Source organism: Nocardioides sp. P4_G10 (assembly GCF_056401175.1).
Genome location: NZ_JBFUJV010000001.1, coordinates 170,165 through 394,247 on the forward strand (window position 1 = coordinate 170,165; position 224,083 = coordinate 394,247).

The window sequence follows — 224,083 nt, forward strand, 5'->3', positions numbered from 1 at the left end:
GAGTACGGCAACCCGGAGTTCAAGGACCTGCTCGCCACCCTGGAGAAGTCCTCGGGCCGTGAGCTGCAGGGCTGGGCCCAGGAGTGGCTGCAGACCGCGGGCGTCAACACGCTCGCCCCGTCGTTCGAGCTCGACGCCGACGGCGCCTACACGGCGTTCGCGGTGAGCCAGACGGCCCACGAGGACTGGCCGACGCTGCGCCGGCACCGGCTCGGCATCGGCCTCTACGACACTGTGTCCGAGGGTGATGGCGACGGCCGCCTGGTGCGTCGCGACTACGTCGAGATCGACGTCGAGGGCGCGAGCACCGAGGTTCCGGAGCTCGTCGGGGTGAAGCAGCCGGCGCTGCTGCTGCTCAACGACGAGGACCACGCCTACGCCAAGATCCGCCTCGACGAGGGGTCGCTGGCGACCGCGATCGCGTCGCTGTCCACCTTCGAGGACTCGCTCCCGCGTGCCCTCGTGTGGGGTGCCGCGTGGGACATGACCCGCGACGGCGAGATGCGCACCCGCGACTGGGCCGACCTGGTCCTGGCCAACATCGGGCAGGAGACCGACGCGTGGGCGGTGACCCGGATCCCCGCGTCCACCGCGCTGGCGATCAACTTCTACTCCGACCCCGCGCACCGTCCCGAGCTCAAGGCGACGTGGGAGACCGGTCTGCGCGAGCTGCTGCTCGCCGCCGAGCCCGGTAGCGACCACCAGCTCACCTTCGCCCGGTCGTACGCCGGCGCCGCCCACAGCGACGCCGCGGTCGGCGACCTCATCGGCCTGCTCGACGGGTCGTTCGAGGTCGACGGACTGGCCATCGACCAGGACATGCGTTGGGCGCTGATCACGGCGCTCGCCAAGCAGGGTCGCTTCGGTGACGCGGAGATCGACGCCGAGCTCGAGGTCGACAAGACCATCTCGGGCAAGGAGCAGGCCGCCGCGGCCCGCGCCGCGCAGCCGACGGCGGAGGCCAAGGCCGCCGCGTGGGACGCGCTCCTCGACCCGTCGACGCCCAACGAGACGTCGCGCGAGATCGCATTCTCGATCTTCCGCTTCGGCCAGGAGGACGTGCTCGCGCCCTACCTCGAGAAGTTCCTCGCCGCGTCGGAGACGCTCGTCGACACGCTGGGCTTCCACAAGGCCTCCACGATCCTCGAGTACGGCTTCCCCAAGCCGCTCGGGTCGGAGGCCACCCTCGGCCGGCTCGACGAGTGGCTCGCGGACAGCTCGGCGCCCAAGCAGGCGCAGCGCTACGTCGGCGAGGCGCGTGCCGAGATCGCCCGGGCGCTGGCCGCCCAGCAGCACGACGCGCGCTGATCCTCGCGCTCAGCAAGGTGGAGGCCTGAGGTCACGGTGTGACCTCAGGCCTCCCCGCATCTCACCGGGAGGCTGCCCACGTGCCGGACGAAGCGTCGCCAGCCGCCGCGTTGACCCTCCACGCCGTACGACTGCTGGGGTTCGCGGACACGGACCGCGTTGCGGCGCGCTACGGGCTCGACCGCGACGGCACCGCGAGCCTCCTCGAGGACTTCCGGGCCGACGGCTGGGTGCGGAGGAGCGAGTTCGCGGGCACCGCCGGTTGGTCGCTCACCGACCTGGGTCGGGCGGAGGACGAACGCCTCCTCGCCGACGAGCTGGCCGCCTCCGGGGCTCGCGAGACCGTGGCCCAGGTGCACGAGCGCTTCGTGCCGCTCAACGCCCGCTTCCAGGCCGCGGTCACACGCTGGCAGCTGCGACCGGTCGGCGGCAGCTCCTTCGCCGCCAACGACCACACCGACTTCCGCTGGGACGACCGGGTGATCGCGTCACTCTGGTCGGTGGGGCGTCGACTGGGTGCGCTGGAGGACGACCTCGCGCGCGCCCTTCCGCGCTTCGCGGGCTACGCGGCGAGGTACGACGCGGCGATGACGCGCGTCGTCGCCGGCCAGCACCAGTGGGTGGACGGCGTGGCCACGGACTCGTGCCACCTCGTCTGGATCCAGCTCCACGAGGACCTGCTCGCCACCCTCGGCCTGGAGCGCGGCGACGGGCTCTGAGCCGTCAGGCGTGGAGGGTCGTCTGCGGCCGCGCGTGCTCGGCGAGCATGGCGATGCCACGCTGGAGGCCGACCAGCATGTTGCCGGCGGCGAACTCCGACGCCATCTCCAGGACGGCCAGCTCGACCTCGGCGTCGGTCAGGTGGCGGCGCACCTCGCCGCCGGTGACGACCTCGATGACGCGGCGGCGCGGGTCGGCGAGCACCAGCACGCTCCTGGCCGGCACCACGAGGCGGTTGTGGAGGCGGGTGGCCCAGGCACGGGTGTCGTCGCCCTCGACGGGGCCGACGTAGACGGAGAACTCGAAGCGGCAGGTCTGCTCGGCGAGACGGATCGTCTTGTCGAGGGCCAGCCGGTCGGACTCGGTCAGCGCGTCACCAGCGGCCACTTGCGCCACCCGCCCGGGAGTCCTGGCCGTCGGGCGCCGGGAGCTCGGCGACGCCCTGGCGGGGTCCGCCGATCCACTGCGGCTCGCCGGCCGAGTAGTCCGGCAGCAGCTTCTCGCCGCGGACCATCGAGGGCAGGTAGACCGCGACCGCGATCACCGCGAACAGCAGCAGAGGGAGCCCCAGGTACAGCCCGAGGGCGTGCAGCGGGTCGAGCTCGAAGGGCTGGGTCTGGCCGCCCCAGCCCTCCGGCACGTCGGCGTGGGCCGGCGCGGAGAGCAGGACGAGGACGGCGCCGGCGGCCAGGGCCGAGACACGGCCCGTCCGGCGGACGTGCGTGCTGCGGGGCGAGCTGGAAGGCCTGACGTGCGTGGTCACGGGCAACAGGGTATCGCCCATACTGGCGGGCATGCCTCACCCCCTCACCACCCCGTTCATTGCCATGACCGAGGCCTCCGGGAGCGAGACCAACCCCTGCGACGCCGGCGAGGACCTCTGCAACCTGACGTACGAGCAGACGGGCGACTCCACGCTCGCGACGGCCGCCGACTGGATCGTCGGGAAGCCGTCCGCCCTCCTGGGCCTGATCCTGATCGGACTCGTGGTCCGGTGGCTCCTCCACCGGCTCATCGACCGCATCGTCCGGAGGGCCGAGCACGGGATGCTGCCCAACCGCGTCAGCCGTGCCATCTCGGGCGGCCGGATGGGAGCAGCCCTCAACCTGAGCGAGGACCCCGGCTACACGCGACGGGTCCAGCGCGCGGCCACGATGGGGTCGCTGCTGAAGAGCATCGTCACCGGCGTGGTGCTCACCGTCGTCACGCTCATGTTCATCGCCGAGCTCGGCTACGACATCGCGCCCCTCATCGCCAGCGCCGGGATCATCGGCGTGGCCATCGGCTTCGGCTCGCAGGCGCTGGTCAAGGACTTCCTCTCCGGCATCTTCATGATCTTCGAGGACCAGTACGGCGTCGGCGACGAGGTCGACCTCGGTGAGGCCGCCGGCACGGTCGAGGCCGTCAGCCTGCGCGTCACGCGGCTGCGCGACGTCAACGGCACCGTCTGGTACGTCCGCAACGGCGAGATCCTCCGCGTCGGCAACATGAGCCAGAACTGGGCCCGCACGGTCCTCGACGTGGGCGTCACCTATGCCGAGGACCTCGCCCACGTGCAGCGGGTGCTCGCCGACGTCGCGCACGACCTCTGGGACGACGAGGACTTCAAGGGCCGCGTCATCGAGGAGCCCTCCGTGTGGGGCGTGCAGGAGCTCGGCCCCGACGGCGTGCTCGTGCGCGTCGCCCTCAAGACCGCTCCCCTCGAGCAGTGGGCGGTCGCCCGCGAGATGCGGCAGCGGATCAAGGCGCGCTTCGACCTCGAGGGCATCGAGGTCCCGTTCGCCCAGCGCGTGCTGTGGATCCGGGAGCAGGAGCGCCCCCACCCCTCGCTCACCGACGAGGAGGAGCAGCCGCCCGCCCGGGGTCCGGCGCAGACCGAGGCCGAGGTCGCCCCCACCGGAGAGACCCCGGCCTGAGCCCGCTGGGGCGGCACGGGAGGATGGTGGCGTGACGACCAGCTTCTACGAGGAGATCGGCGGCGAGCAGACGATCCGCACGATCGTGCACCGCTTCTACGCCGGCGTGGCCGACGACGAGCTGCTGCGCCCGATGTACCCCGAGGAGGACCTCGGACCTGCCGAGGAGCGGTTCACGCTGTTCCTGATGCAGTACTGGGGCGGCCCGACGACGTACGGCGACACGCGGGGCCACCCGCGGCTGCGGATGCGCCACGCCCCGTTCAGCGTGACGCCCGACGCCGCGCAGCGTTGGCTGGTGCACTTCCGGGCCGGGCTCGACGAGGCCGGGCTCACCGAGGAGCAGGACGCGAGGTTCTGGGACTACGTGACGCACGCGGCCCAGTTCATGGTCAACTCGATGGAGTGACGGCACCGACCATGTCGCGGAACTCCTCGGGCACCGGCGCCGGGCGTCCGGTCGCGCTGTCGATGCACACGCCGACCACCTTCGCGCGGGCCAGCACGTCGTCGCCGTCGCGGACGACGGACTCGAACACGACCGACGTGCTGCCGATGTGCGAGACCCAGGTCGAGCAGTCGTAGGGCTCGGCCCGGAAGAGGATCGGGCGCCGGTAGTCGACGTCGGTCTGCGCGACGACGAGGTGGTAGCCCTGGCCGAGCTCGCGGCCGCTGGCGACCATGAGCTGGATGCGCGCCTCCTGGAAGTACTCGAAGTACTTCACGTTGTTGACGTGGCCGTAGACGTCCACGTCGCTGAAGCGGACGTGAACCGGGTAGTGCCCGCCCGGCACGTCGACGACCTGGGGCGCGGCAGGCGGTCGCACCGGCTCGTCCGGCTCGAGCAGGCGGCCGAGCGACTCACGCTCCTCGGGGTGGAGCCGGCGCGGCCGCTCGGTGGCGAAGACGTACGGGGTGAGCACCGTGCGCGCCCGGAGGAACACGGTGCGCTCCCCCGCCTCGTCCTCCTCGAAGACCTCGTAGGCCATCGTGAAGCTCGCGGCGCGGATCTCGGTGACCCAGCACTCGATCGAGACCGGTTCGAAGCCGAAGGTCAGCGAGGACACGTAGGTCACCTCGTGCCGGACCACCACGACGCCCTCGGCCAGGTCCTCGGCACGGCTGTCGGGGGCGTGGGTGCGGAACATGTCCACCCGCGCCTCCTGGAGGTAGTCGACGTAGGTGACGTTGTTGACGTGGCCGAGCAGGTCGAGGTCGGCCCACCGGAGGGGGCAGCGGTAGAGATGGCGCACGCCCCGATCGTCGCAGATGTCGGGACGAGGCCGCGGCGGCCGACGATCAGTGGGCGAAGTGCAGGCGGCCGTAGTACGCGGGGATGGACTCACGGCGGGCCTTGCGGTCGCTGCGGGACTCGCGGAGGGCGACGGGCGCCACGGCGAGCACCAGGACGAGGCCCAGGACGATGACCGTCCCGGCGAAGGCGAGGTAGAGGCCCGCGGCGGTGGAGTCGAGGAGCTGCATGTTCGGTTCCTTTCTACAGGTGTAGAACTTCTACGTATGTAGAAGAATACGCCGCACCGCGAGGATCGCAAGTCGGGCCGGTAGTGTCCTGCGTCACCGCCGATCCCGACTCCGGTCGGCGCCCGAGGAGGACACCGTGAGCCCAGCGCGCGAGGAGCTGTCGCCGCGTCGCCGACAGATCCTGGCGGCAGCGACGACGGTGCTGGCGCAGCAGGGCAACCGCGGGCTCACCCACCGCGCGGTCGACCGCGAGGCGGGGCTGTCCGAGGGGAGCTCGTCGGCCTACTTCCGCACCCGCGACGCCCTGCTCCTCGCCCTGGGGGACGTCGTCGCGGACCGGCTGGCCGCCGACGTGGCCGCGCTGGGCACGCGGCTCGCGTCGTGCCCCGGAGACCACGAGCGCGCCGTCGCGGAGGTCTCCCGGCTCTTCTCGCGATGGCTCGGCGAGCCCGACCTGCTGGCCGCCCGGCTCGAGCTGACGGTCGCGGCCACCCGCGACGCGGCCCTCGCCGAGCGCTTCACGCAGTGGCGCGACGACCTGGTCCGCACCGTGCGCGGCGTGATGGAGGCGGCGGACGAGGACGGGGGCACCTCGGCCGAGACGCTCGTCGCGGCGCTGGACGGCGTCCTGCTCGCGTCGCTCCTGCTCCCCCAGCGGCGGCGTCGTGCCTTCGTCAGCGCGAGCGTCGAGCAGCTGCTGTCGGGGCTCGGACCCAACCCTGCGCAGACCTGAGCCCGGTGCCGCACTAGGGTGCGGAGAGACCGTGCAACCGCCCAGTAACCGGAGTTCTCCATGCCCGAGGCAGTGATCGTTTCCGCAGCGCGCACCCCCATCGGCCGCGCCAACAAGGGCTCGCTCAAGGACTTCCGTCCCGACGACCTCACCGTCCTCGCCGTGCAGGCCGCGCTGGACAAGGTCCCCGGCCTCGACCCCACCACGATCGAGGACCTGCTGCTCGGTTGCGGGCTGCCGGGCGGGGAGTCGGGCAACAACATGGCGCGCGTGGTGACCACCCTCCTCGGCCTCGAGGTCCCCGGCGCGACGGTCACCCGCTACTGCTCGTCGTCGGTGCAGACGACGCGGATGGCGTTCCACGCGATCAAGGCCGGCGAGGGCGACATCTTCGTCTCCGCCGGCGTCGAGACGGTCTCCCGCTTTGCGAAGGGCACCTCCGACCACATCCCCGACACCCGCAACCCGCTCTTCGCCGACGCCGGCGCGCGCACCGCGGAGCTCGCGAAGGGCGGCCAGGACTGGCACGACCCGCGCGAGGACGGCCAGCTGCCCGACATCTACGTCGCGATGGGCCAGACCGCCGAGAACGTCGCGCGACTCCGCGGGCTCGACCGCAAGGAGCTCGACGAGTTCGCCGTCCGCTCGCAGAACCTTGCCGAGAAGGCGATCGCCGACGGCTTCTGGGAGCGCGAGATCACGCCGGTCACGACGCCCGACGGCACGGTCGTCAGCAAGGACGACGGCCCGCGCGCCGGGGTGACGTACGACGCCATCGCCGGCCTCGACCCGGTGTTCCGCCCCGACGGCGTCGTCACGGCCGGCAACTGCTGCGCGCTGAACGACGGCGCGGCCGCCGTCGTCGTCATGTCCGACACCAAGGCGGCCGAGCTCGGCCTCACGCCGCTGGCGCGGATCGTGTCCACCGGCGTCTCGGGCCTCTCCCCCGAGATCATGGGCCTCGGCCCGGTCGAGGCCACCAGGAACGCGCTGAAGTACGCCGGGATGAGCATCGGCGACATCGACCTCGTCGAGATCAACGAGGCCTTCGCCGCCCAGGTCGTCCCGTCCTACCAGGACCTCGGCATCGACCTCGACCGGCTCAACGTCAACGGCGGCGCCATTGCCGTGGGCCACCCCTTCGGCATGACCGGGGCCCGCCTGCAGAACACGATGCTCAACAGCCTCGACTGGCACGACAAGTCCACCGGCCTGATCACCATGTGCGTCGGTGGCGGCCAGGGCATGGCGATGATCCTCGAGCGGATCTCCTGAGCCGTTCTGGCCCCGACTCGCACTACGCTGGCCCCATGACAGGGACGGGGCCGCGATGGCTCGACGACGACCAGCAACACTCCTGGCGTGCCCTGATGATGGGGATGACGCTCCTGGAGGAACGTCTCGACGACGACCTGCGGCGTGAGTTCAGCATGTCGCTGACCGAGTACGAGGTGCTCGTCCGGCTGTCCGAGCGACCCGGCCGGGCGATGCGGATGGCCCAGCTCGCCGACGCGATGGCGCACTCGCGCAGCCGGGTGACCCACACCGTCGCGCGCATGGAGGCGGTCGGCTACGTCACTCGCGGCACCACGCCCGAGGACGGGCGCGGCGTGGTGGCGACCATGACCGAGCAGGGCTACGACCTGCTCGTGCGCGCGGCGCCGTGCCACGTCGAGAGCGTCCGACGCAACATCCTCGACCTCGTGCCGGCCGAGGACTTCGCCGCCGTGGGCCGGGTCTTCGACCGGGTGTCCGACCACCTGGTCAACCGGCACCCGGAGTCGGAGCTCCGCACCTCCTGAGCCCGGAGCCCCAGCCGGCCGCTCGTTCCGCGCGGCCGGCTGCTCGGCTCAGTCGCGGGTGAGGCGGCGGTGCGTGACCCGGTGCGGGCGCGCGGCCTCGATGCCGAGACGCTCGATCTTGTTCTCCTCGTAGGCCGCGTAGTTGCCCTCGAACCAGAACCAGTTGGCCGGGTCCTCGGCGTCGCCCTCCCACGCGAGGATGTGGGTCGCCACGCGGTCGAGGAACCACCGGTCGTGCGACGTGACCACGGCGCAGCCGGGGAAGTCGAGCAGCGCGTCCTCGAGCGAGGACAGGGTCTCGACGTCGAGGTCGTTGGTGGGCTCGTCGAGGAGCAGCATGTTGCCGCCCATCTTGAGCGTCAGCGCGAGGTTGAGGCGGTTGCGCTCACCACCGGACAGCACGCCGGCCTTCTTCTGCTGGTCGGGGCCCTTGAAGCCGAACGACGCGACGTAGGCGCGGCTGTTCATCTCGAAGTTGGCGACCTTGATGAAGTCCAGCCCGTCGGACACGACCTCCCAGACGTTCTTGTTGGGGTCGATGCCGCCGCGGCTCTGGTCGACGTAGGAGATCTTGACGGTCTGGCCGACCTTCAGGGTGCCCTCGTCGGGCTCCTCCTGGCCGGTGATCATCCGGAAGAGCGTGGTCTTGCCGACGCCGTTGGGGCCGATGACGCCGACGATGCCGGCGCGGGGCAGCTTGAAGGAGACGTCGTGCATGAGCGTGCGGCCCTCGAAGCCCTTGCCGAGCTTCTCGGCCTCCAGCACGATGTCGCCGAGGCGCGGACCGGCCGGGATGTTGATCTCGGAGGTGTCGATCTTGCGCATCCGGTCGGCCTCGGCCGCCATCTCCTCGTAGCGCGCGAGACGGGACTTGCTCTTGGTCTGGCGGGCCTTGGCGTTGGAGCGCACCCACTCGAGCTCGCGCTCGAGGACCTTGGCGCGCTTGGCGTCCTTCTGGCCCTCGATCTTGAGGCGGTCCTTCTTGGTCTCGAGGTAGGTCGTGTAGTTGCCCTCGTAGGGGTGCGCCTTGCCGCGGTCGAGCTCGAGGATCCACTGCGCGACGTTGTCGAGGAAGTAGCGGTCGTGGGTCACGGCCAGGACGGCGCCCGGGTAGGACGCGAGGTGACCCTCGAGCCATTGGACGGACTCGGCGTCGAGGTGGTTGGTGGGCTCGTCGAGGAGCAGCAGGTCGGGCTGCTGGAGCAGCAGCTTGCAGAGCGCGACGCGGCGGCGCTCACCACCGGAGAGGTTGTCGACGAGGACGTCCGGCGGCGGGCAGCGCAGCGCGTCCATGGCCTGGTCGAGGCGGCTGTCGATGTCCCACGCGTTGGCGTTGTCGAGCTCGGTCTGCAGGTCGCCGGTCTCGGCCATGAGCGCGTCCTGGTCGGCGTCGGGCTCGCCCATCTCCATGTAGGCCTCTTCGAGGCGCTTCATCTTGCCCTTGATCTCGCCGACGGCCTCCTCGACGTTCTCCAGGACGGTCTTGCCCTCGCTCAGCGGCGGCTCCTGCTGCAGCATCCCGACGGTCGCGTCGGGGTCGAGGATCGCGTCGCCGTTGTTGGCGTGGTCGAGCTGCGCCATGATCTTGAGCAGCGAGGACTTGCCCGTGCCGTTTGGTCCGACGACGCCGATCTTGGCGCCGTGGAGGAACGAGAGGGTGACGTTGTCGAGGACGACCTTGTCACCGTGGGCCTTGCGCACGTTGCGCAGTGTGAAGACGTACTCAGCCATGCGGGCGAGCCTACGGGGAAGCGCCCCTGCGCCGACAATCGCACCCGTCGACCCCGACGGGACGGCTCACGCCGCCCGGGCCGGCTGCTCCGCCACGCCCGCGTCGTCGACCTCCGGTGCGGCGACGGGGGTGCTCACCGACGGGCTCGTGGGCTCCGCCGGGGCGCTGGGCCGGGTGAGCACGGTGGTGCCGTGCGAGAGGTCGTGGCCCACCGCCGTGGCGACGACCTCGAAGGACGTCTGCGGCTTGCCGTCGCGCTCCCAGACATCGGCCACGAGCCGACCGTGCACGACGACGGGGTCACCGCTGGCGAGTGAGGACGCGACGTGGCGACCGAGGCGGTTCCACGCCTTGACGGTGTGCCACGAGGTCGTGCCCTTCACCCACTCGCCGTCGAGGTATCGCGTCGGGGTGCAGGCCATCCGGAAGGTGACGACGGCTCGTCCGTCGGTCAGCTCGCGCAGCGTGACCTCGCCGCCGATCCAGCCGGCCAGGGTGATCTGGGTGTCGTTCATCGAGGTGCCTCCTGGTGTCCGCGGCAGCGGGCCTGCCGCGCTGTCTCCAAGGCTCAGGGCGAGGACCGACACGACCGGTCCGGCGACGTGAGGTCCTGTGGACGACGCGCGGACCGTGGCGCCTGTGGACGGCTGGTGGCCAGCGACCGGCTCATCGACCGGCACTTCGACCGGCTCAGCGCAGGGCGGTGGCGAGTCCCTCGCGGACCGTGGCGTAGGAGGCGAGCTCGGCCTCGATCGGCTTCACGACCATTTCCTCGGAGACCTCGGAGATCGCGTCGCGCAGGCGCTTGTCGGCCGCACGCGCCCGCGACCGGGCGGTCAGCGCGACCAGCCAGCGGCAGACCAGGGCCAGGAGCAGGCCGAGGGCGATCCCGCCGAGCAGCAGCAGGGTCGGCACCGGGAAGGCGCCGACCTCGGGCGTCGGCGGCTCGGGCAGCCGGGCGTAGGAGCCGAGGGCGAGGAGCGCGAGCCAGCCGGCACCGACGAGCGCGGCGATGATGAGGACGTACTGCAGGACGCGCACGAGGCCGGCCCACACGGGGATCTTCGTCGCACCGAGGTCGGTCGCGGAGACGGCGCGGTCGAGCCGGTCGTTGAGGTCGGGCAGCCGGGACACCGAGGCCGCGCGGACCGAGCTCGCCCACGACGGCGCCATGCCCTCCCCCACCTGGTCGGCCAGTGCGCGCACCTCGGTGTCGACGCGGGCGCGCTGCACGCCGGTCGCCTGCGGCACGGACGTGCGCGCGGCACCGGTCAGCTCCTTGCCGGCAGCGCCGAGGTCGAGGTGGAGACGCTTGAGCGGGTCGGGCTTGAGCCGGGAGAACCACGCCGTGACGGGCCAGCCGGTCGCGCGGTTGGCGCGCAGCCGGGTCGAGTCGGCGACGGCCTTGACCACCGTCGGGACACCGGCCGCGTCGGCGAAGGCGTCGTCGAGCGCGGCGACGCGCTCCTTGGACAGGGTGGGCACCTTGCCGGTGCCGGTCGCCGCCTCCAGGCGCTGGGCCGCCGAGCGAACGTCGGCCTCGAGCCGGGCCCGGGTGACCTTCTTCTCCGCCACGCGCTTGGCGATCAACGCGCGCAGCTCCTGGACGCCCCAGCCCTGGCGGGCACTGACCGGCAGCACCGGGACCCCGCCCAGGCCGTCGGCCTCGAGCAGGCGGCGTACGTCGTCGACCATGCCGGCGCGACGGTCCTCGGGCACGGTGTCGATGTGGTTGAGCACGACCAGCATCACGTCCTGGTGCCCGGCGAGGGGCTTGAGGAACCGGTCGTGGATGGCAGCGTCGGCGTACTTCTGCGGGTCGAGGACCCACACCATCATGTCGGCGAGCTGGACGAGCCGCTCGACCTCGAGGTGGTGGGACACCTCGGTGGAGTCGTGGTCGGGGAGGTCGAGCAGCACGACGCCGCGCATCTCGACGTCCTCGTCGGCCTTCGACAGCATCGAGTCGCGGGTGACCTGGTGGCGGGCGGGGATGCCGAGCCACTCCAGCAGCTCCTCGGCGCCCTGCTTGCCCCACACGACGGCGGTGGCCCACGAGGTCGTGGGACGGCGTACGCCGACCGCGGCCAGCTCGAGGCCGCTCAGCGCGTTGAAGGTGGAGGACTTGCCGGAGCCGGTGGCACCACCCAGCGCGACCACGGTGTGCTCGGCGGACAGCTTGAGCCGGCTCGAGGCGCGGGCGGCCACGGCGGTGGCGTCGTCGACCACGGCATCGTCGACCCGACCGCGCGCCGCCTCGGCGGCGCGCTCGAGTCCCTCGACGCGCGCGCCGGTGTCAGAGCTCCTGGTGACCAGCTTCTTGGCCCCTTCGAGCAACGACGTCATGAAATCCTCACCGTCCGAGTGGTGCTGCTGTGCGCCCCCAACCCTAGGGGGCGTGGTCCTCGGGCTCCGACACCCGGGCGGGCTCCGGCGCCGGGGTCGTGGCCGCCTCGGGGGCGCGGCGTGCCGAGGCGAAGCGCAGGTCGTCGACCTTGCGGGCGGCGGCGCGCATCCGCTCGGGCGTCTCGGGCGAGACCTCCATCGTGTCGAGCAGGTCGGTGTAGCGGCGGCGCTCGGCGTCGAGGAGGTCGCGCATGGACGCCTCGAGCTGGCGCCGGGCGCGCTCGGCCAGCGAGCGCACGGCCTGGTCGCCGAAGACCGCCTCGAGCAGCTTCTGCCCGAGGATCGCGGAGCCGCCGGCGATGCCGGCCTCGGCACCGGTGACACCCGCGGTGTGGGCGAACACCACGACCATCAGGGCCACGGACAGGCCGTTGACGCCGAAGGCGAGGAAGCGCGCCGTCGAGCGCTTCTCGGCGCCCTCGGTGCGGACCATGTCGAGCACGTCGGACTGCCAGTCGCGGACCGCGCGCTCGGCGCGGCGGCGGAAGTCGCGGGACGCCCGGCCGAGGTCCTCGCCGGCGTCGCGCAGCAGGATCTGTCCGGCGGCCGTGCTGCGCCAGGAGGCCTCGGCGCGCTCGGCGGCGGCCTCGGCGTGCTCGAGGATCAGCGTCTCCAGACCCGACTCGACCGCCACGGTGACCCGCTCGGCCTGCTGCGGCTTGCCCTTGACGGCGTTGACGACGCGGTCCCGGATCCAGCCGACGCGGGTCTCCAGCGATCGGAGCAGCTCGCCGGTGCCGACGAACTCCTGCCAGCGCGCCAGGACCTCGCCGCGCAGCAGGGTGCCGTCGGCCGACGCCTCGCCGACCGCCGTCACGGCCCGGTCGTAGGCCTCGTTGGCGTCCTCGCGTAGGCGGCGTACGGCGTCGACCTGCTCGGTGGCGGCGTCGGCCACCGAGTGCGTACGACGAGCGAGCGTGCGGATCGCGCCGTCGAGGGTCTGCTGCACCACCGACTGGCGTGCCTCCTCGTCGTCGGCGAGCGCGCGGAGCCACTGCCGGATCTCCCTCACCGACGACGAGGGCAGCAGCCCCAGCTCGGAGACCTCGCCCTCCTCGACGACGAAGAGCGGCGAGTCCTTGAGGCCGCGGCTGGCCAGCATCCGGGCGAGGTGCGTGGTGATGGTGTCGACCGCCTCGGGCGGGGTGCGGTCGAGGACGATGGCGACCGCGGCCGAGCGGTCCGCGGCCTTGCGGAGGAAGTCCCACGGCACCTGGTCGGCGTAGCGCGCGGCCGAGGTGACGAAGAGCCACAGGTCGGCGGCGGCGAGCAGCTGGGCCGCCAGCACGCGGTTCTGCTCCTCGACCGAGTCGATGTCGGGGGCGTCGAGGACGGCGAGGCCGGGCGCCATGGCAGGCGACGGCACGAGCTGCAGCGCGGCGGGGTCGTTGGTCTGGCGGTCGACCCGCTCGAGCTCGGGCAGCAGGCGGTCCTGGCCGAACCACTTCGCGTCGTCGGGGTGGTGGACGAGCACCGGCGACCGGGTCGTGGGGCGCAGCACCCCGGGGGTGGTGACGCGGGTGCCGACCAGGGAGTTGACCAGCGTCGACTTGCCCGCGCCTGTCGAGCCGCCGACGACCGCGAGCAGCGGTGCGTCGAGGGTCATCAGGCGCGGGATCACGTAGTCCTCGAGCTGGTCGACCATCTCGGCGCGGGCGCCGCGCTGCTCGTCGGCCCCGGGGAGCTCGAGCGGCAGCCGTGCCTCCTGCAGGGCACCGCGCAGGCGCACGAGCGCGGTCACCATCGCCGTCGAGGCGTCGGGGGTACGCCGCTGCTCGGGGACTTGCTCGGCGGCCCGGTCAGGAGCCTGGTCAGGAGCCTGCTCGGGGGCCTGGTCGTCGGTCCCGTCGTCGTCGTGGGTCATCGCGTGGGGACCACCTGTCCGGGGAAGGAGATGTAGGGGCGGATCCGACCGAGCTCCTCGACGTGCTCCTGCCCGCGCAGGGAGAAGTCGGAGGGTGCCGTGCCGCGCAGGTAGCGGTGGTGGAGGTAGCCGAGCTCGATGGCGGCGGCCTGGTACTCCCGCATGGCTCGCTCGGCGAGCGGGCCGCCCTGGTGGCGCGCCCAGCGGCGGGCGTGCCTGCGGGCGCGCAGGTCGACGAGCCACGGGATGTCGGTGGCGGGCAGCAGCCCACGGTCCGCGGCGTCCTGCAGGGCCTGGGCGAGCAGCGGGCGCTCGGACCGGCGCCGGTAGACCGCGAAGGCGACGACCCCGAGGAACACCGGGAACATCAGCGTGCCGTAGACGACGAGGAAGTCGCTGGTGCCGGAGACGGTGGAGGAGTTCCACACGCCGTGGAGGAGGGCGGCCAGCGCCAGGCCGACCACGGGCGCGAGAAGTCGTACTGAGGTCCGGCGCGAGGCGATCGCGAGGCCCACCCCGATGCCGACGAACGCGGTGAAGAACGGGTGGGCGAACGGACTGATCAGGCACCGCACGATGAAGGTCGAAGTCAGTGCCGTGGTCCCACCGGGGCCGAGTCCGTCGGTGCCGTCGTAGGCGGCCGCGAGGTAGAGGATGTTCTCCGTGTAGGCGAACCCGACGCCCACCATGCCGGCGTAGACGATGCCGTCGAGCACACCGTCGAGCTCGTGCCGGCGCCACCACAGGAGCAGGAAGAGGAAGGCCCCCTTGGTGACCTCCTCGGTGACGGGAGCGACGACTCTCAGCACGTCGCGCTCGGTCGCACCGCCGGCGAGGCCGAGGCCCTGGAACACGATGGCCGCGCCGGTGGCGGCGAACGCTCCCCAGAGCAGGCCGGCGACGAGCAGGTTGCGGGGCTCGGGCTCGTAGCGGTCGAGCCACATGAAGCAGCCGACGAGTGGACCGACCGGGACCGCCGCGAGCAGCGCCGCCAGCGCCAGCGACCCGGGGGCACCGGACAGCGCGACGACCACCGCCATGACGATGGCCCCGAGGAGCACCAGTGCGGCCACCACGACGGTGAACACGACACTGTCGCGGCGGCCTCGTTTCATGGGTCCGACCCTAACGGAGCAGCCCCCTCCGACCCGCCTTGCCGCACCCCTACGGGGGACGTCAGCGGGACCGCACGGCCCGGGTCGGCGGGCTGGTCCGGCGGGCAGTCGCGTGTCCGGGCTTGCGGGCGACGACCCTCACCGAGATCCGGTCACCGCGGTGCGAGGCGCGCGGCGTGAACCGCTTGCCAGTAGCCACCTTCCGCCCGTCCGCCAGCCACACGAACCGCAGCCGCGATCCGGCCGTCCGGTCGTCCAGCTGCACCCGGAGCTGCCGGCCGACGACCGGACGCCCCGTGATCCGCGGGCGGTCGACGACGACCCGACCGCGGCGCACGTCGGCGTCGTCCTCGACAGCAGCAGTGGTCGGCGTGAGACCCGCGGCCGTCCCGGTGACGACGACGCTGATGCGCCTTCCCCGGTGCACCGCGCGCAACCCGAGGCGTTGCCCCGTCTCCCCCGCCAGCTGCTCGCCGTCGGCGAACCAGGCGTACGTCAGCGTGGCTCCGGGCGTCCACGTGCCGGGGTCGACCCGCAGCTCGTGGCCCACCCGGGGCTTGCCCCGCAGCGTCGGCGTGCCGGGCACGACCGCGCCCGGGGCGGGCGTCGGCGTTGCGGTCGGCTCCGGTGTCGGCGTCGTCGGGTCAGGGGTCGGCACCGGGTCGGTGGGCGGGTCCGTCGGACCTCCGGTCGCGGTGAAGGTGTGCACGACCGAGTGGTCGACGGCGCCGTACGCGTCCGCCGTCCGGACGTACCAGCCGTGCTGGCCGGGCTCGACCCGCCACGTCGCGGTGAGCGGTGAATCGCTGGCGACGTCGTCGAAGCCGGCGATCCGCTCCGTGGTGAGGATGTCGACGCTCAGCTCGTCCGTCGACAGCGACTTGGTCCTGGCCTGCAGGCCCGAGGCGGCGTAGGGGATCTCGAACTCCTGGTGGAGCGGTTCCAGGGACGGGTCGTCGGAGTCGAAGTCGTCGAGCGAGGGCGAGTAGGTCCGCACGACGATCCGGCCGCCCTCGTTGTCGAAGTGCAGCAGCCGCAGGTAGCCCAGGCCGCCTTCGGACAGGCCCTGGTAGTCGAACAGCATCGAGTAGACCGTGCGGTCGGCGACGCCGTCGCCGTCGTCGTCCATCTCGTCGGTGCGGGTGTAGGCGTCGTGGTAGTGCCCCGACCCGACCGCGATGACGTTGGCGTTGGGCGCGACGACCTCGTCCATGATCCGCTGCGGGATCGGTCCGAGCCCGCCAGTGGTGAGCATGAACTCGTGGAGGTTGATGATCACCTTGCGCTCGGGGTGCTCGCCGATCACGCGGTTCATCCACCGGATCTGCTGGTCGCCGGCACCCCAGCCCATCGACACGACCATCAGGTCGATGCCGTCGGCGCTGACGAGGCTGTAGCTGCCACGGTTGTCCTGCAGCGAGCCGCCGAACCACGGGTTGCCGGCGAAGCGCTGCTCGCCGAACCACCGGCCGTACGCGCCGTAGTCGTTGCGGTGGTGACCGACGTCGTGGTTGCCCGCGAGCACGCTGTAGGGGATCCGCGCCTCGTCGAGGTCGCGATAGGCGGCGTCTGCCCGCTGCCACTGCGCCGGCTGGTCCCAGTCGTTGACGATGTCACCGGTGTGCATGAGGAACTGCAGGTCCAGGTTGGACCGCTGCGCCACGAGGAAGTCGTGGATCGCGCGCTGGTGCGGGTAGAAGTCCGGGTTCTGGTTGTAGTACTGGGTGTCGGACTCCCACGCGACCGTGAAGTCGTACCGGTCGCGCGGCGTCACGCCCTTGCCGGAGTACGGCGGTACCTGGTCGCCGCGCGTGCTCTGTCCCGGCGTCGTGAAGCCCTCGGAGTGCTGGACCAGGAGGGTGATCCGCCCGTCCTCCACGTGGTCCTTCGCCGGGACCAGTGCGTCGAGCTCGAACTCTGTCGGCGCACCGTCGGTCGTGAGGTGCTCGTCGACCTCCTCCCACTCAGCGGCGGTCACGTCGAGGACGTGCAGCCCGATCCGCGCCTCGGCGTTGGCGGAGCCGGACCAGTGCACCCGCGCGGTGAAGTCGTCGCCCGCGCCCTCGGGCACCTCGACGGTGTAGAGCTGGTAGGGGAAGAGGTCGTCGGACTCGGTGGTGGCGACCAGGCCGTCCCTGGTGGTGATCGCGGCGAGGTCGTCCTCGTTCAGCAGGACGGCGCCGTCGCGCGTCACCCGCGCGGCGTCGTACGCCGTCCCGGAGGTGGCGGTGACCGCCTCGTCGTCGGCCTCGACGTGGAAGCCGCGGCGCAGCTCGACGTCGAGCACGTCGCCCTCGGGGTCCGTCGGCGTCACTTCGAGGGTGACGTCGCCCGACTCCACCTCGGCACCGTCCGCAGGCGTCCGGAGCGACGCGGAGGGCTGCTCCTCGGGCGTCGTGAAGGCGACCGTGCGGGTGCGCGTGTTGCCGAGCAGGTCGACGGCGGTGAGCACGACCTCGTGGGGTCCCGCCTCGAGCTCCACCGACGAGGTCGGGTGGGGCAGCGTGATCTCCTCGCCGTCGAGCGTGGCCACCAGTGAGTCCAGCCCGGAGCCGCCGTCGGTGGCCCGGGCGTCGATGTCGAAGGTCCCCCGCATCTTGGCGCCGTCCTCGACCGTCGAGGTGATCTGCGGGGCGGAGTTGTCGACCACCAGCGTCCGGGTGGCCGACTGGCCACCCGCGCTCGCGGCGACGGTGTGGGCGCCGTCGGCCACCTCGGGGGTGTCCCACTGGTGGAGGACCGAGTCGAAGGCGTCGTCGGGGACGTCGAAGGTCGCGAGGAAGTAGACGAGGTTGGCGTCGGAGAAGGCGATCCGGGTGTCGGGGGCCGGGCACGCTCGCTCGGTGGGCTCCTGGCCCTCGCCCGCGCCGGCGCACGTCACCGGTCGCAGGACCCGACCGTCGGGCAGCGCGAGCCGGGGGTCGATGGCGACCCAGTCGTCGTTGTTCTCGTCGGGGTCGGGCTCGGGCCATGCCTTGGTCCCGGCATAGATCCCGATCGTGACCTCCTGGCCCCTGACCACCTTCTCGAGGGGCACGTCCGCCGCGACGGTCTCGGTGCGCTCGTAGAAGCCCTCGTCGAAGACCGTCAGCACCTCGTCGCCGATCTTCACACCGTTGCGGAAGAACGCGTCCGTGTTCGTCGCCTCGAAGGCGAAGCGGGGCGCGGCCTCCAGCGACGAGACGACGTCACCGACCTGCTGGCCGTCGACGGACAGGGCCAGGCTCGACGGGTCCCCGTCGGCGGTCGCGGTGATCGGGGTGGTCCCCGACACGAAGTCCCCGTCGGCGTGGTTGAGCCGCACCGGTGGCCGCGGTCCGTCGGCGAGGTCGACCCGGACCGGCCCGAGCGTCGTGGTGTGGGTGCCGTCGGACACCTCGAGGGTGTAGTCGACCCACTGCTTCCCGTACAGGTCGACGGACGGGATCGTGTAGACGAAGCGGTCGGGGGACTCGAAGCGGAGCGACCGGGTGACCGGGTCGCCGACGTCGGTGGCGAGGGTCAGCTCCGCGGTGCGGACCTGGTGGTCGTCACGGACGTCGAAGCCGAGCGTGAGGTCCTCGGTCTCCGGGAGCAGCGGGCCGCCGGTGAGGTCGTCGATGGTGGGAGCCGTGTCGTTCGTCGGAGTCGCGACGAGGCCCGCCGGCACCTGGTCGCGGTGCGTGTAGCCCGGCGTCGGGACGTCCAGCCGCGTCATCGTCTGCACCGTGCCGTTGCGGGGCTGCGGCACCCAGAGGTGGTCGGGCGACGCGGGCGGGTTCCACGCGTACTGGATCGCCGTCGTGGCCGTCGTCTGGGCGTCGTTGAAGTAGTAGGTGGTGCTGACGTCGACGCCGGTGTTGGTCGCCACCCGGATGCCGCGCAGGCCGCCGTTGGACATCCCCGCGGTGCGCACATCGACGAGGTCCTCGCCGGCCACGAGGTGGGCGCCGAAGGCGGCGTTGAAGTCGGTCGCGGTGAGCGACTCGTTCGCCGCGTTCTTGACCCACAGCACCAGCGTCCTGCCCGGGCCGATCACGGGGTCCCGCGGCGCGGCCGGCCACAGGGCCTGGTTGGTGGTGACGGCGTTGGCGTCGATGTAGAGGTAGGTGAGGCTGAAGTCCCGGAAGCTCACCGGCCGGTCGGAGGCGTTGTAGACCTCGACGAACTCGTAGGCGTCGCCACCCCCGGCGTTGGCGGTGTCCGGCGCGACCTCGGTGACCTGGAGGAGCGGCGCGTCGAGGTCCGGGTCGGTGGCCGGCGCCGGCGGCTGCGTCGGGACGCCGTCCTCCTCCTCGGGCGGCGTGACGCCCTGCCCCTCGGCGAGCGACCCGGGCGTCGGGGCGGACTTCGCGGAGAAGACGGGCGCGTCGGTGACGCCGACGCCGGGGACCGCGTAGTGGACGGCGAGCTCCGGGCCCACGTGGTCCGCCGGGACGTACGTCGAGCGGCTGACGGTGCCGTCGGCGTCCCGGATCTCAAGGGTCCGGGCACCGCCGCTGTTCGCCATGCCGGCCTGGCCGGTCACGTGCCCGACGGGCACGTCCGTGTCGATGCCGTAGTGGTCACGGAAGTCGGCGTCGGTGAAGAGCGTGGAGTTCGGGCTTGCGCCGCTCCAGCCGTCGGCCGAGCCGGTCTGGTAGTCGAGCCACAGCACGAGCGTGCCGCGCGCCGGGACGGTGTGCGGCTTGCCGGCGGTCAGCGCGAGCGTCGCGGTGCCGTTGTAGACCAGGGTGTGGTCCGCCAGGTCGATCGCGGCGTCGGTGGTGTTGGCGACCTCGAGCATCTCGAAGTTGTCCTGCGTGCTGGTGCGCTGGACGCCACCTGCGTCCGTGAACGTGTGGGTGCCGTTGTCCGGTAGGACCTCCGAGACGAAGAGCTCGGGCGCCGCGGGTGGCGCGGGCGGAGGTGTCGGGTCGAGCTGCTCGTCGCGCACGGCGCCCGGGTTGGGCTCCTGCTGGGTGGCGAGCACGCGCTGGACCGCGCTGCCGTCGGACGGGACGCCGTACTCGACCGTCCTGTCGACACCCTTGTCGCCGGAGGACCAGCTGACCTGGGCGACGTCGGTGGTCGCGCCGGCCTCCGTGCGGCGGATCCACATCGTGCTGCCGCTGTTGTTGAGACCGTTCTGCCCGGACAGCACGGCGAGGTCGAAGGACCCTCCCCACCCGAGACCGGTGTAGAAGTCACGGAAGTCCTGCTCGGTGACCGCGGCATCGCCGGTGAGCCCGCTGTTGCGGGGCCACAGCACGAGCGACCCGTTGGCTGCCACCGTGACGCCGTCGTCGTGGGTGAGTGTCTTCTGGTTGCTGCCGCTCAGGTAGACCACGGAGTAGCCGGCGTCAGCGAGGTCGACCGGGGCGTCGGTGGTGTTGCGCACCTCGATGAACTCGAAGGCGTCGACGGACGACCCGTCGGCTGCCTGCCGGTTGCTCGAGTCGACGTTGATCTCCGTGATCACCAGCGCGGGCAGCTCGCCAGCGGCCTGCGCCGGGAGGGACGTCGCGGCGAGGGTCCCGACCGCGAGGGCCACCGAGGTGGAGAGGCTGAGGACGGGGTGCAGGAGGGATCTCGCAGACGGCATGGTCGCACCCCACAGGTGGTGCGTGAATCGCTCCGGTACGGCCGGTGAACGCCGCGGCTCGCCCAGGCGTCGGGTCGGGCTCGGGGCATCACCGCGGGCGGGCGCGGCGTCGTACAGTGACCGCGTGAGCGAGCCGACTGCCGAGAACCCCGCCGAGACCGTCCAGACCCCCGCCGCCGACGGTGAGCAGCCCAAGACCGAGTCGCACGACCCGGCCGTCCCGGCTGCCTACGCCGCCTTCATGCGCGAGGGCTGGGGCGACCGCACGCTCGACATGCCGCGGCACCCGGTGGCCGACTGGGCAGCCGCGCGCCGCGCCAAGCTCGCCGAGGCCTTCCCCGACGACCGGCTGGTGCTGCCGGCAGGCACCTACAAGGTGCGCGCGAACGACACCGACTACCGCTTCCGGCCCGACACCGCCCACACCTACTTCTCCGGCAACCAGACCTCCGACGCGGTCCTGGTCGTCGAGGACGGCGAGTCGGTGCTCTACGCCCGACCCCGCTCCGAGCGCGACACCGACGAGTTCTTCCGCGACCGGCAGTACGGCGAGCTGTGGGCCGGGCGCCGCCCGTCGGCGCAGGAGATCTCCGACTCCCTCGGCATCGAGGTCCGCCACGTCAAGGACCTGCCGTCGTTCGACGACGACCGCAAGACCCGCGACCTCTCCACCGACGAGGACCTCGCCCGCGTCGCCGACGAGCTGCGCCTCATCAAGGACGAGTGGGAGGTCCGTGAGCTCCAGGAGGCCTGCGACATCACCACCCTCGGCTTCGAGGACTCGGTCCGCGACTGGGAGCGCGTGCGCGAGTTCGGCGAGCGGTGGATCGAGGGCACCTTCTTCCGGCGTGCGCGCGCGATGGGCAACGACATCGGCTACGACTCCATCTGCGCCGGCGGCTCGCACGCCACGACGCTGCACTGGATCGACAACACCGGCGCCATCGAGCCGGGCAAGCTCGTCCTGCTCGACATGGGTGTGGAGGGCCACAACCTCTACACCGCCGACGTCACCCGCACGCTCCCGGTCGACGGCCGCTTCACGCCGCTCCAGCGCGAGCTCTACGACCTCGTGCAGCAGGCGCAGCAGGCCGGCATCGACGCCGTACGCCCCGGTGCCCCGTTCCTCGCCGCGCACAACGCCGCGATGAAGGTCCTCGCCCACGGCCTCGAGGACATGCAGCTGCTGCCGGTCTCCGCGGAGGAGGCCCTCGACCCGGAGTCCAAGGTCTACGCCCGCTGGACCCTCCACGGCACCTCGCACATGCTCGGGATGGACGTCCACGACTGCGGTCGCTCGTCGGTCGACATCTACCCCAAGGGCAACCTCGCCGAGGGCATGGTGCTCACCGTCGAGCCGGGGCTCTACTTCCAGGAGGACGACCTGCTCGTCCCCGAGGAGCTGCGCGGCATCGGCATCCGCATCGAGGACGACATCCTGGTCACCGCCGACGGCAACCGGAACCTCTCGGCCTCGCTCCCCCGCACCTCGGCCGACGTCGAGGAGTGGATGGGCTCCCGCATCGGTGGCTGACCCGGCGCCTGCGCCCAGCCTCACCGTCGTCGACGGCGTGCCGCGCTGCCACCACTACGACGCCTTCCGCTGCCGCTCCTGCACCCTGCTCGGGACACCGCGCGGGCGCCAGCTCTCCGACAAGGAGGCGCACGCGCACACGCTGGTCGACTCGCCGGTGTGGCTGTCGACGGTCGCCGGCGCGGACACCCGGTTCCGCAACAAGGCCAAGATGGCGGTCGGCGGCAGCGTCGACGCGCCGACGCTGGGGATCCTCGACCGCGACCTCGCGGGGGTCGACCTGCACGACTGCGGCCTGCACTCCGACGGCCTGCGGGCGGCCCTCGACCGCACGTCCGGCTGGATCCGCGACGCCGGCCTGGTGCCGTACGACGTCGCGACCAGGCACGGCGAGCTCAAGCACGTGCTGCTCACCGAGTCGCCCGACGGCGAGCTGATGCTCCGTCTCGTGCTGAGGTCGACGGCCCTCGAGGCGCGCGTCCGCTCCCGCCTGCCTGCGCTGCTCGAGGCGGTGCCGGCGCTGCGGGTGGTGACGATCAACGTGCAGCCCGAGCACAAGGCGGTGCTCGAGGGCGAGCGCGAGATCGTGCTGACCGACACCGCGACGCTGCCGATGCGGCTGGCCACCGGGGTGACGCTCCGGCTGGGCCCGCGGTCGTTCTTCCAGACCAACACGGCGGTCGCGGAGGCCCTCTACGACCAGGCCCGCGCCTGGGTGAGCGACCTGCCCGACGTCCGCACCGTGTGGGATCTCTACTGCGGCGTGGGCGGTTTCGCGCTCCACCTCGCTGGGCCGGGCCGCGAGGTGCTGGGCGTCGAGGTCTCCGCCGACGCGATCGCGGCCGCCCGCGCCACGTCGACCGAGATCGGAGTGGCGGCGGAGTTCGTCGCGGCCGACGCGACGGCGTACGCCCTCGCCTCCGACGCCGTCCCGGACCTCGTCGTGGTCAACCCGCCCCGTCGCGGCATCGGCCCCGACCTCGCCCGCTGGCTCGAGACGTCAGGCGTGCGTCACGTCGTGTACTCCTCGTGCAACGCCGAGTCGTTGGCGCGTGACCTCGCGCTGATGCCGTCGCTCCGGCCCGTCGAGGCGCGGGTCCTCGACATGTTCCCGCACACGTCCCACTACGAGGTGATGGTGCTGCTCGCCCGCTGAGGGTCAGCCGCGGTGGATCCTCGGCCCCTTGCCGGTGTTGGTCTCGCTGAACGTGTCTCGATGACCGTCGTCGACGTAGGTCGTCTCTGGCACGCCCCCGGGTCCGAGCGGCATGTCGAAACCGCTGACCTGCACCCCGAGCCGGACCCATCGAGGCGTGCCGAGGCAGGCGGTGGGCAGGGACACCTCAAGCGTGTCCGACGCGCGATCCATGCTTCCCCGCAGGGCCGCGCGACAGTGGACCAGGTCTCTCCGGCGGCCCCAGAAGTCCGTCGACAGCCGATGGCCCGGCACCTTCAACAGCTCGAGGCTGTAGGAACGGTCCGGCGTGACGACCACCACGTCGAGGAAGGTCGCCCGAGGGTGCCCGGCTCGGAGGTCGCGAAGCTGCACCGCGACCCGCAGACGCTTCGCGCCATGGGCCGCGACCGTGCGGACGACGTCGACGGAGGTCTCGTCCGGTGCGGGGACGAACGCCGATGGCGCCCCGCCCTCCCAGTCGATCGTCAGCGAATGCGCGTCGCCAACCAGATCCTCGGTCACCACCTTCTCGGCGTGGGCAGCGCCCGGCAGGAGGGCGGCGACGGGAAGGAGGGCGGCGAGGAGACGCAAGCCGACGCGGTGGTTCATCGTGTCCGTTCTGGTCGAGCCCCGGATCGGGGCGGGCGCTGGGCGCAGGGGCATGCAGGGGGCATGGAGGTCAGCCGCGGCGGATCCGCGGACCCATGCTCACCCTGAGCACGTGGAACGCGTCGCTGTGCCCGTCGTCCACGGTGGACGCGAGCACGGCGGGGTCGGTCGCGGGGAGCGGCGCAAACGCCTTGATGCCCAGGCGGACCCAGCGGGGCGAGGCGAGGCACGCGGTCGGCACGGACACCACGACAGCGTCGGCACCGGTGTCGTACCGGGCGACCAGAGCCCGGCAGTCGACCTGACGCCCCCGTCGAGTGAGCGTCGTGCGCGCCCGGCGACCCTCCTTCTTCTCGACCTCAACGCGGTAGGCGCCTGCGGGCGTCCGGACGAGCACCTGCATGGAGTGGTCCCGCACGCCCGCGAGGTCGGTGAAGTGGACCGTGGCGCTGAGCCGCCTGTCCCCGTGCGCAGCGACGGTGCGCACGATGTCCGCCGGCGACGGGTCAGGAGTCGGCGGGAGCTCGGCCTCCTCGTCCGCAAGCCAGCCGAGGACGCCCGCGTCGCCCACCGGGTCGTGCGTCACCACCCTCTCCGCATGAGCCGCGGCCGGCGCGAGGAGGACGGCGGGGACGAGCAGTGCGACGAGGCACGAACCGAGACGTGACGACATGTGACGAAGCGTAGGGCCGGGCGACTCGTCGTCCGCCGCGTCAGCCGCGCCGGACCTTCGGGCCGAGGGCGATCATGTCGCGGATCTCGCCCACGCGGTGGGCGTCGTCGGCGAACACCGCCATCTCCTCAGTTCCGTCGGCCGATGTCACGGTCTCCACCGACGCGACGCCCGCACCGACCTGCACCCACCGCGGGGCGCCGAGGCACGACGTCGGGATCGTGACGGTGACCCGCGACGATGCCTGGTCCCCGGCGGCGCGCAGCCGCTGGCACTCGATCGCGTGGCCGCGGCGCGTCATGTCGACCTTCGCCCGGCGACCGAGGTTCTCGGTCTCCACCTCGAAGGTGCCGTCAGGAGTGCGCACCTCGAGCACCGCGAAGTAGGTCCGCGAACGGCCGAGGTCACGCAGGTCGAGGCGCACCCGGAGCCGCGACTCGCGGTGATCGACGGTCGTGCGTACGACGTCCGCGGTGAGGTTCTCCGGCGCAGGCAGGAGGTTGTCCAGGTCGTCACCCCCCTGCTCCGTCGGGCCGAGGGTCACCACGTCGGCAGCCGGGTCCTCGGTCACGACCTCCTCGGCGTGCGCGGCCGACTGCACGAGAAGGGCGGCGGGAAGGACGAGGGCGAGCACGCGGAGCCCGGGCCGGAGGGCGGTCACCCGCGGCGCACCTTCGGGCTCCGGCCCATGCTGTTCTCGCTCAGGCTCGAACGGAAGGCGTCGTCGGCCCAACCGGCAAGGTTGACCGATCCGTCGCCGAGCGGCGTGACCTGGAGCCGGGCGGCACCGACCTCGATCTGGATCCAGCGCGGCTTGCCGACGCAGACGGCGGGGAACGACACGGTCACCGTCTCGGCCACCACGTCGTACCGCCCACGCACCGAGCGGCAGGGCCGCGGGCGGCCGGGGACGCTCTCGTCGATGACGAGGGACGGGAACAGCTCCGTGTCCCGGACCCCGTCCGCGGACCGGGCGGCGAACACGTCGAACCGCTGGTCGGGAGTGCGGATGCCGATGTTGACGGAGTACTCCGCCGTCTCGGCGAGGTCCCGGAAGTGCACGGTGATGCTTACGCGCTTCGCGTGCCGGATGGTCGTGCGCGTGATGTCGGTGGCAGTCTCGGCCGGCGCGTCGAGGAAGGGCGGCCCGTCGTCGCCACCCGTCCCGAAGAGGAGCCCGCCCATGTCGGAGCCGAAGTTCAGGGCCTTGGCGTCGCTGACGGCGTCGTCCACGGTCACCTGCTCGGCGTGGGCGGCAGCGGGCAGGAGCAGAGCGACAGGGACGAGGACGGCGACGAGCCGTGTGGCGAGACGAGACATGGGCGGACCTTAGGTCCGCCTGCGCCTGCCGTGTGACGCGAACCACGGAATCGAAAGTATGAACCTGCCGTTGGGCTGGACGTGCGAACCGCCACGACCACTTCCACGAGCGTCGGAGACCTCCTGACGCAGCGTCGTGCTGTCGACCTCGCTCGCACCGAGAGCGCGCTCTGTCGCCTCGGACGCATCCTCGACTGACCTCGACCCTCCTGCGTCCCCCGCCCGGTTGCGACCGTGCGGATTCGAAAGGTTACTTTTTCAGTATGAATACTTCTATTACGGCGGAGAAGAAGCCCACCCGCTTCCGAACCCCCTCGTTCGGCGTCCAGGTCCTGATCGGCCTGGTCCTCGGCGTCGTCCTCGGTCTCGTCGCCCGCGCCATGGGCGCGGACGGCGTGGACGCCACGACCGGCGAGGTCGACCCCAACTGGCTCACCGAGACGCTGAGCACCATCGGCGGCACCTTCGTCACGCTGCTGCGTGCCGTCGTGCCCCCGCTCGTCTTCCTCGCCATCGTCGCCTCGATCGCCAACCTGCGCGACGTGACGGGCGCTGCCCGCCTCGCCTGGCGGACGCTGGCCTGGTTCGCCATCACCGCACTCATCGCGGTCGTCATCGGCATCGTCCTCGGTCTGGTCCTCCAGCCGGGTGACCACACCAGCGTCACCTCCGACGCCGCCTCGGCGCCGTCGACGACGGGCTCGTGGCTCGACTTCCTCACCGGCCTGGTCCCGGCCAACGTCCTCGGCCTCGAGGGCTACGACAACGGCGACGGCTCGATCGGCTTCTCGTTCAACGTGCTCCAGATCCTCGTGGTCTCGATCGCCGTCGGCATCGCGACCCTCAAGGTCGGCGAGGCGGCCGACCCCTTCCTCGGCTTCGTCCGCTCCGCGCTCGCCGTGGTGCAGAAGGTCCTGTGGTGGATCATCCTGCTGGCCCCGGTCGCGACCGTCGGCCTGCTCGGCAACGCCGTCGCCAGCTACGGCTGGGACGCGCTGGGCTCGCTCGGCATGTTCACCGTCGCGGTCTACGCCGGCCTCGCACTGGTCGTCGCAGGCGTCTACCCGGCGCTGCTCCGGATCCACTGCCTCTCGGTGCGCCAGTTCTTCTCCGGCGCCTGGCCGGCGATCTCGCTGGCCTTCGTGTCGCGCTCGTCGATCGGCACCATGCCGGTCACCGAGTCGGTCACGGAGCGCAACCTCGGCGTCCCGCGCTCCTACGCGTCGTTCGCCGTGCCGCTGGGTGCCACCACGAAGATGGACGGCTGCGCCTCGATCTACCCGGCGATCTCGGCGATCTTCGTCGCGCAGTTCTTCGGCCTCGACCTCTCGGTCACCGACTACCTGCTCATCGCGTTCGTCTCGGTGATCGGCTCGGCCGCCACCGCCGGTGTCACCGGCGCCACCGTCATGCTCACGCTGACGCTCTCCACCCTCGGCCTGCCGCTCGAGGGCGTGGGCCTGCTGCTCGCCATCGACCCGATCCTCGACATGGGCCGCACCGCGGTCAACGTCGCGGGCCAGGCGCTGGTCCCGACCATCGTCGCCAAGCGCGAGGGCATCCTCGACCAGGCGACGTACGACGCCCCGCGCGGGCGCGACGCATGGCGCGAGGACGAGGACGAGGACACCCGGGAGCCGGCTCCCGCCCTCGCCTGACCGCTCGTCCACACACCATCGACCCGCGTGCCGTGACGCCCTCACGGCACGCGGGTCGACCGCTGCTGGGATACTGACCGCGCTCAGCCCCCGTGGCGCAATGGATAGCGCAACGGCCTTCTAATCCGTGGGTTGCAGGTTCGAGTCCTGCCGGGGGCGCAAATCGGTGATCGTCACGACACCGACACGCCCGGCAGCCTCCCCGACGAGGTGGCCCCGCCCCATCAGGATGTGGTCAGGCCCCGCCACGTATGAGGTAGCGGGGCCGAATGCTTGCCCGGCGCGACACGCGCCGCGGGACGTACGACGGCCCGGAGCAGGAGGTCTCGACCTCCGGCCCCGGGCCGTCGCGTGTGTCAGTTGTCCAGGTGGATCGTCAGACGCCCAGGTTGAGGGCGGCCAGGATCTGGTTCAGCAGGGTCTGGAGCTGGCCCAGGAGCCCGGCGAGCGGACCGCCGTCGAGCAGCCCGGCCACCGCGCAGAGCAGGTTGCCGAGCAGGTTGCCGGCACCGGCGACCGCGACGATGTCGAGCACGACCCGCTGCAGGTGGATCTCCAGGCCGAGGACGTTCAGGTCCAGCGGACCGAGCACCAGGTTGAGGATGTCGCAGGCGCCCGCGTTGGCGGCGACGCGCCCGTCGGTGACGGCGCTGCCGTTGATCTTCTTGATGGGGATGGTCTGCAGGCCCGAGAACTTCGTGTCGGGACCGGCGTCCTTGATGACGCCCTTCAGGAAGCCCTTCATGTAGAGCACGCCGTCACGATCGATCGTCTTGATCGGCGTGAACGAGCCGGTGACCTTGTCGCCGGCCGACGTCTTGCCCACGACCGTGCTCGTGATCTTGCCGAGGTCGGACTTGCCGACGACGCCCCGGCTGGACGTCTCGGCCGCCGACGATCCGGCGACGGTGAGCGAGGTCAGTCCTACGGTCATGGCCAAGGCGACGACAGCCCCTGCTAGGAGCCGCCGTGCTACGTGTGTGAACTGGTTCATGTTCCCCTCCGGATGTGGACCCTCCCGCAGGGCAGCGGAGTGCCGCCCCTCCGCACGACGTTCGCACGGCTCTCCCCGGACGGTCATACCCCTTGGGGTAGATCGCGGGTGCGAACTCGCAGTTACCCCTGCCCGCCCCGCCCTGAGGGTGAAGGTCCACTCATGCGACGTCCTGGCACGGGTACGGGGCCACCGTCCCACTCCCCCACCAGATCGGAGTCCCTGATGTCGTACGACCTGGGCCTGAGCCTCCTGACCGTGCTCGGCGTGCTCGCCGGCATCGGCGCGCTGCTGTACGTCATGGCCGTGCTCGACCCGACCAACGTCCCGGCGGCCAAGCAGCTGCCGACCCACCGCGGGGCCCGCGGCCGCGCAGACACCTGACCCGCCGGGCAGGGCTCAGCGGGCGGCGTACGCCTCGATCTCGGCGGCGATCCGCGACTTCACGTCCGCGGGCGCGAACGACGCGTCGACGGCCGCCCGCGCCAGGTCGGCCACTCCCGCCTCGTCGAGGTCGAGGAGGTCGGCCGCGACCGCATAGTCGTGGTTGAGCGAGGTGGCGAACATCGGCGGGTCGTCGGAGTTGATCGTCACCGCCACACCCGCCTCGACGAAGGTCCGCAGCGGGTGGTCCTCGATGCGGTCCACTGCCCGCGTCGCGATGTTGGACGTCGGGCAGACCTCCAGCACGATGCCGGTGTCGGCCAGGTGCGCCAGCAGCTCGGGGTCCTGGGCGGCCGAGACGCCGTGGCCGATCCGCTCGGCGCCGAGCAGGCGCAGGGACTCCCAGATCGTCTCCGGACCGGTCGTCTCCCCCGCGTGCGGCACGGACCGCAGCCCGGCGGCCCGGGCGGCGTCGAAGTGCGGGCTGAACTGTGCCCGCGGCACCCCGATCTCCGGACCGCCCAGGCCGAAGCCCACCAGGGCGTCGGTGCGGTGCTCGAGCGCGTACGCCAACGTCGCGTCGGCAGCCGGGATCCCGGACTCGCCGGGGATGTCGTAGATCCACCGCAGCACCAGCCCGAAGTCACGCTCGGCCGCGACCCGCGCGTCCTCGATGGCCTCGGTGTAGGCCTGGATGGGGATGCCGCGCGCCACGGAGGTGTACGGCGTGCAGGTCAGCTCGGCGTAGCGGAGGTTCTGCCCCTCCGCCATCTCGCGGGCGACCTCGTAGGTCAGCAGCCGGACGTCCTCGGGCGTGCGGACCAGGTCGACGACGGCGAGGTAGACCTCGATGAAGTGGGCGAAGTCGCGGAAGGTGAAGAACTCCCGCAGCGCCTCGAGGTCGGACGGCACACCCGCCGCCGGGTGGCGCGCCGCGAGCTCGGAGACGATCCGCGGCGACGCCGACCCGACGTGGTGGACGTGCAATTCGGCCTTGGGGAGGCCGGCGATGAAGGACTGGAGGCTCACGCCCGGCAGTGTCCCAGAGGAGACGTCAGCTGCCGGTGCCGACCATCGCCTCCGCGATCTCGGCCATGGTCTGGCCCTCGACCTTCTCGCCGTCGACGAAGACCGTCGGGGTGGAGTTGACGCCGGCCTTGGAGGCGGCGTCGCCCGCGGCGTTGACCCACCCCTCGAACGTCATGTCCTCGATGCCGGGACGGACGTCGGCCTCGGTCGCGCCGGCCTCGACGGCCCACTCGACCAGCTGGTCGCTGTCGGGGAACGGGCCCTTCTCGGAAGGCTGGTTGTCGAAGAGCAGGTCGTGGAAGGCCTTGGCGACCTCGGGACCCGACTCGTCGAGCACCACGGCGAACGCGTTGGCGGCCTCCGGCGAGTAGTCGCTGATCCGCTCGAGGAACGGCAGCGGGCGGTACTCGACGTTGACCTCGCCCGCCTCGACGGCGGCGTCGAGCTGGTCGCCGACGGTCTGCTCGAGCTGGCCGCAGAACGGGCAGAGGAAGTCCTCGTAGACGACGATCGACTTCGGGGCGTCGGCATCGCCGACGACCATGCCGTAGTCGCTGGTCGCACCGGCCGGCGCGGTGTCCGGCTTGTCGGAGCCGAGGTTGCTGATCAGGAAGTAGCCGCCGACGACCAGGAGCAGCACGGCACCGATCAGGCCGAAGCGGGTGAGCTGCTCCTTGCGCTTGGCCTTCTTGCGGCGCTCTTCGGCCTCGGCCCGGGAGCGCTCGGTCCGTGCCCGCCGCGCCTCCCGCTTGGCCGCGGCCGCCGCCTTCTCGTCAGCGGTCCTGTGCGAGCTCTTCTTCTGCGCCATCGAGGCATCTTCCTTCGTGATCGGTGATGTGATCGGTGGTGGGGTCGGTGGATGGGTCGTGGGCGGTGCGGAACAGCACGTTGTCGAGCGCGAGCCGGGACGCCGGGCGTACGACGAGCCACAGGCTGAGCGCCAGCAGGCCGACGTCGCGCGCGATCTCACCGGGGTAGGCGGCGGCCGCGTCGGGGATCTCCCCGCCTCCGCCGAAGCACCCGCACTCGATGGACAGCCCGCGCGCCCAGGCGCTCGAGATGCCGATGATGAAGGCCAGGAAGAGCAGCGCCGACACCACGGAGGCGCCGCGCACCAGCACGCCCAGCACCAGGCACAGGCCGACGACGATCTCGACGACGGGCAGCAGGTGCCCGACCGTCGGGACGATCGCCTCCGGCAGCAGGTCGTAGGCCCGCACGGCTCGGACGCTGTCGGCAGGATGGGGCAGCTTGAGCGCCCCAGCCGCGATCCACACGCCCCCCGTCGCCAGGCGCGCGACGAGGCCGAACCAGTCCTTCACGCCCCCGACCATATGAGGCGAGGCTGAGTCGAGCCTGAGAGCGTCCACGCCGGGCCAAGTAGGGTGGCCCGTCGTGAGCGACAGACTGGTGTGGATCGACTGCGAGATGACCGGACTCGACCTGGGAGCCGACGCGCTCGTCGAGGTGGCGGCGCTCGTCACCGACTTCGAGCTCAACGTGCTCGGCGAGGGCATCGACGTGATCATCAAGCCGTCGCAGGAGTCCCTCGACCAGATGGTGGAGTTCGTCCGGTCGATGCACGAGAAGTCCGGGCTGCTCGACGAGCTCGACGGCGGTACGACGCTCGCGGACGCCGAGGAGCAGGTGCTGGCCTACATCAAGGAGCACTGCGCGGACGGCAGCCGGCCCCCGCTCGCCGGCAACACCGTGGCCACCGACCGCGCCTTCCTGGCCCGCGACATGCAGGCGCTCGAGTCGTTCCTGCACTACCGGATCGTCGACGTCTCCTCGATCAAGGAGCTCTCGCGCCGGTGGTACCCCCGCGCCTACTTCGCCGCCCCCACCAAGCGTGGCAACCACCGCGCGCTCGCCGACATCCAGGAGAGCATCGAGGAGCTGCGCTACTACCGCGAGGCCGTCTTCGTCCCGCAGCCCGGCCCGGACAGCGCCAGCGCCAAGGAGATCGCCGCGCGCCACGGCGGGCAGCTGACGGGCCTCGGCCCGGACACGGACGCCGATTCCGGCCCCACGGACTGAGTGTCCTACACTTCTCGTCGTCCACAGCGCCAGCTGCGGGACATGGTGGGTATAGCTCAGCTGGTAGAGCGCCGCCTTGTGGTGGCGGATGTCGCGGGTTCAAGTCCCGTTACTCACCCTGATGGATCGAGCCCTTGACCGCAGCGATGCGGTCAGGGGCTCGATCCGTTCCACCCCTTGCCCCCAGTTGGGGGGCAACGCGGTCAGCAGTACCGTCACGTCGTGATGGCGACCTTGCCTCTGCAGGCGCCGGACTCCAGGTAGCGCAGGGCGTCTGGGACGCGAGACAGCGGATACGTGCGGTCGATGCTGGGCGTGACGTCACCTGCTTCGATGAAGGCGGTGAGTCGTGTTTGGTCGCTGGCTCGTTCCTTGCTTGCGAGCATCGTCAACCGCTGCGTGACGAACAGCGAGAGCAGCGGGGCTCGAAGGGAACGGCCGAAGCCGCCCGTCCATCTGCCGCCTGCCTCGCCGCTGACGATGACCAGCGTTCCTCGCGGTGTCAGTGCCCGTCGCAGTCGGGAGAGCGACGTGTTGCCGCCGAGGTCGAGGACGAGGTCGTACCGAATCGGGCCCGCCGCGAAGTCTTGAGACGTGTAGTCGATGACGTGGTCGGCGCCCAGAGACGCCACGAAGTCGAGCTTCGCGGTGCTGCACACAGCGGTCACATCGGCGGCCAAGGCCTTGGCCAGCTGTACTGCATAGCTTCCGACTCCCCCGGAGGCACCGATGACGAGAACTCGCTGCCCGGCCTCGACCCTGCCGGCGTCGGTCAGGGCCTGCAGGGCCGTGCCTGCCGACACCGGAACGACGGCGGCCTGCTCGAAGGACAGGTTGGCGGGCTTGGGTGCCAGCTTGTCTTCTCGGGCGGCGGCGTACTGGGCGAACGACCCGCGGGAGATACCGAAGACCTCATCGCCCATGGCGAATCTGGTGACCGCTGACCCGACTTCGACGACGGTGCCGGCGACGTCGAGGCCGGGCACGCGGTTCTTCGGCCGACTGAATCCGAAACCGATGATCCTGAGCAGGTAGGGCCGACCGGCCATCATGTGCCAGGTACCTCGGTCGAGACCGGCGGCGCGGACGTGAACGAGCACCTCGTTGTCAGCAATCTGGGGCAGGGCGATGTGCTCCAGCCGCAAGAGGTCGGCCGAGCCGTACTGGTTTTGGACCATCGCCCGCATGGCGTGGGTCTTGTCTGAGACGGCGTGCTTCATGGCGTTTCCTTTCAAGGATGGAGGGGAGTCACGGAACGCAGGGTCACTTGACCTCAGCACGCATGACGAGGAGCAGTCCGTTCGCCAGCGGCGCGACCAGCCAGGTGGCACCGGTGACGGCGATCTGGGTCCACTGCTCCGCGGTGAGTGCCTGGTCGAAGACGAAGAGGCGTGGGCGTCACGTCCCACACCAGCACCCGTGAAGCTGACGTCGTCGACAGCGGTGGTGCCTCGGTATCTCGTGGTGACGCCTTCGGCGGTGATCATCGCGCGGCCCCGCTTCCTACGGGCTCCGGCACGGCGGGAGGTGCCGGCTGGGGCAGGGACGTCTCGTCGCTGTTCGCGGCGCGGCCGTCGACGTCGAGGTGCGGCAGCAGCCGGTCGAGCCAGCCCGGGAGCCACCAGTTGCGGTCGCCGAGGAGCTCCATCGTGGCGGGCACGAGCACGAGCCGGACGAGGGTCGCGTCGATGAGGATGGCAGCTCCGAGGCCCAGGCCGAACATCTTCGTCAGCACTGCCTCGCCGAGCACGAAGGAGAAGAACACGGTCACCATCACGGCTGCGCTGGCCGTGATGACCCGAGCCGACTTGGCCAGCCCGTCGGCCACGGCGAGGGCGTTGTCGCCGGTGCGGTCGTACTCCTCCTTGATGCGCGAGAGCAGGAACACCTCGTAGTCCATGGAGAGCCCGAACAGGATGGCGAAGATGCCGATCGGGAGCTGGATGGGCACGGGGGTCGCTTCGGGAATGCCGACCAGGTCTCCGAGTGGTCCGCCGCTGGTGGCCAGCGCGAGCACGCCGAACGCGGCGGCCGTCGCGAGCAGGTTCATGACCACGGCCTTCAGCGGCACCAGGACTGAGCGGAACACCATCGCCAGCAGCAGGTAGGACATCAGCAGCACTCCGCCGAAGAAGATCGGCAGCCGGTCACCGGTCCAGCGGGTGGAGTCCACGTTGGCGGCCACCATCCCACCGACATGGACGGACAGTCCGGTCGCTGTCGCGGCGGCCGGGATGGCGTCGTGGCGAAGCGCGTCGACGAGGCGTTCGGTGGCTGGGCTCTGGGGCGAGGTGGTGGGCGTCAGGGTGAGCACCGCCGTGTCTCCGGCGTCGTTGAGGCCGGCCGGGGCGACGTACGCAACGCCATCGACCTGACTCAGGGTGTCGCCCAGTGCGTCGGCCGAGGCCCGCAGGTCGCCGGTGCCGCCCTGCACGGTCAGCACCATGGGTGCCGCGAAGCCGGGCCCGAAGCCATCAGCGAGGAGGTCGTAGGCCCGCCGGCTGGTCGAGGTTGGCGCGTCGTTCTGGGCGTCGGGGAAGCCGAACCGGATCCCGAGGAACGGCGCGGCCAGGGCCAGCAGCACGGCCAGCCCACCGGTCGCCGCGATCCACGGGCGGCGCTGGATGAAGCGGCTCCACCGGAACCACCGTGAGGCGTCGTACGAGCGGGCGTTCCTGTTCACGAACGGCACGTGCAGGCGTTCGATGCTGCGCCCGGTGAATCCCAGCGCAGCCGGAAGCAGGGTCAGCGATGCGGCGACGGTGACCAGCACCGCGAGCACCACGGTGAACGCGAACCCGTTCATGGCCGGCTGGCCCATCAGCAGGATGCCGAGCATCGAGACCACGACCGTGATCCCGGCGAACAGGACGGCGCGCCCGGCTGTCCCCATCGCGGTGGCGGTGGCGCCTCGGGGGTCCTGCCCGGCGGCGAGGCCGCTGCGGTAGCGGGTGACGATGAGGAGGGCGTAGTCGATGCCCACCCCCAGGGCAACCATGGCCGCGGTCGCCGGCGCCCAGGCGGGGACGTCGACCACCCGCCGGAGGACCTCGCCGAGGGCCATCGCGATCCCGAGCCCGAACAGGGCGGTCAGCAGCGGTAGCCCCATCGCCACGACGGAGCCGAAGGTGACCAGCAGGATGATCGCGGCCGCAATCAGCCCGATGACCTCAGAGCCGACGGGGGCTGTCTGGGAGAGTGCTGCGACCGGGCCGCCGACCTCGACCTGGAGGCTGTCGTCACCTGCGGCGAGAATGGGGTCGACCAACGCCGCCGCTCGAGCCGGCGTGTACTCGTCGACGGTCATGTCGAGGGCGACGTCGGCGTAGGCCGTGGTGCCGTCCTCCGAGACCTGCGCCGCAATGTCAGCGGCGAACGGGCTGGCGATGCCGACGACGTGGGCGTCTTCTGCGACGTCGGCGAACACCTCGTCCGCACGGGCTCGTACGTTGGGCGACGACACGCCGTCGTCGCTGTGCAGCACGATCTGGACGGTGTCGCCGGAGCGCTGGGGGAAGCTGTCATGCAAGGTGTCCGCCGCGGCTCTGGACTCGGACCCGGGCTGCAGGTAGTCCTGGCGGAAGTCTCCACCGAAGGCCCCGGCGAGGAGGAAGGACGCCGCGAGCGCACCCAGCCAGGCGAGCACGACCAGGCGGCGACGACGGAAGCACCAGTCAGCGAGATTGACCAACATGTCGGGCTCCTCAGGTCGGAAGTTTCGGGATTCCTCGACGCTACGAAGACGACGCGAGGAGCACGATGGGGCAGACGGCAGCGCTGCTGGGGCCAGCACGACGGCCCTTGACGGCCAGCACCACCACTACAGTCGGCGCATGGCGCTGCGTGTGGTCTTCGCCGACGACAACTACCTGGTCCGCGAGGGTGTCTCTGCGCTCCTGGCGGAGGCCGAGGACATCGAGGTCGTCGACGTCGTGGCCGACGCCGTGCAGCTCCTCGCCGCAGTGTCCACCCACTCACCCGACGCGGTGCTCACCGACATCCGGATGCCTCCGACGCACACGGACGAGGGCATCGAGGCGGCACGACGGATCCACGCCGAGCATCCCGAGGTCGGTGTCGTCGTCCTCTCGCAGTACGTCGAGGAGGACTACGCCTTCGACCTGCTGAGCGATGGCGTGGCCGGGCGGGGCTACCTGCTCAAGGAGCGAGTCAGCGATCTGGACGAGCTGGTCCGCGCACTGCGAGAGGTGGCTCGAGGCGGTTCCGTCCTCGACCCGCTGGTGGTCGAGGCGTTGCTCGCCCGTCGAGCCGATGACGGTCCGTTGCTGGGGCTCACCGACCGCGAGCGGGAAGTTCTCGCGATCATGGCCACGGGCCGCAACAACGCGACCATCGCGAAGACCTTGTTCATGAGCGACCGTGCCGTCGAGAAGCACATCGGTGGCGTGTTCCAGAAGCTCGGACTGGCCGAGGAGCACGAGACCAATCGACGTGTGATGGCCGTCCTCGCCTACCTCGAGGCGTCGGGTCCCCGCCGCTGACCGCTCCTGGGGACGGGGGTGCGGCCACCCCCACTCCCGGGGTTCGGCCTGGACCCTCCCCCTCCCCGGAGATCAGGCGCACACTGCACCATGAGGACCGTTCGCAGCGCTGCGTGGCTGCCCAGAGGTGGCGGGCGCCGACTGGTGGTCCTGCTCGGCCTCACCGGGTTCGTCGTGGGCGTCTACGTCCTCGTCGTGCGAGGCGGCGGCACCCTCATCGGTCACACCGACTCCCCCAGCCTGGCCCTCTCGGTGGCGGCGACGGTGGTGGTGGCGCTGTTGCTCGCTCCTGTCCAGGCCGCGCTGGACAGGTGGGTGCGGGGTCCCGGCGACGGGGCTCCGGCGGCGTACGACATCCTCACCCGGTTCTCGGACGGCGCGTCAGACGGCGATTCCAGCGAGGAGCCGCCGGTGCGGATGGCCCGTCTGCTGGCCGAAGGCACCGGAGCCCGGTGGGCACAGGTCTGGTTGGTGGTCTCGGGCCGGCCGACGCTGGCGGCGTCGTGGCCGAGCGACGCCGACGAGGCGACGACCGTTCCCGAGCCTCGACCAGGTGCCCGGGACGCGACCGGATCGGATCGGCGGGCGCTGGCTGTGGCGCATGATGGGGAGCTGCTCGGCGTGCTTCGCCTGCAGGAGCGCCCCGGCCTGCCGCTGTCGTCGGTGGAGGAGCGGCTGTTCGGTGCGCTGGCGAGCCGGGCCGGGCTGATGTTGCGGTTGGCAGGCGTGAGGGCCGAGCTGGAGCGGCAGCACCGCGACCTCGAGAAGCGCGAGGACGACCTCACCGCGTCGCGCGAGCGGCTCATCGGGGCCCAGGACGCCGAGCGGCGACGGTTGGAGCGGGACCTGCACGACGGCGCGCAGCAGCACCTCGTGGCCCTGGCGGTCAACCTGCGACTGGTGCAGACGCTCACGCAGCATGCCCCGGAACGGGCGACAGACCTGCTCGCCCGGCAAGGGGACGCCGCGACGGTAGCGATCGAGACGCTGTCGTCGTTGTCCCGCGGGATCTACCCCCGGCTGCTTTCCGACAAGGGTCTGGTGCCGGCGCTGCTGAGTGGCGTCACGGCGAGTGCGATCCCCGTGACCGTCACGGCAGACGGGACCCGGCGACTCCCGGCCGCGGTCGAGGCCGCCTTGTACTTCTGCTGCATGGAGGCGGTCCAGAACGCCGCGAAGCACTCGGGGGCGGCCGCAGTGGCCGTCCGCCTCATCGACGACCGGGACACGATCCACCTGGCGGTCACCGACGACGGCACCGGCTTCGACCCTGACAGCGTGCACGGCGCCGGCGCCGGCCTGTCGAACATGCGCGACCGGCTGGACGCGGTCGGTGGCACCGTGACGGTTGCGTCGCTCGCAGGCACCGGTACGACCGTCACGGCGCTCGTGTCCCCCGAGGCGGTCTGACGTGCTCGTACGAACAGCCTGGGCCGTGTTCGCCCTCACCGTGCTCGCCACCGTCCTGGACACCGTCTTCACCGCGGCGCACCGGTCCTTGTTGAGCGAGTCCACGTGGGCGGAGCACGGGTGGCCGTTGGCTCCGATCGCCAACCTGGGCTGCGCCCTCATGGGCGCTCTCATCGTGTCGCGCCATCCCCGGCACCCTCTCGGCTGGCTCCTGTGCGTGGCCAGCCTGCTCGCGGTGACGTTGGCGGCCGAGGCGTACGGCGTCTGGGTGCTCGACGGGGGCGGTCCGGGTCCAGATTCCTGGGGACACGTGGCGCTGTGGGCGGGGCCGCTGCTCGGCTGGCCGGCCTTCTCCGCGCTGGTGCTGGTCTTCCTTCTCGCACCGGACGGGCACCTCTTGTCGCCCCGCTGGAGATGGGCGGTCGGGATCACGCTGGCCGGGTTGATGCTGCACACCCTCGGAACGCTCTCGACGCCTCCGGGCGACTTCGTCTACGGCCAGCGAGACAGCACCCGCGCGCTCACTGCACCCCTGCTGACCGTGGGCTGGATGCTGGTCGCGGTCGGGCTGGTCGCCTCGGCCGTATCCCTGCTGCTCCGGCTGCGTCGCTCCCGCGACGACGTCCGCCGTCAGCTGCTGTGGATCGCCTCGGCGGCCGCGATGCTGGCCGTCGGCGTCGTGGTGATCCTGGCTGTCCCGCGCATCACCGGAGTCGAAGGGACGTGGTTGGCCGGCTTGCCGCTGCGAGTGGCCCAGGTGATGGTTCCCGTCTGCGTGGCGGTCGCGGTTCTGCGTCACCGGCTTCTCGAGATCGACCTCATCATCAGCCGAGCCTTGACCGTGATGCTGGCGACTGCCCTGGTGGCCGTGGGCTACGTGCTCGTCGTGGTCACCGTCGGGCTCGTCGTGGACGGCACCATCGGCTTCTGGCCCTCGCTGCTCGCAACAGCCGTCGTGGCGATTGCCTTTCAGCCGCTGCGCAGCCGCGTCGTCCGGATCGCCGACCGGCTGGCCTTCGGTACCGCGGCAGCACCCTACGAAGCTCTCGAGGACTTCAGCCGCCGCCTCGGCGAGAGTCCAGACCCCATCGACTTGCTTCCGTCTGTGGCCGAAGCCGCAGGCCGGGCAGTTCGTGCCCGCCGGGCCTCAGTGGTCCTCCACGTCGACGCCGGTCTCGACCTCACAGCCTCCTGGCCCGTCCACACAGGCGCCGACCTCACAGCCGAGCAGCTGGAGGTACCGGTGGTTCACCTGGCCGAGCGTCTCGGCACCATCTCCGTCGCCATGCCGACCGGTCAGCCACTACGTTCTCGGGAGCATGGCCTCCTCGCAGACCTGGCCGACCAAGCCGGACTGGCCTTCCGCAACGCCAGGCTGACTGCCGAGCTCGCCGGCCAGGTGAGACAGCTCAGCCAGCGAAACCAGGAGCTGGAGGGCTCCCGGGTGCGCCTCATCAGTGCCGGCGACGCCGAACGCCGTCGGCTCGAACGAGACATCGCGCGACAGGTCATGCCGCACCTGCAGCCCCTTGCGGACCGCCTGCACGAGCTCGCCGTCGCGCCGGACGCGGCAACCACGCCGGCCACCACGGACCTCGACCCGCTCGTCGCTTCGCTCAACAGCGCGCTCGAGGCGCTCCGCGAGATCACCCGCGGCGTGTTCCCGGCCCAGCTCGCCCGATCCGGCCTTCCGACAGCCGTCGGCTCCCTGCTCACGCGCACTGCGGGTACCCATCGCCTGGCGGTCGAGGACTCGGCCAGCGGCCGGCGCTTCGACCCGCGCGTCGAGGCCGCGGCGTACTTCTGCGCCGCCGAGGCCGTCCGGGACATGGGTGGACCGGTCGTCGTGTCCTTGTCCGTGGAAGACGATCGGCTACGGGTGGTCGTCACTGGTCACGAGGACGGGGCGCTTCCGCTCAGTCACATCCGCGACCGCGTCGAAGCCACTGGCGGGACCGTGTCGATGCACGTCGAGAGCGGCCGGGTCGCGCTCGACGCCTGGCTGCCGCTCATTCGCCGCGGCGCTCCGCAGCTGCCCAGACCGCGCGAAGCCGAGCCGGTCCGAACGCCGACTTGGTGACGTACGCCGCCGCGCCGGAGTTGTTGACGAACTCCTCACCAGCGTCGTCGTCGTAGGTCGAGAGCAGCACCACCACGGTCGTCGGGGTGGTCCTGCGAAGACGTCGCGTCGCCTCGACCCCGTCCATCCCGGGCAGGTTGACGTCCATCAGCACGAGGTGCGGACGCAGAGCGTCCGTCACCAGGAGCGACTCCTCCCCCGAGGAGGCCATCCCCACGACGCAGAAGCCGGGAGTCTCCTCGACCACCGTGGCCATGGCGTGCAGGAAGGTGATCTGGTCGTCGACGACCACCACAGTCACCGCCGCCATCGCAACCACCTCCACCCCGAGTGTCGTGGCCCCGACACCCGAACGGGATGGGACCAGCCACACAGCCACAGGTGGGCTGCCCCACGCCCGGGAAGGCTACGACGTCCTTCGGATGGGTAGCACCGCAACCGCTGCGGCCAGGGCGCATGCGGCGGCTACCGCGTACAGCACGGAGTAGCTGTCGTGACCGAGGGCGAGCAGTCCCGGCGCCAAGGCGGGCGCGAGGGCGAAGGGCAATGCCCCTGCGATGTTGAGGACGCCGAGATCCTTTGCGGCGTTGAGCGGGTCGGTCAGCACGTCGACCACCAGGGCCAGGTCGACGGCCATGTACATGCCGAAGCCGGACCCTCCAACGGCCATGGCCACGAGGTAGCCCTCGACGCTGCTCGAAGCGGCGACGATCACGAGCGCCGCGGCGTAGACGACGGCCGCCGCCATCACGAACGGCTTCCGGCGTCCCACACGGTCCGACAGGCGGCCCGCGAGAGGTGCGACGACGACAAGGCAGAGGGACTGGACGACCGTCCCGAGGTAGACCTGCCGCGGAACATCGGACTCCGCACTGCCGACCTCAGCCAGCAGGTAGTAGGCCTGGTAGGTCACCAGGAACGCGTAGGCCATCACGAAGAGGAAGCGGCTGAGGAAGGCCCATGCGAAGTCAGGGTTGCGTCGAGGGTTGACGTAGAAGGTTCCGGCCAGCTGCCGCAAGGACCAGGGAGGCTTGTCCTGCGGATCGAGTCGACGGTCTGGCAGCCGCCACGCGAACAGCAGGACGGCGGCCCCTCCGACGGCGCACGGCGCGAGGAACATGAGCAGCATCGAGCCACTGAATGCCTGGACGAGGTAGGTGCCGACGACCGACGCCACGGGCACGCTCAACCCGAGAAGCCCGGAGACCATCCCCCGCTGCTCGGACGGAACCTGGTCCGGCAGAACGGCGGCCTGAGCGGCAAGGGTGGCGTTGAAGAACACCTGACACACGCACCAACCGACGAGCACGACCGTCATGCTCGTAGCGGTGGCGACGGTCAGGGTCCCGGCCGCTCCGAGAGCCACCCCGGTCACCATCCACGGGCGTCGCATCCCGACGCGTGAGGTGGTGCGATCGCTGAGCCGCCCGAACAGCGGGTTGGCCACGATGGAGAACAACGACCCGATGCCGGTGACCATGGCCAGGTTGCGGGGAGCGGCCTCGATGCCGACGAGGTCGTTGACCTTCAGGGCCAAGGACACCAACAACGGCGCCAGGAACAGCAGCGAACCGCCCGTGTACGAGAGCGCGTACAGGGTGACGAACCGCCATCCGACCCGCTCTGGCGCCGACCAGACCTGTGCCGGAGGAGGGCGGCCCCCGGGTGGGCTGGTGCTCGCAGCGCGATCAGCGCTGCCATGGTCGGGGCCGGGCATGCGTGCTCCGTACGGTCGCCCGAGGCAGATGGTGTGACCCAGCATGTCCCACCACGGCCGGCCGCGGCAGTCGAGTCGGCGGTGGTATTGACCACAGACCAACGGGTGGACGGTGCTCCCCTTACGCTTCAACCGGCACGACTCGTCGCCAGGAGGGAGCGCCAGTGGTGGATGCTCTGGTGCAGACCAAGCTCCTGCTTCCGCGACCTCGGCGCGCGCTCGTCCCCCGTCCCCGCCTCAGCCACTCGCTCCACCGCGGCCGCGACGCAGCGTTGGTCCTCGTGTCAGCACCTGCGGGGTTCGGGAAGACGACGCTCCTGGCGGCAGCGGTGCAGGAACGGATCGCCGAAGGCCCGAATGGCACGTCGGTGGCCTGGGTGTCGCTCGATACACGTGATGGCGACGCGGCCCGGTTCTGGACCTACGCGTTGCAGGCCCTCGACGTCGCGAGCCCGGGGTGCGCCGCAGCCGCCCTGGGTCAGCTGGAAGGCGGTCACGGTGTCCTCGCGGACGTCATCACCTCGCTCATCAACGAGCTCAGTGTCCGCCCGGACGACGTGACCTTGGTCCTCGACGACTACCACCTCGCCGACACCCCCGACGTCGGCGAGACCCTGTCGTTCCTCCTCGACCATCGACCACCGCAGCTGCACCTGATCATCAGCACCCGCGCCGACCCCGCCCTGCCGCTCCCCCGGCTGCGGGCGCGCGGCGAGCTCGTCGAGATACGCGCCAGCGACCTTCGCTTCACCACCGACGAGGCCGAGACCTACCTCAACACCGTCCACGACCTCAGGCTCTCGGCCTCCGACGTAGAGGCACTCGAGTCGCGGACCGAGGGCTGGGTCGCCGCACTGCAGCTCGCTGCCCTGTCGCTGCACGGGCACGATGACTCAGGGGCGTTCATCGCAACCTTCGCGGGGGATGACAGGTTCGTCGTGGACTACCTGGTCGACGAGGTGCTCGACCAGCAACCGGCAGGCCTGCGCCGCTTTCTGCTGGACACCTCCGTCCTGGATCACCTGAGCGGTGCCTTGTGCGACGCGGTCACCGCAGGAACCGGCGGACGCGGCTTCCTCGAGACGCTCGAACGACGCAACCTGCTGCTCATCCCGCTGGACGACCAACGCCGCTGGTACCGCTACCACCACCTGTTCGCCGACGTGCTGCTCTCCCGGCTCCTCGCCGAGCGCCCCGAGGACGTGCCGGGGCTGCATCGCCGGGCCAGCGGCTGGTACGAGCAGGCCGGACACCTGGAACCCGCGGTCCGTCACGCGTTCGCGGCCGACGACGTCGACCGTGCAGCCGACCTCATCGAAGTCGCGGCACCAGATCTGCGTCGCCACCGGGCTGAGGGGACCCTGCGCAGCTGGTTGGCCCAGCTTCCCCCCGATGTGCTCGCCCAGCGTCCGGTCCTGGCGAACGACTTCATCGGCGCCCTCATGGCCACCGGCTCCTTCAACGGGGTCGGGCCCCGGCTCGACGCGTTGGAAGCGTCTCTCGATGCGGCGCCGGACACGTTCGTCATCCGGAACCAGGCCGAGTGGCGCAGGTTGCCGGCGGTGCTGGCGACCCACCGGGCAGGGCTCGCCCTGGTGACAGGAGACCACGACGCGACCATCACCCACGCCGAGACCGCGCTCGCTCGAGCGCCCGCCGATGACCAGCTGACCGCTGGTGCGGCTTCTGCCCTGAAGGGTCTGGCCGCGTGGTCCGGTGGAGACCTGGCGTCGGCGCTCGAGGCGTACAGGACCTCAGCCGACTGCCTGGCTGCCGCCGGGCACACCTCGGACGTGCTCGCCTGCATCGTGACGCTGGTGGATCTGCAGTTGCAGCTGGGTCGCTTGGACGAGGCTCACCGCGCCGCCCGTCGTGGCTTGGAGCTCGGCGGCACTACTCGCAGCGAGGCGGTCCTGCGCGGCACCGCGGACATGTGGGTGGCGCTGAGCCGCGTGGAATGGGAACGAGGCAACACCACGGCCGCTGAGGAAGACCTGAACCGCGCCGCAGACCTCGGCGAGTCCGCCGGCCTCCCGCAGCAGCCGTACCGATGGCGGGTGGCGATGGCCCACCTCCGCGAAGCGCAGGGCGACCTGGCCTCGGCGGACATCCTGCTCCACGAGGCTGAACGCCTGTTCGACAGCGATTTCTCACCCGTCGTGCGGCCGATCCCAGCCGTCCGCGCCCGGCTCCACATCCACGCTGGGCACCTCACCGCCGCACGCAGCTGGGCCACCTCAGCGGGCGTGGCTACCAGCGACGAGGTCACGTACCTGCGCGAGTTCGAGCACGTCACGCTGGCCCGCCTCCTGCTGGCCGAGCATGCCGACACCCACGACGACAGCCAGCTGTCGGAGTCCCTCCACCTGCTGGAACGGCTGCACCAGGCGGCCGACACTGGTGGACGGACCGCGGTGGTGGTCGAGAGCCTTGTCCTCCAGGCGGTCGCCCACGACCGGGCGGACCGAACCGAGGAAGCCGTACGCCGATTGCGGCTGGCCGTCGAGCTGGCTCAGCCGCGCGACTGGGTTCGTCCGTTCATGGGCGATGGACCTCGCGTGCATCAGCTGCTCACGCTCCTGCCTGGATCGGCGTCCGCCTTCGCCCGCACCGTCGACGCGTCGGCCGGCCAGCCCGCGGCACAGGTGCACGCGCAGCATCCACCAGCCGCGACTGCCGCCGACGTGTCAGTGGTTGCACCGTCCGGTGAGCCGTTGGCCCTCGTCGCGACACTGAGCAGCCGCGAGCACGACGTGCTGCGACTGCTGGCCTCAGACCTGGACGGCCCCTCGATCGCGCGACACCTGAACGTGTCCTTGGCGACGGTACGCACCCACACCCAGCACATCTACGCCAAGCTCGGCGTCAACAACCGGCGCGCAGCCGTTCGACGTGGCCATCAGCTGAACCTCTGACCCCAGGACCCGGAGAGTTCATCAGCCCACTCATCACCTGTGATGACGCGCGCTCATCACCTCGGCTCCTACGTTCCCGGACATCGACAGCGCAGAACACCCCGGACTGCGCTCCTTGAAAGGGACGACGGTGGACACGAGCAGCGAACGTGAGGGCGACTGGTACGAGATCCGTGTCCAAGGACGCCTGGACGCCCGCTGGTCCGCCTGGCTCGACGGCCTCACCTTGTCCCAACCCGACGACGGCACGACCGTCCTGCGCGGCCTGGTGACCGACCAGGCCGCCCTGCACGGGCTGCTGCACAAGTTGCGCGACATCGGGCTGCCGCTCGTCTCGGTCGCCCGCACCGAACCGGACTGAGCCGTCCATCCACAGCACGGCCAACCCCACACCTCACCGCTGACCTCAGGAGATTCCGATGACCACCACACTGCGCACCACGAAGTCCCCCACCACCCGCCAGACGGCCCCCGACCCGACGCGCCGTGCCGCGACCATCGTCGGCTGGCTGTTCGTCGTCACCTACGTCACCTCGATCTCCGCCAAGGTCGGCTTTTACCCGCCGCTGTTCGACGGGAACTACGTCACCGGCCCCGGAGAGGACTCCCGCGTCCTGTGGGGCGCGTTCGCCGAGTGCATCCTCATCATCGCCAACATCGGCACCGCCACCGCGCTGTACACGGTCGTCAAGCACCGGTACCCGAACCTCGGCCTCAGCTTCATCGCTGCCCGCATCATGGAGTCCGTCTTCATCGGTGTCGGCATCTTGGCCGTCCTCACCGTCGTCACGCTGCGGCAGGACTACGCAGCGGCCGACGACCAGTCCGCCGCCGGCCTGGCCGCGGTCGGAAACGGGTTCCTCGCCATGCAGGAGTGGACCTTCAACCTGGGCCCCGCGTTCGTCGTCGGCGTCGGCAACGGCTGCATCCTCGGCTGGATGATGTGGCGCACCGGTCTGGTGCCGCGTCGGCTGTCCATGTTCGGGCTGGTCGGGGGTCCGCTCATCATCGCCACCGGCTCTGCTGCCGTCCTCGGCCTCAAGCAGGCGGGACCGTCCAGCTGCTCTCCGCCGCGCCCGAGTTCATCTGGGAGCTCGGCCTCGGCATCTACCTCATCGTCAAGGGCTTCAAGACCCCCAACGCCTGCACCCCCGAGCAGGCCGCCGGATCGGTGCAGCCATGACCGCCGTCGACCGCGTCACCAAGACCTACGGCGACTTCACCGCCGTCGACGACCGCTTGGATCCGCAGGTGGATTGCGTGACTCCTGGCCACGCGGCCAGGACCGGCTCGATGGCGGGTTCACGTCGCGTTACTCACCCTGATGGACCGAGCCCCTGACTGCAGCGACGCGGTCAGGGGCTCGATGCATGTCCGGCCCGCCGCGCCGGCACCCGGATGGGCACCCGGGCGTGACCGATCGGGTTGGCCTCGGCGACCCGGTCCATGGCGTCGATGATGTTGCGCAGGTTGATGATCAGCGCCCCGTAGACCGGCCACTCGGGCGAGCGCTCGGTGGACCGGAGATCCTCGGTGAGCACCTCGAGCCGACGGCGTACGGCGAGCAGCGCGTCGGGATCCGCCGCGCTGGTCGCCCGCCCCGTGTCGCCCAGCATCGAGATCCACTGGTCGGCGAAGGACTCCCCCCACGTCTCACGGTGAGCCTGCTGGCTCCCGAGCGTGCGCGCCAGGCTCCGGGTCTCGGCGATGGCCTGCTCCATGCGGCGGAGCAGTCCGTGCCACTCGCGGGGGTTCTTCATCACCCGCGCCGAGCGGCGGGGGTTCATCCGGGCGCTCTCCTCGGCCTGCCGCACGAGCGCCCAGGCCTGGTCGACGTCGCCGTCGAGGTCTCGGGTGCGGTTGATCCACGCGTCGACGTCGTCGTCCTGGCAGCCGTCCCCGAGACCGCCGGCCATGTCCGTGAGGAGCTCGCCGATGCCGTCGTCGACGCGGTCCAGGGCCTTGGCCGCGGTGTGCCGGCGCAGCGGCGGCCACACGAGGACGTTGACGAGCAGGCCGACCGCCACGCCGATCGCGGTGTCGAGGAGCCGCGCGACGAGCACGACGTCGTCCTCGAAGCCGGTGGTGAGCACCACCAGCCCAGTGGTCGCGATCGTCGTGGCCTCCGCACCCAGCCACGGCACGGCGCCCAGCACCAGTGCCACCACCAGCAGCAGCGTGATCGCCCCGGTGGTCAGGCCGAAGGCCTCCCCCACCACGGTGGCGAGCAGGACCGCGACGACGGTCGCAGCGACCTGCTGCATGCCCTTGGAGAACGTCCGGTAGACGGTGGCGTGCACCACGAGCAGGGCCGCCCACGGTGCGAGGAACGGCTGCTGCAGGTCCAGCACGCTCGCCGCGATGACCCACGCCGCGACAGCCGCCAGCACCGTCTTGGCCAGCTGCAGGACGTCGTTCCACCAGATCGGGTCACCGAGCTTGTCGTCGACTCGATCCCTCCATCTCTCCCACACCTTCGCCCTCATGCGGTGCTCCTCTCCCTCACCGATCGACACTACGGAGGTCGGGAGGAGGTGCAAGTCCGGACAACCCCTATGGGCGGGACTCTCGACGGCCTCACGCCAGGGACAGGAAGAGCTTCTCCATCTTCTTCACGTCGAGACTGTCGATGTCGCCGTCACCGGCGGCGAGGCACTGCTGCAGTCCCGAGGCGACGATCGCGAAGCCGGCGCGGTCCAGCGCCTTGGACACCGCAGCCAGCTGGGTGACCACGTCCTCGCAGTCGCGGCCCTCCTCGAGAAGCCGCAGCACGCCGGCGAGCTGCCCCTGTGCGCGCTTGATGCGGTTGATGACGGGCGTCATCTGGTCGGGATCGAGCTGCATCGGTCCTCCTCGTCGGGCTGGGCGGGCGGCGGGTGCCGCGGTCCCAGCATACCCCCGGGGGTGTTTTGCGTTTCGTGGTGGATACCCCCTAGGGTATCGGTATGGCACGCCCGACCGACCTCACCGTCCTCGTGATCGACACGCCCACGCTCGGTGACCGCAGCTACCTCGTGCACGACGGCGAGGTGGCGTTCGTGGTCGACCCCCAGCGCGACATCGACCGCGTGCTGACCCTCCTCGAGCAGCAGGGCGTACGCCTGACGCACGTCCTCGAGACCCACATCCACAACGACTACGTCACCGGCGGCCTCGCGCTCGCGGAGCGGACCGGTGCCCACTACCTCGTCAACGGCGAGGACGAGGTCACCTTCGCCCGCACCCCKGTGGCGGACGGGGACGTCGTCGATGTGGGTGGACGCATGCGCGTCACCGCGCTGGCGACCCCCGGCCACACGTTCACCCACCTCTCCTACCTCCTCGTCGACGCAGCTGCCGAGGGTGATGACCAGCACGTCGGCGTGTTCTCCGGCGGGTCGCTGCTCTACGGCGCGACCGGACGCCCCGACCTCCTCGGTCCCGAGCACACCCACGCGCTGGTGCACCACCAGCACGCCTCGGCCCACCGGCTCGCCGAGCTGCTGCCCGACGAGGCGGAGGTCTACCCCACCCACGGCTTCGGCTCCTTCTGCTCCGCCACCCAGTCCGACGCCACGAGGTCGACCATCGGCCGGGAGAAGCAGGCGAACCCCGTCCTCACCCAGGGCGAGCAGACCTATGTCGAGGAGCTGCTGGCCGGGCTCGGCCCGTGGCCGACCTACTACGCGCACATGGCGCCGGCCAACGCCGCCGGCCCCGCCGAGCCCGACCTGACTCCCCCGGCGGTCGCCGACGCGACCGAGCTGCGCCGGCGCATCGAGGCCGGGGAGTGGGTCGTCGACCTGCGCCACCGCACGGCCTTCGCCGCGGGCCACGCCCCCGGAACGCTCAACTTCGGCCTGGACGGCGGCTTCGCGACCTACCTCGGCTGGCTCGTCACCTGGGGCACGCCGATCACGCTCCTCGGCGCGACCGCCCAGGACGTGGCCGAGGCGCAGCGCGAGCTGGTCCGCATCGGGATCGACCGCCCCGCAGCCCACGCCACCGGCGGCCCGGAGGACTGGAGCGACCGCGAGCCCAGCTCGTTCGCGACGGCGACGTTCACCGACCTCGCCCAGGTGCGCCACCACCGCGAGGTCGTCGTCCTCGACGTGCGCCGCACAGACGAGCACCACGCCGCGCGCATCGACGGTGCCGTCAACGTCCCGCTGCACGAGCTGTGGGACCGCCTCGGCGAGGTGCCGGACGGGGAGGTGTGGGTGCACTGCGCCGGTGGCTACCGCGCGTCGGTCGCCGCCTCGATGCTCGACGCCGCCGGGCGCACCCCGGTCGCGATCGACGACTCCTTCGACCATGCCGATCAGGTGGGCCTGCACCTCGTGGGGCCTGACACGTGATCGAGCTCCTCCTCGCCGTCGTCGCCGGCGCGCTCATCGGCCTCAGCCTGGGTGCGCTCGGCGGCGGTGGCTCCGTCCTGGCCGTCCCCGTGCTGCTCACGCTCGGCCAGTCCCCCGCGCAGGCGACCACCGGGTCGCTCGTCGTCGTCGGCGTGACCTCCCTCGCGGGGGCCGTCACCGCCCGACGTGCCGGCAGCGTGCTGCTGGCGCGAGGGATCACGTTCGGGACGGTCGCGATCGGCGGCGCCGTGGCGGGGGCACACCTGTCGTCCGCGGTCCCCGAGCCGGTGCTCCTGGCCGCCTTCTCGGCACTGATGCTGGTGGTCGCGGGGCTGATGACGGTCCGTCTGCTGCGCAATCGCCAGCGATCCCGGGGGGACCACGCATCACCGGTCGAGCGTCCGCGCCTCGACGACCCGATCATCACGTTCAGCCCCACCTTCATGTGCCAGTGCCCCCGCGCCCTCAAGGTGCTCGTGACGGCGACCGTCGTGGGGATGCTCACCGGGTTCCTCGGCGTGGGCGGCGGCTTCCTCGTCGTGCCCGCCCTCGTCCTCGCCCTCGCGCTGCCCATGCGCTATGCCGCGGGCACGTCGCTGGTCGTCATCACCATCACCAGCACGGCAGCCCTCGCCGCCCGTGCCGGGGTCGGCGTCGTGCCCGACTGGCGCCTCGTGGCCGCGCTCACGACCACCGCGGTGGCCGGCTCCGTCCTCGGGGCCCGACTCGCCGCACGCACCGACACCACCCGGCTGTCCGCAGCCTTCACCGGGCTCGTCCTCGCCGTGGCGGCGTACGTCGCCGCGCAGGCGCTGCCCGCCCTGGTCTGACCCCTCACCCATCACTCACCCAAGGAGATCCACCATGTGCCGAGCGGCGCGATGCAAGACCTGCGGCAAGACCACCTGGGCCGGCTGCGGCCAGCACGTCGGGCAGGTCAAGGCCGGTGTCCCCGCGAAGGACTGGTGCAACGGCCAGCACACCGCAGCCGAGAAGGCCGCCAGCGGCTCGGGTGGCGGCCTCCTGTCCCGGCTCTTCGGCCGCTGACCGTCACGGGTGGTACGCCGCCCGGTGGGGTCGCGGCGTCGCGAGCAGCACCGGGCAGCTGGCCTCCCTGAGCACGGCGCGGGCGACCGGACCGATGTGCGAGCCGATCGGCACGAGCGGGTCGTGGCGACCGATCACGAGCAGCTCGGCGTCGGCGGAGCACTCCACCAGCACCTCCGAGGCCCGGCCCTGATCCACCCGGACGTCGGCGTCCGTCGCGGCCGACAGGTCGCCGACGCGGTCGAGCGCGGCGCACACCTCCGCCCGGGCGCTGTCCGACCACCCTCGGACCTCCTCGGCCGTGAACGAACTCTCGTAGGGCGCCGGAATCGACCACGAGTGGACGAGCCGGAGCCGGGCCCCGCGCCCGTGCGCCTCGGCGAGCGCCGCGCGCAGCACCTCGTCCGCACGCTCGGGCACGTCGACGCCGGCGACGACCACCCGCGGCTCCCCGTCGGGCCGCCACCCGCTCGGTACGGCGACCACGGGGACCCTCAGGTGCGCGGCCACACCGCCCGCGACGGTGCGGTTCACGATCCTCGACAGCCGGGACAGGTGCCGGTGCTCCAGCACGACCATCCGAGCGGTCCGGCCGACCTCGACGAGCGCGCCCACCGGCGTGCCCCGGACGAGCTCGTGGGTGACGGGCACGGCGTCGCCGACGAGGTCGTCGGCCACCTTCACCGCCTCGGCCAGGCGCGCGGCGCCCCAGGCCTCGACGTCGGCAGCGGGGATCAGCACGTGGTCGGCCGGGATCGGGGTCAGGTCGACGGCGTGCACCAGGTGCAGCCCGCACCCGGCGCGCACGGCCTCCGCGGCGGCGAACGCCAGGGCCGACTCGAACTCCTCGGGCCCGACCCCGACAACGATCCGGGGTCCGTGTGCGGTGGTGCGCTGCTCGGTCATGGCGTCCTCCTCGGCTGTTCCTGTGCCTCCACTCTTCGCCGGTATCGGCGTCGCACGAAGGGCCGTTGGACCCCGCGAGGGGCGGCAAAGGGCCCTGCTGCGAGGGCGTCGCCGGGAGCAGGCTGGAGGTGAGCCTGAGGAGGTCGACATGCGCGCACTGCGTCTGAACCAGTGGAAGAGCGAGCCGGTTCTCGAGGAGGTCCCCGTCCCCGCGCCGGGCCCGGGTGAGGTCCTGGTGCAGGTCGGCGCCGCCGGCGCGTGCCACTCCGACCTGCACCTCATGCACGAGTTCGAGCCGGGCATGCTGCCCTACGACCCGCCGTTCACCCTCGGGCACGAGAACGCCGGCTGGGTGCACACCGTGGGCCAGGGGGTCACCGGGCTGGAGGTCGGACAACCGGTGGCGATCGTCGGCGCCTGGGGCTGCGGCACGTGCGCGCACTGCGCGGCCGGTCTGGAGACCTACTGCGAGCGCCCCGACCTCGCACCGGTGCCCGGCGGCGGTGGCGGGCTCGGCCTCGACGGCGGGATGGCCGACTACCTGCTGGTCCCGGCAGCGCGCCACGTCGTCCCGCTCCCCGACGGGTTGGAGGTCGTCGACGCCGCCCCGCTCACCGACGCGGCGCTGACGCCGTACCACGCCGTCCGACGCTCGCTGGGCAAGCTCGGCCCCGGCAGCACCGCCGTCGTGATCGGCGTCGGCGGACTCGGCCACCTCGGGCTGCAGGTCCTCACGGCGCTGACCGCCGCGCGCATCGTCGCCGTCGACGGCCGCGACAGCGCGCGGGTCCGGGCGAGCGACCTGGGTGCCGACCTCGTCCTGGAGCCGGGGCCCGAGACCGCCGCCCGGATCCGAGAGGCCACCGGCGGGCGCGGCGCCGACGTGGTCCTCGACTTCGTCGGGTCCGACGAGACCCTCGCCACGGCGGCCGCCTGCGTGCGCCAGCTCGGGGACATCACCATCGTGGGGATCGCCGGCGGCACCCTGCCGGTCTCGTTCTTCGGCGTCCCCTACGAGGTGAGCGTGCAGACCACCTACTGGGGCAACCGCGCCGAGCTGGTGGAGGTGCTCGACCTGGCCGGCCGCGGGCTGCTCCACGCCGCGACGAGCATCTACCCGCTCGAGGATGCCCTCGCCGCGTACGACGACCTGGCGCACGGCCGGGTGGAGGGACGGGCGGTCGTCGTGCCGAACGACACGTTCCGGCGGTGACGTCGGTGTCGCGCCCGGGAGGACCTTGTCGAGGGTTTACGTTGGGCCGGTGAACGCGGCCAGGAACAGCTATGACGTGGTGGTCGTCGGCGGCGGCCACAACGCCCTCGTGAGTGCCGCCTACCTCGCCCGCGCCGGGCTCTCGGTGGTCGTCCTCGAGCGGCTGCACCACACCGGTGGGGCCGCGGTGTCGGTCGAGCCGTTCGCCGGGCAGCCTGCCCGGCTCTCGCGCTACTCCTACCTCGTCAGCCTGATGCCGGAGCAGCTGATGGCCGACCTGGACCTCGACGTCCGGCTCGCGTCGCGCACCACCGCGTCGTACACGCCCTGGACGCGCGGCGAGCGCTCCGGCGGCCTGCTGGTCGAGCGGCCCGAGGGCGAGGCGACGCGTGCGTCGTTCCTCGACCTCACCGGGGGCGAGGACGAGTACGCCGCCTGGGAGGCGTTCTACGGCGAGGTCGGCCGGCTGGCCGAGGCCGTGGCCCCGACACTGATGCGGCCGCTCCCCCTCGAGCGGGATGTCCGCGCCCTGGTCGACGAGCGCATCTGGGCCGACGTGGTCGATGAGCCGCTCGGCCGTGCGATCACCCGGCGTTTCTCCGACGACACTGTGCGCGGCGTCGTCGCCACCGACGCGCTCATCGGCACGTTCGCCTCGATGGACGACCCCTCGCTCGTGCAGAACCGGTGCTTCCTCTACCACCTCATCGGCAACGGCACCGGCGAGTGGCGGGTGCCGATCGGCGGGATGGGCGCGGTCACCGACGCGCTCGCGCGGGCCGCCGTCGACGCCGGGGCCGAGATCGTCACGGGCGCGGGCGTCGGATCCATCACGCCCGGCCCGGACGGCGCCGAGGTGGTGTGGCACGACGGCGAGCGCGAGCACTCGGTGACGGGCCGCCGCGTGCTGTCCGGCGTCGCCCCCTGGGTGCTGCGGATCCTGCTCGGCGAGGGCGAGGACCCCGACACCAAGCCCGCCGGCTCGCAGCTCAAGATCAACTTCCTGCTCGACCGGCTGCCCGCTTTGCGATCGGGCGTCGACCCCGCCGTCGCCTTCGCCGGGACCCTCCACCTCGCCGAGGACTACTCGACCATCGAGCGGGCCTACACCGCCGCGGCCGGCGGCTCGGTGCCGGACCCGATGCCGGGCGAGGTCTACTGCCACAGCCTCAGCGACCCCTCGATCCTCGGCGACCGGGCGGGCTCGGCCCACACGCTGACCTACTTCGGCCTCCACACGCCGGCTGGGCTCTTCGACGCCGACCCGGGCGCCAAGGACGTCGCGGTGCAGCGCGCGCTCGCCTCGCTCGACGCGGTCCTGGCCGAGCCGCTCGCCGACTGCCTCGCCACCGACGCCGACGGCCGGCCGTGCATCGAGGCCAAGATCCCGCAGGACGTCGAGGCGGACCTGGCGATGCCGGGCGGCCACATCTTCCACGGCGACCTCGACTGGCCGTGGGCCCCCAACCGGTCGCGCCTCGAGACCCCCGCCCAGCAGTGGGGCGTCCAGACCGGCCACGACTCCGTGCTCCTCTGCGGCTCGGGCGCGCGGCGCGGCGGGGCGGTCTCCGGCCTCGGCGGCCACAACGCGGCGCAGGCCGTCCTCGCCGACCTCTGACCGGCCACGGGGCGAGGCCACCTCGATTTCGCCTGCCGATCACGACGCTGTAGTGTTCTACTCGCTTCACCGCCTGCGCCATTAGCTCAATTGGCAGAGCAGCTGACTCTTAATCAGCGGGTTCGGGGTTCGAGTCCCTGATGGCGTACAGAAGCGAAGGCCCTGACCCGCACCGCCGGTCGGGGCCTTCGTCGTTCATCCGGTCCCATCGCCAGGTGAGTCTCAGGTAGGCCCTGAGCCGCACGGCGTGTGGCCTCATGGGCGGCGTCTGCTCCGTGCCGCATGCGCCCAGACGCAAGTACACACGAGGATCAGCGCGAATCCGAGTCCGGTCAGCGCGGGCACCAAGGAGGTGCCAGCGGTCAGGATCATGCTTGCCAGCGCGACGGCAAGGATTCCGCCCGGGTCGAGCGCGCCGCGCACTCCCGCGAGTCGACGCCGGCGCCGGCGTGGACCCTCGATGGCTCGCATGAAGCCCGAGTCCGTTGCCAGGTCGTGCTCGATCTCCTCCAGCCGCTGCTTCTCCCAATCGTTCAGCATGATTGTTCCTCGCCTTCGATGGGTCTCGTACCTGATCGCCGGAGACGAGGCTCCGGGGGCTGGGAGAGCCGCGTACGTGGTTGAGCCGCCGTAGGGCTATGCCGCACGTGCAGGCGCTGGCGCGGGTCGGTGGAGGCCGTTCCGCGCCTGCCGGCTGAGCAGCTGCTCCAAGTCGCGCAGGTCGCCCGTACGAGATCCACGCAAGAATGCCGCCACCAGTTCACGATGGAGTTCGCGGTCCAGGGATCGGTGGGAATCGCCGTGCAACTTCGGCTGTGCTCGACGTACGAGCTGGCGGGAGTTCGCCGTACTCGTGCCCAGAAGACCTGCGATGTCGCAGTACGGGTAGTCGAAGCCCTTGCGCAACAGATAGGCGGCGAGCTCACCCCGCGTGAGCCGGGCCATCAGGTGCGCGAGCGTTCGTTCGACCGCCCCGATCTGCAGCGCACGGGCCGAGGGGTCGTGTGCATGATCGGCCCTGTCCAGGATGGGTGAGTCGGTCGGGGTCTCGCGGCGGTGACGGGCGGACTGGATGACGTTGATGGCGAGGTTCGTGGTCGTCGTCGTCAGGAAGGCGGCGGGGTTCTTGATCTGGCTACGGTCGGTTCGCTGCCAGCGCATCCAGGCCTCTTGCACGACGTCCTCGGCGCTCGCCGCGTCCCCGATGACGCGAACTGCGAGCCGGAAGAGCCGCATCCTCTCCCTTTGGAACAGCTCCAGGGCGAGCTCGAGCTCAGTCGCTGCCGCGCAGGCCGTTCCGTGATCCGGTGGGGCGGTCTCGAGACCGATCAAAGACATGTGGCACTCCTAGGGGCTGACCCGCCACCGTTCGGCGGCGGTGTCAACACCCTGTTGTTCTGCCGGTCCTGATCGCGCCACGGACGTCCGTGGTCGAGTCCGTGGTGGGCGCGTGGTGGCGAGCAGCCATGCGGTGGAGACGCCGAGGATCGCTGCGCCTTCGAGGCGCATCGGTGCTGTCACACCCGACGGCGGGGCGCGGTCGTCTCGACGAGCTCCGCCACGGATCAAGGAGGCAGTCATGACCAACGTCGCCACCACCCCCACGAGCAGCTGTCGCGACGCACTCGGACAGGGAGCCCGGGCTTCGACGGCGCTCTTGGGCCACCCTCCCCTGCGCCGTACCCGGATCCCTCTTGCGCGGCAGATGCCTTGCCCGGTCTGCGCTCCGCACGAGCACCATCTCTTGCCCTGCGACACCGCCGGCTGCGCCTGTCAGGATCCACCGATTCCTGGAACCACCCGGTAGGCGTGAGCGCGTCACGGTCCTCGAACGCCGTGCCTACGGGTGACATTTCCGCACGTCGCGCCGACCACTGTCGGCCAGTAGGCTGCCTCGCAGAGCTGACCAGCAGCCTGCGACGAGGGTGTGGCTGATGACCGATGACGCCGGTCGACCCGATCCGGCCCATGTGAGCACCACTCCGCCCCGGCCGCGAGTGGGACTCCTGATCGGCCGCGAGCACGAAATGGCTCAGCTCGAAGCACTTGTCGAGCACGCCCGATCTGGTCGAAGTGGAGCACTGGTCCTGCAAGGCGAGGCCGGGGTCGGCAAGACGGCGCTGCTGGACCGTCTGACGGCAGCCGCGCCCCCCGATGTGCAGGTCGAGCGAATGGTCGCGACCGAGGCCGAGATGGAGCTGCCGTACGCCGGCCTCCACCTGTTGTGCGGACGGATGATGCAGTCCGCGGACGAGCTCCCCGACACGCAGCGCGAAGCGCTGGAGACCGCATTCGGGATCCGGGACGCGGGTGCGCCGAACCCCTTGGTGCTCGGGTTGGCGGTTCAGGGCCTCCTCGCCCGCGCCGCCGCCGCCGGCGCCCTGTGCTGCGTGCTCGACGACGCGCAGTGGCTCGACGACGTCTCAGCTCGGGCGGTCGCGTCGGTGGCCAGGCGTCTGTCCGCCGAGCGGGTGGCGGTGGTGATCGCCGTACGCCATCACGACGACAGGCTCGCGGACCTCCCTCAGCTGCAGCTCACCGGTCTCGACGACCAGGACTCCCGCGCTCTGCTGCGCTCGTCGCTGCCAGGGGCCATCGACCGGCGGGTGCGCGACCAGCTGATCCTCGAGGCAGGGGGCAACCCGCTCGCTCTGCGTGAGCTGCCACGCACGCTGAGCCCGGCAGAGCTCGCGGGCGGCTTCGCCCTTGCCCGCTCGATGCCCCTTCAAAGTCGCATCGAGCAGAGCCTGCTGGCCCGCCTCGAACCGCTTCCCGCCGCCACCCGGATGATGCTCCTGCTGGCTGCCGCGGACCCGACCGGGGACGCCGGTCTGCTGTGGCGGGCCAGCGCGAGGCTCGACCTGGGACCGGAGAACCTCGACCTCGCCGAGCAGGCGGAAGCCCTGGTGGTCGCGGAGCGGGTCAGCTTCCGCCATCCCCTCATCCGCTCCGCCGTGTACCGGGCCGCATCCCCCGCAGACCGACGCACGGCGCATGCGGCCCTTGCCGATGTGACCTATGCAGACCGGGACCCCGACCGGCGGGCATGGCACCGCGCCCACGCAACCGTGCGACCGTCTGCGAGCGTGTCGGACGACCTCGTGGTGTCGGCCGAGCGAGCTCGGACACGCGGCGGCGTCGCGGCTGCCGCCGCGTTCCTCGAACGCGCGGCCGAGCTCTCACCCGATCCACGGCGACGCGCCGAGCTCATCGTCGGAGCCGCAGAGGCCAAGCTCGACGCCGGTGCGCCCGAGGGCGCACTTCGGCTCCTTGACAGTGCACGCGACGAGCGGCTGACGCCCCTGCAAGAGGCGCTCATCAGCCGGTTGAGAGCCCGGGCGGCGTACGCGCTCAGGCGTGACCGGAGTGCGCCTCGGCAGCTGCTCCGCGCCGCTCAGGAGCTCGAACCGCACGATCCAGCCCTCGCACGCGACACCTACATGCTGGCCTTGTCCGCGGCGATATACGCCGGTCGACTGGGAGAGCCAGGAGCCCTCGACGAAGTTGCTGGGGCGATCCTGGACGCGACCGCCGGGGACACGTCTCCCCTGGCACGCGACCTGATCCTGCGCGGTCAGGCGCTGATCTGTGCGAAGGGCCAGGCCGCTGCACTGACCACGGTGCGCCGCGCGGTGGACGCGTTCCGCAAGCAGTCCGCAGACCCTCGCGAGCTGCAATGGATGTGGCTCGGGGCACGCGCAGCACAGGACATCTGGGATGCGGAGGGCCTTCGCACGCTCGCTGAGCGGCAGGTGGAGGTGGCACGCGAGGGGGGCGTACTCACCGTCCTGCCGATGGCCTTGAGCCTCCTGTTCGTGGCACGCATGTTCGACGGGCACCTCGACGAGGCTGAGGCATTGTGCGACGACATCGACGCAATCCTCTCGATCACGGGGCACCCGCTCCCGCTCTACGGCCGGATCTCCGTCGCTGCCTATCGTGGTCAGGTCGAAGAGGTCGAAGCACGGGTCGCCGAGCTTCGGGCCGATGCTCACACCCGAGGCGAGGGGTACGCCCTCACGGTCGCCAACATGTCCGAGGCACTCGCCTACAACGGCGCCGGTCGCTACCACGAGGCGCTCGCATCCGCCCGGGGCGAGCTCCCCCACGTGGACGAGCTGGGCCACGCCATGCGAACGCTGCTCGAGCTGGTCGAGGCTGCCTGCCGCGTCGGCGAGCGCGCACTCGCCCAGGAGGCGTTCGACCGACTCACGGAGGTCACCCGTCCGGCCGGGGACAGTCCATGGGCCGGGGCATTCACCGCCCTCGCCGAGGCGCAGCTGCGGGACGGAGCGGACGCCGAGGTCCTCTACCGCCGTGCCATCGCCGGGTTCGACTCCATCCGGGTGCCGATGCTGAGGGGACGCAGCCAGCTCCTGTACGGCGAGATGCTGCGACGCGGGGGCCGGAGGCTGGAAGCCCGCGAACAGCTTCGCGCCGCCTACGAGGTGCTGTCGGCGTGCGGGATGGCCGGCTTCGCCGAGCGGGCCCATCGCGAGCTGATGGCGACCGGTGAGACGGTCCGCACGCGCAACCCGGCAGGGGCAGACGAGCTCACCGAGCAGGAGCGCAACGTGGCCACGCTGGCGCGCGACGGGCTGACCAACCGCGAGATCGGTTCGCGCCTTTTCATCAGTGCCCACACCGCGGAGTGGCACCTGCGGAAGGTCTTCACGAAGCTGGGCATCAAGTCCCGGACCGAGCTCGTCCGGATCCTTCCGGACCACGGTTGACCCGTTGTGGGCGCGGTGGATCCGCCGTCCTCGAGAGCTCCACCTCAGCGCAGTCCGCACGGGCGAGGGCGATCACCGTGGCAGCGGTGCGCTCGAGGTGACTGGAGCCGTCCGGCAACTTCGCCGTTGGGCTGATGTAGCTGCGTTGACCCACGTGCGTGGCGGGGTCGAGTCGCTCAACGGTGACCTTCCCGTCGCGGCGAGCCCGGTTCCAAGCGCTCCAGTGAAAGACGCGCCAGCGTAGAGGGAAGATCCAGACGCCGAGCCTCTCGATGTGGTCCTGCGCGCTGGTGAGCTGATGCACGTGCCGGCCATGGGTGAGGTCGTTCGCGCCGTTGTGGAAACCTCCCAGGAGGATCACGGAGACCGGAGCCCGCAGCTGTGGGTGCAGTTCGTTGACCGACCCGGTCGCCACCTGGGCGCCACCGCTGTAGCCGAGCAGGACAACCGGGACACCGCTGCCCGCCCGATATCCGGCACGTTGCAGCTGGGTGGCGATCTGCGTTCCGACGGCCCGGTTGTAGAGGGGTCGGTACCTCCGATCAGCAGCGACGAAGGTCTGCATGACGTTGTGGAAGAACAGGAGAAGCCCGGCTCGACGGCGTAGCCAGGACCACACCGGGCGGTCTGCGAGGGGGGCGGCAAGCGGCGAGTAGGGCTGCACCTGGCCCAGCACGCGAAATTCCGGCGCGCCGGCAATGACGGCTCTCACCAGTTGTCCCCCGTCTCGGCTGTCCTGGTAGTGCCGCTTGCCGATGCCGTCGAGGTAGACGAGATATCCGGCGGGAGGACGGTCTGGTGCGGCCCCCCGGGCGTGCGGGAGGCCCTCGGGCGATTCGGTGTGTGGGATCCGCCAACCCACGCTGTAGGCGAGCAGCTCGTAGCGGGCGAGAAGGGCTTCGACGATGAGAGCGAGGCCGAGCGCTCCACCCAGGAGCAGCGCGACGTTCATCTGAATGCCTCAGGCGTGTTCGCGGCGATGAAGCGGCCGACGAGGTGCCGCACGATCTCCACCACCGCGGCCAGCGCGACGCCGGTGACTGCCAGGCACGCGGCCGCAGCGCTCCACCCGAGCCCGCCGGCCGCGGCCAGTGGTCCGGCCAGGCTGGCTCCGACACCCAGGAGCAGCAGCAGGTGCAGCGGCGGACCGAGCATCGGAAACGCGAGGATGGCAGTCAGGATCAACGGCGCCACCAGCTCGGCTGTCCACGTGATCCCACCGAAGTCCGGCTCTGCCGCGGGCCGAAGGTGCTCTGCCAACACGGACGCCGTCACTGGCCAGAGGGCGATGACGGCGGACTCGGCGAGTGCGCCGGTCAGGAGGAGTCCAGCAGCGAGCGGTCGCGACATACCAGGTCTGCGAGACACCAACCGTAGAAGTCGGCCGGCGGCCTCCGACAGTCCGGCCAGGAGGATGAGTGCGAGGACCGGCGACGTCATCAGCTACGCGCCGGGGGTTGGTCGAGTGCTGGCTCTTCGGCGGCCCGTGGCGTGCATGTAGTCCTCGAGCTCGTCGACCACTCGTCGTGAGCCACCTGCCTTGCGCTGCGCGATGCTCATCGTGGCGGCGGCCGATCGATACTGCTCGTCGTGGAGCAGCTCGCGTGCGCGGGCGCGGACCGTGCCCTCAGTGACGTCCTGCGTCCGGATGGTCAAGCCGTTTCCCAGCTCCGCGATGCGGCGGGCGACCATGGGCTGGTCGGCGCCCTGCGGCACGACCAGCATGGGCACTCCCGCATACATGGCTTCGTTGACGCTGTTCATTCCTCCATGCGTGACGAACAGCGCGGCCCGTCGCAGCAGGTCCACCTGGGGAACGGTCTGGCGGACGAGCGCGTTGGGGGGCAGCGGAGCCACTGCGTCGGGTCTCGTCTGTCCGGTTGACACGACCACGGTGCCGCCCAACGGGGCGAGCGCGGTGGCGAAGGTTCGAAGCAACTGAGGATCGGCCTTGAAGACAGTGCCGAGCGACACGTACAGAACCGGGTCTTGGAGGCGCTCCATGGGAAACGCCGAGTCGGTCGGACGCGCACCGGTGCTGGGGCCGACGAACCGGTAGGACTGGTCGAGAGCCTCGGCCGCTGGCTGGAACTCTCGTGACGTGTAGACGAGGTTGAGCGGTTGGTGGATGTCTCCGAGATCCAGGAGCGGTAGCTGACGAGCGTTGAAGCGGCGGCCCAGCGCAAGACGCGCTTGCGCATAGCGGCCAGAGTGAATCGGATGGGCCAGCGCTGCGAGAAGCAGGTCGCGCGATGCAGAGGTTGGGCTGCGTACGTGCTGGTTGAAGGCGAACGTCGTGAAGGACGACGCCGCAGGGACGCTCAGCTCGTGGGCGGCGATCGCTCCCCAAGGACAGGCAGCGTCGTGGACGATCACGTCGGGTTGGTCGTGGCGGTGGTCGGCAAGGACAGCCGGAAGGACGCGGAGCGCGATGCGGGCGAGGTTCTCCAGGTATCCCAACGGAGTGGGCGGGTCCGGTGGTGCCTGGTCGCCGCCCGCGTAGAGGCGAACGGTCGCGCCCGCGCCTTCTACCTCGGACTGGAATGCGGGTGTGGTGTGGTAGACGACCGAGTGACCCCGTCGCACGAGCTCGGCCACCACGGGCAGCGTCGGGTTGATGTGTCCGTGCAAGGCGACGTTGTGGAACGCGACTGTGCTCATCGCCCGACCTCCAACAGCTCCGTAGCGGTCCCCAACGTGCGTGCACGAGCGGTCGCTGGCGCCTGGCCGGCCCGGTACAGGCCCGGACCACGCACCTGTAGACCGTCGAGGAACGCCCCCGCGGTGTTGACCGCTGTGGTGATCAGCCGCTGCGATTGCCGGAAGTCCCACGGCGCCGGCCATTCGTCGACTCCCGTCGGGACCACGATCGTCGGAATGTGCTGTGACACCTCGTGCAGGTCACGCTCGATCTGGTGTCGCCCCCAGACGCGCCCAGCTCTGGCGACCACCGAACCCGCTCGTCGGCGCGGTGAGGGCCGCAGCGGGGTGCTCTCCGGTCCTGTGGACATCACCACGGCACTCGCAGCACCGACCTCCAGGGCCGCCAACACAGGCACGTGGGCCACGAGACCGCCGTCGACGAGCGTGCGACCGTCCCGATCCACCGGAGGGAGGATCCCGGGGATGGCCGCGCTGGCCAGCAGTGCGGACTCGAGGTCACCATGGTCGATCAGCGCTGGGGCGCCGGTGTCGAGATCCATCGCCACGGCGGCGAAGGGAACTGCCAGGTCCTCGATCCGCTGAGGCAGGCCGGACCGAGAAATGAGCCGCCGGAGTCCGCGGTCGGCGAAGAGACTGGCACGGGACGGCCGAAGGTCCAGCGGGAAGACCTTGCTGCGGCGTAGGTGTGCCCAGACATCGTCCAGCCGTTGCGAGGCGTCATCGGGATATGCGGCTGCGATCGCGCCGGTCAGGGCGCCGACCGATGTTCCGATAATGAGGTCTGGCGCGAATCCGCGCTGTTCGAGCGCGTGCACGATGCCCACGTGGGACGCTCCGAACACTCCGCCGCCGCCCATCACGGCAGCAACAGGACGCGGAAGGGACGCCAGCGCCGCACAGCGCGTCAGCTGGTGCCGGTCCCAAGATGACCTGCAGGGTGTCTGAATAGCGAGAGCGGACACGGCGCACCACCGGGTTGTGTTCGGACAGGACACGAAGATGGACCGCGGGATCGGCGGAGTTGTGACACTCCCCCGTGGAGATCTCCACGATGCTGCGCACCGTCAGCGCGTGCCGGGAGCGCACCTCGGCTACTCGGACCCACCGATCGAGCTACGGGTCGGCGGTCGGCTCCCTCGCGGACGCTCCAACAGCGACGATGCAGCGCCCATGAACCAGTGCTTGTCGACGCACCTGAGCTTCACGTGCTCCACCGGACCGTCCGTGCCTTCCTCGTAGAACCGCCAGGTCACCTCAGCAGGCGCGCCGCACGCAGGACACGACGTCAGTTCCATCAACGCCTCCAGGGTCGCGTGGGCGGATCAACCGTCGGCTGCAGGACCGGACAGCCTCCGATTCTGTGACGCTGCAGCCCCGACCCGGCACCGCGCCCGCCTCCGACGCTGCGCCTGCTGACGGCCTGTCACAGAGATGTCGAGTCGCCGGTCGTACACAGGACCAGCAGCTCGCCCCCATCGGAGGTCATCGTGTCGCCCTACATCGAGACGGAACGGCTCGTGCTCAGGCCGTGGATACAAGGCGACGCCGAAGAGGCGCTCTCGATCTATGGCTCACAGCAGGTGTCTCGCTGGCTGACGCCGGACCTTCGCGCAGTGCGCACACCGGAAGAGATGCAGACGGTGCTGCGCCGGTGGGGCGACGTGGACGACCACAGCGTTGTCGGCCATTGGGCGGCACGCTCCCGCCGCGATGGGGCGGTGGTCGGTGGATTGTCCTTGCAGTACGCCCCTCCCGGCGGGGACAGCGTTTCGATCACCTGGCAGCTGGCGCCCACGGCTTGGGGGAACGGCTACGCCACCGAAGCGGGTGCGGCTCTCATCCGTTGGGCCATGCACGAGCGCGGTGTCATCGAGGTGTTCGCTGTGGTGCAGCCGGACAACGAGCGAGCAGCTGCGACCGCCGAGAGGATCGGCATGGAGTGGATCACCGAGCTCGGCCACCTGACGCAGGGCAGGTACCAGGTCTATCGGATCAGGCACGGCGATCTCGACTATCACGAGTAGGCCGCCCGTCCTCGGCCGGCGACCTTCCGAACCACCAGTGCGACGTGCCAGATGGGGCGCACCCGCGCGACGGTCAGCAGAGGGATGGATCAGCGCGGCTGTCGCGGCGAACGAGGGGAGGCAAACCAGTGGTCGTACCGCCGTTCATGCGAGCTGCCTACATCCGCGCACACGGGACGGCCGACGCCGTCACCTTCGGTGAGCTGGAGACACCATCGGCCGGGCCCGCGGACGTCCTCGTCCGCATGGAGGCGACAACGGTCAACCACGTCGACATCTACGTCCGCTCAGGGGCCTATGCCACCACCACGACATTCCCGTTCGTCATCGGTAGGGACCTGGTGGGCGTTGTCGAAGCCGTTGGTGACGGGGTGGGCGACACCTTCTGCGTCGGCGACAGGGTCTGGACCAACAGCCTCGGGCATGCAGGAAGACAGGGTTCGTTCGCTGAGTACGCGACAGTGCCGAGCGAGCGCCTGTACCACCTCCCGGAAGCGGTCGATCCCTTCGCGGCAGTCATCGTCCTCCACACAGCAGCCACCGCCCATCTCGGCCTCTTCGGCAAGGCGCGGCTTGCGCTCGGCGAGACGGTCTACGTCACCGGCGCCGGAAGCGGTGTCGGCACCGCCGTCGTCCAGCTGGCTCACGCCGCGGGGGCGCGGGTCATCGCGGCGGCAGCACCTCGCGACCACGACTGGTGCAGGGCGCGGGGCGCTGACGTAGTCCTCGACCACGCCGCACCGAACGTCCACGACACCATCCGACGGGCCGCTCCGGACGGCGTCGACGTGTGGTGGGACAACATGGCGCGGCACGACCTGGAGTCCGCCCTTCCGCTGATGCGTCGGCGAGGTCGGATGGTGATCATGGCGGGAGTGAGTGCGACGCCCAACCTGCCTGTGGGCTCGCTCTACACGCGCGACCTCAGCCTTCTGGGGTTCGTCATCAGCGAAGCCTCGATCGGCGAGCTGGCGGCGGCGGCGCAGTCGATCAACGCCTTGCTGGCGGCTGGCCACCTGGTCGAGAAGACCGGACCTGTGCTGCGCCTCGCCGAGGCACGACAGGCGCACACCGTGATGGAGTCCGGTGACCGCAGGGGGCGGATCGTGGTTGTCCCGTGAGTGCCTCAGCGGGTGCCAGGGCCGCGGTCGGCGGTGACGGGCCCAGACGACGACACGCGCGACTCTCGGCCGCCGCCCGGCGCGTCGGTCCGTACGAGATCGGCGACGAGATCGGCCGAGGCGCCGCGTCGCGGGTGTTCGCGGCGCGCCACCTCGCGTCGGCGGAGTGGGTCGCGTTCAAGGAGTTCCGGTCGAGACCCGGGACTGCCCACGAGCACGAACGCTTCCTGGCCGAGGCCCGGATCCTGGGGTCGATGGATCATCCCCATGTGGTGTCGGTCAGGGACGTCATCGAGGACCACGACACCTGGGCACTCGTCATGGAGCTCGTGAGCGGAGGTTCGCTGCGCCACCACATACGTTCCGGGCTCGGCCTGGCTCAGGCGGGACGCGTGCTGGAGGACGTGCTCTGCGGGCTCGGCCAGCTGGCGCGCCACCACGTCGCACACCTCGACATCAAGCCCGACAACCTCCTGGTGACGTCGAGCGGCCGGGTCAAGATCGCTGACTTCGGCGTCGCCCAGGAGCTACCACCGGGTCGGGAGCGTGTAGCCGTGCTCCTGGGTGGGACACCCCAGTACCTGGCACCCGAGCAGGCCGCAGGTGCGCCCCTGGGCACGTGGACCGACCTGTACGCGGTGGGGATCCTGGCCTTCGAGCTGCTGGTCGGGCGCCCGCCCTACGCCGACACCCTGGACCCCGTCGAGGTCATGGACCGCCACCTGCACGACCGGGTCCCCCGGGTCTGCGACCTCGTGCCCGGCATGAGCACGGCGATGGCGGACTGGATCGGTCGCATGGTCGCCAAGACGCCGTCGGACCGACCGGAGTCGGCCGGGGTCGCCTGGCAGGACCTGGAAACGCTCCTGACCGAGGGCCTGGGCTGCTCCTGGCGGCTCGCGGCAGGCCTCTGAGGAGACGTGGTCGTCGACGCCGGCGCCTGCAGGACGGGGAGGTCCGCGGTGTCACACGGGGGGTGCCGCAGCGGTCGCACCTTCGGGCAGCGAGCCGCGACCTTCCGGCTCCCCCGACGCCGCAGCGCCCGCCGGCGCTGACCCCACCACCCCAGAGAACAGGAACGCACCATGACTCCCACACCCAGCCCCCATCGACGTACGACGCGTCTGCGCCGCACCTGCGCCGCACTCGTCCTCGGGACCCTGGCCACCGTGCCGGTCGAGGCCGCCGCAGCGACGGACGCGGAGACAGGACGGGCACCTCAGGGAAAGCCGACGGTCGTGCTGGTCCACGGCGCCTGGGCGGACTCCTCCAGCTGGACCGGCGTCGTCCGCCGGTTGCAGACCGACGGGTACGACGTCATCGCCCCCGCGAACCCCCTGCGCTCCCTGGCGTCCGACTCCACCTACCTCACGGACCTCCTCGACACCATCGACGGCCCCGTCGTGCTCGTCGGCCACTCGTACGGCGCTGCGGTGATCTCGAACGCGGCGGCGCACGACGCGGACGTGAAGGCCCTCGTCTACATCAACGGATCCGTTCCGGACGAGGGCGACGCGGTCGGACCGCTGGCGGGCCCGGACTCGGCGCTCTCGGTGGCTGACCCGACCACGATCTTCACCTTCGTGCCCGGCACGCTCCCGCCCACTCCCGGCAGTGACGTCTACCTCAGGAAGTCGACGTTCCTCGCCTCGTTCGCCACCGGGCTGGCGCCGAGGGCGGCGACGACGCTGTGGGCCACGCAGAAGCCGATCACGCTGGGGGCACTGAACGAGCCGGCCACCGCCGCCGCGTGGCGGACGCACCCCAGCTGGTACCTCGTCGGCACGAAGGACCTCGTCATCCCGCCGAGCGCCCAGCACCAGCTGGCTCGCAGGGCCGGCTCCACCGTGGCGCACTTCAACGCCGGCCACCTCGGCCTCATCACGAAGCCCGCGCCCGTCGTCCGCATCATCGAGCGGGCCGACCGCGCCACCCGCTAGGGCCCCTCCCAGCACCCCCGGGCCCCGCTCACCGATCGGTGGGCGGGGCCCGTTGATCTCCATCTCCGGGCCAGCCGGTCGTCACATCCGACGGCGCTGTCCTGTCGTTCCAGGCAAGACTCCCGAGCACCAAGGACGCCCCATGCCACAGCACTTCCTCGAGCCCGAGGCCCAGCAGATCGCCGATGCCACTGCCGAGCCGCCGTACTTCTACGACCTGACTCCCGAGGCTGCCCGCAAGGTCCTCGACGACCTCCAGGCACTGCCGACGCCGAAGCTCGACGTCGACGAGGAGTGGGTCACCGTCAAGGCCGACGTCGGGGACGTCCGCGTGCGCATCGTGAAGCCCGTCGGCTCGACCGGGCCGCTTCCCACGATCCTCTACGTCCACGGCGGCGGCTGGGTCCTGGGCAACGCCGCGACGCACGACCGGCTGGTCCGGGAGCTCGCCGTCGGCGTCGACGCAGCCGTCGTCTTCGTGGAGTACGACCGATCACCGGAGGCGCGGTACCCCGTCGCCATCGAGCAGGTCTACGCGACCGCGCGGTGGATCGGGTCCCAGGGGACCGCCGTCGGGCTGGACGCGAGCCGGCTCGCCATCGCCGGTGACTCGGTCGGCGGCAACATGGCCGCGGCGACCGCCATCCTCGCCAAGCAGCGGGGCGACGTGTCCTTCCGCCACCAGTCGCTCTACTACCCCGTCACGGACGCCGCCCAGGACACCGAGAGCTACCGGGAGTTCGCGGAAGGCCCGCACCTCCGCGCGAAGTCGATGGCGTGGTTCTGGGACGCCTACCTCCCCGACCTCGAGAAGCGCTCCGAGATCACCGCCTCACCGCTGCGCGCGACGCTCGACGACCTCACCGGCCTGCCCGAGACCTTCCTCGTGGTCGACGAGAACGACGTGCTGCGGGACGAGGGCGAGGCCTACGGCCGCAGGCTGACCGAGGCCGGCGTGCGCACCACGAGCGTGCGCTACAACGGCACGCTCCACGACTTCATGATGCTCAACCCCGTCCGACCGTCAGCCGCGGCCACCGCCGCCGTCGAGCAGGCCGTCCTCGTCCTGCGCAAGGCGCTCGGGACCCACTGATCCGACGCGGCAACGCCCGGCGTCACGCCCGGCTGCCGTCCCCTGACACCCCGAGACACTCACCCCAATCACAAGGAGAACACCCATGTCCCACACCACGCCCACCGTCGTCCTCGTGCACGGCGCATTCGCCGAGTCGGCCAGCTGGAACGACGTCATCAAGGACCTGCACGACCGCGACATCACCTCGACGGCCGTCGCCAACCCGCTGCGAAGCCTGAGCGGGGACGCGGAGTACGTCCGCGACGTCGTGGCGAGCATCGGTGGCCCGGTCCTGCTCGTGGGGCACTCGTACGGCGGCATGGTCATCACGCAGGCGGCCGCTGACAACCCGGCCGTCACCGGGCTGGTCTACGTGGCTGCGTTCGCCCCGGACACCGGCGAGAGCGCGTTGCAGCTCTCCGGAAGCTTCCCGGGCAGCACCCTCGGGGAGGCACTCAACGCCTATCCCCTGGCCAACGGCGGCACGGAGCTCGCGATCCGCCGAGATGTCTTCGCAGCCCAGTTCGCGGCCGACGTGCCGGCCCCCGTGGCGGGCCAGATGGGGGCGACGCAGCGGCCCGTGACCGAGGCCGCGCTCGCCGAGGGCCTGCCGACGTCGTCCCCGGCGTGGAAGACGCTCCCGTCCTGGTTCGTGTTCGGGGACGAGGACCGCAACATCCCCGCCGCCGCCCTGCGGTTCCAGGCCGAGCGAGCCGGCGCGCGCACCGCGACCGAGGTCGGGGGCGCGTCGCACGCGATCAGCGTCTCGCGGCCCGAGGTGGTCGCGGAGCTCATCGCGACGGCTCACGCCGACGTCGTCGCGACGGCTGCTGCATGACGACCCCGTCGTCTCACCCGCAACGCATGGGGCCACTCCGGCACGCGCGGACCGACGTGCTCGACATCGCGTACCACGAGAGCGGGCCCGCCGACGGCGACCCGGTGGTCCTCCTCCATGGCTTCCCGTACGACGTCCACAGCTATGGCGAGGTCGCCCCGCTCCTGGCGGCGGCCGGCCACCGGGTGATCGTGCCCTACCTGCGCGGTCACGGTCCCACGCGCTTCCTCCGCCCCGCCACCATGCGGTCCGGGCAGCAGGCGGCCCTGGGAGCTGACGTCGTCGACCTGCTCGACGCACTCGGCATCGCCCGCGCGACCCTCGCCGGCTATGACTGGGGTGGACGCGCCGCGTGCGTGACAGCCGCTCTGTGGCCGGACCGGGTCACGGGGCTCGTCAGCGTCAACGGCTACCTGGTCCAGGACGTGGGTGCAGCCGTGCGCCCGCTCCCGCCGGCGATCGAGGCAGGGTTCTGGTACTTCTACTACTTCCTCACCGAGCGCGGCCGCGCCGGTCTCGCGGCTGACCCCAAGGGGGTCGCCGACGTCATCTGGCGACGCAACTCCCCCGCGTGGGCCTTCAACGAGGCCACCCTCGACCGCACGGCCGCGGCGTTCGCGAACCCTGACTACGTCGACGTCGTCGTCCACTCCTACCGGCACCGGCTGGGCCAGGCGCCGGGCGCGGTGGCGTACGACGCCATCGAGCAGCAGCTGGCCCGGACACCGTCGATCGACGTCCCCACCGTCACATTGGAGGGCCTCGCCGATGGCAACTTCCCCGCCACAGAGGGCCTTCCGGACGAGCACCGTTTCCGGGGGCCACGGTCCCACCGACGAGTCGAGTCGGCCGGGCACAACCTGCCCCAGGAGGCCCCTGCTGCCTTCGCCCGAGCCGTTCTCGACGTGAAGGACCTCGCGCGCACCGGCGAGGCGCACCAGCTGACCTAGGGAGACAGTGATGAAGCAGATCGTGGTCGTCGGCGGAGGTTATGCGGGGTTCTACACCGCGTGGCAGCTGGAGAAGCGTCTCCGTCCCGGCGAGGCCCAGGTCACGGTCGTGGACCACACGCCGTACATGACCTACCAGCCCTTCCTCCCGGAGGTGGCCGCCGGCTCGATCGAACCGCGTCACGCGGTCGTCTCCCTGCGGCGCAACCTGAGGCGGACGCGGATCGTCAGCGGCCACGTGACGGCCATCGAGCACGCCGACCGTGTCGTGCACGTGCGCCTGGCCGACCACTCCGCGCTCCGGCTGACCTATGACGAGGTCGTCGTCACGGCGGGTGCCGTCACCCGCGTCTTCCCGATCCCCGGGATCCCGGACGAGGCCATCGGCCTGAAACGGATCGAGGAAGCCGTTGCCGTCCGCGACTCCATCCTCGGCGCCTTCGACCGGGCGTCCTCGCTGCCGCCCGGCGCCGAGCGCGACCGGCTGCTGACCGTCACCTTCATCGGTGCCGGGTTCGCCGGGGTGGAGGGGTTCGGCGAGCTGCTCAGCCTCGCCCACGCCCTGTGCGAGCGACTGGGCATCCCTCCCCGCGAGCTCGGGTTCCACCTCGTCGACGCGAGCGACCGGATCCTTCCCGAGGTGTCCCGGAAGACCAGCGAGTGGGTGGTCGCCTTCCTGCGGCGACGAGGCGCGCAGGTCCATCTCCGTGCCACCGTGCTGTCGGCCGTCGACGGCGTCGTGCGCCTGTCGACCGGGCCCGAGATCGACTCCGGCCTGATCGTGTGGACCGCGGGAGTCGCGGCCAACCCCGTCATCTCCAGCCACACGGATCTTCCCCTCACCCCACGCGGACTCATCGTGGTCCGACCCGACCTCCGCGTGGGTACGACGGAGTCGCCCGTGCCGCATGCGTGGGCGGCCGGCGACGACGCGGCGGTGCCCGACCTCGCCGCCGGCCCGGGCGCGTACACCGTCCCCAACGCGCAGCACGCTGTCCGGCAGGGCAAGCGGGCCGCCAGGAACGTCGTGGCCGTGCTGCGGGGACGTCAGCCGCGGCCCTACCGGCACCGCAACCTCGGAGTGGTGGCCACGCTGGGGCTCGGGTCCGGTGTGTTCCAGTCCGGACCGGTCGTCGTGAAGGGCCTCCCCGCATGGCTGATGCACCGCGGCTACCACGTGCTGGCGATCCCCACGTGGGACCGGAAGCTGCGCGTCACGGGCGGGTGGGTGGCCGCCTCCGTCCTCGGCCGGGACATCGCGTCCCTGGAGTCCGTGCAACACCCTCGCTTCGAGTTCGGCAACGCCGGGCAACCGTGGCAGCCGGCACCCCGGCATGCCGCGACGAACGCGAGGAACGCATCGGAGGCCGAGGAGGCCGCCGAGGCCGCCCCGGAAGGGGCTGCTCGAGGGAACGCGGCGAAGGCGACGAGCGGGTCCAGTCGCTCTCTGCTTCCGGCATGGCGGCTGTCACCGCCCCGGTGAAACCCGGTCAGTCTCGTTCTTACCGGCGACTCGGCCTTCGCCGCGTTGCCAGGTCGACAAGGTGGCCGCGCCGGATGTGACAGACCCGCATCGCCCGCGCGTCGGACGTCGACACGGGTGTCACACGGCGGCTCGGCCCGCGGTCGAACCAGCACGTAGCAACGGACCCACCACCTTCGGAGGACAGCAAGCCATGACACGCGTCGACCTCGCCGCTCAGGACCCCGCTTCGCTCGATGCGCTGGGCGCGCTCAACTCGCAGATCGATGCGGCGGCCTCGGCTGCCGGCCTCGACCTCCTCACGCTCGAGCTGCTCAAGGTCCGGGTGTCGCAAGTCAACGGGTGCGCCTCCTGCCTGCGCCTCCACACGCGCGAGGCGCTCAAGCTCGGAGAGTCTCCGGTGCGCCTCGCTCTCGTCGCCACCTGGCGCGAGTGCCAGTACTTCAGCCCTGTCGAGGAGGCGGCGTTCGCCGTCGCGGAGTCGGTGACCCGGATCAGCGACGGTCCGATGTCCGACGCACTCTACGACGAGGTCGCGACCGTCCTGACCGACGAGCAGCACAGCGCTCTCGCCTGGGCTGCCATCAGCATCAACGCCTGGAACCGGGTGGCACTGACCAGCAAGTGGCCCGTCGCACCGGAGTCGCCCCCGGCCGAGGACGACTGAGTCTCTCGTCTGCTCGCACCACCGCGACCGGCAGCGAACACCGGAGGAGTCCTCATGATCGAGATCCTGATGACGTGCCGTACGTGCTGGGACGAGATCGCGGTGGACATGGCGTCAGCCGTGCTGCGGATGGACGTCGAGCCCCGCGCGGCTGCCGAGCTCCTCTTCGCCTGCCCGACGTGCGACGCGCACACGGTGCGGCCCGTCGTGGGCGAGCTGCTGACGCTGCTGCTGTTCGTGGGGATCCGACCCCTGACGATCAGCGAGCCCGGGCTGGAGCCCGACGACGTCCCTCCGTGCCATGCCCCGATCAGTCGGGACGAGCTCCTGGACTGGCACGAGCAGCTGGCGTCGATGGACCACCTGCCCGCGGAGCTGGACGACGAGACGTGAGGCTCGTGGCGCTCCGGCTTCGTGCCCGCGGCCGCCGCTGCCGACCTAGCGGATCACGCCGACGAGGATGAAGACCGGCGACAGCGAGAAGCCGCCGGCGACGACGACCGCGGTCGTCGAGGCCGCCAGGCGCGCGACGCGTCGACGTCGCTCCGTGCTCGTCCAGCCCAGGGTCTGCAGGGCGCTCCACGTCCCGTGCCACAGGTGGAGCCCGAGGGCCACCATGGCCGCCAGGTAGAGGGTGGTCGACCACCAGACGCTGAAGGTGTCGACGACGAGCACGTACGGGTCGTTGACCGGTCCGCCGGTCACGTTGACCTTGCCGATCGTGAAGTTGGCGAGGTGCCAGACCAGGAACAGCAGCAACGCTGTCCCGCCGGGACGCATGCTCCGCGACGCGAGCGAGGTGTGGGTCACCGGACGCACCACATACCGGACCGGACGGGCCCGACGAGCACGCCTCCACAGCAGCGCCGCGCAGGTCACGTGGACGCCGAGGGCGACGACGAGACCCGCCCGCATGACCCACAGCAGTCCCGACCTGGGAAGGATCGGCTGCCCCAGCGTCCGCAGGTGCTCGGCGTACTCGTTGTAGGCCTCGTGCCCGCTGAACGCCTTCAGGTTCCCGTACATGTGGCCGAGGACGAAGGCGATGAAGACGAGCCCGCTCACGGCCATCAGCAGCTTGAGGCCCACGGTTGACGTGACAGCGCGCGTCGAGCTCACCGCGGCACGGTCCTCGACCTGCCACGCGTCACGGGCCGCATCAACGCGCCCCGGCCAGCCAGGAGTCCAGTCGTGTCTCCCCCACGTGCAGGTCGGGCAGCAGAGCGGTGTCGCCGGCCTCGAAACGGGTTCCCAGGTACTCGGCGGCCACGTCGCGCACCACGCGGCGCTGGTCGCCCCGGGCCTGCATGAAGGCGGTCACGAACTCGTCGAAGAACATCCGCTCCGGACCAGCCACCTCGACCTTGCCTCCCTGGGGGTCGGACGCGACGACGTGGGCGAGGACGCGCGCGAGGTCGGCGGCGGCGACGGGCTGGATCTCCACGAAGGGAACGCGCACCGACGAGGAGAGCGGCTGGTCACCCGTCGGTCCGGTGAGTGCCTCGTAGAAGGTGGTGGACCGCACGACGCTGTAGGGCACGCCGTGGGCCCGGACCATCTGCTCCTGCCTCTCCTTGCCCCGGAAGTACTCGCTGGTCATCCGGTCTGCGCCCACGATGGACAGCAGGACGTGGTGCTCCACCCCAGCCCGGTGGCCCGCGTCGAGCAGGTTGCGGCTGGAGGTCTCGAGGAAGTCGAAGGCGCGGCTGTACGACACCGAGGCCGGCACGTTGACCGTGTCGACGACGACGTCGGCGCCCTCGAAGGCCTCGGCCAACCCCCGCCCGGTGAGCGCGTCCACACCGTGGCTCGGGGACGCGACGACGACGTCGAACCCGTGGTCTGCGAGGGAGCTGACGACCCGACTACCGATGCGGCCAGTGCCGCCTGCAACGACGATCTTCATGATCCCTCGACCGCGTGGCCGTCCGGTTCGTGACAATCCCCGGGGACGTCAGGCCCTCGCGGTGGCGTGGGCGACGAGGAGCACCAGCGACAGGGCTGCACCGATCATCGCCGCGGCCGGGCCCAGGACGATCGCCACCCATCCCAGGCCGACGAACGCCAGGAGTGTCGTCGCGAGGGCCCCGTGGCTCGTCAGCGACCCGGCCTCGGGGATGCGGAGCACGTGGAGCAGGACCAGGACCAGGGCGATGGGGAGGAGCACGCTGCCGGCGACCACCGCGGCCGGCACGTGGACCGCGTCGTCGTGGTGCGCGGTCGCCATGACGTTGACCTCGAGCCCGGCACCCACTGCGGCGATGCCCAGGAAGATGCCGAAGTGTCCGTACCCCCAGGCGAAGGACCACTGACGTCGCAGCTCCAGCGCCTCGCCCGCCGAGTCGCTGAAGTACAGCCACCAGAGGCAGGCGATGATGACCAGGCCCGCACCCGAGACGGCCAGGAGCTCACCCCTGACCGACTCCTGGACGAGCTCCTGCACAGCGTTCGTCGCAGCCAGCACGCTCTCCCCGAGCAGCACGATCGTGAAGAGGCCGTAGCGCTCGGCGATGTGGTGCGGGTGCCACGTCGTGCCGCCCGTGCGTTCGGCCCACGCCGGTACGGCCATCTCCAGCACGGCCAGGGCCACGAAGGACCCCACTCCGACGAGTCCGTAGCCGGCGCCGACGACGAGGCGGCCCGCCCACAGGGCCTGGAGCACCGTGATCCCCGCGGCGTAGCGGAGGGCGGTGGCACGACCGGGAGGATGCTGGACGGCGGCCCGCACCCAGAGGCTCACCAGGCCGAGCCGCATGATGGCGTACCCGAGCGTGACCGGCCCGTAGTCACCCGACTCGAAGGCACGACCGGCTCCGGCGGCCAGCACCAGTACTCCAGCCATCTGCATGAAGGTGGCGATCCGGTAGGGGACGTCGTCGGCGTCGTAGGCGGACGCGAACCAGGTGAAGTTCATCCAGGCCCACCAGATGGCGAAGAACACCATCAGGAACGCGCCTGCCCCGTGCAGGACGTGTCCGGCGGCGACGTCCTCCGCCAGGCGTGCGGCGGCCTGGGCGACGGCGACGACGAACGTGAGGTCGAACAGGAGCTCCAGCGGCGTGGCCGTACGGCTCCGCTCGTCGACGTCGCGAGCCTCCATCGGTCGGTGGAGGCGCACGGGCTTGTCCGGGCGCAGGGCGGACTCGTACATGCAGGCACGACCGCGCCGAGGCGCCCGTCGTGACAACGGCCGGTGCCGCGTGGGCGCCGGTGAGCACGCGTGTCACGGGTGCGGTGTCCCCCTTGTCGACCCAAGGACGAGAGGAGCGTGGACATGCGAGCAGCGCGAGCCCGGACGGAGGAGGTGCGCCATCGAGTCGCACCCGTGCACTGGACCATGCTGCTGGGAGCGGTCTCAGCAGCCTGCTTCGCGGTCCTCGCCGTCACGGGCGCCGCGTTGCTGTTCTCCTACCAGCCCTCCGCCGAGCGTCTGGTGTACGCCGGCACGTACGCGCCACTGCGCGGCGTGGAGATGTCGCGGGCCTACTACTCGGTGCTGCACCTGTCGCTGGAGGTGCGAGGCGGGCTCGTGGTCCGCCAGACCCACCACTGGGCGGCGCTGATCCTGCCGGCATCGCTGACGCTGCAGATGCTTGCTGCCTTCTTCACCGGAGGCTTCCGCCGACCCCGCAGGTCCGCCTGGGTGCTCCTGTGCCTGGTCTTCCTCCTCACCCTGGGAGGCGGTTGGAGCGGCTACGGACTTCCTGACGACAGCCTGGCCGGCACCGGTCTCCGCATCGTCGAGGGGATCACCGTCGGCATCCCGTACGTCGGTCCGTGGCTGACCGCGGCGCTGTTCGGTGACGCGTTCCCGGGCGTCGTGGTCACCCGTCTCTACTGGGTCCACGTCGTGGTCGTGCCCGTCGCCCTCGCGGTGGTGATCCTCGCTCGCATGGTCGTCACCCGTCGGAACCTGCCCGCACAGCTCCCCGGTCCGGGGAGGTCCGAGGCGAACCTGGTCGGCCTTCCCCGCGCGTCACTGCTCGCCCGTCAGGTCGGCATGTTCCTCGTCGCGACCGGGCTCCTCGTCGGCATCGGCGGGACGGTGGCGATCGCCCCGGTGTGGCTCTACGGCCCCTCGTCCGCCACCTCGGCGTCGGCGGGAAGCCAGCCTGACTGGTACACGAGCTTCCTGGACGGCGCGCTGCGGCTCGTCCCGCCGGGGTGGGAGGTCACGGTGGGCGGCACCTGGCCGCTGGCCGTGCTCCTCCCGCAGGTCCTCGTCGCGGGCTTCCTCACCGTCGTCGTCCTCTACCCCTACCTGGAGGAGTGGACGACCAAGGACCGGCGCGACCACCACGTGCTCGACCGACCTCGGGACGCGCCGAACCGGACGGCACTCGGTGTGGCGGGGCTGACCTTCTACGGATCGCTGTGGGCGGCCGGCGCCACGGACATCGTCACCACCCAGCTTCACCTCGCCTTCGAGCTCCAGGTCTACGCCCTGCGGACCAGTGTCGTCGTCGGGCCGCCGCTCGCCTTCGTGGTGACCCGATGGGTCTGCCGAGGACTGCTCGAGCGGGAACGGGACGTCCGCACCCAGGGCCTCGAGACCGGCATCATCGTCCGCTCGACGACCGGGGACTATTCCGAGCGGCACCTGCCCCCGGCGAGGACGCGGCGGCTTCCCTCGACGGTCAGCAGCGTGGTCAGGCTGCCCAGGGCCAGGCACGCTGCGCCGATCCACATCGCGGCGCGAAAGCCGTCGAGGAAGGCGGACGGGTCGCCGTAGGCGTCACCGTCGATGCCGGCGAGGAGGGGGAGGGCCGAGAACGCCAGCAACCCCGCGACACGTGCCACCGCGTTGTTGATCCCCGACGCGAGGCCGGCATGCTGCACGCCCAGCGACCCGAGGGCGACCGAGGTCAGCGGACCGACGAGCAGGGCAAGTCCCAGACCGAAGACGGTCGTGGCGGGCAGGACGCCGAGCACGTAGCTGGTGTGCTCGTCGAAACGCGCCGCCAACAGGCACCCGGCGGTGCACACGGCCAGCCCCGCTGCGATCGGCGGGCGCACGCCGGTGCGCTCCGTCATCCGCGCGACACGAGTCGACAGGAGCACCGACATGACGGTGATGGGGATGAGTGCGGCGCCGGCGGCGAGTGGACCGAGCGACACGGCGACCTGGAGCTCGACGACGACCAGGAACAGGAACCCGTTGATGGCGATGTAGGCGAAGAACGTCACGGCGTTCGAGGCTCGGAACGAGTCGCTGGCGAACGTCGACAGCGGCAGCATGGGACTCGCGGTCCGGCCCTCCCAGAGCACGAACCCCAGCAGCGCCGTCGCAGCGGCTGCGAGTGATCCACCGACGTTCCAGGTCAGGACGCTGTGGTGGGCCGCCGACGTGAGTCCGAGGTACAGCGCTCCGAGCGCACCGAGACAGAGGACTGCACCGCCGAGGTCGATGCGCCGGTCAGCACGAGCCGCGGCACGCACGGGAAGGCCCCTCCGGGCGAGAGCCGCCACGGTCGCTCCGGCGACCGGGCCGAGGACGTAGACCCAGCGCCACGTCGTCGTCTCCAGGAGCCAGCCACCGAGGAACGGCGCGGCTGCACCGACCACGCCGGAGAGCGCTGCCCACACGCCGATGGCGCGGGAGCGGTCCGACGAGCGAATGGCCGACTCGAGGATCGCGAGGCTGACAGGTGCGATCAACGCCGCGCCCACTCCCTCCAGGGCACGTGCGGCGAGGAGCCAGCCCACGCTCGGCGCTGCGGCGCACCCCAGGGATGCGAGCGAGAAGAGCGTCACGCCGCTGAGCAGCACCCGCCGCTGTCCGAGCTGGTCGCTCAGGGCACCACCGAGCAGGATGACGGAGGCCACGGCCAGGGCGTACGCACCCAGGACCCACTGCAGCGAGGCGAATCCCAGGCCGAGGTCGTCCGCCATGGCGGGCAGTGCGAGTCGACTGACGGTCCCGTCGATGGCGAGCATGCACGAGCTGAGGACGCAGATCGCCACGACGAGGCGGCCGGGCCAGGAGGCCAGCACGAGTCCGTCGGAGTCCGCCGATTCCCCGATCACCCCTCGTCTCCTCCACGTCAGGTCCCGTGCTGCTGACCTGACCGACCGGACAGGTCGAGCGACGTGTGACGTCCACGACCCCACCGGTCGTCGCGGCCGTGTAACTTCAGCGCCACGGGGAACGGCGCGAGGTCCTGTCAGACGCCGGTGGCGCGGCGCTTCCCCGTGCTCGTCACCAGCTGCCCTCGACCGGGGCCGGGAGGTGGACGTGGGGATCACCGTGGACGGCCGCGCCGTGGTGGGGCGGGAGCCCGAGCGTCGTGCCCTGCAGGCCATGGTCGACGGAGCCCGCGCCGGGCGCAGCTCGGTGCTCGTCCTCCGGGGCGAGGCCGGCGTCGGCAAGAGCGTGCTCCTGGACCACGTGGCGGAGCAGGCCACCGGCTTCGAGGTGCTGCGGGTGGCAGGTGTCCAGTCCGAGGTCGAGATGGCCTTCGGGGGGCTGCACCAGCTCTGCGCGAGCATGCTCGGCCGCCTCGACGCGCTGCCACCACCCCAGGCCGATGCCCTGCGGACCGCGTTCGGGCTGCAGGCGGGGAGACCACCCGACCGGTTCCTGGTGGGGCTCGCCGTCCTCAACCTCGTCGCCGCCGCAGCGGCCCACACCCCCGTGCTGTGCTGCGTCGACGACGCGCAGTGGCTCGACCGGGTCTCCGCGCAGACCATGGCTTTCGTCGCGCGACGACTGCATGCGGAGCGGGTCGCCGTCGCCTTCGCGGTGCGTGAGTCCCCCGACGACGATCCCTTCACCGCCCTCCCCCACCTGATCGTGCGGCCCCTGCGTGACCACGAGGCGGCCACGCTGCTCGACGCGTCGATCCGCGTCCGCATCGATCCCGACGTGCGCGAACGCATCCTGGCCGAGGCACGCGGCAACCCGCTCGCACTGCTCGAGCTCCCTCGTCACGACCTCTCGTCCGGGGGCTACGGCCCCTCCACCACGGCCCCCATCGCGCTCAGGATGGAGCGCAACTTCTCGACGCGCACGCAGGCCCTCCCCCGCGACACGCAGCTGATGCTGCTCACGGCGGCGGCCGACCCCCTCGGTGACGTGGCGTTGCTCGGCCGCGCGGTCGAGCACCTCGGGATCCCCGAGGACGCAGCACGAGCCGCCGAGGAGACGGACCTGCTCGCCCTGGGCCACCGGGTGCAGTTCCGCCACCCGCTCGTGCGCTCCGCCATCTACTCGACCGCCTCGTCCACCGATCGACGCCGGGCCCATGCGGCGCTCGCCGCGGTGACCGACCCCGTCAGTGACCCCGACCGACGAGCGTGGCACCGCGCACAGGCCACGGTCGGGCCCGACGAGGACGTGGCCTCCGACCTCGAGCACTCGGCCGACCGGGCGCGCGCCCGCGGCGGGACGGCCGCCGCAGCCGCCTTCCTGAGACGTGCCACCGAGCTGACCGCCGACGCCGAGCAGCGCGGCCCCCGCGCCCTCGCCGCCGGGCAGGCGATGCTCGACGCCGGGGACCCGGAGGCTGCGACCGCGGTGCTTGCTGCGGTGGAGCCCGGTGATCTCACGGAGCTGGACCGGGCACGCAAGCTGCGACTCAACGCGCAGATCACGTTCGCCCGGCGGCGGGGAAGCGACGCGGCACCGCTGCTGCTCGCGGCCGCCGAGCGGCTCCTGCCCCTCAGCCCCGTCGAGGCACGCGACTGCACGCTGGAGGCGCTCGGCGCCGTGGTCTTCGCCGGCAGGCTGGACCGGGGGTTCGAGGTCCTCGCGGCCGCTCGTGACGCCGCCGCCGCCGCGCAGCCTCCCTCACCGAAGGACCTCCTCCTGGTGGGCCTCGCCGTGCGGGTCACCGAAGGCATGGGGGACGCGGCGCCCTCCCTGCGTGCGGCACTGGCAGCCTTCCGCGAGGACAGCGGGGACGACCCCGAGGTCAACCGTTGGCTGTGGCTGGCGTGCCGGGTCGCGGCCGACCTGTTCGAGTACGACACCTGGGCGACGTTGGCCCACCGGGCCGTCCGGCTGGCCCGCACCGACGGCGCCCTGAGCGTGCTGCCCATCGCCGCCAGCTACCTGGCCGGGGTCCACATGCACGCCGGCGAGTACGACACCGCCGCGATGCTGATGGAGGAGTCGTCCGCCATCACGGCCGCCACCGATGCAGCGCCCCTGATCGCAACGCTTCCGATGCTTGCCGCCTACCGCGGGAGCGAGGCCGACGCGCTCGCGCAGGTCGAGAGCATCAGGACGAACGCCGCAGACCGTGGTCAGGACACCGCGCTGAGCATGATCGACTGCGCCCACGCCGTGCTGCTCAACGCGCTCGGCCGGTACGACGACGCGTTCGCGTCGGCTTCACGAGCCTGTGACCACGACGACGTCTCGCTCTTCGCGATCTCACTGGTGGAGATGGTGGAGGCGGCCGTCCGCAGCCACCACCCCGAGGCGGCCGCCGCGGCACTGGAGCGCCTGACGGAACGGATGCGGGCCAGCGGCACCGACTGGGCCCTCGGCCTCGAGGCGCGGTCGCGTGCGCTGGTGGCGGACGACGACGCTGCCGCACCCCTCTACGAGGAGGCCGTCGCCCGCCTGACCGCTGCGGGCCTGGCGCCCCACCGAGCCCGCGCGCAGCTCCTCCACGGCGAGTGGCTGCGCCGCACGAACCAGCGGACGAGGGCGCGCGAGCAGCTGCGGGCTGCCCACGAGACCTTTGTGACGATCGGTGCTGCCGCCTTCGCCGACCGCGCCCGACGAGAGCTGCTGGCCACCGGTGAGGCCGTGCGGCAGCAAGGGGTCGCTCCGACCGAGTCGCTGACGGCCCAGGAGGCACGGATCGCGAAGCTCGCGCGCGACGGCCTGACCAATCCCGAGATCGGTTCGCGGCTCTTCCTGAGCCCGCACACCGTCGAGTGGCACCTCCGCAAGGTGTACGCCAAGCTCGGCGTCACCTCGCGCCGGCACCTGCGCGACGCCCTCTCGTAGAAGTAGGCATCCCTCGTCCGGGCGCACATGAGCGAAGGGCCGGTCCAGAGGACCGGCCCTTCGTCGTTCTCCCGCAAGGGTTTGCTACGTGAACAGGCTGACTCCGCCGGGGCCGACGAGCAGCCCGACGATGATGAGAACGATGCCCCAGAGCATCTGACCCCTGATCAACGAGACGATGCCGGACACCACGAGGATGACGGCGAGGATCCACAGCAAAAGTGCCATTTCATGCTCCCTTCGGTTGAACCCTCAACCTAGCCTTCACGGTTCCGCAACGGTAATGCTGCACACCCGGATGGGCGTGTCGCCGAGCCTCAGGCCCGGCCCTCCTCGCGGAGCCGCGGGGGCGTGAACCCGTCGGGGTTGAAGCCGGTCTTGTCGGCGTAGAACTCGCGCAGCACGTCCATGTCGGCGCTCACGTCGCCCGTCGGGTGGAACGTCGGACCCCAGCCGACGGTCCGCGAGGGCACGTCGAGGAAGGCCAGCGTGATCGGGAGGCCGGTCTGCCGGGCAATCCGGTAGAAGCCGGACTTCCAGTAGTCGCCGCGCGATCGCGTGCCCTCCGCCGCGATCCCGAGCAGCCAGGAGTCGCCGCCCTCGGCCTCGGCCAGCAGGTCCTTGATCGTCGCCGCGGGGTTCTTGCGGTCCAGCTCGACGGCGCCCGTGCGCCGCATCAGCCAGCCCAGCGGTCCCACGAAGAGCTCCTTCTTGACCAGCAGCCGGATCGTGATGCCGTAGCGCCACGCCAGGAGCATCGTCAGCACCCAGTCCCAGTTGGAGGTGTGGGGTGCACCGACCAGGACGCCGCGCTGCGGCACCTCGCCGACGGCCTTCCAGCGGGCCGCGCCGAGGAGGAGGCGGGCGAGCGAGCGTCGCGCTCCCCCGCCGCCGGGCACCGGGGCCGGCACCGACCCGAGCGACGGCGCACGCGTCGCCGCGCGCTCCCGACCGGCCTTGCGCTCGCGGTCCAGGTCCCACAGGTAGTGGTCGAAGTCGACCTCCATGGTGTGCCGCGGCGAGGCGTAGAACTGCTTCTTGTCCCGCCGGTGCTCACCCTCCATCTGGCGTCGTACGACGTCGTCCGCGGGTGGCACGTAGCGACCGGCGAGCGTCTCGGCGATCCACGCCGACTGCGCCTCGGAGATCGGCATCACCGCACCGATGGCCTGCACGAGGCCGATGAAGTAGAGGCCGGGGAGGTCGGGATGGACGGTGCGCTTCCACAGCGGCAGCTCGTTGTCGTGCGCCGACACCAGGTCGGGATCGAGGAACGGGAACGTCACGTGGTAGCCGGTGGCCCAGACGATGAGGTCCGCCGGGGCCGTGGTGCCGTCGACGAAGACGACCCGGTCGCCGTCGAGCCGCTCGATGCCCTGCCGCGCCGTCACCGCACCGGCGTCGAGGCGCTCGCGGATCTTGTCGGACTGCACGGGGTGCGACTGCCCGGGCCTGTGGGCGGGCGCCGGCAGGCCGTACTTCGTCATGCTGCCGGCGTACGTCGCCCCGATGCGCAGCCGCGCGGCGGTGACCCACCACGGCAGCCATCCCGGCAGGGCGACCTGGTCGCTCGGCTTGCCGAGGAGGAACTTGCGCAGCACCCACTCGGTGCGGCGCACCGACCACGTCGTCGTACGCGCCACGTAGGAGGACTCGACCGCGATGTCCATCGCCGAGTTGCCGGCACCCACCACCACGACGTCGCGTCCGGCGAGCTGGTCACCGGAGCGGTAGTCGTGGGCGTGGATCTGCTCGCCGGCGAAGGTGCCCGGGTAGGCCGGCTCGGGCCAGCGCGGGTCCCAGTGGTGGCCGTTGGCGACGAGCACGGCGTCGTAGGTGCGGGTCTCGGTGCCATCAGGCCCGGTGACGCGAACGTCCCAGCGGCCGTCGGCCGACCGGGAGACGTCCTCGACCAACGTGTCGAAGGTGATCGTGTGCCGGAAGCCGAAGTGGTCGACGTACTGCTCGAAGTAGGCGTGCACCTGGTCGTGGCGCGCGTAGGGCGGGTAGTCCGCCGGCATCGGGAAGTCGGAGAAGGCCATCCGCGGGCACGACGTGTTGATCTCGAGGGTGTCGTAGCAGGCCGACTGGCCGTTGGAGTTGTCGAGGACCCACGTCCCGCCGATGTCACTGCCCTGCTCGAAGCAGTCGAACGGGATCCCGGCCAGGTAGAGCTGCTTGGCCGCCGCGATGCCCCCGGACCCGGCGCCGATCACGCACGCGAGCGGCAGCGACTCGTCGACGGGAACCGGTGAGGTCACCGCCGGCGCGCGGTGGGACTGCTTGACGAGGTAGGCCATGGCCAGAGCCTAGGGCTGGCGTCAGAGGTAAAGACCGGTGGAGCCACCCTCGAGCCGCTCCGCGGCGACCGCGTGCACGTCGCGCTCGCGCATGACGACGTAGACCTCGCCGTGGACCTCGACCTCGGCCTTGTCCTCGGGGTCGAAGAGGACCCGGTCGCCCACCTCGACCGCACGGGCGTGCGGGCCGACCGCGATCACCCGCGACCAGGCCAGACGGCGGGCGCCCATCGCCGCGGTGGCGGGGATGACGATGCCCCCGCTGGAACGACGCTCACCGGCCTCCTGGTCGACCTCGACGAGCACGCGGTCGTGCAGCATCTTGATCGGGGCGGCCCCGGGGTCAGTGCCCCCGGTCGCCCTGCTGCTGGAGGACACGGTCAGCTCGCGACCTTGCGGACGAGGGCGAACAGGACGATGACCCCGACGACGGCACCGGCCGCCTTGAGGATGTTGTCGGTGCGGGGCGCGCCGGTGTCGAGCTCGACGAAGTGGGACTTCACCGTCGTCACCTGCCGGCCGACGATCGTCTTGGGGTGGGCGCGGTAGGCGAGCTGGTCGATCGTCGAGGCGAGCCGCTCGCGGGTCGCCTCGATCTCGCGCTCGAGCGCGCTCATGTCCTGGGTCACCGGGGAAGGCTATCAATGCGCCGCGGGTCGAAACCCCACGGCAGCTCGAGCCTGTGGGCAGACATCAGCTCGTCGTCGGTGAGGACGTCGAAGGTCGGCCGGTCTGCGACCACGACCCCCTCGCTCAGCACGACGCTGCGCGGGCACAGCTCCAGCGCGTAGGGCAGGTCGTGGGTGACCATCAGCACCGTCACGTCGAGGCTGCGCAGGATGTCGGCGAGCTCGCGGCGCGAGGCGGGGTCGAGGTTGGACGACGGCTCGTCGAGCACCAGGATCTCCGGCTCCATCGCCAGCACGGTGGCGACCGCCACCCGGCGGCGCTGGCCGTAGGACAGGTGGTGCGGCGGCCGGTCGACGAAGTCGGCCATCCCGACCCGGTCGAGCGCGTCCATCACCCGGCGGTCGAGCGCAGCGCCCTTGAGACCGAGGTTGGCGGGACCGAAGGCGACGTCCTGGCGAACCGTGCCGAGGAAGAGCTGGTCGTCGGGGTCCTGGAAGACGATCCCGACAYGACGACGGATCTCCTTCAGGTGCTCCTTGGCGACCGGGAGGCCGCTGACCGTGACGGAACCACGCCCCGCGGCGAGGATGCCGTTGAGGTGGAGGACGAGGGTCGTCTTGCCGGCACCGTTGGGCCCGAGCAGCGCGACCCGCTCGCCGCGGTGGACGTGGAGGTCGACCCCGAACAGCGCCTGGTGGCCGTCGGGGTAGGCGAACGCGAGCCCGCGCACGTCGAGCACAGGGGTGGTCATCGGGGGTCCCCGCGGCGTTGTCCGGAGGAGCGAAGCGGAGGAGGAGAAGGTCGTGGGGTTCTCATCGCACCTCCCCCGACTGCGGCAGGCGGCCGTCGTACCCCCGCGACAGCATGGCGAGGTGGACCCGCTCGCCGCGCTCGTAGGACCGGATGAAAAGGGCGCCCAGCGAGCGGGCCAGCACGGGCCAGTGCCGCGGCGAACGCGGGTCGCAGCCGCGCGAGCGGAGCGCGGTCATCATGCGGCCCAGCTCCGCGGTGACCACGTCGAGGTAGCGGATCATGAAGCCCATGATCTGCACGACCAGGTCGGGAGTCCGCAGCCGTTGCAGCCCGCGGATCAGGTCCTGCGGCTCGGTGGTGGCGGCGAGGGTGAGCGAGGCGAGGACGCCGATCGTGCCCTTGATGAGCAGCGCGACACCGGCCACGAGGCCGGGCTCGGAGACGCTCACGCCCAGCACCTCGATCTGCGGTCCGTGGGCGATGAACGGCATCAGCACCGCGAAGACGACGAACGGCACCTCCACGACCATCCGCGGCAGCAGGTAGCGCAGCGGCACGCGGGACAGCGCGACGACGCCCAGCAGGACGGCGGCCCAGAGCGCGAAGACGGGGTACGCCTGCCGCGGGGTCGCGACGACCACCAGCATGAACCCGAGCAGGGCGAGGACCTTGAGGTGCGCGGGCGCGCGGTGCACCGGGCTGTGGCCGTGGAAGTGGAGCCGGTGCCCGTGCCCGGCGCCCATCAGGCCTCCGACTGGTGGGCGCGCTCGGGGCGGGCGTCGTCCGAGTCGACGTCACCGGAGCCGGCGTCGTCGGTCCCGCGGCGTCGTACGAGCCAGAACAGGCCGGTGCTGAGCAGGAGCATCACGACCACGCCGATCACCCCGGCGAGGCCGCCGCTGATGCGGGCGTCGTCGACGCCGGACGTCTGGTAGTCGGCCAGCGGGCTGTCGACGGTGGCCGAGTCCTCGGCGGAGTCGATGAAGCCGGTCTGCTCGGCGACGTACTCGAGGCCGTCGGGGTGCGAGCTGGCGTAGTAGCTCGCGACGCCGGCGACGAGCAGGCTCACGACCAGGGCGACGGCGAAGAAGCGGCGGGTGCTCATCACGGGGTCCCCACGGCGTTGTTCGGAGGAGCGAAGCGGAGGAGAAGAAGGTCGTGGGGTGCTCATCGCGCGACCCCCGTGCGGAGCTCGAGCTCGCGCTCGACCAGGAGCGGACGGGCGCCGTGGACCAGGTCGGGGCGCGCGGCCACGACGCTCGCGACGACCAGGCCGGTCACGACCGCCTCGCCGACGCCGATCACGGTGTGCCAGCCGAGCATCGCGGTCATGACGGCGCCCAGGTCGACGGGGACGTTGCCGCCGACGGCGAAGAGCAGGGTGAAGACCAGCGCCGCGGCGGGGACGCTGACCAGGGCGCCGACCGCGGCTGCCGGCGCCACCATGCCGAGCCGCTTGGGCAGCACCCGGCGCAGGACGACGAAGACCCCGTAGCCGACGACGACGGTCACGATGCCGATCAGGGTGATGTTGGTGCCGAGCGCGGTGATGCCGCCGTCGGCCATCAGCAGGGCCTGCACGACGAGCACCACCGACAGGCACAGCACCGCGGTCCACGGTCCGACGAGGACGGCGGCGAGCGCGCCGCCCATCAGGTGCCCGCTGGTGCCCGCGCCCACGGGGAAGTTGATCATCTGGGCGGCGAAGACGAAGGTCGCGACCAGCCCCGCCGCGGGCGCCGTACGGTCGTCGAGCTCGCGTCGCGCGCCGCGCAACGAGCACGCGACCGCGACCACTGCCACCGCCCCCGTCGCCACCGAGGTCGGGGCGTCGAGGAATCCGTCGGGCACGTGCACGTGGTCGCTCCTGCTCGGGCGGGGCTGGTTGGATGTCTGGTGGCCGGCTCGGATCCCCCGATACCGGGCCGGCACGCCTCGACCTTATTGCAATCGTCTTGCAACAACCAACCGGACCGCCCTCCGGACCGACCGCGCACAGGAGTCCCCATGCCCGACCGCCTCGCCGCCGGCGACACCGCCCCCGACTTCACCCTGACCAACGACACCGAGGAGCAGGTCTCGTTGTCGGACCTGCGCGGCAAGAAGGTGATCCTCTACTTCTACCCGGCCGCGATGACCCCCGGCTGCACCAAGCAGGCCTGCGACTTCTCCGAGTCGCTCGACTCGCTGCGCGGCGCGGGCTACGAGGTGCTCGGCGTCTCCAAGGACAAGCCGGCCAAGCTCGCCAAGTTCCGCGAGCGCGACGCGCTCACCCTCACCCTGCTCTCCGACGAGGACCTGGCGGTGCACCAGGCGTACGGCGCCTACGGCACGAAGAAGCTCTACGGCAAGGAGGTCGAGGGCGTGATCCGCTCGACCTTCGTGGTCGACGAGGAGGGCAAGGTCGAGCTCGCCCAGTACAACGTCAAGGCCACCGGCCACGTCGCCAAGCTGCGGCGTGAGCTGGGCATCGACGCGTGAGGGACGAACGCGGCGGGTGGGCCCAGCCAGGTTGAGCAAGCGACGCGACCGAGGAACGAGGTCGCACGAGCGCGTCGAAACCCATCCGTCTAACCTTGATCCGCAAGCCGGAGTGGTGGAACTGGCAGACACGCACGGTTTAGGTCCGTGTGCTCTAGGGCGTGCGGGTTCGACTCCCGCCTTCGGCACCCACGTGAAAGTCCACTCGCATCACGTACGAGCGGACGTCGACCTAAGTACACGTCTGCCGCGACTTCCTCCCATGTGACGCCCGTCACCACTAGGGTCCGCGCATGGATTCCGCGCTGACCACCGTCGGGCTGCCGCTCGCCCTGGCCATCATCATGTTCGGCCTCGGTCTGGACCTCACGATCGGTGACTTCAAGCGGGTGGGCCGAGCCCCGAAGGCCGTGGCCGTCGCACTCGGCTGCCAGATCCTCCTGCTGCCGGCGATCTGCTTCGGGCTGGTCGTGCTCTTCGACCTCCCGGCCCTGCTCGGCATCGGCATGCTGCTGCTCGCCGCGTCGCCGGGCGGCACGACCGCCAACCTGTTCAGCCACCTGTTCCGCGGGGACGTGGCCCTCAACATCACGCTGACGGCCATCAACACCGTCATCGCGGTCGTCACGCTGCCGGTCATCACCGGCCTCGCAATCGCCTACTACGACCGGCAGGACGACGTCTCCATGCCGCTCGTCGAGATCGTCAAGGTGTTCGCGCTGATCCTGCTGCCCGTCGGCATCGGCATGCTGGTCAACGCCCGCGCGACGGGGTTCGCCCGGTGGATGGACAAGCCGGTGCGGATCGGCTCGGCGATCATCCTCGCCATCCTCGTGCTGGGGATCCTGCTCGACCAGCGCGAGAACGTCAGCGACTACCTTGCCGACGTCGGCCTCATCACCGCCCTCTTCTGCGCGATCAGCCTCGTCGTCGGCTACTACGTGCCCAAGGCGTTCGGCGTCACCGGCCCGCAGGCCATCGCCTCGTCGATGGAGGTCGGGGTGCACAACGCCACGCTCGCGATCTTCGTCGCGGTCGAGGTGCTCGACGAGGTCGAGATCTCCGTGCCGGCGGCGGTCTACTCGCTCGTGATGTTCCTCTTCGCCGCCCTGTGGGGCGCGTGGGTCAGCAGGCAGGTCGGCGCCCGCGAGGACGTGTCAGTCGCCTGACAGGTCCGCCGCGACCTGCGGCGCGAGGGCGCGCAGCGCCCGCCCGCGGTGCGAGATCCGGTCCTTCTCCCCCGGCTCGAGCTCGGCGGAGGTCAGGTCCTCGGCGTCGTGCTCGACCGCGACGAAGACCACGTCGTAGCCGAAGCCACCGGCCCCGCGCACCTTGCGGATGATGCGACCGTCCATCCGGCCCTCGACCACGCGCTCGCGCCCGTCCGGCATCACCCACGCCACGGCGCACGCGAAGTGCGCGCCGCGCCGCTCGTCGGGTACGTCGTCGAGCTGGGCGAGCAGGAGCTCGTTGTTGCGCTCGTCGCTCTTCGGAGGCCCGGACCACCGTGCCGACAGCACGCCCGGCATCCCGTTCAGCGCGTCGACGCACAGCCCGCTGTCGTCGGCGACCGACGGCAGCCCGGTGGCCGCCACGCCGGCGCGCGCCTTCAGCAGGGCGTTGCCCTCGAAGGTCGGCTGGTCCTCGACCGGCTCGACGTAGCCCTCCACGTCGGCGATGCCGAGYACCTCGATGCCCGGCACGTGCTCGGCGAGGATGCGCTGCATCTCCAGGATCTTCTTGGTGTTGCCCGACGCGAGGAAGATCTTCACCGGCCCAGCGCCTCCTGCTGCAGGCGCGTGAGGTCGGCACAGCCCTTCTCGGCCAGGGCCAGCAGGGCGTCGAGCTCGGCGCGGTCGAAGGCTGCGCCCTCGGCCGTGCCCTGCACCTCGACGAACTTCCCGTCGCCCGTCATCACGACGTTCATGTCGGTCTCGGCGCGGACGTCCTCGACGTAGGGCAGGTCCAGCCGCGGAACGCCGTCGATGATGCCGACGCTGACCGCCGCCACCGACCCGGTCAGCGGCTCGCCCGTGAGTGCGCCGTTGGAGCGCAGGTGCGCGACCGCGTCGGCCAGGGCGACGTACGCCCCGGTGATCGCAGCGGTGCGGGTGCCGCCGTCGGCCTGGAGGACGTCGCAGTCGAGGACGATCGTGTTCTCGCCGAGCGCCTCGTAGTCGATGACCGCGCGCAGGGAGCGGCCGATCAGCCGGGAGATCTCGTGGGTGCGGCCGCCGATGCGGCCCTTCACCGACTCGCGGTCCGAGCGGGTGTTGGTGGCCGCGGGGAGCATCGCGTACTCGGCGGTGACCCAGCCCAGGCCGGAGCCCTTGCGCCAGCGCGGCACTCCCTCGGAGGCAGAGGCGGCGCAGAGCACCCGGGTGCCGCCGAACTCGACGAGCACCGAACCGGCGGCGTGGTCGAGCCAGTTGCGGGTGATGGTGATCGGGCGGAGCTCGTCGTCGGCACGGCCGTCGGCCCGAGGGGCCGGAGTCGGGGCAGAAGTCATGGGCACGACCCTAGACGTGGCTGAGCCGGGTCCGGTCACCCCCGTGTGTCACCGGACCCGGCTCGAAGCCCCTTCCCCTGCGGGACCGTCCACTCGTGCGCGGCCCCACGCCGCGCAGCTCCCTCCACGCGGTTGGTGGAACCACCCTGCGCCGACGGGACCGGCCCACGCATCGGCCCTGAGGCCATGTCCATGCGACCAAAGTAGGAATTCGGCTCGTTAACCTGAGCGCCGTGGAACCACGACCCGACACCCAGCCCGAGCTGACGTGGGTGTCGCACGCGTGGCGCTACGGGCTGTGCGTGGTGTTCTCGGCAGCGGTCTGGCAGACCGTCGCGGCTGCCGAGTGGCGCGACCACCGCCTCCTCTTCACCGTGGACGTGGTCCTGGGCGTGGCCGCCTTCGTGCTGGTCTACTTCCGCCGCCGGGCGCCCAAGCGGGTCGCCCTCGTCATCGCTGCGATGAGCGCCTTCTCCGGGCTCGCGGCCGGCCCGGCCACCCTGGCCGCGGTCTCCGTGGCGACCCGGCGGCGCTGGCGCGAGGTGGTGCTGGTCGGCAGCGCGAACTTCGTCGCCGCGCAGACCTGGACGACGATCGCACCGATCGAGGACAGCGACTTCCTGGTCGCCACGCTGGTCAACCTCGCCGTCAACACCGGGATGATGGGCTGGGGCCTCTACATCGGCTCGCGGCGCGAGCTGCTCTGGAACCTCCGCAACCGCGCCGAGCGTGCCGAGCTCGAGCAGGAGCTGCGACTCACCCAGGCCCGCTCGACCGAGCGCGCCCGCATCGCCGGGGAGATGCACGACGTCGTCGCGCACCGCATCACCCAGGTCTCCATGCAGGCGGGGGCGCTCGCGTTCCGCGACGACCTCGACGGCGACCGCCTCCGCGAGGGGCTCGGCCAGATCCAGCAACAGGCCAACGACGCGCTCCACGAGCTCCGCGGCGTGCTCGGGGTGCTGCGCGAGGACGACCCGAGCACGCCCACGGCGCGACCGCAGCCGACGTACGACGACATCGCCGCCCTGGTCGACGAGGCGCGGTCGCTCGGCCTCGCCATCGACTGGGCCGACCACGTCGACGGTGACGTGCCGGTGCCGCCGGTGACGGGCCGCACGGTCTACCGGATCGTGCAGGAGGGCATCACCAACGTCCGCAAGCACGCCCCCGGCGCAGGGGTGGAGATCAGGTCCTCGGGGGACGAGCACGGCGGCATCACCGTCGTGATCAGCAACCCGCTCGGCGACCGGCCGAGCGCCGCGCCTGGGGCTGGCCTGGGACTGGTCGGGCTGCGCGAGCGCACCGAGCTGCGGGGCGGCCGGCTGCACCAGCGCACGGAGGGGTCGAGGTTCGTGCTGGAGGCTTGGCTACCGTGGACCGCGTGATCCGCGTGCTGCTCGTCGACGACGACCCGCTGGTCCGTTCGGCGCTGACCCTGATGCTCGGCGGACAGTCCGACATCGAGGTGGTGGGCGAGGCCCCCAACGGCGAGGCCGGCCTGGCCCAGGTCGCCGAGCACCGGCCCGACGTGGTGCTGATGGACATCCGGATGCCGGTGATGGACGGGCTGGAGGCCACGCGCGTCCTGCACTCGCGACCGTCCCCGCCCGCCGTGGTCGTGCTCACGACGTTCGACGCCGACGACCACGTGCTCAGTGCCGTCGCGGCGGGCGCCGACGGCTTCCTGCTGAAGGACACCCCGCCGGGCGACATCGTCGGAGCGATCCGCACGGTGGCGGCCGGTGACGCCATGCTGTCGCCGTCCGCGACCCGCAGCCTGGTCTCCCGGCTGCGCAACACCTCACCGACCGACCGCACCACGACCGCCGCCGACCGGTTGACGGTGCTGACCGAGCGCGAGCTCGAGGTCGCCGTGTGCGTCGGCCGCGGGCTGAGCAACTCCGAGATCGCCTCGGAGCTCTACCTGTCGATCCCCACGGTGAAGTCCCACGTCTCCCGCCTGCTGACCAAGCTCGATGCCACCAACCGCGTGCAGGTCGCGATGGTCGTGCACGACGCCGGGCTGGTCTGACGCGCAGCTAGATGTCGTACGTCGCGCCGGCGCGGGCCAGCTCGACCGGACCCGACCACTCGGCGCGGGCCTCGGCCTCCGCGTCGGCCGGGTCGTGCCACGGCGGGACGTGGGTCAGCACGAGGCGCCCGGCACCGGCGTGCGACGCCGTGCGTCCGCAGTCGGCGCCGGTCATGTGGAGCTCGGGCGGGTTGTCGTCGCCGCTGCGGAACGACGCCTCCGCGAGCAGCAGGTCGGCGCCGACCGCCACCTCGTCGAGCTCCGGGCAGGGCCCGGTGTCTCCGGAGTAGACGAGCGTCCGACCACCGGCGGTGACCCGCAGGGCGTAGGCAGCGACGGGGTGGACCACCCGGCGAGCCTCGACACGGAACGGGCCCAGCTCCACGACCCCGCCGCCGTCCCCGTAGGCGTGGAAGGCGAACTCCTCGGTCATGCCGGGGTCGACCGGCAGGTCGTAGGCCCGCGCCATCCGCTCGGCCGTGCCGGCCGGTCCCCAGACGGGGATCTGCGGCTGCGCACCGGTGGGGTGGTACTTGCGCATCACGTAGTAGCCGCAGAGGTCGAGGCAGTGGTCGGCGTGGAGGTGGCTGAGGAAGACCGCGTCGATCCCGAGCGGGTCGGTGTGGCGGTGCAGCTGGCCGAGCGCGCCGTTGCCGAGGTCGAGCAGGATCCGCCAGGTGCGCCCGGCCTCCTCTGCCTCGAGGAGGTAGCAGCTCGCCGGGGACTCGGGGCCGGGGTAGGAACCCGAGCACCCGACGATCGTCAGCCTCATCGGGGGATGACTCATCCGCGTCCCCCGGCGAACTGCGTCGCACCGAGCAGCTCCGAGCCGAGGAAGCGGCGGCCGATCGTGGCGAAGTCGTCGGGGCTGCCGGTGGTGGAGAAGGTGTAGCTCGCCTCGCCGTCGGGACGCATCAGTCCGGTGCCGGCGAGCATCTTGTAGACGTCCTTGGCGCACTCCTCCGCCGAGCTGACCAGGGTGACCTGGTCGCCCATCACGTAGGAGATGACGCCGGTCAGCAACGGGTAGTGGGTGCAGCCGAGGATCAGGGTGTCGACCCCGGCCTCGGCCAGCGGGTCGAGGTAGTCGTGGGCGGCGGCCAGCAGCTCGTCGCCGCCGGTGACGCCCTGCTCGACGAACTCCACGAAGCGCGGGCAGGCCCGGATGTGCAGGTCGAGGTGTGGCGCAGCGGCGAAGGCGTCGTCGTACGCCATGGAGCTGGCGGTGGCGCGCGTGCAGATCACTCCGACCCGCTGGTTGCGCGTGGCCGCGGCCGCGCGCCGGGCCGCGGGGAGGATCACCTCGACGACGGGGACGTCGTAGCGCTCGCGGGCATCGCGCAGCATCGCGGCGCTGGCGGAGTTGCACGCGATGACCAGCGCCTTCACCCCGCGCTCGTAGAGGTGGTCGAGGCACTCGAGGGCGTACTCGCGGACCTCGCCGATGGGCTTCTGGCCGTAGGGCTGGCGCGCGGTGTCGCCGAGGTAGACGACCGACTCGTGCGGGAGCTGGTCGATGACGGAGCGCGCGACGGTCAGCCCGCCGAAGCCGGAGTCGAAGATGCCGATCGGGGCGTCGGCGGTCTCTCTCGGCATGGGCGTCGGCACAGGCAGCAGGCTAGGCGGTCGGGGCGTCGCGGGTCACGCGGTCGCGTGCGTCGGCCCCGTCACACCGCCCGCGCCGGGTTAGGGTCGCCGCGTGACCATGCGTACCGCGATCGCCTCCCTCCTCGCCTGCTCCGCCATCGGGTTGTGCCCGACGTCCGCCCCGGCCCAGGTGCCGTCCGGCGACCCCCTGCCGAGCACCCAGCGGGGCTCCGCCGACAACGCCATCGACTCGGTCGTGGCCATCTCGGTCGACGGGCTCAACACCGACGCCCTCGGCAAGCTCGGCCCCGCACGGACACCCCACCTGCACGACCTCATGGCCTCCGGCGCGTCGACCCTCAACGCCCGCACCGAGCACGAGCTCACCATCACCCTGCCCAACCACACCGGGATGGTGACCGGCCGGCGCATCGAGGCCGCGACGGGCGGCCACGGCGTGACCTGGAACGACGACCGGCGTCGCCCGGCGACCGTCCAGGCGGCGGCCGGGCAGCGGGTCGAGTCGGTCTTCACGCAGGTCAGCGCCGCCGGCGGCTCGACGGCACTCTTCGCGAGCAAGACCAAGTTCTCCCTCTGGAAGCGCAGCTGGCCGCTCTCCATCGACACCACCCGCATCCAGCTCGACAACACCCGCCTGGCCCGGTCGGTGCGGCGCGACCTGCGCGACAACGAGCGCGCGTTCCGCTTCGTGCACCTCTCGCTCCCCGACGCTGCCGGCCACGACTATGGCTTCATGTCCCCGCGCTACCTGCGCGCCGTCCAGCAGGTCGATGCCCTCGTCGGCTCGATCGTCGACGCCGTCCGCAACGACCCCGAGCTCGTCGGTCGCACGGCGATCATCCTCACCAGCGACCACGGCGGCCTCGGTGCCGACCACTCCGACGCCCGCCGCCTGGCCAACTACCGCGTCGCCTTCATGGTGGCCGGACCGGGCATCCCGGCAGGCGCCGACCTCTACGCGCTCAACGCCGACGACTACCGCGACCCCGGCACGCGGCGCACGACCTACCGCCAGACCCCGCAGCCGGTCCGCAACGGCGATCTGGCCAACCTCACGCTCGACCTCCTCGACCTCCCGGCGGTGCCGGGAAGTGAGCACAACTCCGACCTCGACCTCGACGTCTCACCTCCGCCTGCCTGACCCAGCCGCCCGTACACCGCGCCGAGGAGACCCATGTCCGTGTCGAAGAACGCCCTCCTGAGACGACTCAGCGCCACGACCGCGCTGCTCGTCGCCGCGTCCACCGTGACGCTGGCCCCGGCGACGGCCCGCGAGCCTGCGAGCACCGAGCGCGCCGCCGCAGTGATCGGCTGGCCGCCGGCCGCGCCGACCCAGCTGGTCATCGACACTGCGGGCGCGGTCATCGGCCGCGAGGACTACGTGGCCGGCACGGTCACCCTGGACGGCGTCACCCGGGTCACCGAGGTCCGCGGGCGGGGCAACTCGACCTGGGGCTGGGCCAAGAAGCCCTACAAGCTCAAGCTGGAGGACGACGCCGCCCTCGTCGGGTCGCGGGAGTACGACGAGTGGGTCCTCCTCGCCGGCTACGGCGACCGCAGCTCACTGCGTACGGCGGCAGCGTTCGCCGTCGCGGCGCAGAGCCGACTGAAGTGGACGCCCCGCTTCCGGTTCGTCGAGGTGGTCCTCAACGGCCAGTCGCAGGGCCYCTACATGCTCACCGAGCAGGTGGAGGAGGGGAAGGGACGAGTCAACCTGCCCGACGACGGCTACCTGCTGGAGTTCAACCAGCGCTACCTGCGCGACGACGAGCCCGGATTCCGTACCCGCTGGGGCTCCGCCATCGCCTTCAAGGACCCCGACGAGGTGACGAAGCAGCAGCGGCGCGAGGTGCGGCGCGCGGTCACGCGCTTCGAGAAGGTCCTCTACGGCCCCGACTTCGCCGACCCCGAGACCGGCTACGCGGCGTACGTCAACGTCCGCAAGCTCATCGACTGGTACCTCGTCGAGGAGCTCTTCGCCAACCAGGACTCGAACTTCCAGTCGAGCGTCCACGTCAGCTGGGTGCCGGGCAAGCGCTTCGTCTTCGGCCCCGTGTGGGACTTCGACCTGAGTGCCGGAACCCGCTGGCGCGGCTCCACGCAGCCCGACACCTGGCACACCCGGGTCGGGCGCCACTGGGTCGCCCGGATGCTGCAGGACCCGGCGTTCTCCGCCCGCGTCAAGAGCCGCTGGGCCCGGCTCAAGCCGGTCGTGCGCCAGGTGGTCTCCGAGATCCCGGCCGCGGCGGCGACGTTGGCCCCCACCGCCGAGGCCGACTGGGCCCAGTGGCACGCCTCGGGCGACCTGGAGTGGACCCACCGCGGCCAGGACCGCCAGGCCGAGGTGGAGTTCCTCGCGGACTGGCTCACCCGACGGGTCCAGTGGCTCAGCAGCAACGAGGTGCGGCTCGGAGGCATCCGGCAGCGCACCGAGGAGCGGGCACGCACGGCGTGGGTGCCGGTGCGGCTGCAGTCCCCCGCCACCGCGGCCGTGGACGTGTCCTGGACCGTGCAGGCCGGCAGCGCCACCGCAGGCGAGGACTTCCTCGCCGGCACCGGTCAGGTGAGCTTCGCGCCCGGGCAGGCCGAGCGCTACGTCCCTGTCCAGGTCCTCGACGACCGAGCCGCAGAGGGCCGCGAGACCGTGCTGGTCACCCTCACCGGCGCTTCCGGCGGCGTGGTGGTGGGCTCACCGTCGACGACCACGCTGGTCATCGCCGCCAACGCCCGTTGATGGTCAGCGTCGTCTGACCGCCGCGGCCTCCCGGACCAACGGCCACGGGTTGAACCGGCACCCGCCGGTGCCCTTGGACTGCTGCATCATCACCGGCGCCCGGCCGCGCCCGTGGCACGAGGCGTGCCCACGCCCCAGCCAGTGGCCGGTCTCGTGGTTGACGACCATGTGCCGGTAGTCGCGCAACGACCGTCCCGCGCGGTTCCAGGCCGGCGAGGCCCGGGTCCACCTCAGCTGGTTGATCACGACGTGCCGCCCCACGCGGCACGACCACTGCACCGAGCACCCCGACGAGAACGACGGCAGCGTGCCGGCCGCGGCGAGCACGAGGGTGAAGTCACCACCGCGGCGCACGCGGCGGAACTGCACCCCGGCCGCGCGCCAGCCGCGCGGGTGGTCGAAGGTCTGCTGGGCCTGGCGGCGGAACACCTTCATCGACGTCGTCACCCGTCCGCGGGTGGTGACGGAGTAGGTGACGCGACGGCTCACCGGGACGGCGTACGCCTCCACGGTCGGTTGCGTCGGCGTGGGGGTCGCGCGCCGGTGCTCGCCGGCGTCCTCGCCCGTCGCGTGGGCCGGAGCGGCCAGCAGCGTCAGGACGAGCGGCGCGAGCGCGACGAGGAGTCGGAGGAAGCGGGGCGCTCGGTCCACCGCACAAGCCTAGGACACGTTCTCTAGGCCCATAGCTGTCCGTCGAGCCTGTCCTCGGCCTCGTCGATCGTGCCCTCGTAGGCGCCGGTGGAGAGGTACTTCCACCCGCCGTCGCACACGACGAACGCGATGTCGGCGCTCTCCCGGGCCTTGACCGCCTTCGCGGCCTGGCCGAGCGCGGCGTGCAGGATCGCGCCGGTCGAGATGCCGGCGAAGATGCCCTCGAGCTCGAGCAGCTCGCGCACCCGGCGCACGGCGTCGCGCGGGCCGACGCTGAAGCGCGAGTCGATCAGCGAGGCGTCGTAGAGCTCCGGGACGAAGCCCTCGTCGAGGTTGCGCAGGCCGTAGACGAGCTCGCCGTAGCGCGGCTCGGCCGCCACGATCCGCACGTCGGGCTTGGCGCCCCGGAAGAAGCGGGAGACGCCCATGAGCGTCCCGGTCGTGCCGAGCCCGGCGACGAAGTGGGTGATGCCGGGGAGGTCGGCGAGGATCTCCGGGCCGGTGCCCTCCTCGTGCGCGAGCGCGTTGGCCTCGTTGCCGTACTGGTAGAGCATCACCCAGTCGGGGTGCTCCCCCGCGACCTGCTTCGCGACGCGAACGGCCTCGTTGCTCCCGCCGGCGGCGGGTGAGGAGACGATCTCCGCGCCCCACATCCGCAGCAGCTGGCGGCGCTCCTCGGAGGTGTTCTCCGGCATCACGCAGACGATGCGGTAGCCCTTGAGCTTGGCGGCCATCGCGAGCGAGATGCCGGTGTTGCCGCTGGTCGGCTCCAGGATCGTGCACCCCGGCCGGAGGACGCCGTCCTTCTCGGCCTGCTCGATCATCCGCAGCGCCGGCCGGTCCTTGATGGACCCGGTCGGGTTGCGGTCCTCCAGCTTGGCCCAGAGGCGTACGTCCGGGCTGGGCGAGAGCCGCGGCAGCCCCACGAGCGGGGTGTTGCCGACCGACTCCAGGAGGCTGTCGAAGCGCATGCGGCAAGCATGACATCCACCGATCGATGGATGGCCGACAGCGCCGGTTGCCCGATGCGCGAGACGCGGTCGGCGACGAGGCTGGACCCATGATCGAGAACATGCTCGCGCCCGCCGTCGAGGTCGAGCGCCTGCGCAAGACCTACGGCGACAAGGTCGCGGTCGAGGACGTGTCCTTCCGCGTGGAACCCGGGGAGGTGTTCGGCATCCTGGGCCCCAACGGCGCCGGGAAGACCACCACCGTGGAGGCCGTGTCCGGTCTGCGTGTCGGGGACGCCGGCAGGGTCCGCGTCCACGGCGTCGACCCCTGGACCGACCGCGACGAGACCACGCGGATCGTCGGCGTCCAGCTCCAGGAGAGCCGGTTGCAGCCCAGGATCACGGTGCGCGAGGCGCTGGAGATGTGGGCGGCGTTCTACGACGACCCCCTGCCGTGGTCGGAGCCCGCCGAGCGGCTCGGCCTCGCGGACCACCTCGACCAGCGCTTCGGCACGCTCAGCGGCGGCCAGCAGCAGCGACTCTCCATCGCCCTCGCTCTGGTCGGCCGGCCCCGCGTCGCGATCCTCGACGAGCTGAGCACGGGCCTGGACCCCCGCGCCCGCCGCGAGGTCTGGTCGCTCGTGCGCGACCTCCGCGACCGCGGCACCACCGTCCTGCTGGTGACCCACGGCATGGAGGAGGCCGAGGAGCTGTGCGACCGGGTCGCCATCATCGACGCCGGAAGCGTGCGCGCCATCGGTACCCCGGCCGAGCTGATCGGCGGGGCCGCGGCGGCGACCGTGACCTCGTTCGAGCCGTCCGAGCCCGTCGACCTGGTCGCGCTGCGTGAGCTCGAGGGCGTGGCCGACGTCCGCGTCGACGCCGGCCGGGTGACCGTGACCGGCGCCGAGGACGCGGCGGTCGCCGTGCTCGCCCGCCTCGCGAGCCGGGGCGTCGTACCCCACTGCCTCCGGGTCGTCGACGGCTCGCTCGACTCGGCCTACCTGGACCTGACCCTGAACAGCACGGACACCACTCCCGCGGAGGAGACAGCATGAGCACCGCCAGCCCCACAGCCGCCGTCATCCGGACCGAGTCGCGGCTCTTCACCCGCGAGCTCGGCTCCGTGTTCTGGATCGTGCTCTTCCCCACGATCCTGGTCGTGATCCTGGGATCGGTGCCGAGCATGAACGAGCCCGACCCGAACCTGGGCGGACAGCGACTGGTCGACGTCTACTCCTCGGTCGCGGTGCTGCTGTCGATCATCATGGCCTCCCTGATGGCCATGCCCGCGGTGATCGCGGGCTACCGCGAGGCGGGCATCCTGCGGCGCCTTCGCACCACGCCGGTCCACCCGGGCTCCCTGCTGCTCGCTCAGGCCGGACTGCACGCGCTGGCGGTGCTGGTCTCGCTGGTGCTGGTGCTGGTCGTGGGTCGGGTGGCGTACGACGTGCGCCTCCCGCAGGACATCGGGTGGTACGCCGTGGTCGTGCTCCTGGCGACCGCCGCCGCGTTCTCGATCGGCGCGGTGATCACGGCCCTCGCCCCGTCGGCCCGGCTGGTGCAGACGATCGGCACGATCGTGTTCTTCCCGAGCATGTTCGCCGCCGGCGTCTACTTCCCGGTACAGGCCATGCACGGCTGGCTGCACACCGTGGTCGTCTCGACGCCGATGGGAGCGGCCACCGAAGCACTCAACGACGCGGTCGTGGGCCGCACCCCTGACCTCGTCGACCTCGCCGTGATGGCCGGCTGGACCGTCGTCCTGTCGCTGGTCGCGGTCCGCTCCTTCCGCTGGGAGTGACATGGGCGCCGGCTGCGAGGATGTGTCCGTGAGCGAGGACAAGTGGCTGACCTGGCTGCCCTTCGGGCTGCTCGGCCTCGCCACCGTCGTCTCCACGGCGGCGGCGCCCACACTCGGGGACGCAGCGGCCGACGCCAGGTGGACGCTCGCGCTCACGGCCGTCACCGCGGTGTGGATGCTCGCGACGCCGCGGCCGGGACCGATCAACTACACCGGCCGTACCGCCCTCGCGTTCGTGCTCACCTGGATGAACCCCTTCTACGCGATCTTCGGTGTCGCCGGCTTCTTCGATGTCTACGACTCCCTGAAGGGCCGGTGGGTCTACGTCGCGATGCTGGCCGTGGGCATCACCCAGGCCGGGTCGCAGTCGGGCGGCTTCCCACCCGATGACGCGGCGCAGGCGTGGGTGTTCGTCGCCCTCATCGGGCTCAACGCCGGGCTCGCCACGGCGTTCATGAGGATCTCGCTCCGCACCGAGCAGCGCACGGTGGACCTCCAGCAGCTCAACGCCGACCTCGAGGCGGCGCTGCTGGAGAACCAGAACCTGCAGGAGAGGCTCGTCTCCCAGGCCCGTGAGGCGGGGGTCCAGGAGGAACGCGCCCGCCTGGCCCGGGAGATCCACGACACCCTCGCGCAGAGCCTGGCCGGCATCGTCACCCAGCTCGAGGCGTCCGTGGGCGGCGAGCGACACGAGCGCGCACTGGTCCTCGCCCGGCACGCGCTCGCCGAGGCGCGCCGCTCGATGCTCGACCTCGCCCCCGGCGACCTGGACGGCGTCACGCTGCCCGACGCCCTGTCCTGCGTCGTCGCGGCCTGGTCGGCGGAGCACGCCGTGCGGGTGGACGCCGTCGTCGTCGGCGACCCGGTGCCGCTCCACCCGGAGGTCGAGGCCACGGTGATCCGCATCGCCCAGGAGTCGCTCACCAACATCGCCAAGCACGCCGACGCGGCCCGCGTCGGCGTCACGCTGTCGTACGACGGCGACGAGGTGGTCCTCGACGTGCGCGACGACGGGGTCGGGTTCGACGTCGACGCCCCGACCGGTCCGAGCTCGTTCGGCCTCCGCGGCATGCGCCAGCGGGTCGCGCGGCTCGCCGGCGACCTCACCCTCGAGTCCCTGGCCGGACGCGGCACCGCCGTGTCCGCCCGGCTCCCCGCCCTGGCACGCGTGGCCGCATGAACACTCAGCGCCCGACCGTCACGATCGTCGTGGTCGACGACCACCCGGTCGTCCGCGACGGCGTACGCAGCATGCTCGCCGGTGTCACCGGCTTCGAGGTGGTCGGCGAGGCCGCAAGCGGTCCTGAAGCGGTCGAGCGGGTGCTGGCGACCGACCCCGACGTCGTCGTCATGGACCTCCGCATGCCCGGCGGCGGTGGCGTCGACGCCGTCCGCGAGCTGCGCGCACGCGGCGCCCGCGCCTCCGTGCTGGTGCTGACGACCTACGACACCGACTCCGACACGGTGGCCGCGATCGAGGCGGGAGCGACGGGCTACCTGCTCAAGGACACGCCGGCCGAGACGCTCTTCGACGCGGTCCGCGCGACGGCGGCCGGGGAGACGGTGCTGTCGCCCGCGGTGGCGTCACGCCTCGCCTCGCACGTACGTCGTCCGGCCGCGTCCGGCGTGCTCAGCGCGCGTGAGCGCGACGTGCTGGCGCTGGTGGCGCGAGGCCGCTCCAACCGGGTGATCGCCGAGGAGCTGTTCGTCAGCGAGGCGACGGTGAAGACCCACCTCGTGCACGTGTACGAGAAGCTCGGGGTGAGCGACCGCGCCGCCGCGGTGGCGACGGCCTACGAGCGCGGGATCCTGGGCTGACGCCAGGGGACGAGGGTCAGCAGCCGCCGGCGACGGCCGGCAGGACGACGACCTGGTCGCCGTCGGAGAGCTCGGCCTCGAGGCCGCCGATGAAACGGACGTCCTCGTCGTTGATGTAGACGTTGACGAAGCGACGCAGGTCGATCGAGCCCGACTTGTCCTCGACCAGGCGGTCCTTGAGCCCGGGGTGGTTGCCCTCGAGGTCGTCGATCAGGGCGGACAGCGTGCCGCCGGCGCCCTCGACGGCCTTGGCGCCGTCGGTGTAGGTGCGCAGGATGGTGGGGATCCGGACCTCGATGGCCATCAGGGGGTGCTCGCTTCCTCGGTCTGCTGGGGGTTCGTCAGAGGGACGATCGTGACCTTCTCCTCGGTCACGACTCCGTCGGTGATTCTGTAGGACCTGAACTCCACCGGGCCCTCACTATTCCCGTGCGCGCGTGTGCTGACGAGCACGTAGTGGGCGTTGGGCTCGCTGGCGAGGCCGATGTCGGTGCGGCTCGGGTAGGCCTCGGTGGCGGTGTGGGAGTGGTAGATGACCACCGGCTCCTCGTCGCGCGCGTCCATGTCCTTGTAGAGGTGCAGCAGCTCCGTGGAGTCGAACTCGTAGAACGTCGGGCTGCCGGCGGCGTTGACCATGGGGACGAAGCGCTCGGGACGGTCACTGCCCTCGGGGCCCGCGACGACGCCGCAGGCCTCGTCGGGGTGGTCGCGCTTGGCGTGCGCCACGATGGCGTCGAAGATCTCCTGGGCGATGGTCAGCACACCGTCAAGGGTAGGCAGACCCTCGATGCGACCCGGACACGTCTCACCACATAGTCTTGACGTCGAGAGACTTCCAGGGGGAGCCACATGTCGTTGTCGCACGCGCAGGCGCCGTTGACGCGCCGCGGCATCCCGCTCGAGCGCGACCTCCGGGTCCTGGCGCTCGGCTCGTTCGCCAACCGGTTCGGCGCCGGCGCGGTCATGACGACCAGCGCCCTCTACTTCACCCGGCAGGTGGGCTTCAGCGCCGCCGAGGTGGCCCTCGCCCTGGCGGTCGCCGCCGTCGTCGGGATCCTCGTCCAGGTGCCCGCCGGCCAGCTCGGCGACACCCACGGCCCGCGCCGGGTGCTGACGGTCTGCATGGTGGGCGCCGCCCTCACGAGCGCGCTACCCGTCCTGGCGCGTACGCCGTGGCAGCTCGCGCTGCTGCTGGCCATGCTCACCCTCTTCGAGCGCTCGGCCGGCTCGGTCCAGCAGGGCGTCATCGCGCAGCTGGCCACCGGCGGGCGCGGCGTGCAGTTCAAGGCCTACCTGCGGGCGGTGACCAACACCGCGATCGGGCTCGGCTCGGTCTTCGGCGGCGCGGCGCTCGTCGTCGACGAGTCGTGGGCCTACATCTCGGTGTTCGTGCTCAACGCCGTCTTCACCGGTTTCGCGGCGTGGAACTCCACCCGACTGCCGGACCTGCCGGCGTACGTGCGCCTTGAGGGCGAGCCCCGCCTCGCCGTGCTGCGCGACTGGCCCTACGTGGTGGTGGTGGCGCTGACGGGACTGTTCTCGCTCCACTTCTTCGTGATGGAGCTCGGCCTGGCGCTCTACATCTCCGAGCGCACCGCGGCACCGCCGGTGATGGTCGCGGTCCTCCTCGTCCTCAACACCGCCTGCGTCGCGCTCTTCCAGGTGCGGCTCTCGCGCCGGGCCGACTCCGTCGAGGCCGGTGCCCGCGCGCTGGTCCGCGGAGCCGTGTGGATCGCGGCCGGCTTCGCCATCGTGGCCCTCGCCGACCGCGGCGACGCCACGTTCGCCGTCGTGGTGCTCGTCGTCGGGTCGCTGGTGCACGTCGTCGGCGAGATGATCGGCTCGGGTGGTCAGTGGGGCCTGCAGATGGGCCTCGCACCGCACGAGCGGCAGGGCCAGTACCAAGGCTTCGCCGGGCTCGGCTTCAGCGTGATCGCCGTCGTCGGACCCCCGCTGGTGACGCTGCTGTGCGTCGAGATGGGCGAGACCGGCTGGCTGGTGCTGGCGGCACTGATGCTGGGCGTCGCCCTGGTCTCGGTGCCCGCCTCGCGCTGGGCGCTCGCCTCGCGGGAGCGCTACGGCGTGCTCACGCACTCCGGCTGAGGGCGACGACCGCCGCACGTGCGCGGCCTCAGACCCAGATGGCCGCCGGGATCCCGTCGGAGAACACCTCGGGCACCTCGGGGTACGACTCGGAGACCCCCAGCGCGTGGCGTACGGCCGTCCACGCGACGGCGCAGGCGTCGAGCAGGTCGTCCTCGCCGAATCCCGCGCCCCGGAACCACGCGGGCGCCACGATGCCGTGCGCGGCGAGCGCCTCGCGGCGGGCGCGGACGCCGTCGGCGTCCTTCTTCCGCGCCAGCAGCGGCGCTCCGGCCATCCGGGCGAAGCTCACCTCGGGGTGGACCTCGATCACGCGTGCGCCGGGCCGTCCCCGCACCCACGCGTCGACCTGCAGCACCTTCTCGCGCAGGGCGTACGCCTGGGCGCTGACGCTGGTGCGCCCATCGGTCGCCGCGAGGTTGGCCGCCCGCGCCTCCTCGTAGGTGGCGGCCTCGACCGCGGCGCGCACCGGGGTGGAGAACACCGACGAGGCCTTGCCGACGAGCGCGCGACGGGCCTCGGCGTCGGCCTGCCGTCCGCCCGCGTCGGGCAGCCCGATCGGGATGTCGACCGCGACCACCGGGACGTCGTGCCGCTCGCGGACCAGGTCGATGAGGCCGGTGATGTCGGGGGCGACGAAGACCGAGGCGCGGCGCTGCGGGTCGATCACGACCCCGACCCACCCGGCCGGGCAGGCGTCCACGCCGAGCACGGGCGCCGGCGGAGCGAGGACCGGCGGCGGCGCCTCGTCGTCGGCACCCACGGGGCCCACGAACCGTGCCGCGGTCTCGCCGCTCGTGGCGGCCTCGAGGCGTGCGGTCATGATGTCGCTCATCGGCGGCAGCGCCGACAGGGGCCACCACCGCACGTCGCTCGACTCGTCGTCGGCCACGTGGGCCTCGCCCTCGAGCCAGGTGCAGGCAAACGTGAGGTCGAGGTAGGTCGCGCGGTCGCCGTTGGCGTGGACGATCTCGCCGTGGACACCCGTCGCGGCGAGCCGGTCCACCCGGATCCGGACACCGGTCTCCTCCAGCGCCTCGCGGGCCGCGGCGACAGCCGGCTCCTCCCCCGGGTCGGGGATCCCGGTGATCGGGGTCCAGTGACCGTTGTCGGCGCGGCGCACGAGCAGCACCTGGTCGCCACGTCGTACGACGGCCGTGACCCCCGGCAGCCACAGCGGGTCGTGACCGATCTTGTCCCGCAGCGCGAGGACGAAGTCCGGGACGGGGCTCACGGGACCGTCACGAGGTCGGTGGCAGGGTCGATCACGAGGTGAGGGCCTCGACGACCGTCTCCTGCAGGTAGCCCACCCACTCGTAGATGTCGTGCGCCTGGGCGCGCGGGTCGTCGTCGGGCAGTGAGTGCCAGTAGTGCTCGTCCCCGGCCTCCACGCCGAGCCGGGTGGCGAGCGCGAGCCGGATGTCGGTGAAGGCCCGCATCCAGGCCTCGGCGTCGGCATGGGTGAGCTCGACGTCGATGACGAGGCCGTCCTCCGTCAGCTCGGGCGGGAGCCCGGCGTCCTCGAGCGTGTCGATGATCGACCCCGCCGCCGCGGCCTTGCCGTCGCGCAGCCCGCTCTCGGTGAAGCGGCGGAAGTCGGCGGCCGACTCCTCGTCGTCGGTGTAGGCGGTCGGGAAGAGCCGCGCGAGCACGGGGTCCTCGGGGATGGTCGTGGCACCGGAGAACTCGGCCATCATCGCCTCGAACGCGTCGGCGGTGGGTGCCGCGGGCTCGGCGCGCTCGTTGCGCAGCAGCTCGACCATCTGCGAGGCGAGGGAGCGCAGGAGATCGGCCTCGAAGCCGGTGAAGGTGGCGATCACGCGGCCGGACCTGCGGTGTCGTTCGAACCCGCTCACCTCAGGACGCCTTCTCCATCGTCGCCCAGAGTCCGTACTCGTGCATGGCTTGCACGTCGCGCTCCATCTCCTCGCGCGTGCCGGTCGAGACCACCGACCTGCCCTCGGTGTGCACCTCGAGCATCAGCTTCTCGGACTTCGCCTTGTCGTAGCCGAAGTACTTCTGGAACACGTAGGCGACGTAGGACATCAGGTTGACCGGGTCGTCCCACACGAGGGTCACCCACGGCTTGGCCAGGAAGGTGATCTCATCGGGTGTGAGGGTCGGCTCGACCTCTACGGGACTGGCGGCTGACACGTTGCCCATCGTGGCACAGTGTCGGTCGTGACGAGCTCACCCCGTAGGTCATCGGCGCTCCTGACCGACCACTACGAGCTGACCATGGTGCAGGCGGCGAGGCAGTCCGGGACGGCCGACCGGCGGGCGGTCTTCGAGCTGTTCCCGCGGCGGCTCCCACCGGGTCGCCGCTACGGCGTCGTGGCCGGGGTCGGGCGGGCGCTGGACGCGATCGAGGACTTCCGCTTCGACGCCGCCGCGCTGGCCGCGCTCGAGGGGATCGTCGACCCCGACATGCTCGAGTGGCTCGGCTCCTACCGCTTCTCCGGCGACGTGTGGGGCTACGCCGAGGGCGAGGCCTACTTCCCCTACTCGCCGCTGCTGGTGGTCGAGGGGACCTTCGCCGAGGCCGTCCTCCTCGAGACCGTCCTGCTGTCCGTCTACAACCACGACTCGGCGATCGCGTCGGCTGCGTCCCGGATGACGCTTGCGGCAGGTGGCCGCCCGTGCATCGAGATGGGGTCGCGCCGCACCCACGAGGAGGCCGCGGTCGCGGCCGCGCGGGCGGCGTACGTCGCCGGCTTCGACGCCTCCAGCAACCTGGCCGCCCGCGCCCGCTACGGGGTGCCGTCCACCGGCACCGCCGCCCACTCCTTCACGCTGCTCCACGACGCCGAGGCCGACGCCTTCCGGGCGCAGGTGCAGACCCTCGGCGTGGGCACGACGCTGCTGGTCGACACCTACGACGTCGCCGAGGCCGTACGCCTCGCGGTCGAGGTGGCCGGCACCGGCCTCGGGGCGGTCCGCCTCGACTCCGGCGACCTCGGCGAGGTCGCCCGTGAGGTGCGCGCCCAGCTCGACGGCCTCGGGGCGAGCGCCACCCGCATCGTGGTGACCAGCGACCTCGACGAGCACGCCATCGCTGCCCTCGCTGCGGCGCCGGTCGACGCCTACGGCGTGGGGACCCAGCTGGTCACCGGCTCGGGCCACCCGACGTGCGGCTTCGTCTACAAGCTGGTGGCGCGCGAGGACGACGCCGGCGAGCTGGTGTCGGTGGCGAAGAAGTCGACGGACAAGCAGTCCATCGGCGGGCGGAAGTACGCCCTGCGCCGGCGTGGCCCGAGCGGGATCGCGGAGGCCGAGGTCGTGGGGATCGGCGCGCCGCCGGAGGACGACGGTGACGACCGCGCCCTGCTCGTCCCGCTCGTGCGTGACGGCGAGGTCGTCGGCCGCGCGACGCTCGAGGAGGCCCGGACCCGCCACCGTGCGTCGGTCGCCGAGCTGCCCCGCTCCGTGACGATGATGTCGGCCGGGGAGCCGGTGATCCCGACGGTGCACCGGGGCCCCTGAGCGGCTGGGGCGACTTTTTCCCGATGCCCCACGGCCCGTCGGCTGTCATCATGCCGACATGGGTCTCGTCGCGCGCGACGCCGAGCTCGAGCTGATCGCCGAGGTGCTCGACCGCGAGCCGACCTCGGTGCGGGCGCTGGTGCTCGAGGGCGAGCCGGGCATCGGCAAGACCAGCCTGTGGGAGCAGGGCCTGGCCGGGGGCCGGGACCGCGGGATGCGGGTGCTGGCGGCGCGGGGCAGCGCGTCCGAGACGGGACTCCCCTTCGCGGGGCTGATCGACCTGCTCGACGAGGTCGCGGTGGATGAGCTCACGTCGGTCCCCCCGCCGCAGCTGCACGCGCTGGAGGTGGCGCTCTACCGGGCCGAGCCCGGCGAGCAGCCTGCCACCGAGCAGGTGGTCTCGCTCGCGCTCCTCTCGGCCCTGCGTTCCCTGTCCCGCGAGCGGCACCTCCTCGTGGCCGTCGACGACCTGCAGTGGCTCGACCGGTCGTCGCTGGCCGCGCTCGCCTACGCGGCGCGCCGGCTGCAGGACCGGGTGACCGTCCTCCTCGCCCGTCGCCCCGGCCCCCGCAGCGGGGTCGAGGGCGCGTTCGGCGACGACCGGGTCGACCGGCTCGTGGTGCGGGCGACGACCCTCGGCGGCACCCGGCAGATCCTCGCGACCCGGCTCGGCCTGCGGCTCCCCCACCACCTGCTCCGGCGCGTCTACGACACGACGCTGGGCAACCCGCTCTTCGCCCTGGAGGTCGGCCGGCTGCTGGCGGTTCGGGACCCGGCGGCGATCGGCGACGAGCTGCCCGTCCCCGACGCGGTCGAGGACCTCCTCGACCTCCGCGTCGCCGACCTCGACCCGGCCACCCGCCGGCTGCTGCTCGCGCTGGCGCTCGACGCCGACCTGCGCACCCCGCAGGTGCGCGAGCTCGCCGGACCGGACGTGCTGGAGCACGCGTACACCGCCGGTGTCGTCGGCCTGGACGGGGAGCGGGTCCGGCCGGCCCACCCGCTGCTGGCCGAGGTCGCCCGGCGTGCCGCGTCGGCCGACGACGTACGACGTCTCCACGCCGACCTGGCAGTCGTCGTCACCGACGACCAGCGCCGGGTGCTGCACCTCGCTCTCGCCGCCACCGAGCCCGACCCGGCGCTCGCGGCCCGGCTCGACGGGGCGGTCGCGCGGGCGTCCGCGCGCGGTTCGATCCGGTTGGCCGCCGACCTCGCCGGCCACGCCCTGCGCCTCACCCCGCCCGGCGACGCCGACGCGGGGCGGGTGATGCTGCTGGCCAAGCTGCTGCAGATGGCCGGGGAGAAGCAGCGGCTGACCGAGCTGCTCACCCCTCGCGCGGCCGGCCTCCCCGCGCGGGCCGACCGGGTGCGGGCGCACGTGCTCCTCACCGGCGGCGTCGTGCACGGCAACGACGACATCCTCGCGCTCCTCCAGCGCGCCCTCGACGAGGCCGGCGACGACCACGCCCTGCGCCTGCGGGTGCTCTGCCACCTCGCGGAGAACGAGGCCGTCATCGAGGTCCGCAACGTCGCCGTCGCCGACGGGCGGGCGGCCGAGGCCGTCGACGCGTCCGCCTCCGGCTCCGGTGGCGACCAGCGGCTCGCGCTCTACACCCGGGTCTGGACGTCCGCGTTGCGCGGGCGACCCCTCGACGGCCTCCTCGAGCGCTACGAGGCGCTCGCGAGCGGGTCGACGTACCTCGCCCGGACGCCCGGGCGCGTGGCCGGGCAGCAGCACGTGTGGCGCGGGGAGCCGGGACCCGCCCGGCAGCGGTTCGAGGCGTTCCGCTCGCTCGCCGCCGACCGGGGCGAGCCCAACCCGTACGCCCTCGCCCGGCTCCACCTCTGCGAGCTCGAGCTGCGCCTGGGCCGGTGGGACGACGCCGAGGAGCTCCTCGACGAGTGGGCCACGTCGCTCGACAGCAGCCTGCTCCACTGGCCGATGTACGAGCGGTGCCGCAGCCTGCTCGCCGCCGGCCGCGGGGACGCCTCCGATGCGCGCGAGTGGGGCGAGCGCGCCGTCGCGCAGGCCGAGGAGACCGGGATCCGCTGGGACTGGCTGGAGGCGACGCGGGCGCTCGGGGTGGCGGCCCTGCTCGACCACCGTCCCGAGGAGGCGGTCCGTCACCTGCACGCGGTCTGGGCCCACACGCGCGACCAGGGGGTGCTCGACCCCGGCGCCTTCCCCGCCGCCCCCGACCTCGTCGAGGCGCTCGTCGAGACCGGCGACCTCGACGACGCGTGCACGGTCGTCGACGCGCTGCACGAGACCGCCGACCTGCAGGACCATGCGTGGGCCCGGCTCACCGCCGCCCGCGGAGCCGCGACGGTCTCCCTCGCGGGCGCGTGGTCCGACCAGGAGGCGCAGGCGCTGGCGGGGGTCGCCACGGCGTACGACGAGCGCGGGCTCGCGGCCGAGTCGGCGAGGACCTGGCTCGCGCTGGGCCGGGCGCAGCGACGCGCGCGCAAGTGGGGCGGCGCCCGCGACTCCCTCGAGCGCGCGGTGCGCCTCTTCGAGGAGCAGGGCGCTCCCGGCTGGGCCGACGCCGCGCGCGCCGACCTCGAACGGGTCGGCGCCCGCCGCCCGAGCTCCCCCGGGCGCCTCACCACCACCGAGCGCCGGGTGGCCGACCTCGCCGTGCAGGGGCTGGCCAACAAGGAGATCGCGCGGACGCTGGTGGTCACCGTCAGCACGGTCGAGTTCCACCTCCGCAACGCCTACACCAAGCTCGGCATCCGGTCCCGGATGGAGCTCGCGCCGCGCCTGGCGGAGCTCGACGACACAACCGGCTGAGCCGCCCCGCGCCTGTCAACTGGGGTTGTTCCCGGGGTCAATTCCTCGGGTCATCCGCAGTTTCGGCACCCCGTCCCGGGGGAGCACCGTGGAGCCATGGCCGAGTACCTCGTCGAGCTCTACGTCGCACAGGGCGACCACGCCGTCGCGAAGCACCACGTCGCGGTGGCGGAGCAGGCCGGCGCCGACCTGACCCGGGAGGGCCGGGCGGTGCGCTACCTGCAGTCGTTCTTCGTCCCCGAGGACGAGACGTGCTTCCTGCTGTACGACGCCGACTCGGTCGACCTGGTCACCGAGGCGGTGGGGCGGGCCGGACTCCGGCTCGAGCACGTCTCCGCGGCCACCACGTCCGTCGCCGGCGCACAGGAGTCGCCGGACGGCACCACGAAAGGAACCAGCATGACCAGCACCACCAACAGCAGCACCACGACCGGCACGCCGGACCTCACCGAGCTGCGCGACAAGCAGCAGAAGGTCTGGAGCAGTGGCGACTACAACAAGATCGCCGCCCTGACGGTCCCGGTGTCCGAGCACCTCGTGGACCACGTCGGGGTCAGTCCGAACGAACGGGTGCTCGACGTCGCGACCGGCACCGGCCACGTCGCCCTCGCCGCCGCACGCCGGTCGGCCGAGTCGGTCGGCATCGACTACGTACCCGGGCTCCTCGAGATCGCCCGCCGCCGCGCGGAGGCCGAGGACCTGGTCGTCGAGCTGGTCGAGGCCGACGCCGAGCACCTCCCCCAGGAGGACGCCTCGTTCGACGTCGTCCTCTCCGCGATCGGCGTCATGTTCGCCGCGGACCACGACGCGGCCGCGCGCGAGCTGGTCCGGGTGACCCGCCCCGGCGGGCGCATCGGGCTCGCGAGCTGGACGCCCGAGGGCTTCGTCGGGGGCATCCTCCGCACGGTGGGCGCCCACGTCTCGCCCCCGCCGGGCGCGCAGCCCGCCACGCGGTGGGGCACCGAGGAGGTCGTCGCCGGCCTGCTCGGCGACGGCGTCACCGACGTGGGCTCGGTGACCGCCACGGTCACCCAGCGCTTCACCGACGGCGCCGCGTTCGCCGACCTGTTCCTCACCTACTACGGACCCACCTTCGCGGCAGCGAGCCGGCTGGACGACGAGGGACGCGCCGCGCTCCGGGCCGACCTGGTCGCGCTCGCCGAGTCGCACGACCGTGGTGAGGGCGACGGCCTGGTCGTCGACTGGGAGTACCGGATCGTCACGGCGACCCGCCGCTGACGCCGGGACCGCACGAGTCCAGGACCGGGGCAGCCTTCCCACGGGGTGGGGAGGGCTGCCCCGACGTCCGTGCCCCGCTAGCCTCGGGACATGGCCCGTGCCCTGATCGTCGTCGACGTCCAGAACGACTTCTGCGAGGGCGGTTCACTCCCCGTCTCCGGCGGTGCCCGGGTGGCGGCGGGCATCAACGACCTGCTGCACCGCTGGCACGCGCAGGCGGACGACGCGCCGGCGTACGACGTCGTCGTCGCCACCAAGGACCACCACGTCGACCCGGGGTCGCACTGGTCGGTGAAGCCGGACTTCGTCGACTCGTGGCCGGTGCACTGCAAGGTCGGCACCGAGGGGGCCGCGTTCCACCCGAACCTCGACCCGCAGCCCTTCGACGAGGTCTTCTACAAGGGCGAGCACGAGGCGGCCTACAGCGGCTTCGAGGGGCGTACGTCGTCGGGCGACCCGCTGAGCGACTGGCTGCGGGCCCGCCAGGTGGAGGAGGTCGACGTGTGCGGCATCGCCACGGACCACTGCGTGCGCGCCACGGCGCTCCACAGCGCCGGCGAGGGGTTCACCACGCGGGTGCTGACCGCCCTGTGCGCCGGCGTGGCCGAGGAGTCCACGTCCGCCGCGATCACCGAGCTGGCCGGCGCCGGCGTCGAGATCGCCTGACCGCCCACCCGATCCCGCCGGTCAGCACCACTTCTCGGTGACGGTGCGCAGCACCTTCACGGTGCGCGCGGTGCCCTTCCCGAGCGCCGTGACCTCCTTCGACGCCAGGAGCTTCGAGGTGTGGATGTTGCCCTCGAGCAGGACGTAGGCGGCACGGCCGTCGACCACCACGGTCTCCCCCTCKTGCTGGAGCGCGTGGGCGGCCTCGACGGCCGCGGCGGTCGGGGCGGCGGAGTAGAGCGTGACGTAGTGCTGGCCCGCCGGGTCGTGCTCGGCGTGCAGCTCCTCGGCCCTGGCCGTGAGCGCGGCGAGGTCCTTCGTGGTGAAGACGATCGTCGGGACCTCGAACCCCGCCGCCGCGGCGTACGCCTCCTCCAGCGCCGCCTGCACCTTCGCCACCGAGCGTGCCGAGTGGGTCAGGCGGACGTTGCCGGTGTTGATGTAGGTCTCCACGTCGCGGCCACCTGCCGCCTCCGTCGCGGCCTTGATGGCGTCCTTGGGGAACTTGCGCTTCGCGCCGAGGTTGATGGCGCGCAGGAAGGCGACGTAGGTGGGCACACCGGGAGTATGCCTGCCGGGAACCGTGGTCGGTCAGGTCTAGGGTGAGCCCCATGAAGACTCGAGCTCTCGCCACCGTCGTCAGCGCTGCCGCCCTCGCCCTCACCATCAGCGGGTGCGCCAAGGACGACACCTCCACGACCACCGAGTCGGGCATCGAGCTGGTCAAGGACGGCACCCTGACCATCTGCACCCACCTCCCCTACGAGCCCTTCGAGTTCACCGAGGGCGGCGAGGTCGTCGGCTTCGACCCGGGCGTGCTGGAGATCGCCGCCGAGAACGAAGGGCTCGAGACCGAGGTCCTCGACGTCGCGTGGGAGACGATCACGACGGGCGAGGCCCTCAACACCGGGCAGTGCGACGTCGGGGCCGGTGCCATGACGATCAACGACGAGCGCGCCGCGGTGATGGACTTCACCGACCCCTACTTCAAGGCCACGCAGGCCCTGATGACCAAGACCGGCTCCGGCATCACCTCGCTCGAGGACCTGGCCGGCAAGAAGATCGCGGTCCAGGACGGCACGACCGGCGCCGACTACGTGCGGGAGAACGCCCCCGACGATGCGGAGATCATCTCCTTCGAGGACTCCTCCCTGATGCAGCAGGCGGTCCGGACCGGCAAGACCGACGCCGGCGTCAACGACAACGGCCTGCTCAACTACTTCGTCAGCCAGAACGACGACGTCGAGGTGGTCACCGAGTTCGAGACGGGCGAGGAGTACGGCTTCTCGGTGAAGAAGGGCGGCAACGACGAGCTGCTCGCCGCCATCAACGACGGCATCGCGAGCGACGACTACGACGCGGTCTACGAGAAGTGGTTCGGCACCGCCCCCACCCAGTGACGCCTCCCCAGCCCCTCCCGAGCAAGGTGATGTGAGCCCATGGCGAGTCCCCGTCAGCGTGCAGCCCGGTGGCGCTACGTCCAGTACGCCGTGCTGGTGGTCGTGCTGCTGGCCATCGCGTTCATCGCTGACTGGGAGCAGATCCAGCGGGCCTTCTGGAACTGGGACCTGGTCAAGGAGCAGTTCCCCGACGTCATCACCATCGCGCTCAAGAACACGATCATCTACACCGCGTGCGGCTTCACCTTCGGGCTCGTGCTCGGGCTGGTGCTGGCACTCATGCGCCTGTCGAGCGTGGGGCCCTACCGGTGGATCGCGACAGGGATCATCGAGCTGTTCCGTGGGCTGCCCGCGTTGGTCGTCTTCATCGCGCTCAGCGTGGGCTTCAACCTCGCCTTTCCCCGCTACGAGATCCCCTTCGGCAACCTCGGGGTCGTCACCCTCGCACTCGGCCTCGTCGGCGGCGCCTACATGGCAGAGACCATCCGTGCCGGCATCCAGGCGGTGCCGAAGGGGCAGATGGAGGCTGCGCGGTCGCTCGGCATGTCGCACAGCAGGGCCATGATCAGCGTGGTCGTGCCGCAGGCGTTCCGCATCATCCTCCCGCCGCTGACCAACGAGCTGATCCTGCTGACGAAGGACTCCTCGCTCGTCTACATCCTCGGTCTCGCACTGTCCGGCTACGAGCTCACCAAGTTCGGCCGCGAGGCCATGAACTCCGCCTCGAACCTCACCCCGATCATCGTGATCGGCCTGTGCTACCTGCTGATCACGGTGCCGCTGTCGATCGTCGTACGCCGCATGGAGAGCCGCGCGGAGAGGGCCCGCTGATGACCACCCACCCCACCCACCGCTCGGCCGACCGGGCTGCTGCCGCGATCGACGTGCAGGACCTGCACAAGTACTTCGGCGACAACGAGGTGCTCAAGGGCATCGACTTCCACGTCGGTCAGGGCCAGGTCGTCTGCGTCATCGGACCGTCGGGCTCGGGAAAGTCGACGCTGCTGCGCTGCGTCAACATGCTCGAGACCCCCACCAGCGGCAAGATCTTCGTCGAGGGCGACGAGATCACCGATCCCGACGCCGACGTCGACAAGCTGCGCTCGCGCATCGGGATGGTGTTCCAGCAGTTCAACCTCTTCCCGCACATGACGGTGATGCGCAACCTCACCATCGCGCAGCAGAAGGTCAAGGGCCGCAAGAAGGACGAGGCGGTCGAGATCGCTCGCGCCAACCTGGCGAAGGTCGGGCTGGCCGAGAAGGAGTCGGCCTACCCCGCCCACCTCTCGGGAGGGCAGTCGCAGCGCGTCGCGATCGCCCGGGCGCTGTCGATGAGCCCCGACATGATGCTCTTCGACGAGCCGACGTCCGCGCTCGACCCGGAGCTGGTCGGCGACGTGCTGGCGGTCATGAAGGACCTGGCCTCCGAGGGCATGACGATGATGGTCGTCACCCACGAGATGGGCTTCGCCCGCGAGGTGGGCGACAACCTCGTCTTCATGGACGACGGAGTGATCGTCGAGGAGGGCGACCCGCGCGAGGTGCTCGCCGACCCGCGCCACGAGCGGACGCAGTCGTTCCTGTCGAAGGTGCTCTAGCGCCGCACCGGTGGCCGGTGTGTCAGCCGGTCAGCCCCGCTTGCACTGGCTGGGCGGGGTGACGGCGGGGTCGAAGACGTACTTGGGCGGCGTGATGCTCGCGCCGTCCGGCGACTCCATCATCGTCATCGCCCACCAGCCCGCCTTGCGGGTGTCGATGGCGGCGAGCTCCTCCTCGGGGAGGGCGTTCCACATGTTCAGGACGTCCACGCCCACCTCGATCAGGTGGCCGTGGGGGGTGACGACCGCCCTGGCCTCGATGTCGTCGAGGGCCACCGGAACCGCGGGGAAGAGCCCGCGCGGCATGCCGGTCAGCACGGCCTTGGCCGGCACCCCGACGGCGACGCCGTCGCCGGCGAGCTTGACCGCCCGGGCAGCGGTGACGGGCCAGGTCGGGTCGAGGTCGGTCGGCAGCGCCCAGCTGCGTCCCTCCTTGTCCTCGGTGATGTCGGCCCAGCAGTCCGCGGCGTTCGGGCCCCAGACGTCGCTGTTGAAGTAGGTGCGGCCCGCGACGACGAGGTAGTCGACCTGCTGGACGTCACCGCCGATCGCGGAGTCCATCGAGAGCTCGCTGTAGCCCGTCGAGGGGCTGTAGCGGCCGTCGAGGTCGAAGATGCGCTTGCCCCCGGTGTCGGGGTTCTTGGTGAGCAGCTGGCCGTGCCACTCCACGATGCCCATCTTGGCGACCTGGCCGTTGAGTGCCTCGAGCTTCTCGCCCTCCAGCATGAAGTCGTCGCCCTTGGTGGCGGCGGCCTCGCCGGACCCACCGCAGGCGTTGAGGGTGAGCACCAGACCGACGCAGAGGGCGGACGCCCACGTTGCGCTCCGACGACGTGCCACTGGGTTTCCCCGATCAGGTCGTGACGAGCTCCGTGCTCGATCTCGCTCGGAGCCTAGGTCCGGCTCCGGTGGCTGTCAGGGGAATCACCACATCTTGTCCGAGCGGCCGCGGGCCGGGCTCAGCCGGCCATCCAGCCGCGTGCCGCACCCACGACAGCGTCGGTGAGGTCGTCGACCAGCGCCGACCCGAGCCGCCAGTGCTGCCAGAACAGCGGCACCTCGGGCCGCCGGCCCGGCACCAGCTCGACGAGCTCGCCGCGGTCGAGCTCGTCGACGACGTCGGACTCCGGCAGGAGCCCCCACCCCATGCCCACCCGGATCGCGCGGTCGAACTCGCGCACCGACGGCAGGTAGGTCACCGGCGGCGCGAGGTGACGGCGGGTGACTCGGCGGATGAAGTCGTGCTGCAGCGAGTCGCTGCGGTCGAAGGCCACGATCGGCGCCTCGCCGAGCGTGCCGGACCCCACGCCGTCGGCGAAGTGGGTGCCGTGGAAGTCGCGGGTGGCGACCGCGGCGTACCGGAGCCGGCCGAGGCGCACCACCCGGCACCCCGGCACCGGCTTGGGCTCACCGGTGATCGCCGCGACCACCTCACCGCGGCGCAGCCGCTCCGCGGTGCGGGTGTGGTCCTCGCGCACCACCTCGAACACCACGCGGTGCCGCGACTGCACCTCGGCGAGGGCGTCGACGAACCACCCGTAGAGCGCGTCCGCGTTGACCGCGATCGGGAGCGAGGCGTACGACGTCCCGCTCGCGTCGGGCTCCTCGACCAGCTCGGCGACGGCCTCCCGCTCCAGGAGCTCGGTCTGCGTGGCCAGGCGGACCAGCACCAGACCGGCCTCGGTGGGCTCCAACGGCTTGACCCGGTGCAGCAGGACGCGGCCGATCCTGGTCTCGAGCGCCTTGATCCGCTGGCTCACCGCGGAGGGCGTGACGTGCAGCTCCCGGGCGGCTGCCTCGAAGGTGCCGAGCCGCACGGCGACCGCCAGTGTGCGCAGGGCCACAGGGTCGAGCTGGGTGATGTCTTTCATACTTAGACATCCTAATGATTGCCCAGAATCCTTCGCTGGATTGAACACGCTGAGCGACCTAGCGTTGTCCTCATGTTCCAGGTTGCTCTCACCGGTCTGCTCACCGGACTCGCCCTCATCGTCGCCATCGGCGCACAGAACGCGTTCCTCCTGCGTCAGGGGATCCGCGGCGAGCACGTCCTGCCGATCGTGCTGACCTGCCTGGTCTCGGACGTCGTCGCGATCACCGCGGGCGTGGCCGGCCTGGGCGTCGTGCTCGAGCGCTGGCCCGGGATCCTTCCGGTGGCCCAGCTGCTCGGCGGGCTCTACCTGATCGCCTTCGGCGTGCACGCAGCGATGCGCGCGTGGCGACCGGCGGCGCTCGAGGAAGGCGAGTCGACGTCGCTCACCGTCGGCCGGGCGGTGCTGCTCACCCTCGCCCTGACCTGGCTCAACCCGCACTTCTACCTCGACGCCGTGCTCATGCTCGGCACGGTCGCCAACAGCTTCGGCACCGACCGCTGGTGGTTCCTGACCGGCACCCTCGTCGCGAGCCTGCTGTGGTTCTTCGGCCTGGGCTACGGCGCCCGCCTCCTGCGCGGCCTCTTCGCCCGCCCCGGCGCCTGGCGCGTCCTCGACTCGGGGATCGCCGTGGTGATGGGCACCCTCGGCGTGGGCCTGATCGCGCACTGAGGCCCGATCACCCGAGCGGGACAGTGTGATGCGGGTCCTACGTCCCGTGATGGATTTACATAGGACTCCTATGTAACTATCGAGGAGTGACCACTCCGCCCCTCGATCCCGATCCGGCGTTCCGGGAGCTCGCGAGCGACCTCGTCGTGCTGTCGGCACGTCTGACCCGCGCAGTGCGCCGCGAGGTCGAGCACCCCGCCGGGGCCCGCGTCCTGTCGATCCTCGACGAGCTCGGGCCGTCCGGCGTCACGGCGCTCGCCGTCGCCGACCGGTGCAGCCAGCCGACCATGACCGCCACGGTCAAGGGGCTGGAGGAGCAGGGCCTGGTGAGCCGGCGTCCCCACCCGACCGACGGCCGGGCACAGGTCGTCGACCTCACCGACGCCGGTCACGCCGAGCTCGCGCGCGTCCGCCGGAGCAACGCCGAGCTGGTGACCGCCCGCCTCGCCGACACCCACCACACCGCCGAGGAGGTCGCCACCGCCGTCGCGGTCATGCGCGACATCCTCCGCCCGAACCCCCAGGAGGACATCCCGTGAGCAGCCCGTCGATCCTTCGCCAGCCGCGCGCCGTGTGGGCCGTGGCCTTCGCGTGCGTCATCGCCTTCATGGGCATCGGCCTCGTCGACCCGATCCTCAAGGAGATCGCCGCGCAGCTCGAGGCCAGCCCGAGCCAGGTCTCGCTGCTCTTCACGAGCTACATGGCCGTCATGGGCGTCTCCATGCTGGTGACCGGTGTGGTCTCCAGCCGGATCGGGCCCAAGCGCACCCTGCTCGCCGGTCTCGCGCTCATCATCGTCTCCGCCGCCCTGGCCGGCTTCTCGGACAGCGTGGGCGCGGTGATCGGCTTCCGCGCGGGATGGGGCCTGGGCAACGCCCTCTTCGTCGCGACCGCCCTCGCGACGATCGTCAGTGCGTCGGCCGGCCCGGTGGGCCAGGCCATCATCCTCTTCGAGGCGGCTCTCGGCCTCGGCATCGCGTCGGGTCCGCTCATCGGCGGCCTCCTCGGCGAGGTGTCGTGGCGTGGGCCCTCTTCGGCGTCTCGGCCCTGATGACCGTCGCCCTCGTCGCGACCGCAGTCTTCCTCCCCGCAACGCCCCCGACCGGACGGCGTACGTCGCTGCTCGACCCGTTCCGCGCGCTGCGGCACCGGGCGCTGCTCCTGCTCGCCCTGGTCGCGATCTTCTACAACCTCGGCTTCTTCACGCTCATGGCCGCCGGCCCGTTCGCCCTGCCCACCTACTCGATCATGGGCATCGGCTGGACCTTCTTCGGCTGGGGCCTGTTGCTGGCCATCGCATCCGTGTGGCTCGCCCCCGTGCTGCAGTGACGCTTCGGCACCCTGCCCACGCTCACCGCGGTCCTCGCGCTCTTCTCGCTCGACCTGGCCGCGATGGCCATCGGCGCGGGCAACGAGACGGTCGTGACCGCCGGCATCGTGGTCGCCGGAGCCTTCCTGGGCGTGACCAACACCCTGGTGACCGAGGCCGTCATGGGTGCCGCTCCGGTGGAGCGGCCGGTGGCCTCGGCCGCCTACTCCTTCGTCCGCTTCACCGGCGGCGCCGTCGGTCCCTTCGTCGCCCTGAAGCTCGCGGAGCGGGTCGACCTGCACGCGCCGTTCTGGTTCGGCGCCGCCGCCGTCGCGATCGGGGTGGTCGTCGTGGCCGCCGGTTCGCGCACCATCGCGGCGGCCCTCGACTCCGACCCGGCGCACCACGGCGTGGTCGAGGCAGAGAGTGAGCTCGTCGGCGACCTGGCCTAGTCGCCCGCGAACCCGCTCCCCCGCTCGGCCAGCGCCTCGCCGAGCCGCGCGATGGCGATCGGCCCGACGCCGTGCATTGCGTCGAGCTGCGCTGCGGAGTACGACGCCACCTGCTCCAGCGTCGTCACCCCGACCTCGCGCAGCGCGCGCGTGGCGGGGGCACCGATGTTCCTCGGCAGCGGCGTCCCGGTCTCGCGGGGTGCGCGCTGGCGCGGCGCCGGGAGGCCGGCGTCGACGACCGCCTCGCCGCGCGGGGACAGCAGGTAGCCGATGGCGAGCGACTCGGTGAGTCCGAGCTCCTTGAGCTTGCGCACGTCCTTCTTGAAGTCCGCCGTCTCGCGCCCCACCCGGGCGGCCAGGTCGGGAGCGCGCACGGTCGGGTTGAGGTCGATCAGGTCGAGCGTCTCGCGCGTCCACGCGCCGTACGACGACGCGGCGTCGAGGCGGTCGAGCCGGGCGGTGATCGTCGCGAGCTCGTCGGCGTCCGGCACAGCGGCCCGCAGCGCCTCGCGCGGGTCGGGACCGGCGTACGCCAGCCCGATCCGCCAGGCGGGGTCCTCCGAGCGCGCCGACAGCGCCTTCTTGAGCGCCCCCAGCGAGGGCGCACCGGCACGGCGGGCGTCGTCCGCGCGCAGGCTCGACATGCTGACCTGCTCCAGGCTCGTCACCTCGATGACCCCGACGCCCGTGCGCATCCGGGTGCCGACGACGACGCGCGGCTTGGCCCACCGGCGGAACGCCAGGTCGAGCGTGCCGGCCTTGATCGCGGCCAGCTCGGCCGGTCGGATCATCATGGACCCAGCCTGTCAGTCGACCCGCAGGATGTCTCCCGGCTGGCAGTCGAGGGCCCGGCAGATGCCGGTCAACGTGCTGAACCGCACCGCCTTGGCACGACCGTTCTTGAGCACGCTGAGGTTGACCACCGTGACCCCGACCCGCTCGGCGAGCTCGGTGAGCGTCATGCCGCGCTCGGCGAGCACCTCGTCGAGGTGGACCGTGATGGCGTGCGGCTCGTCGACGTCGTCCCGCACTCCCGCACCGGACCGGGACTCCTGCTGCCTGCGCCGGGCCATCAGATGGTGGCCTCCACGTCGCGGCGCATCCCCACTGCCTGCCCCATCACGCTGGCCAGCGCCAGGAGAGCGATGCCGAGGAGCACCGGGAGCCACGGAACGGTCGCGGTGAGGATCAGCGCACTGTCGGTCATCCGGTTCAGCAGGGCCGCGTTGACCCAGCCGGAGAGCACGAAGTCGAGCACGGCCCAGGCGATGAGGATCCTGCCGAGGGTGCGCAGCTGGCCCGGCACCCGGTCCGCGAACACGCCCTCGCGGCGCGCCCGGCGCAGGAACCGCCACAGCATCACGAAGAACGCCATCGGCCCGCCGACCCACACGACGAGGCCGGCGCCGGCGAGGGCCCGCGTGGCGCCGTCGGGGTCGGGGTCGCAGATCTGTACCTCGTCGGCCCGCCAGGTGATGCCGTCCGCCAGCCCGACCGGCCCGGTGGACTCCCCGTCGACCCGCCGGAACGCCGGCTGGTCGCCTGAGCCGGTGGCACACACCTCGGCGTTCAGGCCGGGAACCGTCCCGCTGCCCAGCACCGTCCCGGCGACGGTCAGCGTGGCGAGGACCGCCATGACGGCGACCACCACCCCGACCAGGACCTCGAGGACCTTGAGCGGGTCGTTGGTCTGCGCAGCCTCCATGGCCGGTCCCCTGACTTATCGAAAGACGATGGTGTCGACAAACGATAGGGCATCGTTTTTCGATACGTCAATGGGCGGCGCGGCGCAACGACGTACGCCGAGCGGTGCCCCAGCCACATCCCGCGTACGTCGAATGTGGCTGGGACACCGCCCGAGCGACGACACGCCGGACAGACGGCTCGAGCGGTGCCCCAGCCACCTCCCGTGCCTCAGGAATGTGGGTGGGACACCGCTCGGGTGGCCGTCAGCCTGGCGTCACGTCACAGGTTGCCGCGGGCGTCCTGCTCGCGCTCGATGGCCTCGAACAGTGCCTTGAAGTTGCCCTTGCCGAAGCCGAGGGAGCCGTGGCGCTCGATGAGCTCGAAGAACACGGTGGGCCGGTCGCCGAGGGGCTTGGTGAAGATCTGGAGGAGGTAGCCGTCCTCATCGCGGTCGACGAGGATGCCGCGCTTCTGCAACTCCTCGATCGGGACGCGCACCTCGCCGATGCGGGCGCGCAGCTCAGGGTCCGAGTAGTAGGAGTCGGGCGTGTTGAGGAACTCGACGCCGTTGGCGCGGAGCGCGTCGACGCTGGCGAGGATGTCGCCGGTCGCCACGGCGAGGTGCTGGGCGCCGGGGCCGTTGTAGAACTCGAGGTACTCGTCGATCTGCGACTTCTTCTTCGCGATCGCGGGCTCGTTGAGCGGGAACTTCACGCGGTGGTTGCCGTTGGCGACGACCTTCGACATCAGCGCGGAGTAGTCGGTGGCGATGTCGTCACCGATGAACTCGGCCATGTTCACGAAGCCCATCACCTTGTTGTAGAAGGTGACCCACTCGTCCATCCGGCCGAGCTCGACGTTGCCGACGATGTGGTCGAGGGCCTGGAACAGGCGCTTGGGCTGGCCGTCCTTCTTCTCCCAGCGCGGCTCGACGTTCACGTAACCGGGAAGGTAGGGACCGGCGTACGTCTCGCCGTCGACGGTGCGCTGCACCAGCGTGTGGCGGGTCTCGCCGTAGGTCGCGATGGCGGCGACGCGGACCTTGCCGTGCTCGTCGGCCACGGTCTCGGGCTCCACGAGCACCGTCGCGCCGGCCTTGCGGGCCTGCGCGATGCACTGGTCGACGTCGGGGACCTCGAGGGCGATGTCGACGACACCGTCGCCGTGACGGGAGTGGTGGGCGATGAGGTCGCTGTCGGGCGCGACGGCACCGCTCACGACGAACTTGATGGAGCCGGACTTGAGCACGTAGGACTTGTGGTCGCGGTTGCCGTTCTCGGGGCCGGAGTAGGCGATGAGATCCATCCCCCACGCCGAGGCGTAGTAGTGGGCCGCCTGGGTGGCGTTGCCGACCACGAAGCAGATCGCGTCCCACCCGGTCACGGGGAACGGGTCGGCGTCGGCGTCGTACTCCACGAGGCCGACGAGCTGGCGCAGCTGCTCGAGCGAGAGGTCGGCCTTCATCTCGTCCACGGTCAGGGCGCCGCCGGTCGAGGCGATGTCAGTCGTCATGGGGCGAACCCTGCCCAGTTGCGGCAACGTGTGCAACAGTACGTCGAAACGTCGGACAAGTTGCACAGTCGAGGGGCACTCATGGACGCGATCGACGGCAGGTTGATCGATCTGTTCGCCACCGAGCCGCGGCTGGGCGTGCTCGAGGCGAGCCGACGGCTCGGCATCGCCCGGGGCACCGTCCAGGCGCGGCTGGACAAGCTCGTGTCGGCCGGGGTGATCACCGGGTGGGGACCGGACCTCTCCCCCGAGGCGATCGGGTATCCCGTCACCGCCTTCCTCACCCTCGAGATCCGCCAGGGCTCGGCCGACCGCGGCGGCCACGACGCCGTCGCCGCCCACCTCGCCGGCATCCCCGAGGTGCTCGAGGCCTACACGATCACCGGCGCCGGCGACATGTGGGCCCGCGTCGTCGCGCGCTCCAACGCCGACCTCCAGCGGGTCATCGACCTGGTGCTCACCGAGCCCGGCATCGACCGCTCGACGACCGTCATCGCGCTGGCCACGCAGATCCCCTACCGGGTGGTCCCGCTCGCGCGGGCGGCGGTCACCTGAGCCGTTCGGCGACGGCAGCCGCCGCGGCGATCACCTGGGGCGCCACGACGTCCTCGTCGATGGCGCCGTCGAGCGTCACGACGCCGACGCTGGCGCGGAGGCCCTCGACGCCCCGCACGGGGGCGGCCAGGCCGCGGGCGCCGGTCTGCAGCTCGCCGCTCGTGACGGCGTACGCCGCCTCGTCCTGCTCCACCAGCCCGATGGCCTTGCCGGCCGCGCCCTGCGTCAGCGGGTGGCGGGCGCCGACCCGGTAGGACACGTGGAAGTCGGTCCACGAGGGCTCGACGACGGCCAGTGCGAGCGCCTCCTCCCCGTCCGCCACGGTGAGGTGGGCGGTCGAGCCCAGCGACTCCGCGAGCCCGCGCAGCACCGGCATGGCGAGGTCGCGCAGGAGGGGCTGCACGCCGCTGGCCAGGTGCAGCACGCCGAGCCCGACGAAGAGCCGGGAGCGCGCGTCGCGGCGGACCAGCCCGTGCTGCTCGAGGGTGCTGATCAGCCGGTAGACGACCGTGCGGTTGACCTGGAGACGGCTCGAAAGCTCGGTGACCGTCAGGCCCTCGGGACTCTCGGCCAGCACGCGGAGGACGCGCAGTCCGCGGTCGAGCGTCTGCGAGGTCTCGGTGGGCACAGGGCCACTATGGCAGCGGATCCAGGCTCAGGAGGTCTTGCGCACGGCCCACTCGCGGATCCGGTTGATCCGCTCGTGCAGCTGCTCGGCATTGGCGACGGCCGCCGGCGGCCCGCCGCACTCCTTGCGGAGCGCGTTGTGGGTGATGCCGTGGGCCTGGCCGGTCCGGTGGTGCCAGGCGGCGACGAGGCCGTTGAGCTCGCGCCGGAGCACGCCGAGCTGCTGGTGCGTGCTGAGCTCCTGCACCGAGTCGACGACGCGGTCGCCGACACCGTCTGCCTTCTGCTTGCGGGCGCGCTCGCTCTGCCGCGAGTGCAGCAGCTCGCGCACCTGGTCGGCCTCGAGCAGGCCGGGGATCCCGAGGAAGTCCATCTCCTCCTCCGAGCCGGCCATCACCTCGCCGGAGTGGCCGAACTGCGCGCCCTCGTAGAGCACGTGGTCGAACGACGCGGTGGAGCCCAGCGCCTCCCACGACATCTCGAGCTCGCCGGACGCGGCGTCCTCGGCGTTGGCCGCGGCGAGCAGGCCCTCCTCGGCGGCGAAGATGTCGTCCTCGTCGTTGACCCGGCGGCCCAGCACGTGGTCGCGCTGCGCCTCCATGTCGGAGGCGAACTCGAGCAGGTGCGGCACCGACGGCAGGAACACCGACGCGGTCTCGCCGCGCGAGCGGGCGCGCACGAAGCGGCCGACGGCCTGCGCGAAGAACAGCGGCGTCGAGACCGTCGTCGCCCAGACCCCGACGGCCAGGCGCGGCACGTCGACGCCCTCGGACACCATCCTGACCGCGACCATCCAGCGCTGCTCGGAGTGGGTGAACTTCTCGATCTTCTTCGAGGAGCCCTTCTCGTCCGACAGCACCACGGTCGGGGTCTCGCCGCTGATCTTCTTCAGCAGCGCCGCGTAGGCGCGGGCGGTCTCCTGGTCGCCGGCGATGACCAGGCCGGCGGCGTCGGGCACGTGGCGGCGTACCTCCGAGAGGCGCCGGTCGGCCGCCTCCAGCACCGCGGGGATCCACGACCCGCGCGGGTCGAGGGCCGTACGCAGCGCCTGGGCGTGCATGTCCTTGGTCAGCGGCTCGCCGAGCCGGGCGACGATCTCGTCGCCGGCGCGGGTGCGCCACTGCATCTCGCCGGAGTAGGCCATGAAGAGCACCGGGCGGACCACGTGGTCGGCGAGCGCGTGGGCGTAGCCGTAGGTGAAGTCGGCCGACGAGGTGGGGATGCCGTCGTCGCCGGGGGCGTAGGTGACGAACGGGATCGGGTTGATGTCGGAGCGGAACGGCGTTCCCGTCAGCGCGAGCCGGCGGGTGGCCGGGTCGAAGGACTCGCGGACGCCCTCGCCCCACGACAGCGCGTCGCCGGCGTGGTGGATCTCGTCGAGGATCACCAGCGTCTTGAACCGCTCGGTGCGGATCCGCATCGCGAGCGGGTTGACCGCGACACCCGCGTAGGTCACCGCGATCCCGACGTAGTCGTCGGACGTCCGGCCCTTGCCCGCGGAGTAGGTCGGGTCGATCGGGATGCCGGCCCGGGCCGCGGCCTCGGCCCACTGGGTCTTGAGGTGCTCGGTGGGCGCCACGACCGTGATCCGGTCGACGATGCGACGGCTGAGCAGGTCGGCCGCCACGGTCAGCGCGAAGGTGGTCTTGCCGGCGCCGGGGGTCGCGACCGCGAGGAAGTCGCGCGGCTGGCGGGACTGGTAGTGGTCCACCGCCGCCTGCTGCCAGGCGCGGAGGGAGGGCGCGGTGCCCCAGGCGGCCCGGTCGGGCCACGCGGGAGGCAGCGGCGCGTCAGGCCGCCCCGTCACGCCTCGGGACCCGAGCCGTCAGAGCCGTTGCCGCCGGACTTGCCCGGATTCATCGAGTCCCAGATCTCCTTGCACTCCGGGCAGACCGGGTACTTCTCAGGGGACCGCGAAGGCACCCACACCTTGCCGCAGAGCGCGATCACGGGGGTGCCCATCACCATCGCCTCGGTGAGCTTGTCCTTCGGCACGTAGTGCGAGAACCGCTCGTGGTCACCCTCGTCCGTCGGGACGGTCTGACGCTCTTCGATCGTCTGGGTGCCCGGGGAGAATCCGATGGTGCTCATGATGGGCAAGCCTAACGCGAGGACTAGTTCATGTCGGGATCGACGGGGCGGTTCACGTGCCAGGCGAGCATGCCGGGCTGCCGGCGCATCACGTCGCGCCACAGGCCGCCCGGGTCGTCGCGGAACGCGTCGGCGGCCTCGCTGGTGACGACGTACCAGCTGCCCTCCTCGACCTCGCCGTCGAGCTGGCCTTCGCCCCAGCCGGCATAGCCGGCGAAGACGCGCATCGCGCGGAGGGTGCCGTCGACGAGCTCGGTCGGGGTGTCGAGGTCGACCATCCCCAGCAGCCCGGCGACCGGTCGCCACCCGACGGGCGGGTCGCCGGGGTCGCGCAGCGCGCCGACCGCGAGGGCGCCGTCCGTCCCGACCGGTCCCCCGCGGAACAGCACCTCCGGCTCCGCGACCACGTCGCGCCACGGCTCGAGGACGTCGGCGACCAGGATCTGGGAGGGGCGGTTGAGGACGACGCCGAGGGCGCCCTCCTCCGTGACGTCGAGCAGCAGCACGACCGTGTCGGCGAAGTTGGGGTCCTGCAGCGCCGGCGTCGCCACCAGCAACATCCCCGAAGCGAGCTGCATGGATCCACTATGGCCGACCCCTCGGTGCGACACACCACCCGCGCGAGCCGGGGTCACCTAGGCTGCGATCCATGGAGACCCGGCGGCAGCGCTACTCCGAGGCGACCAAGCAGGCGCTCGTCGAGGTCGCCGAGCGCCTCTTCACCGCGCACGGCTACTCCGCCACGTCGCTGGACGCCATCGCCGCGGGCGCCGACGTCACCAAGGGCGCGCTCTACCACCACTTCAGCGGCAAGCAGGCGATCTTCGAGGCGGCCTTCGAGCGGGTGCAGTCCCGGGCGACGACGGGGATCGCCGACGCGGCAGCGGGGCACCCGGACCCGTGGGACAAGGCGCAGGCCGGGATGCGGGCCTTCCTCGAGGCGGTCCAGGAGCCGGCCTACCGCCAGGTCGTCGTCTCCGACGGTCCCTCGGTGCTCGGCCACGAGCGCTACCGCGAGCAGGAGGAGCGCTCGACGTACGCCCTCGTCGACGAGATCGTGCGTTCGGTGCTGACCGCCGAGGGACGCCACCTCGACGACGCGATGCTCGACACCTTCACCCGCATCTTCTTCGGCGCCATGTCGGCCGCGGGAGGCTCGGTCGCCGTCAGCGACGACCCCGCCGCCGCGGCCCTGCGGGTCGAGACGGCGATCGGCGTCATCCTGGCCGGGCTCCAGCGCCTCCTCGACGAAGGCGCCGGCGCGCTGGCGCCGGGGACTACTTCGCGAACGTGACGTTGCCGTTGACGGCCGGGACGAGCTCCACCCACACGTGGCCGGCGGGCACGGTGAGGTCGCCGCCCTTGGTGGAGAGCTCGATCGCGCCGGTCAGGCCGTCCTTGGTCCACGTGCCCTTCACGACACGGCCGCCGTGGAAGAGCAGCGCAGCGCCCTTGCCCTCGAACTTGGTCTCCGGGACCGGGTAGCCGGCCGGGTCGCGGTAGCCCGCGTCGCCGACGCGTACTCGCAGCACGAGCACGGAGTCGGCCGGGAACTGGTCGCCCTCAGCGGCGTAGGAGTCGGTGTTGACGTAGCCGCCCTGCTGGAACTGCCAGCTGGTGGAGTGGGCACCGAAGTCGGCAGTGAGCGTGCTGGCCTTCGCGCCCTTCGGCAGGTCGGCCTCGTCGCCCCACGGGAGGTAGGGGGGCGGCTCCTCCTCGGCCTTGAGGCGCTTGGAGATGTCGCCGAGCCGGGCGAAGAGGTTGTAGGGCGCCGAGCGCGACGTCTCGCGGTAGACACCGGCCGCGCCCTCGGTGATCCACGGGATGCCGGCGCCCTTGATGCGGTTGAGCGTGACCTGAGCGGCGCCGCTGGTGACCACTGTGGCGCCGTCGGGCACGATGCCGATGTCGCTGGCGCGCATCGAGCGGACCGGGCCGATGGCAGCGGGCACCTGGGAGTAGTAGAACGCCGCGAGGCGCGTGTAGCCGCCCTCGACGAGCTCCTCGACGACGAGGTCGGCCGAGCCCAGACCCACCTGCGGGGCGCTGGAGGACGTGTTGTCGACCTTGGTGACGACGACGGGGTGCCGGGGTGCGTCGCCCTTGCGCTCGAGACCGGTCAGGGGCCAGTACGTCGGCTCCGGCGGCGCCTCGGTCGTCTCCGAGCTGGTCGGCTCGGACGACGCGGAGGCGCTCGGGGCGGGGTCGTCGTCCCCGCCGCTGCAGCCGGCGAGGAGGAGCGTGGCCGCCGCGAGGGTGGCGACGATCGCACGGGGCGACGAGAGGTGGCGACGGTGACGCACGGGGAGCTCCGATCGAGCGGGGGTGTCGAGCCGGGGGCTCGGGTCTGGCGGTTCTCTGGAAAGTCTGGAGGCGCGCCCTCCCCGAWCGGGGAAGGCGCGCCACAGGGTAGATCAGCAGGAAGTACCTACCAATCCGGGCCTGTCACCCGGAGGCTGGCGCCGATCAGGCGCGGCGGACGGTCCCGGCGAACCAGGCGGACGTCCACGGGACGGCGACGCGTACGCGCTGTCCCGAGCCCGGGGAGTGCACCATCACGGCGTGCCCGCGCGACCAGCGCAGGAAGATCGCGGCGTGGTAGACCCCGCCGCTGCCGTAGAAGAACATCAGGTCGCCGGAGCGCATGTCCTTCTTGGCGATGCGGCGAGCCTGTCCCGCCTGGGCGCTCGACGTGCGAGGCAGCGAGAGGCCGGCGCGGCTGTAGCTGTACTTCACCAGGCCGGAGCAGTCGAAGCGGTCCGGGCCGGCGGCGCCGTACGCGTAGGCGTCGCCGCGCTGGCGCATGGCGATGTCGCGTGCGGTGAGCACGCGGTTGGCCACCCGACGCTTGGCGCTGACGGGGGCCGTCCTCTGCGTCTTCTTCGCGGTGGTCGTGGTGGAGGCGTTGTCGGAGGTGCTGCCGCCAGTGGCGGCGGTTGCGGGCATGGCACTCATCGTCGATGCGGTGATGCCGAGCCCGGCGAGGGCGAGCGCGAGGGCTCGCGCCTTACGAGGGGTCGCAGGCATGGATGTTCCTTTCCCACGCCTGTGAGGTGAGCTGTCGGGCTAGGGCTGGAAAGTGCCCTGCCACCGTGCTCCCGTGGTGCTGCTGGGAGGCTGGCGGCTTCGCCCCGAGCCGGTCGATGACCGGCGGTGGAACCTGTGGGTCCCCCACTCCTGCCCCGGTGTGTCTCGGGGGTCGTCCCGGCCGGGCAGGACTCGGCGTAGTCCGGGACGGTTGGGTCTCTCGACCGCCATCCAAGGTGACAGACGACCCCAAGGGACGCAAAACCGGCCACGTCCCCGAGCGTGGGGCGTGGCCGGGATCACGCCCGGACCGCGCTCAGCCGAGCTTGCGGCCCCCGTCGACGTACAGCGTCTGACCGGTGATGAACGACGCCTCGTCGCTGCACAGGAACGCGGCCGCGGCCGCGATGTCCTCGGGCTGCCCGACGCGCCGCACGGGCGTCGCCTCGGCGTTGAGCCGCTGCAGCTCCTCGGGCTCCATCTTGAGGCGGCGCGCGGTGGCGTCGGTCATCTCGGTGGCGATGAACCCGGGCGCGATGGCGTTGGCGGTGACGCCGAAGGGGCCGAGCTCGATGCCGAGCGTGCGGGTGAGGCCCTGGACGCCCATCTTGGCCGCCGAGTAGTTGGCCTGGCCGCGGTTGCCGAGCGCGGAGACGCTCGACAGGTTGAGGATCTTGCCGTACTTCTGCTCCACGAAGCGGGACTGAGCGGCCTTGGTCATGTTGAAGACGCCCTTGAGGTGGACGTTCATCACGAGGTCCCAGTCCTCCTCGGTCATCTTGAAGAGCAGGTTGTCGCGCGTGATGCCGGCGTTGTTGACCAGCACGTGGATACCGCCGAGCTCGTCGACCACCCGCTGCACGGAGGCCTCGGCGGCGGCCGCGTCGACGACGTCGCAGCCGATGCCCACAGCGCGGGCACCGTCGGCGAGCTCGAGCCGGCCGGCAGCCTCCTGGGCGGCGGCCTCGTCGAGGTCGAGGACCGCGATCGAGGCGCCCTCGCTCGCGAGGCGCTGCGCGATGCCGAAGCCGATGCCTCGGGCTGCTCCGGTGATGACGGCGACACGGCGGTCGTAGCGACCCATGAGGACTCCTGAAGGTCGAGGTGAGATGTCCGGCCGAGGTTACCGCTCGCTCTGGTCCGGTCCACCGCGGCCGGGGGTCGCTACGGTGGACCCATGGGTCGGGGGGAGTTCCGAGCGGCGGCCGTGGTCGCGGCCGTGATGGCCGCGCTGGCAGCGCTGGTCGCGTGGACCCATCACCTCCCGCTGCGCGATCCCGACGGGGCGTCCCTGCCGACCTGGTTCCGGCTGCCGGTCATCGTCGCCTCGGCGGTCGCGCTCGACATCGCCGCGCGGTGGGTGCTGCTCGTCCGGCGCGGCGGCACGGCCGCACGCGTCGCCCTCCGGACGGTGCTCGTCGAGCGGTGGAACCGCGACCAGATCCTCTTCACGGCGAGCGGGCTCGTCACGTGGTACGTCGCCTACGTCGCGTTCCGCAACCTCAAGAGCTACGTCCCGTTCGTCACCGACCGGCTGGCCGACTCCCAGCTCGCCCGGATCGACCGCGTGCTGTGGCTCGGCCACGACCCGGCGGTCGTCCTCCACCACACCCTGGGGACGTCGTGGGCCAACTGGGTGATGGCGGGGGTCTACCTCGTGTGGATCGGACTGGTGCCGGCCAGCCTGGCGATCGCGCTGGTGTGGACGCGCCGCTCGCCCGCCGGTGCGTGGTACGTCACGGCGATCTCACTGGACTGGTGCCTGGGCGCGGCCCTCTACTTCACCGTGCCGTCCCTCGGACCCGTCTACTCCTCGCCCGAGTGGTTCGCCTCGTTGCCGCACACCCCCAACACCTCGGTCAGCGAGATGCTGCTCGCCGACCGCATCGAGGTGTTGGCGGGGCCTTGGGACACCGGCACGGTGCAGACGATCGCGGCCTTCGCGTCCCTGCACGTCGCCGTGATGTTCACCATCTGCCTCATGGCGGAACAGATGAGGCTGCCCGTCGCGATCCGGGTCCCAGCGTGGGTGTTCCTCGCGCTCACCTGCGTGGCGACGGTCTACCTGGGGTGGCACTTCTTCGTGGACGTGCTCGCCGGCTTCCTCGTCGGCGCCGCTGCCTTCGTGCTGGCGGCCAAGGCCACTGGCAACCCGCTGCGCCGTCGCGACGAACCGTGGGCGTTCCGCACCGCGACCGACGTGTCGCACGAGGTCGAGGCCCTCCCCGGCCGACGCGGCTGAGCCACCGTCCTCACCCGTCGATGAGCGCCACCCTCAGGCGATCGGCGTACGCCGCTGCCTCGCCGTCGGCGTACTTGGTGCGGGGCCAGAAGAAGCCGCGCAGCCCGTCGCCCTTGGTGCGCGGGACCACGTGGAGGTGGAGGTGCGGGACGGACTGGCTGACCGTGTTGTTGATCGCCACGAACGACCCCTGCGCGCCGAGGGCGTCCTTGACCGCCGTCGCGAGCCGCTGGGCCGCCGCGAGAAACCCGTCGCGCTGTCCCGCGGGGAGGTCCGGGAGGGTCTCGAGGTGGGTGCGCGGCACGAGCAGGACGTGCCCCTTGAAGACCGGCCGGGTGTCGAGGAACGCCACCAGGTCGTCGGTCTCCAGCACGAGGTGACCGGGCACCTCGCCCGAGATGATCTGGCAGAACACGCATCCGTCCACGTCACGGATGGTGCCACGGGCTCCCCCCACACGTGCGCCGCCACGATCGCGGCGCGGGTCGTAGCCTGCGCGTGGGGAACCAGATGCAGCCGCGAGCCCCCCACCGGCCTGCGCCTCGTTCCCCAGAGGCGGTTCTCGGGGCGGCGATCTGTACTTCACCTGACGGGAGGAGACTTCGCCCGATCCACCGACGCGCCGGCCCCTTCGGTGTGAACCTTCAGTGTCAGCACCACCGATATCCCGTGGGGGAACACATGCACCACCAGCTCGTCCGCGCGCTCGCTCTCGCCCTCGTCGCCCTGGGCCTCGGCTTCTCGGCTCCGGCGCCCGCCTCTGCCGTCATCGACCGCGACTGCGGCGACTTCGCGAGCCAGGCCGCCGCCCAGAACTTCTTCCTGAACGCCGGCGGCGGCGACCCGCACCGCCTCGACGACGACGGCGACGGTGTCGCGTGCGAGTCCAATCCCTGTCCGTGCATCGGTCGCGGCAACACCGCGCCGCAGCAGCTCGCCGACACCGGCAGCAACCAGACCCAGGCCCAGCAGGGACCCCGGACCTACCGCGAGACCGGCAACGTCGTCCGTGTCGTCGACGGCGACACCCTGCACGTCCGGCTGCGCGGCGGGTCGCAGGTCTCCGTGCGCATGCTCGGCATCGACACCCCCGAGCGAGGCCGCTGCGGCGCGAACGACGCGACCGCCAACCTCCGCAGGCTCGCCCCGGTCGGCTCGACCGTCCACCTCGTGTCCGACCGCACCCAGGCCGCGAAGGACCGCTACGGCCGGCTGCTGCGCTACGTGCAGCGCCAGGGCGGCTACGGCGACCTCTCGTTCCGTCAGGCTTGGGACGGCTTCACCCGGCCGTACGTCTTCGGCGGCAAGCCCGTCGCCCGGCACCGCGAGTACGTGCGCGCCATCGACAACGCCCGCGACCACGCGCGGGGTGCGTGGCGCGGCTGCTGGTGACGGCGCCCTGATCCGGCTCGGCGATAGCGTCGGGCCATGATCCTGCCGGCCGTGCGCGACCCGCGCCTGGTCACCGTCCGGCGCGGCGGCACGCTGACCGACGAGGACCACCACCGGCTCGCCCTGTGGGCCGCGGAGTGCGCCGAGCACGTGCTCCCGCTCTTCGAGGCCGCCCGGCCCGACGACCTCCGGCCGCGGGCGGCGATCGCCGCCGCCCGCGCCTGGACGCGCGGGGAGCTGCCGATGATGCAGACCCGCGCGCTCGGCGGGCACGCCATGGGTGCGGCTCGCGACCTGAGGGGTGCACCGCGCTTCGCTGCGTACGCCGCCGGGCAGGCCGCGGTGGTCGCCCACGTCGCGGAGCACGACCTGGGGGCAGCGGCGTACGCCATCAAGGCCGCCGGGGCGGCCGCCCCGGCGGGTCACGAGGAGGAGGCACGTCGCGACGAGTACCGGTGGCAGCGCGACCGGCTGCCCGTCGAGGTGCGCGACCTGGTGGTCGAGGACCAGCGCCGCCGCAACGCGATCTGCTGGGACGTCTTCGACGACTAGGGTCGCCCGATGCGCATCGTCTCGCTCATCCCCTCCGCCACCGAGATCCTGTTCGCGGTCGGGGCGGGTGACGACGTCGTGGGCGTCACCTTCGAGTGCGACCACCCACCGGCCGCCCGCGAGCGGCGCGTGGTCTCGACCTCGGCGATGCCGGAGGGGCTCGGGCCGAAGGAGGTCGACGACTTCGTCGGTGCGGCCCTTGCGGCGGGCGAGGACCTCTACCGCCTCGACGCCGACGCCMTCGCGGAGCTCGACGCCGACCTCGTCGTCACCCAGGATCTCTGCGCTGTCTGCGCGGTGGACGTCGGCACCGTCGACGAGGCGCTCGGCTTCCTCGGCTGCCGCGCCGAGGTGGCGACGATCGACCCGCACACCCTCGACGACGTGCTGGCGTCGATCACCGAGCTCGGGCGCATCACCGGCCGCGACGGGAAGGCGACCGAGCTGGTCATCGAGATCAAGGCACGCCTCGCCACCGTCGCCGAGGCCGTCGCCGGCCTCGACCGGCCGCGCGTGCTGGTGCTCGAGTGGACCGACCCGCCCTTCGCGCCCGGGCACTGGATCCCGGAGATGGTCGCCCGCGCCGGCGGCGAGCCCACCCTCGGCGTCGCCGGCACGAGGTCGAGCCGCATCACCTGGGACGACGCCGTCGCCTCCGAGCCGGACGTCGTGGTCTGCGCGCCGTGCGGTTTCGACCTCGAGGGTGGCGTCACGCTCGCCAAGGAGGTGCGCGACCGGTTCCCCGGCGTGCCGGTGTGGGCCGTCGACGCCGACGGACACTTCGCCCGCCCGGGGCCGCGTCTGGTCGACGGCGTCGAGGCGCTGGCCGGGATCCTGCACCCTCAGGCGGTCGCGCCGTCGGCGCACGCCCGCCAGGTCTGACGGCTGGTCAACCGCTCTCCGGACGCACCAGCACGTCGAACTGCCGCCCGTCCCGGCGCGCAGCGAACGACCCGACCCGCTCGAACCCGAGGGACTCGACGGTGCGGCGCGCACGCGTGTTGAACGACGCCACCGTCACGCGGAACGCCGGCGGCGCCCAGGTGGCGCGACCGAACGCGAGCCCGGCCCCGATCACCGCACGACCGAGACCCTGCCCCGTGAGCGAGGGCCGCAGCCCGCCGCCCGTGTCGAGCGCCGCGTCGTCGTACTCCCACCCCGGCACCTGCCCGTCCGGCCCGAACGAGCGGAAGCCGATGAGGCGCTCCCCCGCGAGCACCGCGTGGAAACCGAGGGCCGGGTGGAGCAGCTCGTCGGGGTCCGCGCCGGTGAGGTCGTAGACGTCGTACGGCGGGTCGTAGCGCCAGGTGGCGAGGTCCTCGGCGTGCTCGCGCGTGAGAGGGGCGATGCGGATCGCAGCGGGGTCGATCACGCCGCCCATCCTGTACGTTCGGAACGTCTACGACGACCGGAGGAGCGACCCGTGATCGAGCTGGCCAAGGGGCAGGAGCTCGCCCTCACCACCGAGGACGGGTCGAGCCTGACCACGGTGCAGATGGCCGTCGGCTGGGACCACTCCCCCACGGCCGGTTTCATCAGTAGCGGAGCACCGCCGATCGACCTCGACGCCTCGGCCGTGCAGTTCGCCGGCGACCAGTTCTTCGACCTGGCGTTCTTCAACAACCTCGCCACCCGTGACGGCTCCGTGGTGCACCTCGGCGACAACCTCACCGGCAAGGGCGAGGGTGACGACGAGGTGATCACCGTGGACCTCGGTCGCGTCTACCCGCGGGTGGACACGATCCTGTTCATGGTCAGCAGCTACCAGGGCCACTCGCTGGAGTTCATCCGCAACGCCTACTGCCGCCTCGTCCACCACGACGGCACCGAGCTCGCCCGCTTCACGCTCACGCTCGGGGTCCGCGAGACGGGGCTCATCATGGCCAAGCTGTTCCGCGACGGCCCGGTGTGGAAGCTCCGCCCGATCGGGACCGGCATCGCGTTGAAGACGCCGACGGACTCGATCGAGGCGCTCGTTCCCTTCGTGCGGTGACGACAGGTCCTCAGTCGGCTGCTGGACGTCCTCCCCATCGCGCCGAGGGATGCGTCATCCAGTCGTAGATCACCGAGGTGCGCAGCACGAGGTCGTGGATCGCCCGACGGTCGCGATCGACCGCGCACCACAGCAGCCCCACGGGGAACGCCGCGCACATCGCTGCTCGCGCGAACGCCCGGACCAGCCCCAGCTGACCGCCGTTCCGGGAGGTCACCCGGATCCCCCAGAGGTGGTCGCCGATGCTGCGACCTGCCATCCACCACGTGACCGTCAGGTACGGCACCAGGTAGGCGAAGAAGGCGATGACGACCCACAGGAGCGAGGGGTCGGGCATGCGGAAGTCGCGCGGCTCCAGCACGAACCGGAGCGCCGCCAAGGCGGCGTACGACCCGGCGAGTGCCACGGCGACCAGGAGGACGTCGACGATGCCTGCTGCCAGACGCGTGACGACCCCGGCGCTGGTCCCCTGGTAGGAGCGCGCCTCGCGGGGGACGCTCACCATCTCCGGCTCGGTCACGGCGGGTCCGCCGGGGTGGCGCGCTTGCGGCGGCGACGGAACAGGTGGTTCTCCAGGCTCCTGCTGAGGGCCTCGTCGGCCGAGATCCCGGTCATCCGCGCGCCGCGGATGGTCTCCGACGCCATCGAGCCGGACGAGTCCCGGATGATGGCGGGCAGGTCGATGGCGTCGATCACCTCCTGGACCATCGCGACGAGGTCGATCCGATCGATCACGGCATCGATGTCGAGCCTCCCGGCGATCGCGTCGATGTCGACGCCGGCCACCGCTGCGTCGAGGTCCACGCCTGCCACGACCGCGTCGAGATCGACGCCCGCCACGGCCGCGTCGAGGTCGACCCGCTTCACGATCGCGTCCACGTCGACGCGGTCGACGACCGCCTCGATGTCCACCGCACGTACGACGTCGTCGAGGTCGACGTGGCGGAGGACCAGTCCGGTCAGGTCCAGGTGGGAGACCACCCGCTCCACGATGACGGGCGTCCAGTGGTCGAGCAGCGTCTGCGCCGCTCGCAGCATCTCGTCGCGGCGAGCCGCGCCGTGTCGGGCCGCGTCGTCGAGCAGCGTCGCCGGTTGCCAGCGCTCGGGGACGAAGCCGGGGCGCCAGAGCACCCGCTGGTGCAGGAGGGGCAGGCCCACGACGGCACGGCCCAGCGCCGCGCCCGTGCCGACGACGGCACCGGCCACTCCCAGAGCGACGTCGAGGGCCAGCTGTGGCTCCTGCAGCACAGCACCCTCGACAGGCACTCGCGGCGTCTGCGCCAGTCGTGTCATCTCCCCAGACTGCTGCTGCGCCGCCGTTGCCGCTTCCCCCGTTCGGGATGAGTGACCCGCTCGGCCGGGAACGACGAAAGACCTCCCTGCCGGACGTGCGTGGCAGGGAGGTCTCACTGGTGTGATCAGGACGTGAGCAGTCCGACGACCTTCTGCGCGGCCTCGGTGCTGGACGCCGGGTTCTGGCCGGTCACCAGCTTGTCGTCGACGACCACGAACGGCGCCCATGAATCTCCCGAGGAGAAGGTCGCGCCGGCCTCGCGCAGGCGGGACTCCAGCAGCCAGGGCGCCTTGTCGGCGAGCCCGGCCTGTTCCTCCTCCGCGTCGGTGAAGGCGGTCAGGTTGCGGCCGGCGAACAGCCAGGACCCGTCGGCGCGCCTGGCCGGAAGGAGACCGGCCGGGCCGTGGCAGACCGAAGAGACGACCTTGCCGCCGTCGAGCATGGTCACCAGGATGCGGCCGAGGTCGTCGCTGACAGCGAGGTCCTCCATCGGGCCGTGGCCGCCGGGCACGAAGACGGCGTCGTACGAGTCGAGGTCGACATCGGCCAGGACCAGGGTCGACTCGAGCCGGCCGGCGAGGGCGTCGAGGTCCTTGCGCTGCTTCGCCGACTCCTCCTCGCCGATGGCGTCCGGGGCGAGGCTGCCCTCGTCGACCACCGGCGTGCTGCCCTCGGGGCTGGCGAGGTCGACGTCGATCCCGGCGTGGGAGAACACCTCCAAGGGGGACAGCAGCTCCTCGGCCCAGAAACCGGTCGGGTGCTTGGTCCCGTCGGTGAGCGTCCAGTGGTCGGAGCCGGTCAGCACGATCAAGATCTTCGGCACGTCAGTACTCCTCGATTCGGGGGCGTGGGCGCCGTACGGCGCCCCTTCACGACGCTACCCACGAGGTGGTCGGCTCTCTCGGCGGTGTGACCACCCACCCCGGCGGAATCAGCACCCAATCCGATGTGGTGCCGGCGCCGAACACGCACCGTGGCACTCTCTCTTCGGCACACCCTGGACGAGGTCCAGCAGGCCCCGTTCGTGGTCGACGTGCTGCGCAGCGGGGACCGCCTCGCGGCCGCCGCCGGCAGCGAGGGCGGACCGCAACCGGTGCGGCTGCTCGCCGCGGTGATCGACGAGCGCGACGAGCTGACCGCGGTGGCGGCCGTGCACGCCCTCGCGCAGGTGTGCGACGACGGGGCCGACGCCGTCCTGTCCGAGCTGCTGTCGCACCCCCGCCCGTTCCTGCGCGAGCACGCGAGCTGGGCGCTCGGGGCCCGGCTGCCACGCCTCGACGCGATCGGCAGGCTGGTGGATGTCGTCGTGGACGGCGCATTCTCCGGCATGCTCGGCCAGCGCACGCTCGCCCGCTGGGCCGTGGCCGCTCCGCAGCAGGTCGCCCTTGCCATCGAGGACGCGCTCGCCGAAGCGGCCGGTCCGACCGTCCGGAGCAGGCTGGTCGAGACACTCGGCCTGGTGCCGGATCCGAACGCCGGCCGCGCGCTGCTCCAGCTCGCCGGCGACCCCGGCGAGGACCCGACGGTCCGGATGACCGCCGTCGCCGCCCTGGGTGACCGCCCGGCCGACGCCGCCGCGGTCGCGCTGGTCCGTCACCTCAGCACTGCCGACGGGGACCTGGGAACCGTGGCGCGGCTTGCCGCGATCGACCTGGGCATCGACGTCGTCGAGCGAGACCGGACTCCGTCCGGCCTGACCGTCGCTCAGCTCTTCCTGCACGCCGACATCGATCGTGACCTCAGCCGCGCCGGCGCCGGTGACAACGGCGGCGTTGCCACGCTGCTGGTGCGGCTGGGTGACGCGCTGGCGGCCGAGCCCGGTGTCGGGCAGGTGCTCACGATCTCCCGCGGCACCGCTCGCGCCGCCCTGCACGGGTTGACCCCCGCCGAGGGGCACCTGCTGACTCCCGTCCCCCTGCTCACCGAGGCTGTCTCCGCCGCGCAGGCCTGGCCGTCGCGGGTCGCGGCGGAACGCGGGATTCGCCGCGTGCTACGGGCGCACCGCGCCGACGTGCTGCACCTGCGAATGGCGGAGGTCGGCAGCCTGGCGGCGTCTGAGGTGGCCCGCGAGCTGGGCATCCCGGTGGTGTTCACCCTCGCGCCCGACCCGCACGCGGTCATCCATGCGCTGGACATGACCGGCGGCCTGCACCGGGGCAACTTCGGCACCGAGGACGAGCGAGAGCACTACTGGTTCCGTGCCCGCCTGGTGCAGCGACTGGCCGAGGACTCGGCACACATCGCCCTCTTCCCCCGCCCCGAGCTGCAGCACGACATGCGTGAGCTGCTCGGCCTCGACGTTGCCGGGCAGCCCGGCCGGTTCACCGTGGTGCCGGAGGGCGTCGACCTGCGGGTGAGTGCCGCGGCCGCCGCTGCGTTGCAGCGGCCCGGACCGCCCGGCCCGGCACTCGCCGAGCTCGACGCGCTCGTCGCCACGCTGCCCGAGCACCGCCGCAGACTGCCGCTGGTGATCAGCGTGGGACGTCTGCACCGGGTCAAGGGGATGGCGACCCTGGTCGAGGCGTGGGCCGGCGATGCCGAGCTGGCCGGGCGGTCCAACCTGCTGATCGTCGGTGGCGACCTGGCCGATCCCTCCCCGGACGAACGCGAGCAGCTCGACCGGATCGCCGAGGTGTTGTCGCGGTTCCCCGCGGCCGCCGAGGGTCTGCTGATGCCCGGCCACCGCCCCAACGACGTGGTGGCGGTCTGGCTGGCGACCGCGCGGGCGGGCAGGGCGGGCGGCATCGGGCCGGCGGGGGTGTACGTGTGCAGCAGCCTCAAGGAGGAGTTCGGCCTCGCGCTGCTGGAGGCCCTGGCCTCCGGGCTGGTGGTGGTGGGTCCAGCAGCCGGCGGACCCGCGACGTACATCGATGACGGGGTGACCGGCGTGCTCGTCGACACCCGCCGGCCCGACGAGGTGGCCCGCGGGATGCGAGCCGCGTTCGACCTCGCCACGGCGCCGGTCCAGGAAGAGCGGATGGACCGGGCCCTGCAGCGGATCAGAGCCGACTTCACCGTGCAGGCCATGGCCGACAGGCTGAGCGCGATCTACGCCGGTGCCGCCCGTACGGCGGGTCGTTCGTGACAGCGTTGCGCGCATGACGCTGTTGGTGATCAGTCCGGACTACGCCTCGCACCTGCTGCCGTTGGCGACTGTCGCGACGGCCTGGCGGGACGCCGGCGAGCCGGTGGTGGTGGCGACCGGCCCGGCGACCGCCGGCATCGTCGCCGGGTTCGGCTTCGACCGTGTCGATCTGGTGTTGGGCCGGGGCTCGAACCCCGGGGTCATCCGGGCCGAACAGCAACCACCCGGCGAGGACGCCGCGCTCCGTGGCTTCTTCGCCGCCACCCGGCACGGCATGGTGGCGACGTTGCGCTACCAGGCAGAGGCACGTCGCGCCGATCTGCTGTGGGAGCCCGTGGACCGGGCTCGGGCCGTCATGGACGTCGTCGAGCGGGTGCAGCCCGACCAGGTGATCGTCGACCACCTGGCGTTCAGCGCCCGCCTCGCGCTCGCCGTGGCGGGCGTCCCGTACGCCGATGTCGTGCTCGGCCACCCGTCCGCGCTGCCGGTCGGCGACGAGGTGTACGGCTACCCGCCCGCCTGGCCGGCGGCCTTCACCGCGCCGGAGTCCGAGCTCGCCGACCTGCACCGGCTGTGCCGCGACGTCAGGGACGCCTTCACTGTGGAGTGGAACGCCGCCCTGCACGTGCTGGCACCCGGTGCCACGCCGTCGGTGGACGCGTTCGCCGAGCACGGTGACCTGCTGATGCTGAACTACCCGGCGGCCCTGCACGACCCGGCACGCACGGCGTTGCTGCCGCCGCACGCGTTCCTCGGCTCTGCCGTGCGGGCCGAGCCGGCGGCCGACGACGTCCAGGACTGGCTCGCCGCCGACGATCGGCCGGTGGTCTACGTCAGCTTCGGCAGCTTCCTCTCGGCGCGCGGGGATGTGCTGGCGACGGTGCTGGACGCCCTTCGCCCCCTCGGCCTTCGGGTCGCGGTGGCGACCGGTTCGGCCACCGGCCTGCCGGACGTCCCGCCGGACTGGCTGATGCGTCCCTACCTGCCGCAGGTCGCCGTGCTGCAACGGACGGCGTTGCTGGTCACCCACGGCGGCAACAACAGCGTGACGGAGGCGCTCACCGCCGGGGTGCCGATGGTGGTGTTGCCGTTCTCCACCGACCAGTTCGCGGGGGCGGCGGCGATCGAGGCCTCCGGGCTGGGAACAGCGCTCGACCCCAACGTGATCACGTCCGCGGACCTGGGTACCGCCGTGCGGGCAGTCCTCGACGGCCCTGCCCCGGAGCTTGCCCGCTCGATCGGCGAGGGGCTACGCCGGGCACCGGGCCGCGACGTGGCCCGCGCGGCCCTGCTCGATTGAACACCCATGGAGGCGTGCGTACACATCGGTTGTCGTATCCGCCCGCAGACAGAGCACGAAAGCCGCTCCGACGGATGTCGGAGCGGCTTTCGTTCAAGAGGGCTGTGTGCGAGTGAGGGCTTGCCCGAAATCGCTGTTCACGCGTGGATGGAGGCCCCGGACAACCCGAAGCGCCTCCCCGGCACACGCGATGTTCCAACTTTGCACACGGCAGATGAGGCGAGGGGCGGCCTAGTGGGGTGACCGCGCTCGAGGCACGACACGACCCCCTCAAGAGGGAGCGTGCCCGAATCCATCACGAAGGCGGGGAGCTCGTCTGCTGGCGCGCCGCTTCAACCAAGCCATTCAAACGTACGAGTTCCTCGTGCCAGCCCTGGAGTTGGTCCTCCTCTACAAGGCGACCGCGCAGGTTTTCGCCGAGGGTTTCCTTGTCGGGCCGAACGAAAGCCTGTCCTCGCGCGAACAGGTTCAGCCACACCCCGTGCGACAGCAGATCACGCCCTTCTGCGGTGGCCTCGATGCGGTCCAGGACGTCTGCCGGGAGATGAGCTGTCGAGCGAAGAAACTTCGCTCGCTTGTCGCGGTACCACGCCTTCTTTGGATCGATGCCAAGTTGAAGCGCGAGGCCGATGAGATTCAGCTCAAGTTCGGCCGACGCCACGACAACTTTGCCAATCGCCTCGTACGGTGGCTTCTTGTCGAGGTACTTGATCAGCTCGTCAACGTCAGTGGCGGCGTTGCTCACAGCCGGTCCCGAATCCTTGAAAGTTCCCACATCGACACCTTACGGGCCTTCTCGAAGTACCACCGGCTGCGTCCCGCCTCATGATTCAGCCGTGCCCTCTCCTGAGAGCCCGAGCGGCGACACCTCCACGTCAGGTACGTCGCTCCGTGTGATTCGCCGCAAGATGGCGCGGAAACCAGGATGCTGTCGGTGGCGTAGTGAACGATGTCCTCGACCGTCGACTACATCCCGCATAGGAGCTTCGCAATGGCAAGACGCGTCTTCATCAGCTACGACTACGATCACGACGCCTTCTTGAAGGAAGCCCTCGTAGGACAGTCCAGACTTCCCGACTCGCCTTTCGAGATCGCAGACTGGTCTATCAAGGTGGCCTCGCCGGGTTGGGAAGCGGAAGCCCGCCGCCGTATCAGTGCATCCTCGACCGTCGCCGTGATCTGCGGTAAGCACACCCACACTGCGACTGGCGTCGCGAAGGAAGTTGCTATCGCCCAAGCCTTGGGAAGGCCCTACTTCTTGCTTGCTGGTTACAAGGAGGGCGGCAACTCCAAGCCGACCACCGCGTTGAGTGGCGACAAGTTGTACAAGTGGACCTGGGACAACCTCAAGATCTTGGTGGAGGGCGGCCGATGAAGGAGGGCGACCCCGACCCCCGGGTACTCGAGATCTACAAAATGAGCGTGGACATGGCGGATCGAGTCTCAGCTCGTCGAGCCAGCGCGAACGCCTACTTCGTAACGATCCAAGGGGCGCTCGTCGCTGCGCTGGGCTTCCTCGCGGGACGCACACCTGCTGTTGACGACCGGTTCCTGGTTGCAATCACAATCGTTGGCCTCATCACGTCGTGCACTTGGTTCTTGCTCCTTCGCAGCTATCGGGACCTGAATCGCGCGAAGTTCAAGGTCATCAACGATCTCGAGCGAATGCTGCCGGTACAACCGTTCGCCGACGAGTGGTCTGAGCTCAGGCGCGACCCGGTTCCGGGTTGGCGTCCTCGCTACGCCGAACTAGGTACGGTCGAGCGTGTGATCCCCGTACTGTTTGGCCTCGTGAACCTGTCCCTCACCGCCTCGATCGCGTGCGGGTGAGGACACCGTGTATCTCGACGAGCTCGCATCGGCTGTTCGCGAGTCACTTCCGGCGAAAGTCGACACACCGGAAGACTCAGACCGCTTGTTCTTGCTCTACGCACTGCTGGTACGCACCTGCGGTCCGCGGACCAGCGCTCGCGACGTCCATGACGCTTGGTCGGTGTGGATGAGCGATCGAGATCCGGGGCATGAATCGCTAGTTCCTTTTGAGGACCTTTCACCCGAGGTCCAGTCGGAGGACCTACCTTTCCTACAGGCCATTCATGACGTCGCACTGCGACGGAACGGCGATCACGACTAGCCCGTCGGCGGAACTACGTCACGTTCGACTGACAGGTATGGGGAGTCAGATGTACAACCTGCTCATTGGCTTCACGGGCGACGATGTCGTATCAGAAGATCGTGTCGGCGAGCACACCGAGGACACAATCGTTTCCTACATCAAGCCAGACAACCAGTTCGACCCTACTCGCGTGGCGAACCTCCCGACACTCATCATGCCGGAAACTCGAGAGAGTGAGTCAGGTCAGGTCGCTCGAGTCGGTCACCTTGACGGGATTACACGCCGCGCTGGCCGCCAGCCAGCCGTCAGCTTTCGATTCATTCCCGACCCCGCGTTCCCAGCCATACCGGTGGAGCACGTCGTCCAAAGTGCCGAGCACTTGGGGATCAGTTCTAAGTGGGAGTTCACTCGAACGCACTGGGCAGTGAAGGACGTGGATCTTCACCGAATGGTGCGGACCGTCATCGTCGATGTCATTCCGTCGCCGCGAGTCTTCGATCTTCCGGTCGGATCTGCCCGCGAGGACGACCTAGTAGCCGTAATGATGCCGTTTGCACCGGAGTTCGATTCGGTCTACGCCGCGCTTGCGGCCGCAGCGGCCTCGGCCGGTCTGCGTTGCCAACGGGCTGACGACATCTGGGAAAACGACGCAATCATGGACGATGTCGTGGGTCTAATCTGGCGGTCTCGGGTGGTTGTGGCGGACTATTCAGGACGGAACGCAAACGTCTTCTACGAGACCGGGATCGCCCACACGATAGGGCGTGATGTTATCCAGATCGGTCAGCAGATCAGCGACATCCCATTCGATCTGCAGGGACTTCGCGCGTCGATCTACTCTCCCACAGGTTCCGGTCTTTCAGAGCTGCAGGCAAAGGTCGCGACTCGGCTCCGCGGCCTCGCGGCACGTACGACCTGACGCCCTGGCGGTGAGTCGCCGAGACCTCGTCAGGGAGCTCACCCGGCCGAATCGCGCTACTGGGCGACCGCTTCCTCGTAGAAGGCGTCCGCCAAGGCGATGATCACGCCGTTGATCCCGGGGCCGTCGCTGAAGAAGTAGTCGGCCATCGTGTTGTGGGCGCCTTGGTTGTCGATGACTGCTTCGGTGACGGCGGCCTGGAAGTCCTGGGACTCCAGGAACTGCTTCTTGGAGTTCACCTGGGTCTGCTTGACCAGGTCCGGATAGGCCAGCAGGCGTTGCACGAGGCCGTTGACGAACTCGCGTACCTGGGACTCGGTGAAGGACTCGGCACCGAAGAGGTCGTTCATCTTGTCGATGACGACCTGTAGCGCGACGTACTTGGGCTCCTTCTTGGCGCCGGTGCCGGCGGCGCTGATGCCCTTGAGCTGTCCGTCGCCGGTCAGGGAGATGTCGACCTGCGTGCTCTTGGTGTGCTTGATGCCGACGAGGACGACGTCGGAAAGGTCGACCGCTGCTGCCCACGAGGAGTCGTCGATGACGCGTTCGAGGAGGCGCAGGTAGATGGAGAGCATCTCCAAGTAGGGGTCGCCGTAGTCGACGATCTGGCTCATGAAGTCGTAGAGCCGCACGTAGGTGGAGACGTCCTTGCGGAACAGGTCGAGGGCGTTGAGGGTGACCTTGTCGTCTTCCTCCAGAGCACGGGCGTAGCGGCGTGCGAAGTCGTGCTGTGCGGGGCTGATCGCTGCGGAGAGCGCGTTGTTGCCCTTGCGAGTGACCCACAGCTCGGCGACCTTGCGGACGTCGTCCTCGGTGTAGATGCCGGCCTGGGCGAGCTTAGTGGCCAGGTGCACGACGACGTAAGGGTCGGTCTCGGTCTCCAGGGTGGCGTTCTTGAAGTAGGGCTCGAAGGAGGCCTTGATGTCCTCAGGCTTGTTGACGAAGTCGATGACGAACGTCTTGCGCTTCTGCTCCCCCGACGCCGTGCGGTGGGTGCGGTTGAGCCGCGAAAGGGTCTGCACGGCGGTCACGCCGGACAGCTTCTTGTCGACGTACATCGCCGACAACAGCGGCTGGTCGAACCCGGTCTGGAACTTGTTGGCGACCAGCATGATCTTGTAGGTCTCGCCCTTGAACGCCGCCGCCAGATCAGAGCCGGCACCGGGGTTCATGTTGGCCTCTGTGAACTCGTCGTCCTTGCCAGGCGCCGGACCCCAGTCGGATGCCCAGACCTCGTCCTCGTCCATCCTCACCGCCCCGGAGAAGGCCACGAGGATCCGGTAGTTGTACGAAGCATCCTCGGCCGCGCGCTTGACGATGTACGCGTCGATGGCCTTCTTGTACTTCACCGCGGCCTTGCGGGAGTCCGTCACCACCATCGCCTTGGCCTTGCCCTCCAGCAGGTGAGCGACGTTGGTGTGGAAGTGCTCGACGATGATCTGCACCTTCTGGCTGATGTTGGTGGGATGCAGCCGCACCCACCGCATCAGCCCCTTGCGTGCGGCCCCCTCTTCGACCTCGCCCTCGCCCTCGACGTTGCCGGCGATCTTCAAGGCGGTCTCGTACGCCTGGTAACCCTTGAGGACGTCGAGGATGTAGCCCTCCTCGATCGCCTGCTTCATCGAGTACAAGTGGAACTCGCGAGGCTTGCCGTCGGGGCCCTTGCGGCCGAACAGCTCCAGCGTCTTGTTCTTCGGGGTAGCAGTGAAGGCGAGGTAAGAGATGTTGGGCGACTCGGCCCGCTCGGTCATCTCCGAAGCGAGGATCGTCTCGACGTCGACCTCCCCGCCGTCTTCGATCTCCTTGAGCTCCTCCGCGGTCAGGACCTGCTTGAGCTTGGAAGAGATCTGCCCGGACTGCGACGAGTGGGCCTCGTCGGCGATGACGGCGAACTTCTTGCCCTTCAGCCCGGCGTCGGCGCGGATCTCCTCCAAGGCGTACGGGAAGGTCTGCACCGTCACCGCGATGATCAGCTCGCCGTTCTTCAACGCCGTGGCGAGCAGGCTGGACTTGGACTTCGCGCCGGCTTTGCGGACGTCCTCGGGGCTGATGGTGGCGACGATCTTGTTGCCGTCGAGCTGACGGATGGCGTCCTGGAGCTGCCCGTCGAGCACGGTGCGGTCGACGACCACGATGACGGAGTCGAAGCCCTTCTTGTTGTCCACGTGCAGTCGGGCCAGCCGGTGCGCGGTCCAGGCGATGGTGTTGGTCTTGCCCGAGCCGGCTGAGTGCTCGATCAGGTACCGCTGACCGACACCTTCTTCGGCGACGGCGGCCACGATGTCCGCGACGGCCTCCCACTGGTGAAACCGGGGGAAAAGCATGCTCGTGCGGCGGACCGAGGTGCCGGTGGCGACGTCCCACTCCTCCTTGGTCTCCACGAGCATCAGCCGGCCGATGATGGTGAGCCAGGCGTCCTTCTCCCACACCCGCTCCCACAGGTATGCCGTCGCCGACTTTCCGTCCGTGCCGGGCGGGTTGCCAGCGCCGGCGTCGAATCCCGTGTTGAACGGCAGGAAGTGGGTCTTCTCCCCCTCCAGTTTCGTAGTCATTGCCGCCAAGTCGTTTGACACAGCGAAGTGCACCAGCGCTCGGTGTCCGAACGACAGCAGCGGCTCCGGCCGGCCGTTGGTGAGGGGGTGCCGGTCCCTGCGGTACTGCTGGATCGCCTCGTCCAGAGACTGCGCGAAGTGCGTCTTCAGTTCCACCGTCGCCACCGGGAGCCCGTTGACGAAGAACACCAGGTCGATGCTGCGCTGGTCGGCGGTGGAGAAATGCACCTGCCGCATCACCCGAACGCGCATCGCCGCGTAGTGGGCGTTCGTCGTGTCGTTCAGCGTCGTCTCGGGCCGGAACTGAGCCATCTTGAGCCGGCCGCCGCCGATGTACTGCACCCCGTTGCGCAAGATGTTCAACGTCCCACCGCCGTGGTCCAGCGGCTTGTCCAGCACAGTGGTCAGCACGTCGAGGAACTTCGCCTCCGACCCGGCYGCCTTCAACGCCTTCTCGTACGCCGGCTTCTGTGTCTCCTCGAGCCATGCAAACAGGTCCTCGGGAAAGAGCGCCCGCTCCCGGTCGTAACCGGCATCGTTTGCCGAGTACAGCCACCCATGAGTAGTTAGGTGGCTGCAGATCTCGGTCTCGAAGACCACCTCATTGTGATCAGCCATCACGCCACGACCGCATGTCGAGCTGCCTCGTCACAGCCGCCGTGATCAACGCCGATCGACGCTCCTTCGACAACTCAATGAAGCGCTGAGTCTGGGCGATCGTTTCATCAATCTTCCCGGTTTGCGCGTCGAGGTAAGCCGCGATGCGGCGCTGTTCTTCGAGCGGAGGAACAGGAACTCTTGTCGCCCGATACTTTGAGGCGCTGTAGTTCTCAATAGTGGACTTCACGGCTCCAACGGCCACCTGGTCCAGGTAGTGCCGAGACTGAGACCAATACGCCAAATACATCGGCACCACTTTGGCAGGATTCGGACGAATGCGGACAAGGTAGCCGGCGTAAGAAGCTGCATCGTCCGAGAGATGGATGTAGGTCTTGCCGATTGTTGCTCCAGCGCGCGTAGCCACGAGGTCATTGCGAGCGAGCATCGAGTCGGCTGTGGATTCCGGATTGGCAGTCACACGCTTTTCCGGAGCCAGTTCGGTCAACGAAGCAATGTCGGTGGTTCGGATGAACCGAGGCCACCACGCCGGATTCGCTGGATCACTTGTCTCGTCCGCTCCTGCGCTGATTGGTGCTGCCACTAGGCCGCGGAGCGCGACCAGCGGAGCACCGCTTCGCGGACTGATCTCGTGATCAATGACAGCCTGCCTACGCTCACGGAGCATCACGATCAGGCGCTGCTGCTCCTCAATTAGGGTGTCGATGCGGGCGGTCTCGCGGTCGAGGTAGTCACAGACCGCACGCTGATACCCGAGCGGGGGCATAGGAATCGGAAGCTCCGCGAGTGTCCCCCAGCGGCGAAAGTCAGCGCCACCCTCGCGGATACCGCGGGCCAACGCCCTCACGAATCCCGACTTCGCCTGGACGCGGATCACATGAGCGACGTATCGAGGGTCCAGTTCAACGAGGGGCGAGCACACCGTGCAGACCGCCGTGATGGCGCCCGATGAATCGGCAATGCCTACCGACCCTCGGAGGATGTCGAGGCCATGCACCACGAAGTCGCCAGTTTCAACCCCCTTGAATCCCGAGAGATCGGCTGCCTCGTGGTAACCGATCTTGGCTCGGTTGGTGCGGAGTGTGACCTGTCCGTCGGTGTAGGCAGTGACTATCTCCGCGCCCTCGGGTACAGGGCGATCGAGTCGGCGGAAAAGTCGACCGAACGGCACCTGCGGCAGTTCCGCTGCACCGGCCCACGACAAGATCATCCCTCGACCTCGCGCAGCAAGTCGAGAATCTTGGCGACCTGCTTCTCCAGATCGGCGTCGATCTCGCCGAGGGGGCGGGGTGGGACGTACTTGTAGAAGTGGCGGGTAAAGGGAATCTCGTAGCCGGTCTTGGTCTTGGCCCAATCAATCCAAGCGTCAGGGACGTGCGGCTTCACCTCGGTGTCGAAGTAGGCCCGGGTGACCTCGGTCTTGCCCGCGGCGCCTGCGGTGGACCCACCGTAGGTGAAGGGCACGTTCTCGGTGTCACGCTTCTTGCTGTCCGGCTTGGGCTTGCCCTTGCGATCAACGACCGGACTGCCGTCCTCGTCGAAGAGAGGTCGCTCGACCGTGATGGTCCAGTAACCGAACTCGTCGTTGGACAGGACCTTGGAGTAGTCGGAATCGGCGTCGGTGAAGTCGGCGTACAGCTGGGCCACCTGGGCGCGGTCGGCGTCGCTGATCTCGCGGCCCTTGGAGCCAAGATTCTTGCGCATCTTGGTCCAGAACGAGGTGCCGTCGATGAGCTGCACGAGCCCCTTGCGGTCGGGGTGCTTGCTGTTGTCGAGGATCCAGATGTAGGTGGCGATCCCGGTGTTGAAGAACATGTTGGTCGGCAGCGCGACGATCGCTTCGACCAGGTCGTTCTCCAGCAGCCACTGGCGGATGCTGGAGGGTCCTGAGCCGGCGCTTCCGCTGAACAAGGGCGAACCGTTCATGACGATCCCGACGCGGCCGCCCCCGTCCTCGGGTGCGCGCATCTTGTGGGCCAGGTGCAGGAGGAAGAGCATCTGGCCATCAGAGGTGGCCGGAAGCCCCGGGGCAAACCGGCCGTAGGGGCCGGCCTCGTCGCGTTCCTTGGTGATGGCTTTGGCGTACTGCTTCCAGTCGACCCCGTATGGCGGGTTCGACATGCTGAAGTCGAAACGGCGGCCTGGGAAGGCGTCGTCGGTGAGGGTGTTGCCGAAGGCAATGTTGGTCGCGTCGTGGCCCTTCGCGAGGAGATCTGACTTGCAGATGGCGTAGGACTGCGGGTTGTACTCCTGGCCGTAGAGGGTGAGCCGCGCACCTGGATTCTGGGTGAGTAGGTGCTCCTCAGCGAGCGAGAGCATCCCGCCGGTGCCGGCGGTAGGGTCATACAGCGTGCGGATGATGCCGGACTCAGTCAGGTCGGCGTCCTTCTCGGCGAACAGCAGGTCGACCAGCAGTCGGATCGCGTCGCGCGGCGTGTAGTGGTCGCCGGAGGTCTCGTTCGCGGCTTCGTTGAACTTGCGGATGATGTACTCGAACGCGTCTCCCATGTCGGCGTTCGACACCATGTCCGGGTGCAGGTCGACGGCACGGAACGACTTCACGATCTCGCGCAGGAGGCCAGCCTTCTCCAGGGCGAGGATCTCCTTCTTGAAATCGAAGTACTCGAACACGTCGACGTCAGCGGAGAACCGGTCGACGTAGTCGGTGAGGTTGTCCGCGAGCCCGTCGGCGTCGGCGAGGAGGTTGGCGAACCCGTAGTTCGAGGTGTTGTAGAAGGGCCGGCCTGTGGCCTTGGTGACCTCGACCTTGAGCCGGTTCGGATTGTCGAACTTCGCGGCCAACTCCCGCACGGTGTCGCGGTTGGGCTCGAGGATGCAATCCAGCCGGCGGAGGATCGTGAACGGCAGGATCACCGTGCCGTACTGGTTGGGCCGGTACGGCCCCCGGAGCTGGTCGGCGATGGACCAGATGAAACTGCCGAGCGTGCTCAACGGGCTGCCTCGCCACGGGTTCCAGGCGTCTGCTGACGCTCACTCGATCGTGTGCTGGCGTGTCCGAGGTTCGACATGGCCTCATCTTGTCCCATCCCCAACTCACCTGCTGCGGAAGCCCAGAGAAGGGCGGCACACGACGACGCATCACCTCCTTCTTGTCGTCTGCAGCCCGCTCGTGCGCTCGCGCGTTGGTTGCTCTGTTGAGTTCTCAAGATTCCTGCTGAGTCGGGTGTTGCCTCGAGAGGACCGTGCCCGGCCAGTGAGCTCCATGGTTCGGCACGACCTACGAACGCGCAGTCACTGCCGCGAAGGGACGGACGCACAACGAGGGGTCGGAGAACCAGCTGGTTCTCCGACCCCTCGGGTCTACTTCAGGATGCCTCGGCGACCACCCGCATCGCCCACGCGTACTCGGCGGGCATCGCGTCGGGGATCGACTTGGCGCGTTGGCAGATCAGGCAGTGCGTCGGTGGCACGTGGGGGGCCACGTGCAGGAGGGACGCCTCCCACGCGGCCATTCGGTCGAGGAGGGCAGCCCCCTCGTGGACACCGGTGAGGATGGCTGCCTCGGTGGCTTCGAGCAGCTCCAGGAGCTCCTCGCATCCGGGCAGCTTGCCCCCGAGCGTGCCGTGGGCGGTGACCATCGCGCACTGCCGGATGATCTCCACCCAGTTGCGGATCAGCACCACCTCCGCGGCGAACGACCGGACGGCGCCCCTGACGGGGCCGGTGTTGGTCACGCCCGTGAGGACGAGCTGTGACGGCTGGTTCTTCATCATGTGGCTCCAGCTGGCTCACCGCAGCATCGGGACCCGTTGCCCCGACGTCTGCGGGGGTCTGAATCGCTTGTGACCCGCCCTCGACTGTCGGTGCTGCTCCTCGCCTCGCAAGAGGCAGAACGAGCCGGCATCCGCACGCATTGCACGGAGGGGTGGCAGTGATTGGCGCTGTCCGAGCCACTCGGGACCGTCCGTCGCGTGAGCAGGCAGAAGCAGACCCCGAACACCGTCCCCTCGACCCGCCCCACCGCGAGGGCTTGGCACGACCGCGCCGCGGGCGACCTCAGCACTTGGGCGGAGGGGTACAACCCCAGCAGCGAGCGCGCCGCGGCCGTATGGAGGACGCACCGAGACCGCCTCGAGCCCTGGATCTCGGCCGCGCCGGCCGCCGGTGTCACCGAGGCGCGACGCATCGCCAGCGCCGTCCTAGAACTCCTGGCGTGGTCACTGCCGCTCGTCAACGACCTTGACGAGGCGATGTCCGAGGACTCGCTCCAGCGGTTCATGCGGGCGAACCCCACCAGCCTCGGAGATGGCGCCCTCGGCAACATCCGCGGTCGCGTACGCCGCGTCCTGAAGGCCCGCGCCGCACTCGACGCCGGATACCCCACGCACGAGGCCAAGAACAGCAAGGCATCGGAGACCAAGAACCGGCGGCCGATCACGGCGGACCAGTCCGCGTCGACCCGCAGGCCCTCCCCCGTCTACACCCAGGAGACCTGGTCCCTGCTGACGACGCCCGCAGAGGGCGACGCGGTCCTCGCTGCCTCCCTCCAGAGCCCCGACGAGGTGAGCGCCGCCGCGTGGACACATGCACGAGTGGTCGCCAAGGAGCTGGGGGTCGACCTGACCAAGGCGCAGGTGCGGCGCACCCAGCACGTGCACGCGCTCAGCCACCCGATGTGCGCCCCCTTGTCGGCGGTGCTGCACAGCCTCGGAGCGACTCGCCGCGCTGCCACTCAAGCAACCCCCCTGCTGCCGGCGGTCGACGACGAGGTCTACCGCGAGATCTTGCGCGAAGGGACAGGCCCCGGGGTCGGAGCGAGCAACGACGATGCCGCCCTCCGCGGCGACTGCACCAGGACGTTACGGCAGCACAGTGAGGACCACCTCGGCACGACCGAGGTCGAGGCACCCGTCCACCCCACACTCGGAGGTTCGCCCACCGTGTCTACCGACCCGCACCACTCGTCACCCGAGAAGTCCCACCCTGAGAACGGAACCCAGCCGGCCGCCTCGGCGCGCCGCCGCCGGAAGCCCTCGGCCCGCCAGATGCGCTTGGCCCTCGCCGCGGCCACTGCCGAGCGTGAGACCAGGACGGACTCCATGCCGGAGTCCATGCGGACCTACATCCGCGAGGTCTACATCCCTCTCGAGGCGGCCGTCCGCCCGCACTGGGACGAGCTCAAGGGTGCCGTCGAGGCCACGTTGGCTGCCTCGTCGGTGCGTGGGGAAGACAGCATGCGCAAGCACGTGACCCACCTGGCCTACTTCTTCCACTGGGCACGCACTGTCGCGCTTCCGCTGGAGCCCTCGACCCTCACCCGCACGAACGTCGGCCGTTACGACCGCGAAGTGTTGGTCGACGCTGGCGGTTCGACGCGTCAGACCCGGCGTTCCCGCTTGATGGCGATGGCTGACCAGATCCACCCCGACGATGCACCGGTCAAGGGGCCGCCGCTGGCTCACCGCAGCGTCGCCCCGCCGTACAGCCTCTCGGAGATGGCGGTCATCCGACGGGTGGCCCAGGTGCAGCCCACGAGGCAGCTGGTGCGGCAGTTGTGCTTGCTGGTCGGCCTCGGCGCAGGCGCAGGCATCGACTCCACTGACATCAAGCGCTTGCGGGACAGCGATGTGACAGACCACGGCCCGGACAAGGGCATCGAGGTCCACGTCACCAACCTCCGCCGCAGCAAGGACAACACCGAGAAGCGCAATCACCGCACCGTGTGGGTCCTGCGCGAGTACGAGGACATGGTCCGCATCGGACTCGAGGGAGCCAGACGAGGACATCTCCTGCTCGGCCGGGACGCGGAACGCGCCAACGTGGCCGCCAGCGTCTTCGCCCGTGCCGTGCTGAGCAAGGAGGTGCCGGAGCTCGCGCAGGCGCGTCTGCGTTCCACGTGGCTGGCCACGCACCTGCAGCGCACCACTCCCCTCAACGTCCTGCTGCAGGCAGCCGGCCTGACGACAGCCCGGACCCTCGTCGAGCTCCTGGAACACCTGCCGACGGGTGCGGACGCAGCGGTTCTCCGCTGACGGCTGGCCCGGTGGGTGCGGCGATTGGCATCCACATCACCGGTCCTCACGGTCCCGGTCGTCCTTCAACCAAGACGACAGGAATCGCACCCGTGTCCAGCTCGACCCCCAGCCCCGACGACTCGAACTTCGCAGAGGGAATCGACCCCGATCTAGCGCCGCTCATCGCGACGCACGACACCGAGGAGGCCAAGATCTCCGCCACGATCTCCGCCAAGATTCGTCTCCACCCCAACCTGCTTGCCCAGCTCGACGCGGCCTTCCTCCGCCACCACTGGCTCGTGAAGTCCACCGGCGTCGGTGAGCTCCTGGACCGCCACTGCCGCAGCTCGAACCGCGGCCGCAAGAAGCAGGGACTGGACGGTGCGCTCTACTACGCCCTCCAGCTGACCGCGGTCTTCACCACCGGACAGGCAACCGTCGAGCAGATGTACGTCATCGCGCACTCCCTGCCCCTCGACACCAGACTGAAGTTCGGGATCGTGGTCTACGAGAACAAGAAGAAGGTCCGCGAGCTCACCCGCAAGCAGCTGTACACGATGACCGAGGGCCTCGGGAAGAACCTCTCCTACACCACCGACTGCCTCACCAACGCGGAGCGGCGAAGCCTCCCCGACGAGGCCCAGAAGGCGCTCCTTCGAGAGCGGCAGGCCGAGCGGCACGCGGTGGTGAACGACATCGTCACCCGGCTGCTGACGGGAACGCATCTCATCGACGTCGGCCACGGCACCTACGCCATCGACGACACCAGCATCTGGGCATGGTCCAAGGCCCCACGCGGCTCTCGACACCAGGAAGGCGGCCAGGACCGTCCCCTCGCCGACGAGGACAACACCCAAGCGCTCCCGCGGGACGCCTCCATCAAGAAGCCGGACGTCCAGGAGGCACCGGACATCCTCGCGGCGGCTGACGAAGAGGCCGAGCGACGCAATCCAGCATCGTGGCTCTGTCCCGACGCCGCCTGGGGTGGTAAGACCGCCAAGAGCGGGGCGCAGATCGGGATCTACGGCTACAAGGCCCACGTCATCGTGAGCACCAACGACCCCGCTCGCAAGGTGCCGCTGCCCGTCATAATCCAGGCGCTCGAGCTCACTCCCGCGAACGCCGACATCGTCGACGTGTCTCTGCGGCTCGTGGACCAGATCCGGGAGCGGGCCGCGTTCGTCCGTCTCATCGGTGACCGTCACTACGGCTACAAGCGCTACGACCGGTGGGCCATGGAGCTCTGGCGGCGTCGGGTCCACCAAGTCCTCGACCTGCGCGTCGACAAGCCCGGCGCCATGGACCAGTACGGCTCGAAGGTGATCGACGGCCGCCCGCACTGCCCCGGCATGGCGCCCCACCTCGAGGCGTTGACTCCCTCAGACGACCCCACGGAGCAGGCTGAGTTCCGGAACCAGATCGCCTACCGGGAGAAGTTCGCCCTGCGTATGGTCAAGGGTCCCCTGGCATCGCCCACGAAGACGGCCGCGGGCGAGGACGACCCCAAGGTGGGTGTCACCCGGTGGCAGTGCCCTGCGGTCGCCGGCACCGTGGGCTGCCCCCTGCGTCAGGGCACCGTCGCCTTGGCGCGGCAGGTCGGAACTCCCGTAGTTCCCAACCCTCCCCAGGCTGAGGCCGGGGAGCAGCTGCCTGCCTGCTGCATCCAGCAGACGATCCAGATCGAGGCCGGTACCCCGATGAAGTACCTGCAGGAGGACTACTGGGGCAGCGAGCAGTGGGAGCTCGCCTATGCCCTGCGCTCGGCCGTCGAGGCAGTCTTCGGCAACATCAAGAACCGCGGCACCGAGGACGTACGGCGCGGGTTCGTCCAGGTCGTCGGACTGCCGCTCGTCACGCTGGCCGTCGCCGCGGCAGCCGCCTGCTACAACATCCGCATCCTTGAGAAGCACAGCCGCGAGTCCGGAGAACGGATCGACAGCCCGCTGATGAACCACCCCCTCGACGGAGAGGTCATCGAGAGCCTGATCCTACGCAGCGACGAGGTCTTCGAGCACGTCGAGCGACTCGAGCAGACGGCCGCCTGAGGACTCTTGGCCCAACAACGAGAGGGCCCCAACCACGACCGTGGTTGGGGCCCTCTCGTCGTTCTGCTGGGGCTGTTGGAGGTCTCCCGAGCAGTCCCCATTTCGGGAAACTGTTCAGGCCCATTTCGGGAAAGCCCTCCGAGTGGAGCTGCGGGGAATCGAACCCCGGTCCTCGAGCGTCGATCCAGGTCTTCTCCGGGTGCAGTCAGTGTTGTCGCTTTTCTCGGCCCCGGCGCTCGCACAGACACGTCGCCGACAGGCCCAGTCAGGATTGAGTCCCGGTCACCCCTCCTGACAGAGAGTGACCAGCAAGTCCCCTAGATGAGGCCTGGATCCGGGACGGAGACGGGTGCCCGGTCAGACCCTTCGATCACTGCTCAGGCAGCGAGAGCGAAGTCGTTGCGATTGGTGTTGGCAACTATGGATTTCCAGCGATCGTTTACGAGATGACGCTGGCTTCTCGACCCGCTTCCCCTGGAACTAACGTCCCAAGTCGAAACCGATCAGCCCCTCTTGTGTTGTCAAGCAGGCCCGAGCCCACGGCTCCAGCCTACTGGTCCCAACCGACAGATCGCGAACGCTATTCCGTCGGGCGCAGCGGATCGGAGTGCCACGTGTCGTCGTCGAGGCGCCACAGCTGGCGGTCGTTGCCCACCGCCAGGTCGGCGGGGACGTCGTGGTCGAAGTCGAGACCGGCCTCGCGGACGGCCCGGGCGTAGTCGCCCCAGGCAGCAGCGTGCCGTGCGTTCGCGTCGGCCTTCTCGGCCTCCGTGGCGCCCGGTGCGGTGAAGACACCGCCGTGCGGAGCCTCGAGTCCGGTCGGGACGTGACTCCCGTCCGGTGCGATCCCGTAGAGCTGCTCGTCCGTCATCCGGTGGTCTGCGCGCACGAGGAGCGTCCCGTCGTCGCGCCAGCGGAACCGGACCGACCACCCCTGCCCCCTGAGGTGCCCGTCACGCCGCGCGGCGACGGCGTCGTCGGGCAGGAACAGCCCCCACCTGCCGAAGTACTCCGCGAACGCCTGCTGCTGCGCCGTCGGCCCGACCTGCCGCTCCTCCTTCCCGTCAGGGTCGCCGTGCTCGCCCGTCTGGGCAGGCGCGGCGCCCAGGCGTACGCGCGTGATGCGGTGGCCGTCGATCTCGACGACCTCGAGGCGACGGTCCTCGACCACCACCGAGTCACCGACCTCGCCCATCCGCGCGAGGCGGTGGAGCACGTAGCCGGCGACGGTCTCGTAGGGACCGTCCTCCAGCGCGACGCCGGTCCGCTCGGCGAACTCCTCGATCGTCAGCCCGGCGTCCACGGTCGTCGGGTCCTGGGACGCGGCGATCTCGGCGTCCGTGTCGTACTCGTCGTGGATCTCGCCGACGAGCTCCTCCATGAGGTCCTCGAGGGTGACGATGCCGTCGGTGCCGCCGTACTCGTCGACCACGAGGGCGATGTGGGCGCCGAGGCTGCGCAGCTGGTCGATGGAGGGCAGGACCCGGTTGGTGCGCGGCAGCACCGGCAGCTCGCGGGCGATGTCGGCGACCGGCGTCGAGCTGTCGTCCGCCCGCCCGAGCACGTCGCGCAGGTGGAGGTAGCCGAGCACCTCGTCGAACGACGTACCGGTCACCGGGTAGCGGGTGTAGGGCTGCTCGACGATGACGGCGACCGCCTCGGCGAGGCTCATGTCGCCGCGGAGGAAGACCACGTCGCCACGGGGCTTCATCACCTCGCTGAGCGAGCGGTCACCGGCCTCGAAGACGTCGTCGACGAGTCGTCGCTCGCCCTCGGGGATGTCCTCGTGGCCGGAGATCATCATCCGCAGCTCCTCCTCGTCGACCTCGTCGCCGGCGGCGTCGGGGTTGCCGCCGAGGAGGCGGACGAGCAGGTTGGTCGAGAGCGACAGCAACCAGATGACCGGTGTCATCACGGTGGCGAACTTGCCGAGCGGCGGCGCGAAGAGCTTGGCGACCCCCACCGAGCGCTGCAGCGCGAGCCGCTTGGGCACGAGCTCACCGAGGACGAGCGACAGGTACGACACGACGAGGGTGGTCACGATCAGCGACACCGTGTCGGGCGCCGGGGTGCCGAGGCCCTCGAACACGGGCGCGAAGGACGGTGCGAGCGTCGAGGCACCGAAGGCGGCTGAGAAGAAGCCCGCCACGGTGACGCCGATCTGCACGGCCGAGAGGAACCGGTTGGGGTCGCGGGCGAGGGAGGCGACCGCGTGGCCGCGGCCACCCTGGGTGTCGAGGCGCTCCACCTGTCCGGAGCGCAGCGAGACCAGCGCGATCTCGGTCGCCGCGAACACACCGCCCACCAGGATGAACGCGAGGACGAGCAGGACGTCGATCCACGTACCGGCTTCCACCCGGACAACCTATCGAGTTGCCACCAGCGCGGCGCCGACGGCGGCGACGGGGTAGTGCAGCGGCACCATGCTGAGCCGGCCGGCGAGGCCGAGCGAGGCGAGGAAGGGCGACCCCTCCCCCAGCGACCGCAGCTGGCGGACCACCTGCTCGCGCAGCGGTTCGCCGACCTCGGCGACCCCGCCACCCAGCACGATGCGCTCGGGGTCGATCGTGAGGCCGAGGGCGCGGACCGCGCTGGCCACACCCCAGCAGAAGCGGTCGCGCACGGCCACGGCCGCGGGGTCGCCCGCGGCGGCGGCCGCGAAGAGTGCCGCGGCGGGCGGTCCGTCGGGGGTGGGCCAGGCCCGCGCGAGGGCCCGGCCCGACGCGATGGTCTCCAGGCAGCCGGTCTGGCCGCAGCCGCACGCCTCGCCCGCGGGATCGACCGGCAGGTGGCCGATCTCACCGGCCGCTCCGTGCTCGCCGCGACGCAGCCGGCCGTCGACGACGAGCCCGGCCGCGAGTCCCGTGCCGACGCTGAGGTAGACGACGTCGTCGGCCTCGACCAGCGCGCAGGCGGCGAGCGCGGCGGCGTTCACGTCGTTCTCCACGACCACCGGCACGCCGAGACGCTCAGCCAGCAGGTCGCGCAGCGGCAGGTCGTCGCCGTTGACGTCGAGGTTGACCGCGTGCCGCAGCATCCCGCGCTCGCTGTCGACCAGTCCGGGCACGCCGACACCCACGCGCCAGTCGAGGCTCCGACCGCTCTCCCGCGCGAGGGCATGGAACACCCGCTCCGCGGTCGCGACCACCCCGTCGGCGCCGGGTCGGGTGGACTCCCTGACCTGGGCGAGGATCGTGCCGTCCTCGTCGAGCACGACGCCGTGCGTCTTGGTGCCTCCGATGTCCAGGCCGACGCTCCGCGTGCCCGAGAGTGCGGCGTTCACCGCGTCCACCCCGCCCCGCGCAGCAGCTGCGTCACCGCGGCGACGCCCGGCGCGGACGAGCCCCGCGTGCTGATGGTCGTGAGGCCGACGTCGTGGGTCGACGGCCAGCCCCACTCGACGACGACGGCGGGCCGCCCGTCCTCCGCGAGCGCGCGCAGGAAGGCCAGCACCTCGGGGCGTCGGCCGGCGTCGCGCACCTGCACGACGAGGGGTACGTCGCCCGGGACCGCGTCCGGCAGCCCGTCCGCCAGCGACCCCGGGTCGAGGCGGTGGTCCGCCGGGAGGCCCCACGCCACGTCGCCGACCGCGATGTTGGCCACGGTGTCGACGCTGACGACGACGGCGCCGGCGAGGCCGGGCAGCGCGCCGTCGACCCGCGTCGCGGAGGCGGCCGCAGAGGCCTGTCGGGAGGCGTCGGGAAGCTCCGGGTGGGTCGCCGTCGCCGGCACGCGCATCGCGGCGACGCGACCGGCGGCGTCCGCGAGCCGGTCGTGGGTCAGGCGGCCGTCCGCGACGGCAGCGACGATCGCGTCGCGGACCCCCAGCACCATCGCGGCGGGCTTGTCGGGGCCGAGGCAGAGGAGGTCGCACCCGGCGGCGAGGGCCAGGACTGCCACGTCGGGGATGCCGAGCACGGCGGACGCACCGGCCATGTCCAGCGCGTCGCTGACGACGACGCCGTCGAAGCCGAGCACCTCGCGCAGCATGCCGAGCACGAGCGGGCTCAGGGTCGCCGGACGGTCGGGGTCGATCGCGGGCACGACGATGTGCGACGTCATGACGGCCGCGGTGCCGGCCTCCACCGCGGCGTCGAAGGGCACCAGCTCGCGGGCCGCCAAGGTGTCCGGGTCGACGTCGATGCGGGGCAGGTCGAGGTGGCTGTCGGTGGCGGTGTCGCCGTGGCCGGGGAAGTGCTTGGCGCACGCCGCGACACCGGTGGACTGGAGTCCGCGCGTCCACGCCACGACGTGGGCGGCGACCTGCTCGGGGTCCACGCCGAAGCTGCGGGTGCCGATGACGGGGTTGTCGGGGTCGCTGTTGACGTCGGCGTCCGGGGCGAGGTCGAGGGTGACGCCCACCGACGCGAGCTCGTGGCCCACCCAGCGGCCGACGGCCTCGGTGAGCTCGAGGTCGGCGGCGCCGCCGAGGGCCGCGGCACCGAGGACGGGGCTCGGCTCGCGGGTGTGCAGCCGGCTGACGTCGCCACCCTCCTCGTCCACCGCGACCACGGCGGCGGGGTTGGCGGCGCGGATCTCGGCGCTGAGGGCGGCGAGGGCGGCGGGGCCGTCGGCGGTGTTGCTGCCGAAGTAGCAGATGCCGCCGAGACCCTGCTCGAGCAGCGCGCGGTAGTCGTCGGGCAGCGTCGTGCCGGCGAAGCCGGGCAGCAGCACCCGCAGCGCCAGGGCGCGGAGGTCATCGGTGCGACTCTCGGTCGACTGGGTCGCCTCGGGGTCCCCGCGGCGTTGTTCGGGGGAGCGCAGCGGAGGAGAAGAACGTCGTGGGGTGAGGTTCATCCCTTCACCGCGCCCGCGGTGAGCCCGCTGACCATCCGGCCCTGCACGACGAGGAAGAAGATGATGACGGGCACGGCGATGAGGGTGGAGCCGGCCATGATCCCGCCCCAGTCGGTGCCGCGGTTGACGTCGGTGAAGGTCGACAGCCACAGCGGCAGCGTCCGCTGGTCCTCACGCGTCATCACCACGAGCGCGAGGGTGAACTCGTTCCACGCCTGGATGAAGCCGAAGACGCCGGTCGCGACCAGGCCGGGGGCGAGCAGCGGCAGCGTGACGCGGAAGAACGCCTGCACACGCGTGCACCCGTCCATCATCGCGGCCTCCTCCAGCTCGTACGGCACCCCCGCGACGAAGCCGCGCAGGGTCCAGATCGTGAAGGGCAGCACGCCGGCGACGTAGACCAGCGTGAGCCCGACGACGGTGTTGAGCAGGTCCATCGTCTCGAGCATCTTGTACTGGCTGATGAACAGTCCCTCCACCGGGATCATCTGGATCACCAGCAGGGTGATGATGAAGGACAGCCGACCGCGGAACCGGAACCTGCTCACCGCCACGGCAGCGACGAAGGCGAAGAGCAGTGCCACGGTGATCGTGAGGCCGGTGACCATGAGGCTGACCTGGAGCGCGTCGAGGAACTGGTCGGTGCGGAAGACCGTGCGGTAGTTGTCGAGGTCGCCGCCGAAGGGCACCCAGGTCGGGGTCGGGCTGCGGATCTCGTTGCGCGCCAGGAACGAGCTGTTGACCATCCAATAGACAGGGAAGGCCGAGACGAGGAACGCGAGGACACCGAGCGTGTTGGCGGTGATGCGCAGGGCGGGGCGGGTCGGCCGGCTCATCGTGCCTCTCCCTCCTGTCGGAGCATGGCGCGGACGTAGGGCGCGGTCAGCACGACGGTGAGGGCGAGCATGAAGATCGCCACCGCCGCGGACATGCCGAACTCGCCGCCGCCGATGCCGAGCCGGTAGATGTAGGTGCCGAGCAGGTTGGTGTCGCGGGCACTGCCGCCCGCCTTCTGCAGGATGTAGATCTGCGAGAAGACGCGCAGGTCCCAGATGATCTGCAGCAGGCCCACGACGAGCAGGACCGGGCGGATGGTGGGCAGCACGACGTGGCGGAAGCGTGAGACCGGACCCGCGCCGTCGATCTCGGAGGCCTCCATCAGCTCCTCGGGCAGCTGCGTGAGCGCGGCGTAGACCGTGAACGCGACGAACGGCACGCTCATCCACACGACGATCACGGTCGCGACGAAGAAGAAGGACAGCGGCCGCAGGAGCCACCCGTGGCCCTCGAAGTCGAGGCCGAGCCCGGTGAGGACGTAGTTCACGACGCCGTACTGCGTGTCGAAGAGCCACTGCCACACCGTGAGCGAGGCGACGACCGGCATCGCCCACGCGAGCAGGAGCCCGGTCTGCACGAGGAGTCGTACGCCGCGCGACATGTGCCGCATCAGCAGCGCGAGGCCGACGCCGATCGCCATCGTGAGCGCCGCGTTGACGAGGCAGAAGGCGATGGAGCGGAGGGTGACCCGCCACAGGTAGCCGTCGGCGACGAGCGTGCGGTAGTTGTTGGCGCCGACCCACTCCGGAGGTCGGCCGAACTGCTGGGCGAGGCCGTAGTCCTGCAGGGAGAGCACGACCTGGCGCACGAGCGGGTAGCCCAGTGCCACTCCCAGTGCCAGCACGGCCGGGACCAGGAGCGCGTACGGCAGCACGGTGGCGCGGTTGCGACGGGGGGCCGTGCCGGTCGCGGGCTCCTGGGAGGTGTCACGGGTCGTGTCGCTGAGCGTGCTGCTCATCGGTCCTCCTCTCCGGTGCCGGTGTGATTGTCGCGCGGGCGCGCCCCGGTGGGGGCAGCGGCTGGCGCCGCCCCCACCGGTGGTCGTCGACGCCTCAGCCGTTGAGCTGGCTGTTCATCTGCTCGTCGGTCTTCGCTGCGAGCTCCTCCACGTCGCCGCCCTGGGCGATGGCGCTGAAGAGGTCCTCCAGGGCTCGTGAGCCCTCGACCGTGGCCCAGCCCGGAGCGGCCGGCGTGAGCTTGGCGTTGGACGCCGCGGCCACGGTGGCCTCGGCGTACTCGTCGTCACCGAGCAACGAGGCCAGCGACGTGCGGGCAGGCGTGAGACCGGCCTCGGCCATCAGCGTCTGGTAGTCCTCGCTGAGCATGAGCTCGACCGCCTCCTGGGCGAGGTCCTGGTTGGCCGACTTGGCCGCGATGGCGATGTCGGAGCCGCCGAGCAGCACGGGCGCGGGCTCGCCGTCCGGCCCGGGCAGGGCGAAGACGCCGACCTGCTTGGCGTGGCCGTCGGGGCAGCCGGTCTCGGGGTCCTCGAGGAGGCCCTTCACCCAGCCGGGCGTCGACATCATGCCGACCTCACCCGCGCAGAACGGGGTCCACGGGTCGGCCTCGTTGCCGTCCTTGGGCGCCCCCGACGACTCGGTGAAGAGCTGCTGGGCCATCTCCAGGCCCGCCACGGACTCGGGCGAGGACAGCGACCCGGTCCACTCGCCACCGTCGTCGACGGCGAGGTCGCCGCCGGCGGACCAGACGAAGGCCGCGCCGTTGCGCCAGTCCTGACCCGGGAACCAGAAGCCGGAGAAGTTGGCCGGCTTGGGGTTGTCCTTCTTCAGCGTGGCGGCCGCCTCGACGAACTCGTCGAGCGTCGTGGGGACCTCGAGGCCGGACTTCTCGAAGAGGTCCTTGCGGTAGAAGATGTACTTCGAGCCGGCGTAGTACGGCACGGCGTACGTCTCGCCGTCGACCGTCGCACCCTCGACGAACCCGGGCAGCAGGTCGTCGCCGCCGAGGTCGTCGAGCTCGTCGGTCAGCGGCGAGAACGCGCCTGCCGAGGTGAACGTCGGCGCCTGGGTGTTGCCGATCTCCACGACGTCGGGGGTCTCGGACTCGCTGGAGAGCGCGGTCGTGAGCTTCTCGACCAGGCCGTCCCACTCCTGCTGCTCGATGGTCAGCGTGGACCCCGGGTTGTCGTCCTCGAAGGTCTTCTTCAACCAGTCGCGGGCCTCCTGCGGAGTGTCCGTGCCGTTGAGCCAGACGCGGATGTCGGCCGACTCGGCGCCGCCGTCGTCGTCGGTGGACGAGCCGTCGTCATCGCTGCCGCACGCGGCGAGCGTCGTCAGCGCGAGCGCGGCGACCGCCACCCCGGTCAAGGACTTCCTGATGCGCACCACAGTGTTCCTTCCATCGATCTTCCAGTGGGTTCCCAAGTGGGGACGAGGGGCGCTCACGAGACGCCCAGCTCCCCGGCGAGCACGAGCACGGCCGCTCCCACGACCACCACGTCCTCCCCGAGCTTGGAGGTGCGGACGGCCAGCCCTGTCGAGCTGATCGGCATCGTCCGCTCGCGGATCGTCCGGTCCGTCGCGTCCAGCAGCGGTCCGTCGAGCAGCTCCGCGGGGCCGCTCAGCACGATCTCGTGGAGGTTGAGCGCGGCGACGACCGGCGCCAGCACCTCGCCCAGCCGGGTGCCGACCTCGGCGAGCACGGCGGGGCCGTCCACCCCGGGCTCGGCGACGCGACGTCGCAGCCGCGGCGCCGCGAGCAGCGTCTCGAGGCAGCCGGTGCGCGAGCAGGCGCACCGCTCACCGTCGGGGTCGACCACGACGTGGCCGATCTCGCCCGCGGCGCCGAGGTGGCCGTGGAGCAGCGAGCCGCCGAGGACCAGGCCCGCGCCGACGCCGGTGCCGACCCGCAGCACCATCAGACCGCCGTCGCCGGACTCGCCGAAGGTGTGCTCGCCGAGGACGGCGGTGTTGGCGTCGTTCGCGACGAACACCGGCACGTCGAGCGTCTCGGCGAGCCGGGCGGCGAGCGGGGTGTCGGTCCACGCGAGGTTGGGCGCGTCGACGACGGTGCCGTTGGCGTCGACGACACCGGGGCTGCCGACGCCGACGCCCAGGACCGGGCGGTCCGTCATCGTCATCAGCTGGGACGCCAGGGCCAGGACGAGCTCGACCGCCCGCTCCCCCTCCGCGCCGTCGACGTGCACCTCGTGCCGCGCCTGGACGGTGCCGGCGAGGTTGACGACCGCGCMGGACATGCGGTCGGTCTCGGAGAGGTCGAGGCCGATGATGTGGTGGGAGTCGGCGGCGAGGCCGACCAGCGTCGGCGGCTTTCCGACCCGCGACTCGGCGGGCGCGCCGAGCTCGGCCACGAAGCCCTCGGCGAGCATCTCCCCCACCAGGTCGGACACGGTGACCCGGGTCAGGCCGCTCGAGCGCGCCAGGTCGGCGCGGCTCGCGGGGCCCTCGCGGAAGAGCTGCTGGAGAAGCAGCGAGCGGTGGTGGCGGCGGGCGTCCTCCTGGAGCAGCTTGCCCCGGGGACGGAGCGGGCGGCCGACCGGTGTGTGCGGTGTCACATTAGTTAGTTCAGCGCACTTACATATCCGCCGTCAAGAGATTCCTGCGTCGGGTCGGCGACTGGTCCAGTCCAGGGGCGGTGGCCCAGCCACGTCCCGACGGCCGGGAATGTGGGCGGTGCACCGCTCGGCCGGCGCAAGCGGGCTCAGCCGAGGAGGGCGGCCGAGCTGTCCCAGCACACGGCGCGCAGCCACTCCTCCCCCAGGCCCAGCCGGGCCAGCGCCTCGAGCTGGACGACGTAGGGGTAGGGGATGTTGGGGAAGTCGCTGCCGAGGTGGACCTTCCCGGCCAGCCCGAGGTCGCGCAGCCGGGGCAGCAGGTCGGGCGGGTAGGCGCCGCCCATCTCCTCGAAGAACGGCGTGAACGCCATGGTCGTGTCGACCGCCACCCGCTCGTGGGTCTCGGCCAGCGTCAGGAACTCGGCGTACTCCGGCGCACCCGCGTGGGCGATCACCAGCCGCAGCCGCGGGTGGCGCGCCAGCAGCTCCGCCACCGGCCCGGGACCGGTGTGCTCGGTCGGCACGGGGCCGCTGCCGGCGTGCAGCACCACCGGCGTCCCGGCGTCCGCGACGACGCCCCACGCCTCGTCGAGCAGCGGGTCGGTGACGTCGAACGCGCCGACCTGCACGTGCACCTTCCAGACCTCGACCGGCTGGGACGGGGCGGCCGTGCGGGAGGCGACGTACGCCGTCACGCCGGGCTCGGGGAAGAACGTGCCGCACACCGCGGCCTCGGGCACCCGCTCCGCGAATCCGGCCGCCCAGTCGTTGAGGAACTCGGCCATGCCGGGCTTGTGAGCGTAGGGCAGTGCGGTGAAGCGGCGTACGCCGTAGGAGCGGAGCACCGCGACGAGCGCGTCGTCCTCGTCGCGGTAGTGCAGCGGCCACGGCCGGCCGATCAGCGGGCCGGCGGCGTCGAACTGCGCGCGGACCTTGGCCATCACCCGCGGCGGCAGGAAGTGGGTGTGCAGGTCGATCAGGCCCGGCAGGCCGAGGGCCTGGGCGAAGTCGACGGGAGTCAAGCCCGCGCCCTCAGTCCCGGTGGCCCTTGAGCCGCCGCTGGACCGCCTCGACCTTTTCCCGGTTGGCCGTCCGCTCGGCGAGCGTGTGGCGCTTGTCGTAGGACTTCTTGCCCTTGGCGAGGGCGATCTCGACCTTGGCGCGGCCGTCCTTGAAGTAGAGCGCGAGCGGCACGATCGTGTAGCCCTTGTCGGTGATCTTGCGCTCGATCTTGTCGATCTCGGACCGGTTGAGCAGCAGCTTGCGGCGGCGGCGGGCGGAGTGGTTGGTCCAGGTGCCCTGGCTGTACTCGGGGATGTGCACGCCCAGCAGCCACGCCTCGCCGTTGTCGATCTCGGCGAAGCCGTCCACGAGCGACGCGCGCCCCTGGCGCAGCGACTTCACCTCGGTCCCCATGAGGACGAGCCCGGCCTCCCAGGTGTCCTCGATGTGGTAGTCGTGGCGCGCCTTCTTGTTCTGCGCGACCATCTTCTGGCCCTGCTCCTTCGCCATGGGTCCATTGTCCCAGAGCGTGTCCAATCCGTTCTGGTCGGTCAGAGCCAGTTCATCGGGTCCACGGCCTCGCCGTTGGCCATGACGGTGAAGTGCAGGTGGCACCCGGTGGACCACCCGGTGCTGCCCTCGAAGCCGATGACCTGGCCCTCCTGGACCGTGTCGCCCACGCCGACGTTGTAGCCGCTGGCGTGGTTGTAGATCGTGGCGATGCCCTTGCCGCCGAGCACGCCGTGGTCGATCACCAGCCGGTTGCCGTAGACACCGCTGAAGTAGGAGGACACGACCTTGCCGGGCGCCGCGGCGCGCAGCGGGGTGCCGCAGCCGCCGCCGAAGTCCACGCCGTCGTGCAGGCCCCAGTAGTGGTAGATCGGGTGGGTCCGGTAGCCGAACGGCGAGGTGACGTAGCCCTCGACCGGGTAGGCCAGCAGGCCCGGGCTCGGGGTGGCTGGGTTCGACCGGGCATGGGCACGCGCCTCGGCGCGCTGGCGACGCAGGGCGGCGAGGGCGCGCTTGCGCAGCATCTCCTCGATCTGCTGCTGCTCCTTCTCGAGCTTGCGCAGCTTGGAGAGGTCCTTCGACCGTGCCTCGCTGGCCCCCGCACGGGCGTCGCGGCGCTCGATCACGAGCGAGACGACGGAGTCCTTGGCCGCCTGCTCCTCGGCTTCGAGGGACTGCATCAGCACGAGGTGCTCGGCGGCAGCCTCGCGCTTGACGGCCACGGCGTCGCGGGCCTCGGCGACCTGGTCCTCGCGCACCTTGAGGAGCACCTCCGCGGCCTTGAGCTCGTCGTACTCGCGCGCCTCCTGGCCGATGACGACGTCACGGACGCCGTCGCGTCGGGTGAGCTCCTCGGTGGAGTCGGCGTCGAGGAGGGAGGAGAACGCGATCAGCTCGGGGTCGCCCTCGGCGTACATGTCGGTGACGGTGCGGGCGACCTTCTCGCGCTGGGCGTCGCGGTCGACCTGGCCCTGCGCGAGGGCGGCCTCGGCGGCGGCGAGCTCCGCCTCGGCCGCGGCCAGCTCGGCCTGCATCTGCGCGTCGCGCTCGGCGGCGACCTCCACCTTGCCGCGCGCCGTGGCGAGCCGGGTCTTGGCGACACCGAGCTGCTCCTGGGCGGCTTGGAGGCGGGCCGCTGCCTTGCGCAGCTGGGCACTGGACTCGTCGAGGTCCTGGTGGGCGCCCTTGAGCTCGCGCTCGACCTTGTTCTTCTTGTCCTTGAGGTCGTCGGCATGAGCAGCGGACACACCCAGCGCCATGACTGCAACGAGAGCTGCAGCCACAGGGCGATGAGCGGCACGGGGGAAGGTACGCACCGGGGAAGCCTTTGCGTCGGGGAAGCGGGGAAGGGTGTCCTCCCGACGCCGGGCCGGTTGGACGCCTAGACGCTAACCTCCGGCGATCAGACTTTGAGGTATTTGCGCGTCAACACGAGTGTCGGGAGCAATGTCAGCAGCGGACCGAGGATCGCGACGGCCCCGGCGGCCAGCCAGAACTCGTTCCAGCCGATCCATGGCACGAACCTCAGGTTCTGCTGGAGGTCGCCGATCGCGAAGCGCAGGAACGCCGCCAGCGCCCCGATCGCGAGGGCGACGCTGATCAGTGCGGTGACCAGCGCCTCGAGGAGGAACGGCAGCGCGATGTAGAGCGTGGAGGCGCCCACCAGCCGCATGATGCCGATCTCCTTGCGGCGCGCGAAGGCGGCGAGGCGGATGGTGTTGGCGACCAGCAGCAGGGCCGCCAGCACCAGCAGCGCCGCGGTGCCCAGTGCGTACGTCCGCATCTTGGTGATGGTCGCGAGGATCGGTCCGACCTGCTCGCGCAGGTCCCGCACCCGCGAGACGCCGTCGAGGCCCTGGACCGCGCTGCTGATGCCCTCGTACTGCTCCGGGTCCTCGAGCGTGATCCAGATCGTCTGCGGCATGTCCTCGGCCGTCAGCGCGGGGTTGTCGCCGGAGAACAGTTCCTCGCCGTAGAGCTCCTTCGCCTTCTCGAGCGCCACCTCGCTGGACTCGAAGCGATAGCTCGACACCTCCGGGTTGTCCTTGACCACGGCCTCGATCTCGGTCTTCTGCGCCTCGGTCACCGGGTTGGGGCAGACCGGGTTGGAGTCGTTGAGCCGGCACAGGTAGACCGTGATCTGGAGCTGGTTGCCGAAGTGCTCGGCCGCCCGGGTCGCCTGCTGCTGGAACAGCAGGCCGATGCCCACCAGCGTCAGCGAGACGACCAGGGTGAGGATCACCGCCAGGTGCATCGTCAGGTTGCGTCGCAGGCCCTGGCCGAGCTCGGAGTAGACGTAGCGGAGCTGCATGGAGTGGGGGTCTCGATTCGTTCGGGGAGGCGGATCGGGTCAGGGCCGGGGCCCGGCGTCAGTTCTGGTGGCCGTAGACGCCCTGCGCCTGGTCGCGCACGACGTGCCCGTTGTCGAGCTCGATGACGCGCTTGCGCATCTGGTCGACGATGCCGGCGTCGTGGGTGGCCATCACGACGGTTGTGCCGGTGCGGTTGATCCGGTCGAGGAGCTTCATGATCCCGACCGAGGTGGTGGGATCGAGGTTTCCGGTGGGCTCGTCGGCGATGAGGATCATCGGCCGGTTGACGAACGCGCGCGCCACGGCGACGCGCTGCTGCTCGCCGCCGGACAGCTCGTCGGGCATCCGGTCGCCCTTGCCACTCAGGCCCACCAGCTCGAGCGTCTCCGGGACGACGTCCTTGATCTCCTTGCGGGACTTGCCGATCACCTGGAGCGCGAAGGCGACGTTCTCGGTCACGGTCTTGTTGGGCAGGAGTCGGAAGTCCTGGAAGACGGTGCCGATGTCGCGGCGCAGCCGCGGCACCTTCCAGCCGGCGAGCCGGTTGATCTCCTTGCCGGCGACGTAGACGCGACCGGTGGTCGGGCGGTACTCGCGGAGCACCAGGCGCAGGAAGGTCGACTTGCCCGAGCCCGAGGAGCCCACGAGGAAGACGAACTCCCCCTTCTCGACGTCGACCGACACGTTGTCGAGGGCGGGGTGGGGGTGGCCGGGATAGCTCTTGGTGACCTTCTCGAAGCGAATCACGGCGTCGAGGCTACGTGAGGGGTGGACGCGATCGACGAATCCGGGCGCCTAGCGGCCCTCGGGCAGCTCGAAGTCCGTCGGGGCGCGCTCGCCGGTGGCGGCGTCCCACGCCAGGACGCCGTCGTCGGCGGCAACGGCGTAGACGACCGCGCCGTCGGGCGACCAGGCGACCGCGCCGGGGGCGCCCGTGTGGCCATCGAGCTCCTTCGCGCGGCGGGCGTCGCGGGTCGGGTCCCACAGCGTCACGGACGTCTCGTCCAGCGACGTGAGCGCGATCGTCTTCCCCTCGGGGGCGTACGCCGCCTCGTGCAGGCGCGTGCCCCGGAGCTCGGCGACAGGGGTCCAGGTCTCGGCGTCCCACACGAGGGGCTGGCCGTCGGCGCCGATGCCGAGGAGCAGGGAGCCGTCGGGACTCCACGCCACCGTGCCGCCCTCCCCGGAGGAGACCTCCAGCGTGTCGCCCTTGACGAGGTCGTGCACCTCGACCGGGCCGTTGCCCGCGGTCGCGATCCGGTTGCCCTCGGGCGAGATCGCGATCCGGTGCACCTCCCCGCTCGTGCGGAGGAAGGCCACCTCGTCGCCGTCGACCGACCACACCATCAGTCGCTCGTCGCCGTCGTCGTCGAGACCGGCCGCCGCGACCAGCTCGCCGTCGGGGCTGTAGGCCACGGCCGTGACGGGTGAGCCGTCGGCCACGTCGCCGTCCGCGAGCCCGGTGAGCTCGGTGACCGGCTCGCCCGAGTCGAGGTCCTCCAGCACCACCGTGCCGTCGTCGACGGTCGCCACGGTCGACCAGTCGGGTGCGACCGCGACCGAGCCGCGGTCGGGGACGAGCTCGAGCGTCCCGTCGGTGGCGTCCCAGCGGCAGATGCCGTTCCAGCAGTCGGCCAGCACCTCGTCGCCGTCGGGGCTCACCGAGAGGTCGTCGGTGGCGACGAGCTCGTAGGCCGCGCTCCCCCCTGTGCCGCCCGGCCCGGCGTCGGTGCCCGTGCCCGTCGTCGGCTCGTCCGGCCGGTCGTCCGAGCAGCCGGCCGCCGTGAGGGCGAGCAGCGTCGCGGCGGCGGCGACGACGCGGCGGTCAGGCACGGACCGCGGCACCGGGGACCCGGGTGACGTCGAAGTGGAGGGTGCGCCCGTCCTGGCACTCGATGCGGTCGACCCGCCGCGGCCCGTCGGCGAGCAGTCCCTGGCTGACCGGACGCGTGCCGAGGCTGTCCACGACGTCGTACTCGTCACTGATGCGCAGCACCGACCACGGGCGGTCGGCGCTGCCGTCACCGGTCGCGAGGATGCCGTCGAGGGCGGCGCGCGCCAGGCGGGCGTGGCGGGCGGCGGCGTCCTCGCGGCCGGTGCGCCGCAACGCGGCGGCCAGCATCGCGTGGGCGGCCGGGCTGAGCAGCGACCCGGGCATGCTCGCCTCGAGCGCCGCGACCGCGTCGGCGTGGCGCCCCTCGCGGATCAGGACGTCGGCATGCTTGCGCACCCGCAGCTCCGGGTCGAACCCGGGGGCGGCGCGCACGGCGTCGCGCAGGGGCTCGAGCGTCTCGGCGCTCGGGTCGGAAAGGTGGGCGTCGACCAGGTCGGCGTACGTCGTCACGGGTGTCATCGCTGTCCTTCCTCGAGGAGCCGCTCGAGCTCTTCCTCGGTCATGTCCTCGAGCTCCTGCTTGCCGGTGCGACGTGCGTCGACCTCGACCGGTTGCTCGAAGTACTCCTCGTAGGTGTCACCGTTGGACGTGGACTTGTAGTCGTCGAAGTTCTCGTCCCAATCCTCGGCCTGCTCCTCGGTGATCCCGTCTTCCTCGTGCATGTCGAACGGGTCGTCCTGCCACGGCCAGCGCCACGCGTCCTGGTCGTCGATGGCCTCGAACTGGCGGGCGTGCCGCATCTCGTGGGCGGCGGTGTTGAGGATGAACGGGTCGTCGAGGATGCCCTCGTTGAGCGCGATCTCCGATCCTCCGCCGCGCGCCTGGCCCCAGAGGTCCCACGTCTCGGGCTCCCACGTGATGGTCGGGGTCGGGATGCCGGCCTCGGCCGCCTGCTCCTCGATCATCTCCTCCACCACCGCGCGCCGCTCGTCGTCGGTCATCGAGGCCCACCGCTCGGCGACCTCCGGGTCGGCGACGCCGTAGTCGTCGACGGAGTCCACGTGGCCCGGTGGTACGCCGCCCGCGATGGTCGCGTCGGCGGCGGCCGCCCGGCCGAGGATGGTGGAGACGTCGTCGGCCAGCGCCTGTGCGGTCTGCTGGCGGATGCGGGACCACTCGTCGGCCTCGTAGCGGTTCGGGAAGGTCGGCGGGTCGCTGACGTCGCTGACCGTGCCGTCGGAGCTGATCGAGAAGTCCTTGGCGCGGGCCTCCCCCTCGACCTCGGTGACCAGGCGCTCGACCTCCGCGACGATGGTCTCGGCGTCGTAGAGGGCGCGCTGCATCTGGCGCTTGCCGTCGATGTGGCGGTCGAGCTGCTTGACCAGCAGTGTGCGGCGCGCGACGGCGAACGTCACGGCCAGCCCGGTCCACGACTCGGGCACGCCCTGCGTCTCGAGCTGGTCGCGGGCGCCCTCGAGGGCGTCGAGGTCCTTCTTGAGGCTGTCGCCGGCGGTGCCGAGCGGCTCGGACTGCCAGCGCTTCGCGTCGCCGTAGGTGACCGTCATCAGCCACCGCCCAGCAGGCCGCCGAACAGGCCACCCGTGGTCTGGTCGACCGAGCGGTAGTCCTCGCCGGCGGCCGCGAGGTCGGCGCCGAAGTCGTCGGCCGCCGTCACCCACGCGGCGACCTCGTCGTCCCAGCTCGTGCCGAGCTCACGCAGGTGGTCGACCGAGGAGGCACCCGGGATCCCGCCTCCTGCCCAGGTCAGCGCGTCGGCGGACCCGTGTCCCTTGGCGTCGGCCGCCGCGCCCTGCGCGGCGTTGGCGGCATCCTGCAACGCGGCGAAGCCGACCTGCAGCTGCGACATGTGTCCCCCCGGTGGTCAGCGTGCCAGTGACTGACGTCTACCCCGGGTGGCGGCTGCGAAACACCTCAGGCGTCGACCTTGTCCGCACCCCGGCGCCAGCGGATGCCGGCCTCCATGAAGTCGTCGAGGTCGCCGTCGAAGACGGCGCTGGGGTTGCCGGACTCGTGGCCGGTGCGCAGGTCCTTGACGACCTGGTAGGGGTTGAGGACGTAGTTGCGCATCTGGTCGCCCCAGCTGGCCTGGACGTCGCCCTTGAGGTCCTTCTTGAGCGCGGCCTCCTCGGCCTTCTTCCTGGCGAGCAGCTTGGCCTTGAGGACGACCATTGCCGAGGCCTTGTTCTGCAGCTGCGACTTCTCGTTCTGGCAGGACACGACGATGCCGGTCGGGATGTGGGTCAGGCGCACCGCGGAGTCCGTCGTGTTGACCGACTGACCGCCGGGACCGCCGGACCGGAAGACGTCGGTGCGGATCTCGTTCTCGTCGACCTCGATCTCGTCGGTCTGCTCGAGCATCGGCACCACCTCGACGGCGGCGAAGGAGGTCTGGCGGCGGCCCTGGTTGTCAAAGGGGCTGATCCGCACCAGGCGGTGGGTCCCGGCCTCGACCGAGAGCGTGCCGTAGGCGTAGGGCGCGTGGATGGCGAACTCGGCGGACTTGATGCCCGCCTCCTCGGCGTAGGACACCTCATAGACCTCGACGCCGTACTTGTGCTGCTCGGCCCAGCGCGTGTACATCCGCATCAGCATCTCGGCGAAGTCGGCGGCGTCGACGCCACCGGCGCCAGAGCGGATCGTCACGATGGCCTCGCGCTCGTCGTACTCACCTGCGAGCAGCGTTCGGATCTCGAGCGACTCGACGGACTTCTTGATCCGTCCGAGCTCCCGCTCCGAGTCGGCGAGCGTGTCGGCGTCACCCTCCTCCTGGGCCATCTCGACCATGAGGGCGAGGTCCTCGATGCGGGTCTCGAGGCTGGTGAAGCGGTCCATCTCGCCCTGCAGGGCGGAGAGCCGACCGGTGATGCGGGTCGCGCTCCCGACGTCGTCCCACAGGTCGGGGGCCGCCACCTGCTCGCCCAGGTCCGCGATCTCCCCACGCATGCGGTCGAGGTTGAGGACCTGGCCGACGGTCTTCATGGTCGCCCGGAGCTGCTTGATCTCTACGTCGAAGTCGATGCCTGCCACAAGGAGCAACAGTACGGCGCACGCGGGAAGGGTGTCGAAAGCACCGGTCGGACAAGCAGCAGCGGCGAGCACTCCCGGCCTGTGATTCCGGTCGTGCCCGCCGCTGCGGATCGGGTGCGGGTCAGCGCGTGCAGAGCACCTCGGGCGTCGCGACGGCGGCGACGGCGGCCGGCGTGGCGGAGGTTGCGAGGTCGATCTTGAGGCGGAAGACGTCCGAGACGTCGAGGACCTGGTCGGCGACGACCGTGCCGACTGACAGCGAGTGGGTGGTCAGGACGGCGCCGTCGGCGCTGACGGTCACGGCGCCGCTCGAGCCGGTGGCGGAGCTGTCGGTGAGGGCGTACGTCGCCCGCAGGTCGGTGCACTTGCGGCCGAGCGTGTACTCCACGGACGACGGGGTCCCCGAGGTCGTGGTCGCCAGGCTCTGGCCGTAGTACTCGGCGCCGATCAGGACGCCGGTGGGCTCGACGTTCACGCGGGGGCCGCTGAGCCGGTAGACCAGCTTCTCCCACTTGTAGACCTCGACGGCCAGGGCCTTGCTGTAGCCCTTCTTGAGGCCCTTCGAGGCCGGCTTGAGGACGCGGTACTCGCGCGAGCCCTGGGTCGAGGGCTTGTCCTTGAGGACGTAGGTGCCGTTCTTCTTGATCTTGGCGTTGCCCGTGGACTTCCACGACTTCTTGTTGCCCACGCGCTGCTGCAGGACGACCTTCTCGCCGGCGGCCTTGGGCGTCACGCGCCCCTTGACCTTGACGGTGTCCTCCTTGGCGACGGCGACCTCGAGGTTGGCCTTGGCGGTGATCTTGTAGGCCTGGGCCTTGGCAGGCGCGGCCTGCGTCGGCGCGGTGAGCGCCAGCGAGCCGGCGGCGAGGGCCACGGTGGCGGCCAGAGCGGTCAAGCGGTTCATGGTTCTATCCCCGTCGTGTGGGCCCGGGAACGGGCCGTTCAACGAGGGAGACGCCGCCGGTCAGGAGAAAGTTGCGACCGGCCCGAGAAGAGTTCCGGCGTGCGCCGGCACCGACAGCACCCCGTCGCGTACGTCGACCCCGGCAGGGGTCTCGAAGAGCACCTCGCGCTCCCCGACCCGGGTCGTCGCGGCCGTGTCGCCGGCGTTGACGACGACGAGCAGGTCGCCGCGGCGCATGGTGAACAGCCGGCCCTCGACGGTGCACGACACCGAGCCGAAGGCCGGGTCGGTCAGCTGCGGCAGCTCGCGGCGCAGCCGGCCGAGTCGCCGGTAGCACTCCAGCACCACCGCATGGCGACCACCGGACAGCTCGTCCCAGTCCAGCTTCGAGCGGCGGAACGTCTCGGGGTCCTGGGGGTCGAGGACCTCGTCGGGGTCCCAGCCCATCCTCTCGAACTCGGCGATGCGGCCGTCCGCCGTCGCCTTCCCGAGCTCGGGCTCGGGGTGGGAGGTGAAGAACGCGAACGGCGTCGAGGCCGCCCACTCCTCCCCCATGAACAGCATCGGTGTGAACGGCCCGGCGAGCGTCAGCAGGGCGGCGCACGCGAGCTGGTCGTCGTCGAGGTGCTCGGCGAGCCGGTCGCCGCGGGCGCGGTTCCCGATCTGGTCGTGGTTCTGGTTGGCCACCACGAGCCGCCAGGTCGGCATGTGCTCGGTGTCGACGGCCGTGCCGTGGTCGCGCTCGCGGAACGACGAGAACGTCCCGTCGTGGAAGAACCCCTTCTCACACACCTTGGCCAGTGCCTCGAGCGGCTCGAAGTCGGCGTAGTAGCCGGTGGTCTCGCCGCTCAGCGCGACGTGGACGGCGTGGTGGAAGTCGTCGCTCCACTGCGCGTCGAGGCCGTAGCCGCCGGCCTCGCGCGGGCGTACGAGGAGCGTGTCGTTGAGGTCGGACTCGGCGATCAGGGTGAGCGGGCGCCGCAGGTGTGCCGACAGCGCGGCGGTCTCGACCGCCATCTCCTCGAGGAGGTGGACCTGCGAGGTGTCCTGAAGCGCGTGCACGGCGTCGAGCCGCAGGGCGTCGACGTGGTAGTCCTCGAACCACATCCGGACGTTGTCGAGGATGTAGCGGCGCACCTCCGCCGAGTCCTCGCCGTCGAGGTTGACCAGGTCGCCCCACGTGTTGCGCCCGGCCTTCAGGTAGGGCCCGAACAGCGGGAGGTAGTTGCCCGAGGGGCCGAAGTGGTTGTGCACCACGTCCTGGACCACCCCGAGGCCCTTCGCGTGGCAGGCGTCGACGAAGCGGCGGTAGGCGTCGGGGCCGCCGTACTGCTCGTGGACGGCGAACCAGGCGACGCCGTCGTAGCCCCAGTTGTGGGTGCCGTTGAAGGAGTTGACCGGGAGCAGCTCGACGAGGTCGACGCCGAGGTCGACGAGGTGGTCGAGCCGCTCGACGGCGGAGTCGAGGGTGCCGTCCGGGGTGAAGGTGCCGATGTGCAGCTCGTAGACGACCGACCCCGCCAGCTGGCGGCCGGTCCAGGCGGCGTCGGCCCACTCGTACGTCGTCCGGTCCCGCCGCGAGAGCCCGTGCACGCCGCCGGGCTGCCGGCGCGAGCGCGGGTCGGGGCGCGGGTCGGGGTCGTCGTCGACGAGGTAGCCGTAGTCGACCGACTCGTCCGTCGGCACCGGTCCTGCCGGCGCCCACCAACCGTCGGCGTCGCGGGTCATCTCCACGACGCTCTGCCCCTCGGGGGCGGCCACGCTCAGCCGCACCCGCTGCGGGCGCGGCGCCCAGACGTCGAAGGGTCCCCGAGAGGGCGTGGTCATGTCAGTCCTTCCTCAGTCCTTCTTGACCAGCAGGGCGACGGGGTGGACGGCGAGCAGAGTGGCGAGCCGGCCGTCGGTGTCGAGGCCGGTGAGCAAGTCGTGCCACCGACCCTCGGGCAGGTCGAGGACGGTGTCGTTCCAGCCGCCGGCCGCGGCGAGCCCCACGGGGAGGCGGGTGGCGACGGCGATCGCGCCACCGCGGTCGAAGGCGACCGCGTGCGCCGCGGCGGACCCGGAGGCGGTGACCGGCGTGTAGCCGGTGAACAGCTCCGGCCGCTCGCGCCGGAGGGTCAGGGCGGTGCAGGTGACGTGCAGCTTGGTCGCCGCGTCGTCCTCGGCGGTGCCGGCGAGCACCGCGGCGCGGTGGTCGAAGTCGACGGGACGGCGGTTGTCCGGGTCGACCAGCGAGGTCTCCCAGAGCTCGCTGCCCTGGTAGACGTCGGGCACGCCCGGCATCGTGATCGCGAGCAGCTTGGCCACGAGCGAGTTGGCCTGGGCGGGCTCGTCGATGCGCGCGGCGAGGTCGACCAGCACGGCGCGCACGCCGCCTGCGTCGAAGACCGCGTCGACCGCGGCGTGCACCTGCGACTCGTACGCCGCGTCGGGCTCGGTCCACGTCGTCCGGTCGCCGGCCTCCCGCATCGCCTTCTCGGCATAGCCGTGCAGCCGGTCCCGGAGGTCGGGCAGGTGGTCGGGCGTCCAGGCGCCGAGCACGGCCTGCCACAGCAGCGAGCCGAAGCCCTCGTCGGGGACGGGTGCGAGGCGGAGCAGCTCGTCGAGCGCCCGCTCCCAGCGGCCGGGCTCCTCGGCGAGCACGGTGATCCGGGCGCGGACGTCCTCGCCGCGCTTGGTGTCGTGCGTGGAGAGGGTGACCATCGCGTCGGGCCAGTCGCGCTGGCGCGCGGCCATCGCCTCGTGCCAGTCGTCGACGTCGATCGCGAAGATCGACGGGTCGCCGCCGACCTCGTTGAGCGACGTCAGCCGCGACCAGCGGTAGAACGAGCAGTCCTCGACGCCCTTGGCCATGACCATGCCCGAGGTCTGCTGGAGGCGCCGGGCCGGCTGGCTCCACTCGTCGTGCAGCAGCGGTTCGAGGACGTCGTACGTCGCGGCGAGGTCGGGGCGATGCTCCCGCGCTCGGGCGAAGGCCTGGTCGAGGTGGTCGCGGCCCTCGGGGAGGTAGGAGCGGTAGACCGGGAAGCAGGCCAGCAGCTCGCCGATGGCGTCGGCGACGGCGTCCTCGTCGGCGCCCTCCCCCGGCTCGTCCTGCTTCGCGTGCAGCGCGCGCTCGACCTCGCGCGTGATGCGCCGTACCTCGGAGTGCAGGATGCCGTCGGCGACGGCGCGCTTGTTGTCGTGGACCATCTGCTCCCAGTCGACCGACGCGCCGCGGAGCCGGTCCTCCAGCGCAGTGAGCGGGGCCTCCCCGGCCGGATCGGTGAGCAGCCGGTCGATGAGCGCGAGCGCGTCGTAGCCGGTGGTGCCGTCGGTCGCCCACTCCCCGGGCAGGTGCTCGCCGGGCTCGAGGATCTTCTCGACGAGCACGTAGGCGCCGCCGGTGAGGGCGGCGAGGTCGTCGAGGTAGCGCTTGGGGTCACGCAGGCCGTCGGGGTGGTCGACCCGCAGCCCGTCGACGAGGCCCTCGTCGAACCACCGCTTGACCTCGACGTGGGTCTCGGCGAAGACCTCGGGGTCCTCGACGCGCACGGCGGCGAGGGTGTTGACGGCGAAGAAGCGGCGGTAGTTCAGGTCCTCGTCGGCCGCGCGCCAGTTGACCAGCCTGTAGTGCTGCTCCTCCAGCGTCGAGGTGTCGGGAGCCAGCGGGAAGCGCTGGTCGTGGTAGCGGACCTCGTCCTTCCCGACCTCGATGGCGCCCTCGTCGTCGTCGCCGATGACCGGGATCACGATGCGGCCGTCGCCGGCCGCCCAGTCGACGTCGAAGGCCGACGCGTGCTCGGACTCGCGGCCCAGCTTGAGGACGTCCCACCACCACGGGTCCTCCGAGGGGGTGGCGACGCCGACGTGGTTGGGCACGATGTCGACCAGCACGCCCATCCCGAGGCGCCTCGCCTCGGCCGACAGCGCGGCCAGGCCCTCCTCGCCGCCCCGCTCGGGGTCGACGTGGTCGAAGGCGACGACGTCGTAGCCGTGGGTGCTGCCGGGCTCCGAGGCCAGCAGCGGCGAGAGGTAGACCCAGTCCACGCCGAGGTCGTGCAGGTAGGGCAGCACCTGCGCGGCGTCGTACAACGTGAAGTCGGGACTGACCTGCAGGCGATAGGTGCTGTGCGGCGTACGACGCTCCGGCCGGGCAGGCGGGTGTGCGTCGCTCACGTGAGGTCCGTGCCCGAGCGGGCCGCGAGTGATGCCGCCACCGAGTGGTCCGGGCTGGCCTCGGGCTCGGAGTGCTCGCGGAGCACGACGAGGCTGTGCGTGTTGAGGTCGAACGTGCCACCGGCCTCGTGCGTCGGGCCGGCGTCGGCGTTGCCGCCGGTGTCGATCACCACGTCCCACGCGGCGGCGTACTCCTCTGCCGGCAGGGTCACCGTCGCCGGGCCGTCGGCGTTGAAGTAGAGCAGGAAGTGGTCGTCGGTGATGGTGGCTCCGCGGGCGTCCTTGCCGGCGATGCCGTTGCCGTTGAGGTACATGCCGATCGCCTTGCTGCCCTCCCAGTCGCCGTCCTCCATCGGCTCCCCGTCGAGGCCGAGCCAGACGATGTCGTTGAGGCGCTCGCCGTCGCCGGTGCGCACCGTGCTGCCGGTGAAGAACCGCTTGCGGTGGAAGGTCGGGTGGTCGGCGCGCAGCTTGGCGACCGCCGCGGTGAACTCGATGAGCGGCTTGTCGGCGTCGTCCCAGTGCACCCAGCTGATCTCGCTGTCCTGGGCGTACGTGTTGTTGTTGCCGTCCTGGGTGCGGCTCAGCTCGTCGCCGTGCAGGAGCATCGGCACCCCCTGGCTGAGCAGCAGCGTGGCGATGAAGTTGCGCTGCTCGCGGGCCCGCGCCTCGAGGATCTCGGCGTCGTCGGTCGGGCCCTCGACGCCGTGGTTCCACGAGCGGTTGTGGCTCTCGCCGTCGTTGTTGTCCTCGCCGTTGGCCTCGTTGTGCTTCTCGTTGTAGGAGACGAGGTCGCGCAGCGTGAAGCCGTCGTGGGCGGTGACGAAGTTGATGCTGGCGAAGGGCCGGCGACCGGAGTGCTCGTAGAGGTCGGAGGAGCCGGACAGCCGGGAGGCGAACTCGCCCAGCGACGGCTCGCCGCGCCAGAAGTCGCGCACGGTGTCGCGGTAGGCGCCGTTCCACTCGGTCCACTGCGGCGGGAAGCCGCCGACCTGGTAGCCGCCGGGGCCGATGTCCCACGGCTCGGCGATCAGCTTGACCTGGCTGACGACCGGGTCCTGCTGCACCATCTCGAAGAAGGTGGAGAGCTTGTCGACGTCGTAGAACTCGCGAGCCAGGGTGGCGGCGAGGTCGAAGCGGAAGCCGTCGACGTGCATCTCGGTGACCCAGTAGCGCAGCGAGTCCATGATCAGCTGCACGGAGTGCGGGTGGCGCACGTTGAGGGTGTTGCCGGTGCCGGTGTAGTCCATGTAGTAGCGCTGGTCGTCCTCGACGAGGCGGTAGTAGGCCGCGTTGTCGATGCCCTTGAAGCTCAGCGTCGGGCCGAGGTGGTTGCCCTCGGCGGTGTGGTTGTAGACGACGTCGAGGATGACCTCGATGCCCGCGGCGTGCATCGCCTTGACCATCGCCTTGAACTCCTGGACCTGCTGGCCCTGCTGGCTCGAGGCGTAGTCGGCGTGCGGAGCGAGGAAGGCGAGGGTGTTGTAGCCCCAGTAGTTGCGCAGGCCCTGGTCGAGCAGGGTCGAGTCCTGCACGAACTGGTGGACCGGCATCAGCTCGATCGCCGTGACGCCGAGCTTCTTCAGGTGGGCGGTGACCGAGGGGTGCGCCAGCCCGGCGTACGTCCCACGCTGCTCCTCCGGCACGTCGGGGTGCAGCTGGGTGAGGCCCTTGACGTGCGCCTCGTAGATGAAGGACTCGTTGTAGGGGATGGAGAGGCGGCGGTCACCCTCCCAGTCGAAGAACGGGTTGATGACCACGCCGTGCGTCATGTGCGCCGCGGAGTCGTCGTCGTTGCGCGAGTCCTCGTCACCGAAGTTGTAGGCGAACAGCGACTGGTCCCAGTCGATGTCGCCGGCCGTGGCCTTGGCGTAGGGGTCGAGGAGCAGCTTGTTGGGGTTGCAGCGCTGGCCCTGGGTGGGGTCCCACGGGCCGTGGACGCGGTAGCCGTAGCGCTGACCGGGCTGCACGGTCGGGATGTAGCAGTGCCAGACGTAGGCGTCGACCTCGGTGACCTCGAGCCGCGTCTCGGTGAAGGAGCCGAGGTTGTCGGGGTCGGGGTCGAACAGGCACAGCTCGACGCGCTCGGCGACCTCGCTGAACAGGGCGAAGTTCGTGCCGGTGCCGTCGAAGGTGGCACCCAGGGGGTAGGCAGTGCCGGGCCAGTTCTCGGTCATGCCTTGAAACTACCGGCGACTCGCCGCGAGTCCCGCCACGGACCATCTGATGGGGTGGGCAGCGTGACGGCCGTTACGCGGACCTCGGTCACGGCACCACCGTCACCGCTGCAGTGCTGCTCGCGCCGACGGTCGGGCTGCTCGGTGAGCCGGGGATGGTGAGCGGCAGGTCGAGCGGCGCGCTCAGCCGGACCGTGACGGAGCGGCCGACCGGGTCGACCCGTACGCCGACGTCGATGCCGGGGTACGTCGAGCCGGCGCCGGCGCGGGCGAGGTAGTCGCGCACCGCGGCCTCGACCGCGGCCTCCTGCTGGGTGAGGCGCTCGCCGTCGAGGCCCTGCTCGTAGATGCCGGCGGACCCGAGGTCGGCGCCGTAGAGCGCCGCACCGTCGGCGAGGTTGTCGAGGCCCTGCCGCTGGAGGTAGGCGGCCGACGCGTCGATCACGACCACGATGGCCATCAGCAGGATGCTCGCGAACCCGATGATCAGCAGCGTCACCTGTCCCTCCTCGTCGCGGCACCTCATCGCTCGCCGTCCTGGCCGTCGTCGGACCCGCTCTCGACGTACTGCCCGATCGGGACCGTGTGGGTCGCGTCGAGCGAGAAGACCGCGGCGCCCTTGCCGAGGATCGCCGGGAAGAACGGCAGTTCCACCCCGGAGTCGACGCGGACGGTGATGACCGAGGTGCCGACGTGGCAGTTGCCCGCGGGGGCGTCGCACGTGACGGTCACCCGGGCGCGCTGGCCCGGTGTTCCCTGGTCGGCCAGCACCTGGCGTACGACGGCGTCGGCGCGGGCCGACCCCGTGGCGTCGTCCGGCGCCAGGGCGTAGGCCCGCCCGGCAGCGCGGGCGGCGGCGCTGGTGGCGAACGCCCCCTGCTGCACCTCGAAGACCGAGATGACGATCCAGACGAGCGGGACCAGCAGGATGATCGCGAGCCAGGTGAGCTCGACGAGGGCGGAGCCCTGCTCGTCCCGCCGCGCGCTCAGTCGCGTCCGGGTCACGGTGGTGCCACCTCGGCGATGGCGTGGCCCGAGACGCGGACGGGCACGCCTGCCCCTCCGAAGCCGAGCAGGCCCACGTCGGCGGTCACGACGGCCTCGTAGCCCGGGGCTCCCCCGACGAGGGCCGGGCGGACGGTCACCGTGCGGACGAAGTCCGCGGACAGGGCGCCGCTGACCAGCTCCTGCACCTTGGCCCGGCCGGCGGGGGCCGACGAGCCGGCGACCGCTGCGTGGCGGGCGCCCTCCGCTGCGGCGGAGGCGAGGGTGTTGCGCACGTGGAGCACCAGCGCGAGCTGCAGGATCCCGATGACCAGCGGGAGGAGGACGAGCAGGACGAGGACGAAGTCGACGACCGCAGCCCCGCGTTCGCTGGTGCGGGCGCGGCGAGGCACCGGGCCCTAGCCGCTGACCATCGCGAAGGCCTGTGCCAGCAGGGCACGCAGCTCGTCGCTGACGAACGGCGTCAGCGCGGCGACGACGATGGCGGTCATCAGCGTGACCATCACCCAGCCGGGCACATCGCCACGGTCGTCACGAGCGTCACGAGGTCGTGTCGTGAGGTGGACGAGAAGTCCCGAGACGGACGGATGCATGGCGTGTCCTTTCGTTGGAAGGCGTCATGGCGTGGTGAGCCGCAGGCCCAGCACCCCGGGGTAGAAGGCGAACAGGATCGTCACCGGCAGCACGAAGAACACGACGGGCGCCATCATCGCGATCTCCTTGCGGGCGGCGGTCTCGATGAGCAGGCGCCGACCTGCTTCTCGTACGTCGGCGGCCTGGGCGTGGAGGACGTCGGCCAGCGGGGTGCCGCGCTCCATCGCCACGGTGATGCCGGTGGCGAACCGGGCCACGATCGGCAGCCCGGTGGAGCGGGCGAGCGACTCGAAGGCGGCCCCGACGGGCTCGCCCGTGCGGATCCGGGCGAGCACCTGCGCGAGGTCGTCGGAGAGCGCGCCGTGGCTGCGGCGCACGACGCGGTCGAGCGCCGACACCGGGCTCTCACCGGCGGCGACCGACAGGGCCAGCAGCTCGGCGACCGTCGGGAACTCCACGAGGACCTGTCGCTCGCGGTTCTTGACCTGGGTGCTGAGCCGGTTGTCGCGGAGGAAGACGCCGCACACGAAGCCGAGCACGCAGAAGACCGCGCCGGTGCCGACGCTCCCGACGCCACCGAGCGCCCGCAGCAGGACGACGGCGGCCGCGGCCGCGAAGCCCACCAGCCCCCAGACGACCTGCTCGATCCGGAAGTCCTGGACGGTGCGGTCGAGGCCGGCGCGCTGGAGCCGACGGCGTACGGACGCGGTGCCGCCGAGCACCCGCTCGACCAGGTCGGCGGCCCGGCGCAGCGGCGGGCCGAAGATCCCCGCGACTGCCGAGGTGGGCGCGGGCGTCAGTGGTCGCAGCAGCCCGCCCTCGTCGAGGCGGGGCACGTCGCGGAGGTAGGGCAGCACGCGGACCGACAGCTGCGGCCGGCGCAGCACCGCGATCCGCAGGCCGACGAGGAGCAGGCCCGCGCCGGCGACGGCACCGAGGAGCGCACCCCATACCGTGGTGCTCACGACAGGATCCGCTTCTCGCTCGGCAGCCGGCCGATGCGCATCATCGCCCAGTAGGCGAGCACGCAGACACCGAACCCGATGCCCAGCACGAGGACGCCACCCGGCGAGGCGTACTGCCGGATCGCCGTGGTCTGGAACGACATCAGCAGCAGGACGATCCACGGCGCGGCGACGGCGAGCCGAGCGCCGTTGACGGTCCAGGCCTGCCGTGACTCGAGCTCGGACCGCGTGCGCGCGTCGTCGCGGAGGAAACCGGAGAGGTTGCGCAGCAGGCGGCCGAGATCGCCGCCGCCGACCTCGCGCGCCAGCCGCAACCCCTCGATCACGCGGTCGCCGACGGGGTCGGCGAGCCGGTCCTTGAGCCGGTCGAGGCACTCGCCGAACCGGCCGGTGACCTGGTAGTCGAGGGCGAACTGGGCGAAGTCGGCGCGCAGCGCCTCGGGCCCGTTGGTGCCGAGCGCGGCGACGGCGTCGGGGAGGGAGAGCCCGGCACGCACGGCGCTCGCGAGGTTGTCGACCGCCTCGGGCCACACCTCGGCGAAGTCACGCAGCCGGCGGGCCGCCCGCTGGCGCAGCACGGCGATCGGGAGGTAGGCGGCCATGGCGGCGAACACGACCGCCACCGGGACGGTCCTCGACACAGCCTGCACGAGCGCAAAGGCCACGGCGAACAGGACGAGGCACAACGTCAGCACGCTCGCCGGCGTGACGTCCGCAAGGCCGGCGCGGCCGAGGAGGCGACCCAGCGCCGTCGAGGTCGGTGTCGCGGAGCGCGGCTTGCGCGGCAGGATGAAGGCCGACCAGATCAGCAGCAGGCCGACGCCCACCCCCAGCCCGACGAGCGCGCCCATCAGCGAGCGACCTCCTCGGAGGCGAGCAGCTGGTGGACGTCGATGCCGACCCGCTCGTAGCGCTCGACGCGCGCGGGCACTCCCCCGGTGCGCCGCAGCTCGGCACCGTGCCGGACGAAGATCGGCTCCACCTCGATGACGTCGGCCTCCACCCGCCCCGGCACGGAGACGATCTCGTTGACGCGGCGTACGCCGTCGGCGCCGAGGCCGAGGTGCACCACGAGGTCGACGCTGGTGGCGACCGTGGGCACCACGAAGCGCGCCGAGATGTTGTCACCGGCCAGCAGCGGCAGGGTGCACATCTTGACCAACGCCTCGCGGGCGCTGTTGGCGTGGAGGGTGGCCATGCCCGGCAGGCCGGAGTTGAGGGCGAGCAGGAGGTCGAGGCACTCGGCCGCGCGGACCTCGCCGACCAGGATCCGGCTCGGTCGCATCCGGAGCGCCTCCTTCACGAGGTCGCGCAGCACGATCTCGCCGGTCTGCTCGAGCCCGGCCTGCCGGGTCTGCATCGCGACCCAGTCGGGGTGGGAGAAGCGCAGCTCGAAGACCTCCTCCGCGCTCACCACCCGCTCACCACCGGGCACCGCGGCCGCGAGGCAGTTGAGCATCGTCGTCTTTCCGGCCTGGGTGCCGCCCGCGACGAGGATGTTGAGGCCGGCGCGCACCGACGCCTCGAGGAAGCGCGCCGCCTGGGGCGTCAGGCTGCCCAGCGACACCAGGTCGGACAGCCGGTGGGCGCGGAGCAGGAACTTGCGGATGTTGACCGCGGTGAAGCCGCGGGTGATGCCTTCGAGCACGACGTGGAGGCGGTGCCCCTCGGGCAGCATCGCGTCGACGAACGGGGTCGAGATGTCGATCCGGCGTCCGCTCGACTTCAGCATCCGCTCGACGAGCTCGTTGACCTGCGCCGCGTCGAGCCGGAGGTTGGTCAGCTCGTGGCGCCCGCGGCGGGCGATGAAGACCCGGCTGGGGTCGTTGATCCAGACCTCCTCGACCTCCGGGTCGTCGAGGAAGGGCTGCAGCGGGCCGAAGCCCGACACGCGGGCGACGAGCTCACCCACCATCGCGCTGTCGTCGGCGACGGGTGCGACCGCTCCGGTGAGGCTGAGGTCGTCGTGGTCGCGGACGACGTCCTCGGCGATGCGGCGTACGACGAGGGCCTCGCGCTGCGGGTCGACGCCCTCGCGTCGCACGCGCTCACGCACCTGCAGGTCGAGGCGCTCGACGAGGTCGTCGGCGTGCGGTCGCGTGACGCGATCAACGGCCATGTCGTGCCTGCTTCCCCGAGAAGACCTGCACGAGGGACGCTACCCACGCATACAGCCTCCAAACAGAGGGCCGGTAAAGGTTGTGGAGAACTTCTAGACCCGGCCGCGCAGGATCCGTCGCCAGTAGACCTGCGGCAGCACGTAGCGGTCCACCCACCACGTCACCGCCCGCGGCTCCGTGAGGTCGGGGAACGGCACCGTCGGCTGCGGCCGGCCGTCGCGGTCGACCTCGACGAGCATCAGGCGGTGGCGGGCGGTGGTGATGGGCATGACGGTGTAGCCGTCGTAGTGCGCGAGCGGACGGCCCAGGCGGGCGGCGAGGAGGTTGGGCGCCAGGACGGCGACCTGCTTGCGCAGGGCTCCTCCGGACGGCCGGGTCCGCAGGTCGGCAACGTCGCCGAGGGACCACACGTCGGGGAAGCGGCGGTGGCGCATCGTCAGCGGGTCCACGTCGACCAGTCCGGCCGGGTGCTCGCCCGCCAGCCCGGCGTCGACGACCCACCGGGGCGCGCGGTAGTGCGGCACGACGTGCGCGAGAGCGACGTCGGCGACCACCTCCTCCCCCGCCGGCGTGGCCAGCGTGACGCTGCGGCCGTCGAGCCGGGAGACGGTCGACTCGCGGTGCACGCGGACGTCGTACGACGCCAGCGCCTCCTCGATCCGCCCGTCCGGGCCCGCGAGGCCGAGCGGCGAGGCACCGGGGAGCACCAGGTCCACGTCGATGTCGTCCAGCACACCGGCACGGCGCCAGTGGTCGCAGGCCATGAAGAGCGGCTTGAGCGCGGTCGCGCCGCAGGGCGCCGGCTCCGGGGGCACGGTGAAGACCACCCGCCCGGACTGCAGCCCGCCCAGCGCTGGCCACACCCGCGCGGCGGTGTCGTCGTCGAAGGTCGACGCGGCCCACCCGGCGTCGTACGCCTCGCGAAGGCCGGGGGTGGCGTCCCAGTCCTCGTCGAGGCCAGGGCACACGACCAACGTCCGGCAGGTGAAGCGGCGCCCGGACCGGGTGTCGACGGACATCGCGGAGGGGTCGACCGAGACGACCTCGTCACGCAGCGTCGTGCAGCCCTCCGGCACCACACGATCGGCCGGGCGCGAGAGGGACGACATCGTGGCCTCGCCGCCGCCGACGTAGCTCAGCAGCGGGCGGTAGCGGTGCACCGGTCGCGACTCGATGACGGCGACGTCGGGGGCGCCGTCGCGCAGCAGCCGGGCGGCGAGGGAGGTGCCGGCGTTGCCGCCACCGACGATCAGGACGTCGTGGTGCTGCGGGGTGTCGGACACCCGTCCAAACTAGCCGTCGGGCCTCAGGTGCCGGTCTCGAGCCGGAAGCCGACGCCGCGGATCGCGACGACCTTCTCGCCGGCTGCGGCGGCCTCGAGCTTGCTGCGGAGGCGGCCGATGGTGACGTCGAGGGTCTTGGTCGAGCCGTACCAGTTCTGGTCCCAGACCTCGTTCATCAGCGTCTCGCGCGGCACGACCTTGTCGTGGCTGTTGGCGAGGACGGCCAGGACGTCGAACTCCTTGGCGGTCAGCGCGATCTCGCGGTCGCCGAGGTGCACCCGGCGCGAGGCGGCGTCGATCTTGAGGCCCGAGGAGGTGGTGACCGTGGTGTCGTCCGGAGCCGGCGTGCTGCCGCTGCGCCGCAGGAGGGCGCGGACGCGGGCGAGGAGCTCGGCGAGGCCGAACGGCTTGGCGAGGTAGTCGTCGGCGCCGACGTCGAGGCCGACGACCCGGTCGAGCTCGCCGGCGCGGGCGGTCACCATGATGATGCCGCCGAGGTAGCCGCCCGAGCGCATCTGGCGGCACACGTCGATGCCGTCCATGTCGGGCAGGCCGAGGTCGAGGATCACGACCGCCGGACCCTCTCCCACGGCGAAGGCGACGGCGTCGGCGCCCACGGACACGCGGTTGACCTCGTAGCCCTCACGCTCGAGGGTGCGCATGAGGGGGACGGCGATGTCTTCCTCGTCCTCAACCACCAGCACGTCGTGAGCCATGGCGAGAGCATAGATGCAGGTCCCGACGCACATGGGGCGAATGCAGCGGACATCTGCGCTGGCCACCCACACGGAGGGGTCAGGCCTCGAAGACGTCACCCAGCCGAGCCACCCGCTCCAGCACCTGGTCCATGGTGAGCTGCTCGAGCGCCAGGTCGTCCTCGGCGCCCTCCTCGACCTCGTCCCACGTCAGCGGCGCGGCGGCGGTCGGACGCTCGCGCCCGCGCAGGGAGTAGGGCGAGATCGTGGTCTTGGAGCCGGAGTTCTGCGACCAGTCGAGGAACACCTTGCCGGGCCGCTTGGCCTTCGTCATCACGCTCGTCACCAGGTCGGGGTGCTCCTTCATGAGCTCCTCGGCCACCTCCTTCGCGAGCGCGGTCGTGCCGTCGCTGTCCAGGCTGCCGCGGCCGTCCGGCAGCGGGGCGTACAGGTGCAGGCCCTTGCTGCCACTGAGCACCGGGGTGCAGGTGAGGTCGCGCTCGGCCAGCGCGTCGCGCACCATCAGCGCCACCTGGGCACACTCGTGGAGCCCGGCCGGCTCGCCGGGGTCAAGGTCGATGACGAGGCGGTTGGGGTGGCGCGGCCGGCCCTTGGCGTCGACGGTCCACTGGTGCACGTGCAGCTCGAGCGAGGCGAGGTTGGCCAGCCAGGTCAGGGTGGCGAGGTCGTCGCAGATCGGGAAGCGGATCGTGCCGTCCCCCCTGCCGGAGCGCGAGCCCGTGGTCGACACCTCGTGCGTACGCACCCACGACGGCGTACCGCCCGGCGCGTTCTTCTCGAAGAAGCTCCCCTTCTCCACCCCGTGCGGCCAGCGGATCCGGGTGACCGCGCGGTCCTTCAGGTGCGGAAGGAGCGCCGGCGAGACCTGCGCGTAGTAGTTGAGCACCTCGCCCTTGGTCGTGCCGGTGCGCGGGTAGAGCACCTTGTCGAGGTTGCTGATGGTCAGGGTGCGGCCGTCGACGTCGACCTGGAGCTCGCTCATCGACCGATGCCGATCACCGGCACGCGGGCGGGGTCGAGGAGCCGCACCAGCGAGCGGATGAAGGGTCGCGGGGCGCTCACGCAGCCACCGGTCGCGCCGCGCCCGTTGACGTGGAGGAAGATCCCCGAGCCGCGGTGGCGCACCTGCTCGACGTTGAAGTCGGTGACGATCGACCACTCGTACTGCCGGGGGTAGTCGGTCAGCCGCTCCGAGGAGTTCGGGTCGGACTTCGGCAGCCACCAGCGGAAGCCGCCGTCGCGCTGGTTGCGCAGCTGGTTGTAGAAGTCGGAGGCGTTGTCCTGCACCCAGTGGTCCCCCTTGCGGATCCGGTGGTGCGGCAGCGACGCGCGCGGGTCGGCGGCGTGGGTGCCGAAGGTGGAGATCAGTCCGTAGGTGCCCAGCGGCGTCGTCCCCGATCCCTGCCGTCGTCGGTCGCCGTCGACGAGGCCGCCGTAGCCGGTGCGACCGTCGGACGTGGTCAGCTGCCGCTCCCACCCGTCTGCGGTCAGCCGCCACAGCGAGACCCGGGCGCGCACGCCGCGGGTGTGGTCGACGGTGACGACCTGCGTGGTGCCGGTGCGGAGCTCGACGCGTACGCCGTCGAGGCGGACGACGTCGGCCTGCCGGGCCTCGGCTCCTGCGCCGGTCGGCGCGAGCAGGCCAGTGGCCACGAGCGTCGCCACCACCGTCGACAGCAGCAGTCTCCTCATCCCGGGGTCCCCGCGGCGTTGTTCGGAGGAGCGGAGCGGAGGAGAAGAACGTCGTGGGGTGGTCATGCGAGGTCCTCGGGCGAGAGGTCGTCGCGGACGCCCTGGAACGACGGCTGCCGCAACCGCTCGTAGCCCAGGCCGTGGGTGTCGATGTCGACCACGACCCGCGGCTCGACCCAGAAGGTGCCGGCGGCGTCGATGCGGGGCACCTCGTCGGCGAACGGCGACGCCCCGGCCGCCAGGGGTGCCATCAGGGCGCCCAACCGGGTGCTGGTCGCTCCGGCGATGCCGCTGCCCACGCGGCCGCGATAGAGCAGGCCGTCGGGGGTCTGCTCGCCGACGAGCAGCGACGCCAGCCGGTCCGTCGTACCCGTCTGCGGACGCCAGCCGCCGACGACGAACGACCCGCGGTGGCGGTGGGCCAGCTTGCGCCAGTCCTCGCTGCGGGCGTCGAATCGGTAGCGCGAGCCGCGACGCTTGCTCACCACGCCCTCGAGCCCCTGCTGCAGGGTGGCGTCGAACAGCATGTCGCCGTCGTCGTACGCCGCCGGGACCTGCCACTTCGAGTCGCCGAGAGGAAGCCGCTCGAGCAGCGCGCGCCGCTCCTCCAGCGGGCGGGCGGTGAGGTCCTCGCCGTCGAGGCGGAGCAGGTCGAAGACCATGAGGGTCGCGGGCACGGACGTGACCAGGCGCGCGACCTCGCGGGCGTTGCGGACGTGCATGCGGTGCTGCAGCACCCGGAAGTCGGGGACGCCGCGCTCGTTGAGGGCGATCACCTCGCCGTCGACCATCAGGTCGCGGTCGCCGAGCGGCGGCGCGGCGAGGTCGGGCCAGGCGGGGGTGACGTCGTTGTCGTTGCGGCTGGACATGCGTACGACGCCGTCGCGAGCGTCGACGAGCACGCGCACGCCGTCCCACTTGACCTCGTGCAGCCACTGCGCGCCGGTCGGGACGCGGTCGGTCTTGCTGGCGAGCATCGGGCGCACGCGAGCAGTCTGGCACCCGCCGCTCCGCAGCCGCGGCACCCGCCGAGGGGAGACGGCTGTCGGCGGCGACGGCTATCGTCGGCTCATGCGTGCGATCTGGAAGGGTGCCGTCTCCTTCGGCCTGGTCAGTGTCCCGGTCAAGCTCTATGCCGCAACCGAGAGCCACGACGTGTCGTTCCGTCAGGTGCACGCCAAGGACGGCGGCCGCATCAAGTACCAGCGCGTCTGCTCGCTCGACGGCGAGGAGGTGGCCTACGCCGACATCGCGAAGGGCTACGAGACCGAGGACGGCGAGATGGTCATCCTCACCGACGACGACATGTCGCAGCTGCCGTCGACGTCGTCGCGGGAGATCGCGGTGGAGAAGTTCGTGCCCCGCGAGCAGATCGACCCGCTGCTCTTCGAGAAGTCCTACTACCTCGAGCCCGAGGGCGCCGGCGCCAAGCCCTACGCACTCCTGCGCCAGGCGCTGAAGGACGCCGACCGGATGGCGGTGGTCACCGTCGCGCTGCGCCAGCGCACCACGATCGCGGTGCTGCGGGTCCGCGAGACCGAGGCCGGCGAGGTCATCGTGCTCCAGACGATGATGTGGCCCGACGAGGTGCGCGTGCCCGACTTCAAGGTCGAGGTCGACGACGCCAAGCCGCAAGAGGTCAAGATGGCCCACATGCTCGTCGAGACGCTGGCCGGCGACTTCGACGCGAGCGAGTTCGAGGACGACTACGCCGGCGCCGTCGACCAGCTCGTGAAGTCCAAGATCGAGGGCGGCGAGATCAAGCGCACCGAGACCTCCACCAAGACCTCCGGCGAGGTCGTCGACCTGCTCGCCGCGCTCCAGAAGTCGGTGGCGGCCGCGAAGACCGCGCGGGGCGAGGCCGACGCGGACGACGACTCCGACGACGAGAGGCCGGCGAAGAAGACCACCGCCAAGAAGTCCGCGGCGAAGAAGGCTCCCGCGAAGAAGACGGCTGCCAAGAAGTCGACGGCCAAGAGGACCGCGACCAAGAAGACCGCTGCGAAGAAGCAGGCCAAGAAGGCCAGCTGAGCCTCGTCCGCCGCTCGGTCGAGCGGTGAGTGAGACACGTTCCGGGCGCCCAGAACCTGCGTCACTCACCGCCAGCGGCGACCTGAGCCGGTCGCCCGTCAGGAGGCGTGAGCGACCGGCGTACGACCCGTGAGCTCGCGCAGCCGGGCGCCGACCTCGGCGGCGACCGCGACCGCGAGGTCCCTCCGCGACTCGTCGTCGACCTCGGGCACCACGTGCTGGACCACGCCGTCGGCGAGGAGGTCCGCGGCCCGCACCCGCTGGCGCGCGGCCATCTCGGCCGCGTGGGCGGTGTCGCCGTGCACGATCAGGCTCGCGCCCTCCGGCGGGAGCGGGGAGAGCCAGGCGTGCTCGGTCGCGATGACCGTCCGGGCTGGGAGGAACGCCAGCGCCCCTCCCCCGCAGCCCTGCCCGAGGATCACCGAGACCGTCGGCACCGTCATCGTCGTGAGGGTCGCGATGCAGCGGGCGATCTCGCCGGCGATGGCGCGCTCCTCCGCCTCGGGCGACAGCTCGGCACCGGGGGTGTCGATGACGCTGACCAGCGGCAGCCCGAGCTCCTGGGCCAGCCGCATGCCCCGTCGCGCCTCGCGCAGCGCGCCGGGTCCCATGGCGTGCCCGGGCACCTGCCGGGAGCGGTCCTGGCCGATGACGACGCACGGCTGGTCGTCGAGCCGGGTCAGCGCGACGAGGACGGTCGAGTCGCGCTCGCCCTCGTCGGTGCCGCGCAGCTGCAACGTGCCGGTGGCGCCATGGGCGAGCAGGTCGCGCACGCCCACCCGGTCCGTACGACGCGTCCGCTCGACGCTGTCCCAGGCGGTGTGGTCGCCGACCGGGCGCGAGGCGCGCAGCGGCAACCGGCCCGAGCCGGGTCCGTCGACCAGCACCGCGAGGGCGCTGTCGACCATGGCGGGCAGGTCCTCGGCGGCCACGACCCCGTCGATGACACCGGCGGCGGCGAGGTTCTCCGCGACCTGGACGCCCGGTCGGAACGGCCGCCCGTTGAGGCCGGCGTAGACCTTGGGGCCGAGGAAGCCCACCAGCGCGCCGGGCTCCGCGACGGTCACGTGGCCGAGCGAGCCCCACGAGGCGTACACGCCGCCGGTCGTGGGGTGGCGCAGGTGGACGAGGTAGGGCAGGCCTGCGGCGCGGTGGTCCATCAGCGCGCGGGAGATCTCGACCATCCGCACGAAGGCGGGCGTGCCCTCCTGCATGCGGGTGCCGCCCGACGCGGTGCTGGCCAGCAGCGGCAGCCCCTCGGCGGTCGCCCGGCGCACGGCCGCGGTGATGCGGTCCGCGGCGGCGCGTCCGATGGAGCCGGCGAGGAAGCGGAACTCGTTGACGACGACCGCTACCGGCCGACCGCGGACCTCGCCACGCCCGGTCAGCACCGACTCGTCGGTGCCGGCCTTTGCTGCTGCGGCCTCGAGGGCGGCGCGGTAGTCGGCGTCGGCGTAGGACAGGTCGATGGGCTCGTCCCACGAGGCGAAGGTGCCCTCGTCGAGCACCAGGTCGAGCAGCTCGTGCGCGGTCCAGCGCTTCGGCGTCGTCTGCTGGGTCACGCTCCGCCACCTCCGACCCAGGCGCGGATCGCGTCGGCGTGCTGGTCGAGCAGCGGCGGCGCGACGTGGTCGCGGCGGGTGACCTCGGTGCCCTCGGCGTCGAAGAACCGCAGCGGCGGGCCGGGGAGCGTGATGCCGCCGAGCGTCGGGTGCTCGACGTCGACCAGCAGCCCCTGGCTGGCGACCTGGTCCCACTCGTAGACCTCGTCGAGGGTGCGCACCTTGCCCGCCGGCACGCCCACCTCGGCGAGCCGGGCCAGCAGCGGCTCGGCGTCCCAGTCGGCGAACGCCTGCTCGACGACCTCGATGACCTGCTCGCGGCGGCCGACCCGCTCGCCGTTGGTGGCCATGCCCTCCGCGTCCGGGTCGAGCCCGAAGCCGGCGCAGAACTTCTTCCACAGGCCCTCGCTGCCGAGGGCGATCTGCACGGCACCGTCGCGGCAGTGGAACAGCCCGTAGGGCGCGATCGACGGATGGTGGTTGCCCTGCGCGCGCCCGACCTCGCCGGCCACGGTCCAGCGGGTGCCCTGGAAGGCGTGGACGCCGACGACGGACGCCAGCAGCGACGTACGCACGACCGTGCCCGTGCCGGTGCGCTCCCGCTCGTGGAGCGCGGCAAGCACGCCGTAGGCGCCGTACATGCCGGACAGCAGGTCCGCGATGGGTACGCCGACCCGCTGCGGGTCGTCGGGTCCGGATCCCGTCAGCGACATCAGGCCGGCCTCGCCCTGCGCGATCTGGTCGTAGCCGGCGCGGCCGCCCTCGGGCCCGTCGTGGCCGAACCCGGTGATCGAGAGGACGACGAGGCGCGGGTTGCGGCGCATCAGCTCCTCGATGCCGAGGCCGAGCCGCTCGAGGACGCCGGTGCGGAAGTTCTCGACGAGCACGTCGGCGCGCTCGACCAGCCCGACCAGCACGTCCTTGTCGGACTCGTCCTTGAGGTCGAGGGCGATCGACTCCTTGTTGCGGTTGGTGCACAGGAAGTACGTCGACTGCCGGGCGTCGGGCTCGCCGACGAACGGCGGGCCCCAGCCGCGGGTGTCGTCGCCGCTGCCCGGCGCCTCCACCTTGATCACGCGGGCGCCGAGGTCACCCAGCATCTGGGTGGCGTGCGGCCCCGCGAGCGCGCGGGTCAGGTCGACGACGAGGAGGTCGGCGAGGGGTCCGGTCGCGGATCCGGTCGTGAATTCGGTCATGTCGGTGTTCACCATCCGGGGAGGACGAGGGCGGCCCAGACGAGCAGCGGCCCGGCCAGGGTGACGATCACGGCGTAGGTCAGGATCTGCTTGTAGTAGACCGGCTCCTCGATCGTGTCGGGCTTGTTGGCGAGCATCAGCGCACCGTTGGTGGAGAAGGGGCTGACGTCGACGATGGTCGAGGAGACGGCGAGGGCTGCGACGAACATCGCCGCGTTGATGCCGCCGTCGGCGATGAGCGGGACGGCGATCGGGATGATCACCGGCAGCAGCGCGGTCGACGAGGCGAACGCGGAGACGACACCGCCGACGTAGCAGAGGACCAGCGCGCCGATGGCGGCGACTCCGAGGCCGGCGGCCCAGTTGCCGACGAACTCCGGCGACCCGGCGGTCGTCAGGATCGTCGCGTAGGTGCTGACACCCGCGACCAGCAGCACGGTGGGCCAGGCAATCTGCTTGACCGCGTCCTTGTGCTCGTTGGGCGCGAGCATCGCCAGGATGACGGCGGCGGTGATGGAGACGAAACCGATGTTCTTGTCGAAGATGAGTGCCACGAGCGCGACGGCGACGAACGCGACCAGGGTCAGGATCTGGTCGTGACGGACGCCGACGGCCCGGGTGCCGGTCGTCGTCGTGGCTCCGGTGCCGCGGGCCGGCACAGTGGCGCCGCCGCGGTGCAGGTCCTCGTCGAGGGTGTCGGGGTCGTCGGGGTCGATCCGCATCGCCATCAGCTTGCGGCCACCGAGGACGACGAAGAGGATCGCCGCCATGATGGTGTTGACGATCAGGCTGGCGAGGAAGACGGTGATCTCGCTCGACGGCAGCCCGGCGTCCTCCATGACGGAGTTGGTGATGACGCCGTAGATGCTGATCGGCGAGAAGCCGCCGGCCTGGGCACCGTGCACCACGAACATGCCCATCATCAGCGGGCTGATCCCGTAGCGACCGGCGAAGCCGAGGGCGATGGGACCGATGATCGCGCAGGCGGCCGGGCTGACCGCGCCGATGCCCGTCAGCACTGCGGTCACCGCGAACATCACCCAGGGGATCAGAGCCACGCGTCCGCCGACGGCCCTGACCGCCGTGCGCACGATGAGGTCGACCGTGCCGTTGTTGCGCGCGATGGCGAACAGGTAGGTGACACCGATCAGCGTGAGGATCAGGTCGCCGCTGACTCCGGCGATGATCTCCTTCTCGTCGAGGTCGAGGGAGTACATGCCCACGAACCACGCGGCCACGTAGGCCAGCGCTCCCATGTTGATCGGCAGCACGGTGCCGACCACGAACAGCGCGACGAGCGCGATGATCGCAATCCATTCCGGACCCATAACGGTCACCTTCCGAGTGAAGGCCGGCACGGCGGGGTCGCGGGGGGTGGCCCTCGTCACAATGCTGGCTCAGTGGCCTAGCCAATAGGACAATGAGCCGATCGTCAATAGGCTGGTGCCATGTCCGAGTCGTCGTCCTTCCCGCCGCGCCTGCTCCGCACGCGTCTCTACGAGCAGGTGGCCGGGCAGATCTCGTCGTGGATCGACGACAACGGGCTGCGGGCCGGCGACAAGCTCCCGCCCGAGCGCGAGCTCGCGCAGCGCCTCGGCGTCAGCCGCGCCACCCTGAGCCAGGCGCTCGTGGCGCTCGAGGTGGTCGGCGTGGTCGAGGTACGCCACGGCGACGGCACCGTCGTGACCGCGCGCCACCAGAAGTCGAGCCGCATCGTCGAGGCGATCCGCAGCCACGCCGACCGGCTGCCCGAGGTCATCGAGACCCGCGACGCGCTCGAGACCAAGATCGCCTCGCTCGCCGCCGTACGACGCACCGACGATGACCTCGCCCGCATCGACGACGCCCTCGCCTTCATGGCCGCCGACATCGAGGCCGGCGGCCGCGGCGTGGAGGGCGACGAGCGCTTCCACGGCGCCGTCACCGCCGCCTCCCACTCCCTCCTGCTCGCCCGGCTGATGGACGAGATCGGCGACCTGATCAAGGAGACCCGGCTCGAGTCGCTCGGCCAGCCCGGCCGACCGCAGGACTCCCTGGCCGGGCACCGCGCGATCGCCGAGGCGATCCGCGCCGGCGACCCGGCCGCGGCGGCGGAGGCGATGCACGCCCACGTCGCGATGGTCAGCGACGTCGCCATCATCCGCGAGGCGCAGTGACCTCACTCGAGGCGCTCCTGGTGCTCGCCACCGGGTTCGGCGCCGGCGTGCTCTCGTCCACGGTCGGGGTGGCGTCTCTGCTGAGCTTCCCCGTGCTGGTCGCCATCGGCCTCCCGCCCGTCGTGGCCAACGTGTCCAACACCCTGGGCCTGATCCCGGGCGGCCTGAGTGGCGTCCTCGGCTACCGCACCGAGGTCCGCGAGGCGGGCCCGATCGCCCGGACGATCGTCCTCGTCTGTGCCCTCGGGGCCGTCGTCGGCGCGGCCCTTCTGCTCGGGCTGCCGCCGGGCGTCTTCGAGGCGATCGTCCCCTACCTCATCCTCTTCACCTGCCTGCTCGTCGGCGTGCAGCCCCGCATCGCAAGGTGGCTGCGGGCCCGCCACGAGGTGCGGCACGGCGTCGCGCTGGCCGAGCGTCGGCACATGTCCCCCGCGACCACTGCGTTCGCCACGATCACGGGCGTCTACGGCGGCTACTTCGGTGCGGGCGCGGGCGTGATGATGGTGGCCGTCCTCGGCATCGGCACCGACCTCGAGCTGCGCATCGTCAACGGCCTGAAGACCCTGTCGCTGATGGTCGGCAACGTCGTCGCCGGCCTGATCTTCATCGTGGTGGCCGACCCCCGCTGGGACGTCGTGGTGCTGCTCGCGGCCGGCTCGCTGGTGGGTGGCTACGTCGGCGCCCGCATCGGCCGCAAGCTCCCGGACGCGGTCTTCCGGTGGGCGGTCGTGGCGGCGGGTGTCGTCGCCGCGCTACTGCTCTTCTGACCGGTCGGGCTCCAGGAGCGACCTCGCCCACAGGTCTCAGGACAGCAGGCCGCGCACCACCCGCAGACCGACGGACAGGCGGGCCAGCTCGGCGGTCTCCTCGCGGCAGATCTCCTCGAGCGTCGACGCCGCGCGGCCCACCAGCTCCTCGTCGGCGTCCTCCCAGGCGGCCACGCGAGCGGGCGCCGAGTCGGCGGCGTCGGTGGAGCCGAGGACCTGGGCGGTCAGCTGCTGGTGGACGCCGTAGAGGTCGTCGCGCACCGCGGCCCGCGCCATGGTCTGCCACCGGTCGTCGCGGGGCAGGGCGAAGATCCGCTCGACGAGCGCCGGCAGGCCGAGCCGCTCCCCGAGCGCGAAGTGGACCCGGGCCACGTCGACGGGGTCGAGGCCGAGTCGGTCGGCCGTCTCGACGATGCCGAGCAGGGCGTAGGCGGACGCCAGGACCGCGATGCGGGAGGCGAGGTCACCGGGCACGCCCTGGTCGCTGAGCCGCTTCTCGCGGCCGCGGTAGTCGTCGAGCTCGCGCCCGCTCATGATGCCGGGCAGCTCGGCCATGACCCGCTGGACAGGACCGCGGAAGAACTCGACCGTCGCGCCCGAGTCGAGCGGCGGTCGCCGGTTGGTGACCAGCCAGCGCGACGCGCGCTCCACCAAGGTGCGCATCTCGATGCGCATCCGGGTCTGGCGCTCGGCCGGCACCTGGTTGTCGAGCGCCGAGATCTCGTGCCGCAGCGGCAGCGATCCGAAGATCTCGCGGGCGACAAAGTTGGCTCGCGTCAGGTCGGCCGGGGAGGCTCCGGTCTCGCCCTGAAGGCGGGGCCAGAACGTCATGCCGGCACCGTTGACGAGGTCGTTGACCACCTGGGTCACGATGATCTCGCGCCGCAGCGGGTGGTCCTCGATGGCTGCCTCGAGGTCGGGCTTCATCCGGCTCGGGAAGTAGGCGAGCAGGTCCTCGCGCAGGTAGGGGTCGTCGGGCAGGTCGGACTCGACGAGCTCCTCGGCGAGCACGATCTTGGTCCAGGCCAGCAGCACCGAGAGCTCGGGGGTCGACAGCGCCTGCTTGCGGTCCAGGCGGCGCCGTACCTGGCGGGTGCTGGGCAGTCCCTCCAGCTCGCGGTTGAGCACGCCGCGCTTCTCCAGCGCGCGCATCCAGTCCTCGTGCACGTGCAGCAGCGACGGCGCGTGGGCCTGGGCGTTGGCGAGCGCGAGGTTCTGCTCGTAGTTGTCGCGCAGGACGAGCAGGCCGACCTCCTCGGTCATCTCGGCCAGGAGCTCGTTGCGGGCGTCCTCACCCATCGCCCCCGACCGCACGACGCGGTCGAGCAGGATCTTGATGTTGACCTCGTGGTCGGAGGTGTCGACACCGGCGGAGTTGTCGATGAAGTCGGTATTGATCCGGCCGCCGTCGCCGCCAGCACCGAACCGGGCGTACTCGACCCGCCCGAGCTGGGTGAAGCCGAGGTTGCCGCCCTCTCCGACGCACCGGGCGCGCAGGTCCTCGCCATTCACGCGGATCGCGTCGTTGGCCTTGTCGCCGGCGTCGGCGTTGGTCTCCTCCGACGACTTCACGTAAGTGCCGATGCCGCCGTTCCAGAGCAGGTCGACCGGCGCGACCAGGATCGCCTTCATCAGCTCGGCGGGCGTCAGCGAGGTGACGCTGTCGGCGAGCCCGAGGACCTCGCGCACCTGGGCCGACACCTGGATCGACTTGGCCGAGCGCGACCAGACCCCTCCGCCCTCGGAGATGAGGGAGGAGTCGTAGTCCTTCCAGCTCGACCTCGGCAGGTCGAAGAGCCGGCGCCGCTCGGCGTACGACGACGCGGCGTCGGGCGAGGGGTCGATGAAGATGTCGCGGTGGTCGAAGGCCGCCACCAGCCGGGTGTGCTCGGAGCAGAGCAGGCCGTTGCCGAAGACGTCGCCGGACATGTCGCCGATGCCGACCGCGGTGAAGTCCTCGGCCTGGCAGTCGATGCCCATCTCGCGGAAGTGCCGCTGCACCGAGACCCAGGCGCCCTTGGCGGTGATGCCCATCGCCTTGTGGTCGTAGCCGACCGAGCCGCCGGAGGCGAACGCGTCGCCCAGCCAGAAGCCGTAGTCCTTGGCCACGCCGTTGGCGATGTCGGAGAACGTCGCAGTGCCCTTGTCGGCGGCGACGACGAGGTAGGTGTCGTCACCGTCGTGCCGCACGACCTCGCGCGCCGGCACCGTGACGCCGTCGACGAGGTTGTCGGTGATGTCGAGCAGGCCGGAGATGAAGGTCTTGTAGCAGGCGACGCCCTCGGCCAGCCACGCGTCGCGGTCGGAGGGGTCGGGGAGCTGCTTGCAGAAGAACGCGCCCTTCGCGCCGACCGGCACGATGACGGTGTTCTTCACCATCTGCGCCTTGACCAGTCCGAGCACCTCGGTGCGGAAGTCGTCGCGTCGGTCCGACCAGCGCAGGCCGCCGCGCGCCACCGCGCCGAAGCGCAGGTGGGAGCCCTCGACGCGGGGGCTGTAGACGAAGATCTCGAAGCGTGGGCGCGGCTCGGGCAGGTCGGGGATGGCCGACGGCTCGAGCTTGAAGGAGATGTAGGGGTGCACCTCGCCGTCGGCCGAGCGCTGGAAGAAGTTGGTGCGCAGCGTCGCCCGGACCAGCGTGCGGTAGGAGCGCAGGATGCGGTCGTGGTCGAGGCTGACGACGTCGTCGAGGGCCTTGGCGAGCCGCTCCTCGACCGCCTCCACCTTGGCCACCCGCGCCTCGGCGTCGTGCTCCAGCGAGCGGTCGTCGCGACCGGGGTCGAAGCGCGACTCGAAGAGCTCGACCAGCAGCCGGGTGATGTCGACGTTGCTGCGGAGCGCCTCCTCGATGTAGTCGAGGGCGAAGGGCGAGTTGCCCTGCTTGAGGTACTTGGCGTACGCCCGCAGCACGGTGGCCTGGCGCCACGTCAGCCCGGCGGCGAGGACCAGCTGGTTGAAGCCGTCGATCTCGTTGTAGCCGTCCCACACCGCGCGCAGCGCCTCGGCGAACAGGGTTCGCTCGCGGGGCGCCAGCGTCCGGCCGTGGCGCAGGCCGAACTCATAGATGAAGGAGGGTCGGGCGAGCCCGGTGAGCTCGTACGGGCGCTCGTCGACGACCTCGACGCCCATCGACGTGAGCATCGGCAGCATCGCGCTCAGCGACAACGGCTCACCGACGCGGAAGACCTTGAGCCGCGACTCGCCGCGTCGGTAGTGGCCGCCGCGCTCGTCCTGGTCGAACAGCGCGAGGTCGATGCCCACCTCGCCCGGGATGGCCTCGATCCGGCCGAGGTCAGCCGATCCGCGCTGCGGCTGGTAGTCCTCCTTGTATGCCTCGGGGAAGGCGTTGGCCCAGGCCCGCGCCAGCCTCGACCCCTCGTCGACCCCGTGCTCGCTCACGACGGCGGCCACGAAGTCGTCGCGCCACGACCGCGACGCCTCCGTGAGCCGTCGCTCGAGCTCGGCGACGTCGATCTCGGCGATCTGGCCGCCCTTGGGCGGGTGGACCACGAAGTGCACGTGGGCGGTCGTGGACTCGTTGACCCGAGCGGTGAACTCGACGTGCTCGCCGCCGAGGTCCTCGGTGAGGATGGCAGCGAACCGCTCGCGCACCGCGGTGCTGTAGCGGTCGCGGGGCAGGTAGACGAGGACGGAGACGTAGCGGCCGTAGGTGTCGCGACGCACGAACGCCCGCAGCTGGCGACGCTCACGGGCGCTCATCACGTCCTGCGCGACCGGCGCCAGCTCGTCGGGCGAGGTGTGGAACAGCTCGTCGCGCGGGTAGTTCTCCAGTGTGTCCATCAGCGCCTTGCCGGCGTGGCTGCGCGCGTCGAAGCCCGCGTGGCGCATGACCTCGGTGACCTTCTCGCGCAGCACCGGGATGCGGGTGACCGACTCGGTGTAGGCGGCGCTGGAGAACAGGCCGAGGAAGCGGCGCTCGCCGACGACCTCGCCGTCGGGGCCGAACGTCTTGACGCCGACGTAGTCGAGGTACGCCGGGCGGTGCACGGTGGAGCGCGAGTTGGCCTTCGCCAGCACGAGCAGCTTCTTCTCGCGGGCCTTGGCCTTCACCAGCGGGGGCAGCTTGGCGAAGGAGGCGGACAGGTCCTGGTCGTGGCGCAGGATGCCGAGGCCGGAGCCCGGGAGGGCGCGCAGGCCGCACTCCTCGGGCGCTCCTTCCTCCGCCTCGAGCTGGTACTCGCGGTAGCCGAGGAAGGTGAAGTGGTCGTCGGCCAGCCAGGTGAGGAAGTCACGGCCCTGGCGCAGCTCCTCGGCCGCGAGCGGCGGCGGGTCCTGGTCGAGCTCGTCGACCACGGCGAGGGCCTGGGCGTGCATCTTCTCCCAGTCCTCGACGGACTCGCGCACGTCGCGCAGCACCCGCTGGAGAGCGTCGGTGATCTCGGCCGCCTCGTCGTCGTCGGTCCGGTCGATCTCGACGTGCATCCACGACTCGGCGCCCTCCGGGGCGGACGGTTGGGTCTCGGACTGGACGGCGGCCCAGGCGCCTCCCCGCGCCTCGTGGGCGTGCACGTGCTGGAGCTCGCCGGTGATGTCGCGCTCGACGGCGAACTGCGGGTGGATGATCGCGTGCACGTTGTGCCCGAGCCGGTTGAGCTCCATCGTCACCGAGTCGACGAGGAACGGCATGTCGTCGGTGACCACCTCGACGACCGATCGACCCGACGCCGACCAGCCCGCGTCGGCGATCGTCGGGGTCACGACGCGGACGGCAGCGGTGCCCTGCGGGCGGGAGGAGGCGAGCTCGCGGTGGGAGGCGACGGCACCCAACAGGTCCTCCGGGGACCGCTCGGCGACCTCCTCGGGAGCGACGTGGCGGTAGTAGGCGCGCACGAGGTCGCCCCACTCCGGACGTGCCGCCGTCGCTGCGTCGAGCTGCTGGTCCTTGGTCTCCTCGGGAGTCGCCACACTCCGACACTAGGACCCCCACTGTGACCGTCACAACACGGGTCGGTACCCGGCGGTCACCTCGCCCGTCGGGGCGTGGGAGGGGTGCCGGTCCTCGCCCCCGGCGACCCCGTCGGCCATGATGTCGGCACCGGTCGGGGCGTCCGCCCCGGCCGCTCGGACGAGCACCCCGGAGGACCCTGGATGGGCAAGCGCGTGGTCAAGGAGCTCACCTACGACGCCTCGCTCGAGGAGGTGGCGGCGATGCTCACCGACCGGACCTTCCGCGAGCTCGTGCTCGAGCGGATGCGCGTCGTGCGCGGCAGCGTCACCGTCGAGGGCGGCGTCGTCACGATCGAGCAGGTGCAGTCGTCCTCCGGCCTGCCGTCGTTCGCGACCAAGCTCGTCGGCGACGAGATCAGGATCGTGCAGGTCGAGTCGTGGCGCACGACCGAGCACGCCGACGTCGAGATCGCCATCCCCGGCAAGCCGGGCGAGATGTCCGGCACCGCGACGCTGGTCGAGGCGGGCGGGCGCACCACCGAGCGCGTCGACCTCGAGGTGACCGTCCGGCTGCCGCTGGTCGGCGGCAAGATCGAGGGCCTCGTCGCCGACATGCTGGGCAAGGCGCTCGACACCGAGCACCGCACCGGCGTGGAGTGGCTCGCCTCTCGATGACCGCGCTGCTCGCGGAGTCCTGCGACGCGCTCGTGAGACTGGACGTGCCCGTCTTCAGCCGAGGTGCTCGTCGTCCTCGCCGCGCCGGCGCCAGATCACCAGGCCGAGCACCAGGAAGGGACCGAACGCAAGCAGCAGCGTGAGCGCCTGCTCGTAGGGGTGCAGCGCCCCCATGTGCCACAGGGGGCGGAGCGGGAGGACGGGGGCGAGCACGCCCCCATCCTCCCCCATCAGCTCAGGCGTCCGGACGTCAGCCCTGGTGCGGGTAGTGGTGGTCCTTCGGAGGCACGAAGGTCTCCTTGATCGACCGCGGCGAGGTCCAGCGCAGCAGGTTGACCGCGGCGCCGGCCTTGTCGTTGGTGCCGGACGCACGACCGCCGCCGAAGGGCTGCTGGCCGACGACGGCACCGGTGGGCTTGTCGTTGATGTAGAAGTTGCCCGCGGCGAAGCGCAGCGTCTTGCGCGCCCACGCGATGGCCGCACGGTCCTGCGAGATGATCGCGCCGGTCAGGGCGTAGGGGGCGAACGACTCCATCTGCTCCACGACCTTCTCGAAGCGCGCGTCGTCGTAGACGTGCACGGCGAGGATCGGGCCGAAGTACTCGTCGGCGAAGATCTGGTCGGTCGGGTCCGTGGACTCGATGATCGTCGGCCGGACGAAGTAGCCGACCGAGTCGTCGGTCTGGCCGCCGGCGATCACGGTGAGGTGCTTCTGCCGCTTGGCGCGCGCGATCGCGGCCTTGTGCTTGGCGAACGCCCGGTCGTCGATCACGGCGCCCATGAAGTTGGTGAAGTCGGTGACGTCACCCATCGCGAGCGCCTCGGTGTCGGCGATCAGCTGGTCCTTGATCTTCGCCCAGACCGACTTCGGCACGTAGGCACGCGAGGCGGCCGAGCACTTCTGGCCCTGGAACTCGAAGGCACCACGGATCATCGCCGTGCGCAGCACGTCGGGGTCGGCCGACGGGTGGGCGACGATGAAGTCCTTGCCGCCGGTCTCGCCCACGATGCGCGGGTAGGAGCGGTAGCCGGTGATGTTCTCCCCCACCGTGCGCCACAGGTGCTGGAACGTCGGGGTCGAGCCGGTGAAGTGGATGCCCGCGAGGTCCCGGTGGCCGAGCGCCACCTTCGACACCTCGAGGCCGTCACCGGGGAGCATGTTGATGACGCCGGGCGGCATGCCGGCCTCCTCCAGCAGCTCCATCGTCAGCGACGCGGCCAGCTGCTGGGTCGGCGACGGCTTCCAGATCACCGTGTTGCCCATCAGCGCCGGAGCGGTGGGCAGGTTGCCCGCGATCGCGGTGAAGTTGAACGGCGTGATCGCGTAGACGAAGCCCTCGAGCGGGCGGTGGTCGGTGCGGTTCCAGATGCCGGGGCTGTTGGCGATCGGCTGGTCGGTGAGGATCTGCTTGGCGTAGTGGACGTTGAAGCGCCAGAAGTCGATCAGCTCGCACGCAGCGTCGATCTCGGCCTGGAACGCCGTCTTCGACTGGCCCAGCATCGTCGCGGCGTTCAGCGTCTGGCGCCACGGGCCGGCGAGCAGGTCGGCGGCCTTGAGGATGATCGCGCAGCGCTCGTCGAAGGGCATCGCCCGCCAGGCCGGCGCGGCGTCGTTGGCGGCCTTCACCGCGGCCTCGGCGTCCTTGACCGTGGAGTTCTTCAAGGTGCCGAGCACGTGGGCGTGGTCGTGCGGCTGGACGACCTTCATCTCCGCGCCACCGCCGTTGCGACGCTTGCCGCCGATCACGGCACGGAACGACTGCTGCTTCTTCTCCAGCCGGGCCAGCTCGGTGACGAGGGTCTCCCGCTCCGCGCTGCCAGGGGCGTACGTCAGGTTCGGCTCGTTGGTGGGAGCCGGAGGAAAGGTGATCGCGTCCATGCGGCTGATGGTGTCAGACCCGCCTGCACGCCTCAAAGTGCCGGATCAGGGGACACGATCACGGGGAGTCGAGAAGGTCACCGATCTCCTGGGTGGCCCACCACGCCAGGTCGTCGTCGGCGTCCGCGTCGTCCTCGCTGTCGACGTGCACCGCGACCACGTCGCGCCAGCGGACCGGGCCGTCGGCCGCGGAGGTCTCGGCGACCACGACGACACGACGGCGCCGACCGTCGGGCAGGCCGGCCACCAGCTCGGCGGACGCGTCCGCGGCGGTCATCAGCGCGACGTACTCGCTCTCCTCGCCGTCGTCCGGGGCGAGGACCGGGTCGACGACGCGCGGGCCGTCGGCCGCCCAGTCCTCGGCCAGGGTCGGCAGGGACGACGGGAGGTAGCGGCGGGTCACGTCTTCTCCTTCGCGGCTGCGCCCTTGCGTCCGCGCGGGGCGCGCGGCCGGGTGTCGGAGGCCGAGTCCTTCAGCTCGTCGAGCGCCTCGAGCAGGCACTGGCGGAGCACGTCGGCGTCGGGCACGGCGTCGCGGTCGGTCGTGATGCCGTAGAACACCCCGCCGTCGTACGACGTCACGCCGATGGCGAGCGGGTGGTCGGGCAGCAGCGGGTGGACGGGGTAGGACTCGAGCATCCGGGCACCGTCGGCGTAGAGCGGGAACTGCGGCCCCGGCACGTTGGTGACGGACACGTGGAAGCCGCGGCGCAGCTCGGCCGTGGCCAACCGCGCCCCCAGTGCGTGGAACGTCGTCGGGGCGAACCCGGCGATCCCGGAGAGCCGACGGGCCGAGACGTTGCGGCCGTTGTCGCGGTGCGCGCGCAGGTCGTAGCTGACCTGGTGCAGGCGTACGACCGGGCTGGGCTCGCCGATCGGCAGGTGCACGAGGTGCCCGGTGATCTGGCTGCCGAGCGACGTCGGCTCGAGCTCGTCGTCGATGACCGACATCGGCACGATCGCCTTGATGGTCCGCAGCCCGCCCAGCGACTCGGCACGCGCCATCAGCCAGCCGCGGAGCCCGCCGGCGATCGTGGCGAGGATGACGTCGTTGACCGTGCCACCGTGCACCTCGCGGATCGCGCGGTAGTCGGAGAGCTCGGTGTGCGCCGTGACGAACCGCCGCTGCTGCGAGAGCCGGCGGTGCACCGGCGTGGAGTGCACCGGGCCGCGTCCGGCGAGGGCGTTGGCGACCTCGGCGACCCGGGCGCCCGAGGCCGAGGCGGCACGGCCGAGCGACTCGGCGTTGGCGCGGGTGGTCATCCAGAGCGTGCGGGGGCTCTCGAGGCTGTCCGTGACCGCGGTGAGGGCCGCCGCGACGGGCCCGGACGGGCGGCCCGGGCGCCAGTCGTCGTCGTGCCCGAGGGTCGACCGGTCCGGGGAGGTGTCGAGCAGCACCTGACCGATGTCGACGGTCTCGCGGCCGTCGACCAGGATCTGGTGGCTCTTGGTCAGCAGCGCGATGTGGCCGTGCTCGAGGCCCTCCACGAAGTAGCACTCCCACAGCGGACGGCTCCGGTCGAGCGGCCGGGACGCGATGCGCGCGACGAGCTCGCGCAGCTGGTCCATCGAACCCGGACGCGGCAGCGCGGAGCGTCGTACGTGGTAGCCGAGGTCGAACCCCTCGTCGTCCACCCAGGCCGGGTTGGCCAGCCGCCCCGGCACCAGCTGCAGGCGCTGCCGGTAGCGCGGGACGAAGGCGATCCGGTCGGCGATCAGCTGCACGAGCCGGTCGTGGTCGAAGCCGGACTCCCCCGGGTCGAAGATCTCCACCGTCGCGTTGTGCATGGGCGTCGTGGGGGACTCTGCGGCCAGGATGGCCAGGTCCCGCGGCCGGAGCCGCTCACTCATCTGATGCCCTCTCGTCGACGATCTTGTCCCGCATGGGATTCTGGCAGAGGTAGTGACCCGGCGGGTGCCGTGGCTGCTGCCTGCCCGTGCAGCTGCAGAAGGAGATCCTCGTGTCCGGTCGCGTCGTCACGCGCCTCGCCCCCCTCGTCCTCGTCCTGGCCGCCTCGCTCAGCGCCTGCGGAGGAGACGGGGACACCGACCCGCCGGCCACCGACCAGAGCTCCAGCTCCTCCCCTTCCGACTCCCCCTCCGACTCGGGGTCCACCAGCACGGGCGGCGGCGCTGCTGTCACCGTGACGCGCGAGGGCGACTCGTTCACCCCCAACGGGGAGCGCGTCGAGCTGGGGGTCGACCAGACCCTGGTGCTGACGATCGAGGCCGACCAGGCCGGTGAGCTCCACGTGCACAGCACGCCCGAGCAGGAGATCGCCTACGACGCGGGCACCTCGGAGCACGAGATCGTCATCGACCGTCCGGGCGTCGTCGAGGTGGAGAGCCACGAGCCCGACGTGATCCTGCTCCAGCTCGAAGTCCGGTGACGCCGCTCGCCGTCGGCGGCTCGATCTCGGCCCACGGCCTCGGCGGCGCCAAGGACCTGCCGATCCCGTCGGAGCTGGCGATCGCGGGTGCCGTCGCCGCCCTGGTCGTCTCCTTCACCGTGCTGGCGGTGGCGTGGCGCGAGCCGCGCTACGACGCGGCGACCAGCGGTCGCCCGGCCCCTGGGTGGCTGGACCGCATCGTGTCGTCGCGCGCGCTGGCGATCGGCGCCCGCGTGCTGGGGATGGCGTTCTTCCTCTACGTCGCCGCGGCCGCGGTGTTCGGCGAGGACACGCTGATCAACCCGTTCCTCGGCACCTTCTACGTGATCCTGTGGGTCGGCCTCGTGCCGGCGTCGCTGCTGCTCGGGCCGGTGTTCCGCGCGATCAGCCCGGCACGCACGATCAGCATGCTGTTCGGGAAGATCTCCGGCGTCCCCGAGGGCGAGGGCCTGTACGTCTACCCCGCCCGCCTCGGCTACTGGCCTGCCGCGGCCGGTCTGTTCGCCTTCGTCTGGCTCGAGCTGGTCTACCCCTACTCCACCGACGTCGGGCCCGTCCGGCTCTGGTGCGCGGCCTACCTCGGCATCATGTTCATCGGATCCGCGCTGTGGGGCACGACGTTCCTGGCCCGCGCCGACCCGTTCGAGGTCTACTCCTCGCTGGTCGCCAAGCTGTCCATCTGGGGGCGGCGCGACGGCGCGCTGGTGCTGCGCAGCCCGCTCGCCAACCTCGACACCGTCGTCCCGCGTCCCGGGCTCGTCATGGTGGTCGGCGTGCTGTTCGGCAGCACCGCGTTCGACTCCTTCCGGGAGTCGACGCCCTGGCTCAAGCTCGTGCAGTCGATGTCGACGTCACGGGTGTGGCCCGACACCCTCGCCCTCATCGGCTTCTCGGCCGGCGTCGCGCTGGTGCTGACCGTCGCCACCATGGCGACGGGCGTCAGGAGCGACATCCCGCGCCGGACGCTGCCCAACCAGTTCGCGCACTCGGTGATCCCGATCATCGTGGGCTACATCGTGGCCCACTACCTGACCTACTTCGTCGAGTACGGCCAGCAGACGCTCATCCAGCTCAGCGACCCGTTCAGCCGGGGCGACAACTACCTCGGCACGGCGGACCTGCAGGTCAACTACTGGCTCTCGGCCCACCCGACGTTCCTCGCGGTGAGCAAGGTCGCGGCGGTCACGCTGGGCCACGTCGTCGGCGTGGTGGCGGCCCACGACCGTGCGATCAAGCTGCTGCCGCGACGGCACCAGCTCACCGGTCAGCTGCCGCTGCTGGTGGCGATGGTCTTCTTCACCGTGGGAGGTCTGTACCTGCTGTTCGCCGCATGACGGAGCGCTGGGACGGGACCGCCCCGTAGGGCCACCCGGCCGGCAGCTCGGCGGTGACCTCGATGATGTCGCACGAGCCGCGGTAGTCGATCACGTCGGCAGGGTCGCGCCAGCCGACGAAGATGACCCGGTCGGCGTTCCCGACGCCACCCAGGGTCGGGTCGTCGCAGTGGATCTTGTCCTGCTGGCCGTCGGGGAGCACGTAGATCGTGTCGTTGCCCTGCTCGGTGAAGACCTTGTCGGCACCGGGGCCGAGGAAGACGATGTCGTCGCCCTCGTCGCCCTTGATCTTGACGTCGTTGCCCTCGCCGTCGATCAGCACGTCGTTGCCCGGACCGCCCTGGATCGCACCGTCGTCCCCGGGGCCGGCGTCGATGTAGTCGTTGCCGTCGTTGCCGATGTGCTTGTCGATGCCGTCCCCGCCGAAGAGCCGGTCGTCGCCCTCACCGCCGCCGACGAGGTCGTTGCCGCCCTCGCCGTAGACGATGTCGTTGCCGGCGCCGGCGGTCAGCTTGTCGGTGCCCTCGCCGCCATAGATGACGTCGTCGCCCTGGCCGCCGTCGATGGAGTCGTTGCCGAGCCCGCCCGAGCCCCAGTCGTTGCCGGGCTGCAGGGTGATCCAGTCGTCGCCGTCGTCGCCGCTGACGGTGTCGTGGCCGTTGCCGGCGTAGACCTTGTCGTTGCCGCCCCGAGCCGTCACCTTGTCCTGACCACCGATGGCCATGATCTTGTCGGCGCGGTTCTTGCCCATGATGGTGTCGTCGCCGGTGGTGCCCTGGAACAGCTTGGCCGACGCCGGCGAAGCGGCCAGGACGACGGCCAGACTGGAGATGGCGGCGATGCGGTAGTGACGTGACATTTAGGTTCTCCCTCGGAATCAGAACCCAAATTACGTCAAATCTTGATGGTTTTCAGAATTTTGACATCTTGACTTGCCTCATCTCGAGCGGGCCGAGCGGCGTCCCCCGCCGCGACCGGTCGAGGCGCTGCCCCGCCGCAGCCGGGTCCGGGCGGACGGGCCGCCGGCGCCCCCGCGGGCGTGGGCCGGGAACACCGCGTCGGCCAGGGCGGCGAGGGCGTTCACGAGTGGCGAGACGCCCAGATCGGCGACCGGGCGACCGCTCACCAGCGCCTGGTCGAGCCCGGCGCGGTCGTCGGGCAGGAAGTGCAGGCCGGCGACCCGGCTGAATCCCTCGACCATGCCGGCGATCTCCTTCTCCGACCACCCGATCGAGGACCGCATCCGGTTGACCGCCACGCGCACCGGCGTGCCGGGAGCCCGGTCACGCAGGTCGACCAGACCGCGGGCGAGCCGGGTGAGTCCCACGGGGTCGGCCGAGCCCACGACGACCACCTCGTCGGCCTGCTCGAGGGCGGCAAGGGTCAGGGCGTTGCGACCGGGGCGGCCGCCGAGGTCGGAGCCGGTGTCGTCCTCCAGGCTGAACCCGGTGTCGACCACGACCTGACCGTGGGTGCGCGCCCGCTCGAGCAGCTGGTCGACCTGTGCCGCGCGCACCTCCCGCCACCGGTCGGCACGCGGCAGGCCGGTGACCACGGCCAGGTGGTCCCCGACGCCTCGGCAGACCGAGGAGAAGCGGTCGTCGAGCTGGCCGGCGGCCGCGAGGCGGGAGGCGGACAGCAGGCCGGACACCTCGTCGAGGATGCCGAGCTGCTGGGCGACGGCACCGCCGTAGGGGTCCAGGTCGGCGAGCACCACCGCCACCTCGCGCCGGGCGAGCTCCCACGCCAGGTTGGTCGCGACCGTCGTGCGCCCGGGGGCGCCGGCCGGTCCCCACACGGCCACCAGACGCCCGGGCTCGGCCGTGGACACGTGCTCGACCTCGAGGCCGTGGACCGGCACGTCGTCGCGCGCGCGGGTGTCGGCGACGTCCTCGACGGTGGTGACCACCCGGGGCAGCGACGCCAGCTCCCCCCGGCCGACCAGGGCCGTGATGCCCAGGCGTCCGGCGTGCTCGCGGGCGTCGAGGTCCTCGGGGAGCGCCGAGGTCACGGCGACCGGGCGCACGGCATGGCGCCGCAGGTGGGCGACGCTCGCCGGGTCGAGGCCCGGGGCGTCGAGGGAGACGACGGCGACGTCGGCCTGGCCGCTCGTGACGGCCGCGAGCAGGTCGTCGACGTCGACGCAGCGCTTGAGGACCACCACTCCCGGGTGGGCCTCGAGGTCGGTCAGGGCCGGCGACTCCCACGCCTCGCCCGCCGCGAGCAGCAGCACGCAGATCACGCCGTCACCCCCTGCCGACGACCCGGACCCGGTCGTCGCCGACGGCGGCCAGGACCTCGCCGAGCTGCTCCTCGTCGGCCTCCGGGACGGCGAGGACGAGCTGCCGGCTGGTCGCCGATGCGAAGGCGTCGGACACCACCGGGGCGTCGAGGACCGCGACGTCGCCGAGGACGAGCTCGGCGGCCGCACCGCCACGACGCTGCGCGAGGGTCCGGTCGGCCACGACCCACACGTCGACCCGCGACCCACGGACCAGGTCGGTGGGGACGTGCTCGGGGGCGACCGCGATCGACAGCGACACCGTGTCGTCGGCCGCCTGCTCCCCCAGCGCGGCGGCCGGCACCAGCTCGCCCGCCGACAGCGGCCGGGTGAGGGTGAGCGCTGCCGGGAGCTCCTCGTCGACGCCGAGGTAGCGATCGTGGTCCGCCGCCTCGTCGAAGCGCACCCGGGTGGCCTCGAGGTCATCGGCGGTGAGCGTCTGCCCCGCCACCAGGTCCGACGAGGCGGCCCACACCGAGGTCATGTCGTCGGCACCGGCCAGGATGCGCGCACCCGCCACCACCGACCCCGTCACCAGGACCACCCCGATCCACAGCCGCGGGTCGCGCCACCCGGGCGACGTGGCCCGGGTGGCGGGCGGCACGTCGGTGGCACGGGCGGACGACGGGGCGGCTGGCGACGGGGCGTGACGGGAGGAACCGCGCGAGAAGGTCCGAGAGGTGGTCCGAGGCACGAGGCCATCATTGCCGCACCGGCCGGACTTCACACCTGTCTCTCCACAGGGACCGGCCGGGCGGCGACGGGCGCCGGGCACGCGGTGGCACCATGGCCCCATGGCCGACGACCCCCGCTTCCTGACGCTCGCCGACGTCGCGGAGGTGCTCAACACCTCCGGCGCGCAGGTCTACGCGCTGGTCCGTCGCGGCGAGCTGCCGGCGATCAAGATCGGCGGACGGGGCCAGTGGCGCGTCGAGCGGGTGCAGCTCGAGGAGTTCATCCAACGGATGTACGCCGACACGCGCACCTTCGTCGACCAGCACCCGTTCGTGGACGCCGACGCCGAATCGTCCGACAACTAGGCGCGTCGTGGGGTGACTATCCGACCTTGCCGTCGAGCTCGACCTTCACGACCCGCTCCTCGCCGCCGCGGACCACCGACATCTCGACGGTGTCGCCTGGCAGGTGGGTGCGGATGGCCACGATCAGGGCGATCCCGTCGTTGACCGGCTGGTCGTCGACCGCCGTGATGACGTCGTCCTTCTCCAGGCCGGCGCGCTCGGCCGGGGTGTCGGGCATGACCTCGGTGATCGTGGCTCCGTCGGCGTCGGGCTCGGCGCCGGTGCGCACCTGGGCTCCGATGACGGGGTACTCCGCCTTGCCGGTGCGCAGGATCTGGTCGACCGTGGTGCGCACCTGCTCGATCGGGATCGCGAAGCCGACGCCGATGTTGCCCGCCTCGCCGGACGCACCGCCGTTGGTGGCGATCGCGGAGTTCACCCCGACGACCTCGCCGGCGAGGTTGACCAGCGGACCGCCGGAGTTGCCCGGGTTGATCGCGGCGTCGGTCTGCACGGCGTTGATGTAGGAGGAGTTGTCCTCGGACTGCCCTGACGTGGTCACCGGCCGGTTGAGGGCGCTGACGATGCCCGAGGTCACGGTCTGGCTCAGGCCGAGCGGGGCACCGAAGGCGATCACGGGGTCACCGACGCGCAGGACCTGCGAGGACCCCAGCGCCGCGGGCTCGAGCTTGCCGCCGCCCTCGACGGCCAGCACGGCGAGGTCGTAGACCGAGCTGCGGCCCACCACGGTCGCCTCGAGGCGCTGGCCCTGGTGGTCGATGACGATGATCGAGCCGTCGTCCTCGGCCGCGGAGGCGACCACGTGGTCGTTGGTCACGACGTGGCCCTCGCGATCGAGGACGAAGCCGGAGCCGGTGGCTCCGCCCTCGCGACCGTCGAGCTCGGCCACGATCTGGACGGTGCTGGGGAGCAGCGCCTGCGCCACCGCGGCGACCGAGCCGTTGTCGGCCTCCAGCGGGGCGGCGGTCTGCGTCCGCACGCCGTTGATGCCGTTGTCGTTGGTGCCCGGCCGGGCGGCGAGCTCGTCCTGGATCGCACCGCCGGCGAGGCCGCCGAGCATGCCGACGACCAGGGCGAGACAGGCGACCGCGGGCCAGACCCACAGCGGGATCTTGCGGGAGACCGTCGTCGGGCCGGCGTACATCGGTCGCGCCTGGGGTCCCGGGCCGAACCAGGGCTGACCGGGCTGCTGGCCCGGCTGCTGGGGGTAGGGACCCTGGGTCGGGTACGGCACGGTCGGGGCCGCGGGTCCGGGGTCGGCGCCCGGCTGCTGCTGGGACGAGGCCTGCGGCTCGCCGAACGGCGTGCGGTGCGGCGGCGGGCCGTCGAGCATCCCGTCCTGGGGAGCAGCGGCGTCGTCGGGGCCGGGACCGTCAGGCCCGGCCTGCTCGGGGGCGGCGTGCTCGGGGGCGGCGTGCTCGGGGCCGGCGTCGTCGGGAGCGCCGTAGACACGACCCTCCGGCTGCACGGCTGGGGCGGGCTCGGGCTCGGGCTCGGGCTCGGGCTCTGTGGGGCGCCAACCGGCCAGGGGCTGGGTGGGTTCCTCGTCCTGCGCGCGCGGGAGCGACTGGTCGGTGACCTGCTCGTCCGGGGTCTGCTCGTCGGGCCTGTGCTCGTCGCTCACGGAGCAATCTTCTCCCGGATCGCCACAAGGCGCTCGGCCAGGGGCGTCCGGGAGGGTGAGACAGGTCCACGGGCGGCGCGGTCGTCACCGGTGACGGCCGGGCTCGCGGGACCGGTCGGCCGGCTCAGGTCCGTGACCGGCGGCCGGGGGTCGACGCGCGGGGCACCGGCCACGCCGAGGGCGAGCACGCCCACGACGCAGGCGCTCGCTGCGCCCCCGCCGATGGCGACGATGCCGCGGCGCGGGCGGTGGCGCGACGTCGGGAACTGCGGGGCGACCAGGCCGTGGCCGGCGCCGGGCTGCATCGACGAGCAGCGGCCCACCAGCTCCGACTTGAAGTCGTGGGATGGCTGGCCGGGACCGAAGGACAGCTGGGCGAGCTGGGTCTTGACCCATCCCTCCTGCTCGACGAGGTCACGGCAGGCGTGGCAGGCGTGGACGTGGCTCCAGCAGCGCTCCTCCTCCTCCGGCGCGAGGCGACCGTCGAGGAGTGCGCTGACCCGTGATCCGAGGTRGCTCATCACGACACCGGCCCACGCGCGTGGGGGGCGACGGGACCCGAGTAGCGCGAGCGCCCCGCGGCCGGCTCGCGGTGCGCGAGGGCCTTGCGGAGCATCGTGCGACCGCGGTGGATGYGCGAGCGAACGGTGCCGAGCTTGGCGTCCATGATCTCGGCGATCTCCTCGTAGCTGAGGCCCTCGACGTCGCAGAGCACGACCGCGGCCCGGAAGTCGGGCGGCAGGGTCGCCAGCGCCGTCTCGATGTCGTCGTCGAAGGTCCGGTCCGCCACCGCGAGCTCGGGCGCCGGGGCCGGGCTGGTCAGCCGGGCGGCGCGCTCGTCGGACAGCGGGTCGAAGCGGATGCGCTGCTTGCGGCGCGCACCGTCGAGGAAGAGGTTGGTGGTGATGCGGTGCAGCCACCCCTCGAACGTGCCCGGCGTGTAGGTGTCGAGGGACCGGAAGACCCGCACGAAGACTTCCTGGGTGAGGTCCTCGGCGTCGTGCCGGTTGCCCGTCAGGCGATAGGCCAGCCGGAACACGCGGTCGGAGTGCTGCTCCACGACCTCGTCCCACGTGGGCACGTCGACGGCATCGCTTGCGGCGTCGACGTGATCACCCACGGGCGCTCCCTGGCTCGTCTTCCTCGACCGCAGCTGCAACGGTTCGATGTCCTTCCTGACGCTAGGTATGCCGCCTGAGAGTTCCCTGTGAACCACATGCGGACCGACCAAGAACTTCTGCCCGGGTCACCGCCTCCAACGACCGAGGCGGTCCGTGTGTTCCCGGCCACGTCCGGCGGTTGCTGCGCGATAGAGTCGCCCGCGTGCCGAACAACACCGCGCCGATCAAGCCCGCGAGCTGGACCTACGCCGAGACGTTCGTGGCCGAGGACGAGCTCCTGGCCGCAGCCCGCAGCCGCGCCGAGGAGGTGGGGGTTGCCCCCGTCGGACCCGGCGTCGGCGCCGCCCTGCGCTTCCTCGCCTCCGTGCTCGACGCGCGCGCGGTCGTCGAGATCGGCACCGGCACGGGCGTGTCCGGGCTCTGGCTGCTGCGCGGAATGCGCGCCGACGGCGTGCTCACGACCGTCGACATCGAGGCCGAGCACCAGCGCCTCGCCAAGGAGACGTTCACCGAGGCCGGGATCCCCGGCAACCGCGCCCGCACCATCGCCGGGGCCGGGCTCGACGTGCTGCCCCGCCTCACCGACGGCCACTACGACATGGTCTTCTGCGACGGCGACAAGCGCGAGTACGCCGCCTACCTCAAGGAGGCGCTGCGACTGCTGCGTCCCGGCGGCGTCGTGGCGTTCGACAACGCGCTCTGGCACGACCGGGTCGCCGACCCCGCCCAGCGCGACGAGGAGACCGTCACCATCCGCGACCTCGGCCGGACGATCCTCGAGCACGAGGCGCTCGTGCCGGTGCTGCTGCCCGTCGGCGACGGCCTGCTCGCCGCGAAGAAGGAGTGGGCCCCCGAGGCCTGATCCGCGCGGCTGGTCGAGGCTAGAGGCGCGGGGCGGCCGTGAAGCCGTCCCAGCCCTCGGCGATCGCGACGACGTCGCACGCCTCGATGAGGATCGGCGGGCTCCCGATCATCCGGGTGCCGGGCGCGTCGTCGGCACCCTCGGTGAAGGTGCGCTGGAAGTCCTCGCGCGCCTCGCTGGTGGCGAAGACGTAGCAGCCCTCGAACCACTCCCCCGGCACCTGGCGCCAGGTCTTGAAGCGCAGCCCGGCCATCCCGGTGAACCGGGCGTGCGAGGTCTCCGCGACGTAGGAGGCGAGCTGTTCCTCGACCCCCTCCGGCGCGTCGGCGAGCGACCAGCGGACGGTGAGACCGAGCATCAGACGATCCCGGCCAGCGGGTCGTCGGAGCCGAGCCAGCTCAGCAGCAGGCGCGGACCCCAGCCGCTCGGGCCGGCGGTCCACTCGTAGCGGTCGGTCGGCGACTCCGCGGCGGAGGCGAAGTCGATGTGGGCCCACGGCACGTCGCCCGCGAAGTGCTGGAGGAAGAGCGCCGCGGTGATCGCGCCGGCGCCTCCTGCGGCGTTGTCGCCGTCGGCGATGCCGGAGGCCACCTTGTCCTCGTAGTCGGCGACGAGCGGCATCCGCCAGGTGTTCTCGCCCGACGCGGCCGAGGCGGCCCGCACCTGGTCGGCCAGGCCCTCGTGGTTGGCGAAGTAGCCGCCGGTCCACTGGCCGAGCGACACCTTCATCGCACCGGTCAGGGTGGCGATGTCGACGAGGGCGGCCGGCGCGATCTCGCTGACGGCGTACGCCATCGCGTCGGCCAGCACGAGGCGGCCCTCGGCGTCGGTGTTGTTGACCTCGGAGGTGCGACCTCCGAAGTGGGTGATCACGTCGCCGGGGCGCATCGCCGAGCCGCTGATGGCGTTCTCCGCGGCCGGCACCAGGCCAACCACGCGGATCGGGCAGTCGACGTCGCGGAGCGCAGCCATCGTGGCGATGACGGCACCGCCGCCGCTCATGTCGCGCTTCATCGTCAGCATGCCCTCGCTGGGCTTGATGTCGAGGCCGCCGGTGTCGAAGGTGATGCCCTTGCCGACGAGGACCACCGTGGGCATGCGCTTGGTGGCCCCGCGCGGGGTGTAGTCCATGCGGATCAGCCGGGGCTCGTTGACGGAGGCGCCGCCGACGGCGCGGATGCCGCCGAAGCCCTCGGCCTCGAGCCGTGCGTCGTCCCAGACCTGCACCTCGAGGCCGGCGTGCTCGCCGACCTCGACGGCCTGCTCGGCCAGCCAGGCCGGGGTCTTCAGGTTCGCCGGGACGGTCGCCAGGGTGCGGGAGCGCCAGCCGGCGCCGCCGTGCGCGATCGCCCGGGCAAGCTCGTCGTCGGCGCCGTCGCCGTCCACACCCGCGAGGACGATCCGGGTGACCGGTCGCTCCTTGGGCCCSTTGGAGCGCCAGTGGAAGGCGAACGAGCCGAGCATCGCCCCGACGACGAAGGCACCGAGGCCCTCGTCGGGCGCGATCGACGCGAGCGACGTCACGACGTTGCCGCGGTCCTTGGTGGCGCGGGCCAGCGCAGCGCCGGCACGACGGAGGTCGGTCGTGGTGGCCTCGCCGACACCGACGAGCAGCACCAGGCCTGGCCCCTCGGAAGCCCCGTCGGACGTGTCTCCGGTGGCGCGACCGGCGACCGGGACCGTGGTCAGCTCGCCGGTGCGACCGGTGGCCCGCGACGCCTCGAGCGCGGCGAGGAGATCGACGCCGAGGGCGTCACCGGCCTCGTCGGCACCCGGGCCGAGGAGCGGCCCGTCCTCATCCGGGAGGACCGGGAACGCCCAGACCTCCGCGCCGCCGATCTGGTGCGGCAGCGCGGGGCTCAGTGCGAACTCGGGCGGCGAGACCTGGGGCGGCAGTGCGGTGCTGGGCACGATCAGCCGACGACGTCCTTGAGGGCGTCACCGAGAGCCGAGGCCTCCTCGGCGTTGAGCTCCACCACCAGCCGTCCACCGCCCTCGAGCGGGACGCGCATGACGATGCCGCGTCCTTCCTTGGTGACCTCGAGCGGTCCGTCGCCCGTGCGGGGCTTCATGGCGGCCATCGGCGCACCTCTTCCTGTTCAGCCATCACTGGATGTGGCTCATCACATGCGAATCGAGGCGGCTGAGTCGTTCGGCCACCTCGATCGGCGTCGTACGACGTCCATTATCCCCCATGACCCGCGTGATCGGCACCACAGGGCGGTAACACCCCAACTTGGTCAGGCAGACTGCGGCCATGACGACCTCCGAACCCGACCGTGCCGCCGGACCCACCGCGGGCGACAGCACCGGCGCCGCCCCCGTCCTGCTCCACGTGGAGGACGGCGTCGCGACGATCACGCTCAACCGTCCCGAGGCGATGAACGGCCTCGACGTGGCCACCAAGGACCTGCTGCGCGACACCGTCCACCGGGTCGGCGAGGACCCGGAGGTGCGGTGCGTCGTGCTCACCGGCAGCGGCCGCGCCTTCTGCGTCGGGCAGGACCTCAAGGAGCACCTCGCCGGGCTGAAGGGCGAGGCCGACATCCCGCTCTCGGAGACCGTCGAACAGCACTACAACCCGATCGTGCTGGCCCTCGCGACGATGCCCAAGCCCGTCATCGCGGCGGTCAACGGCGTCGCGGCCGGCGCCGGGGCCAGCCTGGCCTTCGCCGCCGACTTCCGGGTCGTCGTCGACTCGGCCGGCTTCAACACCTCCTTCGCCGGCGTCGCGCTCTCCTGCGACACCGGGTCGAGCTGGACGCTGCCCCGCCTCGTGGGCCGCGCCAAGGCGATGGAGCTGCTCTACTTCCCGCGCACCGTGTCGGCCCAGGAGGCCCTCGAGCTGGGGCTGGCCACGCAGGTGGTCACCGCGGAGGAGCTCCCGCAGGCCGTGGGCCAGCTGGCCGCGCGGTTGGCCTCGGGCCCGACGGTGGCGTTCGGCTCGATGCGGCAGGCAGTGGCGTACGCCGCCGCACACCCGCTGGAGGAGTCACTGGCGTTCGAGGCCGACAAGATGGCGCTGACCGGCGGCACCGAGGACCACCTCGCCGCGGTCGACGCGTTCATGGCCAAGGAGAAGCCGGCCTTCCACGGTCGCTGAGCCACGGTCCCTGAGCCACGGTCGCTGAGCTCAGCCGCGGCGCGCCCGGTGGGCGCCGATCACGCCGAGCAGCTGCCGGGGCGCCTGGACGGTCATCCGGTGCCGCGAGGGCCGGCCGCCGTACTCCACGGTGAGCGCCGACCCGCGGAAGCGGTGGTTGAACCACATCGTCATGGTGCCGTGGCACAGCCCGCCGCAGTCGAGGGCGGTGCGGGGCAGCCGCAGGGCACGCGCCAGGCGCCGGGCGAAGCCGGCGTCCTTGGTGTCGGTGTCGACGCCGTGCAGCGGCTGGTGGAAGCTGATCACCCGGCGCGGGTCGACCTCCTCGAGGAAGGCCATGACCGCCCGCGTCTCCGGCTCGCTCGCCGGCCGGGGGCCGGACTCGTAGGTGCCGTCGAGGTCCTTCCACAGGTGCGGGAAGTTGCGGTTGAGGTCGACGCCGCGGGCGTTGCGGCGGGTCCCCCGGGCCAGCCCGTCGGGGTTGTAGGTCGGGATGACCCACAGGTCGATGCCACGCACCGGTCGCCCGTCGCGCAGGGTCTCGAGGATCCGGCGGGTGTGCGGCTCGTTGCCGTGCATCGTCGACACCAGCACCATGCGTCGCTTGCCCGGCTCACCGAGCCGCCACGCACGGATCGGTCGTCCCTTGACGGAGTGGCCGATCGTGCGGACCTCGACGACGGCGGGGCGGTCGACGGGCGTGGCCGCGTCGACCGCGGCGGCGGCCGGTCCGGGCGCGGGCTGGGTGAGCCCCGCGGCGGTCAGGGCCGCGACCGCCAGCACGGCGGCGTACGCCGACCGGGCGCGGAGCGCAGGCATCACACGGCCGCGGTGAGGTAGGCGTAGGTGAAGACGAGGACGCCGACCACCATGCCGAGGTGCGCCAGCAGGGACAGGCCGGGCCCGTCGCTCCACGAGTCGCCGGAGGCCTCGGGCGCGTGGCGTCCCTTGGCGGGCAGCCAGCGCGCGAGGATCAGCAGCCCGCAGATGGCGGTGAGCCACCAGCAGGCGATCGCGAGGATGCCGACGAGCGGTCCTCCGAGCAGGGAGTCCTCCGGTGCGATGAGCACGCCCAGCCACAGGACGAGGGCGACGATGCCGGCCACGAAGTGCGTGAGGGGCACGCGGCTGCTGATGGAGAAGCGGCCCGCCGCTGCGGCCCCGCTCAGGCGGAGCCGGGTCAGCACGATCGCCACGGCAGCGAGGGCCGTGAGGATCCAGACGACGATCGGGAACGACATGACGCGGCAGTCTGCCCTAGACGCCCGGCGCCTCGCCAGACGAGGCGTCGGGCCCGGGCTCGTCGCGGTGCCGCTCCTCCATCTCGGACGCCAGCCGGGCGAGGACCTCGTCGACGTCGGACATCCGGTAGCCGCGGAACGCGAGCGGGAACCGCACCGTGCGCAGGTCCTGCGCCGCGATCGGTCGGTCGTCGGGCAGCGCGAGGTCGGGTCGGTCGTCGTACGCCGGGGCCATCGATCCGCCGCGGCCGGAGGCCACCATCGCGACGCCGCCCATGGCCAGGACGACGAGGACGGCGAAGAACCACATCATCATTCGGGCCGCTCCGGCTCGGGGTCGGGCCAGCGGCCCTCACGTGCGGYCACCATCAGCGACACCGCCTCGTCGACGTCGTCGGTCAGCACCATCATGTCGAGGTCGGCGGCGTTGATCTTGCCCTCGGCCAGCACCGTCGCCCGCAGCCAGTCGACCAGGCCGGCCCAGTAGCTCGTGCCGATGAGCACGATGGGGAACGACGTCACCTTGCGCGTCTGCACCAGCGTCAGCGCCTCGAAAAGCTCGTCGAGGGTGCCGAGGCCGCCGGGCAGGACCACGAAGCCCTGGGAGTACTTGACGAACATCGTCTTGCGGGCGAAGAAGTAGCGGAAGTTGATGCCCTTGTCGACCCACTGGTTGAGCCCGGACTCGAAGGGCAGCTCGATGCCGAGGCCGATGCTCGCGCCGCCGGCCTCGCAGGCGCCCTTGTTGGCCGCCTCCATCGCCCCGGGACCGCCGCCGGTGATGACGGCGAAGCCGGCGTCGACGAGCTTGCGGCCGACCTCCTCGCCGATCGCGTAGGAGGGGTGGTCGACCGACGTGCGCGCGGAGCCGAAGACCGCGATGGCCGGACCGGTCTCGGCGAGCGCGCCGAAGCCCTCGACGAACTCCGCCTGGATCCGCAGGACGCGCCACGGGTCGGTGTGGACCCAGTCGGTCAGGCCACGGGAGTCGAGGAGACGCTGGTCGGTGGTGCTGCCCTCGTGCACCTGGCCGCGACGCTCGATGACGGGACCCGTCACGCGGTCGGCCTGCCGGTCGTTGCGTGAGGTGTTCATGCCAGCCACTCCTTGAGGATCCGCTCGCAGCGCTCGATGTGCTCGGTGGGGACGTGCTCGTCCTGCTTGTGGGCGAACATCGGGTCGCCGGGGCCGAAGTTCACCGCCGGGACGCCGAGCCTGGTGAACTGGGCGACGTCGGTCCAGCCGAACTTCGGGGCGACCTCGCCGCCGACCGCCTCGACGAACGCCTTGGCCGCCGGCCGGTCCAGGCCCGGCATCGCGCCGGCGGCCAGGTCGGTCACCGTGACGTCGTAGCCCTCGAAGAAGTCGCGCACGAACGCCTCGGCGTCCGCCTCGCTGCGGTCGGGGGCGAAGCGGAAGTTGACCTCGACGACGCACTCGTCGGGGATCACGTTGCCGGCGACACCACCCCGGATGCCGGTCGCGTTCAGGCCCTCGTGGAAGGCGAGGCCGTCGATCTCCGGCTGCCGCGCGACGTAGTCGTTGAGCCGGCCGAGCACGGGACCTGCGAGGTGGATGGCGTTGACGCCCTTCCAGCTGCGCGCGCTGTGCGAGCGCTCGCCCGTGGTGCGGACGTCGACGCGCATCGTGCCCTGGCAGCCCGCCTCGATCGCGGCGTTGCTCGGCTCCATCAGGATCGCGAAGTCGGCCTGCAGCAGGTCGGGGTCGCTCTCGGTCAGCTTGCGCAGGCCGTTGTGGACCGAGTCGACCTCCTCGGCCTCGTAGAAGATGAAGGTCAGGTCGCGGTTGGGCGAGGTCACGTCGGCGGCGAGCTTGAGCATCACCGCGTCGCCGCCCTTCATGTCGCAGCTGCCGAGCCCGTGCAGGATGCCGTCCTCGAGGCGGGAGGGCAGGTTGTCGTTGAGCGGGACGGTGTCGAGGTGTCCCGCGATCACCACCCGCTCCCCCAGGCCGAGCTCGGTGCGCGCCACGACGGTGTGGCCGCGCCGGGTCACGGTGAGGTGCGGCAGTGGGGTCAGGGCCGTCTCGACGGCGTCGGCGATCTCCTGCTCCTCGTGGCTGACGGAGAAGATGTCGACGAGCTGCTGGGTCAGGGAGACGACGTCGGCGGACAGGTCGAGGTGGGCCATGCCCTGATTCAACCAGCCGCGCCGCGCGTCAGGCCCGTGCCACCTCGACCGCGACCTCGGCGGCGTCGACGTACGACACCGCGGTGGCCAGCGTCTCGTCAGCGATCAGGGCCTCGTGGGTCCGGGCCGCGGCCAGGGTGGCCTCGGGACCGGTGATCGTCAGGCTGATCCGGTCGCTCACCTGCAGGCCGGCGTCCTTGCGGGCCTGCTGGACCGCGCGGACCAGGTCGCGGGCGGCGCCCTCGGCCTCGAGCTCGGGCGTGACGGCGGTGTCGAGGACGACGAAGCCGCCGCGCGGCAGCATGCCGAGCGCGGAGTCCTCGTCCGACGACCCGGCCACGGTCTCGAGGGCGTACTCCCCCTCGACGAGCGCGAGCCCACCGGCGGTCACGGTCCCGTCGTCGGCGACCGACCAGTCGCCGGACTTCGAGCCCTTGATCGCCAGCTGGACGTCCTTGCCGAGGCGCGGACCGGCCGCGCGGGCGTTGACCGTGAGCCGCTGCGAGACGCCGTACGACTCCGCCTCGGGCGCGTCGACCGCGAGGACCTGGACGGCCTTGAGGTTCAGCTCGTCGGCGACCAGCTGCTCGAAGCCGTCGAGGTCGGCGTCGGTGACGACGGTCAGGCGCGCCAGCGGGAGGCGGTTGCGGAGGTTGGCGGCCTTGCGCAGCGCCGAGCCGGCCGAGCAGACGTCGCGGACGGTGTCCATCGACGCGACCAGCGACTCGTCGGCGGGCAGGTCGTCGGCGGACGGCCAGTCGGTCAGGTGGACCGAGCGCTCGCCGGTGAGGCCGCGCCAGACCTCCTCGGTGGTCAACGGCATCAGCGGCGCGGTGGCGCGGCAGACGACCTCGAGCACCGTGTGGAGGGTGTCGAACGCGTCGGCGTCCTCGTCCCAGAAGCGCTCGCGGGAGCGTCGGATGTACCAGTTGGTCAGCACGTCGAGGAAGCTGCGCGTCGAGTCGCACGCCGCCGCCACCTCGTAGTTGTCGAGCTGGTCGGTCATCGCGGCGACGTAGTCACGCAGCTTGGCCAGGATGTAGCGGTCCATCGGGTGTGCGCTGTCGGTGCGCCACGTGGCGTCGTACCCCTCGCCGCCCTTGGCCGCGTTGGCGTACAGGCTGAAGAAGGACCAGCTGTTCCACAGCGGGATCAGCACCTGCCGCACCGAGTCGCGGATGCCCTGCTCGGTGACGACGAGGTTGCCGCCGCGGAGGATCGGGCTCGACATGAGGAACCAGCGCATCGCGTCGGCGCCGTCGCGGTCGAAGACCTCGCGCACGTCGGGGTAGTTGCGCAGGGACTTCGACATCTTCTGGCCGTCGTTGCCGAGCACGATGCCGTGGCTGAGGCAGGTCGAGAACGCCGGGCGGTCGAAGATCGCGCCGGCCAGGACGTGCATCGTGTAGAACCAGCCGCGGGTCTGGCCGATGTACTCGACGATGAAGTCGCCCGGGAAGTGGTTGTCGAACCAGTCCTTGTTCTCGAACGGGTAGTGCACCTGCGCGAACGACATAGAGCCGGAGTCGAACCACACGTCGAGGACGTCCGTGACGCGGCGCATCGTGGACTTCCCGGTCGGGTCGTCCGGGTTCGGCCGGGTCAGCTCGTCGACGAACGGGCGGTGCAGGTCGGGGTTGCCGTCCTTGTCGCGCGGCAGCGTGCCGAAGTCACGCTCGATCTCCTCGAAGGAGCCGTAGACGTCGACGCGCGGGTGGTGCTCGTCGTCGGACTTCCACACCGGCACCGGGCTGCCCCAGAAGCGGTTGCGGGTGATCGACCAGTCGCGGGCGTTCTCCAGCCACTTGCCGAACTGGCCGTCCTTGATGTGCTCGGGCACCCAGCGGATGTCCTGGTTGAGCGCCATCAGGCGCTCCTTGACCTTGGTCACCTCGACGAACCACGACGAGACGCCCTTGTAGATCAGCGGCTGCCGGCAGCGCCAGCAGTGCGGGTAGGAGTGGTCGTACGTCTCGCGCCGCACCAGGACCGTGCCGGGCGTGACCGAGCCGCCCTGCTCGCCCTTCGTGACCGCCTTGAGGTGGTCGATGATGTGGAGGTTGGCGTCGAAGACCTGCATGCCCTCGTAGTCGGTGACGGGGAACGTGAAGCGCCCGTCCTTGCCGACCGGCATGACCGCCTCGATGCCCTCGCGGTCGGTGACGACCTTGTCGTCCTCACCGAAGGCGCCGGCGGTGTGCACCAGCCCGGTGCCGTCCGTGGTCGTGACGAACTCGGCGGGCACGAGGCGGAAGGCGCGCTCGTGGCCGGCGTAGTAGCTGAACGGCGGGGCGTACTCCAGGCCGACGAGGTCGGCGCCCTTGCCGCGCCAGGTCACGGTGGGCTCGTCGCCCAGCTCGCGGGCGTACGACGCCACGCGGGCCTCGGCGAGGAGGTAGCGCTCGGCGCTGCCGGTCGGTCCGTCCGACTCGACGACGACGTAGTCGATGTCCTCGCCGACCATCACCGCGAGGTTGGACGGCAGGGTCCACGGCGTCGTCGTCCAGACGAGCACCTTGACGCCTGTGAACGGGCCGTCGGTCGTGACGTCGTAGCCGACGGTGACGGCCGGGTCCTGCCGCATCTGGTAGACGTCGTCGTCCATGCGCAGCTCGTGGTTGGACAGCGGCGTCTCGTCCTGCCAGCAGTAGGGCAGCACGCGGAAGCCCTCGTAGACCAGGCCCTTCTCGTGCAGCTGCTTGAAGGCCCAGATGACCGACTCCATGAACTCCGGGTTCATGGTGCGGTAGTCGTTGTCGAAGTCGACCCAGCGCGCCTGGCGGGTGACGTAGTCGCGCCACTCGCCGGTGTACTTCAGGACCGACTGGCGGCAGGCCTCGTTGAACTTCTCGATGCCCAGCTCGACGATCTCGTCGGTGGTCTTGATGCCGTTGAGCCGCATCGCCTCGAGCTCGGCGGGCAGGCCGTGGGTGTCCCAGCCGAAGCGGCGCTCGACCTTGTGGCCGCGCATCGTCTGGTAGCGCGGGATGAGGTCCTTGACGTAGCCGGTGAGCAGGTGGCCGTAGTGCGGCAGGCCGTTGGCGAACGGCGGGCCGTCGTAGAAGACGAACTCGTTGCTGCCGTCGGCGCCGGCGTCACGCTGCTCGACGCTCGCCCGGAAGGTGTCGTCGGACTCCCAGTACGCCAGCACCGCTTCCTCGATGTCGGGGAAGCGCGGGCTGCTGGCGACGGTGGTGGCGTCGGTGTGGCTGACCTTGGGGTACGTCATGCGGCTGGCTCGACTCTCGACTCGTGGGATGACTCCACGAGGACGATCGGCTGACCGCGGTACCACCTCGCTTGCCGCCAACCCTCTGGCGACCGCTCGTTCCGGCTGTGTCGGGCCGCACCCGCCGGGTTCTAGTGAGGTGGCGGCCGGCTCGCCGCACCCGTTCTTCCCGAGGCTCGCCGCTGATGACGGCTCAGACGCCTGCCCCGATCGTACGGCTCGGGCGCGGGCGCCCGCCAATCGATTGCCCGGTGCGGGAGGTAGTCCAGTGGCAAACGGTCGTCCGGACGGCCCACGGACAGCCATTTCTCACTGGACTACCCCGGCATGGTGGCCAGGGCGCTCGCTCCGCAGCACGCCGAGGTCCCTGGCTCAGGCGCTCCTTCGATAGCGCAGGAAGCGCGCCTTCTCCACCTCGGTCAGCGAGCGCCGAAGCTCGACGGCGTGCGTGGGCGTCCACCACGAGGGCGCCGCCACGGTCCAGGACCCAGCGCCTCCCCGGTCGGCGCGGTCCACCGCGGAGCGCAGCCGGGACGTGAACCTGCCGAGGTCGTGCCAGTCCGTGGCCAGCATGGTCACCGGCTCGAGGCCGATGTCGCGATAAGCGGTCTCCTTGTCCAGGTCTGCGGAGACGCCGGCAAGGCTCAGGTGGACCGCGCCGTTGTAGAGGCCGAGCACACCCAGCTCGGGACTGATGAGGTCCGGCGTGCCCACGTGCCGACCGTCCGCAGTGAACACCGGGATGTTGCACCACGGACGCGGCAGGCCGGCTCGCTTGGTCCACGCGCCGCGCATCCTCGTCTCCTGGGGCGACCAGGAGTTCTCGTCCGCCTCCTCGAGGGCGTCACGCGCCTGCTGGATGCCGGTCACCGGGCCGAGCGCAGCGACGTACGAGCCGACCTCGGCGACACTCACCAGGTCGGAGTAGCAGCCCATGTCGAGGGCGACCACCGCGTCCCCCAGCCGCGCGGCGTACCGCATCTCGAACACCACGGACCGCACGGCGGCGGTCACCGGTACGCCGTCGACCACGACGATCTCGTCCGGGTGCAGGAACTCCTGGCTGACAGCGATCCCCCGCTGGCGCGACAGATGGCGCCCGGCCACCACGGTCACGTCCCGCTGGGCGACACCGCCGAGCGTCCCGTCGAACCAGGGACAGCCCAGCCACTGGAGGGCCGCCCACCCGGTGACGGCCTCGTCCTCCCTCAGCACGGCCGCTGCCTCGACGATCCGCTGCTGCGCCGTGACCTCGACCCGGGACGGCACGACGAGTCCGTGGCTGGTCGTCCGCCACCGCGGCCCGCGTGATTGCCCACGCGTCGGACCGACCGTGCCACGGG

At 71.3% G+C, this 224,083-nt stretch carries 217 protein-coding genes, 4 tRNA genes, 1 other RNA gene, 1 pseudogene and 1 riboswitch (1 of these 224 only partly in view); of the genes and pseudogenes, 87 read left to right on the forward strand and 136 right to left on the reverse strand.

Annotation, left to right across the window (positions count from 1 at the left end; translation table 11 throughout):
• A protein-coding gene (pepN, locus tag AC1DP1_RS00790; RefSeq protein WP_477505218.1) for an aminopeptidase N crosses the window boundary here: on the forward strand, nt 1-1,308 show its 3' portion. Its footprint begins 1,269 nt before the window's first position; the window shows 1,308 of its 2,577 coding nt (coding positions 1,270-2,577); the start codon falls outside the window, past its left edge; its stop codon occupies nt 1,306-1,308.
• Nucleotides 1,309-1,388: 80 nt separating this feature from the next.
• A complete protein-coding gene (locus AC1DP1_RS00795; RefSeq protein ID WP_477505219.1) occupies nt 1,389-2,027 on the forward strand; it encodes a transcriptional regulator in 639 nt (212 codons plus the stop codon).
• 4 nt (nt 2,028-2,031) lie between these two features.
• Here AC1DP1_RS00795 and AC1DP1_RS00800 read toward each other — a convergent pair whose 3' ends face one another.
• Nucleotides 2,032-2,415 (reverse strand): DUF5130 family protein, encoded by a 384-nt coding sequence (locus tag AC1DP1_RS00800; RefSeq protein ID WP_457185041.1) that lies wholly within the window; start codon nt 2,413-2,415, stop codon nt 2,032-2,034.
• On the reverse strand, nt 2,402-2,791 hold the full coding sequence (locus AC1DP1_RS00805; RefSeq protein WP_477505220.1) for a hypothetical protein: 390 nt from the start codon (nt 2,789-2,791) through the stop codon (nt 2,402-2,404). Before AC1DP1_RS00805 ends, AC1DP1_RS00800 begins: the two co-directional genes overlap by 14 nt.
• 31 nt (nt 2,792-2,822) lie before the next feature.
• On the opposite strand from AC1DP1_RS00805, the gene AC1DP1_RS00810 reads away from it, so the two are divergent.
• Together AC1DP1_RS00810 and AC1DP1_RS00815 are read left to right on the forward strand one after the other, a co-directional pair.
• The gene (locus AC1DP1_RS00810) at nt 2,823-3,944 is read left to right on the forward strand and encodes a mechanosensitive ion channel family protein (RefSeq protein ID WP_477505221.1); all 1,122 of its coding nucleotides are present in this window, start codon (nt 2,823-2,825) and stop codon (nt 3,942-3,944) included.
• Nucleotides 3,945-3,975: 31 nt separating this feature from the next.
• Nucleotides 3,976-4,353 (forward strand): globin, encoded by a 378-nt coding sequence (locus AC1DP1_RS00815; RefSeq protein WP_477505222.1) that lies wholly within the window; start codon nt 3,976-3,978, stop codon nt 4,351-4,353.
• On the opposite strand, the gene AC1DP1_RS00820 is transcribed toward AC1DP1_RS00815, so the two are convergent.
• A complete protein-coding gene (locus AC1DP1_RS00820; protein ID WP_477505223.1) occupies nt 4,337-5,197 on the reverse strand; it encodes an acyl-CoA thioesterase in 861 nt (286 codons plus the stop codon). The genes AC1DP1_RS00815 and AC1DP1_RS00820 overlap by 17 nt on opposite strands.
• Before the next feature lie 46 nt (nt 5,198-5,243).
• On the reverse strand, nt 5,244-5,426 hold the full coding sequence (locus AC1DP1_RS00825) for a hypothetical protein (protein WP_477505224.1): 183 nt from the start codon (nt 5,424-5,426) through the stop codon (nt 5,244-5,246).
• Nucleotides 5,427-5,562: 136 nt separating this feature from the next.
• Between AC1DP1_RS00825 and AC1DP1_RS00830 the strand changes: the two genes are divergently transcribed.
• The 3 genes from AC1DP1_RS00830 to AC1DP1_RS00840 are packed head-to-tail and all read left to right on the forward strand — an operon-like array spanning nt 5,563 to nt 7,961.
• The gene (locus tag AC1DP1_RS00830; protein WP_477505225.1) at nt 5,563-6,159 is read left to right on the forward strand and encodes a TetR/AcrR family transcriptional regulator; all 597 of its coding nucleotides are present in this window, start codon (nt 5,563-5,565) and stop codon (nt 6,157-6,159) included.
• Nucleotides 6,160-6,219: 60 nt separating this feature from the next.
• Entirely contained in the window at nt 6,220-7,434 is a 1,215-nt protein-coding gene (locus AC1DP1_RS00835; RefSeq protein ID WP_477505226.1) for an acetyl-CoA C-acetyltransferase, read from the forward strand.
• Between the two features lie 35 nt (nt 7,435-7,469).
• Nucleotides 7,470-7,961, forward strand: coding sequence for a MarR family winged helix-turn-helix transcriptional regulator (locus AC1DP1_RS00840; protein ID WP_477505227.1), 492 nt, complete (start codon nt 7,470-7,472; stop codon nt 7,959-7,961).
• Nucleotides 7,962-8,009: 48 nt separating this feature from the next.
• Here the strand turns inward: AC1DP1_RS00840 and ettA are convergent, their stop codons facing one another.
• The 6 genes from ettA to AC1DP1_RS00870 all read right to left on the reverse strand — a co-directional run bounded on the left by ettA (nt 8,010) and on the right by AC1DP1_RS00870 (nt 20,641).
• A complete protein-coding gene (gene ettA / locus AC1DP1_RS00845; RefSeq protein ID WP_300046161.1) occupies nt 8,010-9,692 on the reverse strand; it encodes an energy-dependent translational throttle protein EttA in 1,683 nt (560 codons plus the stop codon).
• A gap of 66 nt (nt 9,693-9,758) precedes the next feature.
• The gene (locus AC1DP1_RS00850) at nt 9,759-10,208 is read right to left on the reverse strand and encodes a single-stranded DNA-binding protein (protein ID WP_477505228.1); all 450 of its coding nucleotides are present in this window, start codon (nt 10,206-10,208) and stop codon (nt 9,759-9,761) included.
• A gap of 175 nt (nt 10,209-10,383) precedes the next feature.
• Nucleotides 10,384-12,039: a YfjP family GTPase gene (locus tag AC1DP1_RS00855; protein ID WP_477505229.1), complete on the reverse strand. Its 1,656-nt coding sequence runs from the start codon at nt 12,037-12,039 to the stop codon at nt 10,384-10,386.
• A 43-nt stretch (nt 12,040-12,082) separates the two neighbouring features.
• On the reverse strand, nt 12,083-13,963 hold the full coding sequence (locus tag AC1DP1_RS00860) for a dynamin family protein (RefSeq protein ID WP_477505230.1): 1,881 nt from the start codon (nt 13,961-13,963) through the stop codon (nt 12,083-12,085).
• A complete protein-coding gene (locus AC1DP1_RS00865; protein ID WP_477505231.1) occupies nt 13,960-15,078 on the reverse strand; it encodes a PrsW family intramembrane metalloprotease in 1,119 nt (372 codons plus the stop codon). Before AC1DP1_RS00865 ends, AC1DP1_RS00860 begins: the two co-directional genes overlap by 4 nt.
• A gap of 61 nt (nt 15,079-15,139) precedes the next feature.
• Entirely contained in the window at nt 15,140-20,641 is a 5,502-nt protein-coding gene (locus tag AC1DP1_RS00870; protein ID WP_477505232.1) for a lamin tail domain-containing protein, read from the reverse strand.
• 124 nt (nt 20,642-20,765) lie between these two features.
• Here AC1DP1_RS00870 and AC1DP1_RS00875 point away from each other — a divergent pair, with 124 nt between their 5' ends.
• Both AC1DP1_RS00875 and rlmC read left to right on the forward strand, forming a co-directional pair.
• The gene (locus AC1DP1_RS00875) at nt 20,766-22,175 is read left to right on the forward strand and encodes an aminopeptidase P family protein (protein ID WP_477505233.1); all 1,410 of its coding nucleotides are present in this window, start codon (nt 20,766-20,768) and stop codon (nt 22,173-22,175) included.
• Nucleotides 22,168-23,331: a 23S rRNA (uracil(747)-C(5))-methyltransferase RlmC gene (gene rlmC / locus AC1DP1_RS00880; protein WP_477505234.1), complete on the forward strand. Its 1,164-nt coding sequence runs from the start codon at nt 22,168-22,170 to the stop codon at nt 23,329-23,331. The genes AC1DP1_RS00875 and rlmC overlap by 8 nt, the downstream gene beginning before the upstream one ends.
• 3 nt (nt 23,332-23,334) lie before the next feature.
• On the opposite strand, the gene AC1DP1_RS00885 is transcribed toward rlmC, so the two are convergent.
• From AC1DP1_RS00885 to AC1DP1_RS00900, 4 genes are all read right to left on the reverse strand, one after another.
• Complete coding sequence (locus AC1DP1_RS00885) at nt 23,335-23,961, reverse strand: hypothetical protein (protein WP_477505235.1); 627 nt, start codon at nt 23,959-23,961, stop codon at nt 23,335-23,337.
• 70 nt (nt 23,962-24,031) lie between these two features.
• On the reverse strand, nt 24,032-24,634 hold the full coding sequence (locus AC1DP1_RS00890; protein ID WP_477505236.1) for a hypothetical protein: 603 nt from the start codon (nt 24,632-24,634) through the stop codon (nt 24,032-24,034).
• A gap of 40 nt (nt 24,635-24,674) precedes the next feature.
• On the reverse strand, nt 24,675-25,295 hold the full coding sequence (locus AC1DP1_RS00895) for a hypothetical protein (RefSeq protein WP_477505237.1): 621 nt from the start codon (nt 25,293-25,295) through the stop codon (nt 24,675-24,677).
• Nucleotides 25,292-25,954 (reverse strand): hypothetical protein, encoded by a 663-nt coding sequence (locus tag AC1DP1_RS00900; protein WP_477505238.1) that lies wholly within the window; start codon nt 25,952-25,954, stop codon nt 25,292-25,294. Before AC1DP1_RS00900 ends, AC1DP1_RS00895 begins: the two co-directional genes overlap by 4 nt.
• Before the next feature lie 263 nt (nt 25,955-26,217).
• On the opposite strand from AC1DP1_RS00900, the gene AC1DP1_RS00905 reads away from it, so the two are divergent.
• Together AC1DP1_RS00905 and AC1DP1_RS00910 are read left to right on the forward strand one after the other, a co-directional pair.
• The gene (locus AC1DP1_RS00905) at nt 26,218-27,612 is read left to right on the forward strand and encodes a dicarboxylate/amino acid:cation symporter (RefSeq protein WP_477505239.1); all 1,395 of its coding nucleotides are present in this window, start codon (nt 26,218-26,220) and stop codon (nt 27,610-27,612) included.
• 86 nt (nt 27,613-27,698) lie between these two features.
• Nucleotides 27,699-27,771, forward strand: a tRNA-Arg gene (locus tag AC1DP1_RS00910).
• Nucleotides 27,772-27,988: 217 nt separating this feature from the next.
• On the opposite strand, the gene AC1DP1_RS00915 is transcribed toward AC1DP1_RS00910, so the two are convergent.
• The gene (locus AC1DP1_RS00915) at nt 27,989-28,546 is read right to left on the reverse strand and encodes a hypothetical protein (RefSeq protein ID WP_477505240.1); all 558 of its coding nucleotides are present in this window, start codon (nt 28,544-28,546) and stop codon (nt 27,989-27,991) included.
• Nucleotides 28,547-28,831: 285 nt separating this feature from the next.
• Between AC1DP1_RS00915 and AC1DP1_RS00920 the strand changes: the two genes are divergently transcribed.
• Complete coding sequence (locus tag AC1DP1_RS00920) at nt 28,832-28,990, forward strand: hypothetical protein (protein ID WP_477505241.1); 159 nt, start codon at nt 28,832-28,834, stop codon at nt 28,988-28,990.
• Between the two features lie 15 nt (nt 28,991-29,005).
• On the opposite strand, the gene AC1DP1_RS00925 is transcribed toward AC1DP1_RS00920, so the two are convergent.
• From AC1DP1_RS00925 to AC1DP1_RS00935, 3 genes are read right to left on the reverse strand one after another with little or no spacing between them, the layout of a single operon-like run.
• On the reverse strand, nt 29,006-30,019 hold the full coding sequence (locus AC1DP1_RS00925; RefSeq protein WP_477505242.1) for an adenosine deaminase: 1,014 nt from the start codon (nt 30,017-30,019) through the stop codon (nt 29,006-29,008).
• A gap of 25 nt (nt 30,020-30,044) precedes the next feature.
• A complete protein-coding gene (locus AC1DP1_RS00930) occupies nt 30,045-30,827 on the reverse strand; it encodes a DsbA family protein (protein WP_477505243.1) in 783 nt (260 codons plus the stop codon).
• Nucleotides 30,793-31,341: a MauE/DoxX family redox-associated membrane protein gene (locus AC1DP1_RS00935; RefSeq protein WP_457184998.1), complete on the reverse strand. Its 549-nt coding sequence runs from the start codon at nt 31,339-31,341 to the stop codon at nt 30,793-30,795. The genes AC1DP1_RS00930 and AC1DP1_RS00935 overlap by 35 nt, the downstream gene beginning before the upstream one ends.
• Before the next feature lie 73 nt (nt 31,342-31,414).
• Between AC1DP1_RS00935 and orn the strand changes: the two genes are divergently transcribed.
• Complete coding sequence (gene orn / locus AC1DP1_RS00940; RefSeq protein ID WP_457184996.1) at nt 31,415-32,059, forward strand: oligoribonuclease; 645 nt, start codon at nt 31,415-31,417, stop codon at nt 32,057-32,059.
• 45 nt (nt 32,060-32,104) lie between these two features.
• Nucleotides 32,105-32,177, forward strand: a tRNA-His gene (locus tag AC1DP1_RS00945).
• Between the two features lie 97 nt (nt 32,178-32,274).
• On the opposite strand, the gene AC1DP1_RS00950 is transcribed toward AC1DP1_RS00945, so the two are convergent.
• Together AC1DP1_RS00950 and AC1DP1_RS00955 are read right to left on the reverse strand one after the other, a co-directional pair.
• Complete coding sequence (locus AC1DP1_RS00950; protein ID WP_477505244.1) at nt 32,275-33,279, reverse strand: NAD(P)-dependent alcohol dehydrogenase; 1,005 nt, start codon at nt 33,277-33,279, stop codon at nt 32,275-32,277.
• A gap of 263 nt (nt 33,280-33,542) precedes the next feature.
• Nucleotides 33,543-35,753 carry an MMPL family transporter gene (locus tag AC1DP1_RS00955; RefSeq protein ID WP_477505245.1) on the reverse strand — a complete coding sequence of 737 codons (2,211 nt, stop codon included), beginning with the start codon at nt 35,751-35,753 and terminating at the stop codon, nt 33,543-33,545.
• 139 nt (nt 35,754-35,892) lie between these two features.
• Here AC1DP1_RS00955 and AC1DP1_RS00960 point away from each other — a divergent pair, with 139 nt between their 5' ends.
• From AC1DP1_RS00960 to AC1DP1_RS00970, 3 genes are all read left to right on the forward strand, one after another.
• A complete protein-coding gene (locus AC1DP1_RS00960) occupies nt 35,893-36,561 on the forward strand; it encodes a response regulator transcription factor (protein WP_457184990.1) in 669 nt (222 codons plus the stop codon).
• A 90-nt stretch (nt 36,562-36,651) separates the two neighbouring features.
• Complete coding sequence (locus tag AC1DP1_RS00965; protein WP_477505246.1) at nt 36,652-37,971, forward strand: sensor histidine kinase; 1,320 nt, start codon at nt 36,652-36,654, stop codon at nt 37,969-37,971.
• A 217-nt stretch (nt 37,972-38,188) separates the two neighbouring features.
• On the forward strand, nt 38,189-40,051 hold the full coding sequence (locus AC1DP1_RS00970; RefSeq protein ID WP_477505247.1) for a sensor histidine kinase: 1,863 nt from the start codon (nt 38,189-38,191) through the stop codon (nt 40,049-40,051).
• On the opposite strand, the gene AC1DP1_RS00975 is transcribed toward AC1DP1_RS00970, so the two are convergent.
• Both AC1DP1_RS00975 and AC1DP1_RS00980 read right to left on the reverse strand, forming a co-directional pair.
• Nucleotides 39,981-40,361: a response regulator gene (locus AC1DP1_RS00975; RefSeq protein ID WP_477505248.1), complete on the reverse strand. Its 381-nt coding sequence runs from the start codon at nt 40,359-40,361 to the stop codon at nt 39,981-39,983. The genes AC1DP1_RS00970 and AC1DP1_RS00975 overlap by 71 nt on opposite strands.
• Before the next feature lie 96 nt (nt 40,362-40,457).
• Nucleotides 40,458-41,768: an MFS transporter gene (locus tag AC1DP1_RS00980; RefSeq protein WP_477505249.1), complete on the reverse strand. Its 1,311-nt coding sequence runs from the start codon at nt 41,766-41,768 to the stop codon at nt 40,458-40,460.
• Here AC1DP1_RS00980 and AC1DP1_RS00985 point away from each other — a divergent pair.
• The 3 genes from AC1DP1_RS00985 to AC1DP1_RS00995 all read left to right on the forward strand — a co-directional run bounded on the left by AC1DP1_RS00985 (nt 41,717) and on the right by AC1DP1_RS00995 (nt 46,008).
• Nucleotides 41,717-44,683, forward strand: coding sequence for a winged helix-turn-helix domain-containing protein (locus AC1DP1_RS00985; RefSeq protein WP_477505250.1), 2,967 nt, complete (start codon nt 41,717-41,719; stop codon nt 44,681-44,683). The two genes, AC1DP1_RS00980 and AC1DP1_RS00985, sit on opposite strands and share 52 nt — an antisense overlap.
• Before the next feature lie 130 nt (nt 44,684-44,813).
• Nucleotides 44,814-45,044: a hypothetical protein gene (locus tag AC1DP1_RS00990; RefSeq protein ID WP_477505251.1), complete on the forward strand. Its 231-nt coding sequence runs from the start codon at nt 44,814-44,816 to the stop codon at nt 45,042-45,044.
• A 58-nt stretch (nt 45,045-45,102) separates the two neighbouring features.
• Entirely contained in the window at nt 45,103-46,008 is a 906-nt protein-coding gene (locus AC1DP1_RS00995) for a DUF4386 domain-containing protein (RefSeq protein WP_477505252.1), read from the forward strand.
• A 30-nt stretch (nt 46,009-46,038) separates the two neighbouring features.
• Here the strand turns inward: AC1DP1_RS00995 and AC1DP1_RS01000 are convergent, their stop codons facing one another.
• Together AC1DP1_RS01000 and AC1DP1_RS01005 are read right to left on the reverse strand one after the other, a co-directional pair.
• The gene (locus tag AC1DP1_RS01000) at nt 46,039-47,169 is read right to left on the reverse strand and encodes an FUSC family protein (protein WP_477505253.1); all 1,131 of its coding nucleotides are present in this window, start codon (nt 47,167-47,169) and stop codon (nt 46,039-46,041) included.
• A 91-nt stretch (nt 47,170-47,260) separates the two neighbouring features.
• A complete protein-coding gene (locus tag AC1DP1_RS01005; RefSeq protein WP_191196449.1) occupies nt 47,261-47,527 on the reverse strand; it encodes a metal-sensitive transcriptional regulator in 267 nt (88 codons plus the stop codon).
• A 101-nt stretch (nt 47,528-47,628) separates the two neighbouring features.
• Here AC1DP1_RS01005 and AC1DP1_RS01010 point away from each other — a divergent pair, with 101 nt between their 5' ends.
• Genes AC1DP1_RS01010 through AC1DP1_RS01020 form a run of 3 tightly spaced genes read left to right on the forward strand, consistent with a single transcriptional unit; the run spans nt 47,629 to nt 50,067 of the window.
• Nucleotides 47,629-49,020 carry a rhodanese-like domain-containing protein gene (locus AC1DP1_RS01010; protein ID WP_477505254.1) on the forward strand — a complete coding sequence of 464 codons (1,392 nt, stop codon included), beginning with the start codon at nt 47,629-47,631 and terminating at the stop codon, nt 49,018-49,020.
• On the forward strand, nt 49,017-49,850 hold the full coding sequence (locus AC1DP1_RS01015) for a sulfite exporter TauE/SafE family protein (protein ID WP_477505255.1): 834 nt from the start codon (nt 49,017-49,019) through the stop codon (nt 49,848-49,850). The genes AC1DP1_RS01010 and AC1DP1_RS01015 overlap by 4 nt, the downstream gene beginning before the upstream one ends.
• Nucleotides 49,851-49,884: 34 nt before the next feature.
• Nucleotides 49,885-50,067 carry a hypothetical protein gene (locus AC1DP1_RS01020; protein ID WP_477505256.1) on the forward strand — a complete coding sequence of 61 codons (183 nt, stop codon included), beginning with the start codon at nt 49,885-49,887 and terminating at the stop codon, nt 50,065-50,067.
• A gap of 3 nt (nt 50,068-50,070) precedes the next feature.
• On the opposite strand, the gene AC1DP1_RS01025 is transcribed toward AC1DP1_RS01020, so the two are convergent.
• The gene (locus AC1DP1_RS01025; RefSeq protein ID WP_477505257.1) at nt 50,071-50,973 is read right to left on the reverse strand and encodes a universal stress protein; all 903 of its coding nucleotides are present in this window, start codon (nt 50,971-50,973) and stop codon (nt 50,071-50,073) included.
• Nucleotides 50,974-51,121: 148 nt separating this feature from the next.
• Between AC1DP1_RS01025 and AC1DP1_RS01030 the strand changes: the two genes are divergently transcribed.
• The 3 genes from AC1DP1_RS01030 (at nt 51,122) to AC1DP1_RS01040 (ending at nt 53,952) form a co-directional block, all read left to right on the forward strand.
• Entirely contained in the window at nt 51,122-52,186 is a 1,065-nt protein-coding gene (locus tag AC1DP1_RS01030; protein ID WP_477505258.1) for an NAD(P)-dependent alcohol dehydrogenase, read from the forward strand.
• 49 nt (nt 52,187-52,235) lie between these two features.
• The gene (locus AC1DP1_RS01035) at nt 52,236-53,804 is read left to right on the forward strand and encodes a phytoene desaturase family protein (RefSeq protein WP_477505259.1); all 1,569 of its coding nucleotides are present in this window, start codon (nt 52,236-52,238) and stop codon (nt 53,802-53,804) included.
• Between the two features lie 75 nt (nt 53,805-53,879).
• A tRNA-Lys gene (locus tag AC1DP1_RS01040) sits at nt 53,880-53,952 on the forward strand.
• A 107-nt stretch (nt 53,953-54,059) separates the two neighbouring features.
• Here AC1DP1_RS01040 and AC1DP1_RS01045 read toward each other — a convergent pair.
• Nucleotides 54,060-54,344, reverse strand: a complete 285-nt coding sequence (locus AC1DP1_RS01045) for a DUF3040 domain-containing protein (RefSeq protein ID WP_477505260.1) — start codon at nt 54,342-54,344, stop codon at nt 54,060-54,062.
• 96 nt (nt 54,345-54,440) lie between these two features.
• On the reverse strand, nt 54,441-55,142 hold the full coding sequence (locus AC1DP1_RS01050; protein WP_477505261.1) for a sigma factor: 702 nt from the start codon (nt 55,140-55,142) through the stop codon (nt 54,441-54,443).
• A gap of 596 nt (nt 55,143-55,738) precedes the next feature.
• Between AC1DP1_RS01050 and AC1DP1_RS01055 the strand changes: the two genes are divergently transcribed.
• Nucleotides 55,739-58,537, forward strand: a complete 2,799-nt coding sequence (locus tag AC1DP1_RS01055; RefSeq protein WP_477505262.1) for an ATP-binding protein — start codon at nt 55,739-55,741, stop codon at nt 58,535-58,537.
• Here AC1DP1_RS01055 and AC1DP1_RS01060 read toward each other — a convergent pair.
• The 4 genes from AC1DP1_RS01060 to AC1DP1_RS01075 all read right to left on the reverse strand — a co-directional run bounded on the left by AC1DP1_RS01060 (nt 58,491) and on the right by AC1DP1_RS01075 (nt 62,058).
• Nucleotides 58,491-59,489: a hypothetical protein gene (locus tag AC1DP1_RS01060; RefSeq protein ID WP_477505263.1), complete on the reverse strand. Its 999-nt coding sequence runs from the start codon at nt 59,487-59,489 to the stop codon at nt 58,491-58,493. The genes AC1DP1_RS01055 and AC1DP1_RS01060 overlap by 47 nt on opposite strands.
• Complete coding sequence (locus tag AC1DP1_RS01065; RefSeq protein ID WP_477505264.1) at nt 59,486-59,887, reverse strand: hypothetical protein; 402 nt, start codon at nt 59,885-59,887, stop codon at nt 59,486-59,488. Before AC1DP1_RS01065 ends, AC1DP1_RS01060 begins: the two co-directional genes overlap by 4 nt.
• A 93-nt stretch (nt 59,888-59,980) precedes the next feature.
• A complete protein-coding gene (locus tag AC1DP1_RS01070; protein ID WP_477505265.1) occupies nt 59,981-61,198 on the reverse strand; it encodes a macrolide family glycosyltransferase in 1,218 nt (405 codons plus the stop codon).
• A complete protein-coding gene (locus AC1DP1_RS01075; RefSeq protein WP_477505680.1) occupies nt 61,195-62,058 on the reverse strand; it encodes a patatin-like phospholipase family protein in 864 nt (287 codons plus the stop codon). Before AC1DP1_RS01075 ends, AC1DP1_RS01070 begins: the two co-directional genes overlap by 4 nt.
• Before the next feature lie 630 nt (nt 62,059-62,688).
• On the opposite strand from AC1DP1_RS01075, the gene AC1DP1_RS01080 reads away from it, so the two are divergent.
• From AC1DP1_RS01080 to AC1DP1_RS01125, 10 genes are all read left to right on the forward strand, one after another.
• Nucleotides 62,689-63,225 (forward strand): GNAT family N-acetyltransferase, encoded by a 537-nt coding sequence (locus tag AC1DP1_RS01080; RefSeq protein ID WP_477505266.1) that lies wholly within the window; start codon nt 62,689-62,691, stop codon nt 63,223-63,225.
• A gap of 146 nt (nt 63,226-63,371) precedes the next feature.
• On the forward strand, nt 63,372-64,346 hold the full coding sequence (locus tag AC1DP1_RS01085; protein ID WP_477505267.1) for an NADPH:quinone reductase: 975 nt from the start codon (nt 63,372-63,374) through the stop codon (nt 64,344-64,346).
• Complete coding sequence (locus AC1DP1_RS01090) at nt 64,343-65,260, forward strand: serine/threonine-protein kinase (protein ID WP_477505268.1); 918 nt, start codon at nt 64,343-64,345, stop codon at nt 65,258-65,260. The genes AC1DP1_RS01085 and AC1DP1_RS01090 overlap by 4 nt, the downstream gene beginning before the upstream one ends.
• Nucleotides 65,261-65,431: 171 nt before the next feature.
• Nucleotides 65,432-66,286 carry an alpha/beta fold hydrolase gene (locus AC1DP1_RS01095; RefSeq protein ID WP_477505269.1) on the forward strand — a complete coding sequence of 285 codons (855 nt, stop codon included), beginning with the start codon at nt 65,432-65,434 and terminating at the stop codon, nt 66,284-66,286.
• A 142-nt stretch (nt 66,287-66,428) separates the two neighbouring features.
• On the forward strand, nt 66,429-67,379 hold the full coding sequence (locus AC1DP1_RS01100; protein ID WP_477505270.1) for an alpha/beta hydrolase: 951 nt from the start codon (nt 66,429-66,431) through the stop codon (nt 67,377-67,379).
• Between the two features lie 85 nt (nt 67,380-67,464).
• Complete coding sequence (locus AC1DP1_RS01105) at nt 67,465-68,199, forward strand: alpha/beta fold hydrolase (protein ID WP_477505271.1); 735 nt, start codon at nt 67,465-67,467, stop codon at nt 68,197-68,199.
• 26 nt (nt 68,200-68,225) lie between these two features.
• The gene (locus AC1DP1_RS01110; RefSeq protein WP_477505272.1) at nt 68,226-69,149 is read left to right on the forward strand and encodes an alpha/beta fold hydrolase; all 924 of its coding nucleotides are present in this window, start codon (nt 68,226-68,228) and stop codon (nt 69,147-69,149) included.
• 10 nt (nt 69,150-69,159) lie between these two features.
• A complete protein-coding gene (locus AC1DP1_RS01115; protein WP_477505273.1) occupies nt 69,160-70,632 on the forward strand; it encodes an NAD(P)/FAD-dependent oxidoreductase in 1,473 nt (490 codons plus the stop codon).
• Nucleotides 70,633-70,825: 193 nt separating this feature from the next.
• Complete coding sequence (locus AC1DP1_RS01120) at nt 70,826-71,299, forward strand: carboxymuconolactone decarboxylase family protein (protein WP_477505274.1); 474 nt, start codon at nt 70,826-70,828, stop codon at nt 71,297-71,299.
• 54 nt (nt 71,300-71,353) lie between these two features.
• On the forward strand, nt 71,354-71,692 hold the full coding sequence (locus tag AC1DP1_RS01125; RefSeq protein WP_477505275.1) for a hypothetical protein: 339 nt from the start codon (nt 71,354-71,356) through the stop codon (nt 71,690-71,692).
• A gap of 45 nt (nt 71,693-71,737) precedes the next feature.
• On the opposite strand, the gene AC1DP1_RS01130 is transcribed toward AC1DP1_RS01125, so the two are convergent.
• From AC1DP1_RS01130 to AC1DP1_RS01140, 3 genes are read right to left on the reverse strand one after another with little or no spacing between them, the layout of a single operon-like run.
• A complete protein-coding gene (locus AC1DP1_RS01130) occupies nt 71,738-72,418 on the reverse strand; it encodes a succinate dehydrogenase cytochrome b subunit (RefSeq protein WP_477505276.1) in 681 nt (226 codons plus the stop codon).
• Nucleotides 72,419-72,458: 40 nt separating this feature from the next.
• Nucleotides 72,459-73,205 carry an SDR family oxidoreductase gene (locus tag AC1DP1_RS01135; protein WP_477505277.1) on the reverse strand — a complete coding sequence of 249 codons (747 nt, stop codon included), beginning with the start codon at nt 73,203-73,205 and terminating at the stop codon, nt 72,459-72,461.
• Between the two features lie 48 nt (nt 73,206-73,253).
• Nucleotides 73,254-74,450, reverse strand: a complete 1,197-nt coding sequence (locus AC1DP1_RS01140; protein ID WP_477505278.1) for a low temperature requirement protein A — start codon at nt 74,448-74,450, stop codon at nt 73,254-73,256.
• A gap of 123 nt (nt 74,451-74,573) precedes the next feature.
• On the opposite strand from AC1DP1_RS01140, the gene AC1DP1_RS01145 reads away from it, so the two are divergent.
• Nucleotides 74,574-76,031: a cytochrome b gene (locus AC1DP1_RS01145; protein WP_477505279.1), complete on the forward strand. Its 1,458-nt coding sequence runs from the start codon at nt 74,574-74,576 to the stop codon at nt 76,029-76,031.
• A 53-nt stretch (nt 76,032-76,084) separates the two neighbouring features.
• Here the strand turns inward: AC1DP1_RS01145 and AC1DP1_RS01150 are convergent.
• Nucleotides 76,085-77,602: pseudogene (locus AC1DP1_RS01150) on the reverse strand (MFS transporter); the annotation flags it as partial.
• Between AC1DP1_RS01150 and AC1DP1_RS01155 the strand changes: the two are divergent.
• The gene (locus tag AC1DP1_RS01155; RefSeq protein WP_477505280.1) at nt 77,535-80,261 is read left to right on the forward strand and encodes a helix-turn-helix transcriptional regulator; all 2,727 of its coding nucleotides are present in this window, start codon (nt 77,535-77,537) and stop codon (nt 80,259-80,261) included. The pseudogene AC1DP1_RS01150 and the gene AC1DP1_RS01155 sit on opposite strands and share 68 nt — an antisense overlap.
• A gap of 84 nt (nt 80,262-80,345) precedes the next feature.
• Here AC1DP1_RS01155 and AC1DP1_RS01160 read toward each other — a convergent pair whose 3' ends face one another.
• The 8 genes from AC1DP1_RS01160 to AC1DP1_RS01195 form a co-directional block, all read right to left on the reverse strand.
• Nucleotides 80,346-80,489 carry a GPGG-motif small membrane protein gene (locus AC1DP1_RS01160; RefSeq protein ID WP_172261506.1) on the reverse strand — a complete coding sequence of 48 codons (144 nt, stop codon included), beginning with the start codon at nt 80,487-80,489 and terminating at the stop codon, nt 80,346-80,348.
• An 89-nt stretch (nt 80,490-80,578) separates the two neighbouring features.
• Nucleotides 80,579-82,561 (reverse strand): NAD(P)-binding domain-containing protein, encoded by a 1,983-nt coding sequence (locus AC1DP1_RS01165; RefSeq protein WP_477505281.1) that lies wholly within the window; start codon nt 82,559-82,561, stop codon nt 80,579-80,581.
• 21 nt (nt 82,562-82,582) lie between these two features.
• Complete coding sequence (locus AC1DP1_RS01170) at nt 82,583-82,882, reverse strand: GroES family chaperonin (protein ID WP_300048541.1); 300 nt, start codon at nt 82,880-82,882, stop codon at nt 82,583-82,585.
• Nucleotides 82,883-82,941: 59 nt separating this feature from the next.
• The gene (locus AC1DP1_RS01175) at nt 82,942-83,190 is read right to left on the reverse strand and encodes a DUF3618 domain-containing protein (protein WP_457190557.1); all 249 of its coding nucleotides are present in this window, start codon (nt 83,188-83,190) and stop codon (nt 82,942-82,944) included.
• Nucleotides 83,187-83,942: an energy-coupling factor ABC transporter ATP-binding protein gene (locus AC1DP1_RS01180; RefSeq protein WP_477505282.1), complete on the reverse strand. Its 756-nt coding sequence runs from the start codon at nt 83,940-83,942 to the stop codon at nt 83,187-83,189. The genes AC1DP1_RS01175 and AC1DP1_RS01180 overlap by 4 nt, the downstream gene beginning before the upstream one ends.
• Before the next feature lie 61 nt (nt 83,943-84,003).
• Entirely contained in the window at nt 84,004-84,687 is a 684-nt protein-coding gene (cbiQ, locus tag AC1DP1_RS01185; RefSeq protein WP_477505283.1) for a cobalt ECF transporter T component CbiQ, read from the reverse strand.
• Nucleotides 84,687-85,049: a PDGLE domain-containing protein gene (locus AC1DP1_RS01190; RefSeq protein ID WP_477505284.1), complete on the reverse strand. Its 363-nt coding sequence runs from the start codon at nt 85,047-85,049 to the stop codon at nt 84,687-84,689. Before AC1DP1_RS01190 ends, cbiQ begins: the two co-directional genes overlap by 1 nt.
• 62 nt (nt 85,050-85,111) lie before the next feature.
• Nucleotides 85,112-85,801, reverse strand: coding sequence for an energy-coupling factor ABC transporter permease (locus AC1DP1_RS01195; RefSeq protein WP_477505285.1), 690 nt, complete (start codon nt 85,799-85,801; stop codon nt 85,112-85,114).
• Nucleotides 85,802-85,951: 150 nt separating this feature from the next.
• Here AC1DP1_RS01195 and bcp point away from each other — a divergent pair, with 150 nt between their 5' ends.
• The 3 genes from bcp (at nt 85,952) to AC1DP1_RS01210 (ending at nt 87,594) form a co-directional block, all read left to right on the forward strand.
• Complete coding sequence (gene bcp, locus AC1DP1_RS01200) at nt 85,952-86,425, forward strand: thioredoxin-dependent thiol peroxidase (RefSeq protein ID WP_477505286.1); 474 nt, start codon at nt 85,952-85,954, stop codon at nt 86,423-86,425.
• Between the two features lie 106 nt (nt 86,426-86,531).
• Nucleotides 86,532-86,613, forward strand: a tRNA-Leu gene (locus tag AC1DP1_RS01205).
• 105 nt (nt 86,614-86,718) lie between these two features.
• Entirely contained in the window at nt 86,719-87,594 is an 876-nt protein-coding gene (locus tag AC1DP1_RS01210) for a bile acid:sodium symporter family protein (RefSeq protein ID WP_477505287.1), read from the forward strand.
• Here the strand turns inward: AC1DP1_RS01210 and rdgB are convergent.
• A complete protein-coding gene (gene rdgB / locus AC1DP1_RS01215) occupies nt 87,583-88,197 on the reverse strand; it encodes an RdgB/HAM1 family non-canonical purine NTP pyrophosphatase (RefSeq protein WP_477505288.1) in 615 nt (204 codons plus the stop codon). The genes AC1DP1_RS01210 and rdgB overlap by 12 nt on opposite strands.
• On the reverse strand, nt 88,194-88,934 hold the full coding sequence (gene rph, locus AC1DP1_RS01220; RefSeq protein WP_477505289.1) for a ribonuclease PH: 741 nt from the start codon (nt 88,932-88,934) through the stop codon (nt 88,194-88,196). Before rph ends, rdgB begins: the two co-directional genes overlap by 4 nt.
• Before the next feature lie 233 nt (nt 88,935-89,167).
• Here rph and AC1DP1_RS01225 point away from each other — a divergent pair, with 233 nt between their 5' ends.
• Both AC1DP1_RS01225 and AC1DP1_RS01230 read left to right on the forward strand, forming a co-directional pair.
• Entirely contained in the window at nt 89,168-90,322 is a 1,155-nt protein-coding gene (locus AC1DP1_RS01225) for a sensor histidine kinase (protein ID WP_477505290.1), read from the forward strand.
• Nucleotides 90,319-90,969 carry a response regulator transcription factor gene (locus tag AC1DP1_RS01230; RefSeq protein ID WP_300046214.1) on the forward strand — a complete coding sequence of 217 codons (651 nt, stop codon included), beginning with the start codon at nt 90,319-90,321 and terminating at the stop codon, nt 90,967-90,969. The genes AC1DP1_RS01225 and AC1DP1_RS01230 overlap by 4 nt, the downstream gene beginning before the upstream one ends.
• Nucleotides 90,970-90,976: 7 nt before the next feature.
• Here AC1DP1_RS01230 and AC1DP1_RS01235 read toward each other — a convergent pair whose 3' ends face one another.
• Both AC1DP1_RS01235 and murI read right to left on the reverse strand, forming a co-directional pair.
• A complete protein-coding gene (locus AC1DP1_RS01235) occupies nt 90,977-91,741 on the reverse strand; it encodes an MBL fold metallo-hydrolase (protein WP_477505291.1) in 765 nt (254 codons plus the stop codon).
• 11 nt (nt 91,742-91,752) lie between these two features.
• The gene (gene murI, locus AC1DP1_RS01240) at nt 91,753-92,565 is read right to left on the reverse strand and encodes a glutamate racemase (protein ID WP_457190608.1); all 813 of its coding nucleotides are present in this window, start codon (nt 92,563-92,565) and stop codon (nt 91,753-91,755) included.
• Nucleotides 92,566-92,674: 109 nt separating this feature from the next.
• On the opposite strand from murI, the gene AC1DP1_RS01245 reads away from it, so the two are divergent.
• Both AC1DP1_RS01245 and AC1DP1_RS01250 read left to right on the forward strand, forming a co-directional pair.
• Nucleotides 92,675-93,718 carry an alkaline phosphatase family protein gene (locus AC1DP1_RS01245; RefSeq protein WP_477505681.1) on the forward strand — a complete coding sequence of 348 codons (1,044 nt, stop codon included), beginning with the start codon at nt 92,675-92,677 and terminating at the stop codon, nt 93,716-93,718.
• Nucleotides 93,719-93,751: 33 nt separating this feature from the next.
• Nucleotides 93,752-95,311 carry a CotH kinase family protein gene (locus tag AC1DP1_RS01250; protein ID WP_477505292.1) on the forward strand — a complete coding sequence of 520 codons (1,560 nt, stop codon included), beginning with the start codon at nt 93,752-93,754 and terminating at the stop codon, nt 95,309-95,311.
• A gap of 3 nt (nt 95,312-95,314) precedes the next feature.
• Here AC1DP1_RS01250 and AC1DP1_RS01255 read toward each other — a convergent pair whose 3' ends face one another.
• The gene (locus tag AC1DP1_RS01255; protein ID WP_477505293.1) at nt 95,315-95,962 is read right to left on the reverse strand and encodes a DUF3152 domain-containing protein; all 648 of its coding nucleotides are present in this window, start codon (nt 95,960-95,962) and stop codon (nt 95,315-95,317) included.
• Nucleotides 95,963-95,985: 23 nt separating this feature from the next.
• The gene (locus AC1DP1_RS01260) at nt 95,986-96,933 is read right to left on the reverse strand and encodes a PLP-dependent cysteine synthase family protein (RefSeq protein WP_457190580.1); all 948 of its coding nucleotides are present in this window, start codon (nt 96,931-96,933) and stop codon (nt 95,986-95,988) included.
• A gap of 89 nt (nt 96,934-97,022) precedes the next feature.
• Here AC1DP1_RS01260 and AC1DP1_RS01265 point away from each other — a divergent pair, with 89 nt between their 5' ends.
• The 4 genes from AC1DP1_RS01265 to AC1DP1_RS01280 are packed head-to-tail and all read left to right on the forward strand — an operon-like array spanning nt 97,023 to nt 100,534.
• Nucleotides 97,023-97,970 carry an ABC transporter ATP-binding protein gene (locus AC1DP1_RS01265; protein ID WP_477505294.1) on the forward strand — a complete coding sequence of 316 codons (948 nt, stop codon included), beginning with the start codon at nt 97,023-97,025 and terminating at the stop codon, nt 97,968-97,970.
• Entirely contained in the window at nt 97,967-98,716 is a 750-nt protein-coding gene (locus tag AC1DP1_RS01270; protein WP_477505295.1) for an ABC transporter permease, read from the forward strand. Before AC1DP1_RS01265 ends, AC1DP1_RS01270 begins: the two co-directional genes overlap by 4 nt.
• Before the next feature lie 28 nt (nt 98,717-98,744).
• Nucleotides 98,745-99,896 carry a sensor histidine kinase gene (locus tag AC1DP1_RS01275; RefSeq protein ID WP_477505296.1) on the forward strand — a complete coding sequence of 384 codons (1,152 nt, stop codon included), beginning with the start codon at nt 98,745-98,747 and terminating at the stop codon, nt 99,894-99,896.
• Complete coding sequence (locus tag AC1DP1_RS01280) at nt 99,893-100,534, forward strand: response regulator (protein WP_477505297.1); 642 nt, start codon at nt 99,893-99,895, stop codon at nt 100,532-100,534. The genes AC1DP1_RS01275 and AC1DP1_RS01280 overlap by 4 nt, the downstream gene beginning before the upstream one ends.
• 16 nt (nt 100,535-100,550) lie before the next feature.
• On the opposite strand, the gene AC1DP1_RS01285 is transcribed toward AC1DP1_RS01280, so the two are convergent.
• On the reverse strand, nt 100,551-100,838 hold the full coding sequence (locus AC1DP1_RS01285) for a MoaD/ThiS family protein (RefSeq protein WP_477505298.1): 288 nt from the start codon (nt 100,836-100,838) through the stop codon (nt 100,551-100,553).
• Entirely contained in the window at nt 100,838-101,296 is a 459-nt protein-coding gene (locus AC1DP1_RS01290) for a M67 family metallopeptidase (protein WP_457190592.1), read from the reverse strand. The genes AC1DP1_RS01285 and AC1DP1_RS01290 overlap by 1 nt, the downstream gene beginning before the upstream one ends.
• A gap of 87 nt (nt 101,297-101,383) precedes the next feature.
• Here AC1DP1_RS01290 and AC1DP1_RS01295 point away from each other — a divergent pair, with 87 nt between their 5' ends.
• Nucleotides 101,384-102,637, forward strand: coding sequence for an MFS transporter (locus tag AC1DP1_RS01295; RefSeq protein ID WP_477505299.1), 1,254 nt, complete (start codon nt 101,384-101,386; stop codon nt 102,635-102,637).
• A gap of 28 nt (nt 102,638-102,665) precedes the next feature.
• Here AC1DP1_RS01295 and AC1DP1_RS01300 read toward each other — a convergent pair whose 3' ends face one another.
• From AC1DP1_RS01300 to clpS, 3 genes are read right to left on the reverse strand one after another with little or no spacing between them, the layout of a single operon-like run.
• Complete coding sequence (locus tag AC1DP1_RS01300; RefSeq protein ID WP_477505300.1) at nt 102,666-103,871, reverse strand: DUF429 domain-containing protein; 1,206 nt, start codon at nt 103,869-103,871, stop codon at nt 102,666-102,668.
• Between the two features lie 31 nt (nt 103,872-103,902).
• Complete coding sequence (locus AC1DP1_RS01305; RefSeq protein WP_457190598.1) at nt 103,903-104,493, reverse strand: DUF2017 domain-containing protein; 591 nt, start codon at nt 104,491-104,493, stop codon at nt 103,903-103,905.
• A gap of 1 nt (nt 104,494) precedes the next feature.
• Nucleotides 104,495-104,800, reverse strand: coding sequence for an ATP-dependent Clp protease adapter ClpS (gene clpS / locus AC1DP1_RS01310; RefSeq protein ID WP_457190600.1), 306 nt, complete (start codon nt 104,798-104,800; stop codon nt 104,495-104,497).
• An 18-nt stretch (nt 104,801-104,818) separates the two neighbouring features.
• Between clpS and AC1DP1_RS01315 the strand changes: the two genes are divergently transcribed.
• The 4 genes from AC1DP1_RS01315 to AC1DP1_RS01330 all read left to right on the forward strand — a co-directional run bounded on the left by AC1DP1_RS01315 (nt 104,819) and on the right by AC1DP1_RS01330 (nt 110,819).
• The gene (locus AC1DP1_RS01315; RefSeq protein ID WP_477505301.1) at nt 104,819-106,120 is read left to right on the forward strand and encodes a nicotinate phosphoribosyltransferase; all 1,302 of its coding nucleotides are present in this window, start codon (nt 104,819-104,821) and stop codon (nt 106,118-106,120) included.
• 58 nt (nt 106,121-106,178) lie between these two features.
• Entirely contained in the window at nt 106,179-108,914 is a 2,736-nt protein-coding gene (locus AC1DP1_RS01320; RefSeq protein WP_477505302.1) for a helix-turn-helix transcriptional regulator, read from the forward strand.
• A 96-nt stretch (nt 108,915-109,010) separates the two neighbouring features.
• Nucleotides 109,011-110,153 (forward strand): methyltransferase domain-containing protein, encoded by a 1,143-nt coding sequence (locus AC1DP1_RS01325; RefSeq protein ID WP_477505303.1) that lies wholly within the window; start codon nt 109,011-109,013, stop codon nt 110,151-110,153.
• 90 nt (nt 110,154-110,243) lie between these two features.
• Nucleotides 110,244-110,819: an isochorismatase family protein gene (locus AC1DP1_RS01330; RefSeq protein WP_477505304.1), complete on the forward strand. Its 576-nt coding sequence runs from the start codon at nt 110,244-110,246 to the stop codon at nt 110,817-110,819.
• A gap of 21 nt (nt 110,820-110,840) precedes the next feature.
• Here the strand turns inward: AC1DP1_RS01330 and AC1DP1_RS01335 are convergent, their stop codons facing one another.
• Complete coding sequence (locus tag AC1DP1_RS01335) at nt 110,841-111,377, reverse strand: DUF1697 domain-containing protein (protein WP_477505305.1); 537 nt, start codon at nt 111,375-111,377, stop codon at nt 110,841-110,843.
• 53 nt (nt 111,378-111,430) lie between these two features.
• Here AC1DP1_RS01335 and AC1DP1_RS01340 point away from each other — a divergent pair, with 53 nt between their 5' ends.
• Genes AC1DP1_RS01340 through AC1DP1_RS01350 form a run of 3 tightly spaced genes read left to right on the forward strand, consistent with a single transcriptional unit; the run spans nt 111,431 to nt 113,817 of the window.
• A complete protein-coding gene (locus AC1DP1_RS01340) occupies nt 111,431-112,219 on the forward strand; it encodes a transporter substrate-binding domain-containing protein (protein ID WP_457191458.1) in 789 nt (262 codons plus the stop codon).
• Nucleotides 112,220-112,258: 39 nt separating this feature from the next.
• A complete protein-coding gene (locus tag AC1DP1_RS01345; RefSeq protein ID WP_477505306.1) occupies nt 112,259-113,050 on the forward strand; it encodes an amino acid ABC transporter permease in 792 nt (263 codons plus the stop codon).
• Nucleotides 113,050-113,817, forward strand: coding sequence for an amino acid ABC transporter ATP-binding protein (locus tag AC1DP1_RS01350; RefSeq protein WP_457191462.1), 768 nt, complete (start codon nt 113,050-113,052; stop codon nt 113,815-113,817). Before AC1DP1_RS01345 ends, AC1DP1_RS01350 begins: the two co-directional genes overlap by 1 nt.
• A 30-nt stretch (nt 113,818-113,847) precedes the next feature.
• On the opposite strand, the gene AC1DP1_RS01355 is transcribed toward AC1DP1_RS01350, so the two are convergent.
• Together AC1DP1_RS01355 and AC1DP1_RS01360 are read right to left on the reverse strand one after the other, a co-directional pair.
• On the reverse strand, nt 113,848-114,606 hold the full coding sequence (locus AC1DP1_RS01355; protein ID WP_457191464.1) for a hypothetical protein: 759 nt from the start codon (nt 114,604-114,606) through the stop codon (nt 113,848-113,850).
• Between the two features lie 170 nt (nt 114,607-114,776).
• Nucleotides 114,777-115,688 (reverse strand): LysR family transcriptional regulator ArgP, encoded by a 912-nt coding sequence (locus AC1DP1_RS01360; RefSeq protein ID WP_477505307.1) that lies wholly within the window; start codon nt 115,686-115,688, stop codon nt 114,777-114,779.
• Between the two features lie 72 nt (nt 115,689-115,760).
• Between AC1DP1_RS01360 and AC1DP1_RS01365 the strand changes: the two genes are divergently transcribed.
• From AC1DP1_RS01365 to AC1DP1_RS01385, 5 genes are all read left to right on the forward strand, one after another.
• Nucleotides 115,761-116,360, forward strand: a complete 600-nt coding sequence (locus AC1DP1_RS01365) for a LysE/ArgO family amino acid transporter (protein ID WP_477505308.1) — start codon at nt 115,761-115,763, stop codon at nt 116,358-116,360.
• 86 nt (nt 116,361-116,446) lie between these two features.
• Nucleotides 116,447-116,899 carry a MarR family winged helix-turn-helix transcriptional regulator gene (locus AC1DP1_RS01370; RefSeq protein ID WP_477505309.1) on the forward strand — a complete coding sequence of 151 codons (453 nt, stop codon included), beginning with the start codon at nt 116,447-116,449 and terminating at the stop codon, nt 116,897-116,899.
• Nucleotides 116,896-117,411, forward strand: a complete 516-nt coding sequence (locus AC1DP1_RS01375) for an MFS transporter (protein ID WP_477505310.1) — start codon at nt 116,896-116,898, stop codon at nt 117,409-117,411. The genes AC1DP1_RS01370 and AC1DP1_RS01375 overlap by 4 nt, the downstream gene beginning before the upstream one ends.
• Entirely contained in the window at nt 117,378-117,689 is a 312-nt protein-coding gene (locus AC1DP1_RS01380; protein ID WP_477505311.1) for a hypothetical protein, read from the forward strand. The genes AC1DP1_RS01375 and AC1DP1_RS01380 overlap by 34 nt, the downstream gene beginning before the upstream one ends.
• A gap of 54 nt (nt 117,690-117,743) precedes the next feature.
• The gene (locus tag AC1DP1_RS01385; protein ID WP_477505682.1) at nt 117,744-118,121 is read left to right on the forward strand and encodes a hypothetical protein; all 378 of its coding nucleotides are present in this window, start codon (nt 117,744-117,746) and stop codon (nt 118,119-118,121) included.
• Here the strand turns inward: AC1DP1_RS01385 and AC1DP1_RS01390 are convergent.
• From AC1DP1_RS01390 to hppD, 4 genes are all read right to left on the reverse strand, one after another.
• Complete coding sequence (locus AC1DP1_RS01390; RefSeq protein ID WP_477505312.1) at nt 118,118-118,915, reverse strand: hypothetical protein; 798 nt, start codon at nt 118,913-118,915, stop codon at nt 118,118-118,120. The two genes, AC1DP1_RS01385 and AC1DP1_RS01390, sit on opposite strands and share 4 nt — an antisense overlap.
• Nucleotides 118,916-118,927: 12 nt before the next feature.
• A complete protein-coding gene (locus AC1DP1_RS01395) occupies nt 118,928-119,194 on the reverse strand; it encodes a helix-turn-helix domain-containing protein (protein WP_477505313.1) in 267 nt (88 codons plus the stop codon).
• A complete protein-coding gene (locus tag AC1DP1_RS01400; protein WP_477505314.1) occupies nt 119,194-119,826 on the reverse strand; it encodes a DUF2975 domain-containing protein in 633 nt (210 codons plus the stop codon). Before AC1DP1_RS01400 ends, AC1DP1_RS01395 begins: the two co-directional genes overlap by 1 nt.
• A 260-nt stretch (nt 119,827-120,086) precedes the next feature.
• Nucleotides 120,087-121,319: a 4-hydroxyphenylpyruvate dioxygenase gene (hppD, locus tag AC1DP1_RS01405; protein WP_477505315.1), complete on the reverse strand. Its 1,233-nt coding sequence runs from the start codon at nt 121,317-121,319 to the stop codon at nt 120,087-120,089.
• Nucleotides 121,320-121,400: 81 nt separating this feature from the next.
• Here hppD and AC1DP1_RS01410 point away from each other — a divergent pair, with 81 nt between their 5' ends.
• Complete coding sequence (locus AC1DP1_RS01410; protein WP_457191478.1) at nt 121,401-121,874, forward strand: Lrp/AsnC family transcriptional regulator; 474 nt, start codon at nt 121,401-121,403, stop codon at nt 121,872-121,874.
• On the opposite strand, the gene AC1DP1_RS01415 is transcribed toward AC1DP1_RS01410, so the two are convergent.
• The 4 genes from AC1DP1_RS01415 to AC1DP1_RS01430 are packed head-to-tail and all read right to left on the reverse strand — an operon-like array spanning nt 121,867 to nt 125,170.
• A complete protein-coding gene (locus tag AC1DP1_RS01415) occupies nt 121,867-122,502 on the reverse strand; it encodes an IclR family transcriptional regulator (RefSeq protein WP_457191480.1) in 636 nt (211 codons plus the stop codon). The two genes, AC1DP1_RS01410 and AC1DP1_RS01415, sit on opposite strands and share 8 nt — an antisense overlap.
• Nucleotides 122,503-122,529: 27 nt before the next feature.
• Nucleotides 122,530-124,308 carry a DEAD/DEAH box helicase gene (locus tag AC1DP1_RS01420; RefSeq protein ID WP_477505316.1) on the reverse strand — a complete coding sequence of 593 codons (1,779 nt, stop codon included), beginning with the start codon at nt 124,306-124,308 and terminating at the stop codon, nt 122,530-122,532.
• Nucleotides 124,305-124,592: a DUF3039 domain-containing protein gene (locus AC1DP1_RS01425; RefSeq protein WP_191196396.1), complete on the reverse strand. Its 288-nt coding sequence runs from the start codon at nt 124,590-124,592 to the stop codon at nt 124,305-124,307. The genes AC1DP1_RS01420 and AC1DP1_RS01425 overlap by 4 nt, the downstream gene beginning before the upstream one ends.
• A gap of 23 nt (nt 124,593-124,615) precedes the next feature.
• Entirely contained in the window at nt 124,616-125,170 is a 555-nt protein-coding gene (locus AC1DP1_RS01430) for a YqgE/AlgH family protein (RefSeq protein WP_457191484.1), read from the reverse strand.
• A gap of 71 nt (nt 125,171-125,241) precedes the next feature.
• Between AC1DP1_RS01430 and AC1DP1_RS01435 the strand changes: the two genes are divergently transcribed.
• Nucleotides 125,242-125,886, forward strand: a complete 645-nt coding sequence (locus AC1DP1_RS01435; RefSeq protein ID WP_477505317.1) for a TetR/AcrR family transcriptional regulator — start codon at nt 125,242-125,244, stop codon at nt 125,884-125,886.
• Here the strand turns inward: AC1DP1_RS01435 and AC1DP1_RS01440 are convergent.
• From AC1DP1_RS01440 to AC1DP1_RS01450, 3 genes are all read right to left on the reverse strand, one after another.
• Nucleotides 125,870-126,895 (reverse strand): DUF3048 domain-containing protein, encoded by a 1,026-nt coding sequence (locus AC1DP1_RS01440; protein ID WP_477505318.1) that lies wholly within the window; start codon nt 126,893-126,895, stop codon nt 125,870-125,872. The two genes, AC1DP1_RS01435 and AC1DP1_RS01440, sit on opposite strands and share 17 nt — an antisense overlap.
• 163 nt (nt 126,896-127,058) lie before the next feature.
• Entirely contained in the window at nt 127,059-127,619 is a 561-nt protein-coding gene (locus tag AC1DP1_RS01445) for a C40 family peptidase (protein WP_477505319.1), read from the reverse strand.
• 1 nt (nt 127,620) lies between these two features.
• Nucleotides 127,621-127,827: riboswitch (cyclic di-AMP (ydaO/yuaA leader) on the reverse strand.
• A gap of 108 nt (nt 127,828-127,935) precedes the next feature.
• Complete coding sequence (locus AC1DP1_RS01450) at nt 127,936-128,703, reverse strand: SDR family NAD(P)-dependent oxidoreductase (protein ID WP_477505320.1); 768 nt, start codon at nt 128,701-128,703, stop codon at nt 127,936-127,938.
• A 93-nt stretch (nt 128,704-128,796) separates the two neighbouring features.
• Between AC1DP1_RS01450 and AC1DP1_RS01455 the strand changes: the two genes are divergently transcribed.
• Nucleotides 128,797-129,861 carry a phosphatase PAP2 family protein gene (locus tag AC1DP1_RS01455; protein WP_477505321.1) on the forward strand — a complete coding sequence of 355 codons (1,065 nt, stop codon included), beginning with the start codon at nt 128,797-128,799 and terminating at the stop codon, nt 129,859-129,861.
• A 10-nt stretch (nt 129,862-129,871) separates the two neighbouring features.
• On the opposite strand, the gene AC1DP1_RS01460 is transcribed toward AC1DP1_RS01455, so the two are convergent.
• The gene (locus AC1DP1_RS01460) at nt 129,872-130,288 is read right to left on the reverse strand and encodes an HIT family protein (protein WP_457191496.1); all 417 of its coding nucleotides are present in this window, start codon (nt 130,286-130,288) and stop codon (nt 129,872-129,874) included.
• Nucleotides 130,289-130,542: 254 nt separating this feature from the next.
• Between AC1DP1_RS01460 and AC1DP1_RS01465 the strand changes: the two genes are divergently transcribed.
• Genes AC1DP1_RS01465 through AC1DP1_RS01475 form a run of 3 tightly spaced genes read left to right on the forward strand, consistent with a single transcriptional unit; the run spans nt 130,543 to nt 132,687 of the window.
• Nucleotides 130,543-131,253 carry an excalibur calcium-binding domain-containing protein gene (locus AC1DP1_RS01465; protein ID WP_477505322.1) on the forward strand — a complete coding sequence of 237 codons (711 nt, stop codon included), beginning with the start codon at nt 130,543-130,545 and terminating at the stop codon, nt 131,251-131,253.
• 36 nt (nt 131,254-131,289) lie between these two features.
• Nucleotides 131,290-131,805 (forward strand): putative immunity protein, encoded by a 516-nt coding sequence (locus AC1DP1_RS01470; RefSeq protein ID WP_477505323.1) that lies wholly within the window; start codon nt 131,290-131,292, stop codon nt 131,803-131,805.
• 9 nt (nt 131,806-131,814) lie between these two features.
• A complete protein-coding gene (locus AC1DP1_RS01475) occupies nt 131,815-132,687 on the forward strand; it encodes an ABC transporter substrate-binding protein (RefSeq protein WP_477505324.1) in 873 nt (290 codons plus the stop codon).
• Between the two features lie 7 nt (nt 132,688-132,694).
• Here the strand turns inward: AC1DP1_RS01475 and AC1DP1_RS01480 are convergent, their stop codons facing one another.
• A complete protein-coding gene (locus tag AC1DP1_RS01480; RefSeq protein ID WP_477505325.1) occupies nt 132,695-133,177 on the reverse strand; it encodes a GNAT family N-acetyltransferase in 483 nt (160 codons plus the stop codon).
• 51 nt (nt 133,178-133,228) lie between these two features.
• Between AC1DP1_RS01480 and AC1DP1_RS01485 the strand changes: the two genes are divergently transcribed.
• Nucleotides 133,229-133,798 carry a TerD family protein gene (locus AC1DP1_RS01485; protein ID WP_477505326.1) on the forward strand — a complete coding sequence of 190 codons (570 nt, stop codon included), beginning with the start codon at nt 133,229-133,231 and terminating at the stop codon, nt 133,796-133,798.
• A 10-nt stretch (nt 133,799-133,808) separates the two neighbouring features.
• Here the strand turns inward: AC1DP1_RS01485 and AC1DP1_RS01490 are convergent, their stop codons facing one another.
• The 3 genes from AC1DP1_RS01490 to AC1DP1_RS01500 all read right to left on the reverse strand — a co-directional run bounded on the left by AC1DP1_RS01490 (nt 133,809) and on the right by AC1DP1_RS01500 (nt 135,915).
• The gene (locus AC1DP1_RS01490) at nt 133,809-134,318 is read right to left on the reverse strand and encodes an RDD family protein (protein ID WP_477505327.1); all 510 of its coding nucleotides are present in this window, start codon (nt 134,316-134,318) and stop codon (nt 133,809-133,811) included.
• Entirely contained in the window at nt 134,315-135,091 is a 777-nt protein-coding gene (locus AC1DP1_RS01495) for a hypothetical protein (RefSeq protein WP_477505328.1), read from the reverse strand. Before AC1DP1_RS01495 ends, AC1DP1_RS01490 begins: the two co-directional genes overlap by 4 nt.
• A 125-nt stretch (nt 135,092-135,216) precedes the next feature.
• Nucleotides 135,217-135,915, reverse strand: a complete 699-nt coding sequence (locus tag AC1DP1_RS01500) for a type 1 glutamine amidotransferase domain-containing protein (RefSeq protein WP_477505329.1) — start codon at nt 135,913-135,915, stop codon at nt 135,217-135,219.
• Between the two features lie 150 nt (nt 135,916-136,065).
• On the opposite strand from AC1DP1_RS01500, the gene AC1DP1_RS01505 reads away from it, so the two are divergent.
• Complete coding sequence (locus AC1DP1_RS01505; RefSeq protein WP_477505330.1) at nt 136,066-138,177, forward strand: glycosyltransferase; 2,112 nt, start codon at nt 136,066-136,068, stop codon at nt 138,175-138,177.
• Nucleotides 138,178-138,190: 13 nt separating this feature from the next.
• Nucleotides 138,191-139,477: a nucleotide disphospho-sugar-binding domain-containing protein gene (locus AC1DP1_RS01510; protein WP_477505331.1), complete on the forward strand. Its 1,287-nt coding sequence runs from the start codon at nt 138,191-138,193 to the stop codon at nt 139,475-139,477.
• A gap of 295 nt (nt 139,478-139,772) precedes the next feature.
• Here the strand turns inward: AC1DP1_RS01510 and AC1DP1_RS01515 are convergent, their stop codons facing one another.
• Nucleotides 139,773-140,222 (reverse strand): hypothetical protein, encoded by a 450-nt coding sequence (locus AC1DP1_RS01515; RefSeq protein ID WP_477505332.1) that lies wholly within the window; start codon nt 140,220-140,222, stop codon nt 139,773-139,775.
• A gap of 204 nt (nt 140,223-140,426) precedes the next feature.
• Between AC1DP1_RS01515 and AC1DP1_RS01520 the strand changes: the two genes are divergently transcribed.
• Genes AC1DP1_RS01520 through AC1DP1_RS01535 form a run of 4 tightly spaced genes read left to right on the forward strand, consistent with a single transcriptional unit; the run spans nt 140,427 to nt 142,512 of the window.
• The gene (locus AC1DP1_RS01520; protein WP_477505333.1) at nt 140,427-140,852 is read left to right on the forward strand and encodes a TIR domain-containing protein; all 426 of its coding nucleotides are present in this window, start codon (nt 140,427-140,429) and stop codon (nt 140,850-140,852) included.
• Nucleotides 140,849-141,307 (forward strand): RipA family octameric membrane protein, encoded by a 459-nt coding sequence (locus AC1DP1_RS01525; protein WP_477505334.1) that lies wholly within the window; start codon nt 140,849-140,851, stop codon nt 141,305-141,307. Before AC1DP1_RS01520 ends, AC1DP1_RS01525 begins: the two co-directional genes overlap by 4 nt.
• Nucleotides 141,308-141,314: 7 nt before the next feature.
• The gene (locus tag AC1DP1_RS01530; protein ID WP_477505335.1) at nt 141,315-141,611 is read left to right on the forward strand and encodes a DUF7701 domain-containing protein; all 297 of its coding nucleotides are present in this window, start codon (nt 141,315-141,317) and stop codon (nt 141,609-141,611) included.
• Between the two features lie 49 nt (nt 141,612-141,660).
• Nucleotides 141,661-142,512, forward strand: a complete 852-nt coding sequence (locus AC1DP1_RS01535) for a hypothetical protein (RefSeq protein WP_477505336.1) — start codon at nt 141,661-141,663, stop codon at nt 142,510-142,512.
• 56 nt (nt 142,513-142,568) lie between these two features.
• Here the strand turns inward: AC1DP1_RS01535 and AC1DP1_RS01540 are convergent, their stop codons facing one another.
• The 4 genes from AC1DP1_RS01540 to AC1DP1_RS01555 form a co-directional block, all read right to left on the reverse strand.
• Entirely contained in the window at nt 142,569-145,682 is a 3,114-nt protein-coding gene (locus tag AC1DP1_RS01540) for a type I restriction endonuclease subunit R (protein ID WP_477505337.1), read from the reverse strand.
• Complete coding sequence (locus tag AC1DP1_RS01545; RefSeq protein WP_477505338.1) at nt 145,675-146,892, reverse strand: restriction endonuclease subunit S; 1,218 nt, start codon at nt 146,890-146,892, stop codon at nt 145,675-145,677. Before AC1DP1_RS01545 ends, AC1DP1_RS01540 begins: the two co-directional genes overlap by 8 nt.
• Nucleotides 146,889-148,634, reverse strand: a complete 1,746-nt coding sequence (locus AC1DP1_RS01550; RefSeq protein WP_477505339.1) for a type I restriction-modification system subunit M — start codon at nt 148,632-148,634, stop codon at nt 146,889-146,891. The genes AC1DP1_RS01545 and AC1DP1_RS01550 overlap by 4 nt, the downstream gene beginning before the upstream one ends.
• A gap of 374 nt (nt 148,635-149,008) precedes the next feature.
• Nucleotides 149,009-149,416 (reverse strand): hypothetical protein, encoded by a 408-nt coding sequence (locus AC1DP1_RS01555; protein ID WP_477505340.1) that lies wholly within the window; start codon nt 149,414-149,416, stop codon nt 149,009-149,011.
• Between the two features lie 198 nt (nt 149,417-149,614).
• On the opposite strand from AC1DP1_RS01555, the gene AC1DP1_RS01560 reads away from it, so the two are divergent.
• Nucleotides 149,615-151,675: a hypothetical protein gene (locus tag AC1DP1_RS01560; protein ID WP_477505341.1), complete on the forward strand. Its 2,061-nt coding sequence runs from the start codon at nt 149,615-149,617 to the stop codon at nt 151,673-151,675.
• Between the two features lie 92 nt (nt 151,676-151,767).
• A complete protein-coding gene (locus tag AC1DP1_RS01565; protein ID WP_477505342.1) occupies nt 151,768-153,702 on the forward strand; it encodes a transposase in 1,935 nt (644 codons plus the stop codon).
• Between the two features lie 140 nt (nt 153,703-153,842).
• Here AC1DP1_RS01565 and ssrA read toward each other — a convergent pair.
• The 33 genes from ssrA to ligD (AC1DP1_RS01730) all read right to left on the reverse strand — a co-directional run bounded on the left by ssrA (nt 153,843) and on the right by ligD (AC1DP1_RS01730) (nt 188,168).
• Nucleotides 153,843-154,213: a transfer-messenger RNA gene (ssrA, locus tag AC1DP1_RS01570) on the reverse strand.
• A 69-nt stretch (nt 154,214-154,282) separates the two neighbouring features.
• Nucleotides 154,283-156,058: a hemolysin family protein gene (locus AC1DP1_RS01575; protein WP_477505343.1), complete on the reverse strand. Its 1,776-nt coding sequence runs from the start codon at nt 156,056-156,058 to the stop codon at nt 154,283-154,285.
• A 9-nt stretch (nt 156,059-156,067) separates the two neighbouring features.
• Nucleotides 156,068-156,985, reverse strand: a complete 918-nt coding sequence (locus AC1DP1_RS01580) for an ROK family protein (protein ID WP_477505344.1) — start codon at nt 156,983-156,985, stop codon at nt 156,068-156,070.
• Nucleotides 156,982-158,499 (reverse strand): glycoside hydrolase family 3 protein, encoded by a 1,518-nt coding sequence (locus tag AC1DP1_RS01585; RefSeq protein WP_477505345.1) that lies wholly within the window; start codon nt 158,497-158,499, stop codon nt 156,982-156,984. Before AC1DP1_RS01585 ends, AC1DP1_RS01580 begins: the two co-directional genes overlap by 4 nt.
• Nucleotides 158,496-159,335 carry a carbohydrate ABC transporter permease gene (locus AC1DP1_RS01590; protein ID WP_457191521.1) on the reverse strand — a complete coding sequence of 280 codons (840 nt, stop codon included), beginning with the start codon at nt 159,333-159,335 and terminating at the stop codon, nt 158,496-158,498. Before AC1DP1_RS01590 ends, AC1DP1_RS01585 begins: the two co-directional genes overlap by 4 nt.
• On the reverse strand, nt 159,332-160,294 hold the full coding sequence (locus AC1DP1_RS01595; protein WP_477505346.1) for a carbohydrate ABC transporter permease: 963 nt from the start codon (nt 160,292-160,294) through the stop codon (nt 159,332-159,334). Before AC1DP1_RS01595 ends, AC1DP1_RS01590 begins: the two co-directional genes overlap by 4 nt.
• A gap of 94 nt (nt 160,295-160,388) precedes the next feature.
• Complete coding sequence (locus AC1DP1_RS01600; protein ID WP_477505347.1) at nt 160,389-161,681, reverse strand: extracellular solute-binding protein; 1,293 nt, start codon at nt 161,679-161,681, stop codon at nt 160,389-160,391.
• Between the two features lie 56 nt (nt 161,682-161,737).
• Nucleotides 161,738-162,871 carry an ROK family transcriptional regulator gene (locus tag AC1DP1_RS01605; RefSeq protein WP_477505348.1) on the reverse strand — a complete coding sequence of 378 codons (1,134 nt, stop codon included), beginning with the start codon at nt 162,869-162,871 and terminating at the stop codon, nt 161,738-161,740.
• 146 nt (nt 162,872-163,017) lie between these two features.
• A complete protein-coding gene (locus tag AC1DP1_RS01610; RefSeq protein ID WP_477505349.1) occupies nt 163,018-163,893 on the reverse strand; it encodes an amidohydrolase family protein in 876 nt (291 codons plus the stop codon).
• 10 nt (nt 163,894-163,903) lie between these two features.
• Entirely contained in the window at nt 163,904-164,383 is a 480-nt protein-coding gene (smpB, locus tag AC1DP1_RS01615; RefSeq protein WP_191196367.1) for an SsrA-binding protein SmpB, read from the reverse strand.
• Nucleotides 164,384-164,424: 41 nt separating this feature from the next.
• Nucleotides 164,425-165,642 carry a peptidoglycan DD-metalloendopeptidase family protein gene (locus AC1DP1_RS01620; protein WP_477505350.1) on the reverse strand — a complete coding sequence of 406 codons (1,218 nt, stop codon included), beginning with the start codon at nt 165,640-165,642 and terminating at the stop codon, nt 164,425-164,427.
• 143 nt (nt 165,643-165,785) lie between these two features.
• Complete coding sequence (ftsX, locus tag AC1DP1_RS01625) at nt 165,786-166,694, reverse strand: permease-like cell division protein FtsX (RefSeq protein WP_457191534.1); 909 nt, start codon at nt 166,692-166,694, stop codon at nt 165,786-165,788.
• A 58-nt stretch (nt 166,695-166,752) separates the two neighbouring features.
• Nucleotides 166,753-167,442, reverse strand: a complete 690-nt coding sequence (gene ftsE, locus AC1DP1_RS01630; protein WP_300046307.1) for a cell division ATP-binding protein FtsE — start codon at nt 167,440-167,442, stop codon at nt 166,753-166,755.
• 48 nt (nt 167,443-167,490) lie between these two features.
• The gene (locus AC1DP1_RS01635) at nt 167,491-168,528 is read right to left on the reverse strand and encodes a WD40 repeat domain-containing protein (RefSeq protein ID WP_477505351.1); all 1,038 of its coding nucleotides are present in this window, start codon (nt 168,526-168,528) and stop codon (nt 167,491-167,493) included.
• On the reverse strand, nt 168,521-169,048 hold the full coding sequence (locus AC1DP1_RS01640; protein WP_477505352.1) for a DUF4919 domain-containing protein: 528 nt from the start codon (nt 169,046-169,048) through the stop codon (nt 168,521-168,523). The genes AC1DP1_RS01635 and AC1DP1_RS01640 overlap by 8 nt, the downstream gene beginning before the upstream one ends.
• Nucleotides 169,045-170,094, reverse strand: coding sequence for a hypothetical protein (locus tag AC1DP1_RS01645; RefSeq protein WP_477505353.1), 1,050 nt, complete (start codon nt 170,092-170,094; stop codon nt 169,045-169,047). Before AC1DP1_RS01645 ends, AC1DP1_RS01640 begins: the two co-directional genes overlap by 4 nt.
• Nucleotides 170,094-170,396 (reverse strand): hypothetical protein, encoded by a 303-nt coding sequence (locus AC1DP1_RS01650; protein ID WP_477505354.1) that lies wholly within the window; start codon nt 170,394-170,396, stop codon nt 170,094-170,096. Before AC1DP1_RS01650 ends, AC1DP1_RS01645 begins: the two co-directional genes overlap by 1 nt.
• 65 nt (nt 170,397-170,461) lie before the next feature.
• Entirely contained in the window at nt 170,462-171,577 is a 1,116-nt protein-coding gene (prfB, locus tag AC1DP1_RS01655) for a peptide chain release factor 2 (RefSeq protein ID WP_457184648.1), read from the reverse strand.
• A gap of 121 nt (nt 171,578-171,698) precedes the next feature.
• Nucleotides 171,699-172,481 carry a hypothetical protein gene (locus AC1DP1_RS01660; protein ID WP_477505355.1) on the reverse strand — a complete coding sequence of 261 codons (783 nt, stop codon included), beginning with the start codon at nt 172,479-172,481 and terminating at the stop codon, nt 171,699-171,701.
• Nucleotides 172,482-172,541: 60 nt separating this feature from the next.
• Nucleotides 172,542-174,308, reverse strand: coding sequence for a malto-oligosyltrehalose trehalohydrolase (gene treZ / locus AC1DP1_RS01665; protein WP_477505356.1), 1,767 nt, complete (start codon nt 174,306-174,308; stop codon nt 172,542-172,544).
• 12 nt (nt 174,309-174,320) lie between these two features.
• A complete protein-coding gene (gene treY / locus AC1DP1_RS01670) occupies nt 174,321-176,639 on the reverse strand; it encodes a malto-oligosyltrehalose synthase (protein ID WP_477505357.1) in 2,319 nt (772 codons plus the stop codon).
• The gene (gene glgX / locus AC1DP1_RS01675; protein ID WP_477505358.1) at nt 176,636-178,816 is read right to left on the reverse strand and encodes a glycogen debranching protein GlgX; all 2,181 of its coding nucleotides are present in this window, start codon (nt 178,814-178,816) and stop codon (nt 176,636-176,638) included. The genes treY and glgX overlap by 4 nt, the downstream gene beginning before the upstream one ends.
• An 88-nt stretch (nt 178,817-178,904) precedes the next feature.
• The gene (locus AC1DP1_RS01680) at nt 178,905-179,315 is read right to left on the reverse strand and encodes a pilus assembly protein TadG-related protein (RefSeq protein ID WP_300046322.1); all 411 of its coding nucleotides are present in this window, start codon (nt 179,313-179,315) and stop codon (nt 178,905-178,907) included.
• A 23-nt stretch (nt 179,316-179,338) separates the two neighbouring features.
• Nucleotides 179,339-179,821 carry a hypothetical protein gene (locus AC1DP1_RS01685; RefSeq protein ID WP_477505359.1) on the reverse strand — a complete coding sequence of 161 codons (483 nt, stop codon included), beginning with the start codon at nt 179,819-179,821 and terminating at the stop codon, nt 179,339-179,341.
• Complete coding sequence (locus tag AC1DP1_RS01690; RefSeq protein WP_300046324.1) at nt 179,818-180,213, reverse strand: TadE/TadG family type IV pilus assembly protein; 396 nt, start codon at nt 180,211-180,213, stop codon at nt 179,818-179,820. The genes AC1DP1_RS01685 and AC1DP1_RS01690 overlap by 4 nt, the downstream gene beginning before the upstream one ends.
• A gap of 225 nt (nt 180,214-180,438) precedes the next feature.
• Nucleotides 180,439-181,380 (reverse strand): type II secretion system F family protein, encoded by a 942-nt coding sequence (locus AC1DP1_RS01695; RefSeq protein WP_477505360.1) that lies wholly within the window; start codon nt 181,378-181,380, stop codon nt 180,439-180,441.
• Nucleotides 181,377-182,231, reverse strand: coding sequence for a type II secretion system F family protein (locus AC1DP1_RS01700; RefSeq protein ID WP_477505361.1), 855 nt, complete (start codon nt 182,229-182,231; stop codon nt 181,377-181,379). Before AC1DP1_RS01700 ends, AC1DP1_RS01695 begins: the two co-directional genes overlap by 4 nt.
• Nucleotides 182,231-183,499, reverse strand: coding sequence for a CpaF family protein (locus AC1DP1_RS01705; RefSeq protein ID WP_477505362.1), 1,269 nt, complete (start codon nt 183,497-183,499; stop codon nt 182,231-182,233). The genes AC1DP1_RS01700 and AC1DP1_RS01705 overlap by 1 nt, the downstream gene beginning before the upstream one ends.
• Nucleotides 183,500-183,592: 93 nt before the next feature.
• Nucleotides 183,593-184,783 (reverse strand): NAD(P)/FAD-dependent oxidoreductase, encoded by a 1,191-nt coding sequence (locus AC1DP1_RS01710; RefSeq protein WP_477505363.1) that lies wholly within the window; start codon nt 184,781-184,783, stop codon nt 183,593-183,595.
• Nucleotides 184,784-184,806: 23 nt separating this feature from the next.
• Nucleotides 184,807-185,499 (reverse strand): response regulator transcription factor, encoded by a 693-nt coding sequence (locus AC1DP1_RS01715; protein ID WP_191196348.1) that lies wholly within the window; start codon nt 185,497-185,499, stop codon nt 184,807-184,809.
• Nucleotides 185,500-185,578: 79 nt separating this feature from the next.
• Nucleotides 185,579-186,481 (reverse strand): non-homologous end-joining DNA ligase, encoded by a 903-nt coding sequence (gene ligD / locus AC1DP1_RS01720; protein WP_477505364.1) that lies wholly within the window; start codon nt 186,479-186,481, stop codon nt 185,579-185,581.
• The gene (locus tag AC1DP1_RS01725) at nt 186,478-187,191 is read right to left on the reverse strand and encodes a L,D-transpeptidase family protein (RefSeq protein ID WP_477505365.1); all 714 of its coding nucleotides are present in this window, start codon (nt 187,189-187,191) and stop codon (nt 186,478-186,480) included. Before AC1DP1_RS01725 ends, ligD (AC1DP1_RS01720) begins: the two co-directional genes overlap by 4 nt.
• 62 nt (nt 187,192-187,253) lie before the next feature.
• On the reverse strand, nt 187,254-188,168 hold the full coding sequence (gene ligD / locus AC1DP1_RS01730; RefSeq protein ID WP_477505683.1) for a non-homologous end-joining DNA ligase: 915 nt from the start codon (nt 188,166-188,168) through the stop codon (nt 187,254-187,256).
• Between the two features lie 94 nt (nt 188,169-188,262).
• Between ligD (AC1DP1_RS01730) and ku the strand changes: the two genes are divergently transcribed.
• Nucleotides 188,263-189,222: a non-homologous end joining protein Ku gene (gene ku / locus AC1DP1_RS01735; RefSeq protein ID WP_477505366.1), complete on the forward strand. Its 960-nt coding sequence runs from the start codon at nt 188,263-188,265 to the stop codon at nt 189,220-189,222.
• A 98-nt stretch (nt 189,223-189,320) separates the two neighbouring features.
• Here ku and AC1DP1_RS01740 read toward each other — a convergent pair whose 3' ends face one another.
• From AC1DP1_RS01740 to AC1DP1_RS01750, 3 genes are read right to left on the reverse strand one after another with little or no spacing between them, the layout of a single operon-like run.
• On the reverse strand, nt 189,321-190,784 hold the full coding sequence (locus AC1DP1_RS01740) for a carboxyl transferase domain-containing protein (protein WP_477505367.1): 1,464 nt from the start codon (nt 190,782-190,784) through the stop codon (nt 189,321-189,323).
• Nucleotides 190,781-191,980, reverse strand: a complete 1,200-nt coding sequence (locus AC1DP1_RS01745) for a CaiB/BaiF CoA transferase family protein (protein WP_477505368.1) — start codon at nt 191,978-191,980, stop codon at nt 190,781-190,783. The genes AC1DP1_RS01740 and AC1DP1_RS01745 overlap by 4 nt, the downstream gene beginning before the upstream one ends.
• Before the next feature lie 8 nt (nt 191,981-191,988).
• Nucleotides 191,989-193,308 carry an SLC13 family permease gene (locus tag AC1DP1_RS01750; protein WP_477505369.1) on the reverse strand — a complete coding sequence of 440 codons (1,320 nt, stop codon included), beginning with the start codon at nt 193,306-193,308 and terminating at the stop codon, nt 191,989-191,991.
• Nucleotides 193,309-193,428: 120 nt separating this feature from the next.
• Here AC1DP1_RS01750 and AC1DP1_RS01755 point away from each other — a divergent pair, with 120 nt between their 5' ends.
• Both AC1DP1_RS01755 and AC1DP1_RS01760 read left to right on the forward strand, forming a co-directional pair.
• The gene (locus AC1DP1_RS01755) at nt 193,429-194,136 is read left to right on the forward strand and encodes a FadR/GntR family transcriptional regulator (protein ID WP_477505370.1); all 708 of its coding nucleotides are present in this window, start codon (nt 193,429-193,431) and stop codon (nt 194,134-194,136) included.
• Nucleotides 194,133-194,903: a sulfite exporter TauE/SafE family protein gene (locus tag AC1DP1_RS01760; RefSeq protein WP_477505371.1), complete on the forward strand. Its 771-nt coding sequence runs from the start codon at nt 194,133-194,135 to the stop codon at nt 194,901-194,903. Before AC1DP1_RS01755 ends, AC1DP1_RS01760 begins: the two co-directional genes overlap by 4 nt.
• Nucleotides 194,904-194,939: 36 nt before the next feature.
• Here the strand turns inward: AC1DP1_RS01760 and AC1DP1_RS01765 are convergent, their stop codons facing one another.
• Together AC1DP1_RS01765 and AC1DP1_RS01770 are read right to left on the reverse strand one after the other, a co-directional pair.
• Nucleotides 194,940-199,829: an NAD-glutamate dehydrogenase gene (locus tag AC1DP1_RS01765; RefSeq protein WP_477505372.1), complete on the reverse strand. Its 4,890-nt coding sequence runs from the start codon at nt 199,827-199,829 to the stop codon at nt 194,940-194,942.
• Between the two features lie 30 nt (nt 199,830-199,859).
• Nucleotides 199,860-199,997, reverse strand: a complete 138-nt coding sequence (locus AC1DP1_RS01770) for a hypothetical protein (protein WP_477505373.1) — start codon at nt 199,995-199,997, stop codon at nt 199,860-199,862.
• A gap of 15 nt (nt 199,998-200,012) precedes the next feature.
• Here AC1DP1_RS01770 and AC1DP1_RS01775 point away from each other — a divergent pair, with 15 nt between their 5' ends.
• A complete protein-coding gene (locus tag AC1DP1_RS01775; RefSeq protein ID WP_477505374.1) occupies nt 200,013-200,486 on the forward strand; it encodes a DUF2505 domain-containing protein in 474 nt (157 codons plus the stop codon).
• Nucleotides 200,487-200,540: 54 nt separating this feature from the next.
• On the opposite strand, the gene AC1DP1_RS01780 is transcribed toward AC1DP1_RS01775, so the two are convergent.
• Genes AC1DP1_RS01780 through AC1DP1_RS01795 form a run of 4 tightly spaced genes read right to left on the reverse strand, consistent with a single transcriptional unit; the run spans nt 200,541 to nt 204,216 of the window.
• A complete protein-coding gene (locus AC1DP1_RS01780) occupies nt 200,541-200,699 on the reverse strand; it encodes a hypothetical protein (protein WP_477505375.1) in 159 nt (52 codons plus the stop codon).
• A gap of 37 nt (nt 200,700-200,736) precedes the next feature.
• Nucleotides 200,737-202,365, reverse strand: coding sequence for an L-glutamate gamma-semialdehyde dehydrogenase (pruA, locus tag AC1DP1_RS01785; RefSeq protein WP_477505376.1), 1,629 nt, complete (start codon nt 202,363-202,365; stop codon nt 200,737-200,739).
• 58 nt (nt 202,366-202,423) lie between these two features.
• Nucleotides 202,424-202,768 carry a DUF6912 family protein gene (locus tag AC1DP1_RS01790; RefSeq protein ID WP_457184671.1) on the reverse strand — a complete coding sequence of 115 codons (345 nt, stop codon included), beginning with the start codon at nt 202,766-202,768 and terminating at the stop codon, nt 202,424-202,426.
• A complete protein-coding gene (locus AC1DP1_RS01795; protein ID WP_457184672.1) occupies nt 202,765-204,216 on the reverse strand; it encodes a WS/DGAT/MGAT family O-acyltransferase in 1,452 nt (483 codons plus the stop codon). The genes AC1DP1_RS01790 and AC1DP1_RS01795 overlap by 4 nt, the downstream gene beginning before the upstream one ends.
• A gap of 86 nt (nt 204,217-204,302) precedes the next feature.
• On the opposite strand from AC1DP1_RS01795, the gene AC1DP1_RS01800 reads away from it, so the two are divergent.
• The gene (locus tag AC1DP1_RS01800; protein ID WP_477505377.1) at nt 204,303-204,755 is read left to right on the forward strand and encodes a hypothetical protein; all 453 of its coding nucleotides are present in this window, start codon (nt 204,303-204,305) and stop codon (nt 204,753-204,755) included.
• Nucleotides 204,752-206,089, forward strand: a complete 1,338-nt coding sequence (locus AC1DP1_RS01805; protein WP_477505378.1) for a hypothetical protein — start codon at nt 204,752-204,754, stop codon at nt 206,087-206,089. Before AC1DP1_RS01800 ends, AC1DP1_RS01805 begins: the two co-directional genes overlap by 4 nt.
• On the opposite strand, the gene AC1DP1_RS01810 is transcribed toward AC1DP1_RS01805, so the two are convergent.
• The 3 genes from AC1DP1_RS01810 to AC1DP1_RS01820 form a co-directional block, all read right to left on the reverse strand.
• On the reverse strand, nt 206,052-206,948 hold the full coding sequence (locus tag AC1DP1_RS01810; protein ID WP_477505379.1) for a calcium-binding protein: 897 nt from the start codon (nt 206,946-206,948) through the stop codon (nt 206,052-206,054). The genes AC1DP1_RS01805 and AC1DP1_RS01810 overlap by 38 nt on opposite strands.
• 78 nt (nt 206,949-207,026) lie before the next feature.
• Complete coding sequence (locus tag AC1DP1_RS01815) at nt 207,027-208,331, reverse strand: CpaE/TadZ family protein (protein WP_477505380.1); 1,305 nt, start codon at nt 208,329-208,331, stop codon at nt 207,027-207,029.
• Between the two features lie 4 nt (nt 208,332-208,335).
• Nucleotides 208,336-209,064, reverse strand: coding sequence for a CpaB family protein (locus AC1DP1_RS01820; protein ID WP_477505381.1), 729 nt, complete (start codon nt 209,062-209,064; stop codon nt 208,336-208,338).
• 100 nt (nt 209,065-209,164) lie between these two features.
• On the opposite strand from AC1DP1_RS01820, the gene AC1DP1_RS01825 reads away from it, so the two are divergent.
• Nucleotides 209,165-209,410 carry a helix-turn-helix domain-containing protein gene (locus tag AC1DP1_RS01825; RefSeq protein WP_457184678.1) on the forward strand — a complete coding sequence of 82 codons (246 nt, stop codon included), beginning with the start codon at nt 209,165-209,167 and terminating at the stop codon, nt 209,408-209,410.
• Nucleotides 209,411-209,426: 16 nt separating this feature from the next.
• Here the strand turns inward: AC1DP1_RS01825 and AC1DP1_RS01830 are convergent, their stop codons facing one another.
• The 3 genes from AC1DP1_RS01830 to sigE are packed head-to-tail and all read right to left on the reverse strand — an operon-like array spanning nt 209,427 to nt 212,154.
• Complete coding sequence (locus AC1DP1_RS01830; protein ID WP_477505382.1) at nt 209,427-211,034, reverse strand: S1C family serine protease; 1,608 nt, start codon at nt 211,032-211,034, stop codon at nt 209,427-209,429.
• Nucleotides 211,031-211,555, reverse strand: a complete 525-nt coding sequence (locus AC1DP1_RS01835; RefSeq protein ID WP_477505383.1) for an anti-sigma factor family protein — start codon at nt 211,553-211,555, stop codon at nt 211,031-211,033. The genes AC1DP1_RS01830 and AC1DP1_RS01835 overlap by 4 nt, the downstream gene beginning before the upstream one ends.
• Nucleotides 211,555-212,154 carry an RNA polymerase sigma factor SigE gene (sigE, locus tag AC1DP1_RS01840; RefSeq protein WP_477505384.1) on the reverse strand — a complete coding sequence of 200 codons (600 nt, stop codon included), beginning with the start codon at nt 212,152-212,154 and terminating at the stop codon, nt 211,555-211,557. Before sigE ends, AC1DP1_RS01835 begins: the two co-directional genes overlap by 1 nt.
• Nucleotides 212,155-212,357: 203 nt before the next feature.
• On the opposite strand from sigE, the gene AC1DP1_RS01845 reads away from it, so the two are divergent.
• Entirely contained in the window at nt 212,358-213,017 is a 660-nt protein-coding gene (locus AC1DP1_RS01845) for an O-methyltransferase (protein WP_477505385.1), read from the forward strand.
• Nucleotides 213,018-213,036: 19 nt separating this feature from the next.
• Here AC1DP1_RS01845 and AC1DP1_RS01850 read toward each other — a convergent pair whose 3' ends face one another.
• From AC1DP1_RS01850 to AC1DP1_RS01860, 3 genes are read right to left on the reverse strand one after another with little or no spacing between them, the layout of a single operon-like run.
• Nucleotides 213,037-213,375, reverse strand: a complete 339-nt coding sequence (locus tag AC1DP1_RS01850; RefSeq protein WP_477505386.1) for a hypothetical protein — start codon at nt 213,373-213,375, stop codon at nt 213,037-213,039.
• Nucleotides 213,375-214,928 (reverse strand): leucyl aminopeptidase family protein, encoded by a 1,554-nt coding sequence (locus tag AC1DP1_RS01855; protein ID WP_477505387.1) that lies wholly within the window; start codon nt 214,926-214,928, stop codon nt 213,375-213,377. The genes AC1DP1_RS01850 and AC1DP1_RS01855 overlap by 1 nt, the downstream gene beginning before the upstream one ends.
• Before the next feature lie 2 nt (nt 214,929-214,930).
• A complete protein-coding gene (locus AC1DP1_RS01860; RefSeq protein WP_191196319.1) occupies nt 214,931-215,098 on the reverse strand; it encodes a DUF3117 domain-containing protein in 168 nt (55 codons plus the stop codon).
• Nucleotides 215,099-215,274: 176 nt separating this feature from the next.
• On the opposite strand from AC1DP1_RS01860, the gene AC1DP1_RS01865 reads away from it, so the two are divergent.
• Nucleotides 215,275-216,120, forward strand: a complete 846-nt coding sequence (locus AC1DP1_RS01865; protein ID WP_477505388.1) for an enoyl-CoA hydratase/isomerase family protein — start codon at nt 215,275-215,277, stop codon at nt 216,118-216,120.
• Between the two features lie 30 nt (nt 216,121-216,150).
• On the opposite strand, the gene AC1DP1_RS01870 is transcribed toward AC1DP1_RS01865, so the two are convergent.
• From AC1DP1_RS01870 to AC1DP1_RS01900, 7 genes are all read right to left on the reverse strand, one after another.
• The gene (locus AC1DP1_RS01870) at nt 216,151-216,939 is read right to left on the reverse strand and encodes a M14 family zinc carboxypeptidase (RefSeq protein ID WP_477505389.1); all 789 of its coding nucleotides are present in this window, start codon (nt 216,937-216,939) and stop codon (nt 216,151-216,153) included.
• On the reverse strand, nt 216,939-217,361 hold the full coding sequence (locus AC1DP1_RS01875) for a hypothetical protein (RefSeq protein WP_477505390.1): 423 nt from the start codon (nt 217,359-217,361) through the stop codon (nt 216,939-216,941). Before AC1DP1_RS01875 ends, AC1DP1_RS01870 begins: the two co-directional genes overlap by 1 nt.
• Before the next feature lie 16 nt (nt 217,362-217,377).
• Nucleotides 217,378-217,677, reverse strand: coding sequence for a DivIVA domain-containing protein (locus tag AC1DP1_RS01880; protein WP_457184687.1), 300 nt, complete (start codon nt 217,675-217,677; stop codon nt 217,378-217,380).
• Complete coding sequence (locus AC1DP1_RS01885; protein WP_477505391.1) at nt 217,674-218,456, reverse strand: LOG family protein; 783 nt, start codon at nt 218,454-218,456, stop codon at nt 217,674-217,676. The genes AC1DP1_RS01880 and AC1DP1_RS01885 overlap by 4 nt, the downstream gene beginning before the upstream one ends.
• Nucleotides 218,453-219,511 (reverse strand): succinyl-diaminopimelate desuccinylase, encoded by a 1,059-nt coding sequence (dapE, locus tag AC1DP1_RS01890; protein ID WP_477505392.1) that lies wholly within the window; start codon nt 219,509-219,511, stop codon nt 218,453-218,455. Before dapE ends, AC1DP1_RS01885 begins: the two co-directional genes overlap by 4 nt.
• Nucleotides 219,512-219,539: 28 nt before the next feature.
• Entirely contained in the window at nt 219,540-222,740 is a 3,201-nt protein-coding gene (ileS, locus tag AC1DP1_RS01895) for an isoleucine--tRNA ligase (RefSeq protein ID WP_477505393.1), read from the reverse strand.
• A gap of 372 nt (nt 222,741-223,112) precedes the next feature.
• Nucleotides 223,113-224,009: a hypothetical protein gene (locus AC1DP1_RS01900; RefSeq protein ID WP_477505394.1), complete on the reverse strand. Its 897-nt coding sequence runs from the start codon at nt 224,007-224,009 to the stop codon at nt 223,113-223,115.
• Between the last annotated feature and the right edge of the window lie 74 nt (nt 224,010-224,083).

Excerpts from the sequence above, each read along its gene's own strand:
- AC1DP1_RS00810 (WP_477505221.1), top strand. The coding sequence starts at position 2,823 with ATGCCTCACCCCCTCACCACCCCGTTCATTGCCATGACCGAGGCCTCC.
- AC1DP1_RS00825 (WP_477505224.1), bottom strand. The coding sequence starts at position 5,426 with ATGCAGCTCCTCGACTCCACCGCCGCGGGCCTCTACCTCGCCTTCGCC.
- AC1DP1_RS00835 (WP_477505226.1), top strand. The coding sequence starts at position 6,220 with ATGCCCGAGGCAGTGATCGTTTCCGCAGCGCGCACCCCCATCGGCCGC.
- AC1DP1_RS00840 (WP_477505227.1), top strand. The coding sequence starts at position 7,470 with ATGACAGGGACGGGGCCGCGATGGCTCGACGACGACCAGCAACACTCC.
- ettA (WP_300046161.1), bottom strand. The coding sequence starts at position 9,692 with ATGGCTGAGTACGTCTTCACACTGCGCAACGTGCGCAAGGCCCACGGT.
- AC1DP1_RS00850 (WP_477505228.1), bottom strand. The coding sequence starts at position 10,208 with ATGAACGACACCCAGATCACCCTGGCCGGCTGGATCGGCGGCGAGGTC.
- AC1DP1_RS00855 (WP_477505229.1), bottom strand. The coding sequence starts at position 12,039 with ATGACGTCGTTGCTCGAAGGGGCCAAGAAGCTGGTCACCAGGAGCTCT.
- AC1DP1_RS00860 (WP_477505230.1), bottom strand. The coding sequence starts at position 13,963 with ATGACCCACGACGACGACGGGACCGACGACCAGGCCCCCGAGCAGGCT.
- AC1DP1_RS00865 (WP_477505231.1), bottom strand. The coding sequence starts at position 15,078 with ATGAAACGAGGCCGCCGCGACAGTGTCGTGTTCACCGTCGTGGTGGCC.
- AC1DP1_RS00870 (WP_477505232.1), bottom strand. The coding sequence starts at position 20,641 with ATGCCGTCTGCGAGATCCCTCCTGCACCCCGTCCTCAGCCTCTCCACC.
- AC1DP1_RS00885 (WP_477505235.1), bottom strand. The coding sequence starts at position 23,961 with ATGAACCACCGCGTCGGCTTGCGTCTCCTCGCCGCCCTCCTTCCCGTC.
- AC1DP1_RS00890 (WP_477505236.1), bottom strand. The coding sequence starts at position 24,634 with ATGTCGTCACGTCTCGGTTCGTGCCTCGTCGCACTGCTCGTCCCCGCC.
- AC1DP1_RS00900 (WP_477505238.1), bottom strand. The coding sequence starts at position 25,954 with ATGTCTCGTCTCGCCACACGGCTCGTCGCCGTCCTCGTCCCTGTCGCT.
- AC1DP1_RS00905 (WP_477505239.1), top strand. The coding sequence starts at position 26,218 with ATGAATACTTCTATTACGGCGGAGAAGAAGCCCACCCGCTTCCGAACC.
- AC1DP1_RS00915 (WP_477505240.1), bottom strand. The coding sequence starts at position 28,546 with ATGACCGTAGGACTGACCTCGCTCACCGTCGCCGGATCGTCGGCGGCC.
- AC1DP1_RS00920 (WP_477505241.1), top strand. The coding sequence starts at position 28,832 with ATGTCGTACGACCTGGGCCTGAGCCTCCTGACCGTGCTCGGCGTGCTC.
- AC1DP1_RS00930 (WP_477505243.1), bottom strand. The coding sequence starts at position 30,827 with ATGGCGCAGAAGAAGAGCTCGCACAGGACCGCTGACGAGAAGGCGGCG.
- AC1DP1_RS00950 (WP_477505244.1), bottom strand. The coding sequence starts at position 33,279 with ATGAAGCACGCCGTCTCAGACAAGACCCACGCCATGCGGGCGATGGTC.
- AC1DP1_RS00955 (WP_477505245.1), bottom strand. The coding sequence starts at position 35,753 with ATGTTGGTCAATCTCGCTGACTGGTGCTTCCGTCGTCGCCGCCTGGTC.
- AC1DP1_RS00960 (WP_457184990.1), top strand. The coding sequence starts at position 35,893 with ATGGCGCTGCGTGTGGTCTTCGCCGACGACAACTACCTGGTCCGCGAG.
- AC1DP1_RS00965 (WP_477505246.1), top strand. The coding sequence starts at position 36,652 with ATGAGGACCGTTCGCAGCGCTGCGTGGCTGCCCAGAGGTGGCGGGCGC.
- AC1DP1_RS00975 (WP_477505248.1), bottom strand. The coding sequence starts at position 40,361 with ATGGCGGCGGTGACTGTGGTGGTCGTCGACGACCAGATCACCTTCCTG.
- AC1DP1_RS00980 (WP_477505249.1), bottom strand. The coding sequence starts at position 41,768 with ATGCCCGGCCCCGACCATGGCAGCGCTGATCGCGCTGCGAGCACCAGC.
- AC1DP1_RS00995 (WP_477505252.1), top strand. The coding sequence starts at position 45,103 with ATGACCACCACACTGCGCACCACGAAGTCCCCCACCACCCGCCAGACG.
- AC1DP1_RS01000 (WP_477505253.1), bottom strand. The coding sequence starts at position 47,169 with ATGAGGGCGAAGGTGTGGGAGAGATGGAGGGATCGAGTCGACGACAAG.
- AC1DP1_RS01005 (WP_191196449.1), bottom strand. The coding sequence starts at position 47,527 with ATGCAGCTCGATCCCGACCAGATGACGCCCGTCATCAACCGCATCAAG.
- AC1DP1_RS01020 (WP_477505256.1), top strand. The coding sequence starts at position 49,885 with ATGTGCCGAGCGGCGCGATGCAAGACCTGCGGCAAGACCACCTGGGCC.
- AC1DP1_RS01025 (WP_477505257.1), bottom strand. The coding sequence starts at position 50,973 with ATGACCGAGCAGCGCACCACCGCACACGGACCCCGGATCGTTGTCGGG.
- AC1DP1_RS01030 (WP_477505258.1), top strand. The coding sequence starts at position 51,122 with ATGCGCGCACTGCGTCTGAACCAGTGGAAGAGCGAGCCGGTTCTCGAG.
- AC1DP1_RS01045 (WP_477505260.1), bottom strand. The coding sequence starts at position 54,344 with ATGCTGAACGATTGGGAGAAGCAGCGGCTGGAGGAGATCGAGCACGAC.
- AC1DP1_RS01050 (WP_477505261.1), bottom strand. The coding sequence starts at position 55,142 with ATGTCTTTGATCGGTCTCGAGACCGCCCCACCGGATCACGGAACGGCC.
- AC1DP1_RS01055 (WP_477505262.1), top strand. The coding sequence starts at position 55,739 with ATGACCGATGACGCCGGTCGACCCGATCCGGCCCATGTGAGCACCACT.
- AC1DP1_RS01060 (WP_477505263.1), bottom strand. The coding sequence starts at position 59,489 with ATGAACGTCGCGCTGCTCCTGGGTGGAGCGCTCGGCCTCGCTCTCATC.
- AC1DP1_RS01065 (WP_477505264.1), bottom strand. The coding sequence starts at position 59,887 with ATGTCGCGACCGCTCGCTGCTGGACTCCTCCTGACCGGCGCACTCGCC.
- AC1DP1_RS01070 (WP_477505265.1), bottom strand. The coding sequence starts at position 61,198 with ATGAGCACAGTCGCGTTCCACAACGTCGCCTTGCACGGACACATCAAC.
- AC1DP1_RS01075 (WP_477505680.1), bottom strand. The coding sequence starts at position 62,058 with ATGGGCGGCGGCGGAGTGTTCGGAGCGTCCCACGTGGGCATCGTGCAC.
- AC1DP1_RS01085 (WP_477505267.1), top strand. The coding sequence starts at position 63,372 with ATGCGAGCTGCCTACATCCGCGCACACGGGACGGCCGACGCCGTCACC.
- AC1DP1_RS01095 (WP_477505269.1), top strand. The coding sequence starts at position 65,432 with ATGACTCCCACACCCAGCCCCCATCGACGTACGACGCGTCTGCGCCGC.
- AC1DP1_RS01100 (WP_477505270.1), top strand. The coding sequence starts at position 66,429 with ATGCCACAGCACTTCCTCGAGCCCGAGGCCCAGCAGATCGCCGATGCC.
- AC1DP1_RS01105 (WP_477505271.1), top strand. The coding sequence starts at position 67,465 with ATGTCCCACACCACGCCCACCGTCGTCCTCGTGCACGGCGCATTCGCC.
- AC1DP1_RS01110 (WP_477505272.1), top strand. The coding sequence starts at position 68,226 with ATGGGGCCACTCCGGCACGCGCGGACCGACGTGCTCGACATCGCGTAC.
- AC1DP1_RS01115 (WP_477505273.1), top strand. The coding sequence starts at position 69,160 with ATGAAGCAGATCGTGGTCGTCGGCGGAGGTTATGCGGGGTTCTACACC.
- AC1DP1_RS01120 (WP_477505274.1), top strand. The coding sequence starts at position 70,826 with ATGACACGCGTCGACCTCGCCGCTCAGGACCCCGCTTCGCTCGATGCG.
- AC1DP1_RS01125 (WP_477505275.1), top strand. The coding sequence starts at position 71,354 with ATGATCGAGATCCTGATGACGTGCCGTACGTGCTGGGACGAGATCGCG.
- AC1DP1_RS01135 (WP_477505277.1), bottom strand. The coding sequence starts at position 73,205 with ATGAAGATCGTCGTTGCAGGCGGCACTGGCCGCATCGGTAGTCGGGTC.
- AC1DP1_RS01140 (WP_477505278.1), bottom strand. The coding sequence starts at position 74,450 with ATGTACGAGTCCGCCCTGCGCCCGGACAAGCCCGTGCGCCTCCACCGA.
- AC1DP1_RS01145 (WP_477505279.1), top strand. The coding sequence starts at position 74,574 with ATGCGAGCAGCGCGAGCCCGGACGGAGGAGGTGCGCCATCGAGTCGCA.
- AC1DP1_RS01160 (WP_172261506.1), bottom strand. The coding sequence starts at position 80,489 with ATGGCACTTTTGCTGTGGATCCTCGCCGTCATCCTCGTGGTGTCCGGC.
- AC1DP1_RS01165 (WP_477505281.1), bottom strand. The coding sequence starts at position 82,561 with ATGGCCTACCTCGTCAAGCAGTCCCACCGCGCGCCGGCGGTGACCTCA.
- AC1DP1_RS01170 (WP_300048541.1), bottom strand. The coding sequence starts at position 82,882 with ATGCTGCACGACCGCGTGCTCGTCGAGGTCGACCAGGAGGCCGGTGAG.
- cbiQ (WP_477505283.1), bottom strand. The coding sequence starts at position 84,687 with ATGGGCGCCGGGCACGGGCACCGGCTCCACTTCCACGGCCACAGCCCG.
- AC1DP1_RS01190 (WP_477505284.1), bottom strand. The coding sequence starts at position 85,049 with ATGAGCACCCGCCGCTTCTTCGCCGTCGCCCTGGTCGTGAGCCTGCTC.
- bcp (WP_477505286.1), top strand. The coding sequence starts at position 85,952 with ATGCCCGACCGCCTCGCCGCCGGCGACACCGCCCCCGACTTCACCCTG.
- AC1DP1_RS01210 (WP_477505287.1), top strand. The coding sequence starts at position 86,719 with ATGGATTCCGCGCTGACCACCGTCGGGCTGCCGCTCGCCCTGGCCATC.
- rph (WP_477505289.1), bottom strand. The coding sequence starts at position 88,934 with ATGACTTCTGCCCCGACTCCGGCCCCTCGGGCCGACGGCCGTGCCGAC.
- AC1DP1_RS01235 (WP_477505291.1), bottom strand. The coding sequence starts at position 91,741 with ATGAGGCTGACGATCGTCGGGTGCTCGGGTTCCTACCCCGGCCCCGAG.
- murI (WP_457190608.1), bottom strand. The coding sequence starts at position 92,565 with ATGCCGAGAGAGACCGCCGACGCCCCGATCGGCATCTTCGACTCCGGC.
- AC1DP1_RS01245 (WP_477505681.1), top strand. The coding sequence starts at position 92,675 with ATGCGTACCGCGATCGCCTCCCTCCTCGCCTGCTCCGCCATCGGGTTG.
- AC1DP1_RS01260 (WP_457190580.1), bottom strand. The coding sequence starts at position 96,933 with ATGCGCTTCGACAGCCTCCTGGAGTCGGTCGGCAACACCCCGCTCGTG.
- AC1DP1_RS01265 (WP_477505294.1), top strand. The coding sequence starts at position 97,023 with ATGATCGAGAACATGCTCGCGCCCGCCGTCGAGGTCGAGCGCCTGCGC.
- AC1DP1_RS01270 (WP_477505295.1), top strand. The coding sequence starts at position 97,967 with ATGAGCACCGCCAGCCCCACAGCCGCCGTCATCCGGACCGAGTCGCGG.
- AC1DP1_RS01280 (WP_477505297.1), top strand. The coding sequence starts at position 99,893 with ATGAACACTCAGCGCCCGACCGTCACGATCGTCGTGGTCGACGACCAC.
- AC1DP1_RS01285 (WP_477505298.1), bottom strand. The coding sequence starts at position 100,838 with ATGGCCATCGAGGTCCGGATCCCCACCATCCTGCGCACCTACACCGAC.
- AC1DP1_RS01295 (WP_477505299.1), top strand. The coding sequence starts at position 101,384 with ATGTCGTTGTCGCACGCGCAGGCGCCGTTGACGCGCCGCGGCATCCCG.
- clpS (WP_457190600.1), bottom strand. The coding sequence starts at position 104,800 with ATGGGCAACGTGTCAGCCGCCAGTCCCGTAGAGGTCGAGCCGACCCTC.
- AC1DP1_RS01320 (WP_477505302.1), top strand. The coding sequence starts at position 106,179 with ATGGGTCTCGTCGCGCGCGACGCCGAGCTCGAGCTGATCGCCGAGGTG.
- AC1DP1_RS01325 (WP_477505303.1), top strand. The coding sequence starts at position 109,011 with ATGGCCGAGTACCTCGTCGAGCTCTACGTCGCACAGGGCGACCACGCC.
- AC1DP1_RS01330 (WP_477505304.1), top strand. The coding sequence starts at position 110,244 with ATGGCCCGTGCCCTGATCGTCGTCGACGTCCAGAACGACTTCTGCGAG.
- AC1DP1_RS01340 (WP_457191458.1), top strand. The coding sequence starts at position 111,431 with ATGAAGACTCGAGCTCTCGCCACCGTCGTCAGCGCTGCCGCCCTCGCC.
- AC1DP1_RS01345 (WP_477505306.1), top strand. The coding sequence starts at position 112,259 with ATGGCGAGTCCCCGTCAGCGTGCAGCCCGGTGGCGCTACGTCCAGTAC.
- AC1DP1_RS01350 (WP_457191462.1), top strand. The coding sequence starts at position 113,050 with ATGACCACCCACCCCACCCACCGCTCGGCCGACCGGGCTGCTGCCGCG.
- AC1DP1_RS01360 (WP_477505307.1), bottom strand. The coding sequence starts at position 115,688 with ATGAAAGACATCACCCAGCTCGACCCTGTGGCCCTGCGCACACTGGCG.
- AC1DP1_RS01365 (WP_477505308.1), top strand. The coding sequence starts at position 115,761 with ATGTTCCAGGTTGCTCTCACCGGTCTGCTCACCGGACTCGCCCTCATC.
- AC1DP1_RS01390 (WP_477505312.1), bottom strand. The coding sequence starts at position 118,915 with ATGATGATCCGACCGGCCGAGCTGGCCGCGATCAAGGCCGGCACGCTC.
- AC1DP1_RS01395 (WP_477505313.1), bottom strand. The coding sequence starts at position 119,194 with ATGGCCCGGCGCAGGCAGCAGGAGTCCCGGTCCGGTGCGGGAGTGCGG.
- AC1DP1_RS01400 (WP_477505314.1), bottom strand. The coding sequence starts at position 119,826 with ATGGAGGCTGCGCAGACCAACGACCCGCTCAAGGTCCTCGAGGTCCTG.
- hppD (WP_477505315.1), bottom strand. The coding sequence starts at position 121,319 with ATGACGACTGACATCGCCTCGACCGGCGGCGCCCTGACCGTGGACGAG.
- AC1DP1_RS01410 (WP_457191478.1), top strand. The coding sequence starts at position 121,401 with ATGGACGCGATCGACGGCAGGTTGATCGATCTGTTCGCCACCGAGCCG.
- AC1DP1_RS01425 (WP_191196396.1), bottom strand. The coding sequence starts at position 124,592 with ATGAGCACCATCGGATTCTCCCCGGGCACCCAGACGATCGAAGAGCGT.
- AC1DP1_RS01430 (WP_457191484.1), bottom strand. The coding sequence starts at position 125,170 with ATGCAGCTCGCTTCGGGGATGTTGCTGGTGGCGACGCCGGCGCTGCAG.
- AC1DP1_RS01435 (WP_477505317.1), top strand. The coding sequence starts at position 125,242 with ATGGAGACCCGGCGGCAGCGCTACTCCGAGGCGACCAAGCAGGCGCTC.
- AC1DP1_RS01445 (WP_477505319.1), bottom strand. The coding sequence starts at position 127,619 with ATGCCTGCGACCCCTCGTAAGGCGCGAGCCCTCGCGCTCGCCCTCGCC.
- AC1DP1_RS01450 (WP_477505320.1), bottom strand. The coding sequence starts at position 128,703 with ATGGGTCGCTACGACCGCCGTGTCGCCGTCATCACCGGAGCAGCCCGA.
- AC1DP1_RS01455 (WP_477505321.1), top strand. The coding sequence starts at position 128,797 with ATGGGTCGGGGGGAGTTCCGAGCGGCGGCCGTGGTCGCGGCCGTGATG.
- AC1DP1_RS01465 (WP_477505322.1), top strand. The coding sequence starts at position 130,543 with ATGCACCACCAGCTCGTCCGCGCGCTCGCTCTCGCCCTCGTCGCCCTG.
- AC1DP1_RS01470 (WP_477505323.1), top strand. The coding sequence starts at position 131,290 with ATGATCCTGCCGGCCGTGCGCGACCCGCGCCTGGTCACCGTCCGGCGC.
- AC1DP1_RS01495 (WP_477505328.1), bottom strand. The coding sequence starts at position 135,091 with ATGACACGACTGGCGCAGACGCCGCGAGTGCCTGTCGAGGGTGCTGTG.
- AC1DP1_RS01510 (WP_477505331.1), top strand. The coding sequence starts at position 138,191 with ATGACGCTGTTGGTGATCAGTCCGGACTACGCCTCGCACCTGCTGCCG.
- AC1DP1_RS01520 (WP_477505333.1), top strand. The coding sequence starts at position 140,427 with ATGTCCTCGACCGTCGACTACATCCCGCATAGGAGCTTCGCAATGGCA.
- AC1DP1_RS01525 (WP_477505334.1), top strand. The coding sequence starts at position 140,849 with ATGAAGGAGGGCGACCCCGACCCCCGGGTACTCGAGATCTACAAAATG.
- AC1DP1_RS01535 (WP_477505336.1), top strand. The coding sequence starts at position 141,661 with ATGTACAACCTGCTCATTGGCTTCACGGGCGACGATGTCGTATCAGAA.
- AC1DP1_RS01545 (WP_477505338.1), bottom strand. The coding sequence starts at position 146,892 with ATGATCTTGTCGTGGGCCGGTGCAGCGGAACTGCCGCAGGTGCCGTTC.
- AC1DP1_RS01555 (WP_477505340.1), bottom strand. The coding sequence starts at position 149,416 with ATGATGAAGAACCAGCCGTCACAGCTCGTCCTCACGGGCGTGACCAAC.
- AC1DP1_RS01585 (WP_477505345.1), bottom strand. The coding sequence starts at position 158,499 with ATGAACCTCACCCCACGACGTTCTTCTCCTCCGCTGCGCTCCCCCGAA.
- AC1DP1_RS01590 (WP_457191521.1), bottom strand. The coding sequence starts at position 159,335 with ATGAGCCGGCCGACCCGCCCCGCCCTGCGCATCACCGCCAACACGCTC.
- AC1DP1_RS01595 (WP_477505346.1), bottom strand. The coding sequence starts at position 160,294 with ATGAGCAGCACGCTCAGCGACACGACCCGTGACACCTCCCAGGAGCCC.
- smpB (WP_191196367.1), bottom strand. The coding sequence starts at position 164,383 with ATGGCGAAGGAGCAGGGCCAGAAGATGGTCGCGCAGAACAAGAAGGCG.
- AC1DP1_RS01620 (WP_477505350.1), bottom strand. The coding sequence starts at position 165,642 with ATGGCGCTGGGTGTGTCCGCTGCTCATGCCGACGACCTCAAGGACAAG.
- ftsX (WP_457191534.1), bottom strand. The coding sequence starts at position 166,694 with ATGCAGCTCCGCTACGTCTACTCCGAGCTCGGCCAGGGCCTGCGACGC.
- AC1DP1_RS01640 (WP_477505352.1), bottom strand. The coding sequence starts at position 169,048 with ATGACACCCGTGACGACGTACGCCGACCTGGTCGACGCCCACCTTTCC.
- AC1DP1_RS01645 (WP_477505353.1), bottom strand. The coding sequence starts at position 170,094 with ATGACGGTCACCTACGGCGACGCGAAGCGCTGGCAGTCCGAGCCGCTC.
- AC1DP1_RS01650 (WP_477505354.1), bottom strand. The coding sequence starts at position 170,396 with ATGTCGCAGCTGCAGGTCGGCTTCGCCGCGTTGCAGGATGCCGCCAAC.
- AC1DP1_RS01660 (WP_477505355.1), bottom strand. The coding sequence starts at position 172,481 with ATGAACCGCTTGACCGCTCTGGCCGCCACCGTGGCCCTCGCCGCCGGC.
- treZ (WP_477505356.1), bottom strand. The coding sequence starts at position 174,308 with ATGACCACGCCCTCTCGGGGACCCTTCGACGTCTGGGCGCCGCGCCCG.
- glgX (WP_477505358.1), bottom strand. The coding sequence starts at position 178,816 with ATGACCGAGAACTGGCCCGGCACTGCCTACCCCCTGGGTGCCACCTTC.
- AC1DP1_RS01700 (WP_477505361.1), bottom strand. The coding sequence starts at position 182,231 with ATGGGCGCGCTCGTCGGGCTGGGGGTGGGCGTCGGCCTGCTGCTGATC.
- AC1DP1_RS01705 (WP_477505362.1), bottom strand. The coding sequence starts at position 183,499 with ATGGCCGTTGATCGCGTCACGCGACCGCACGCCGACGACCTCGTCGAG.
- AC1DP1_RS01715 (WP_191196348.1), bottom strand. The coding sequence starts at position 185,499 with ATGGCTCACGACGTGCTGGTGGTTGAGGACGAGGAAGACATCGCCGTC.
- ligD (WP_477505364.1), bottom strand. The coding sequence starts at position 186,481 with ATGAGCGAGCTCCAGGTCGACGTCGACGGCCGCACCCTGACCATCAGC.
- AC1DP1_RS01725 (WP_477505365.1), bottom strand. The coding sequence starts at position 187,191 with ATGAGGAGACTGCTGCTGTCGACGGTGGTGGCGACGCTCGTGGCCACT.
- ligD (WP_477505683.1), bottom strand. The coding sequence starts at position 188,168 with ATGCTCGCCAGCAAGACCGACCGCGTCCCGACCGGCGCGCAGTGGCTG.
- ku (WP_477505366.1), top strand. The coding sequence starts at position 188,263 with ATGCGTGCGATCTGGAAGGGTGCCGTCTCCTTCGGCCTGGTCAGTGTC.
- AC1DP1_RS01745 (WP_477505368.1), bottom strand. The coding sequence starts at position 191,980 with ATGACCGAATTCACGACCGGATCCGCGACCGGACCCCTCGCCGACCTC.
- AC1DP1_RS01750 (WP_477505369.1), bottom strand. The coding sequence starts at position 193,308 with ATGGGTCCGGAATGGATTGCGATCATCGCGCTCGTCGCGCTGTTCGTG.
- AC1DP1_RS01755 (WP_477505370.1), top strand. The coding sequence starts at position 193,429 with ATGTCCGAGTCGTCGTCCTTCCCGCCGCGCCTGCTCCGCACGCGTCTC.
- AC1DP1_RS01775 (WP_477505374.1), top strand. The coding sequence starts at position 200,013 with ATGGGCAAGCGCGTGGTCAAGGAGCTCACCTACGACGCCTCGCTCGAG.
- pruA (WP_477505376.1), bottom strand. The coding sequence starts at position 202,365 with ATGGACGCGATCACCTTTCCTCCGGCTCCCACCAACGAGCCGAACCTG.
- AC1DP1_RS01795 (WP_457184672.1), bottom strand. The coding sequence starts at position 204,216 with ATGAGTGAGCGGCTCCGGCCGCGGGACCTGGCCATCCTGGCCGCAGAG.
- AC1DP1_RS01810 (WP_477505379.1), bottom strand. The coding sequence starts at position 206,948 with ATGTCACGTCACTACCGCATCGCCGCCATCTCCAGTCTGGCCGTCGTC.
- AC1DP1_RS01825 (WP_457184678.1), top strand. The coding sequence starts at position 209,165 with ATGGCCGACGACCCCCGCTTCCTGACGCTCGCCGACGTCGCGGAGGTG.
- AC1DP1_RS01850 (WP_477505386.1), bottom strand. The coding sequence starts at position 213,375 with ATGCTCGGTCTCACCGTCCGCTGGTCGCTCGCCGACGCGCCGGAGGGG.
- AC1DP1_RS01860 (WP_191196319.1), bottom strand. The coding sequence starts at position 215,098 with ATGGCCGCCATGAAGCCCCGCACGGGCGACGGACCGCTCGAGGTCACC.
- AC1DP1_RS01865 (WP_477505388.1), top strand. The coding sequence starts at position 215,275 with ATGACGACCTCCGAACCCGACCGTGCCGCCGGACCCACCGCGGGCGAC.
- AC1DP1_RS01870 (WP_477505389.1), bottom strand. The coding sequence starts at position 216,939 with ATGCCTGCGCTCCGCGCCCGGTCGGCGTACGCCGCCGTGCTGGCGGTC.
- AC1DP1_RS01875 (WP_477505390.1), bottom strand. The coding sequence starts at position 217,361 with ATGTCGTTCCCGATCGTCGTCTGGATCCTCACGGCCCTCGCTGCCGTG.
- AC1DP1_RS01880 (WP_457184687.1), bottom strand. The coding sequence starts at position 217,677 with ATGATGATGTGGTTCTTCGCCGTCCTCGTCGTCCTGGCCATGGGCGGC.
- dapE (WP_477505392.1), bottom strand. The coding sequence starts at position 219,511 with ATGGCCCACCTCGACCTGTCCGCCGACGTCGTCTCCCTGACCCAGCAG.
- ileS (WP_477505393.1), bottom strand. The coding sequence starts at position 222,740 with ATGACGTACCCCAAGGTCAGCCACACCGACGCCACCACCGTCGCCAGC.